The sequence below is a fragment of the Bifidobacterium sp. ESL0690 genome (genome assembly GCF_029392315.1).
Lineage (GTDB): Bacteria > Actinomycetota > Actinomycetes > Actinomycetales > Bifidobacteriaceae > Bifidobacterium.
In genome coordinates this window covers 576714-807399 of the sequence record NZ_CP113939.1, presented here as the reverse complement: position 1 = coordinate 807399, position 230686 = coordinate 576714, and the positions used below count along the sequence as shown (strand labels likewise).

Genomic DNA, 230686 nt, shown 5'->3' with positions numbered 1-230686 from the left:
TGGACCATGATATAGCCCAGATCGAGACGCTTGAAGATGCGCTCGTAAGCGTCGCGCTCCTCGACGTAGGCCTTCTTCAGCCCGTCCTCGTCGATGGTGAAAGAGTAACCGTCTTCCATAATGAACTCGCGGCCACGCACGAGGCCGGCGCGCGGACGGAATTCGTCGCGGTACTTGGTCTGAATCTGGTAGAGCGTTACCGGCAGATCCTTATAAGAGGAATACATGTCCTTGACGAGCAAGGTGAACATTTCCTCGTGGGTCGGGGCGAGCAGATAATCGGCCTCGTGGCGGTCCTTCAGGCGGAAAATGTTCTCGCCATACTCTTCCCAGCGATGCGTCGCCTCATATGGCTCCTTGGGCAGCAGAGCCGGGAAATGGACTTCCTGACCGCCGATGCCGTTCATTTCCTCACGGACCACGGCCTCGATTTTGTTAAGGACGTTCAGGCCGAGCGGCAGCCAGGTCCAGATACCGGGCGCGGCCTTGCGGATATAGCCGGCTCGCTGGAGCAGGCGCGCCGAATCGACGTCGGCGTCGGCGGGGTCCTCACGCAGCGTGCGCAGGAACAGGGTGGACATACGAAGTGCTTTTGTCATGGTTCCTAAATTATTCGCGCGAGCCGACATTGACGGCGTTACCGAAACGAATGTGGACAAGCGTTCAGCCATGCACATTGTGTCCACAACACGCCGAGACCTCGAACGTTCGACCACAGGAGCCGTTCCGGCTTGTTACCTTCTATGTTCACGCTTTACCTTGAATAGCACAAGGAACACGAATCCATCAACCACCCAACGGTGCCAAGAAAACAGGCAAATCAAAATTCAATAGTTATTGAATTGAAATATCAATAGGTAAGGAATACAATGTGAAACGTAAGAAGCTGGAAAGACGATTATGGGAAATCGCTCGCCTGCATAACCTCGACATCACGTTCCGCGAAGGCGGCAATCATACGATTGTCGTTATCGGGAGCACACAGAGTACGATTCCCCGTCACCGAGAAATCAACGAAATCACGGCAAACAGCATCATCAGATATTTCGAAAGGAACTTGGATGGCAAGCAATAACGTCACTGCAATCGCGACGCGTTCCGGAAAATGGTGGGCCATCGAAGTTCCGGAACGTCCCGGACTTTTTACCCAAGTCAGGCGCCTCGACCAGGTCGATTCCATGGTTCGAGACGCGGCGAAGGCGCTTGGTAAGCCGGTTGGTTCTGTCCACCTTGAAATCCGGCTTGGAGACGAACGAGACGACGAGATGATCAACGAATTGCACGAGGCACGGGACGAAGCGGCGAAAGCACAGGAAAAAGCTTCGACGTTGACACGCAGCACGATTTCTTCATTACGCAAACGCGGCTTCAAGCTTGCGGATATCGCTCAAATCATCGGATTGACAGTGCAGCGAGTCAGTGCGTTGCAGTATTCGTGATTCTGACGCTTAGACCAAACCTGTCAAACTCAAAGAGCTGCTGCCGATGGCAAGTCGAATCAAGCCAGACCAACCAAATAAAAAGCCAGATGGACGATAAATAGGACTAACCCAAACCAGAACGACGACAAAGGTTTCCTGGGCAATCAAATCCCGGGGTTTCCTAAAGATCCCGGTTTCGAATCCTAAAGCTAGAAGAGCTCGTCCTGGGCGAATTCGTCGGTATCGCCGGCGAGCTGACCGGAAGCCTGCTTGGTGAAGGCATCGCTGCCTTCTTCGGCCAGACGGGCACAGGCGGCCTTGGAATTGTCGCGCAGCTGGCCGTCGAGCAAAACGGCATCGGGCGAGACCATGAACGCTCGTTCGCTGATGTCATCGAGATAGAGGCCGTCAAGGTTTTCCACACGGGAAAGCGCGACGTAGCCCATGCCCGGCGCAAAAGTACGGCGCAAATTCATCACGGCGCGGTCGAGCGTCATGCCCTGCGACTTATGGATGGTGATGGCCCACGCGCAACGCAACGGCACCTGTTTGACGCTGGCCAGCACGGCCTCGCCATCCATCATGTCCCACGAAGCCTGCTTCATGGTCACGGTGTTGCCGTTTTCAAAGGCGACGATCGGCCAACCACCCTTCGCTTCTGAGACAAAACCCTCCACCTTGCCGATGGACCCGTTGACATACTGGTGGTCGGCATCGTTGCGCAGCGCCATCACGGCCGCACCGGTTTTGAGCTCCAGCTTTTCGGGGGCGAGCATATTCTTCTTAAGTCTTTTGACCAGGTTGGCCGGACCCGCCGATTCGGCGACATAGTCGTGCGTTTCATCGTGGATCTGCGAAAGCCGCAGGTCGTTCAATGTGTCGGCCTGTTTGTTGACCGGGAACAGATGGACGGCCACCTCCCCCGCGGCAGGCGATTTGCCAAGACGGTCCGCGAGAACGTCATGATCTTCCTGCGTAACGCCGCCTTCGCGGATATCGGTAAGAACGGTGAGCAGTTGACCATCATCCTGACGGTGTTGCTCGGTCAAATAGCAGACCACGGGATTGAGCTCGTCCCAGACCAACGATTCAGTGACAAAGCCGTCGGCATCCTTTCCTGCATCGGCATAACGCTGACGTGACATCAGAAATTCTGGGCTCGGAGCCATATCATCACGACGGAATGATTTTTTGACCGGCGGAAGCTGGAAGAAATCACCGGAAAGCACGACTTGCAGTCCGCCGAACGGCTCGGGGCTGTGCCGCAACGCGCGGCAGACGTCGTCGACCATGTCGAAGAGCCACGCGGGCAGCATCGAGACCTCATCGATGACGAGAATATCGGCCGCCTCGATCTTGCGCTTGCGGCGCGAACGAATCCGCTTCAGCAATTCCGGAGTCATGACCTGTGAGACGCCGACACCGGACCAGGAATGGATGGTTTGGCCGTTGATGTGTGTGGCCGCGATGCCGGTGGAAGCCGTAACAGCAACAGAAGCGCCACGAGCGCGGGCGGAACGAATGAACTCGTTCAAGACGTAGGTCTTGCCAGCACCGGGAGCACCGGTGATGAACGCATTTGCCCCCGCGTCAAGAATCGTCAGCGCCTCCGCCTGCTTCATGCCACTACTCCTTCATCTATCAACGCTTATCCATCCACTGCCCTATGCCGAGGTAAAAGCATCACAATCAAACCCAAAAGGTGCTTTTTGTCTCAATTCAATGCCCCAACTGTGGAAAAAGCACTAAAAACGTCTCAAAAAGATGCTTTTCTCCTCAGTCTGGCACTCGACCTGTGGGAAAAGCACCAAAAACGGCCTGAAATGGTGCTTTTCACCGCTAAGTACATATTAACTGAGGAGAAAAGCACCTTTCGTGCCACGTACTACTTGTTGAGCAGACTCGTAGCCTCTATATCGGCCTCGATCTTCTTGGCTTCTGCCTCGTCCGGGCCAGGCGACGGGGCCATGAAGGCCTCGCGGTAGTAGCGCAGCTCGTCCAGCGACTCGATGATGTCAGCGAGCGCACGGTGGCCGCCGTTCTTGGGCGGACGGTTCATGTAGACCGCCGGATACCAGCGACGTGCGAGCTCCTTGATGGTGCTGACGTCGATGCTGCGATAATGCAGATGACTCATGAAGTTCGGCATGAAGTGGTCGAGGAACTTCTTGTCGCTGCCAATGGTGTTGCCGGCGAGCAGCGGCTTGACCCCGTCAGGCGTGAAGCGGGCGACATACTCGGTGACCTTCTTTTCGGCGTCGGCCAGGCTCAGCCCGGTCTCCCACTCGTTGATCAGGCCGGAACGGGTGTGCATTGCGCGCACAAAGTCGCCCATGTGGTCGACGGCCTTCTGCGACGGCTTGATGACGTAGTCCACGCCCTCGTCGAGCACCTTGAGATTGAAATCGGTCGGCACCACGGAGACTTCCACGAGTTCGTCGCCGCCGAAAATATCGAGGCCGGTCATCTCGCAGTCGATCCAAATCAGGCGGGAATCCTCCGCCGAATACGTCTCGTCATCCTGAGCATTCACCATAATATTGACCCTTTCACTGCCACTAACAGAACTCTATACACTATCTCACATGGCTGACTGGCAACAATTTTCCATCTTTTTAGTAGACAATAAAAGTAATGGAGAAACACAATCAAATGTCCCTCCATTACCTTTATTTAATTCAATCGATCAGTCGTTGTGGAAACCGCTGTAGTTCGGGGCCTCCGTGGTCATCACGATGTCGTGCGGATGCGATTCGCGCAGGCCGGCTGTGGTGATACGGATGAAGCGACCTTTTTCGGCCATTTCCTTGATGTTATGGGCACCGATGTAGAACATCGACTGGTGCAGGCCGCCAATCATCTGGTAGAGCACCGCATTGAGGGAGCCGCGATACGGCACCTCTCCTTCGACGCCTTCGGGGATGACCTTGTCGTTGCTGGTGACGTCGGCTTGGAAGTAGCGGTCCTTGGAGTAGGACTTCTTGCCACGCGGGGCCATCGCACCGAGCGAGCCCATGCCGCGGTAAAGCTTGTACTGCTTGCCGTGCAGCAGCACCTTTTCGCCCGGAGTCTCGTCGCAGCCGGCGAGCGCGCCGCCGAGCATGACGGTCGAAGCTCCGGCCACAAGCGCCTTGGCGATGTCGCCGGAATAGTGGATGCCACCGTCGGCGATGCAAGGCACGCCGGCCGCACGGCAGACCTGAGCCGCGTCATAGACGGCCGTAAGCTGCGGAACACCAACACCGGCGACCACGCGCGTGGTGCAGATGGAGCCAGGGCCCACGCCTACCTTGACGGCATCGACGCCGGCGTCGATCATGGCCTGAGCGCCGGAAGCGGTCGCCACGTTGCCGCCGATGATCTGCACGCCGTTGAAGGCGCGGTCGGACTTGAGCCGCTTGATCATATCGAGAGCGAGATGCGCTTCACCGTTGGCGGTATCGACCACGAGCACGTCGACACCGGCCTCCATCAGAGCGGAAGCACGCTGCCAGGCGTCGCCGAGGAAGCCGATACCGGCGGCCACGCGCAAACGGCCTTGGTCGTCCTTGGTGGCGTCCGGATACTGTTCGGTCTTCACGAAGTCCTTGACGGTGATAAGCCCGGCGAGCTTGCCTTCGTCGTCGACCAGCGGTAGCTTTTCGACCTTGTGCTTGGCAAGGAGGTCGTGGGCGTCTTCACGTGAGATATTCGCCGGACCGGTGATGAGCCCGTCCTTGGTCATGACGTCCTTGACCTTGAGCTTGTCGTAATCTTCGGACGCGATGAAACGCATGTCTCGGTTGGTGATGATGCCGAGCAGCTTGTTGTCGCTATCGACCACGGGAAGGCCCGAAATATGGAAACGGCCACACAGCTTGTCGAGATCGGCAAGGGTGGCCTCGGGGTTGACGGTGAGCGGGTCGGTAATCATGCCCGATTCGCTGCGCTTGACGATGTCGACCTGCGAGGCCTGGTCGTCGATGGAAAGGTTGCGGTGCAGCACGCCGATGCCGCCGTTGCGGGCCATAGCAATGGCCATATCAGATTCGGTGACGGTGTCCATAGCCGCGGAGAGCACGGGCACCTTCATGGTGATTTCGCGGGTCAGATGCGTGGTGGTGTCCACGTGAGAGGGAATGACGTCGGTCTCGTTGGGCAGAAGTAATACATCATCGTAAGCCAATCCCATTTTTGCAAAAACGGGAGGCAATGGATTGTAGGATGACTGGATATCAGGTTGAGAATTTAAAGCCATAGCACAACTATATGGGCGCGGGGTGACGAGCGTCACCATTTGTTGTGGTTACTTGTGCTTTCGGGAATGTCGCGCATTGCGCACGTCCGGGTCCTCCTCTTTTTGCAATTCCAACCACCGTCGCATCAGGTACGGGGACATCGTGCATATTGTCAGGATCACGGCTGCGATAATCATGCCGATGGCCACATATTGCCAGCGGAAGAAGAGAATCATAATCGAGCCGAAGGAGATCAGCGCCGCCCAACCCCAAAGAATCAGCACTGCGCCCTGCACGCTGTGGCCGATTCGCAGCATGCGGTGGTGCAGATGCATACGGTCGGGGTGCATCGGCGACTGGCCTTTGCTCAGGCGGCGCACGATGGCCAGGCACATGTCGAGAACGGGCAGGAAGAGTACCAGAATCGGCAGCAGAATCGGCATAAACGCCGGCAGATAAAGGCTGGTATGCACGGAAGCCGGGTCGAGATGGCCGGTCATGATAATCGACGCGCAGGTAATCATATAGCCCAAAAGCATCGAGCCGGAATCGCCCATAAAGAGCTTCGCCGGATGCCAGTTATGCAGCAAAAAGCCGACACAGATGCCGACCAGAGCAACGTCGAGCAATGTGGCCATCGAGGCGTAACTCGGCGTGGAACGCGCGATGACGTAGGAATAGACAGCGAACGCGATGCCACCGATGGCGACGATACCGGAGGCAAGGCCGTCGAGCCCGTCAACAAAGTTGACCGCATTAATTGAAGCGACAATAAGGAAAGCCGTAATGGCCATGGAAATGCTTGGCGAAGCCGTCACCAACGAGCCGAACGGCAAGAAAATAATCTGTACCCCGCCCCATGCCACGAAGACGGAAATCAGGAGCTGGCCAGCAAGTTTGAGCATCCAATCCAGATCCCATAGGTCGTCTGCCACACCAAGAAGACAAATCAGCACAGCACCGGCGAGCACCACCCACGCCTGATACGAGCCAACGAAAAGGCCTGATATGAAAGGCATTTTGCTGGCAAACACAATCGCCACCGTAAGTCCTATGAGCATCGCCAGCCCGCCCATACGCGGAGTCGGCACCGTATGCACATCACGCGCGCGAACTTCGCCGACCGCACCGATTTCGATGGCGAGATGGCGGATCAGAGGGGTGACCAGCCAAGTGGCCCCTCCCGCAATCGCGGCAATGAACAGGTAGACTCTCACGCGTTCAGACTCCCGCCTTCGGCATCCATCAACGCGCTGCGTACCTGCACCTCGCTGATAACGCCCTCACGCACAATTGAAATGCCGTCGCGTTCGTTCGGATCGGCGGCAACCACCGTGCTCGCGACATGGCTCGTGGTAGGCCCTCCGTCAAGATACAAATCGACGTCATCACCAAGCGCGGCCACAGCTTCCTGAACCGTTTGCGGGCTTTCTCCCCCGCTGCGGTTCGCACTCGAACAAGCCAGCGGCCCAGTGGCACGCAACGTCTTGAGGCAAGCTTCAGAATCCGGCACGCGCACGGCTTGGGTTTTGCTTCCGTTCATTTCCTCGCGTAGCGTGACCAGTTTCGAACCAACCTTGGCCACGGCAATTGGAGAAAACGGGCCAGGCAGGAAAGCCTTGGAAAGCCGGTCCAACGGCACCGGGAGATACAATCCAAGCCCGTCCAGGTCATCGACCGATGACAGCAGCACCTGCAGCGCCTTGCTGCGCGGGCGCCGCTTCGCCTCGTAAATGCGGCTTACGGCTTTGGCACTGAAAGGACTTGCGGCTACGCCGTAAACCGTGTCGGTCGGCAAGACGACAAGGCCTCCGTCTTTGACAATCTTTGCTGCCAAAGTAAGGGATTCGTCATCAATCGCACGAACGTCGCTCATATATTGCCTCCAACACAACGCATGTCTTAATTGCATCATTGCGCCCCGACTTCATTGGGATTCCAACGACGAGCTGCGATCGTATTACTTCAAGCAACCGAAATATTCAAACACTCGGACAATGCCGCAATAGTCAGAGCAGCAAAAACTTCCAGCATTCATCGCCCTTAATAGAAACCGTTTACTCTTTGACGGCAAAAAGATAACGCGGCCGGCCGGAAAGGTCATCGCCGGTGTGTGCCGTGCTGAAACCGTGGGTTCTGGCAAAGTCGGTCAGCAATTGAGCCTGCGAAATGTCGTGTTCCATCACCAGCGCGCCGCCGCTACGCAGAAGCTTCTCGGCACGCAGGATGATGCGTTCCGGGATATAGGTCCCGTCTGCCGAACCACCATAGAGCGCCGTTTTCGGGTCATAGTCACGTACTTCGGGCTGCTCAGGAATCTCCGCGATCGGTACGTAAGGCGGGTTGGTGACCACCGCGTCGATGGTGCCGTTCAATTGAGAAAGCGTCATGGCATTCGCCGCGTCGGCGTGGAAAAGATGATAGTTGTAGCCGGCCAACGAATGGTCCTTGAATACCTTCTGCTCGTTACGTTTCGTCCATTCAAGCGCTTCCAACGAAAGTTCCACGGCCCAGACCTCGCTGCCCGGAACTTCGGTGACGAGCGACAAGCCGATGGCCCCGCTCCCGGCACACAGATCGACCAGACGACTTGGTTTGATGTTTTCGTGCGTCAGCCAATCGATGGCTGCTTGCACCACAGTCTCGGTTTCCGGACGCGGAATGAAAACACCTGGCCCGACCTCTAAATCCAAGTAGCGGAACGGGGCATGGCCGACGATATATTGCAACGGCTCGCGTTGCTTGCGTCGGGCCACCATCACGGCAAAACGGCGAATTGCCGCGTCATCGGCATCGCTAATCACATTCTCGTCATTATTTCCGGTGGCATTATCGGCATTCGCAGAAGACCCGTTAGAATCGCCCGTTTCCGAGCCCTGTCGGGAAATATCTCGGGAATCATTTCCATCGTTAATGCGATGGACATCGACCCCATCGGTCTCGTCGTCATTGATCGTGCTATGCAGCGGCGTATCCAGCAATATCGATTTCTCGACGTCACTGGGCGCTACACCGAACGCCTCGGCAAGCAACAGTTTCGCATCATTTCGCGGTGTTTCGACACCAGCAGCTTTCAGCCAATCCGTCGCTTGCTGCAACGTTTCGGATGTCGAACGCACCACGTCTTGCGCCATTAACTACTCCCCTTGCTTCAGCCAGTTCAGTCGGTTTTGGCGAGACGTGCGGCCTCGTCGGCCTGGATATCGCTGTCGATGACGGCCTGCAGGTCACCGTCAAGCACCTGGTCGAGATTGTATGCCTTGTAATTGGTACGGTGGTCGACGATACGGTTTTCCGGGAAATTGTAGGTGCGGATACGTTCGGAACGGTCGAGCGAGCGCACCTGCGAATGGCGCATATCGGCTGCTTCCGCCGCTTCCTTTTCATGTTTCATCGCCAGCAAACGCGATTTCAAGACGCGCAGCGCCGCCGCACGATTCTGAATCTGCGACTTCTCGTCCTGCATGCTCACCACGATGCCGGTGGGGATATGGGTCATGCGCACCGCGGAATACGTCGTGTTGACTGACTGCCCACCAGGACCGGAACTCATGAAGATGTCGATCTTGAGGTCTTTCGGGTCGATTTCGATTTCATCGTCATCCTCGTCGGCTTCAGGGAAAACAATGACGCCGGCCGCAGAGGTCTGGATGCGCCCCTGCGATTCCGTGACGGGAATACGCTGCACGCGGTGCACACCGCCCTCGTATTTGAGGCTCGCCCACACACCGTCTTCAGGAGCCGGGTTGCCCTTGGCACGGATAGCGATCTGCACGTCCTTGACACCGCCGAGCTCCGTGCTGTTCTCGCTTTGGATAGTGGTGGTCCAGCCGCGCTTTTCGGCGTAACGAGTGTACATACGCAGCAAGTCGCCGGCGAACAGCGCCGCCTCTTCCCCACCGGTACCTGCCTTGATCTCCATAATCGTGTCACGCACGTCGTCAGGGTCGCGCGGAATCAGTGCGCTGCGCAGCTTCTCTTCGGCAGGCGCCACCAATGCCTCGAGCCGTTTGGCTTCCTCGGCGAAGTCGGCATCCTCGCCGGCCATTTCCTTGGCCGCTTCGGCGTCTTCCTTGGCGTGCTGCCAGCCGCAATAGGCCTCGACGATGCTGCCGAGTTGGGCATGGCGACGCCCCAGCTTGCGAATCGCCTTCGGGTCGGAGGCGACCTCGGGCTGGCTCATCTGCCGCTCGATGTCCTGATACTCCTCCAACGCGCTTTGCGCTGCCGGGAATTGCTGGTCTGCCATGCAAAAGTCCTTTATAAAATATTTGAAATTATCGATAATACAAAATCCCAGAAATTGGGTATGAAAAACGCCAGCCCGGATTCGGATCCGCAGACCCGAACCAGCGTGGCTGGCGAATGAAGAATGCTACTTGGTCTTCTTGCCGTAGCGCTTCTCGAAGCGGGCGACGCGGCCGCCGGTATCGAGAATCTTCTGCTTGCCCGTGTAGAACGGGTGGCAGTTCGCGCACACATCAACCGTCATGTGATCGCCCTTGGCGGTGCTGCGCGTGACGAAAGTATTGCCACAAGAGCAGGTGACCTGCACTGCGTGATAATCGGGATGAATACCCTGCTTCATAATGTCTCCTAAGGAATTCAGGTGACCCGGGTCGCCTAACCCCAATGGCCAGACGTGAACCGGAACTTTGATATTCTATCAGCGAGCGTTGACTTGGCCTTCTTCCGATCTACCGAAAAACCGGTACCGAAAGAATCATTTTCAGCCAAATGAACACTCTTGCAATACAACAAATCATGATGCCGAATCATACCGATTTCGTCTTTCGGCTGATTGGTCATCGTATGCTTTTTCTTCCAGATATTTTCAAACCGATTACGTATCCGTCGAAATCCTTTGATATTTTGCTGTTATCGACCTTTGAGCAAAGGAGCCAGCAATGACCGATATGCTGTATTTTGAAACGCACGGCAAAACCCACACGGTCTATCTTCCCAGCCACGAACGCGCCTTGGAAATCGAAGCCGACATCATGGCCAACCCGTCCGGCATTTTCCCCATCGAAATCGTATTCGGTAAAAAGACCTATACCATTTATATCAATCCCAAGGAATGGAGCTACTGGCAGTTCATGGAAATAAAAGGCGGAATCAAAGCCACACCAAGTTTCTGAAACACGAATGCCCATAAACCAGCAATGAGTGGGGCCTCAGGGGCTTGAACCCTGGACCGACGGATTATGAGTCCGCTGCTCTAACCGACTGAGCTAAAGCCCCACGTTGGCAAAACCAACTTCTCTACTTTATCAAACGCTCTGACCAGCCGCACCGCCCGGAAGCGTCAGATTGCGCTCGGACTTGCCTAATACAAAACGAACGACATCTTTGGAATATGCAGCGAAAGATGCCGTTCACGGTTTTATATTGTCTATTTGTATCTTTTAAGACCTATTTTCTGCTTTTCACCGCACGGCCTGACGCGAAACGATCCAACGCGCCGGTTTTGGCAATGGCCAAGTAGAGGAACCAGCTCATCACGCCAGCAATAAGTATGCCGCCGATAATCTCACAGGTCATATGGGTGAGGCCACGCGGGCTGACCAACGCGACGCCCTGCAAGCGCGTAAGCAAAACATAGAATCCGTATTCCACCGCGGTCAACGCTCCCGAAGCAACGCTCAAGCCGAGATTGAACTTCCGGTAACGGAAAATCGCGAACGGCACTTCCGCGAATAGGCCCTGCAGTGCCGCCGAAAGGAAGACGAAGGTGAAAGAATACTGGTTGCCGAATAGTGTTTCGGTCAAGCTACCGATGATGTTGACGTAAATCGCCGCGCCTGGCTTGCGGATAATCAGCAACGCAAGCGGGCCGGAGAAATACCAGAACGCATGGAAGAGGCTCGTGACACCCGGAAGAACAGCGCGAAGCAACGGGGCAATCCATGCATACGCAAAATTGAATCCCCAAAAGACGACACCGCAGGCCACGCCGAGCGCCGCACCAATGGCGATATCCGCGGCACGCCAGCGCAGACGCGAGACCCTGGCGACTTTAACAGCCGACGCTTTCAAGGACGGAACCGAACCCCGGTTTTGTCCTGTTGTCCCGCTCTGACTTTTGTGGTCGACTTCTGAGGCAGCCGATGAAGACTGGTCGGTTGATGTTCGTTCAGGTTTTTGGGCAGATTCGGCCACGGTAGTTCCTTGCATTCAAACTGTGCACAGCGTTTTGATTACAGCGTCCCTTGACCTGCACAGTTCGGGCGAGGACGCCAACCGCCACTCTATCAGCATCGGATTTCGCGGCACACCCCAGCGCTATCGACGCTGGTTATGGCCTACTCCAAATCGTTGACAACGCTTCGAAATCCTTGGAAAATCAAGCTTCCGGAAGCACAAATGCAATGCAAAAGAATACGACAGAAGTGAAAACAATACTGTCAGGAATTGATAAACGCCAGCGGATTGTCTATGAACCTGCGCAGCCCGACCTCCGCGGCACCCAAAAGCGCCGGTCGCGTATTGACGTCGGGCAGGAGCACCCGCGGCTGAACCTCGGGATAGCTCAACACCTGCAACCCGAGCTCATGGCTCAACCGACGGGTCAGCGCTTTGCCGAACCGGTCCCAAAGCCCGCCCAAAACGACGGTATTGATATCAAGGATGTTGATGGCCGAGGCGAGCACCGACGTCAGGGCTCTTACCGCCCGATCCACCGCAGCCACGGTGCGGTCGTCATGGGCCTTGTACCTGGCAAGCAGCTCGTCCACCGCCTCCATCCTCGTCGAAACCCCTGGGTCGGCGACGCCGGAAGCCTCCACCAGCGCCTTGCGACCGGCGTACATCTCCAAGCATCCGCAGCGCCCACAAGTGCATTGCGGCCCGTCGAGGGCCACGGAAACATGGCCAAGCTCGCCGGCAAAGCCGAAGTCGCCGCGATCGACCTGCCCATGACGCACCACGGCACCACCGATGCCGATATCCGTCGAAATATAGATGAACGAATCGGTCGGGCGAATCACCCTTTTCCCGTTGCGCGGCGTGGCATACCCCGGAATCTGCGCCAACGCAGCCAAGTTCGCCTCGTTGTCGGCGAGCGCATCAAGCCGTTTGACCACATTGAAACGCGAAAGCTCCAGCTTCTTCCAGCCGAGGTTTTTCGCCGACAACAACACCATATCCTCGGTGACAAGGCCGGGAAGCGCCAGAACCGTGCCGACGACGCTCAGGCCTTTCTCACTGATTTTCTTTTCGCCAATGCCAACCAGTTTGTCAAGCTGCGCGAACACTTCCTCGGGGTCGCTGGCCTCCATGGAACGGCTCACCCAACGCTGGGAAACAATCGTTCCGTCAAGCGCCAGCACGATGTAGCCATATCCATCAGTATTGATTTGCAGTCCTATCGAGCAGAAGCGCCGGCCGGAAATGTTGAGCGGGGTGCTCGGCCTGCCATACGTCGTTCCGGCGGAAACCGGCTTTCCCTCCTCCATCGCGTTTGAGGAGACAAGCATGGGCACCAGAAGCGACATCGTGGCTTTCGTCAGTCCCGTGGCCTTCGCGAGCTTGGCGCGGCTCATGGGTTTGGCGGATTGGAGCAACGTGGTGAGGACCACCGATAGATTGTGATTGCGCAAATCGTCCTGATTGATACTTCTCAGCGCCATAATCGCCCCTTTTCAAAGATACGTTCACTGTATCAGCCGGTGCAAATACCGGGCACAACAACAAAAACACATGGTACCATTGAAATAATCTATTGATTTAACTAATATAGATAATGGATTGCAAGTAGACTGATTTCAGACGCGGCAGTCAAGGCACGTAGCAGTGTCCGGCGTATTGCGAAAGGCAGGAATAATGACGGAGCAACAATCAGGCAGCGCTTCCGCTCACACGACGTTGGTGGCGGGAGTCGACACTTCGACACAATCGACCAAGGTACGCGTGACCGATGCCGAGACGGGCGAGCTCGTACGCTTCGGACAGGCGAAGCATCCCGACGGCACCAGCGTCGATCCCGAATACTGGTGGCAGGCGTTCTGCCAGGCCGCTAAGCAGGCCGGTGGTCTTGACGACGTTTCGGCGTTGGCCGTTGGTGGCCAGCAGCACGGCATGGTGCTGCTTGACAAGCACGGAAGGGTGATCCGCGACGCCCTGCTTTGGAACGACACACGCTCGGCTCCGCAGGCCGAAAACCTCATCACGAGGCTTGGAGCCCCGGAACGCACTTCCGAGGATGAGCCGGAAGACGTAGTGGCACGCGGCCGGCAGCGTTGGGTGAAGGCCGTGGGTTCGTCGCCCGTTGCCTCGTACACGCTGACGAAAATCGCTTGGGTGGCCGAAAACGAACCCGAGAACGCTGCGAAAATCGCGGCCGTTTGCCTGCCACACGATTGGCTGAGCTGGCGTATCGCCGGCTTCGGCCCGGTTGAAGAGGGCGAGGACGCGCATCTGGACGCTTTGTTCACCGACCGCTCCGACGCTTCGGGCACCAGCTATTTCGATTCCGCCAACAACATCTACCGCTATGACCTGATCGATATGGTTCTTGGCCGTCACGATATCATCCTTCCCAAGGTGCTCGGACCGCGCGAAATCGCACCGGTCAAAGCCTCTCCTGCCGTCGCCGGAGCATCCATCGACGGCGGCTGCATCATCGGGCCCGGCGGCGGCGACAATGCCATGGCCTCCCTGGGCTTGGGCATGTCGGTGGGCGACGTCAGCGTTTCGCTGGGCACTTCCGGCGTAGCCGCAGCCATTGCGGAAAATCCGGTACAGGACCTAAGCGGCGCCGTTTCGGGCTTTGCCGATTGCACCGGGCACTATCTGCCGCTGGCCTGCACCATCAACGGCTCGCGCATCATGGATGCAGGTTGCGCCGCTCTCGGCGTGGATTACGACGAACTCGGCCGGCTTGCCCTTGCCGCCGAACCCGGCGCGGGCGGCTTGACCTTGGTCCCCTACTTTGACGGCGAGCGCACACCGAACAGGCCGGACGCCAATGCGGTGCTCAGCGGCATGACGCTGGCCAACACCACCAAGCAGAACTTCGCCCGCGCTTTCATCGAAAGTCTACTCTGCTCGCAACGCGATTGCCTGGAAATCATCAAGAGCCTCGGCGGCAGCGTCAACCGCATCCTCCTGATCGGCGGCGGCGCGAAGTCCGAGACCGTACGCACCTTGGCTCCAGCAATTTTCGGCATGCCCGTCACCCGTCCGGCCACCGACGAATACGTCGCCATCGGCGCGGCACGTCAGGCCGCATGGGTATTGAGCAAAGATCCTGAACCCCCGCAATGGAACCTCAACATCGACGGCACCGAAACCGCCGAGCCGACCCCCGAGGTCTACGAGGCCTATGTCAGGGCGCGTGGCTGAAGGCTAATCAGATTCAGACACCCCGTTCACGGCCGCTTTCCATTCCTCCGCGCTCCAGTCTTGCGGCACTTCATGGATGACTTTGCAAGGGTTGCCGACTGCAACACTATCGGCGGGAATATCGCGGACGACGATGGAACCGGCGCCGATGACGCAGTTGTCGCCGATCGTCACGCCCGGGCAGACCACAACGTTGCTGCCCAGCCAGACATTGTTGCCGATAGCCACGTCTTCGTTGTGCTGCCAGCCTTCGAGCCGCGGCTTGACGGGCAGTGCATGATTGGGCGTGCAGATGCTGCAGCGCGTGCCGATCAGGCAGTCGGAGCCAATCGATATTGGCCCTCCCCCGACGATCAGGAGATCCATGTTGATGAACGTCCGCTCGCCTATGGTCAGTCCGAGCCCATAATCCAAGTGAATCGGGGGCCGGAAATCGACGCCTTCTCCGGCTCCGGGCACGAGCTCGCGGAAGAGCCGCATCGCCTCGTCGGGGTCATCGAAATAAATCCGGTTGATTTTGGCGCAGGTCGATTGCGATTGCCAAGTCAGTTTCGGCAGTATCTCAGACTTCCGATATTGCATCCATTCGTCATTGAACAATTTCGCAAAATCCGGGTATTTCGCTTTCAACGTTTCGACTTCGTCTTCCATGTTCCGCTTCAATCCTTACATTCATTCTTTGTGACAGGCTCCCTGTCGTGTCGGCTATCGGCCACACGTTCAAGAGGCAATATTCGCCTGCTTTCACCGATATGATATGGCCTTTGACTATATAAGTCAAATGAATTAATTATATAAAAGACAGGCATCCCCGTTAATCCGCTGTTCAAGCATCGCTATATGGAACGAAATACAAAAATCGGATACCGAACGAAATTCACTCGATACCCGATTTTCAAATGGTCAGATCAGAGATTTAAGTATCTGCTCATACCCTACAGAGCTTATAAATCCTGTGCGGCATAAAGGGCGCCGGGGGCGTTGTTCTTGTCGAAGCGGTCCGCGGTGACGAGCAGCTTGTCGTTGGTGAACGCCATCTGGCCCAGACGCGACATCTCGCGACCGTAGCCGGAAAGCTTCACACCACCGAACGGAATGTCGGGCAGCGAGGCCAGCGGGGTGTTGACGAACATCATGCCGGTGTAGACCTTCGCAGCCACCTCGGCACCGTGATTCTTGTCTCCGCAGAAGAGCATGCCGCCCAAGCCGTATGGGTTGTCGTTGGCGAGCGCCACGGCCTCTTCTTCGCTGTGGACCTTGTAGACCGCAGCCACGGGCCCGAACATCTCGGTCTTGTAGCCGGGGTTGTCGGGAGTGATGTCGGTCAAGATCGAGGGACGGAAGAACTGACCGTCGGAGTCGATTTCCGGGAAGCGGTAGGCGACCTTCGCGCCTGCGGCGACCGCGGCATCGAACGAGCCCTGCAGCTTCTCCTTGGCACGCTTCGAGTTCATCGGGGCGATGGTGGTCGACGGATCCATCGGGTCTCCCGGGGTGACACGCGAGAAAGCGTCAATCAGACCGTCGAGGAACTCGTCGTAGACGTTGTCCATGACGATGAAACGCTTGGCCGAAGTGCAGACCTGGCCGGCATTGTACAGGCGGACGCGCCATGCGCATTCATTGACGTTCTTCATATCCGCATCACCGAGAACGATGAACGGATCCATGCCGCCCAGCTCCATGGTGCTCTTCTTCAGGGCCTTGCCAGCAGCACCCGCGACGGCGACGCCGCCACGCTCGGAACCAGTGAGCGCCACACCCTGAACGCGCGGGTCCTCGATGGCTTGCGTCACCTGGTCATAGGTCATGAAGAGATTCGTCAGAGCGCCCTTCGGGGCTCCTGCCTCCTCGACGATCTCGCAGAAACGCTTGGCCGAGGTCGGGGTGTTGGAAGCGTGCTTCAGAATCATCGTGTTGCCGAGCATGTAGTTCGGTGCGAAGACGCGCATGATCTGGTAGTACGGGAAGTTCCACGGCTCCACCATGACGACAACACCGACGGACTGGTGCAGCACCTGGGCGTCACCGGCGACAATGCTGTCAAGCTTGTCCGGCTTGAGCAGTTCCTCGCTGTGGTCGGCGAACCAGTCGGCGATGATGGCGCATAGTTCCACCTCGCCCGCGGACTCCCCCACGAGCTTGCCCATGTCAACCGTGCAGATCTTCGAAAGTTCCGCCGACTTCTTGCGGAACAGCGCTGCAACGTTGTGCAGGATCCTGGCACGCTCGGCAATCGGCTGGCTTTGCGTTTCGTGATATGTTTTGTCCGCCAGATCAATGGTGCTCTTCAGTTCGGCATCAGTGGTGAACGGATATTCCTTTACCAGTTCGTTGGTATATGGATTGACGGTTTGATAAACCATAGCCACCTCCTTGTAGGCGTAACTCATCATACCCCATACTCGTACGCAGAAAAAATAAATCCGGTGCAGAATCTCAGGCAAAATAAAACGAAGGATCGTCCGATTAAAATAAAAATCCGCCTGAAAAAAAGGTATCGACCCGTCATCTAAAAGACAACGGGCCGATAACACAATAAAAATAGAACCGGCAGGCCGAAACCCTGCGAACCTACCAAACCGGCAAAATCACCAGTTCATATTGTCGGCGGGCTCATCCACAGGCTCATGCCGCACACCGGAAAGCATCAACGCGCCCAGCTCCGTGGCCGCACGCTCCTCGCGGCTCTCCAGTTCCGGCGTATCGAAATCCTCTTTGGTGGCCATAAGGCTCGTGGCGGCGGGAACGGCGCGGAAGAAGGCAAACAGACCGCGCATGACCACGTCCGGCACCAAAGCGTGGCGGTTGGAGCCGCCCGTCGCGGCCAAAACCAGCGGCATGTTGGTGATGGCATCGCGCGGAACGAGGTCCCAGAACGCCTTGAACAGGCCGGAATACGAGGCCTTGTAAATCGGCGAAGCCACAACCAGACCGTCGGCGGCAGTGATCGAAGCAATGGCTTCGGAAAGACGGTTGCTGGACTCGAAAGTCACCGAGGCCTTCGCGATGTCGACCGCCATATCCTTAAGATTGACCATTTCAACAATGACAACCTTGCCCCGAGCCTCAAGATAGGCCTGGGCCTTGTTCGTGATTTCCTTGGCCAAACGCCGGGTGCTGGAAGGCTCCGAAATGCCCGCATTGACCACCGTCAAGCGGTACTGCTTCACATCGGCCTCCGCCTTAGCGGCCAGCGCCACAATGTCTGTCGTCTCCTCAAGACTCACAGTTTTCCTCCCTGCACCTGACAACTTCAATTTTTGAATGTTTGCTTCAAGCCTTGCAAGCGCACCGCGAGGCACACTCCCCGGCAATCCGAGTACACGATAACCACTTGCTAACGTACCACGTTCATACGTCCGACGCGAGGCCGAAACGTCAGGTAGCACTAAGGAAACCGTGATTGTATTCACATTACGCAAATACACGCAAATTATACCGCATAGAAACATCAAACGTTTTATAAAAATTGTATTATGAATACCGAATATTTACGATTGCATCATTGATGCGTTACGACCTCACACTGGCCGTTGCGGCTATCGGTTTCGTCGCGATGCTCGAAACGCTGTGATTGGCGGGATTGGCGGTATTACCGATATTGCCACATCTCCAACGGTACTGCGTTGCCAGTATCCCAGTACCGTTGGTATTTCAGTATTTCCGGGATCACCAGTATTGCCGGCATCCCGGCATCGCGACGAAACAACGCTCTTACGACGCTACTTACTTGTTGGCCTCAACGTGCTTGGCGAACGCCTCGGCGAAGCCGCGCAGGAAGTCTTCGGAGCTCTCAACGGCCTTGCCGTTCTCGTCGAGCCCGGTTGCGGCGTTGAAGTAGACCTCGGGCTGGCCCATGAGCTTCATGTCGAAGAAGAGGGCGACGTTGCGCAGGTCGTGCTGGGCCTGGGTAGCGCCGAGTGCACCCATGGAGGCGCCGATGATGGCGGCCGGCTTGCCGGTGAAGGAGCTCTGGCCCCACGGACGGGAGGCCCAGTCGATGGCGTTCTTGATGACGCCGGAGAAGCTGCGGTTGTATTCGGGGGTGACGAACAGCACGCCGTCGGCGGCCTCGACCTTCTGCTTCATTTCGATGGCCTTGGAGGGCATGTCGCCGTCGAGGTCCTGGTTGTAAAGCGGCAGATCCATGTCGATGTAATCGAATTCGACACCTTCGGGCGAAAGGCGCTCAACGTTCTTGGCGAGGCTCTTATTGTAGGAATCCTTGCGCAGCGATCCGACGAAAACGGCAATCTTGGTCATGATATTGACTCCTTGAAGTTGTGTAATTTTTGCTTATTCATTTCTTCATTTACAAGCGAACTTGTAGGAGCAATACTAAACAAGACCTTACGTTGTGTCATATTTTGCTGGGAGGCAAGCGGGAATAAATCTGCCGGTTTGAATCTGTCTAATTATTGTGTTGAATATTGTCCTGTCAAATTTTACACGAACCTTGCAATTGCAACGTTTTCGCTCTCTTCAAAGCCGGTCAGTACACTTAAGATATTTAGTGGAACCTATCGAAAACGGAGGGAAATTGAGCGTCGATTTGACCATTATCAGCCCGCTTTCGTGGGTTCAGGACGCCTTCAAAGAGTATTTCGACAAACTTCACATGAGCGATAGCTCACAGTCGAGTATCGCCTTTACCGGCACTGGTTTCACGAAAGAAAAGACGCCTCTTTCTTGTGATGCTATACAGATGAAACCGCAGAATCATAAGGAAAATGAGCGGGTTTCTTTAGACGGTAAAGCCATATCGACAACACAACGAACAGCATCGGCAACACGGGCACAATCGGGAAATCTTTTCGATAATTGGACAGCCACTTATGACTACGGTTTCGAGCCGGCTCGTGAGATCACAAACACTACTGCTGTATGGATTACAGCCGATTTGCTGATTGCCAACAATGCCTGGAGAATTAGACACGGTCTATCGCCCCTGCTTTTTGACGCACCGGCTCCCGATTGGATAGCCCGTTTGCCCCGAAAATTAACGCAACGAAACGTCGTCATCGTCTCCGTCTCCGAAATTCGCGCATGGAACGAGCTACCAGAAGGACTGGGTGAACGTCCTTGGTCGCAGTTGAGCCGCGGACGGGTGCCGGAATTCAGAGCGGCACGAAGAAATCTTGGCGAATTGCAGCACGACCTGAGCCAGGCTCCTGAAAATTCACTGATTACCATCAACACCCATATCGACCGCATCCGCGAAGAATGGTGCGTCATTGTCAGCGGTGGAAAAGCCGCGGCTTCCAGCGGATATTGTGTTCACCGCTCGGGCGATGAAGACAGTCACGACATTCTCACCGTCTTCGACGGGGCGCGATTCCATGATTCCTACCGTGCCGCTGCCGAATCGGCGGCGACCCAGGCCGCCCAGGCAAGCCATCTTGATAATGCCAGTATCATCGTGGGATTTCGGGATTTCATAGAAAACAAAATGCCATTACCCCCATCCGCAGTTCCTCAGCCAGTGATTATCGAGGCCGATCCTGTTTGGTGTACCACGCCCTATCCATTTCAAACCCCCGACGAAATCAACGCTTTTTTGCAAGCGATAGCGGATTGCCGGATAACCCAAAGTGACGATGGCACGTTCAAGAAACGAAACGGACAAAGCGTTCCGGAGAGCGACATCTACGTTCCCGACCCGTGGATGGTCAGCCATGCCGAGCATCAGTATGACCGGTTCTAGGCAGCGGATTTCGTACGTATTAATAATTTCCTTTGATTATTACAAAGCGATACTTCATAAGCCCCTCTGCAACCATCACAAGAGTTATGACCAAGTATGAATGCCACCAAATTTTGACGAAACGAGAAAGCAAACTGGCGAAGGACACAGCAGATTCGGCCAAACCGTCGAAAAGAGTATCCTTGAAAACAGAGAAACACGGCAATGACGAAGACGAACAGACGAAAGAGGATGCACGATGAAGTCCAATCCCAAACACGGCCCGCGTCACACGAACAATCCTGCAGGCAACACTTCGGTTCATAAAGCATCGCCGCTGCCTCGACTTTTGGGAGCGGGCATCGTCGTGTTGGCTCTGCTTGTTGTGGTGGGCGCGGCGCTGTTCTTCGGTATGCGGAGCCACAACGCTTCCACGTCTGCCAGCGATGCCGCGGCCTCGAACGTCGCCATCAACAAGAAGAGCACGCCGAAGCCGGTCTTGACGCATCATGGCAACTCCCCCGACTGCCCGGACGACGATTGCATCGCCATGTTCGTCAACGGCGACCTGCTCTTCCACGAGGGCCTGTGGGAGCATTTCCAGAACAACCCGAGCGCTACCGATGGCACTGCCTTCAACTTCGACCCGCTGTTCGCGAACATGAAACCGTATATTCAGGCTTCCGACATTTCGGTGTGCGAGTTCGAGACGCCGATCGCCCAGCGCGGCGGGCCGTATTCCGCATACCCAATCTTCAACATTCCCCCGGAGGTGGCGGACGCCGCGGCGCATGTCGGCTATAACGCGTGCACGCACGGGACGAACCATTCTTGGGACCAAGGCAGCGCCGGCATCGCGCGGCTGTGGGACACGCTTGCGGCGGATGGCATCGCGCAGACCGGATCGTACAAAACCGAAGAGGATTCGAAGAAGCCGCTGGTCATCAACTCCCCCACCGGCGGTGGCAAGCTTGGGCTGATTACCGGGACGGTTTCACTCAACGGCATGACCGCCGATCAGGATTGGCAGGTCGACAGGCTGCGCGAGGCGGGCGACCCGAATCATGAAGCCGACATCCAGAAAGCCGTCGCCAAGTCGAAAGCGGCACGGCAGCAGGGTGCGGACGTGGTGGCGATCGCGATGCACTCGGTTCAGGAATATCTGACGAAAGCCGATTCGTGGCAGGTCTCGGAAGCGCACGAACTCGCGGATACCGGTGCCTTCGACGTCATTTATGGGGCCGGATGCCACTGCGCACAACCGATCGAGAAATATCACAATACGTGGATTGTGTACGGGCTGGGCAACGCGGTGACCGTCACTTCGCACATTCCCGGCAACGAGGTCAACAATCAAGGTGTGAGCGCGCGCATCCAGTTTGCGGGTAAGCGCGGCAAGCCTGGCACATGGCGGGTCAACCGCATCGACTGGGTGCCCACCGCCAATATGCAGCAAGGGCAGTACCGATGGTGTCCGATCGCCAACGACCACCCCAACGGCATCTGTTGGGACCCGGGTACCGACGCGAAACAAGAGCAACGTATCCACGACGTGATCTATTCGCTGGGCGCCGATACCAATGTCGTGCGCGAATGGCGGCTTACCGACGAACACCGCCAGAACAAGTAGGCGGATTCCTGTTTAAGCGAGGAAACAACGCTAATAATAAAAGGCTGCGGAAAGTTGATATCTCGCTTTCCACAGCCTTTTGTTATTATCCGAAAATTGAGGTTCACGCCATCGACGCGCCAAGCTCCTTGATCGTCTCAATCTGTTTGGCAGCGGCCTCGCGAGCCTTCACCGAATCGTCGCCCATCTCGAGATTGTCGACGTAAACCAGCTCGGCATCCTTCACACCGCAATAATGGTGGAACATGTAGTAGATGACCTGGTTGTAGATGGCGTCGTGGATGCCGGACTCGTGGTACCACTGCTCTGAGCTGCCAGTGAGCATGATGAAGCGGAACTTCTTGTCGGCGATCACGGACTTGCTGTGGTCCGGGTTGTAGCCGAAGTGGCGGCAGAGCACACGCTCGGTGAAGCCCTTCATCATCGCGGGCATCGAGCACCAGTAAATCGGGCAAACCAGCGCAATCACGTCAGCGTCAAGGATCTTCTCTTGCAGGGCCTTGGCGTCATCGGGCATAGGGCCTTCGTTGAGGTACTGCTTGCGATCGGCCATGCGATAGGTCGGGTCGAAGCCGATGGCGTGCAGGTCGACGAACTCGGTGCTCGCGCCTTTGCTTGCGCCGCCTTCAAGGAACGCTTTGCCGATATATTGTGTAAGCGATTCCGGTTCCGGATTCGCCGTAAATGCTAGGAATTTGGTCATGATTCTATTGTACGAAACGAAGGCGATTATATAAGTGACTTTGTCGTTCTGTGGCAGGTACCACTTTCGTTTGTGTCCTAAAAAGTTTTACAAATACAAACCTCGATGTTATACCAAAAATGGATAAACGAATAACAAAACCGTCCTACAGCCAGGGGAATTGATGTTGCTGCGGGACGGCTTTGAGATGAAAGATTCTAGCGATTTAATAAGCACAATCCGATTTGCGGAACATGTAACGCAGTGCGCTGACACAGAAATAAATCAGGCCGTAGAACCAGATGACCATGAAAACCGTGCCGAACAGCAGCAGGAACATATTGGTCGGGAAGAACTGGAGATGGTAGATGCACATCGTGTAAATCGGCGCGGCTATGCCCGTGAGGATGCCCGAAACCGGAGCGAGGAAACCGACTTTCGGGGCGCTGGATTTGCGCGCGTCGACCATTTTATCGAATGCCGCTTGCTCCTGGTTGGCCACGTCCTTGTTATCGCTGCTGATAAGCGGGAGCAGGTAGGTACGGAACGCGAAATTGACCTGCGAGCGCTGCCACGCTTTCTTGATTCCGAAGCAGACCAAAACGCCGAGTATGACGACAACGAGAGCGATGAGCATGCCCGTGGTTTTGTGGAACACGGCAAGTGGAGTGAATCCCTTCGGATAGGTCAGCAGGCGCAACGTTGAAAGAAGGAGCGCCGTGTAGAGCAATGTGGCCACCATATAGTAGGCGAAGGCGAAAAATTTCTTGGGCTTGAAGAGTTTCGCGGTTTCCGCGTCGGCCTCTTTCAAGCGTTCGTCGGCGTATTCCCTGAACTGGTCACGCAACTGCCTGGTCTCTATTTTTCGCTCCAGATTTTGCTTGCGTTTGGCGAGAATCTGGGCATCCTGCGGGTCCGTCATGATACGCTGCAACGAATCGACACTTTCGATTTTCTTCTGAAGTCGCTTGTTACTTTCGAAAAGCGGCCCTTGCTTTTTGAGAACTTTCCTGCTTTCAACGACGATAACGAGCGCAAGCAGAATCCCCACCAGCGCGAGCGTAACCGCAAACTGCACCTGCGGCGGAAACGCCTTCATTAAATGCCTTAATCCAGTTTTCATACTGCAATCCTTCTCTCTATTTCACTAAATCACAAACTTTATCATCATATAATAATTTATTGATTCGAGGTAGAGCTGGTTCGATAAATTTTGCCGGATTTGTTGGCTTATTCCCAGTTTGTTCTTACTACGGGACCCTCAACAATAGCCGCTACTTCATTTGTAACGTATATTGCAATAAACGAAGTAACGGCCTTAAAATCATGGATTTTTTATCTTATCAACGACTTCATTTGTTGCAGGTTCGAGAGAAGAAGCAAATAAACATTATCGGCTTGTTTGAAAGCAACTTTTAATGGCAAAAAGGTCACCGACTGCATCAATCGGTGACCTTCGCGAACTAGACACTGCCTAGCTTAATCGAGTTCAGGGTAACAGATTTCGTCAGCAGACACAATGTCAAACTCCAGCATCACAAACTGTAGAGACGACACCCATCACTTGATAACGCTTTGAACCTCACTCATACACCGCAACGAGACGACCGCGGACGTCGCCGGCCTGCAGCTTCTTCAAACCTTCGGGAATCTCGCTGAATGGAATCTTGGTGGTGACCGGGTCAAGCTTGCCGGACGACATGAGTTCGTAGACGCCGGCGATGTCTTCCTTGGTGCCGCCGTTCGAACCGCGCAGATCGACCTGGCTCATGATGAGCGCCTTGGTGTTGATGGTGCTTTCGAGCCGGCCCATGCCCACGAGCACCACGACGCCGTGCTTGTTGCACGCCTCGATGGCCTGGGCCGTGGTGGTGCCGAAGCCTGCGAAATCGATGACCTTGTCGAACTTGATGCCGTCGGCGGCGAAATCGGCGATGGACTTCTTCACGTCGATGGCACCCAGGTCCTTGGCCATCGGCCATGCGGACTCCTTGACTTCGGCGACGTAGAGGTTGGCGCCGAGCAGATACGCGACGCGAGCGCCGATCTGGCCCAGACCGCCGACGCCGATGATGCAGACGTTTTCGCCTTTCTTCACGGCCGCACGCGTGGCAACGGCGTGGTACGAAGTCATGCCCGCATCGGTGGCCGCCGCTCCCCTGACGAAATCGACCGAATCGGGAATCGGCACCAACGCCTGTGCCCCGATCTCGACTTTCTCGCCATAGCCGCCATCGAAGCTGCCGCCTGGTGTGCCGGCCGAAGTGGTCGGGCAAATCGCGACTCTGTCGCCGACCTTGAAGCCTTCGACGCCGTCCCCGACCTCGCTGATGACGCCTGCGTCCTCATGGCCGAGCGTAAACGGCACGGTGTGCCCCGTCATCCAGCCCGGATCGGTGAGAAACCCGACGTCCGTGTGGCAAAGCCCGACCGCCTTCATATCGACGACGACCTCGCCCACCTTGGCGTGCGGCTCCGGCACCTCCTCCAACTTCAGCGGCTTGTTAGTCCCGTAAAATCTCCATGCTTTCATGGTTGTGCTCCCTCTTTTAGTCTTTTTATCTTACACTGTAAATAGATGAAATCCCCTGCCGCATCAAAACTGAAGTGAGCCATATGGGCATTCAAGGCATTAAAACCTATCAATGTCTTGTTCAATTACTATCCGATTGCCGAGTAAAGATGGAGTAGCTAAATATAAGAATCTTCAATCGGAGGGTATCCTAAATAGCGATTTCTGAATCTTCATATAATTCTAAGAACCAGAATTTCACATTCCAACAACATGAATATAAACAGCGAATACCATATCTTAACTCTCCAAACCTTATAATTCTTACAGCCCAAACGCTATAATTATTTCAACCAATGCAGTCCCACAAGCAGGAGAGAACAGTGAGCCATTCAGTCGTAGATCTCTTCGCTGGATGTGGCGGCATGTCTACAGGTTTTAGTCAGGCAGGCTTCGGCGTAATTGCAGCATTTGAAGTTTGGGACGCAGCAATTAACTGTTACAATGATAATTTTCCGGATCATAATGCCACAAAAGCCGATTTATCAAATGTCCCCGCAACAGTTGCGATAATACGGCCTCTAAAACCAGAAATCATAGTTGGCGGACCACCTTGCCAAGATTTTTCAAATGCTGGTTTAAGAAAAGAAGGTAATCGTGCCGCTCTCACTGAATCTTTTGCTGAAATAGTCTGTGCTGTTAAGCCTGGTTTTTTTGTCATGGAAAACGTAGCTCGCGCCCGAACAAGCCATTCATACAGTTTGGCGCGAAACTTATTTAAAACTGCTGGATATGGCTTAACCGAACTAGTATTGGACGCTAATTACTTTGGAGTGCCGCAGCATAGGAAGCGGTTTGTTGTCATAGGCTCCCAAAAACAAACGGACAATTTTCTTAACTCAAATTTACTGTCACAAGAGACTCTCTTACCTTTAACAGTACGTGAAAAATATCCCGATTTCCCAGTTGATTTTTATTATCGTCACCCCCGTTCATACTCACGAAGGGCAATATTTACTATAGATGAGCCAGCTCCAACAATTCGAGGAGTCAATCGTCCTAAACCACCCACGTACAAACCACATAAAAATGACAAATCATTGAGCAAAAATATTACTGCACTCTCATATAAACAGCGTGCTTTATTACAAACATTCCCTAATGATTATATTTGGAGCGGTACTAATACAGAAAAAGAACAAATGATTGGTAATGCTGTTCCTGTCGAATTTGCTCGTCGAATAGCATCTGCTTTAATGTCTTTTATCAACAAACAAGAACCCCAAAAATCCTTTATCAGCTGGCTACAATCTGGAATGACTAACGAATCCGCAAAAGATGTACTCTCTCATTTGCGTTATGCAGATCGGATTTTACCTTTCGTTGAAGATGATTTCAATGCAGAAGATTACAACAAACAACTGGAAAAATGTTTTAAAAGAACAAAACTCTCTTCTACAAACCAGCAGAAGATACGTAGAGCTATAAACTTATTCAGCAATTACCAACTTGGTATTGATTTTATCCGATTAAGTAGATGAATACGCAGATATTAACTACCTCACTTTTATGACTTATCTTATATCTGCGTATTCTTTCAAATTGTTAATACACGTAGTTAAAAATTCGCCTTCAATTCTGAAATATAGTCATCTAAGCCATTTTCTACGAAACAGTTCCAATAGGTCTGAATATCTGAATCCATATAATCATTAACCGTCGTGTGGAGTTGTGCAAGCTCTGCATCATCTGGAATCTGAGGTTCAGGGAAACGAATGACTTTCACCTCATTCTTAATCTCACGTGCCTTATTGATATGGTCAATTAATTGATTTAATATTGCCACAAGTTCAATATATGTTTTCCTGTCCAATTTAATAGTCTCACTCTGACTATCATAAAGAGTTACCTCTGGTCTGTCGTTAGATAAATATGCAGGTATATCATCATTGCGGGTTGAAATAATTCTATAATCATCAACCCCTCTGGTCGCCCATCCTGCACCCGCTTCGAACATACAATAATCGCTTGTTCTGAAAGCAGGCGTTGTAAGATACACAACAAAACTATTATCACTTACGATATTTGCTTTTATCTGAGACTCTAGACTATCGCTTCTTTCATACCTGTCAATATCATCATCGGCCGAAGTATAGAAAAACTCTTCTTTCTTAACATTTCTATGCTCTAACAATTTGTATATAAAATTAGTAAATCTTGAATCTTCGCTTTTATGCGAAAGAAAAATCTTATATGTGTCCTTTGCTTCAACACCTCCTTTAAGCTGCTGACTCATGACAGAAATAACATCAGGTTTTTGATTATCAGGAATCTCGCTGTTTGACGATACGTATTCACTAAAATTCCCTACTGCTTTTTCTTTAGCCGTCTTTTCGACTCTTTTTTCATCTTCGCGTAATTCTTCCGCAATATAATTGCGATAATTAATCAAATATCGTACCAGGGGGCGAACTAACTCTTTAAGAATTTGCCAACGATCATCAAATTGATCAAAACCTTGTCTGCTGGAAGTCGCAATATCAGGGAGTAAATCATCGTCCAAAACATCAAAACTGATTTCACCCTCAATATAATTCACAAAAGCCTGAGTAATACCTAAATCATCGAGTATATTTGCAACAGCGAGTTTATTCCGAACATATAATCGAATCTGTGAAGGATTAAAGAAACGATTCTTTTCAAAGCGAGAATCATTTTCTTTCGCTACAGAAGATTTGATAGTAGCGTGCAAACCAATCCAACCTGTTAACCTATATGGAATCAGAGCATAATCATTGCTTGTCTTTATACGCCCTTGGTTTTGTTCCAACACTTTCGTGTCTATCTGAGTAATTGGAACTTTCAGCTGCCCACAGAAAACAGAATGCTTATTAAGTATACCTTTATCGCCCAATACCGGAGCATCTAATAAATTGAATCCACAACTAGAAAAAGGTCCTACATGAGCAGTTCTCATCAACGGCTGTAAACTAGTTTTAGTATGCGGAATTTTTACTTGATGATTTCCTTGCTTGATTTCTCCAATTTCTGCAGGTTCATCCGCAATATCAGGATAATTCTCGACTATGAGTGCGAAGTTTTTAAATGCAACTGCTTTTTTGACTTCATCAAATTGAGGATGATCATATTCCATATCATTTGTAGCAACGCAAAGAAAAATATGTTGATCAGGCAATGAAGATTGCAGGAAATGATTAGCCAGCAAAGCAGACAATCCATCAAAAGCCTTCGGTCCCAATCCAGATAAATTTACATTTGCTAATTCAAGCACTGTTCCCGAAAGAGATTTTCCCCACTCGGGGTCAATCGGATTAACTTCAGTATTCGATACCCGATTTATACTAGGCTTTTCAATAGAATTATCTTGATAAATTGATGCATCAAATTTCCATGTGCTGAAAGAATCATTCGTTTTTGTCTGAATTAGATATTTATTTGTTAAATATAGTGCAGCTAGTTTTCCTATACCCTTTCTACCCATAACCGATCCATTCAAGATTGAATCGGTTACAGAATCATTTTCATAGTCAGCTTGTCTTCTGTCAAAGCCGACTTTAATATATGCATCCAACCCAGCATCAGACATTCCAGTTCCATTATCGGTAATCTGAATTTGCGCCGACTCTTTATGGTCAGGGCGCCCATCTATAAAAACAGAAACACGGTCAGCTCCTGCGTCCAAACCATTTGAGACCAACTCAGATACTGCCGACCAAGCATCTGAATACAAATTTTTCCCAAGTAATTTGAGCGCAGTCCAAGTAAAATCGAATTCTTTCTTAACCTGCGACATTGCAATGACCTCTTTTCCTGTTTTAAAGCGATTTAATTTTTTCTATTATAAAGATTAAAGCCAGAAGGATGCGATGACAAATTTTAAGCAATATTTTGAAGTATAGCTAACTCTATCTATGATAGTTTTGTCAATTCCACATAGTCCATAAACAAAATCGTCAACCGGTCTTCATCAGAATGGCAGGGCTTTTCAGCACCAAAAGCTTTGTCGACTACTCGATCGAGAGCTTCGTGAGCCTTGATAAGATCAGGATGCATAGTTAGTGGATTATATAGGTTTGCTAGTGATTCCTCAGGATAACGGTCACGAACCTCCTCGATATACTGACCAACTTCGATTATGCGCTGACGCAACTTGTCACCGACACTGGGCAACGGCAAGTTATTCCACACAACAGTATTCGAAAAACGATAATCTGATTTCAAGCGACCACCGATTGTTTTCTGCCAAGTAATAAACATACTTGATTCAATGACAGCAAACGCAAAGCCGTCTAAATCTTCTGTAAGAAAACAAGCATTCCCTAAAACCACATCGGCATCGAATCGCCGACATGTCATATATCTACGATTTCTTGAAAAATGGCTAGGAATCGCAAGGTATGGCACTGTAGGCTGTCTATCCTCTGCAAAAAGCTGCGGTGTCTCAGACATTTTCTGAGTAGATGCCTTAGTACTAGCCAATCTAAAATCCCTTGTCTTAGTCAGATGCTCTTTTAAAGTACGTGAAGCAGAGAGCTCATTTAAAGGCGTATCTTTCAGCCAAAGACAATATCTAGTACTTCCATCAATGAGTTCTCGAGCACCAACAAATCTACGTATATACTGACGGGCTATTCCATCGGGATGTTCATCTAACGAAATACTGAATCCACCTCCATCGGCAGGCTTTGAGCCATAAACTGCAGGATTAAGCAGAGGACTGAGAGGAGTCATTCTCTTTTCTGTAAAAATATTCGGACCATCAATAAGGTATCCATTAATATGGTTCGCCTGCTTCTTAAAAGGAGTATCCGTTATCCTCTTGTAAGTGAATAGTTGTGGGGGACGAATACGATCACTCGATTTGTCCATTCCAACAATCACAACATGGACATGGGCCATGTCGCTAGATTGCGCAGCCCACGCAAAGGTCTGATGAGCAAAACTTATACGCCAACCTTCGGAGAAAAGCGTTTCAAATAGTGCCGCCACTGGCTGCCCTTCGGCAATACTATTTGTAGACACAAAAGCAAATGCAGAACCTGGTGTATTCGCCAGATACATTGAAGCTTTACGATACCAACTTGTAGAATAATCAAGATATCCGTTATATGATTTCCCCCATACAGTTCTCATGTCCTCCTTCTGATTCGAGTCCATAAGATAAGCACCGATAAATGGCGGATTGCCCATCACATAATTGCATCGTGTTCCTGGCAGAAGTTCATTCCAATCATAACGCAGAGCATTTGCTTCTACGATATTGCCGGCATCATGCAACGGTAAGTGATCGAGCGCCTGTCCAGAAATACTTTCAGTGGCATCGAGCGCCTGCTGCTGGGCAATCCACAGAGCAGTTTTGGCAACACTGACAGCGAAGTCGTTAATCTCGATGCCATGCATCTGAGCGATGGAAACCTTAACCAAAGAGCCAGCATCAGTCCCCTCACCAAAATCGATGACTCCTTGTCGATGGAGTAAATGCTCCAAAACTCTATTCTCGAGTTTACGGAGCTCGAGGAATGTCTCAGTCAGGAAGTTTCCGGAGCCGCAAGCCGGGTCAAGAAATTGCAAACCCGCAATCTCGTCTTGGAACGCATGAAGATGCTTCTCCCGTGTAGGTTCTGAAACTTTTTCTGTTTCTATTCGGGATAGCTCTGCTTTCAAATCATCAAGGAAAAGCGGATCAATGACACGGTGGATGTTCTCAACCGTTGTATAGTGCATACCTCCCGCACGCCGCTGGTCATGACTAAGCGTCTCCTCCATCAATGAGCCGAAGATGACCGGGCTAATATCTTTCCAATCGAAGGAATCTCCGGCATCAGTAATGGCGGTCTGAATTTCACCACTAAATTGAGGAACTTCAATAGGTTCAGCAAATAGGCCACCATTTACATATGGGAATAGTTTCAACTGGTCATCAAGATATGGGTCACGCTCATCATATGCGGTATTAAGCACGTCGAATAACGCAAGAATGCCAGTTCTCAAACGTATCGGTTCAAATGTCTTAACATAGGAAGTGAATGAGCCCGAGGGATTAAATAAACCAGCATCCTCAGCATAAAGGCAAAATACAATGCGAACAGTAAGCACGGCTAGGGCATGATGCGACTGTGAAGAATCAGGATCGATATATTGTGCAGCTAAAGCGTTATGAAGGTTGGCGACTAAGACGCCTGCCTTCTCAGAAAGCTTCTGTTGAGCGACTATACGCGAATGCTCCGGAGCAAAAATCTGCTCGAAAATCGAGAGATGATCTGGAAGTTCATCTAATGTAAATTCTTCAATTGGAGGCTTAGCGGCGGCAGGGTCAGCATTCAAATCATAGAAACGGAAACGTTCGAAGTTGCAGGTGCAGATGACAATAGGTTTCTGATCTGCTGGCAGATAGTTCGCATATCGCAAAGCCTGTTCCACAGGTGTCACTTGAGAATTTTGACGCTGCTCTGCTTTGTCGAGACTGATTCCCAAGCTTTTCTGCTCGACCAGAAACTTAGCATTGGGGCATAAAACATCGATATAGCCACCCTTGGCTGTCTGATGTTCGAACTCTGTCTCATCGAGTGCATTGCGTCTGCCAAGAACATCCTGTAGCAGTTCAATCCAAAACCTCTGGGTTTCTTGCTTTTCATCGCCCCGTCCTTGCCACTTCTTGGCGAATTCCACTGCTGCTTTTTGCTCCGTTGTGCTCATAAACTCAATTTTAACGAAGGCAATAGTCAACACCTGAACGTATAGACCCTAGGGATATAGGCCAAATTGTGTGTCTGGCGGTTTGGTTTTCTAGTAGGTCTGGTTGGGGTTTCTGGTGGCGGTGTGGAATTCGTTCCAGTGGGTTATAGGCCAAAAAGAGTTGGTTTAGAATCTGTTTTCCGGCCGGTCATGTGCTTGTTCCGGCCCATCCGTGTCTGATGCCGAAGCCTGATTCGTAGGCGTTCATGGTGGGTTCGCCGGGGTCGGGCAGCTGGACGGAGATGCGGTCGGCGAAGGGTTCGTCGCCGGTGGCGGACTCGGCCAGTCTTGTCTTTTCCCTTCGCCGCGCTTCGCGGTCGTGTCGGGTCTTGAGGTAGGCGTCGAGCGGGGCCCCGGTGTCGGGGTGCGGGCTTCTCGTGTAGCATTTCCATTCGCAGGCGCGCATCATATGCTTCCGGGGCATGCCGCGGTGGTCGTCGAGCATGCGCTTGATCGGGCTGTTGATTCCGCCCTCGAGCCCGTTGGTGTCGCGGGGCACCTCGCCGCCGGCCAGGAGGGCGGGGTCGGTGTAGGCGAACAGGCTCCCGTCCCGGAACAGCTTCTCGAGCCTTTTGTAGCAGCGGCGGAGTCGCTCGTGCGTCCACCACCATTTACGGCCCGCCGCGTGTGCCGGGTCGTCCTTCGCCGTGGTGCGTTCGTTGACCATGTCCTTCCACCGCTCATACCAGGCGTTCAGGCCCTCGCCCCACCGGGCCGCCTCCTCGGCCGTATGCACCTTGAACAGCCGCGAGGACAGCTTCTTCAGTTCCTTGGCGGCCTGCGTTTTGGGCTGGTGGGTGAGGTCGCGGCCGGTGTCGCGGTGCACGTGCACCAGGCAGCGCTGCAGACGGGTCCCCGGCCACTCCGCGGCGGCCGCCCGCTCCATTCCCCGCATCCCGTCGCTGACCAGCACGTCGGGGGCGGGCACCCCGCGGAACAGGGCCCGGTATTCCGCGATCGACTCGTGCGCGCACCAGCGGATCCGCACGACCAGGCCCGTGGTCCCGTCCATCGGCACCAGCAGACAGCGGCCGTTGACGTAGGTGCCGTCCGTCTCCAGGACATGGCTCTTCGTTCCGGGCACGGGGATGACGGGGTCGACCCGCCAGCACCATTCGCGGTCGCGCCTGAACGAGCGCCCCTCCTCGGCCAGCGTATGGCCGCCGAGCAGCCGGGCGACGAACGAGTCCAGCTCCCGGCGCATCGCCTTCCTGCCTTTGGGGTCGTGGAACACGCCGTTGACCGAGCATTCCGGGCAGTGCCACCGCTGCGCGCCCTTCCGGTCATGCCCGTATTTCTCCATCCGCCCGCCGCACGAGGGGCAGCGTTTCGCCCTCTTCGATCTCGTCCTCACACCGCTCAGGACTACCGGAAAAGCCCCCTAAAAACCCGTGGGAAAAATAACAGGACGAAACGCCTACTCCCACAAAGCCAAACCCCGGTTATAACCAACTTTTTTTGGCCTATAACCCGTTCCAGTCGATGCCGGTGCCCCAGGTCTCCGGCGTGCCGAGGGTGTGCGCCGCGCCTTCGGGCGAGTGTTCCCATGCCCGTTCGTTGGCTTCCTCTATCTGTTCGTCGGTGATGGCGTGGCGGGCGAGCCATGCGGGGCTTTCGGGGTGTTCGGTGTGCGCGTGGCACCACCAGCAGATGGCCTTGATCTCGTGGGTCAGGGGCATGCCGTTGTGGCTGCGGAGCATGTCGCGCAGCCGCCGGTTCCATGACTCGACGAGGTTGTTGTCCGGCGGTATCGGTCCGTCGCACTCCGGCTGCATGGTGATGAAGGTGTCCATGACGTGTTCGGAGATCCGCCTGCGGATCATGGTGCGGGCGCGCACCAGCCTCTGGTGGGCGTCGGCGACGGTGCCGTCCCTGTATTGGCTTTTCTCGTCCAGGAACCCCTTCCATTTCTGTTCCCATTGGTTGTAGGCGGCGAGCCAGTCCGCCATCATCGGCCCGTCCTTGACGCGGCTGAGCTGCCGGGCCAGTTTCAGCAGCTCGCGCCCGGCCTCGAGTTTGGGCCGTTTGCCGGTCAGGGCCGTGATGTTCATGCACACGTGGAACAGGCAGCGCTGCATGCGCGTGCCGGGCCAGACGGCTCTCATGGCCTTGCCGATGCCGTTGCCGCCGTCGCAGACCAGCACCCTGGGCGGGGCGATGCGGCGCATGAGCTCCATCCAGGCCCGGCTGTTCTCGCTTCTGGCGACCCGCCAGCCGATGACGTGCCCGTCGGCCACGGCGATCAGGGCCACGGCCCGCCGGTGCAGCCAGATGCCGTCGACCTGAACCACTTCATGGCGTTCCCCGACCAGCGGGACGGGCGGGTTCAGACGCCACATCAGCCCGTTGCCGCGGCGCAGCGTGCGCGCGGCAACGCCCGTGCCGGCCTGCGTGCTCCCGGAGAACAGCCATTCCAGGCCTTTCCTGAGGTCCTCGGAGGCATGGTCGTAGGAGCGGGTGCGCGACGCCCCGCATCCCTTGCACCTCCAGCGGGTCCTGCCCGCGCTGGTGGTTCCGTTCTTCTTCATTCTTCCGCCGCAGGCGGCGCACAGGGGTGTCTCCATGCCTCCATCGAACACGGCACATTCGAACAGGCCGGAACCCATGCGGCACAACGGCCCCGGTCCCGTTCCGGACACACATTCTGGCCGCCCCCGAAAGTGTCCCGGCACACTTTCGAACCGGCTCCGGGCCATACGGCACAACCCCTCAAAACCGATTACAGACACACAATCTGGCCTATAACCCAGACCCTAACTCTGATAAGTTTCCCAGCATATTTTATTTATTCATCGACCATTTTGACAGAAGATTGCGAACTTTTTCTTCCGTTACTTCCCTATCTTGGTATTCATCGTTCCGCAATGCCAAATACGCAGCACCAAGCGCAAATGCTTGTTCATCATTCCATTTTGAATTATTCAACCGATAATTTTGAACCGCAGTTTCGAAATCTTCGAAATCGATAACATCTTTTATCGTAGCAACATCAACTCGAAAAGTTTTGTGCGGTAAAGAAGCACTTTTAGTAATCAGTCCTTTAACAAAAGCAAGAACTCTTCCTTCTTCCACGAAATCTATTGGTTCTGAGAACTCGATAAATTCTTGCTGTGAAAATAAGAAGCGAGACAAACGAACGAAACATTCAAATAAATCATCATTCATCTGACTAACAATTGGTACAAGGTTCTGGCGCTTAAGATGCTCAAGACAGATATTCGATATCTCTGCACACAAACGCTTCCCTTCTTCATCTTTACAAAAGATATACGAATCCATTCTCGCAGTTTGATATATCGTCCATGTCTCTATTTGTTTTTCTCGATAGTCGGTTGAATCAAAAGCCGGTGGATTATATCTGGTCGGACTATATACATAGGCTGAAGCACCAAGAAATGCAGTAAGAAGTAATCCGGCAATTGTGCCGCATGAAACCACTTGATTAAGTTCCTGAGATATGTCACTTCGTGGTTGGATACAGGTAAGCAAAGCAAGAATTACTTTCTCCACTTCTTGAATGCCTACGGAAGTATCAGCGGTCGCATCATATACGTTAAAAAAAGTAATTTAAAAAACAAGTAATGCGAGATCGTTCAACATCCATTATTCGAGTAAGAATGTAATCTGCAAATTGTTCTGATTCAATAATCTCTGATTGCTGATATTCCGACAAATCAACATCGAAAAGCAAGGAGTGCAAATCTTTCTGAGTAAATCTATCAGCAGGTGGCTCTAACTCAAAATACGAATCCACGTAATTCGAAAAACAAATAAATCTGTACTGCTCATCTTTCACGACGCTCTTTAAAGAGTGCTCATCTAGCGCTCGATCTACAGAAGGGAATAGCACGGATAAAGCATTTTTCCGTGTGTCCCACAGTTCTGAATTCTTTGCTAATTCCGAATCATCACCGAGAAGTAACTGAAGTTGATTAACCCGTGTGTCAAACAGACGCTTGGAGAATAGTTCTGTGACTGAACTTTCTGGGACAAAGGAAAGCAATTGTTTATGCTGTGCAATCCAGTCCCATAAGGGCATATCAAACACTTCCAGTGCCGTTATACCTACTAAATCGCCAAATGCAACTTCATCACCAATTAAAGAATATCTAAAGCGGAATTCATTCATGAATCGGTTAACGTCTCGAGAGGTAGTCATGTATGGTCGTAAGCAATTTTCCAAGATTGCTCTTTCTCGAGGACCAACAATATTGTCCTTCTGAGGAAAATCTTCCATTGGTGATTCCTTACGTAACTCATCTACAGCAACATCGAATATTTGCGCGGACAAAGGATCCGGCAAACGAACCGGAACTTGGACTATTTTCTTCAAGTATTCTTTACCATCAATATGACCACGTTGTTCTAGCGCTTTTTCAACAACAGTCTGATCGTAGAAAAGTAAATATGTAACGTAGGGGAATTGCCCCACAGCTTTGATTGCTGCGAATAACTCATCTACTTCTTTTTCAGAAAGCCTGTCTATATCGTCAATGAAAACGAAAATACGTTTCTCTGCTTTGTTCAATTCCTTTCTTACTTTCTTCTGAGCTTTACGAAGAGCATCTACAGAATCATCTATTTTCAATGCATTAGATAAGTAATCGAAGGCCAGAGACAAATGTTTAAGAACCTTAGATGAAGGAATGAGATTCGAGACGAACTCTACTTTATCAGCCTGCGCAACCGCACGTTCTTTTGCTTTCTGAACATGCGGATGTAATTCGGATGAGATACTTTGGAAGAAGAGCGAAACTAAATCCGAAGTCCCGGTAAACATCCAAGGGTTAAAATCTGTAATTTGTAATTATAAAATCCCTTGGCTTTTTCTTTTCCTTTCTAAGTTCACGTTGCAAAAGATTTTTAACCGACGTTTTTCCTGAACCCCAAGGACCAGTCACACCTACAACAAGACCATTATTATTTTCAGTCGACAATAAATAACTTGCTAACCGAGCAACATATTTCCCGCGGTTATAGCGGTCTTGGCTTTCAAAATCGATTGGAGCATCATCTAAAAAGCACGATTCCTCTTTGGACATTGAAACTCCCTAATTCTGACACATACTTCTTATTAAACAAATATTCTTATGAATAACAGTGTAGACAAGGCCGATCATCTGGAATCAACAAATCAATTATTCAAGGAATCTAAACTTCATCGTAGCAAACTGGCATCCATTATTTGAGAGCTTCATTAAAGCTACCAGTATTGGACATGCGCTCCAAACAGCCACAATTGTTGCTCTTCCTAATATGCAGTAACTTTGACGTACTATTATCAATCTCTTCGAAAGATTGAGTACGACATGAATAACATTATTATGGATAAGCCTTCTAAGGCAAAACAAAAAATATTTATGATAAAACAACGACTTGCATAGATAGACGATATAACAACAGCTTCAAAAGTTTACCAACAGGATGAACATGTAAGTTTCTTTTTATTATAATAGAATAAAACTATGGATCAAACGCAAAATGTCACATCTATGAAACCACATGATGGTAGCTGCGAGGCAGCTTATGGTCAAAGGTGTAAATGCCATTGTCACGGCGGCGGGCATCGTAGAACTTTTGTAGAACGTGCCTTGTGGTCAGGTTATGGCCCTAACCACAAAGACACTTATGATAAGTTTTCCAGTGATTTAGACAAAGCATTCGGGCCAAATTTTAAAAGTTTATTTGATACTCCAAAAGAAAATCCTAAGACAGAGAAACAAGAAATTGCATGTGGCAGAAGGAAATGGAAAATATTAAATCCTTCTAAGACTATTCCGGAAACAGGTGCTCTCGCTTCTCAAATAGAGCAACGTATTGTTGATACCAGCTTACATGATTTATTTATCATGGTTTGGAAGCTACCTAGTATTCCGACAGGAAAATTAGAAAAATGGAAGAATATTAAAAAATATTTAATGCCGACTTCATTACCTGATTTACCTCCTTCGAACGCAAGAAGCGGTTTTTTATGGTCTGCCGAAATGTCAGCAGTATCAAACTTAATATTCAAGCTTGATGAAGTCCCAAAGGAAGAACAACTGACACAGTTATTAATCCAAGAATTAAGTGATCCTCGTTATTCAGTAATTGCTTTTCCACGTGCTAAAAAAGCTAAATATGTAAATGAATTAATCATTGCAGGAAAACCAGAAAAGGATAACATCCAGAATCTGGCTCAAGACCTATCTACGAGGATAACGCAAGCAGCAAGGCAATTAAATAAGGAACATAAAAAAGAAGAAGTACTCTTTTTAACCGAATTTATAGGCAGTGCAAGTTGTTTGGATCTATGGAAGCAACCTGCAGCTGTACATTTTTGTTTACAACCGTTATTAAAGGAACTGTCAGGATATACCACCAACCATGGTTTTCCAAGATTGCATGAGCCCGAAGATGCACAAATATTAATTAACAAATATCTAAAAGATCGTTGGGGAACTAACTGGTAAAAGCTCTAGATACTATAGAATACTAAGAACTCATTACACAAACCTATACTGCATATCCTCGGGAATCTGGGCTAGAAGTTCGTCTTTTGTCAGCTCGAAGGCGCTCGGGTTTACAGCCTGCTGTGGAAGAGCGTTGCCCCAAACCTTTTGACACATAGTAACCAACGTGTTGCCATCGACCAGCTGGATGTTGCATTCGCGCGCGTAAGTGATGGCTTGCGCGGAATAGCTGCTGGTTGTGATGAAAATCAGGCCTTGTACTTGCTGAGTTTTATTCGCACCGACGAGCTTCTGCAGAAGCGGACGACCAATATGATGGTTGGGGTCGAAGCACTTGCATTCAGCGATGTAGGTGAGGTCATCCTTCGTCAGTTTCAAATCGAAACCACCGTCGTTGGTGGGAGGCGTGACGGAAACCCGATAGCCGTATCGCCGGTAGAGATCGGCGCAGAACGGTTCGAAATCGGTGGGATGGGAGGAGAAGCTGTCGACAATGGCCTGGATCGAGGTGGCACGTTGCCGCACTTTGACCCGCTGAATCACCCGCTGGCGCTTGAAAGATTCCATGCCGGAATAGCCGATTGCATTGCCGTGATGGCGCATCTCAAGAACGAAATCGTACAAGGTTAACGGGTTCTTGGACTTGAACGAGAAACCAACCACCTCAAGAACGCTCTTCGGCTTGTTGATTTTGTTGTTTGAGCGACGCTGATCAGCTGTTCCGTCCTTTTTAGGGAACTGCCAATACGGAAAACGCAAGGTGAAATTGCCAATGTCTTCAGCATCTCTGGACCGACCAATCCTGATTCCTTTCGGCACTTCAACATTGCAAGCCTTACGAACCTTTCCAGCCAGCCAAATCTGACGCAATTGACGCAGCAACAAGACAACCAGGATGATGCCCGCAACAGCTATCGCCAGCGGAATCACGTAAGCCTTCAACAGCGGTATGAGCTTGTCGCTTAGTCCGAAATCAGTCATAAATAAATATTACCTTTAGATAATCCCTATCCCAACAACTGCAACAGGTCGTCCTTCGTGAGGTTCGAGATGCCGGCGGAGGTGCCGGTGCCGGCCTTGTCGACGAAACGGTGGGCCAGGTCGCTCTTGGATTGCTGCATCTTCAGGATGCGCTCCTCGATGGTGTCCTTGGCGACGATCTGGTAGACGTTGACGTCCTGGGTCTGGCCGATACGGTGGGCACGGTCAGTGGCCTGCTCTTGCGCGGCGGCGTTCCACCACGGGTCGGCGTGCACCACCACGCATGCGCCCGTGAGGTTGAGGCCCGTGTTGCCGGCCTTCAGTGAGATCAGGAAAACCGGGGTGTCGTCGGAGTTGAACTGGTCGACCAGCTCGAGGCGCTTGCGCTTGGGGGTGGCACCGGTGATGACGTTGTAGGCGACGCCGTTCTTGCGCAGACGTTCGGCGATCAGGTTAAGGAAGCTAGTGAATTGCGAGAAGATCAGCATCTTGCGACCGGCATCCTGGCAGCTGGAGACCAGCTCTTCGATGGCATCGAGCTTCGCAGACGTGACCTTACGAGGCTTGGTTGACATTCCGGCTTTAGAAATATCCGAAGCGTTACGAACCGTTGAACCGTCATTCCCTACAATCGCGTTTGCCGACGCATCGGCGGTCTCACTGAGCTCATCGATCGGCTCGTCGTCGGCACGTTCGATCTCGCGGGTCGGCGCGCCCCAGACGTGCGCATCCTTCTTGACGACGTTGCTGCCGACATTGCTGAACAACAGGCGCGGGTCGCAGCAGGCCTGACGCAGGCGGGTGAGCTGGGCCAGAATCTGAATCTTGCCGGTCTTGTATTCGATATCGCGCTGTTTGTTGAGCGTGGCACGAAGCTGCTGCTCGAGCGCGGCATACAGCCGACGCTGCTCCCCTTCAAGCTGGACAGTGATGACGTTCTCGATCTTGTCCGGCAAGTCCTTTAACACCTGCGACTTGAGACGCCGCAAAATGAACGGGCCGACGAACGCCTGCAACTTGGCCTGAGCGTTTTCGTCGCCAGAAAGAATCGGCATTTCGAAGCGGTCGCGAAAGTGCTTATAGGCTCCCAGCATGCCGGGCATGAGGAAATCGAAGATGCTCCACAACTCGGAAAGCCGGTTCTCGATCGGCGTACCGGTCAGGGCGAAACGGTGGCACGCACTGACGGAACGCACGGCATGGGCAGACTTGGTGGCGTGGTTCTTGATATATTGCGCCTCGTCAAGTGTCATGCAATAGCATTCGAGGCCTTCGTAATCGTCGATATCGCGGCGCAGCAAATCATATGAAGTAACCAAGACGTCGGGCGCAACCCATTGCGGTGTGTCATCGTCATCCATCGGCTGCGGGCTATCGGCACTTTGCCAGCCGTCGTCGCTCGATGCGGATACGACACGATCATTGGTGCGCGCAGCGGAAACCGACGGATTATAAGTCAGCTGCTTCCCCGAGACCAACAGATTAGAAGTCAGTTGCTCGCCATCAGAATCCTTGAGCATCTGATTGTGGTTCAGAAGGTCAGCATCATCCATCGAAATATCGAAACTTGCCTGCTGCGGGTCGGAAACACGCTGATTAAGAGTCAGCTGCTCCGTTTCGTCGGTATTCGAACCTGAATTATCTGACTTATTGCTTTCCACTCGCATTCCAGATTTGTCGACTTTACCAGTGCCAGACGCCTTCCTGCCCTCATACCAAGCCTTGGTATTTTTGAGCGTCGCACGACGGGCGGCCTTGGAACCTGCGAGCACCTGCACGTTGAGCTCGGGGGCGAACTTGGCACATTCCGCAGCCCAGTTGTAAACCAGCGAGGCCGGGCAGACGATGAGATTCGGGCCGACCTGGCGCTGTTCGTCACGACGCGACACCAGATACGAAAGCATCTGCACGGTCTTGCCCAAGCCCATTTCGTCGGCCAGGATGCCGCCGAAACCCTTGTCGGCCACGGCGTTGAGCCAACGGAATCCTTCGACCTGATACGGACGCAGCACGTGCGCGAGCGACTTCGGCACCTTGTAGGTCTTCGGGTCGATGACGCGCAAATCGTTCAGGTAGCTGCGGAATTCGTCGCTCTTGTCCTCGTCCTCTGCTTCGTTATCAAGGTAATAAGCCTCGTAAGCAGGCACGGAGACGGCTCCGGAATCGAGGTCGACCGGTTTCAGGCCCAGGTCGTTGCTGACCTCGTCCAACTTGCTGGTGTCGACATCGGCCATATTGACGAAGGCACCGTTGCGCAGGCGATGGAACTTACGGCGCTTGCGGTAGCTGTTGAGCAATGCCGGCACTTCGGACGGGTCGATTTCGTCGGCGATCGGCGAGATTTCGACCAAACCAGACTTGATGGACAGACCGATCTTGAAAACGGGATGCGGCGAGGAAGTGAGCCCGTCGAAGCTTGGCGTGGAAAACACCTCTCCCAGACCCCGCAAAACAGGAAGCCCCTCGTTCAGCAGCTTATAAATCGCCTTGTCGTTATCCTCCTTGATGCGCGCGATTGGGCCGTCGGGCATCGAGAAATACTGACGCACGGCCTCCACGGCCAAGCGTTCGGTTTCACGGTCTCGGGCGACCGGTTCGTTCGGGCCGATACCGGAGAAGACGTGGAAGCGTTCATCGCCATAACGCGCCTGCACATCGCAGGTGATGCCGTTCTTGTCGCGGTCGAGATACGTTTCGATATGGCAAGGCACGCGGCGCATCTTGATGAGTTCAGGCGGCAGCTTGACGGCAATTCCGTGGTGGGACGTGCCGCGAGATGTAGCTGGCGTGAGGTCATCGGTTACTGCGGATTTCGTACCGGAGGTTTGGTCGGTTCCGTTTTGTGACGATTCGTCTGAAGCCGTTTTACCAGTACCACTTTGTGATAGGCCATCCGAATCTGTTTCACCGAACACGGAATTATTGCCGGATTTATCGTTCTCACCGGCATTACCAGCGCTATCGGTGTCCTCAGAATTATCGGAACCATTATCCTTGCCAGCCCCATCGCCACTATCCGAAGGAACCGGGTCAAGCGCGGGCAGTACGGTGCGTGAAAACTCTTCGATATCGTCACTGCTCAAATACAAATCACCACGTTCGTCTCCGGTACAGAGCACCCCGAGCAGGTTGCGGTTCGTGGTCATTGCACTGGAGCAACGATGAATCTCAGGGGTATCCAAGCTGAACGCACGGCTCGCATCCGGCGATCCGACAACTACAAACGACGAGCCTCGTCCGATAATGAATTTCTGGATATTCAGAGAGTGACGGATTACGTAACCGGATTTTTGCGACGATTCTTTATCGTTTTGTCGCGTAGATTTACGGTGCGGTTGCTGTGAATTATTTTCGCCATCATCCTCATTCTCGGCGCGAACGACCTCAAGACCCAAATCAGGATCACCGTCAACCACGCGAACCGGAATGGCCGACGCAAAATTGCCATGCAACGGTACATAATCAAGCGTCACATCCGCATCGACGAACAAATTCAACAATTCCGAAGTTTCGTCGTCGGAAAGCCGCATTTCCTGGGATTCCGCCTTGCTCTGGTAGAACTCATAATCACCGGAAACGCTTTTGCGGATCTCGATGGCGCGTCCGAGAATGGCCAGAATCGAGCGCGAACGCTCGTCGAACGAATCGCGGGAATGCACGAACGCGAGCTTTTTGCCGTAGGTGACGAATTCGCGGCGCTGAACGGCCTCGACCAACGCGCGCACGTCCTTGACGACGTAGGAGATTCCCTTGGATGGCACTGCAATGTGCAGGCGCAAGTACCAATCGCGGCTGGAATTTTCCAACATCGGGCGCAGCACGACCGAGCCGATGGGCATGTGCCGGCTCAGCGCCACCCCGCTGCCGATGTCGCCGGAAGCGCGGCTGCTGACTTCCTTGAGCAAATCTAGCTGACGATTTTTGGCTTGTTCCTCGAGCGCCGAATCCTCGTGCTGCATGAACGAACGCAATGCACGCGACGTGCGACGAACGATCCTCTGTCGGCGAGCGCCAAGTCCCGTTCCACCCCGCGAACTCGAAGCGGCCACACCGTTGCCCAGCTCCTCGAACTTCTGAGGCGTGTCATTGTATTGCATAATCAGCGCGATGACATGCTTGCAGATGGCACCAAACCGGCCAAACGCCGGGCAAGTGCAGTCCGAATCGATAATCTCGCCATGGTTCTCATCAATCCGAGCGCTCACCGCGTAATCGTCCGCGAATTCGTCGGCAGGCTCAACCGATGCGGCCAGCAACGTGCCGTCCTCACCGGGAGTGCAGGTCAGGCTGTGCATACGACCGCTGGAAATGACCTCGTAGGCACGATAGAAAGCTTTGCCGCCGCGCTGGCGCAGGACCTTTTCAGGAACGGCCGGCTCGTTGGCGCCGAAAGTCACGCCGCTGTCAGGGTCAGCAATCCCGCCGAACGTATCGTTGTCGGAACCTGACCCAAGCCCGAATCCCCCTGAGCTCCCGGTTCTCGACCCGTACACCGACGCATGCCAATCCAAATCGCGTTCCTCTTTTCACGGCCTATCGCAGCCGATTCAATCCCAAATTATCGCCGGTCTCGATATCATCAAATATCATCATCAAATATGACGTTCGATATCATCGCCAAATGTCAAAGACCGCAAACTTCTATTCTACTCCTTTTCAAAATCCAGTGAAATGCTGTTTCGTTTACAAGGAACGCAGCAAGCGGACACAAAAAGGAACGAAAACACGAGATACCTTAAAATCTCAACACCTCAACCGTAGTGGCAACTTCCTAGCGGCAACGTGCCCGCACACTGCACCCGCAATACATAAGTGCCCCTTCGTATCCATTCATTCACTCCAATGCCAGACAACTAGCCATTCATTAACTGAAAGACTAATATGGCGAAGCATGGTTCGACTTGCGGCACAATCCTCGACATTTCACATCTCCGAGGACCTCGATTACGCACCGACGCTGGAGCAGAACAACCGGCAGAATCTAGGATTTCCCACCGCCTATCCAGCAATTATCCAACTTCACGAAGAAATGCCCGCGCAGGACGTGCCCCTACACTGGCACCGCGGCCCAGAATTCCTCTTTGCAAAACACGGCTGCGTGCAAATGCTCATCGACGGGTACTCCACGCGCATCACCGATGGCCAGTGCTGCCTGGTAAGTCCTGATGCCTTCCATGCCATCCATCCCGTTCCGCACGCGAACAGCCAGAGCGTACTTTCGGTGACTTTTGACGACCAGAGACTTGACGCGATGAGCCCCAATCTCTGCAACACACGAATCATGCAATGTACCCCGATCGGCGAGGGAACGGATTACCCGGACGAAACCATGACCAAATTGTGCGAAGAACTGATCAAAGCAATGGATGACACGAATTCCGACCTGCGTCTGGTCAACGTCAACCGAACCCTGTTCACACTTCTCGGCCATATCTATTCGACATATTCCGTGGAAAACGAATCAGAACGTCTTGAACAGGCCGATAACGTTGACGACAATATCAAACCGATTGTCAACTTCATGGAACGCCATTACTCCAGCACGTTATCGATTGCCGAAGTGGCCGAGGAATTCGGGTATAGTCCAGAATATTTCTCCCGTTTCTTCAGCGAACATGCCGGCATGGGACCCAAGCAATATCTCACCGGCATCCGTCTGCGGCATTGCACCGATGAGCTGCTGATGACCGATGACACGATAGAAACCATAGCCGCGAACAATGGCCTTTCAGCAAAATCCTTGGTACGAACAATCCAGAAACGATACCGTGTTTCCCCTACGCAATTCCGCCAGCAGAATCGAATGAAACCGTGACGCTTCTGCCAAAAACCATATAGCAATTCACAAATAATCTATTAAAAAATGTCCGTCACTGTCAAAATCTGACCTTCGAAAGACAAAAATTATCATATAGGCTCATTTACAAGAGGCTCAACGGGGGGCATTCATTCTCAGCGTCGAGCTTCTTGAAATATAGAAACCTTGGCATAGCTGCCAAAGCAAAAAGAGGAGCATCATGAACGAATTTGTTGACTCATCGTCCGACGCCATTGCCGGACTGCCCCAATCCGGAGCAAAACGAACCTTACTGAAAACCGCCATACTGGCGCTTTCGCTGATTCTTTGCAGCGTGAGCGTGACCATGTCCGTGGTCTCCAGTCTCAAACAGGACTATCCGCACGCCTCAACCATGCAATTGCAGGGATTCGTCAATATCCCGGTAATCGGCGGCATCGTAGCGACCTTGGTCGGCGGCTACCTGGCGGCGCGCGTCGGCAAGAAAAACATCTGTCTGGCAGGCACCTTGCTGTGCTTCCTCGGCGGGTTTTTGCCGATGTTCATCCCCGATCTGACACTGAAGACGGCTGTCCGTGTGCTCTGCGGCTTCGGTGTAGGGCTCATCCAGCCCCTGGCGGCGTCTCTAATCGTCGATTGCTTCAAAGGTCATGAAGCCGACACCATGATGGGCGTGCAATCCGCGATGGTCGGCCTTGGAGCGGCGATCTTCTCTTCGGCCATCGCCGGAATCATGACGGTGAACTGGCACTATTTCTACTACGTCTATTTCATCGCCCTTGTGGTGGCCATCCTGGTCTGGCTGTTCATTCCCAACAGCGTCAACGAAATCGGTCGTATCCACAAAGGCAGCAAGGACACTTCACAGCCCAAGCGCAAGATGCCCCTTTCGGCCTATTTCGGCATGATCCTGCAAATCGTATTCGCGACCGCTTACGGCTATTACAGCGTCAATCTTTCTCTGGCTGCCGAAGAGACCAAGACCATCACCGCAGTGCAGGCGGCCACCGTCATAACCGTAGTCTCAGTGTCCTCCTTCCTCGGAGGTCTGGTCTTCGGCTATGCGAAGCGCTTCCTCGGCATGCATATCGGCATCGTCGCCATCGCCATGCAGGCCGTAGCGTTCGTGCTTTGGGCAAATACGGGTTCGCTGGCGCTTTGGTATGTCGCCGCTGTTCTACTCGGCCTCGGATTCTGCTGGTTCATGCCGTATGTGAACTTCCTAGTCAACGAACACACCGACGCCACGCTTTCTGCACAGGCGACTTCCTATGCATTCTTCGGCAACAATATCGGCGCGTTCCTCCCGTCCTATGTTTTCGCCGGAATCGGTGCCATCACAGGGATCACCAGCACGCAGAAGTCTTTCAATGAGGCCGCGATCCTCATGGTTGTCTGCATCATCATGATCGTGGTGTTCAACATGGCCGACCGCAAAAACGAAACGAAGGAAGTGCAAGCCGCCAAGTAATCGACAGGCCGGCGATGTTCCTTAACGCCGTCGGCCAGCAAAATTTATTATTATCAAAATTATCGGAATTATCCGAATAGAAAGACAAAGAAGTTAATATGAACAATCCAACAACCATTGATGTCGACAAGCTTGTCGCACCCGCCTCAAGCTCGCCGTTGACGCCATTACCGACGTTTGCCGTGAAAGACGGCTATTTCAACCACACCGACGAATGTCCCGAAGGGTGCCAAGTGATCTCGGACCTCGATGAGGACGATTTCGGCTACGAGGTTGACATCCAGCAGATGACCTACGCGACCCGCACACTTGCGGACGGATCCAGCATCGATCTGCCACTCTGGGTGTTCGAACCCGGGTTCGACAACAATCCCGAGGCAAAACTGCCTGATGGCGGCTGGCCTGTCATCGTTTTTGTTCGCGGATCCGCCTTCCACGAGCAGGACGTTCTGAAATATTCGAATTTCTGCGTGCGTATCGCCGAACAGGGCTATGTGGTGGCAACGTTGAAATACCGCCAAAGCGACATCGCCCCCTTCCCGGCCCAGATGCAGGATTGCAAGACCGCGGTGCGTTTCATCCGCAAGAACGCCAAGCGCTTCCACGCCAATGACGAACGCATAGCGCTTTGGGGAGATTCATCAGGCGGTCACACCGTGCTGATGGCCGGTTTCACCGGTGACCACGAACCGGATACCGACGAACACCAAGGCACCAGCGCCGAGGTAAAGGCCATCGTCGATTGGTATGGCCCGACGGATTTCGCGAAGATGAATTACTATCCGAGTTCCCAGAACCATTCGGATGCCGACAGCCCCGAGGGATTCGAAATCGGCCATGTCGACGTTTTGCAAAACCCCGAACGGAACCGCGAAGCCTCGCCGATGTCGTATCTATCGGCGGACCGTCCGACCCCGCCGACACTCATCATGCACGGAGGGCGCGATCAACTCGTCCCGTTCAACCAAAGCTGCCGTCTCTACGAGACCATGAAGGCGCTCGGCAAGGACGTGACCTTCATCAAACTCGACAACGCCTGCCACGCGTTCCGGGGATTTCGCTCGACCAAAGCCATCAACATCGTGCTTGATTGGCTGAGCACAAGGGTGTAAAAGCTTTTCATTCTCGGCTTGCTGCCCCTTGACAACATGCATTACAAATCAGGCGTAGTGACGGATTGACGTTGCTACGCCTGCCGCGTATGTTCTTCAATCTTGCGCACGCGAACGGTAGATTATGTGTCATACCGACGATATAACCACTGAAGGAAACGAGGATGACATTGATGAATAAGACTGACCACAACCTTTCTACCAACGCTAAGACCGAAACCCAGACCGCTTACTTTGCCGGCGGATGCTTCTGGGGCGTCGAACGGTATTTTCAGGGCGTCGACGGGGTCACCGACACGCAGGTCGGCTATGCGCAATCTCGCAAGGAGAACCCATCGTATGAAGAAGTTTGCAGCGGGATAACGGACGCGGCGGAAACCGTGCGCGTCAGCTATAATCCGTCCCGCGTAACCTTGCGGACACTGACACTGCTGTTTCTGGACGTCATCGATCCGTTCTCCGTCGACCGACAGGGCAACGACACGGGACGACAATACCGCACTGCAATGTTCTGCCTCGACGAGGTGCAGAAAGCCATATACGAGAAGGCTTTGCATGAGCTTGCCACGCGCGAGGGGCGTGAACCTGCGGTGATCGTGGAGCCGCTGCGCAACTTCTACCCCGCCGAGACCTATCATCAGGATTATCTTGACAAGAACCCGGGCGGATACTGCCACATCCCGGTGGCCAAGCTACTGAACGTCGGCAAGCGGCAGCGCTATATCGAGCGCGTCTGGGACCTCGACCCGGAGCAGTACGCGGTAACGCAGGAGGCAGCGACCGAGGCTCCGTTTACCAACAAGTACGACCAGAATTTCGAGCCGGGCATTTACGTGGATGTCGTGAGCGGCGAACCGCTGTTCCTCTCCACCGACAAATTCGACGCCGGCTGCGGCTGGCCAGCGTTCTCCAAGCCAATCGATTCGTCCGCTTTGACGGAGCACCGCGACATCAAGATTCCCGGACGTCCGCGCATCGAGATCCGCACCGCCGACTCGCAGATTCATCTGGGGCACGTCTTCGATGACGGACCGAAGGACCGCGGAGGGTTGCGTTACTGCATGAACTCAGCCTCGCTGCGCTTCGTGCCGCGCGATCAGATGGAGGCGCAAGGGTACGGCAAGTATGTGAAGTTGCTTGATGACGCTCAGTGAGCTGAGGTTGAAGCAGACCTGAACCGAAACCAAAAGTGAATGCGACTAAAGTTTCGGTTTGAGTATGGCGGTGTGGATAAGAAACAGCTACCCACACCGCTTTTTCGTGCTCAAATCTGCAACATCACAACAGTTCTGAGCATCTGTTCATAGCAGCCATTGCAGCTGTTTCAGTTAGTCATGTGTTTAGCTAAATAGCGTCCGGTGATGCTGGCTGGGTTGTTGGCGACCTCGTTCGGGGTACCAGTGGCAACGACTGTGCCACCTTCCTCACCGCCGCCAGGACCCATGTCGATGACGTAGTCGGCGTTGGCGATCATATCGAGGTCATGTTCGATGAAAACCACTGTGGCGCCGCCTTTAATAAGACGCTGCAAAACCTCAATCAGCGTGCGCACGTCTAGCGGGTGCAGACCTGTTGTCGGCTCATCGAGAACGAAAAGTGAAGTGTTTTGCCGCTTCCCGAGTTCGTTGGAAAGCTTAAGACGCTGGGCTTCGCCACCGGAAAGGTTCGGGGTGTCCTCACCCAAGGTGAGGTAGCCGAGGCCGAGATCGTGAAGCGTTTCGAGCGCTTTGTGGATGCGCCGGAGCAGAGCGGAGGTAATCATATCGCCGGAATCGGTAGCATCCAATGTGTCACTGGCATCCGAAACGTTCAAAGGAGCGTTGCTTCGATTTTGTTTGGCAGCACCACGTGACGATGAACCGGAAGCCGAGCCGAAATCGTCATCAAGAGCGAAGACATCGAGAGCATCATCAACTTCCAAATCGAGCACTTCGGGAAGCGTTAACCCTTGCGGGTGAGTTGGCGTTGCTAGCCGCACATCGTTGACTTCGGGACGATAACGGCGGCCCTCGCATGTCGGGCAGGTGATGGTGACATCAGGCAGGAACTGAATATCGAGGCTGATCTGGCCAGTGCCATCGCACTGCGGGCAACGCAACGAACCGGTGTTGTACGAAAATGCCGAGACCTTCAGCTTGCGTTTCTTGGCAGACGTTGTAGATGCAAAAGCCTTGCGTAGCATATCCATAATGCCGGTGTAGGTGGCAACCGTCGAACGGACGTTGATGCCGATTGGCGTGGAATCGACGAGACGCACACGCGTGATACCAGCAGCATCGAGCGAGCGAACATGGGACGGCAGCGGCGTGTGGTTCTCCTGAGCCTGCAGCGCCGGAATCAGGGATTCCAAGACCATCGTAGTCTTGCCGGAACCAGAGACGCCAGTGACAGCAGTCATCCGTCCGCGCGGAATAGCAACATCCAACGGATGCACAGTATGAATGGCCTCGGTCTGCATGCCAATCCAGGCGTTTTCCGAAACCCGCGGCAACGCAAGACGCTTGCGGACCACCACGGGCTGCGACCCGTCAAGGAATCCGGCGATACGTGACTTCGGATTACGTAGTATCTCTTCTGGCGAGCCTTGCGCAAGAATACGACCACCTCGACTGCCCGCGCCCGGGCCCATCTCAATGAAGTAGTCCGCGGCGTTGAGCACGTGGACGTCGTGATCGACGAACACCACCGAATTGCCGGACGCCAACAAATCCCGCATCACGCCGATGAGTCCTTCGATATTCGCCGGATGCAAGCCAGTGGAAGGCTCGTCGAGCACGTACAGCACACCCGTGGTCTCGTTGCGCACCGCACGCGAAAGCTGGGCACGCTGCCGCTCGCCGGTGGAAAGCGTCGAGCTGGCGCGGTCAAGCGTTAAATAACCCAATCCAAGCTGTATGAGTCTGCGGCCCATATCCTCCAAAGTTTCAACCAGGCTATCGGCCATCTGCCGCATATCCTGCGGCAACGAATCCGGAACCGTTTTCGCCCAGGAAAGCACCTTGCGCAACGGCCACGCCGTGACCTGGGCCAGATTGTATTCGCCGATTTTCGGAGCACGCGCGGCCTCATTGAGACGAGATCCTCCACAATCCGGGCAGGTCCGCTCGACCAGGAACTTCGAAACCTTCGCCAGCCGTTTCTCGTCATTGGCTCGATCAAGTTCTTTGGTCACCGTCAGCCTGGCGTTGCGGAACGTGAAACCGAGATGGTGTACACCTTTGACCGAAGTGATAGTGATGGGCTTCTTCTCCTCCGGCCCGTTAAAGACGATGTCACGTTCCTTGTCAGTCAGGTCCTTGAACGGCACATCGGTGCGCACGCCAAATTCGCGAACGATATCAGGTTGGACGTTGAAGCCGAACGTGCGCCACGGTACAACGGCACCTTCATCGATAGTGAGGTTTTCGTCGGGAACAAGCGCAGCATCGTTGACTTCGTGAATGGTTCCGGTCCCCTGGCAGGTCGGACAGGCACCGGTGGAATTGAACGCCATCTGCTCAGCGCTGGGCGGCTCGACGAGAGCACCGCAAACCGCGCAATGAATGGGAATCTCGGCGGCGACATCGAGCGTCGGTTCCTGGTAATGGCCATTCGGGCAGCGGTGCGAAGCCAAGCGCGAAAACATCAGCCTCAGTACGTTCAGGGTTTCGGTAGAAGTGCCGAATGTCGAACGCATACCGCCGACACCCGGCCGTTGCCGCAGTGCCAAAGCCGGCGGAATGAACCGTACCGAATCAACCTGCGGCTTCTCGGCCTGCGTCATCCGGCGGCGGGTATAGGTCGAAAGTGCGTCAAGATAGCGTCTCGAACCTTCGGCGTATAGCACTCCAAGAGCAAGCGACGATTTGCCGGAACCTGAGACCCCAGCGATGCCGACGAGCTCGTTCAGCGGAATCGCGACGTCGATATCCTGCAGGTTGTGGACGCGAGCGCCTCGCACCTCGATGGCCTGCGGTACAGAAACTTGACGGCTATCTTCATTCGAAATTTCATCACCGTGTTCCGAAACCTTGTATCGTGATGCTGTCATGCCAAACCTTCCAAAGTCATGATGCCAACTGTAACGCCTGCCCCTGCCGCATGCTTTTCCAGTTATTCCCCAGAGTCAAATTAGTCAATAAAAGCAACTTTCATCACAGTACATAAATTTGTGATATAGGTCACAAAAGTCTCAACCTTCTTTTACTCTGATTTGTGACACTAACCAAGGGGGTATCAATGTCAAGTCTCAAAGACAAAGTCGTTATCGTAACCGGAGCCGGTTCCGGAATCGGAGAAGCAATCGCAAAGGAATTCGGACGTAATGAGTCCAAAGTCGTTTGCGCCGATATCAAGAACGCTGAGAAAACCGCCAAGGCCATAGAGGATGCAGGCGGAACCGCGCTTGCCGTGAATTTGGATGTATCGAAAGCAAGTGACTGGGATGCTGCCAAGGCCAAGGTTCTTTCCGAGTTCGGAAGAATTGACGCGCTTTGCAATGACGCCGGAACTTCCGAAGCCGTGGAAATCGTTGATCTGAAAGAATCGGATTGGGATAGAATCATCAATATCAATCTCAAGGGAACGATGCTCGGCATGAAAACGGTGATTCCCGAATTCCTGAAGAACGGTTCGGGCAAGATTGTCAACATCGCTTCGGAAGCTGCGCATGTCGGCTTGGAAGGTCTGCCAAGCTATTCTGCGTCAAAGGGCGGCGTCATTGCCATGTCCCGTCAGGTCGCCATGACCTACGCTCCCAACAACATCCAGATCAATGTGGTCTCTCCAGGAATTATTAAGACGCCGATTTTGGCCAACAATTCCCCTGAAATGACCAAGAAATTCACAGAGGCTACTCCGGCGGGCCGGTTGGGCAAGCCTGAGGAAATCGCTTATATGGTGGAATTCTTCGTGTCCGAGGAATCCAATTTCATCACCGGTCAGGCAATCAAGGTTGACGGCGGCTGGGGATCTCGCTGATATCTGCGTTGATATCGACTGAAGATTCTCAAGCATCAGCTTGATTATCCTAAAATCCAAAGGGCGCGCGGTGAACGAATTTGATTTGTTCACCGCGCGCCCCTTTTAAATATCAAAGCAATCGTTTCAAAATGCATTGATGCCCATAAGAACACCTATTCAGCGCGAACGGCGGAACGGGGTCGAATTGCGCTTGCCGTGCGAGCGGTGGAAGCCGTCGGCCTTGTGCGAGCGCTGATTGCGGTTGCCGGAACGGCCTTCGTCATAGCCACGTCCGCGGCCACCGAAGCGTCCGCCTTCGTAACCTTCGTCACGTCCACGACCGCCGGACTTGCCATAACCGCCGTGGCGATTCGACTTACGGGAACCGTAGGAATCACCAAAACCATCGGAGTAGCCGCCATTGCGTCCGCCAGAACGCTTGCCACTATAAGAACGATTCTTGCCCTTGCCACCACGTTTGCCGCGATCATCGAAATCGGAATGATGCCGCTTGCCGCTTCCCTTGCGGAAATCGTCGTCGTAGAAACCGCGCGAACGACGGTCATCGCGACGACCGCGTGGGGAACGGCCGTCAATCGGGCCTTGGCTGTCATCATAGCGTGGGTTGCGGTTCTTGTGTCCATCACGGCGCCCACCGCGGGAACGTGAATCGTTGAAATCTCGGGAATCGTTGAATCCACCATCGCTGCCACCACGACCACCGGCGTCTTCGAACGAATCTTCACGGCCGCGCTTACCGAACGAGCGACCGGAATCGCCATGCCGATTATTACGGTCACGACGCCCGCCACGATCTTTACGTCCGTAACCACCACGTCCACCACGGCCCTCGTTGCGACCGCCACGCCCGGTGCGGCCGGCCCTGCGATTGACGACCGGCACCGTCAGCGTCCAGCCTTCGACCAGCGGGGCATGCTCCCCCACCAGTTCTTCAAGTTCGGGAGCTCCAGGAACAATCTGCTGGCTCTTGACTTTGATGCCAGCGCGATGCAACATCTGACGAGCATCACGACGCTGCTGCGGCAGCACAAGCGTCACCACATCGCCGGATTCGCCGGCACGTGCGGTACGCCCGGAACGGTGCAGGAACGATTTCGGATCCTCCGGCGGCTCGGTCTGCACGACCATCGTCACGTCGCTGACATCGATGCCGCGCGCGGCCACATCAGTGGCCACCAGCACGTTGACATCCCCTGAAGTGAACGCAGCCAGATGCCGGTCGCGCTGGTTCTGCGAAAGGTTGCCCTGCAGATCGACGGCGGGAATGCCCTCCTTGACCAGCTTGTCGGCCATTTTCTTGGCCTGGTACTTGGTGCGGGTGAAGAGGATGCGCTTGCCCTTGCCGCTGGCCAGCTCGCGGATGACCTCGTATTTGTTACCCTGCGAGACCTCGAAGACGTGATGGGTCATGGTGTCGACCTGCGCGTCGGCAGGCGCGATCTCGTGAATCTTCGGGTCGTGCAGGAATTGCTTCACGACCTTGTCGACGCCATGGTCGAGCGTCGCGGAGAAGAGCATGCGCTGGCCGTTCGGATCGACCTGCTCAAGCAGGCGCTGTACGGACGGCAGGAAGCCCATATCGGCCATTTCATCGGCTTCGTCGAGCACAGCCACTTCCACGTCTTCAATGGACAGCGCACCTTGACGCAGCAAATCCTCGAGACGTCCAGGGCAGGCGACGATGATTTCGGCGCCGGCCTTGAGCTCGGAAATCTGACGACTGTATTTCACCCCTCCGTAGATGGTGACAGTCTGCATGTCATAAGCGGCCGCGAGCGGAGCCACGACCTCATTGATCTGGTTGACCAATTCGCGCGTAGGAGCAAGAATCATTCCATGTGGATGAGGCAGCATCGCTCGCTTCTGCGCTTTGCGGTCGCCGCGGTCCATGCGTTCGAAATCGCGCATCGCGGCCTCGCCCTGGCCCTGTTCTCCAAGACGAGTAACCAGCGGGATAGCAAATGCAAGCGTCTTCCCGCTTCCGGTTTCGCCGCGGCCAAGAACATCGCGGCCAGCCAGCGAATCACCGAGGGTGTCGGCCTGGATCGGGAACGCGACGGTTTTGCCGTCACGTGCCAGCACGCTTACCAGCGGACCGGGCACACCGAGTTCGGCAAAGGTGCGCTCGGGCTGGTCGCCGGTCTTGGCGTACGCCGCAGCGCTTTCGGCCACCTCTTCGGCCTGTTTGGATTTGGTTGAGTTATAAGAATCAGGATTATTCATTTCCGAGCCTGCATAGTCTCCGCCCTTGAAATCGGCAGAGTTGTCTGAATTATTTTTATGAGTACGACGCTTCGGCACAATAGCCTTTCAAAAAATGAAGCCGACCTGTCGCTCATAGATGCGGACCCCGGCTTCTCAATGGACAATTCACTATATCAGACGTGCCCCACAACCTGTGCTGAGTGAACTTATTGATTACTTATATCAGGTCCGTCCCATAACCTGCGCCTGACGGACCTACCTAATCTGCAGTTACGGTTCGATACAACAAATCGGCATACCGAATACTATCATTGGGGTACAAAACACGGGACTTTGCAAAGGACACGAGTATGCAGCAACCCATCGTGACCTCAACAGCCTTCCTGTCGCAGTCCAGCGCACCGGCCACGCTGGACGATCTGGACTGTGCGCAAAATCTCAAGGATACGCTTGAAGCGCACGCCGACAAGTGTGTGGGTATGGCCGCCAATATGATTGGCGAGCGCAAGCAAATCATCGTGTTCAACGACGAGCTGACCGGCCGCTTGATGACGATGTTCAATCCCGAAATCATCGAAAAAGAAGAACCTTACCAGACCGAGGAAGGCTGCCTCTCACTTGAATCAACCAGAAAGACAACGCGGTTCCAAACGATCCGCGTACATTATCAGGACAGGCGGTTCAAGGAACGCACCGCGAATTTTAGTGGTTGGACGGCGCAAATCATCCAACACGAAATCGACCACTGCAACGGCATACTTATCTAAACAATAAAATCCTACCGAAAACGAAAATCCGATACCGAAATCCGCGTTCAGTTCGATTCGACGATGGCCTCGCTGGGTGGGGTCTGCTTCTTGTGACGTGGGCTCGGCTGCTTGACCGGCGGCACATCCGTATAAGGGTGGCCCATGCTGGCCGTCGAGGTGTAGAAACTCTTGGTGGTACCGTTCGGATTGACGTTGGGAATCGGCGAGCTTGGAGCACTTTGAGTACCATCCACATGCCCGGTTTCGCCGCGACGGTAACGTTCCATCATCTGTTTCTGCAGCTGGGCTGCGCTCGGCGGCGTCCACGAAAGAGCGTTCGCGCCGGCCTCGATAGTCTCACGAATCGACTCGGCGGAACCTCCGGAACTGGCGACCACCGGAATCTCCGGGTAACGGTCCTTGATATGAGCCACCACTTCGGCGGTGTTCTTGCCGGCGGCGACGTTGATGATCTTCGCGCCCGCCTCGATCTTGCGCTGTACCATATCGTCCCATTGCACGACCGTGGCCATCACGGGAACGTGCACGGTCATCGCAACCTCGCGCACGATCTCGACTTCACTGGGAGCGTTCAAAACGACGCCAGCAACACCTTGCATTTCGGCAAACACAGCCAACTCGAGCACACGCGTACCAGTAGTGGTGCCTCCCCCGACACCTACGAAAACCGGGGCCTGCGCCACGGAAAGCACGGCCTGGTTGATGACTGGCTGACCGGTGAACGGATAGACGGCAAGAATCGCGTCGGCATTGGTGTTATGTATTACAGCAGCGTCAGTGGTATAAGCGAACGAACGCAGACGCCTACCCTGCAACAGCAGCCCGGAAGACTGTTCAATCTCCACCGGAACCCGGGCATCGGCCGAGCTCAGCGGGTTTTCAATAGGCAACGCTTCCGGCAGATTTGCCGGCAGGTTGGTCATTTCCTGTTCCATCGTGCCGCTCCCTTCACGGGTTTCCAGTACTTCTCAATCCGCCAATCGCGTCCGTCATGTCCAATACAGCTTAATCGTATGGCGTCACAACACACAGGTTGAAACGAGCACATCATCAGACCCAACATATCACCGCAGCGATTTGTTCCCGGGCAGACGACATTTCTTGACAAAACGCACAAAACCACTATTAAACCGAGCGCTAAGATTCCTTCAAACGTCTACTCGATATGCCAGAATTGGCTTGAATCCGCGGGTTAGTCAAACCTTGCGGAATGTTTGAAACGCAATGAGACATAGCACACATCAGAACGAAGGAACGAATACTTGGCTGAGTTTATTTTCCAGATGATCAATGCTCGCAAGGCCTATGGCGACCGTGTGATCCTTGACGACGTGACCCTGAGCTTTTTGCCGGGCGCGAAAATCGGCGTCGTCGGCCCGAACGGTATGGGCAAGTCGACCCTGCTTAAGATCATGGCCGGGCAGGAGACCGTCTCCAACGGCGAAGCGAAGCTGACACCCGGTTATTCCGTCGGAATCCTGCAGCAGGAGCCGCCGCTTGACGAGGATAAAACCGTTGGCGAGAACATCAAGGCCGCTTTCGGCGACATCACCAAGAAGGTTGACCGGTTCAACGAAATCGGCGAGGAAATGGCCAATCCGGACGCCGATTACGACGCGCTGATGGCCGAGATGGGCAAGCTGCAGGAAGAAATCGACGCGGCCGACGGCTGGGACATCGACTCCCAGCTCGAACAGGCAATGGACGCCTTGCAGTGCCCCGATCCGGATACTCCTGTCAAGGTCTGCTCGGGCGGCGAGCGCCGTCGTGTGGCGCTGTGCAAGCTCCTGCTGGAGGCTCCTGATCTGCTGCTGCTCGACGAACCTACCAACCACCTCGACGCCGAATCCATCCTTTGGCTCGAACAGTTCCTGCACTCCTACAAAGGCGCCGTCATCGCCGTGACCCACGACCGCTACTTCATGGACAACGTGGCCGAATGGATCTGCGAGGTCGACCGCGGTCACCTCTACCCGTACAAAGGCAACTACTCCACCTACTTGGAGACCAAAGAGAAGCGTATGGAGATCCAGGGCGCCAAGGACGCCAAGCTTGCCCGACGCCTGAAGAACGAAATCGCATGGGTCAAAAGCTCGCCCAAGGCCCGTCAGGCCAAGAACAAGGCCAGGCTCGAGCGCTATGACGAGATGGAGAACGAGGCGCGCAACTCCAAGAAGCTGGACTTCTCCGAAATCGTCATCCCACCGGGGCCGCGTCTGGGCTCGCAGGTGCTGGAGGCCGAACATATCCACAAGGCGTTCGGCGACCGTGTGCTCATCGACGACCTCTCCTTCACCCTGCCGCGCAACGGCATCGTGGGCATCATCGGTCCCAATGGCGTCGGCAAGTCCACACTGTTCAAGACCATCGTCGGCAAGGAACCGCTTACCAGCGGCAAGCTTACGATCGGCGAGACCGTCAAGATCTCGTACGTCGACCAGAACCGCGAAGGCCTCGACCCGAACAAGAACCTCTGGGAAGCGGTTTCGGACGGCAACGACTTTATCGAGGTCGCCGGCGTCGAAGTGCCGACCCGCGCCTACGTCGCCAGCTTCGGCTTCAAGGGCAGCGACCAGCAGAAGCTCACCGGCATGCTTTCCGGCGGCGAGCGCAACCGCCTGAACCTCGCGCTGACGCTGAAGCAGGGCGGCAACCTGCTGCTGCTCGATGAGCCCACCAACGATTTGGACGTCGAAACGCTGGAATCGCTGGAAAACGCGCTTATCGAATTCCCCGGCTGCGCCGTGGTCATCTCCCACGACCGCTGGTTCCTCGACCGCATCGCCACGCATATCCTCGCGTGGGAGGGCGATGACGACAACCCGGCCAAGTGGCACTGGTTCGAAGGCAACTTCCAGGCCTATCAGGAAGACAAGGTCAAGCGTCTGGGCGAAGAGGCCTCCCGCCCCCATCGCATCCATCGCAAGCTGACCAGATGATAGATGATCTGTGATGTCCCAATTATTATGATTGGGACATCATTGTATATAAGCAAAATTCGACAAGTTCAGATACTGGCGTAATCCAGACGGAAAGTTGGGCGGCGCGGATAGACTCGCATAAGCGTTCATTCGACGGAATCGAGGAGTGACATGGCGGAAGTCAAGGCAAGCGACGCAGCGCAGCAAGCGGTTGAGGCGCTCAAGCTCAAAGCCGGGGAAGAGCGGGACGGACGCACCGTCTTCCATGACGCCACGAACCTCTACTATCCCACCGAACGCATCTACGGCGGCCAGATGACCGCACAAGCCATTATTGCCGCGGCCGATACCGCCGATGATGACAAGGTCGCCAACTCCATCCATGCCACGTTCATCAAGGTGGGCAAGCTCGACGAAGAAACCCGCTACGAGGTGGAATCGCTTCGAGATGGTCGTTCCTTCTCCACACGCCGCGTGGACGCCAAGCAGGGCAAACAGTTGCTCTTTACCGCGACGGTGAGCCTGCAGAAGGCCGGTCAATCCGGAGTGGAATTCAACGACGATATGCCCAAGAACCTGCCGAATCCGGAAACGCTGACCAGCGCCAAAGACCTCATGGAGCCTTACGCCGACAAATCCGGGTTCGCCAAATACTATTCCTCGCAGTCGCCGTTCGACATCCGCCACATCGGCTCAACCGTCATGCTCGAACCCGACAAGGAAAGCGCCGACAAGGATTCCGGCAAGCAGATGGTGTGGATGCGCATGGCCAGCCCGGTGACGGCCTCACAGAACGTCTACCGCGCGCTGCTGGCGCTGGAATGCGATCAGGTGATGATGGAGCCCGACCTGCGCCGCGCGGGTCTGAGCATTTCGACGCCCGGTATTTTCTACGCTTCGATCGACCACTCGATGTGGTGGTACGACAATATCGACATGAACGAATGGCACCTCTATGTGCAGGATGCCCCGGTGGCCGGCCACGGCCGTGCTTTGGGCATCGCCAAAGTCTATTCGGCCGATGGTAGGTTGTTGGCTGCGATGACGCAAGAAGCCACCATTCGCGTACCTGAAAAGAAAGACGACAAGAAAAACGACGGGAAGAAGTAAATCTCGTGTAAAGCTTGTAGGGTTATCAAAACCAAATAATTCGGCGGATGGAACAGCACTAAAGCCAATCCATCCGCCGAATTGTTCTATACAGTCTGCCGAGTCTTAACCCCGCTATTAAAAACCGGGAAGCATCAGGTCCGGGCTGTCAAGGAACGTGAAGCCGCCGTCGCTCTCGAGCAGTCTACGTGCGATCCCCAAAGCCAACAATGTCGATTGGATACCATCTATGCCCCCGATTTGATGGGACCACACGATGTCGCTGTCACACTCCAACGTCACCTTTGTCCAGAATTCCCCAGAGTCCGCTTGCTGCGGATCAGAAATCAACAGATCGTACGGTTCGTCGTTCTTTTCAAACGTTCGTGTGAGCACTTCGTTGTGTCCTTTCGTTTCAAGCATTGCCAGTCTGATGGTTCAGACGTTACCGGTCAGATATTTGGTGCGTTGCGAACTAAACGTTCGAGGCGTTGCGAGTCAGCTAATCGCTTCTTTTGCTCATAGAACCTCCGGCAGCGAGCTTACGCTGACGTTCGCGACGCTGGGCGGCTTTGATCTTCGGGTTTTCGGCGCCTTCACTCGGCGGCAGCTGGCAGAGCCATTCGCCGACGATGCCCACCACCATGTCGGCAATGCAGATGACAGTGGTCACAGCACATTGGGTAATCACGTTCTGAAAATACGGAATGCTCCAATGGGGAAGGCACAGCAGGGCCTGCGCGAGATACCACCCGGCGAGTCCTGCCCCGGCGATGCCCAGCGCCTTGCACAATACCAGCGTGTAGACGGCTTTGGTCGGGTCAATCCAGCTTTTGCGTCTGCGCGGATCGGTTATCGCGTATTGGTGCACTTGCAGGGCAAGTATCAGCACTACCGCACCAAGCAATATCAGAACGAACGCGACGAACCACGGAGCGCCGAGCAACGAAAGCCCGCTCATTTCATCGGATTTGACCAGTATCGCGCCGAACAACAGGCCAATCAGCGCCGCGATTACGTAATACCACCAGGGGGTCCGTCGTGCACTCATTGCGTCTCCCCCAGTATCCAGCGGTCATCCACCTTGCCGACGCGCGCGGCATCGGGTGCCATCGCGAGCAGGAAGGAGACCGGGTCGCCGTCAAGCCTTGCATCCGGGTCCATATCGAGCCACGGCGCAAGGATTTCGGCCTGCTTTTTCGCCGCCGCCAACGGCAGTTCGATGGCATACGCGATGTTCTCGGCAGCATTTTCGGCATCATTTTGAGCCGCGTTTTGAGCAGCATTACCAGCGGTACTATCACCAGTATTGTCAGTGTCATTATTGCTCGCTTTGACACCCACGTTTTCGTCTACACCCTGCGAATTCATCGTCTCACCCTCGACGTCAACCAGGCGCAACTTGACGGCACCTTCGTGCGAGGCCGAGAGGGAATCGAGCAACGCGACGATGGCCTGTGGCTTCAGTTTCGTGGTGAGTTGGATGACGGCGGCGCTGGCATCGGAACTGTCGATGCCCATAACTTGGTAGAGCGGGGAAATACCCTCGACCTGGTTGCCTGGCACCGCGTCAAGTGAAACGATAACGGAACGGAAACGCTTGGCGGCGTCATTGGTCTTGCTGCGCATGGCGATAATGGCGCGGCGTGGAACCGTATAGACGTCATCGGCATTGTCCTGCTGCCGGGCCTGCTTTTTATCGGCCTCGTCCCGACGCTGCTGCTCGGCTATCGTCGCCCCGGCCAGCGAAGCCTTGGTGGGAGCGACTCTTTCAGCCATATTTGACGTTCCGCTGCCGTTTTCGTCGGCAATCCTGCCTGCACCAAGCGTTACCGGAACATCAGAAAGTGTAATAGCAGCTATAACGCTGCTGTCAGGCCCTTCAGCACCGGCACTTCCGCCATCAGTATTCTGGCCACCATCGCCGGTATCCTCGAACCTCACCGTGACATCAGCACGTATCTTTCCGCTGGCAATGGCTTGAAGCATTCGCTGCCATATTTCGGCACCGGCAGCGACGTCCTCACTCAACGTCTCGTCGAACGAGAGCGAAAGCTGCGCTTGAACGCCGAGGGGCGTGCCATCAGCTGTCACGCCCCTCGAATCTTGCGAATCATCAATCAATGGATTCGACATAAATCACTCGGAATCTTCCGGCTTCATGCCGACCGAACGCTTCAGCGATTCGGGAATCGGCACCGGCGGAATCTCGGAATCCGGGCGAGCCGAATCGGAGAGCCAAAGCTTGCGTTCCGGAGCCATCTTGAGGTTGGCGAAGATGACCTTCAGCTCCTTCTCGTTCAGGGTTTCCTTGACCAAGAGCTGACGTACAAGCTCATCGAGCACGTCGCGGTTCTCGGTGATGATCTGCCACGCTTCGGTGTGCGCGGTCTCGATCATGCCGTGCACCTCTTCATCGATGACATCCTGCGTACGCTCGGAGTAATCATGGATGAAGTTGTTGGCGGAATCTTCGCCGTGCTCGGAATCGCCCCATTTAACGGCACCAAGCTTGGAAGACAGACCGAATTCAATGACCATCTTGCGGGCGATCTGCGTCGCCTTCTCGATATCGTTGGAGGCACCGGTGGTCGGATCGTGGAAAACGACCTCTTCGGCGGTGCGCCCGCCCATGGCGTAAGCCATCTGGTCCAAAAGCTCGTTGCGGGACTGGGAGTAGCGATCCTGCGTGGGCATGACGGCGGTGTAGCCCAAGGCGCGGCCTCGCGGCAGAATCGTCACCTTGGTCACCGGGTCGGTGTGGTGCAGCGCGGCGGCGACCAGCGCATGACCACCCTCGTGATAGGCGGTGTTGCGCATCTCGTCCAAAGCCATACCGCGCGACTGGCGCTTCGGTCCGGACTGGACGCGGTCAATGGCCTCGTCGATGGCGCGGTTGTCGATCAGCTGGGCTCCCACACGGGCGCAAAGCAACGCAGCCTCGTTCAACACGTTGGCCAGATCGGCACCGGTAAAGCCGGGCGTACGCACAGCTACGGTATGCAAATCGACGTTGGGTACGAAAGGCTTGCCCTTGGCGTGGACCTTGAGGATCTCCTCGCGGCCTTCCAGATCCGGGGCCTCAACGGCCACCTGACGGTCGAAACGGCCGGGACGTAACAGCGCCTCGTCCAAAACGTCCGGACGGTTGGTGGCGGCGATGATAATGAGGTTGGTGTCGTTGTCGAAACCATCCATCTCAACGAGCAGCTGGTTCAGGGTCTGCTCGCGTTCATCATGCCCGCCGCTCATGCCGGAGCCACGCTTGCGGCCGACGGCATCGATCTCATCGATGAAGATGATGGCCGGCGCATTCTTCTTGGCCTCGTCGAAGAGGTCACGCACACGCGAGGCACCGAGACCGACGAACATCTCGACGAAGTCGGAACCCGCCATGGAATAGAACGGCACGCCAGCCTCGCCCGCCACGGCTCGTGCAAGCAGCGTCTTGCCGGTTCCAGGAGGGCCATAAAGCAGCACACCACGCGGGATACGAGCGCCAAGTGCCTTGTACTTGGAAGGATCCTTCAAGAAGTCCTTGATCTCCTCGACTTCGGCTACGGCGGCTTCCTCGCCGGCCACGTCGGAGAACTTGGTGGTCGGGGTCTGCCCATCCAGAAGCTTGCCGTTGTCCTTCTTGCCGCCCATGCCGAGCATGCCGTTCATACCGCCGCTCATGCTGCGGAAAAGCCACCAGCACAGCAGCAGAAGAATGGCGAACGGCAGCAGCGTGGAAAGCAGGTAGGCCACCATGGAATCGGACTGCATGTCCGCAGTCCAGCCGTCTTTCGGTTTGGCCTTCTTGACGGCGCTCAACACCTCGGGCCCTTCGGCTTGGGTGTAGTAGAACTGGACGTCGCGACCGTAATCGTGATTGTTCTTCGTATTCGGGTCGACTTTTTTGAAGTTCTTGTGAAGCTTGAGCTTGACCATCTGTTTGTTGTCGATGATCTGGATACGGCTGGCTCCGTTTTTTTCAACCAGCGTCATGCCATCCTGGGTATCAATGGTCTGCGTGCCGTTGGAATTGAACAGTTCGAAACCGGCGAAGACCAGCAGGACCAGAACGACGATCCAAAGTATGGGCGACTGCCAGAACGGCCGCTTGTCATTGGGGTTCCGGTCGCCCTTGTTGCTGTTGTTGTTACGACGGTTGTTGCCGTTGTTGCCATTATTCCGGTTGTTGCGGTTATTGGGATTGTTGCCCTGGTTGAAGGGGTTGAAAGGATTGTTGTTATTGTTGTTCGGTCCGTTCGGGTTACCCATCGGTCCCATGGGGTTACGGGGATTCTGAGGATAGCTCATGCTGCTTCTCCTTGGTAGACTGACGGCTTCAAAACCGCAATGGAATCAAGATTGCGGAAATGCTCTTTATAGTCAAGCCCGAAACCGACCACGAATTCATCGGGTACTTCGTAACCCTTATATTTCAGCGGTACCTCGACCTCGCGCCGGGAAGGTTTCTCCAGCAGCGCAAACACCTCGACGCTCGCGGCACCTCGCTTTTTCAGTTCGTGGGTAAGCCAGTCGAGGGTATATCCGGAATCGATGATGTCTTCGACGATCAGGATGTCGCGGCCCTTGACGTCGCAGGAAAGATCCTGACGAATGGTAATCTTGCCGCTGCTTTCAAAGCCTTCACCGTAGCTTGAAAGACTCATGAAATCCATCTGCACATTGATGCTCAACGCCTGTGAAAAAGCGGCCAGCGTGTTAATGGCCCCCTTGAGCACGGCCACAAGCAAGAGATCCTTACCCGCGTAATCCTTGCTTACCTGCGCTGCCACCTCTTCGATCTTGCGCTCAATCTGTGCTTTCGACACCAATTCATGGTCAATCTCGTCCTGTACATCCGCAATTTGCATATCACCCATTTTTACACACGCGAATGACGTGTTTCTGCCTATTGACTGAATATCCGCTGGGAAGCGAAAGCGTGCCCTGGCCATGCCAATCGATCACCAACGCTTCGATGGAGAGGACATGCCGCTTGCTCAACGGTATGCCAAGTTCGGCGAGCACCCGGGCAATGGCGCGGCGACGAATGGCCGGATGGGCTTGCGCAAGCGGTTTCACGAGCATAACGGCTGCGGCACCTTGCATATTCCATGAAACGGATTTACAATACACTTCATTCGTGGCGGTCTCAAGAAAGTCTTTGTCTTCTTGGCAGATGGTGGTTCCTTGCGCCAGATGGACGGAAACATCGCCATTGAAAAAATTAGACAGATAGGGCATCAGGGTGTGTCGCACGCGGGAACGCAGCGGATAGTTCTGCGGTAACGGCTGATCGGCCGGCACATCGTCGCCGTTCGTCGGATCGTCCCACCAACTCATATCCCGTTCCCGGCAGATTGCAGTGGTTTGGGCACGGCTCAAGTCAAGAAACGGACGGACGAAACGGACACCGTCGCGGACGAAAGTCGGGGGCATGCCTGCCAACGCGTCGATACCGGCCGAGCGGGTCAAGACATCCATCACAACGGTTTCCGCCTGGTCGTCGCGGGTATGCGCCAGCAAGACCGCCGCGGCAACCGTATCCCGCGCGGTTTCGACGATGGCATCGTATCGCGCCTGCCGCGCCGCGTCTTCCCCGCTCCGGCCGCTTTCGCTACCTTCGACCTCGATGGTTCGTACGATGACGGGATCCAAACCCAAGCCATTGCAACGTTGTGCGGCGGCGAGCGCGACTTTGTCGGAACCAGCCTGGAGCTGGTGGTCGACGATGACCGCTCCGCAATGAACCCCTAGCAAGCCGGCGACGATATGGCTCACGGCGGCAAGTGCCAGCGAGTCCCTGCCGCCGGAGCAGGCCACCAGAATCGTGGGAGCATCGGCTTCGGGAGCATGCTCGCCGTGCTCGGCGAAACGATTGCTTTGCCGTGAAATCCCCACTGCTGCAAGGGCGCTGCGCACGTCGCCAATCGCCTTTTTCATCGTCGCCGAATATGCCATATCGCGCCCTCACAGCCCGGCGAGCGCCGAAATGAAGGTATCGACCGCGCTTTTGGCGGCCCCGTAGTCCTGAGGATTGTTGACGACGACCGCAAAGGCGAGCACTCCGCCGTTCTTGCGCGAGACGTTGCCGGCCATCGAAGTCACCTGATCGAGCGAACCGGATTTGACGCGCAGCAGCCCTGCCGCGCTCGGATCCTCCAGTCGGTTCCTGGCGGTGCCCACCAAGCCGGGAATGGACAGCCCCTCGGCTGCGGCCGCGCCCGGGCCGGTTTTGAGGTTGTGGCTCTGCACTTCGACGAGCGTTTTGACCTCCAGCGTCGAGCCTTCCGAAAGCCCGGAGCAATCGGCCATGTGAAGGTTTGTCGTGTCGACGCCAAGCTTGTCTAGCCTCGACTTGACGGCCTGGGTCGCACCTTCCGGACTGTCGGCGGCCCCGGTTTTCAGCGCCAGAAGCCGGCCGAACTCCTCGATCAGAGTGTTGTCGGAATGGCGCAAGGTGAAGGCCATGATCTCGGAAAGCGTCGCCGAGGTGACCGTCGCGACACGTTTGGCATTCTTCGCGGGCTTGTCACTGGCAATATCGCCGTCCACACCGATGCCGCGTTGGACAAGCAGGGAACCGAACGTCGCCACTGCGTCGTGCGCCGGGGTGGTGGAAAGTTCCGGATATTCCGTGTAGAGGTCGGGGTCGTGGTCCGCGCCTCCCCACTGCCGTCCCCCGTCCACGGCCATCGAGGAGATACCGGTGAAATTGGTGTTGCCGGGGTTGTTGGAAGCGATGTCGGCCGGGGAACGCACGGAACCGAAAAGCGTGTCGTCGTATTTGAGGCGGACCTGAGTGATGTTGCGCTTTTTAAGCGCCGTCGCGGTTTCATCGGCCAATGTGGCCAGTCCCGCTCTACCATTGATATGGTTGGGATCGCTCTGCCCTGCCCCGAGCAGCATGTCCCCGTCCGATTTGAGCGTCAGGCCCGCTGGTTGCGTTTGGCCTCCCAAGGCGTCACCGCCGGCAACGCCGGCACCGGCAGGCACAGAATCCAGCAAAGCATCGGTATGGAAGCTCGAGCCCATATCAAGCATCGAAGAAGAAGCCAGCGCAGTCAACGTCTTCATGGTCGAAGCCGGTTCACGCGGTGTATCTGCAGCATGCGAATCGACGATCTTGCCGTCGGCGTCGGCGATGGCAAGCGAAAAATCACTGCCCAATCCGGGTGTCGCGGCAAAGGCATTGATCACCGCTTCGGCCGCGTTTTTGTCTATCGGCTTGTTGAGGTCCGCCGAACCTGCTATGGATTTGGCACTACGCACGGAACCGGAAAGCGTGGATGCCGTTTTCCCTGCGGGAAGTATCGTCAAGGGCCCTGGCATCACCCCGTTGATATCGGCCACGAAATAGCCCGCCACGAGCAGCAAAGTTACCAAAACGGAGACGACGATGCGCCATGCACGGCCGCGTGTGACATTCACCGTCTTACGCGCGTGCGCCCCGTGCCCGGAATGCGATGATCCCGATCTATTCACAACCACTCCTCGATATTCAACAAAGAAAACCAGCCCCTAACGTACCCGGAACTAACCCTTGTGCTCGATTGGCTTCCACTGGGCCTTCGAGAAGATGGCCTGGAAGGAAATCGGCACGTAGCTGGCCATATAAATCGGGAAACTCAGCACGTAAGCCAGTAGCTCCTTGTTGGAAGCGCCGATCTGGCCGCGTTCCGCAAAGACGGTGAGAGCCGCCAGGAACATCATGCCCAAGAGGCCAAGGCCGCCGCCGACCACCCAACTGGCCAGCGAGGTGACCTGGCTCGACCATGAAACGAAGCCGAAAGCCGCGAAAAGAAGCCCGAATACCACACGCAATACACCAAGCACGGTGAACGGGCAGATGAGCATAGTGAAATCGACGGCCGAGAAATCGCGCTCGCGCACCGCCCGCTTGATCAGCTGCGGCCCGTAATAGCGGAAAACCTGCAGGAATCCCTTGCTCCAACGCAGCCTCTGCCGCCAGCTCTGGCCGAAGGAATCGGGCTGTTCGTCGTAAAGGATGGCCGTGCCGCAGTAGCCGATGCGGTCGCCGTGCAGGACGGAGTCCATCGTGAATTCGAGGTCTTCGGTCAACAGGTGGAATTTCCAGCCGTTGTTGCGCTGCATCACCTCGCGGGAGAACATGAACCCGGTGCCGCCGACGTGGCAGCTGGAGCCGAAAAGCATACGCGAGTTGTTGAGGAAGCGGGATTCACGGATGAACCACAGCGCCGAGCCGGAGGAAACCCAGTTGTCGGAAAGGTTGGTGGAGTTGCGATAGCTGGTCAGGATCTTGAAGCCGGATTGGAAGGCCTTGTTCATTTCCTCGATATAGTGCTTGTCAAGCCGGTTGTCGGCGTCGAAAACGAAGAAGGCGTCGTAGTCGTTGGCCACGCCCTTCTCGATCATGGCGTCGAGCAGGTAGGTCAGCGCGTAGCCTTTGCCGACCTGCTCCATATTGTGCCGTTCGACGACGTTGCATCCCATGGAACGCACCACTTCAGCGGTGTTGTCGGTGCAGTTGTCGGCCACCAGCCAGATGTCGACAAGCTTGGAAGGGTAGGTCTGCGCCCGGATGGAATCGATGAGGTTCGGCACGACGTTTTCCTCGTTGCGTGCCGAAATCAGGACGGCATAGCGCTTGTCCATCGGTGCTGCAGGAAATGTAATACGGTGGTGGAAGAGCGACGCGACAATGCAGACCGCCTGGTAGCCGAGGCTTACGGCACCCAGAATGAACATCAGGATGTCAAGGATATTCAGCAATACCATCTCAGTGCCACCTGCTCCTTGGGTTGTCCGCAGCTTCGTTGTCGGTGTTGTCGTTCACCGCTTTGTTGCGCCCGGCTTTGTCGGCCTCGTCCGCTTTGTCATTGACTACTTTACCTTGACTGGCACCCTTGGCTTTCGCCCCGGATTTCCCGCCTTTCCCATTACCGGTGCCACCGGCAACGGCACTACTTGCAGTATTGCCATTACGAGCACCAGCTGAGGCACTGCCGCCGGCACCACCCCTAATCTTGCCCTGCTTCAATTCCTGGGTATCAAGCTCATCACTATCCTCGTCCCCGGTGCCTTTGAGCGTTTTCTTACGCATCGCTTTTCCGGAATCCGAAAGCACACCCTTGGGAATGGCCATGGTCTCGGATTCATCGAGGTCATGGCTCGTGGTTTTCCCGTTCGATTCGGCGGAAAGTCGATAGACCTCGTCGCGAATATTGCGCAGGTTGTCGTCGACGGGAACCCTGGCGCTCGAACCTTTCGCGGCACGTGGCATACGCTGGGCGACCGGCTGGACCACGTGTTCGTTGAACGCCTCGGCCCCGGCGACCACCTTCGACTTCTTGACGGGCACCGGATCGCTCATCAGCGGCGACTCCACAAGCTCATAGCGCTTGGTATACACCTTGAAGAGGGCCTGCAGGCTGGCGGTGATGGGCAAAGCAAGGAACGCGCCGAGCGCACCGAACACGGCTCCCAAAACGAGCACCGACAGGAAGGCGATGGCCGGGTTCAGGTCCATCGTGCGCTGGGAGACCTTCGGCGAGATGATGAGGTTTTCGATCTGCTGGTAGATGACGATGAAGACAACCACGGCAACCCCATAGATGAAACCTCGCGAAGACCAAGCGAAGATGACCGGCAGCGCGCCACCGATATAGGTGCCGATGGTCGGGACGAACTGGGAGACGATGCCGCAGAAAAGTGCCAACGGCAACCAGTTGGGCACCTTGATAATCATCAGGAATATCGAGGTGAAGAAGGCGTTAAAGGCGGCGAGAATGGTACGCGAGAAGAGGAAACCGGAAATCTGGTCCTGCACGATGGTCCAAGCCAGAAGGAAGCGGCGCTGGGTGACCGGGCCGAGCCATTGGCACAGGCTTCTGCGCATTTTCGGGCCGGCGGCCGAAACATAATACGTTACCATGACGATGGTCAGAATATTGATCAACGCACTGAAAAGCCCCATGGTGGTGCTCAACGCTTGACCGGCGAAATCGGTGACCCACGAGGTCTGTACGTTTTTGGCGATTTCGCTGCCGAGATTGGAGATTTCCGGGAGCTTGAAATCGGTATATTGGCTCACCAGACCACGCGCCTGTTCGTAGAGGTCGGGAATCCCCTTGATCATCGAAATCATCTGAGTCACGAACATGTTGCCGAACATCCCCAGCAGCGCCACGACCACGACGATAAGACCAACCAACGTCACTGCCGCAGCCGCCCCACGTTTCCAACCATGACGGACCAGACGCACCACCAACGGTTCCATGGCGAGTGCCACAAAAACGGAAATGACGATGTCAAGGACGATGAACGAGACCTTGCTCCAGGACCTGAAGAGGAAGATACAGACGAAAACGGCTATCGCGGTATAAAGCAGGGCCCGGCCCCACCAATCCGGCGGACGGCGGGAATCCCCCTTCTGCGGAAAAACCGACGCGAAATCGATCTTTTGGCTCTCGCTGCCGCCATCTTCCTGTCCACGTTTCTTCATGATTTCCAATCCTACCCCGTCCCATGTGTAGACAACTAGGAATATCCTCGTATATCATGGTCAATGTTTCTATCGTGATACCTGCTTACAACGAGCAGGACCGCATCGTCGACTGTTTGAGGAACGCCGTCTGCCAGTCGGTGGCCCCTTACGAGGTTATCGTTGTCGACAACAAGTCGAACGACAGGACCTGCGAACTCGTCAAGCGATTCATTGACCGTCATTCCGGTTCGTCTTGCGTCAGATTAGTCCATCAGGATAACGAGCAAGGGCTTATTCCCACACGTAATTTTGGTTTTTCCGTCGCCAAAGGCGATGTATTCGGCCGCATAGACGCGGATTGCATGCTCAAGCCCGACTGGGTCGAGGTCGTCACCCGCATCTTCGATCGCGACCCGAATGCCATGGGCGCCACCGGCCCAGCGGTTTATTACGACATGCCCGCCAAACACCTTGGCTTGGAAGGCGACAACAAGGTGCGCAAGGTCACCTACCGAGCGGACGACGACAAGGTGCTGCTGTTCGGCTCGAACATGGCGGTGCGTTCCAGTGCTTGGGGAAAAATCAAAGACAAGGTGTGCCGCGACAAGGCCGACATCATGCATGAGGACATCGATATTTCGCTGCACCTGCTCGACCAGGGGCTCAAAACGGTGTATTGCGAGCATATGATCACCGGGGTCTCTGCGCGCCGCATGGACACCCCGCTCGCCTCGTTCCGCAAATATATGGAACGATTCAAGAACACGTTCGACGCCCACCCGAACCACACCCGGGCGCACGATACCGAACGCACGCTTTACGCGCTTTACCCTTTGTTGCGTGCCTTTTATCCGATTTACCAGAATTACCTGCGTTTTAGACACATCGATCCGGCCCGACGCATCTGGCGCAAGGAACAGAGCCAAATCCAGACCCATTGATTGTTAACGGTAACATCTAATGGGTGAATTTAGGCAGAATATAGAATATAGTAATTTATGTCACATTATCAATCACTCAGAGGAGAGAGTTCATCATGACAAAAGTTGCAATGGTAACAGGTGGAGCACAAGGCATCGGTGAGGCAATCGCCAAGCGATTGGCCAATGATGGTTTTGCCGTGGCCGTAGCCGATCTCAACAAAGACAAGGCTCAGGCAGTGGCCGATGACATCGAGAAGGCGGGCGGCAAGGCCCTGGCCGTCGGTCTCGACGTTTCCGACCAGAAGGCGTTCAGCGACGCCGTCGACAACGTTGCCGAGAAGCTCGGCGGCTTCGACGTGATCGTCAACAACGCGGGCCTCGGCCCCACCACCCCGATCGAGACCATCACCCCCGAGATGTTCGACAAGGTCGTGCACGTCAACGTGGCGGGCACCATCTGGGGCATCCAGGCCGCGGTGCGCAAGTTCCGCGAGAACAAGACCAAGGGCAAGATCATCAACGCCACCAGCCAGGCCGGCGTGGTTGGCAATCCGAACCTGACGCTCTACTCCTCCACCAAATTCGCCATCCGCGGCATCACCCAGGTCGCCGCTCGCGACCTCGCCGCCGAGGGCATCACCGCCAACGCCTATGCGCCTGGCATCGTGAAGACCCCGATGATGATGGATATCGCCCACAACGTCGGCAAGAACGCCGGCAAGAGCGACGAGTGGGGCATGTCGACCTTCTCCAAGGACATCGCACTCGGCCGTCTTTCCGAGCCGGAGGACGTGGCTGCGGCCGTCTCCTTCCTCGCCGGGCCGGATTCCGACTATGTCACCGGCCAGACACTGATCGTCGACGGCGGCATGCAATTCCAGTGAGTCTGATCTCGCTCAACTGAACATACGATGTGGATGCCCGCTTCAATGCGGCATCCACATTTTTTATTTCTATAATGGTCGTTTTTCTCTGCTATCCACATTCCTTTGTTATGGTTGTTTTCGTTATCGCCACTTTGCATTTCGACGATGATTGCAAATCCCCAAATCCGCACGATCCACGTCCGCGTGTTACGATATATAGCCTATTAGATTCAAAATTAACGAAAACAACGACACACGCCGGAAGAACCACCAACGGTATTACCATGGTAGATGAATTGTCCAGACAAGGCCGATGATGTCACTGTCGTAAAATAGGCCAGCGGCCATATCGAACAATACAAGAGAAGGGAACGGAATGGAAGCACAGCTGGTGACGTGGGGCTGGCAGGCCCTTTATCTTTTTGAGGCGTTGGTTCTCTCCACTCTTATCGGCCTGGAACGGCAAGCCAGGCACAAGGATGCCGGCACACGTACGCACGCCTTGGTCGGCGTCGGTTCGGCGCTTTTCGTGATCATCAGCAAGTACGGCTTCATCGACATGCTCACGGCCTCCCCCAATATCAGGGTGGATGCGGCACGTGTGGCCGCGCAGATCGTTTCGGGCATCGGCTTCATCGGCGCTGGCGTCGTCTTCACCCAACGCAACCATGTGCGCGGCCTGACCACAGCCGCTTCCATCTGGATGACTGCGGCCATCGGTTCGGCCTGCGGCGCCGGCCTCTTCGTACCGGCCCTGGCATGCACGGCCCTCTACTTCCTGGCCGTCATGCTTCTGCCCTTCCTCACCAAACTCATCGCCCCCGGCGTCGGCAGCGACGACATGCTGCGTTTGCGCTATCGCGACGGCCACGGCATCCTGCGTTCAATCCTTTCAGTCTGCGCCCAGCATGGGGTCTCCGTCGAAGGCTTTTCGACCAGAAAATCCAAAGATGATGAGGATGAAGAACCCGGCAGCCGCGGGCACGTTGTTTCCGCCGATCTTGAGGTGCGCGGGCGCGATAGCAAGGAGCTGATCGGAGACCTGAGCGACATCGATGGAGTGATTTCCATCACACGAATCAATAATAACGATTGACATAACGTGAATCTAAGCCCATCGTTACAGCTGAGTGGAACGCTTTTGCTTTTTCGGCACATTTATATCGACCATCATGCTATATTGGGTACGTTCGTCTGATTATTCAAGACTTTCGAGAGGTCAGGTACGCATGCCAAATCAACAGGAACTCCTGTTGCGCGATGATCTAAAGCGCGTGGTGCAAACGATGCACGCAGAAGAGGATCATGTCACTCCCTACCGAGAGGACTACCGCCATCTGCTCGACAACCACGGCAAGATGATCCGTGCCTCTCTGGTATTGCTTTTCTCCTACGTCGTCCAAAACGGCAAAACCCATCACGTCGATGACAAGGTCATCACCGGCGCGGCGGCCATCGAAATGCTGCATCTGGCCACTTTGGTACACGACGACGTACTCGACAACGCTTCCGTACGCCGCAATCAGCCGACCATTCAAACCATCCGTGGCAACAAGGCCGCGATTTACCTGGGCGATCTCATTCTTTCGCGTTATATGGAAATCATCGCGACCATCGCACCCAGCACGGCATTCATCGCCGAACAGGCGCATACCGTCAACGAAATCGTTTCCGGAGACCTCCTGCAGGAATCCGCCCGGCACAACCTCAGCACCACCAAGGAATACTACGAACGCGCCATCACCGGCAAGACGGCTGCGCTTTTCCGCCTGGCCGCCATCACCGGCATCAAGCTGACCACGGACTCCCCCGATGCGAAAACACTTGAGCAAGGGTCAAAATTCGGCGAGCACTTGGGCATCGCTTTCCAGATTCTGGACGATGTGGAGGATTTCAACGTCGCGCACGACACCGGCAAGCCGAAGCTTGAAGACATTCGCGACGGCATCTATACCCTGCCGGTCATCCTTGCGGTTGCGGCCGACCCGTCGTTCGTCGACATCGTCAAACTTGACGATCCGCTCAAAGTGCTCGACTACTTCAAGGCCAATCCCCAGTTCATCGACGGTGCCAAAAACGAAGCACTGCAGCATCTTGAAGCGGCCAAAGACGTCATCACCGACACAGCGTACCCACCGGTCAACGCCGGCACCGTGAAAGCTCTGGTCGATGTCATCGACAAATACATCGCCACGCTCTAAATCTCGGAAACGTCGAAATCGACGGAATCCCGGTCATATCGACATCAAATAAGCCACAACAAAATAATCGACGGATGAATGCTCAACCAGAGCCCTTCATCCGTCGATTTTATATCACTAAGTTATATTGCTGAAACCAGGCTTTTCGTTGTGATTTCTACACCCGTTCACCGCGCCGTTTCCAGCTCGCCGACGTCGAGGCGGTAGAGCTCACGGAAGCGTTCATTGGTGCGGTAGAGATCAGTGGGCGCACCCTGCATGGCGATCTTGCCGTTATCGAGGAAGATGACCTGATCGGATTGCTCTAGCCCCTGCAGATGGTGGGTGACCCAGAGCATCGTGCGGTCGCCGGCAGCGGAGAAGATCATCGACATCAGCTCACGTTCGGTGATCGGATCGAGGCCGATTGTCGGCTCGTCCAGCAAGATTACCGGGGTGTCCTTCAAGACGATACGAGCCAATGCGATACGCTGACGCTGGCCGCCGGAGAAGCGCTGCCCTGCCTCCGAAACGGAAGTGTCGATGCCGTCGGGAAGCACACGCACGGCTTCATCAAGCTGCACAGCCTTAAGCGCCGCCCACACGTCGTCGTCGGTGGCGTCAGGAGCGCCCAGACGCACGTTTTCAGCGATGGTGGAGTTGAAGAGGAAGGCCTGCTGGTTCAGATAACCGAAGATGCGTGGTCGTTCGTCCTGCAGCGCCGCCACGGGAATGCCGTTAATGGTGATGGTCCCTTTTTGCGGGATCAGGTCGCCGAGCAGCAACTGGAGAATCGTGGTCTTGCCTTCGCCGCTTGGGCCGAGCAGCGCAACCTTTTCGCCTGCCTTGATATGCAGGGTGAAGTCGTCGAGCAACGTTGGCTGGCCGGGGCCGTAGGCAAAGGTGACATGATTGAAATCAATACTTTCTATCGCTCCATCAAGCTTTTGCTGCGCAACAGGCGCCTGCTGACGCGCCTCGACACGGTTGGTCAGGTCGTTCAGGTGTCCGAGCGAATCGCTGTAGAGCGGCACTTCTGCGGCCGCCTGCGCCACGTTGATGAAGCAATCGACCAGCGGGAAGACCGCGAGCACGATGGAGGCGGACCAGTCGGCGATGGACTTGGAACCGGTCATCGTGAGCCCCGCCCCCACCATCAGACCGATGGCGATGACGCCGAAAACGAGCTGGATGGCGAAGTTGCGCCAACGCTCGAAAGTTTTCTGCTGGTCCTTACTCTCCTGGATGCGGCGGTATTCATCGGCCCCGATGGAGACGAAATCCTTGTCTTTGTGGGTGATGACCCAGTCGCTCAGGCCGAGGTAGCTCTCGGTGACCTTGGTGTATTCCTGCGCCTGCTGCTGCTTTTCCAACGCGAAGTGGCCGGTCGAGAAGCTCAGCGAGACCAGCGGGATGAGAATCAGCACCAGCGCCAGCATCAGGAAGAGCAACAACGAGGAGGTCCAGGAAAAGACGCCCATGGCGATAGTGACGATAATCCAAAGGATATAGGCCACCACGGTCGGGAAAATGGTGCGCAGGTAGAAGTTCTCGAGGTGGTCGAGATCGACCGCCAAAAGGCTCAGCACGCTGCCGGTACGCTCATGCTCATTCAAGAAGGCTGCGTCCTTGGAAAGGGTGCGGTAAAGCTGCACGCGCAGCTTGGAGATGACGTGGAGCACCCAGTCATGGCTTTTGAGCTGTTCAACGTATTTGAACACAGGCCGGCCGATGCCGAAAGCGCGCGTGAGCACGATGGGCACGTAGACCATGAGGATGTTATAGGGCATACGCGCCGAGCGATTGATGAGGTAGCCTGCAGTGAACATCAAGGCGGCGGCGCAGACGAAGGTCATGGAGCCGAGGAAGAAGATCAAAGCGAGTGTACGCTTGTTTTCCTTTAAATATGGCCAGAACCAGTGGTCGTTGTCCCAAATCTTAAGATAGTCGCGCAGTTTCGGTTTGCTCTGCATTGATGATGAAGACGAAACAGCAGCGGATTCGTTCTTGCCATCCCGGTCGTTCAGTCCGTTCACGCCTTTTACGCCGGTCGAGACCGCCGAATTACCGCCGTTATTGATATTCGTTGGGTTCATGGTTGCCTTGGATACGTTCGCGTTCAGATTGCTTGGTGATTCAGTCGAGGTATTGGTCAATCTGGTTACCTCCCATCTCACCGATGAGGTAGTCCAACGGACCGCCCGCGCCAATCAGTTCCTTGGGCGCACCGGATTCCACCACCCGGCCTTCGTCGAGCACGAGCACCTGGTCGACGTTCGCCAGCCAGTGCAGACGGTGCGTGGCAAGGATGACCAGATGGTTTTCCATGATCGGCAGCAGCGTCTTTTTGAGGTCGTATTCGGTTTCGATATCGAGGTGCGCGGTCGGTTCATCGAAAAGCAGCACTTCACGGGACTTGTCGAGTAGGACTCGGGCAAGTGCGATGCGCTGTGCTTGTCCGCCACTGATGCCGCGGTTGCCCTCCCCTATCAGCGTGTCAAGCCCATCAGCCAGTTCCGTCAACCATTCGTCGAGTCCGGCTTCGTGGGCAGCGGCTTTGACGTCTTCATCGTTGGCGTCCGTGACATAGAAACGGATGTTGTCGGCGATGGAACCGCTGAAAATGTATGGGGTCTGCGGAATGTAGCTGATATGGCGCTGCCAAGCCTCGACGTTGAAACTAGCGAGTTTGTGACCGTCAAGTTTGATGGAACCAGCGTGCGGGATGTTGAAGCCCGCGAGCAGATTGACCAATGTCGACTTGCCGGCCCCTGATTTGCCGATGACGGCGATTTTGCCGTAGCCCTTGAAGTCCATCGAAATATGATGCAAGGCATCAGGTTGGGCTGGGGTTTGAGCCGCGACGGCTTTGCTGTCGGCTTCGGTTTTAGCAGCTTTAGCGCTCTTCTTTCCATGCCCACGCCGCCTCTTGGCTTTAGAACCGGCCTCGGCAGTGCGTTTAGCCTTATTATCGTCCTCGCCCTCACGCTGTTGTTCCACCGCGTTCATGGCCACATTATGACTTGCCATGGCTTGGCTTTCGTCCTCACCCGCCGGTCTGCTCCCGGCCGGGTAAGCAAAGTCGACATCTTCGAGCTTGAGCTCGCTATCGGCCTTCCAACCGTCCCACTTGGTCTCGGTATCCTCAGGTGTTTCAGGGCTGTCGATGAAGCTCATGATGTCATGCAAAGCGTTCTTACCGTCGAGCGTGGCATGGTAGTTGTCGCCGAACTGGCGCACGGGCAGGAAGTAATCAGGGGCCATGATCAGCGCGAACATGGCCGGGAACAGCGGCATCGTGCCGTTAACCAGTCGCAGGCCGAGGAATACGGCCATAATGGCGATACCCAGCGTCGTAAACCAATCCAACGCGAAAGTGGAGGTCATGGCGACTTTGAGCACGTCGATGGTGCGTTTGCGGAAGCGTTCGCTGACGCTGTAAATCTCGCCTTCGTATTCCTTGTCGATGCCGAGCATCTTCAAGGTCGGCAGGCCCAGAATGCTGTCGACGAATTTGGTATTGAGAATATTGAACTGGGCGTATTGCTTGTTGGAACGGTCACGTGCGGCAAGTCCCAGAATAACCATAAAGAAAATGATGAGCGGGTACATCAGCAGAAGAATCAGCCCGCTGACCCAGTCCTGCCACCACACACCCACGAGGATGACCAGTGAAATGATCATCATGTCGGTCATTTTCGGCAGGAGGATTTCGATATAGCTTTTGACCTGGTCGAGTCCGTCAATCAGCATCGTCACCGTAGAGCCGGTGCCGCGCGAGGCCAGTGCCTGCGGACCCAAACGAAAGATCTTTTCCTGCAGTTGCGGACGAATCTGGCCGGCCACGTATTTGCCGTATTTACTTGAGATTCGCTGCTTGGCCACATCGCAGAGGTGACGAGCTGCGTAGAAAATAAGGAATTCGATGACCGGTCCAACCAACGTAGAGACGGCATGCTGCTTCCAGATCTCCACCAGCCCTCGGGCCAAGCCGTGTGCCTGCCCGACGATGCACAGCGCCTGAAGCAGCGAAAGCAAGGCGAGAAGCCCCATGCGTTGCCGCACCCCGTCGAACCTGAATAGACTTTTATCGATCACGGCCAGTCCCAACTATTAACGGATACTTTAAAACGGATAATTTTTTAGACAAAGAAAACCCGATGCTTTCCGCCGCACCAGTGAATATTATTGCACATTCACTGGTGCACGGAAAGGACATCGGGCCTTGATTTCATTGTTCAATCATCAAAGACGAACTTTCGTTCGTTATTGGGCCAAAGCCGCCTTGATGGCTTCCGGCGTATTGTCTGTGAGCAGACGCTTCCTCTGGATGAAGTAGGACCAGATGAAGTAGATCAGGACAATCGGCAGCAAGCAGCAAAGCACGATGGTCATGATTTCCAGCGTGTACTGCGAAGCTGAAGCCGCATTCACAGCGATGCTCTTGGCCGGATCGGTCGCGATCATCACGTTCGGGAAAAGCCCGTTGAAGATGAAGGCGATGATGCCGGCAAGGGTGACGCCCGAGGAAATGAAGGCGAAACCGCCACGCTTCTTGTAGGCTGCGATATGCCCGCAGATCGTCGCGGCCAGGATGACCACGGTGATCAGAAGTGTCGACTTGGTGCGACGCTGATAGAAATCAGTGAAAATGAACGCCAGGATGACGAAGATCACAAGGGCCGGGTAAGCGATCCAGTAGACCTTCTTGGAGGTGTTGAGCATCCTCTCGGACGTCTTCTCGTCGAGCTTGAGGCTCAGGAAGTGAAGACCGTGCAGGAAGCTGAAGAACACTACAGCTACACCGCCGACGATGGAGAGCAGGTTGACCACGTCGAAGAAACCGGCATGAACGTTGCCCTGGGCATCCATCGGAACGCCCTGGATGACGCTGGTGAGCATCATGCCCAGGCCGAACGGCGCGATGACGCTGCCGGCGAAGTTGGCCCACTGCCAGACGCTGCGTTCACGATCGGTGACCGAGTGTGCGGCGAACTCGAAGGAGACGCCACGCAGAATGAGGCCGACAAGCACGATGAAGAGCAGCAGGTAGTAGCCGGAGAAGAGGCTTGCATACCACAGCGGGAAGGACGCGAACATCGCGCCGCCGCCGGTGATGAGCCAGACCTCGTTACCGTCCCAGTGGGGGCCGACCGCACGCATGTAGAGCGCACGTTCGTCGCCGTTGTGCGCGAGCACACGGGTGGCCATGCCGACACCGAAATCGATGCCGTCAAGGAAGAGGAAGATGGCGAATACCAATGCAATCACAAAGAACCACAGCAGCTGCAGCAGGTTGTTGCCATCGATCAATTGCTGAGAAAGGAAATGAGTCATGCCAACGCCACCTTTCTATTGGCTGCGTGGGCACCGACATGCGCTGCCTTCGGAGCAGTCTTGGTATCAGCACCTTCCGTTTCCGGCTCCGGACCTTGCCAAAGCACACGGCGGGAGTAGAAGATCATCACGCCGCCCATGAGGCAGAAGAGCAGGAAGTACACGATATTGGTGAACAGCAGGCTTGGCACGGTTGCCGTCGGCGAGACGGCATCGGCGATGGTCTGCAGGCCATAGACGATCCACGGATAGCGACCGAGCTCGGTGATGAGCCAGCCACCGGTGGTACCGATGAACGGCAGATAGGTGCAGATACCCAGAATCCAAAGCTTCCAGCGGCTGTCGGCCAAGGTGTTCTTGGACTTGCGGGTGAACCAGAGCGTGCAGATTGCGAGAATCAGCACGGCGAAACCGACGGCGGCCATGAAGCGGAAGCTCCAGAACAGCACGTTGGTGGGCACATAGTAATCGGAAATCTCAGGATGGGCGATGCCATTCTTGATGATCTTGCCGCCTTCACCCTTGAACTGCTCGTTCAAAGTGTTCATGCCTTGGATGGTTCCACCGTAAAGCTTGTGGAACGCAAGCAGGGAGAGCATGCCGGGAATCTCGATACCGGCGGACTTGTGTGCGCCTTCGTTGATGAGGCCGACGACCATCCATGGCGCCGGGCTCTTGAGGTCCTCGTAAATGCCTTCGGTAGCAGCGAACTTCATCGGCTGATCCTTGATGATCTCGAGGGTCTGCAGATCGCCGGTGATGATGACGAGAATGGAGCCGATCAGCGCGATGATGGCGCCGACACGAATCGAACGGGTGAAGAAGGCCCTGTCCGCATTCTTGTGCATGAAGCCGAAAGCGCTCATGCCCACAACGACCATGCCGCCAAGCATCAATGCGCCGGTGGCGACGTGCGGGAATTCACGCCAAAGCTGGGGATTGCCGATAACCGCGGCGAAATTCGTCATTTCGGCGTGGCCGGTCTTCTTGTTGATGCCATAGCCAACGGGGTTCTGCATGAAGCTGTTCGCAGCGAGAATCCAAATGGCGGAGCACGTGGAGCCGAACCAGGTCAGCCAGATGAAGACGACGTGCAGGCCCGGCTTGAAGCGGTTCCAAGTGAACATCCAGACACCGATGAAGGTGGACTCCATGAAGAACGCCAAAAGGGCCTCAATGGCCAGCGGCGCTCCGAAGATGTCGCCCATGAAACGCGAGTAGTTCGACCAGTTCATACCGAACTGGAATTCCTGAATGATGCCGGTCACTACGCCAACAGCGAAGCCAAGAAGGAAAATCTTCCCCCAGAACATCGCCATACGCTTATAAATGTATTTCCTCTTCACTACGTATATCGTTTCCATAACGGCCACGGTAAACGCCAGGCCAATGGATAACGGTACGAAGAAGAAGTGGAAGACCGTCGTCATCGCGAACTGGAATCGCGATAACCCTAAAACAGTCATTTTATTCCTTTCTTCCCAACTATTCCTTGCTTATAAAGGCGTGGAATTAATCGCTTTCTAGCATAGTACGAATGTTGCCCAATTCCAACACCGCACGGTCTGCGATGAACTTTTTGGCGACGCTGGCAATCCATCCCTTCAGATTCCAGTGGCCAAACATGTCAATCGATGCAATCCCCGCTTTCGGCCCCAGCGAGCAAACCGTGCCGAGCGCTTTGAAGACGAACTTCTTGGTGGGTTGCCCGTTCATCAGTGCGACAAGGTTTTCCGCCACACAGTCGGCCTGGGCGATGGAAATCTGAGCAGTGGTCGGATAAAGACGGCCATTTTCCGGGTTCGGTACGCCGGAAACGTCTCCGATGAGGAACTGGTTGGGCTGACCGGCGACTCGCAGGTCGTCGGCGACGACCACACGGTTACGCTTCTGGTCGTAACCGGAGTCGGCGATCACATGGCTGCCGTGCACGCCGGTGGTCCAGATGATGGTGTTGGCCGGGAATTCCTGGTCATTGCTCATCACGGAGTTCGGCCTGACCTCGGTGATCGGAGTGGAGACGTGGAAGGTCACTCCCCTCTTCTCGAGATACCGGACTGCCCACTGGGCAAGATTCTGGTTGAACATGCCGAGAATCTTAGGTCCGGCCTCGATGCAGTCGATCTTGACCTGATTGCGCGGGAAACCATACTTCTTGGCAAGCTTGGGCATGCGGTAGACGATTTCGCCCAGGTATTCGATGCTGGTGAAGCCGGCGCCGCACACGATGATGCGCAGGTCGTTGGGGTCGTGACTCCTCTTGTAACGCTTGAGCGTGTTTTCAAGATGGGTGCGTGCCGCCAGCGCGGTGTCGATATCGATCAACGGCCAGCCGTTCTCACTGGCGCCGGGGATGCCGAAGGTCTCGGATTCGAAGCCCAACGCGTTGACCAGATAATCGTATTGAATCGGGGCATTGTTCTTCAGCACGACGATTTTGGCGTTCTGATCGACGCGGATGACCTCGTCGATGAGTACTTGAACGTTTTTCTTTTTGGCGAATGTATTCGCAATGTCAAAGGTAATATCTGCCGGTTCTTTCGTTCCGGCGGCCACCTCGTGCAGCTCGGTGGTCTGGTAATGGTACGGATTCTTGTTGATGAGTACGATTTGGGCGTCGACATTCATACCGGCTAATTTCTTAACCGTACGCATGCCGGCGTAACCCGCGCCAAGAACTACGATTCTCTTCATTCCAATCACTTTTCCTTATAGCTTAAACACGAACGATGGCTTCAAAAAAGACAGGCGCCATCACTGCCAACACCTTCCAACAATATATGGCAAGCTGAACAAAAAACGATTAAAACTAAGCAAAAAACCGAGGAGAACCGAAATTCTGATTCTTTTATGGCATATCTCACGTAAGGGACCGTTCTTCCCGTCCTAAAGCCGAAAAGCCGAGGGATCGCGGCTAAGCATCAAACGGCGACGAGACAAAAGTCGAATAAACATCAATCGATAATTATAAGCAAATTATAATGAGGACGCATCCGGAAGATTGGCACCTCCAAATACGCCCCCAAGACTTTGAATAATTCCAGGGTCCCGCTACTCCTTCATAATCCCGGAGACGTCCGTCAGCTCGGTGACGGAACGGTCGGCCACGGCCTTCTTCGCCACCGACGCCTTCGCGCCTTTGAGCTTCCAATGGCCGCCCATATCGACTTCGGCGATGCCCGTCTTGGGTCCAAGCGAGCAGAGGGTGCCAAGGGACTTGAAGACGAACTTCTTCGGATCCTTGCCTTGAATGCGGGCGACGATATTGTCCGCGGCGGTGTCGGCCTCAGCGATGGAAATCTGCGCCGTGGTCGGGTAAAGGCGCCCGTTGGCGGGATTAGGGACGGCGGAAACGTCGCCGACAAGGAACTCCTCAGGATGGCCTTTCACCGACAGATCATCCTGAACCACCACGCGGTTGCGCTTCTGGTCATAACCCGAGTCGGCGATCACGCTGCTGCCACGCACGCCGGTGGTCCATATGATGGTGTTCGCCGGGAAGGCGGTGTCGTTGCTCATCACGGCGTTCGGCTTGACCTCGGTGATCGGCGTACCGGCATGGAAAGTGACGCCATGGTCTTCGAGGTACTTCACACCCCAATCCGCCAGTTTCGGATCGAACATCGGCAGAATCTTCGGAGTGGCTTCGATGCAGTCGATCTTCACTTTGTCGATCGGGAAGTCATATTCCTTGGCGAGGTCGGGCATGCGATAGACCAGCTCGCCCAGATACTCGATGGACGTGAAGCCGGCTCCGCAGACCACGATGTGCAGGTCGTTTTCGTCCTGGCTGGTCTTGTAGTTCTTCAACGTGTCTTCAAGATGCTTGCGCGCGGCCACGGCCGTGTCGATGTCGATCAGCGGCCAACCGTTCTCCTCGGCGCCTTTGATGCCGAACGTCTCGGACTCAAAACCCAGCGCATTGACGAGGTAATCGTAAGAAAGCGGTTCACCATTCTTAAGCTCCACCTTCTTGGCGTCCTGGTCGACTTTGGTGACCTCATCAATGACCACTTTGACTTTCGGATCCACGGCCTTGCGCACGTCGAACGTGATCTGATCAGGTTCCTTAGTTCCTGCGGCCACTTCATGCAGCTCAGTGGACTGGTAATGATACGGATTCTTGTTGACCAGGACGATGTCGGCTTCGACATTGGCTTTGGCCAGTTGCTTCGCGGCTCGCATACCGCCGTAACCCGCGCCAAGAATAACGATTGCAGTCATCACAAACCCCCTTCATTGGGAATTGTATAAAAGCGAATACCAATTCATCCTGTATTCGCACTTGCCTAATTACTTACAGTTTTAAAGTATCTTTTCCCGATAAGAAAAACGATTTAAATTGCAGAATCAGATACATTTATGCACGATTCGGCTACCCAATATGACATATTTCACAAAATATACCGAGCAGACACTTTCACAGGAAAGCGACAGCCGCAATCATATGGATTACTTGGTTTTGCATAGTAATACCATTTTGTTTCCTCGACCTTATATAAGGTACATACCAAGGTTGATTCGAAAGGAGACCGATGACTGCACTCTCGAACTCGAGTCCAGCGCGATGCTGAAAGAGCAACCAAAGAGACAGGCTGTAAGCAGAAATGGAAAGAGTAATCAAAAAACCGATAAAAATGATAATTAAGAAAACTTGGAAACCCCAGAAAAAGTACCCCCCAAGAGAGTCGAACTCTTGTTGTCAGATTGAAAGTCTGGTGTCCTAACCGTTAGACGAGGGGGGCTAACAACCTATTCAGTGTAAAATACGAACGCGATTACGGCAAGTCCCGGCGTGTTGTCAACCGTCACACAATTGCAATACTTTTGCTATCTGCGGTCTCAAGCGGCACGGTACGTGAAATCGTGAATCACGCGGCCAGCCGCCAAACCCTTCTTCTCGAAATTGGTGAGCACACGGCCCTCGTAGCGTTCTGATTCTTTGAAATCAGCGTGAGGCAGAGACGCGGCCTTGTCCGCCGTCCCCTTGCCGACGTGCTCGGTAGGCAGCGAAACGGTGAGGGTGCCGGCGTTGGCGAAATCGGGACGACCGTCCATCACTTCATGGACGTGCAGAGCGTAATCCTCGATGTCAGTGGCAAGCCTCCACACGTTCCCCGCGCCCAGCGCCTTACGGATATCCGTCGCGAGTGCCGGCTGGACGATGCGACGCTTGTGGTGACGCATTTTGGGCCAAGGGTCGGGGAAAAACGTCCACACTTCATCAGCCACACCCGGCTCGCAGACCTTGAAGAGCTCCGGGGCGTTGATCTGAGCGATACGAAGATTGGTCAATCCAAGCTTGCCGGCGCGTAGCATCGTGTGGGCGACGCCCGGGTCGTAGACTTCCACAGCAAGGAAATTGGTTTCGGGACGAGATTGCGCGGCAGCGATGATGTTCTCGCCCTGGCCCGTGCCGATTTCGACAACCAGCGGGTGGTCGTTGCCCCAGGCGTTACGCACGAAATCGCGGTCGAACACAAATCCCGGCCTCACGTCGAGCAGGCCCTCCCCCGCGTTGATGTCGAGCAGGAAATCGGGCGAATAGCGCTGCCGGGCCCGCTTGAGGCGGTCGTCGAGACGTCCCGTTCGACGGACGTATGAGAGCACGTGATGAATTCTTTTGTCGTTTTCCTGCACGAACCACTAGTTTAACGGAAGGCAGACCCCGTGACTTCGACGTGCGTGCGTAAGCTGTGTGCTTCCCTTCCACTCACATATCAGACTTTGACATTCGCATCGAAACAATCAATTCAATGACGCGAAAACGATAATAATTCCATATAATTCAACATATCTATAGACGTTGTCGAGCTTGGCCCAAGTAATGGCGACCTGTTCTGCAAATTCACCACGCGAGCGTAGACTGTTGGCTATGAACAACGACGATTTCAACGCAAACCCACCCACGCAGCCGGATCAGTTCAACTATCAATACGGCGACGCAGGCCAGCAGGCAAACCCGCAACCAACCCAGCCCCAGTTCCAAAATGCTGACATGAACCCGCAGATGCCCGATTATCAGGCATACGGCCAAGTGCCACCTGCCGTCCCCACGATGCCGCCTACCGGTCCGACGGGACCTGGCGCGGTGCCTCCGGTGACGCTGCAGGGCTACTATGCCCCGGCACCGGAGCAAAAATGGAACACCATGTGCATCGTCGGTTTCATACTTTCCTTCTTTATGCCGCTTATCGGGCTGGTACTTTCTGTGGTCGCGCTCATCCAGATCAACCACACCGGCGAGAAAAGCAAGCCCATGGCCATCGCCGGGCTCGTCATCGGCGCGATTTCAACAATCCTGAGCATCGTCCTCGTCATTGTCTTCTTTTCGGCGCTCGGCTATGCAGCTCACCATTTGGATACTGACGATTCCGATTGTTACGGTTCGGACTGCCAGTCCGATCCCTACGATGACGAGGGCGACGATCCCGACGATGATAACGAGAACACGGACTACGCTTATTATCTCTACGACTTTGCGCAAGAGGGCAACGTCGCGGACGTGACCGCCTTGTCAAACGCCGCTTGAATCCGCTTATGAATCAGAAATCGTTTATTGCAGCGGTTATTTTGCATTACAAGCGTCCGGCAATCCCGTATAAATCATTGGCATCATAGGCGACACGCTGAAACAGCTCCGGGGTTGCGTTTAGCCTGATTCTGAGTAATATTAACACTCGGCTGCTTGATGAAAGCAAGCCACGGCTCCGTAGCTCAGTTGGTTAGAGCGCCGCCCTGTCACGGCGGAGGTCACCAGTTCAAGTCTGGCCGGAGTCGCTCGAATGGTCTTAAGCCCGGTTCGCCGGGTTTTTGATTTATTCATGGCTCTGTAGCTCAGTTGGTAGAGCGAACGACTGAAAATCGTTAGGTCAGCGGATCGATGCCGCTCGGAGCCACCACTCAGGTCTCGAAACCAAGCAATCCCAAAGGTTTCGAGGCTTTTCCATTTCTCACCCACACACGGCAAGACGCCATTGCTTTGTCGATTGCGGGAATGAACTATCGTTAAGCATTACGCTCAAAGCAATTCTTGTTAGATAAATATTATCGTTTTATAATAGAAATGCATTTAAAAAGAAGCAATCAAGGAGGTGCTTATGTTCTGGCAGATTGTTACTAATCTCGCGAAGTGGGCGGCTGATTTCTTCACCTATTTCCCGATTCCGACGCTGTTCTGATATAAATTTCAGAAGCTGAAGAAAAACTTCTGGCATCCGATGTTCTCACCGGTTGCCAGAAGTTTTTTATTCTTTCATTCAACGCAGCGGAATTATAGCTGCCGTCGCTTGTCTACAGTCCGAACGAACAACCGCTCAGAGCTGTTTGGCCACCCAATCGACGATGTAGGGAGCGACACCGTCGATCTGGTCGATGGCGATTTCAAAATCTCTCGGGCCGCCGTACCAAGGGTCGACCAGGTCAATGTCACTTTCGTGGCCATGCGCAGGCTTGGGCAGGTTCGGATCAAAGCTGCGGTAAAGGTGCACTTCTGGCTTCTTGTCGGCCGGCAGCAGATGCAGCAGTCCCCTTTCATGCGAAGCCGTCATCGGCAGGAACAGATCGCTTTCGTCGATTTCCTCCGGAGTAATGCGGTGCGCAAAATGGTGTTTGGGAATCTCGTAGCCGCGCTGACGCAGCACACGCACGGCACGCGGGTCAATCGGATGGCTATGTTCCTCATCGCTGACGCCGCTGGACATCACGCGTACCTTGTCCCCCAGCCCGCGCTCCTCAAAGTTGGCGCGCAGGATGATTTCGGCCATCGGGGAACGGCAGATGTTGCCGGTGCAGACGGTCATGACGGTGTATGGATGATTTGACATAGCTGGACTGTCTTTCGTTTATCGGAGTCTGGATGACATTGCTACAGCCATCATAACGAATCGGCCGTAATAGAGCGTAATAGCAACGACGCAGACACAGCCGCAACGGCAGCCATATCTGCGTCAATGTTCAAAAATGATTTCACTAATTCTTGTGATAAGTGACGAAACGATACGCTTCGACGGCGCCTTCCGGCTTCCGGGGAGTCATCCACGGACCGTCATCCTGCAGGCTCCAGGCCCCATCACGCACCAATTCGTCCATGTCCGGCCCATACGTGTCCGCATTGAAACGGCCACGGATATAGGTGACATAGGCTTTGTTGGCAAAGGGCATAATGGAACGGAACAGCTGCGCTCCCCCGATCACCCAAATCTCGCTGCGGTCCAAGCCATCATCGGGAATGGCTTCCTGACGCGCGAAATCGAGTGCCGCGTCGATATCGTTGGCCGTGGTTGCCCCGGCGGCACGCCAGTTCGGGTCGTGAGAGACGACGATATTGTCGCGATTCGGCAACGGACGGTATTTCGGATCAAGCGAATCCCAGGTCTTGCGACCCATAATCACCGGATGCGAAACGGTCAGCTCCTTGAAACGCTTCATGTCTTCGGCAAGATGCCACGGCATCCCGCCCTTGAACCCCATCGCATCGGGACGGCCCTGCAAATCCTGCGCGCACGCCCAGATGAGATTGACCGAGAACGTCTTGACGACATCGTCTCCCCAGTCCTCGGTGACTTTTTGCCCGGCAAGTCCGGGCTCGGGTTCGTGATAGCCAGTTCGGCTACTGTCATGCTCCATTTCATGTACTCCTTGAATTAGGCAGTATTTCTAGTCTAACCAACGGCTCAGACGCAATTTCACGCGGATTGAAACGGGCTCAAACCCGGCCTTAATCATGCGTTTAACTGGGCCTTAGCTTGATCTCAGACATCTCGCGACCGAACCTGAATCCAGCCTCTTTAAAACCCGGCCTCTTGATCAGCCAATCTCGTCTCAGACAGCAACCGGCGCCTTGATGGCCGGATGATGCTGGTAATTGACAATCTTGAAGTCCTCGTACTGGTAGTCGAAAATGGAATCGGCCTTGCGAATCTCAATTTGCGGGTACGGGTAAGGCTCACGGCCAAGCTGGGTCAAGACCTGCTCGATGTGGTTATCGTAGACATGGCAATCGCCGCCGGTCCAGACAAACTCCCCTGGTTCAAGGCCAGTCTGCTGCGCCATCATCAACGTGAGCAGAGAATATGAGGCGATGTTAAACGGTACGCCGAGGAACATGTCGCAGGAACGCTGGTAGAGTTGGCAGGAGAGCTTGCCGTCGGCCACGTAGAACTGGAAGAGCGCATGGCAGGGCGGCAATGCCATCTGCTCGACCTCAGCCGGATTCCACGCGGTGACAATCATACGGCGGGAATCCGGATGAGTCTTGATAAGATTCAGCACATTGGAAATCTGGTCGATGGTGCGGTTGGGATCGTCCTTGGTCGGCGCCGGCCAACTGCGCCACTGTACGCCGTAAACCGGGCCCAGATCGCCGTTCTCGTCGGCCCACTCGTCCCAGATGTGTACGTTGTGCTCCTGCAGCCAGCGCACGTTGCTCGAGCCTTTAAGGAACCACAGCAGCTCGTAGGCGATGCCCTTGAAATAGACCGTTTTGGTGGTCAGCAACGGGAAGCCTTTGGAAAGGTCGAAGCGCATCTGGCGGCCGAACAATGAAATCGTGCCCGTGCCCGTACGATCGGTCTTGAGCGTCCCGTTGGCCAAAATGTCGCGTACCAAATCCTCGTACGGCATGGGAATATCGGTTACCGGACGCGCGGGAATCTTATGACGAATTTCTTCGAGCTGTTCTTGAGTCAACATAATTATTCATTCTAGCAACCAGTATCGGCCTTGTGCTTATAACAAAGTGACCATTTTCTTATGCAAACCTTGACACACCGCATTCATTTCACTGCCAGAAAATACAGGGATTCGGATGTATCCTTTTTGTCCACCAAGTTTCGTGCCGAAACACATGCGTATAACGACGGGGCTTGGGGTTAGATTGGTAGGGAAACGCCTCTGCGAAAACGAGGCACAACCGCGAGGAGGTAGCAATGGCAAAGAAACTGTGGGTGGAGCGCAACAAGGACGGTTCCTGGGACGCGTTCAGCGACGACGGCGCACACATCAAGTTCGGGCACGGCAAGGGCCTGTTCAACCCCGGTGACCTGATGAAGGTGGCACTGGCGGGCTGCGGCGCACTTTCCAGCCAAATGACCATCGAGAATTCGCTGGGCGAAGGCAAGGGCGCGAAGATCACCGTCGATGGCGATTACGACCGCGAGGCCGACGGCTACACCGCCTTCCGCGAGCAGGTGGTCGTTGACGCCCAAAGCGCCGGTATCCACGGCGAAGACGTCGAGAAGCTCAAAGACCGCGTCGAAAAGCACATCGAGAAGTCCTGCACCGTGATGCACACTTATGAGCGCGCCACGCCTGTGAGCATGGAAGTCAAGGTGCTCACCAAGTAAGTCCTATCGCTTACCGACAATCCCAATATAACGATATAAAAGGGTGGTGCCGATCTCCTCAATGGATGATCGGCACCACCCTTTTATATCGTTATGCGCTTATCGGCAATCGAACCGAAATCAGCCCTTGTGCTGCGGATCGATGGAAGACTCGATGGCTTCGGCTGCGGAGCTGTCGGCGGTCTTCACCGAAACCTGCTCGACACCTTCGATACCCTCGATGGCGCCGTCAGAGCGGGACTTCTCGGCTTCGACATACTTGCGCGGCACCACGTAAACCGGACCGGCCGCATGCTGGATGAGCCCCTGGCTGGTGGAGCCAACCAGAAGACCGGTGAACCCGCCCTTGCCACGGGAACCGACCACCACGATGTCGTGGTCATAGCTGGCCTTGGTCAGGGCGCTGACAGCGGATTCCGGAACGATGGTCTTGGTGATCTTAAGCTCCGGATGAGCTTTGCGGACCGGCGCAATCTGGGTCTCCAGGTCTTCCATATAGGAATCGTAAACACCATCCTCGTCGCTGACACCTTGCAGACCTGCCACCGCGTCGATGACGTCAAGTTCGGCGCCACGATCAGCGGAAAGGTCCGCCGCGATCTGCAACGCTTTCAAACCCCATGCGCTGGCGTCGATGCCGACGGCCACACGCTTGATGGTGTTGTTCAAATGCATGGTCTTGCCATCATCGTCGGTATAGGGAACGACGATAATCGGGCAATAGGCATAAGCCGGCAGCGACGAGCTGGTGGTTCCGAGCAGTCGCTCGGCCAGGCCGCCCTTGCCGCGGTTGCCAATGACAATGAGGTTGTAGTTGCGAGAAAGCTCGACGAAGACCGAAGAGGGGTCGCCGGTGACAATCAACGTCTGTGCCTCAACGCCCTGCTCGTCGGCAATGGCCTTGGCCTTGGAAAGAATCTCCTGCGCATCGATGTGTGCGGCGTTGTCGTCGCCCATCGAAGTGTATGTGGAATCAAACGAAACCGCAGCATAGCTCGGTAGCGAATACGCGCAGACGATCTGTAGCATCAACCCTGCGTGCTTGGCGTAGTTCGCCGCCCACCAAGTTGCCTTGTAGCTGGCTTGCGAACCATCCACACCTACCAGAATAGCCTTGTCGTTTACCATGACTACCTCCTTGACATACGTAACACCGCTCATAACGGCTCTACTCTTAGAATACCAGCCTTGACGCGGAGGAACCAATTATGCGCATATAAATAAACGCGCCCCCGAAGGAACGCGCTTTATTTTTAATATTAAACATTGCCGAAAACTACAGCAGCCTGCGAATGGAATACGCGCTGCCAAAGGCATAGCACAGAGGCGTATAAGCAGTACCCGCACCAGGATTCAACGCATTGACCACCATGCCATTGCCGACATAAATCGCCGCGTGTTCGGAATTGGCGAGAATATCGCCGGGCATCGCGTGGGCAATATCGGGCACTGCAGTGCCGACAGTAGCCTGTGCGCCGGAACCGTGCGGCAACGAAATACCCATATTGGCATAGAGATATTGAACCATTCCCGAGCAATCCCAACCGGCCGGTGTATTACCGCCGTACTTGTAAGGAACCACGCCAACGAATTGATTGGCGAAAGCCAGCAAGCTGGCAACAGACTGCCCATTGGGAGGCGTGATGTTGAAATTCTGCGGAGTTGCGGAAAGGGAATCTCTTGCTGCGGAACGTGAGGCGGCAGCTGCACTTGCAGCGGCGGCATCCGCACGTTGCTTGGCGGCAGCGGCGTCCTTTTCGGCCTGGGACTCGGTCTGCGGTACATCGAGGGATTCGATGCCTCCCCAGTTCGATTGGGCATCGACATCGGTGGACGTCGACTCCTTCAGGAGGTCTTTACGCACGGTATTGACCTTGCGGAAGGAACGGGAGGAAGTGACCGGGTCGTTGTCCTCGTTGGCAGCAAAGGCGGTTGGAGAGAATGCAATGACGGCTGAGGCGCTAAGTGCAAGCGCGGCCAAGGATGCACAGATCTTCGAAGCTTTCATCATGTAACTCAGGCTATCATGGAGCCACAACAAAATTGAGCGGCGAAGACCTCCCAAAACGTTGATTTTGGCCGGTAATTGCAATACTTTCGGAAGTCCAGATTCCCTGAATATCAAGCGAAATAGAGTCTGCCAGAATGCAGGCCCGAGAAAATACAACCTTCACAAATTTCAGTGAAAGCAAAAAGTAATAAAAAGAAACAAAAAGGAAACCACTGCCTCAGCATGGTCTGAGCGTCTTCGGCAGCCTACACAACCTCAGTAATGAATAATCTGATGTGCAGCAACCTGCGCGGCGGTGTATGTCTTCGAGAAGGTCTTGCCTTGGAACGCGGCGCCACACTCGGAAGTGGTGACGGAACCGTCGGAATTAATCTTCTCAATGATGGCGACGTGGCCATAAGACGGATCGGAACCGTCCTGACCGGGCGCAAAGACCATGATATCGCCAACGTGACGGGCCGAGCGATCGACCCAGTAACCCAAGGAACGCGCGGAATCGGCCCACTGAGCGCCGTTACCCATCTGGGAACCGGCAGGAAGCCCAAGCTGATGGCGGCGGACATAGACCCACCACGTGCACTGGCTGAACTCATAGTTGTTGCCGAAATCGCCGGTGGCATGGTTCGGGTTGAAGCCTGCGGGCAAAACCTTGTAATCCTGATCCATCAGACTTGCGATCTGCGGATTATTGGCAATTGATTTCGACATTGCAGAAACATCGAGCGAGGTGTTGGACTCCCCCAAGCTCCACGTGCCTTGCGTGCCGTTGGATTGCAACGGAATTCGGTCTTCAGAACGCGAAGCGGCATTGATCGGTTTGAGTGTGGAAGTAGTGGTGGCTTCTCCAGCTGCATCGAAAGTAGGTTTGGTGGGATTGCCTGCCATCGCAGCGGTGGCGGCGGCGCCGACCAACGCGGCCAACGAAGCAGAAACGACGACTGCATGGCGGCGGTTTTCGGACTCACGGGCCAAACGGATGGAACGACGAGTTTCAGGTGCGATTTCGTTGAGCTTGTCGACGACCTCAGGGGTCAAGCCGACAGTAGCGCCATTGGTGGCCTGGGCCTGCACCTGCCGCACCGCTTTAAGCGAATGCGTCCCCTTTGCAGGAGAAAAGAGTGAGGAGACGGCACTAGACCGTTTCGCTGCTCTCCGCGCTTTGTGCGCACCGTGAACCATAAACCAACTCCTTGCGGACAACATTTCAATAGAAAATGTCTAGATGAGCTTTACCGGTACAACAGCGTATCAATAAGACACCATAAAGCGCATCTGCCACTTCCTGTTTTCTGCTACCAGATTACTTTCACACCATGATTTTTTCGAAACACAATTCGATTACCGCTTTCCAAAAACCGCAGAATCCAGTCGGTCCATCGGCGTGTCACACTTCCTTCACAATATTTACGCTTATCAATACACCTATAAACGACGTTGCCGAGGCACGCTCAAACCTGCGTCGAAGCCATGATGAATGTGCCGACCTCACTATCCGAATCCAACTGCACACGGCCATCGTCAGCGGGCACGAAAACTGCCTCGCCTTGCCGCAAAACCTTGGATTCGTGCGAGCTGACCACCTTTACCGATCCTTCGAGGCACACCACGATTCGCGGGCCGAAATGCCGGTTGGTAAGCGAAACCTTGGTCATGAGCCGGCCGTAACGGCGAGAAAGCCGCTCCATCATCGGCCAGGGGCGCTGCTGTGTGCCGACACGGCCAAAACTGAGCATGAACTCGTCGATTTTCGGCCGGTAAATCACCCGGTTGCCGAACATTCCACCCCAGTCAGTCATCCAACTGACGCTCGGGTCGATGGGCGAAGACGGGCCGCAATCGAGGGTTTGCAGGAAGTCGGAAATATCCTTGTGCTTGACCGTCATACCAGCACGCAGTACGTTATCCGAATTGGTCATGATTTCCACGCCCGTGCCATGTAAATAGGCGTGCGGGGTACCGGCGGGAATGAAAACGGACTCGCCCTCCTGCAACGCAAGCGGATTCATCATCAGCAACGCGAGTACGCTGGGATCGCCCGGAAACGCCTTTTCGGCGGCGAGGGCATGGTGGAAAGCCAGCTGCGAGCGCTCGTCGGAAACCTCGGCAGCTGCATCCGCCAACGCCTCGCGTAAGCCGCTAACCGGTCCGGCGACAACGGCAGTGTGGAACGCACGGAAAATCCGCTTGTGCGACGGCTGCCAGACCGCAGAAGCTATAGGCATCATCGCATCAGCTTCGGCGAAATCGTCATTCCCAGGCTCCGAGGCCAAGGCATGCTGCGGGGTGCCGAACATACCATGCATTCCATGGACACCATGTATCACAGACATGCTATGCATTCCAGACATATCGTTATGTGATTGCGGTGTAAGTGCCTCCACCATGCGCCGGGCAAGCGGATGGTCCACCAACGTCAGGTTGGCAAGCATGAACGTCGGCGTCGCGAAACCGACGGATGCCTCGAACGGCTCCAGTGCGACAACCATCTCGTTTTTCGCCACCGCGTCCTTGAAGGAACGCTCGGGCGCGTCCATCGCTATGTGCTGCGCGTTTTCGGCGTTGAAACCGGCACGCGCCTGGAAATCGATGGGATGGACCTGCAGGGAAAGTGGGATACGCGCGGAAATGACTTTAAGAAGATACGGCAGAACCGGACCGAATTTATCGGAACAGCGAACGCCAAGCATGGCTTCGGGATCAGCGTGGATGAGGTCGGTCAGAGCCATGGAAATATTGGAATCATCGGACGTTTCGACGCTACGCACCCGTGAATTTCGCAGCCTTGCCAGCGCCTTGTTTCGTTTGTGCCGCTTCTCCTGCGAGAGCTCTTCCAAGGCTTCCTGCGCATTGAGATCCACCCGCGAAGGCCACTGTGCATGACCGCTGAACCACATTTCGGCCAACGGACTATCGCCGGTTTCCGCTTGGATTTGAGGTTGCCGTTGAGACTGCTGAGTTTCGCCTACGAACGGCTTACGCTCGCCTCGAGATACCTGATTCTCGCTATCGGCAGACAAAGGCGCACCCTGCATCGGCAGTTTCGAGGCCAGCCGGGAAGCAAACATCGCCTGTAAATGGGTATAGGAGCCCCAGGCATACCGCTTGATGACCGGGTGAATCGAATACACGTGCAAGGCTCCTCGTACTGACGTTTCCTCTATGCTCTCATGGCTCTCATACCGATTTGCATACACAATCAGCGTATAGCCAACTTAAGGTTAACCCCCGATACTAAAATTGGGTGCATGAAGTTTGCCCCGATTTTCAACCCCGACGTCTGTAAGCCCGCGCCGAAGCCCGTTCAGGTCGATTTGCGCAAGACGTTCCTGATTATCACAAGCTGGTGGGTTATCGCCCTCGTGGTCAGCGTGATTTTACTCGCATGCGGATTCCACGTCATCGAGGCGATCATTCTGTGCTCGTCGGGCGTCCTCATCGGCGTGCTGATGTTGATTTGGGAGCATTTCGACCGCTGGGATTATCGCAGGCTTGGCGCGAACTGAAGCCAACGGAACACCTTTATATCCCTATCCCTTCCCCTACTGAACTTTCCGCCAATCCCAATAATTCTTTATCCGACAACATATCATTCATCATTACTTAGCAATAATTAAAACTACGAACGCATAACCGGCGTATCCAACCACTACGAAAGAAGCTTATATGCGCGTCATCTACAACGAAGAACTCAAGGCGGTCGCCGACGATCTGGAAAGCATGGCCAACGGGGTCTGCGCCGCAATGCACGGGGCCGGAAAAGCGCTGATGGACGGCGATATGGACGCCGCCAAATCCGTGATTGACGGCGATGCAGCCATTGATGCGCTGGAAAAGCAGATTCTCGACCAGTGCGTGAAGCTTTTGGCCCAGCAGAGCCCTGTGGCTACTGACCTGCGTGTGGTTGTCGCTACGCTGCGGCTGGCCTCCACCATCGAGCGCATGGGTGACCTGGCACAGCATATCGCGCAAACCGCGCATCGGGCCTACCCTGCTTCGGCGCTGCCAGACGATGAGAAGACGCGGCACATTTTCACGTTGATGCGCAATCTGCTTGACATCACCGCAGACCGGCTGCCGGAAATGCTTGCCGACCGCGACACGACGCTCGCCCAGCAGGTGATCGCCGACGACAACAAGCTCGACGAGCTGCATCAGGAATCCTTCGAACTCGTGCTCGACGACTCGTGGAAGGGTACGAAGCAGCAGCTCATCGACGTGGTACTGACCGCACGTTTCATGGAGCGGCTCGGCGACCACGCCGTCTCCACCGCCCGTCAGGTGGTCTATATCGTTTCCGGCTTCGACCCCAGCAAGGAGCCTCAGGACCTCGACGAGGACTGAAAACAACAAATTCCGCAATCGGGGTAAAGACTGAAATTCCAGTCGTTTCCGCTTGGATATAGTAAAAAGGCGAATCGCAATATCTATGCGATTCGCCTTTTGCTTGTTAAAAGTAAAGTCGAAACTTACTTCTTGGCCTGACCCTGTGCAGCCACGGCAGCAGCGCCGGCAGCAGCAGCTTCAGGATCGAGATACTCGCCACGAGGCTTGATCGGCTTCATGTTCTCGTCAAGCTCATAGACCAGCGGGATGGCGGTCGGAATGTTGACCTTGGAGATTTCCTCTTCGCTCAAGCCGTCAAGCATCTTGACGATGGCGCGCAGGGAGTTGCCGTGCGCGGCGATAAGAACGGTCTTGCCACTCTTGAGCTCAGGGACGATTTCGGATTCCCAGTACGGGGTCACGCGGGTGACGACGTTGGCCAGGGCCTCGGTCTCAGGAACCGGATCGCCGGCGTAACGCGGGTCGCTGTTCTGCGAGAACTCGTCGCTCGGATCGATCTCTGGCGGCGGGGTGCCGTAGGAACGACGCCAAATCATGAACTTCTCGTCGCCGTACTTCTCGCGGATTTCGGACTTGTTCTTGCCTTGCAGCGCGCCGTAATGACGCTCGTTAAGCCTCCAGCTGCGCTTAACTGGAATCCAGAGGCGATCGGCCTCGTCCAGTGCGTAGTTGGCGGTGTTGATCGCGCGACGCAACAGTGAAGTGAAGACGATGTCGGGAAGGACGTTCTTCTCTTTAAGCAGCTGGCCACCGTGCTTGGCTTCCTCGACGCCCTGCTCGGTGAGCGGAACATCGACCCAGCCGGTGAACTGGTTTGTTTTATTCCATGCGCTCTGGCCGTGCCGGAGCAATACTAATTTATAAGACATAGTTCAATGGTAGGCGATGAATGGGACGGTATGGCGACAAAATTGTTAGCGTTAACAGTACTGTTTGCCGCGCACGCTCAAATCCCCTGTGAACCTATTGCCACACCGAAGCCATACCGATGACACTTTAGAGAGTCAGGGCGATCTCCACAACGATGAAAACGATTGAGAACAGCAGAACCGTCATGCTGCACATCGGCAGGGCCTTGACAAAGTTGCCAGCGTTGACACTCTTGACCAAGCCCATCGCCGCCTTGATACAGACCAGCGCAAAGAGGATGGCAAGGACCGCGAGAACGACGCCGCCGACGCTGAAGTGACGGAAGAGCATGACCAGCGGAACAAAAGCACCGACGACCGTGACCACCAGAGGCACCAGATAGGTGACAAACAGGACGGTCTGCGCGTTTTTCTGGCCGAGACGCACGCCCAAGGTCATCTTGCCGCTGACTTTGTCTTCTTCGACGTCACGGAGGTTGTTGACCATAAGTATGGCGCAGGAGAAGAGGCCACAGAGCACGGCGCCCAGGACACCTTCGGCGTTGACACGCCCAGTGAGCACGTATTGGGTGCCGAGCACCGCGACCAGGCCGAAGAAGATGAAGACGCCGACTTCGCCAAAACCTGCGTAACCGTAGGGATGTTTGCCGCCGACGTAGAACCAGCCGGCGAGCAGACAAAGCACGCCGAGGGCGATGAGCCACCAGTGGCCGGTGATAATGGTGAGCGCAAGGCCCGCAACGCAGGCGATAAAGGCGTTGACACCGGCTGCGGCGAGCACCTGACCGGGCTTCACTCGCCCGGAAACGGTGAGGCGCTGGGGTTTCGCGGTTTTGACTTCCGCATCACCTCGGCCCTCATCCGTACCACGGATGCCGTCGGAATAGTCATTGGAGAAATTCGCGGCGATCTGGATGAAAAACGCGACAACGACGCAAAGAACGGCCAGCCCGACGAACTTTCCCCACGGCATGCCGGGGGCCAGGGCGCTGAAACCGCTCGGCTCGGCCACGCAGCTTTCTACCGCTTTTGCAGGTGCCCCGCAACTCGCCGGCTGCGATTTCAGCAGACGATAGCCCGCGGCGACGCCGACCAGTACCGGCGCGATGGACGCAGGCAACGTCTTCGGACGCAACCCATTGACCCACAAACCCAAGTTCTTCAATGCAACCAACTTCCTTAAAGGAAAACCGGCGTTTCTATTGCGACGGCACAATTGTTTTGAATCAGTAAAAATGATAGCAGAATTTGACTACATTACCTTTTGCGCAAACGTTGCCGACCTGTTATAAGGCTAATTACTTGTTCACATCAAACGATGGATTAAACAGACATTATCAAGCCGACATCACTTGACATTTAACCATCATTCGTCCGTTGCTTGGCCATATTGTGAGAAAAGCAGACAGTTACTGCGCAAAACTGCTCGATTGGGCTGGTTTGGCCTGCATCTGTCTGCTTTTTAATCTGACTCAGATTTCCCGAACTTTGGCGTATTTCGGTCTACTTCAATTAGCTTTCGGTGGCTTCTGTCCGCTTTTTATCGTCCGGTTTTTAGTTCAGCGGCTTGACCAGCGGGAAGGTGATGGTCTCGCGGATCGTGGCACCCGTGAGGGCGATCAGCAGGCGGTCGATGCCCATGCCCATGCCACCAGCCGGCGGCATACCGACGCCAAGCGCCTCGAGGAAGTCCTCATCGATGTCCATCGCCTCGACGTCGCCCGCGAGCGCGTCCTTGGCCTGGTCGACCAAACGCTGACGCTGGACCACCGGATCGTTGAGCTCGGAATAGCCGGTCGCCAGCTCGAAGCCGCGCACATAGAGGTCCCACTTCTCCACGACGCCCTTCTTGGAGCGGTGGGCCTTGACCAGCGGGCTCGTCTCGACCGGGAAGTCGCGCACGAAGGTCGGGACCTCGGCACCCAGGCCGGCTTCATAGAAGTGCTCCCAAAGATGCTCGACCAACTTGCCATGGTTCTCGACCTCGTCGCGCTCGACACCAAGCTTGTCGGCGATAGCGCCCAGGTGTTCCACGGACGTTTCCGGCGTGATCTCCTCGCCCAGCGACTCGGAAAGCGACTCGTACATGGAAATCTCTTTCCATTCACCGCCGAAGTCGTATTCGCTGCCGTCGAGCAGGGTGACCTTGGTGGAGCCGAACGCATCGATGGCGGACTGCTGGATGAGCTTCTTCGTGAGGGCCGCGATGGTGTCATAGTTGCCATAGGCCTGATAGGCTTCAAGCATAGTGAATTCGGGTGCGTGCGTGCCGTCGACGCCCTCGTTGCGGAAGTCACGGTTGATCTCGAAAACGCGCTCGATGCCGCCGACCAGGCAACGCTTGAGGAAGAGTTCCGGCGCGATACGCAGGTAAAGATCGATGTCGAAGGCATTCATATGGGTGATGAACGGACGGGCGGCCGCTCCCCCGTGCACCGTCTGCAGCATCGGGGTCTCGACCTCAAGGAAGTCGTCCTTGGCAAACGTATTACGCAAAGAGGTGACGACCTTGGAACGTTTGCGGACCATGTCGCGAATCTTCTCGTCGGCGATCATGGCGATATACGGCTTGCGCGTACGGGTATCCTCCGTAAGCTCCTTGTGCAACGCCGGAAGCGGTTGCAACGCCTTGGCGGCAATTTTCCACTCGCTGGCGAAAACGGAAAGCTCGCCGGTCTTGGACGCAATCACGCGGCCCTTGAGATAAAGATGATCGCCCAAATCGACAAACTGTTTGAACGCCTTCAGCGAATCCGCGCCGATCTCCTTCTTGGAAATCATGCCCTGGATCTTGGTGCCGTCGCCCGCCGCAAGCTGCACGAAGCAGAGACCGCCGCCGTTGCGCAGGAAGAGCACACGACCGGCGATGGAGACCACATCCTGGGTCTCGTCACCCGCTGCCAACTTGCCATCGTACTTGGCACGGACCTGCGGAATCGTGTCGCTGACCTCAACCACAACCGGGTAGGGCGCGACGCCGTCTTTGAGCATCTGGGCGCGCTTGGCCACGCGCATCTGCACCTGTTCGGGCTGACCTTCAGGACCGAATTCCTTGTTGGTCGGGTCGATGGACTCGTCGAAGGACTTGCCTTCGTTGATGTTTTCCGCGATGGCCTCGTCCTGCTTGAGGCGCAGCTCCGCACGCTCGACAGTGGACATTACCGGGGCTTGTGCCTCTTCTTCGTTCCGGTTTTCGCCGGTTTCATTCGTTTCGCTCATAATTCCCGAGTGTACCGAGCAGCCGATACACACGATTCAAACATCCCCATGCTGGTAAACGTCATCTTATTACGATTGAAATGCCGTTTACCAGCATCAACACATATAATTCAAGTTTTGCTGCATGTAAACCGCATATACCACCCTGCTAAATGCCGTTTACCAGCACCAACACAAGCAATCACACTTTAGTGCATACAAACTGCACGCAATCCCCAGTGAGATGCTGTTTTACAGCACTACTATGCGAACTTTTTTACAAAAACATAGGTGAACAGATCAAAGATGACGACAAACCGACGTATCACACAAAACCGAGTTCGACACGCATGGTGGACTCGTCCGCGGGGTCGTTGTATCATGATTGCTGTTGTTCATCGGGCTGTAGCGCAGCTTGGTAGCGCGCTTCGTTCGGGACGAAGAGGCCGCGAGTTCAAATCTCGCCAGCCCGACCAACTAGAAACCCCTTGATTTTCAAGGGGTTTCGTCATGTCTAAGACGTAGCAGATACGTCAATTCACTTTATTACTATGATATTAAGCAAATTGGGTTCTTGGCATCATCCATACTTGTTTCGTGCGCCTGCTTCCAGTAGGCATCGCCGGAGTAACGCGGCATCATAAAGGTTGACGAAAACGAAGATACGGGGATATCTGGGACACCGCATATAAGGAGTCAAGTTGAAGAAAAGCCTGCTCGCACTGGCCTGCGGTGCGTTCGCGTACGGAGCCGCGGAATTCGTGATGATGGGCATCCTGCCCCAAGCCGCGCGCGACATGCACGTGAGCATCCCCACAGCGGGCAACTTCATCTCTGCCTACGCCATCGGCGTGTGTGTCGGCACTTTGATGCTGATTTTCGGGCGCAAAATGGGGCCGAAAAAGCTGATTCTTATCTTCATGGTCATCGCACTTGCAGGCGACCTGTTCAGCTCGTTCGCCCCGAACGCCACACTGCTGGTAATCGGACGCTTCATCTCCGGCCTCCCCCACGGCGCGTTCTTCGGCACTTCTGCGCTCGTGGCAAAAACACTCGCCGAACCTGGGAAAGAAGCCAAAGCGGTCAGCCTGACCATCACCGGCCAGACCGTGGCCAATATGCTTGGCGTGCCGGCCGGAACGTTCATCGCCGAGCACCTTTCCTGGCGTCTCGCCTTCCTCATTCTCGCAGGCGTCGCGGCACTGACCGTGCTATTGGTGGCCGTTTGGGTGCCACGTGTCGAGCCGGTGAAGGACGCCGGGATTCTCGGCCAGTTCAAGTTCCTGACCAAGCCAGGCCCGTGGCTTGTTCTTATCGCGGTATTCACCGGCAATACCGGCATTTTCAGTTGGTGGAGCTACGTTTCCCCATGGCTGCAGAAAGTCGGCGGTTATTCTTCCGGCACGGTGCCGCTCCTGATGATGCTTGCAGGCTTCGCGATGGTAGTCGGCGGACTCGTCGGTGGGCATCTGACCGATCATTGGCGCAGCGCGGGAACAGCAGGACTCGGACAGTGCCTCAGTGTCATCGGCTTGGTTCTGGTCTTTTTCGTACCCGGCAACAAACTCGACACCGCCATCTTCACGTTCATCATTGCGTTCGCGCTGTTCTTCATCTCCACCCCACAGCAGCTCCTGCTTGCCGAAGCGGGCAAAGGCGGCGGTGAACTCATCGGCGGAGCCGCGGTGCAGGTCGCGTTCAATTTCGGCAATGCGGTCGGTTCGGCGGTCGGCGGAGGCATGCTCAACATGTCGCATATGAACTATCATTTCACGGCTTTGGGTGGCATCCCCTTCGCCCTGACGGCCACGATTTTGCTTGCGGTTTATTCGCTGCGCTACGAGACCGACACCGACGCTTACGAGCGCTTGCAGCCAATCGACGTGTGAGTTTATCGACTCAAATTCGCAGTCTGGATTCGTCTGCAATCAAACACTCGTAAAACTGACGCGCGATTATCATGCCTGAAGTTCACAACTACTGTTACATAGAAATTATTGGCTGGAATTAGCAGGCTCAGTCTCAGTTGCCGTTTGCGATTCACGGCCTGAACACAGGAAACCGATCACCATCGGGGTGAGCAGCACCAGCTGGAAAACGAACCTCGTGGGCGAGGGACGGCCGGGGCGCGACATGCTTTCGGCGCAGACGTAGAGGCTGGCGGCAGTCAGCAACCAGGGCAGGCATTTGAGCAGGAGGCTTCGACCGGTGGCAGTGGCACGAGACATGAGATTGTCGCCAACCTCATTCTCGATAAGACCATCGGCATCAATATTGTGAGAACGGCTCGTCTGACTTACCTTGTTATTGGCTTGGACTAACCGGCTTGTCTGGTCGCCTGAATCTGATTGGTTGATTCGATCGGCCATATCGAATCGGTCAGTCCGGCCAACCCGATAGTCAATTCCAATTTCATCATTCCGACCAATCGCGAGAATATCTCGCCGACGTTCTTTTCGACGTCGCCAAAGATAATACAGCACAAATCCCGGCAAAACCGACGTCCAGAGCGCCATGAAGAACGGGATGTTGACGCCCGGCGTGTCAACGATGGTGCGATAAAGCTGTTTCACCGTCTCGCTAGCCTCCGTGGGCGGGGTGTGCGGCTGGAGCACGCCATAAGTATAAGAAGCGGTGTCGGAGGTGGTCATCGGCAACATCACTACCGAAACCGGCTTGGGAATCGGCTGGTCCTTGACGCTGAAGGCATCGAAGGTCATCCAGCCGGCCTCCAAGCAGAAGAAACCCTGCAGGTACGAATCAGGATGGCGCAGACCAACGTCAAGCCAAGCCTTGGCGAAGCGGGAAATCGGCACCTTGCCCTTCACCGTCCAACCGATGGCCGGCACGGCAAGCCACGGGTCGTAGTCCCGGCCAATCTGGTCCCACGAATACTCGATGTAGCTGTCGACGGCATCGCGGTCTGCGTCGCTGATATCGCCGGGATGGTCGTGGGCGGCTCGTGCCATCATCTGAATCGGCAGGGCGAGCGCGGCTTCCGGCGTGCCGGGAACAACGTTGATGTGCTGGTAGGCAAATTTCGGTATCGCCATATCCACAATGACGAACAGCACCACCGCAAGCGTGACAGCAGCCGCTTTGAATTTCGCCGCAAACTTGCCGATAATCAGCGCGAGCAAGCACAGTACCACGATATAGAGTCCAAGCTTTTTAGTCAACGCGACCAGCAACCCGTCAAGTGCGAAGGCGGCGATGAACCACGGGTTGCGTGTCAATTTAAGTTTGCTGTCGATCAACTTGCAATACATCACCGCCCATGGAACGAAAAGCATCGCGCTGGTCGTGTCTTTGGCGATTGACATCACGCACATCGGCACGACCGGGAAGAAACAGAAGAACGCAGCAAACGCGTGGAGAAGTCTACGATTGAGGTTGGTTTTGCTTATGTAGGCCAGCAGCCAAGCGATGCCAAAGGCAAAGCCAACGGCCTGCAACAGCGCGTATATATACATGCCAATGTTGTAATTATCGAAAAGTGCCTTCCCGAGCGAGGCGAACCAGCCATATAGATAGGTGTCGAGGAAGGGGTGATGATCCCAGATTTTTCCCGCGTTCATCCCGTAAAGCGGCATGCCGTAGTATTCCGCGATCTGGTCTCCGGTATCGAAATGGATGACGCCCGGGAAGAGCAGGATGATATACGGCAACCAGCAGCACAGCAGTATCGAGGCATCGGCGGCAATCGAGGCAGGACGTTCGGCGTAGCGGAAATGGAAATAGCGACGGATAGCAGCGAAACGCCTGGGAGGCACGACGACGGAAGAAGATGCTACAGCATTCCGATCATCTGAAATCTTGGAGGTATCCTGAAGCCCGTCTTTATCGGAAATACCTTTACGAGCAAATGTAGATTTTTGCGACACCACAAGCTTCGAATCGTTACGGTTATCGCCGTCGTTCGAAATATTTTTCGGCGATGCCGCATTATTGCCGTCATTAGGCTTGGAATTATCGAATGCATGCATTCTGGCAAATTCCACGCCTCGAAACGCAACCATATAAAGCACGGCGAACAGCACCGCATAGCAGACCGCCTGCAAATAAAGGTAAACGTGGTCGAAAGGAACCCAGCCGAACTGCGCGGCCTGGCTTGAACAGGCGACCATAAAACCAAGCACAGCAGGAATCAGCCAACCGATTTTCGAAGGCCGCAGGAATTTGATGAACCTTGACCAGATACTGCCACTGCCCGATTCCGATGAGGCCTGTAAGCGTTGGTGAGTACCGTTATCACCCGGATTGCTGCCACGCCAATCAGCCACGAAATCAGTAGCTACTCCCGGAACCGCCAGCATATCGCCGGATTGGCCAATTCTCTTATCCTTCACCGCTGCTCCCCTGGGATTGCCGGCCACCGCCGTATCAAACCTGTTCCATATATCTATGGTCAGTCTAGCGTGCCGGTTTGTCGAAATACAGATTTCGTTCCGCGCACTTCTTTTCGCACGATTCCAATACCAAACCTTCTACCTGTGACATAGCTCACACCGAAATGAAGCCACTGAATATCATATCCGGCAATAGACTTGAGGCAGGATACGACAAAGGAGCAGTCATGGACGACAACGCGCAAGACAAAACGCCTGAGGAACTTTTACGAGCTTTCAGCGAGGAACATGCCTCGCTTTCAGGTCAGCCCGACGACGCCAGTGACCCGAACAACGCGGCTGCACCAACGCCGTCGGTCAATGCTACGTTCGACACCGACGAATTCTTGAAGGGACTCGATGCCTTGTTCGACGCGCACGAGGCCAGAGACAAGGCCGAACCGTACCTCAAACAGGCTATGGTGGACGCCGAAAACGCCGGTGACGATGCAGGGCTCTTGACCGTGCTTAACGAGACCATGGGCTTCTACCGTTCGCACGGACGGCACGAAGACAATCAATGGGTCATTCAGCGGGCGCTGGAACTGGGCTTGAAGATGGGCATCGAAGGCACCGAGGCGTGGACCACCACGCTCATCAACGCGGCGACCGGGATGCGTGCAGCCAAGCACTACGACCAGGCCGAGGATTTGTATAAGCAGGCGTTGGCATCGGCACAGAAAACGCTGGCACCCACCGACCGACGGATGGCAGCGTTGCACAACAACATTTCCATGCTCTACAGCGAAACTGGGAAACTCAAGGAGGCACAGGCAGAGCTTGAAAAGGCGCTTTCTATCCTCGAAGATTCCAGCACCGACCCAGAAACAGATATTGACGTGGCCTCCACGCATACCAATCTTGCGCTTGTGCTGTTGCAGCGGGCGACCGAGGCGGCGCAGGGCGGACAACGGACTTCAACATCGTCGTTCCAGAACACCTCAGATTCTGTATCTGCAAAAGCTGAGAAACCTGCGGATTCAGCACCGCAATCGACGCAATCGGCATCCATCTCTGAACAATGGCAGAATCAGCCAGAATCCGACAATTCGGCATCATCCGAAACTGTCGATTCGCTGCTTAAGCAAGCGATGAAACATTCCTCGAAAACACTGGAAATCTATAAGAACGGACATCTCGAGCACAGCGCTCATTTCGCTTCGGCGTTGGCCGGATACGCACAAACCTGCTTCGCGGCCGGACTGTTCGACAAGGCCATCGAATCCTATCGTCAGGCACTCAAAGTCATCGAAGAATGCTATGGCACCGACACCGACTATTACCGCATCACGGCGGGGAATCTTGCCCAGGTCGAAGAGACCGCACGGGCAGCACGGGGAGCAGTCGGCAATACGGGAAAATCGGAATCAAATAATGATGCCGATATCATTCAGGATGAAAACGCAAAGACATCAGAATCGGACAACAGCACCTATCAAGGCCGAAACGCCAATAGAACCGGCAACAGCCATACTGGCCCAGACTCGGGCAAACAAGCCAAAAACGATACCCTTGCAACTTCGAACAATAATGAGTCTCCTTCTGCTGCCAATAACGCGGGCGTCGAAATCAAACCCGCCATCTCAGGGCTCAAGCTTGCACGCGCTTACTGGGAGCAGTATGGCAAGCCAATGATTGCGGAGAAATACCCCGACTATCAGGGACGCATCGCTGCCGGACTGATCGGCCACGGTTCGGAATGCTATGGCTTCGATGACCAATATTCGCAGGACCATGATTTCGGGCCCGGTTTCTGCCTGTGGCTCACAGACGAGGATTACGCGGCAATCGGCGAAAAACTACAGGCCGACTACGAGGCTCTGCCGCAGGAATTCATGGGCTTCGGTCCACGCGAATCCACAGCGCGGGCTCAAGGCGGCGCCCGTCGCACCGGCATCTTCCGTATCGGCGATTTCTTCGCCGGAATCACCGGATATCCAGCCGCCCCCAGCGACGACAAGCCACACGAATGGCTGCTGCTCGACGAACCGACGCTCGCTGCCGCAACCAACGGTGAGATTTTCGCCGATCCGCTCGGAGCTATTTCCAAAACACGTCAGGGCTTCAAGCTGATGCCCGACGACGTGCGGCTTTCGCTGATTTCACGCCGACTTGGGATGATCGCGCAGGCCGGCCAATACAACCTGCCACGGATGCTCAAGCGCGGAGACGGGGCGGCGGCATGGCTTTCGATCCGCGAGTTCACCACCAACGTCTGCTCGTTTGTTTTCCTGATCAACGAACCGATTCGGGCCGGATACATGCCCTATTACAAGTGGCAGTTCGCGGCGCTTCGACGACTTTCGGGGCGAATGTCGACCGTCTTGCCGGATGTCTGCGAACAGCTCGAAACGATTCTGCGGCTTTCGTCGGCAGCCTGCTTCGGCGGCGCCGGATTCGGCGAGGGCGGCAAGGGCTCCGCCCCCGCGCAGGGACAAATTCAATCGACCGTCGAGCATATCTGCAGTGAAATCGTCGCGGAGCTCAAGAACGAAGGACTTACCAACAGCGACGAGGAATTCCTTGAGTGGCAACGGCCGTACGTCGAGGCGCATATCGGCAGCGATAATCCGGTGCTGCACAGCCTCTAAGACAGTGCAATGATGATTTGGAACCACGGCAATCGGCCGCAACGCCAACGTCCAGCGATCCATAAGACCAATGCAATAGTAGATTCAGCTGCGGTTCCGCATCCGTTGACAATAATGTCACTTCGATATCAACGAATGATACTAGAAGCAAAACCGCAAATGTACAGTGAGCAACGGAACCAATATCAAAAATAAATACTTTTCAGTGATATCAAAACCTATACTGACATTAGAAAAAGCTCCGCGATAAAGCGGCGACAAGGAAAGAGCAACGATGAGCGAAAACGCAACGAAGCAAACGGAACAGGAAAACACTGCGACCTCAGCAGACCAAGCGCGGCTCGACCTGTTGGAGCGCGTGATCAAGCATGAGTGGGATCAGTTTCAGAAGACCGACAACGAGGGCGGACGCGCGGCATGCCAAGGCAATTGGCCGACGTTCCATCAGATGCGGGCCAGCCAGTTCATGACCTGGCCCGTGCCACTGCTCAAAAGCTATGCCAATGACCTTGACGAGGCGGACCGCGTCGGGCGCAACCTCATCACCGAGAAGTACGGGCGAATGATGATTTCGACCTGGCCGGAAGAATATCACGCCAATATCGAACCGTATATCCCCAAGCATTCCGCCGAACGCGTCGCCGAGCAGGAGAAGATCATCGCCCAGCAAGTGACATGGGCCGACGATTTCCGCACCCGCTACCCCAAACTCGGCCGCGAGATGCGTGTGCTGCACACCTCGGAGGACACCCACGAAAAAACGTCGTTCGAAACCTACCTTCGCGGCGAACTCGGTACGTATTCCGACAAGACGTTCGGGCTTTATAGTGATTTCATCGCAAGCCTCGCCGCCGCCAATCGCAATCTCACCGAAGAGACCATCCGCAACACCGTGCTGCTCGGAGGATTCAAATCACTCGACGAGGCCGAGACATTGCAACAATGAATCGATCTCCTTCTCTTTTCATTTTGTGAACTTGATAACGAAAATCACAAAATGCCAATACCGGATTGCTCCAACACAGCACCGAACACGCTGAATGGGAAATTTCATGTTCCGTGCTGCGAGTGACGGCCGGCCCAAGAAAGTATCTGCGGAAACAAGCCATTTCCGGTATCTACTAATGTCAATCGCGCAGCACGGAAGCACAAAAGTCATGTCAAATCTGCTCCCTGCTACGTATTCATAGCACTATCACACATTTTCTCGGAAATTTTTGTTCCGTGCTATCAAGCGTAAAGATAACCGCGAAATATCCAGAATGAGATAGAGTGGCACGCATGCGATTGCTGAAACGATTCCTTCCTTCAATGGCCATATTCGTGATACTTGTGGCCGTCCTGGCGACGCTCAGCGCTGCAATGATGCCGGGGTGGAACGTGGAGCCACTGACACAACATATCAAGGTCGCTTCGCCGGATTCCGCAATTCAGGCGCGCAACACAAAAACTGCCCAGGAAGGTACCTACCAAGTTAAGACCACGAACCTGCGCATCAAGCTCGCCCCGAACGTCACCATCAACGCCATTCTCCGCTCACCCGTTGGTGCTCCGGGCAAGCGGCCGGCGACCCTGTTTATTCATGGTGCAGGCACCGGCAAGGCCAGCGAAGTCTACGGCGACATCGCTTCGGCTATGAGTTCGGCCGGCATCGTCACGCTCGTGCCCGACAAACGGCTTGACACCTACACCACATTCCACCGCGATTATTACGTGATGGCCGAAGACTATATGACTTCGCTACGGACTTTGCAAGCGCAACCTGACGTCGACCCCACGCAAGCTGGCATCTACGCGGAATCCGAAGGTACATGGATCGCTGAGGCAATGGCGCATCGTCACCCAAGCGTGATTTCTTTCATGATGTTGACCTCTCCGCCGGCGGTTTCCGGACGGCGACAGATGGCTATGGCTGCCAACACCTACGTTGATGCCGTCGGTGCACCTAAAGGCCTCAATCGTGATGTCAACAAATTCATCGGTTTGGACTTTGCCCCGCTAGGGCTGCAATATGCAGATTTCCCAGCCGAACGTTATCTAAAGGATCTCACGATGCCGCTGCTAATCAGCTTCGGCACCAACGATCTTTCCATGCCCATTGAGCAAGGCGCGACGGATATTGTTGAAGCGACGAAGACGGTCGGCAATCGCAACGTGCTCGTACGCTATTACCGCGCCAACCACCAGATGCGCGTCGGTGCGCACACATCCGTGCCCGGCCTGCCCCTCGATACGCACTATACGCATGACCTCGAGGACTGGACCAACGCCATTGCCGTAGGCACGAAAGCCGACGGATGGATCACACCGCAAATTGCCGGAGACCAGCCACACCAACGTCTCGCCGTCCCCGCCAGCGTCAAACCTGGACTCATTGAATCGTTAAACACGATATTGGTATTGTTGGCCGCGATAGTTTTGTGCGCCGCAATGGCAGGAATAGTCGGCATTTGTATTGCGATTGGACATGTAAGGCAACGTTCCAAACAAGATTCTTCAAGTCCGACCGACAAGAATCTTGCAATCCAAACTTCGACAAAAACAACAAGAGTTCGACTCTCTTGGGGGGATAGTGCTCATAGCCGGTTCCCTCGTCGTCTCACAACAGCGTTGGTCTTAAACAGCTGTTGCGCAGTGCTGAGCATTGCAATGTTCTTCGCTTATGTCGTTATCGCAGCCACATCGGCGCTGACACTGACTTCGCAAGGCACGCTGCTCACCTGGGGCTGGATGCTGATGCAGGTCATCGCGCTGGCCAACGTCGCTCTGTTCACTTGGCTAATCATGGAACTTTGGCGCTCACGCGGCAAGCAGTTCCAAGGCTTCTGGACTCCCGCGCACTTTATCGTCGCCGCACTGTGCGTCATCGCAGCGATGATTTCACTGGTAATGATGGCTTTCTTCGGCCTTTACGCTCTTTTATAGAGCTCGTAAAATGACCGAAACCAAAGTAACGAAGCAATAACGTTCCGATATCCCCATATTCATCAACCGGAATGTCCTGCCACTGTTCTGCTTGCTTAATGCAATGCTTAACAAACCAAACGATGTCTGCGCAACGTCATGATCGTCGCGCAGACATCGTTGATAAACCGCCATTATCCCAGAAGCAGCTTATTGCCGTCTTCTGGCCTTCCATTTCACAGTACCCTTGTGAATCAGCGATGCCAGGCCAAGCAGCACAGCCAGTCCAATCAGCAATGCCCCCAGCACAACGACGAACAAAGCAATCAGCGAGCGTACATCGGCACCTCCCGATACCGGCATGAACACCATCGGGAACGCCGAACCGACAATCAACATCAATGCGCCAAGACACAGCGGCAACAGGCTGAATATGATGGTTGCTTTGCTCGGCCCAGTCGGCGGCTGCGGCTTTGGCATCTGCTGCGGCATGTCACGCGGCACGCGCACGTAGGCACCGGAAGGAGCTGGCCCGCTGGCGAAATTCGATGGCGGTACATATCTGGCGGCTTGCGGTGGCACATATCCGATCTGGCTTGACGCATCGGAGAAAGCAGTGCCGGTTTCGTCTTCATCCCAGATTTTAGTTCCGGTTTTGGTCTCCTCCCCAGCTTCAGTTTCAGTCACCATTTCAATCCCGGTCTCGGTTTCGGTGCCTACTGCGGTTTCAGTTCCAGGCCGGGATCCAGCTTCACTTCCACCTTCCCCCGCCTCAGACGAATCGCTTGCAGCATTATCATTTTGTGCAAGTTTTTCGTCTTCAGTGCCAGTCGTAACGGTATCAGCGTCCTGCACCGGCAAGGTCTCAGTAGTATCGTCGGCGCTACTTTGAACTGCTGCGGCCTCAGAGTCAACAGCATCGGTATCGAAATCCTGAACTGACATAGTCTCAGCAGTATCATCGTTAGCCGGTATAGCCTCAGTTTCAGTGGCATCGGCGCTACTCTCCCAAACTGGCATGGTCTCAGTAGTATCGTCGTTACCGTTCGAAGTCGGCATAGCCTCGGTATCGTCGGCATCGGCAGCACTATGCTGAGCCAGTGTAGTTTCCGTAGTATCGTCATTGCCGTTCTGGGCAGGCATAACTTCGTTATCGTGGATATCGTCGGTATCAGCACTAAGGTTCTGAGCCGGCATCGTCTGGGTTTCAACCAAGTCGTTATCAGAAGTCAGATCCGTCATTTCGTTCTCCCTATTGGATTCGTCACGCATTTTCATCGCCCCCATGTTCCAGCTGTTTTGCCTTTGACGAATTGCGCGTAACTGGGCACCATGCTTTCCTCGGGATATTGCACCGTCACGCGGCCTTCGACAACATAGGACACCTCAATGCGAAGCTCGACACTGTTCTTTGGCAACTTTTGCATATTTATAGCCCATTGATATTCCTTTTCATTTCTATACTTGCTGTCAGAGGCGATGAGCTCACGACTGGAACCGAAAACCTCGATTGCCTCTCCCCTCATCAACGCCACATAGCCATTGCCCAAAGATCTGGTACCGATGCCAGTACTCAACGGATATCCTGCGCTTGTGAGGTCTCTCTCAGCATCGCTAAGGCCATCTGGCCCCAAATCCGAGTAATCGGCAGTAAGCCCATATGAACAGCCTGCAGGCAATGTAACGAATACCGTGGCCTGTTGTGCCGTCAACTTAATCGTACCGGTTGGGCAGCCAGATTCGACAGTGGTGCCGTCCACAAGAGTGACCTTATGCGTGCCATGGGTCTTGGCATAATCACTCATATCAATGTTGAGCGCCTGATCATCAAGCCTTTCCCCCTTAACAGCAATTCCTTGCTCAAGCTTCTTAAATTGTTGATCATCGCTGCCGTCAATAGCTTTGTAGCCGCTGAGATCAACATGATGATATGTGGTATTCGCTTGTTCCATGCTGGTCAATATAGTCGAATAGCCGATATCCCCAATGACGAACACGACCGCCATGAACGCTGCAACCCAGACCAGGGGATGCAACCCTCCGGCCCGATGCCCGGCCAAGCCAAGGACGGCGATGAGCACGCCCAAGCCCAGCAACACCCCGCCGATCCAGTACGTTCCGTATCGGAAGAACGTGCTGATATAGCCACCATTGCTGAGACAATGCATCGCAACGAGCGCACCCGAAAGAAGGATGGCGCCAAGCGCCAGCAGCACGATCACGAATCCCGCAGGCTTACGTCGCGCACGCCTTGGTCCCCACGGCCTCGCTGCGCTTTGAACCTGACTCTGTTGGTAAGGCTGCGTCGGTTCGGCCATATAAGTGGGAGGAGCGGCGGATGCCTGCGTTGTACCCGCGGCAAACGGCGATGCCCAAGATTGCCTGGAAGGCTGGCCGTTGAAGCGGGAAGCATTTTGACGCTCGTTCCAAGTCCCATTTTGCGAGTTCCGGGCATCGGCTGCATAGGTCTGGCCACTATTGCCAAAGCGATTCTGATCGAATCCGGTATCGCTGGAATCAACGTTATTGATATGGTCATCCTTTAATTCATCCGGCTCCGGATTGGAATCGGTCTGACGCACATTCGCGTTCGCATCGGCATTTTCAACGCGATCGTCCGCGTTCACGCCATTCTGTTCACGAAAGGTCGCCTCGTTGTTTCCTTGCATCCCCTGGGTTCTCTGGGTTCCGGCCTGTGAATTACCCTGTGTTTGCTGCCAAGGTTGCGCAGCGTACGGCGCGGAATTCGTATTCCCGTAGAACGTCGGATTTGCGCTGCCAGAAGGAGCATACGGCATCGGTCCAGTCTGGTATGGGCCTTGCGGCTGCTGCGATTGACCGTATTGGCCTTGCGGCTGCTGCGAGCGAGCTTGATATTCGCCTTGAGGCTGGCTTTGATATTGCCCCTGCCGTCCGTTGTTCGCATAAGCGGCTCCGCGCTGTTGCTGTGCCTTATTCGCAAGGCTGTTGATCATAATCAGCAATACCGCCACGGCGATGATGGACAGCAGAACACCGATACCGGGGAAACAGAATGCGATAATCATGAAAATAATCGGGCCCAATAACGACCATTGCCATTGGCCGTAAACCAGCTCCTCGCCGGAAATCCTGCCGTCGCGGCAATCCGGCAGCAGCACCCATGCCGCCGCGTAGAACGCCGCACCAAAACCGCAGATCAGCGTGGAAGCCGCGACCACCGCACGCACGAAAACAGGACTGAGCCCGTAACGCACCGCGATGCCGTCGCATACGCCTGCGATCCAGCGATTGTTGCCGCGCATCAGGCCGCTACCGCGAATCCATGCGAAGAAGCGGTCGATCTTGTCGTGCCGCGGCGGAACAGGGTTGCTCATATTGTTCGGCTGTTGGTAGCCGTGACCGAATGTGTTGTTGCTCATGGTTCCATTACAGCACTCGGAAACGCTGAAAGGGGTCAGGGAACACCCTGATTTAACCCTGATTTTTGCCGGAACGCACCCTGAAAACCGCAAAATCATGCACAATGGAAGTATGAAGCCATCGAAGAACGCACCGGAAAATCGCCGCGGCCCGTACCAAAGCCCGCATAACCAGCCAACGTACGCTTGGCGGCAATATACGCCGGCGAGCGGGTTTCCGGTGACCCCGAAACAACGACTGCCGTTGCTGCGTCCGAAAAAGAAGCGTGTCTTCTGCGGGGTCTGCCGGGGTTTGAGCCTGCACCTGGGCGTGCCTGTGGTCTGGATTCGTTTGGCTTTCGTCGCTGCAACGTTTCTTTTCGGCGCGGGCATCGTAGCCTATATCTTCTTGTGGGCATTCGTTCCGGCCGGAGACCCGGTTACCGCCGAACAGGAACGGCGCGAAGCCGAACGAAGGGCCGCGAACGCGCCTTTGTCATATGGCAATGCCGACAATATCGCAAACGCACAATATGGAAACGTCAGCAATCCCCTATCCGGCAATATCACCAATGCCACTAATTTCTCTGGTACCCGGCAACAAACAGCCCACCCATCTTCATCGTCATCTGCTACAACCGGCAATGCAGGCGCCAATGGATCAGAAAACGGCGAAACAGGCAATGCCCCCGAAAACCTTGCGCAGGCCTTCAAAAGCGCTTCGAAACCGTCGATTATCGCACTGATTGGCATTGCTCTGATTGCGCTGGCGGTTGTTTTGGAAACCAGTCCGCTGCCCGGCGACCTTACCTTCGGCATTTTCATGGCATTGTGCGGTATTGGTGTGGCATGGATCCGCTTCAACGCTGAGGACGGGCAGGTACGTTACCTGCTTATCGGCGTGGCGCTGATGGCGATTGGCTACTTCATTTGCGCCGACTCCTATACATTCAGCCATCATCTGCCGTTTTCCGCAGCTATCGCCGGCGTCGCGCTTCTGGCAGGGGTCGCGTTGGCTATCATTCCGCTCGCGAACCGGTTCATCCACGAACTGAGCCATGAGCACGCGCTCAAGGAACGCGAAGAGGAGCGAGCCGACATGACCGCGCACTTGCACGATGGCGTACTGCAAACCCTCGCACTCATCCAACTACACAGCGACGAACCGAAAACCGTGTTTACACTGGCGCGCAAGCAGGAACGCGAGTTGCGTCGATGGTTGTATCAGGAACGGATACCTTCTGACCGATCGGTGAGCAGCGGGCTCAAAGAGATTGCGGCACGCATCGAAGACCAGTTCGGCGAGCCCATCGACGTGGTAACCGTCGGCGATACGCAGCCCAGCGCCCAGACCGACGCACTGTTGAACGCCAGCGAACAGGCGATGCTCAACGCCGCGCAGCATGGAGCGGAACCGATTTCGGTCTATTGCGAAGTAGGCGCCGCGCAGGCCGAGGTCTTCGTGCGCGATCACGGCAACGGATTCGATCAGGACGCTATCCCACCGGACAGACTCGGTATCCGTCAGTCCATCATCGGCCGTATCGAAAGACGCGGCGGCAACGTCAACATCATTTCGCGTCCAAAGTGGGGAACGGAAGTCCATATGACCATGCCGATTCCGAAGGAAAACGGCAGTGCGGATGGCACAACGGCAGAAGGCGCTCAAGCAGAAACAGGCAAACGATGAACCACGGCACACGGACAATGCAATCGTTACGTTTTGGCAATCAATCCACGCCGATACAAACCGGCACAATATCAGCGTCCCGGACATAAACCAATTACCGACTATTAAGGCAAACCAAAATCACAGACAATACGGATAGAACCAAACAGATATGATTGACAACAGTATGAGACAGACAGGTGACGGCAACAACATGAAAAGCGTATCTACCGGCGGCGCGGCCGAGTCCGGCCAGGCGAATACCGACTCGCGAAACGGCAATCAACCGCTCGGCGATCATCGCGCCATCCGCGTGGCCGTTGTCGACGACCACGAGATGTTTCGTGCCGGTGTCATCGCGACGCTGAGCCCGCATTTCACCATCGTCGGGCAGGCGCCGGATGTCGAAGGCTCGGTGGCGATGATTGCCGACACGAAGCCGGACGTGGTGCTGCTCGACGTCCACGTTCCCGGAGGCGAAGGCGGAGGCGGCGCGGAAATCCTCATCAAATCGCACCCGCTCTCCCCCGATTCCGCATTCCTCGCGCTTTCTGTCTCCGATTCCCCGAAGGATGTCGGAGCGGTTATCCGAGCCGGGGCACGCGGCTATGTCACCAAAACCATCAGCGGCGATGACCTGATTTCCTCAATCATCCAAGTGAACGAAGGCTACGCCGTTTTCTCCCCGAAACTGGCCGGATTCGTGCTCTCCACCTTCCAAGGCACAGGACAGGCCGAACATGACGACGAACTCGACAAACTCTCCCACCGCGAGCAGGAAGTCATGCGCCTCATCGCGCGCGGCTACACTTACAAGGAAATCGCCGCAGAACTGTTCATCTCCATCAAGACGGTGGAAACCCACGTCAGCGCCGTGCTCAAAAAACTCCAGCTTTCCAACCGCACCGAACTTACCCGCTGGGCCGCTGATCGTCGGATTGTATGAGAACACAAAAAATTCAAGCGAGCGCTGAAATTTTGTTTCGCAAACTGCTTGCGTCTTTGAATACAACCGCTTGGAAGCCAAAGCCTTCAAGCTTCTTGACGATTGGCTCATTGCTATCGACGAACAGAGTGGTTCTTGAATCAATATTGAAACGTTCAATTGCATGACGTACCAGAACAGGGTCAGGCAAACGGAGCCCTGCTTCAGACGAAGCCATAAAGTCTCGCAGCAAGCCAAGTTCCGGGAAACGCTGCTGCGCTAAGGCCAGATGCTTTTTCGTGGTATTCGTCAGTCCCCACAACCGAATCCCAGCAACGTCCAGATCTCGCAATAAATCACCCATCCCCGGCATCATACCGACAAATCCGTCCTCTTCGTGATCGAGGTACATCTTAAGCACCCAAGCAATAGCCGGCCCATGGTGCAACTCGAACGAGGCGAGCACCCGTTCCTCGCTCCATCCGCATTCGAGCATCGCCAAGTAAAACTCCATCCCCCACTCATCACCCGGGTCAAACATCATATCCGCGATACCTTCGGGATACTGTCCGGTAATCGGCCGCCGACCGTCCCATTGAACCAGCACATTATCGAGTCCAAACACCACGTCGGTTATTGCAGTCTTCAAGAACAACGCATCCTTCACACCATCAGTCGAATTTTTCCGCTTCAGCAATTTTATAGACGATTTGCCAAACAAGGAGAGGAACGGCAAGAGGAACACCAACAGCAATGATGACCGTCTTGTGCCGTTTAACGGCCGCCCGCATTCCGTGCCTCTTGGCATTCCCGGTCATACGCATCGATTCCTTTCCTCAATCGCATCCTGATCATCAGGATTGTCTCCCCGATTCTGACACACGACGTATCCGCCTCCACCAAAACCGCACGTCAACTATAGGGCTCGCACTCATGCACATTGGAATGGGCCCAATGACCAGTGGTATTCTTCGCCTTGAACGTGTACTTCGTCTTACCGGGAACGCTAAGCTGCCATTCGAACCCGGGCCCGCCAATGGAGGAGTCGACCTTGTGTCCCCCGCCGTCATAGATAGTGACCGTGACATCAGGACTCTCATTGGCCAGACACATCAGCACACCATCCTCACTGTACGAAGTGTCAACGCTATCCACCGTCTTCTCCTGATACGGCCAGTAAGTCGGATCAATAACCTCCATCTTCAGATTCAACCCAAGAACCAGCAGCACGACCAACAGGATTGCCGTAAAAGGAATACCAATAGCCACAATAGCCACCTTATGCCGATTAACAGCAGCTCGCATCCCACGCCTTTCCATATTTTTGACCATATCGCGCATCCTTTATGGTTGATACTTCAGCTGTAAGTGTCGCATTCACGCACGTTAGCATGAGTCCAATTGCCAGTAGTATTCTTGGCAACGAATGTATACGTCGCCCCCGGAGGCACAACGACCTGCAAATGTCCGACATTGTTGAAAGACCGGATTTGGCGGCCTTTGTTGTTGTAAATCGCAATCCTTATATCCGCACTGTCATTACATACAGCTGTCAATGTTCCGTCATCACCTGGGTCACCTCGATTCTCTACCTTGGACACCGTCTTCTCCTGATACGGCCAGTAGGTCGGATCAATCACTTCCATCTTCAGATTCGCCCCAAGAATCAGCAGCACGACCAGCAGAATCACAGCGAGAGGAACGCCAGCAAAAACACCAATGATAATGGCTCCCGACCTGTGCCGCCTAATAACTGCCTTCACTCTGCTCTTTTTCCTTTTGTCGCCCATAGTCATCCATCCCTTCCTGAATCGCCTGCTGATCGCCAGGATTATCTCCCCAATCTTTAAATATGTTGTCCTTGTCACCCTTGATATGGAATCCGTTATCGTGCATCATTTGCTGGATACCGGCACCAGCCTTGAGCATGTCCGTGCCGATGCCAACCTGGTCACCATAATAGCCGTACAAGTAGTTGCCTAGGAAGTCCCCTTGAGGCGCTCCATTCTTTTCCGTGGGATTGCCGTCCCATCCCCTCGACCATATGGAATAGGTATCGTTGCCACGCGTAGCGTTTTTCAGATCGAGTGCATGTTTGGTTTGTACCATATCGTAGAATTCGCCTAAGTCATCGGCTCCGGAAATCCTGGCAACATCGTCTCCTAAGCCACGAACAACTTTACGGATGTCGACGTGGGTGGAATGCAGAACCTCAGTAAGCTTCTTATCGGCAGCGAGAACATCAGGATCATCGTCCGGACCAATGGCGTACTTTTGGTGAGGATGATTCTTTTCCCACTCTGCTTTTTTCTTATCATATTCTCTTCTGGCCTTGGCATAATCATCGAAGGCATCAGGTGCCAAGGAATGCAACCACTCCTCGTAAACCTTTCTGATTCTTTTGGCTTTTTCTGTTGAATCAGTGATGGTGGGATCATTTTGGATATCCTTGATTTTGGCGCGGTAGGAGTCAGGCAGGGTACTCGGGTCTCGCTTGTCAACCGGGGTAGAGAGTTTGTCTTTCCTTAATGCTGCCAACCAGCTCATATCGGCGCCAGGCGGGAAGACGATTGATCCGTCTGCATTGGCGCGAGTGCTGTTGATGACCTTCACGCCCCGCATCGCATCTTTAAATACTTGTGCACTATCTTTAAACAGAGATGCAGTGTCGTTGGTGAACGTGTTAAGGGCAACGATTTCCTCGTCGTAATCGGCCTTCAGACTTTCCAGTTTGCTAAGCTGCTTTTTCAGCTTATCAATCGAGGAATTCACCCCATCCCTGATTTTATAGTTATCCTCCGAAGCACCTATCTCATCCGATGAAGTGACAAGCATGCTCAACGTCCGTTTTTGGTCTTTGATCTCTTGCTGCACGACGTCGATCATATGGTTCGTGTTGTCGAGCTTTTTCTTGACATCTTCACCGTCGATGTGACTGTCAATTGCGCGTATCTCTCCGTCGGAGGCTCGGTATGCGTTCAAATCGTTCTGTATGTCCCCGACGGCCTCGCTAAGTTTTTGCACCATCGGGTCGATATACATGACGAACATTTCCCTGCCGGCCGTATACGCCGCCCCCTTCAGCATCCCAGAGTTCACAGTATCCACAAGATGACTACTGCCTTTTGAAAGCCGTCCGAACACCTCACCGGCACCCTTTAAATTGGCTTGCAGAGCATTCATCAAGGCGTCCGAATCACCGGAATCATAGACTACCATCGTGAATCCCTTCTTTTCTTCCTGAGTCCGTCGGCCTCTTCATCCAGCCGCATCGAAGCGTCCAAACAGTATCTGTTGACCTCATCGCTATGCTGTTCCGCCGACTCACGTACGTTTCTCTCAACGTCCTCTATGATGGCCAATTGTTCCTGCTTGCGTTGCGAAAGAGCAGCACCAGCATCTTCATATATTTGCCGCGTTCGCCCTGCTAGCGTTGAGAACTCCTCGACAAACTGCTCATCGCAAGCGTTTTCATGCCAGCGTAGATTTTCCAGATCCTCTTGTTCCGAAGTGATTTGACGAAGACGTTCGGCCCGCTTCAAATCCTCTTCCTCATCACCGGAAGGCTTCGAATGAGCGACAGAGTTCCCCGAATAGTATCCCATAATTCATCTCACTTCCATCGTTGCGAGGCGGCTTCGTCTCGTTCCTCGATGACATGCGCGATCCGCGGGAACTTATTGGCCTGAAGCAGAACACAGGAAACCACATTGGAAATGTCAATCATCAACGCGTTGCACAGACTCGCACCAGCCTGCATAGATGCGACCGTGGCCGACCCCATAGTCACGGACTGGTTCGCGAAACCCGACGCATCGAGACCGGTCAGTTCGCCGATTGCTTCTTGGGCCGCAACAGCGCTCGATTTGATTTCCCTTTTTGCCATGCGATATCTCCCAGTCCATAGACATGAGCAAACGTTATATCAAACTATCGTACTGTAATTATTAATAATATTTTTAACTAATCTTCTTTTCACACCGCTCACGCACAAAGATCCGACGAACCGCACATCCTCGACACATTTTCTGGCACCCATCCAACTTTGGAATCACAGACAATAAAAGCATGAAAATTAAACGTGAATTAAATGTCCGGGACATAAGGTGCTCGATTGGCTCAAAGCCAACGGCCTGTACATCGCCCATCGCGGTCGTCTACCTCATCTCTGGAGTACACCCTCAACCTCGAATAGTGTAAACTCTGCGGAAATCGAACCTATAGTTTTAACCAAGACAATTGTCAAGTCATTGATTGCATAAGCATCTTTCCCGCTTTGGCTACTCACTCCAAGTGTCAGGAACGGGACCAAGAAACTTAGTAACTGCCTTTACGGAAGCGGCACCAAATACCTCATTGCCAGCAACTCCTACGCCAGCGCCAATCAGGAAAGGCAGCTGTTTGCCCAAAACCAGAACACCCTGCTTGGTTCCATATTTAGTGATGAATCGCTTTCCAAGTATTTTATTGACTGCATTGAGAGAGGACATCGGAATCCTATCGATTATTTTTGCACTCCAATACGGAACCGTCTTCTTGCCCAATGCGTTGACGACAGTGGTTGCGGAACTGTCCCCGACAAGAACAACAAGAGCAAGAAATCTCCTGAGCACCTCATCAGACAGATCCAAACCATAAACATGAGCAACTGAAAATACATAAAGCACAGAAGACTCAAGATAATTGCATAAATCAGCGACGGTGACAGTAACTTGACCTACACCGTTAGGTATGGCAGCCGAAGCGCCGGAAGCAAACCCAGAAACACCAACAGAGCTCAAATACAGCTTCTTAAGATAAGCAATTGCCTGTTTCGGCGTCTTCCCTGGATTTTTACCCCTATAAGAGGCGACAATACTCTTCGCTACAGGATACTGGCTCTCCAACGCCTTGTTAAAAGCAGCACTGACCAGTTTCTTGACATCTACGTCTTTCTTCATAGGTTCAGTATTATTGCCCATTAGGACATAACTCCACATCCACTTGCTACGAATCCGGTCCCTTCCGGCTTCAGATGTATTCCAATGATGAACAGATGATGCCAATCTTGGGAAGCAACTTCAGAACAATCATTGAGGCAATCAAAAAATGGGACAGCGAAGCTCGCAAGCAACACGACAATCAATATAGCGACATCAGTGATCACATCATTGTTCGCATAATCCTTTGGATTGCCAAAATTATAAAACGACTTGCAAAACATAAATTATTCATAAACGCAACAGCCAAAAACTAACTCAGCCGAAGAAAGGGACCCGCCCGGAACGATACCGGGCGGGCTTTTACCTAGCGGCGGCCATGCCTACAGTGGTAGTCCATGGCCAGCAGGTAGCCGATGACGGCTACGAGTATGAGATCGGTGACGATGTTGTCCGCCTTGGCTATCAAGGCGGCGATAATCGCCACGATGGACTCCCTCAGATAGTTGTCTCCGTCAGGTCCTTTCTGTGTTTTGGGCATAACACCCATCCTTGTTTGGCCGCGCCACGGGTGACGCGGCGACGGCGCACGAACCGGGCAGCCCGCGCGACCGCCGCAAACTTCCATCATAAAGATTTTGGCGATGGATTCATTGTATCGCAAAGATGAATTTCTGAGGATGCGTTATACTGGTTCATGTCGGGTGGCTCCATCACCCGTTCGCATCATAAAGTCGGGCAAATAAGCTTTAGCGGACGGTGTCACACGACAGGGCGTATCTTTTGCATCCTCCTTGTTTGAGCCGCGGGCTGGGGTCGAATCAATCGACTACCAGCCCAACGGTCGATTCTCTTAAGAACTTGTTTTCAATTTATTTTTGACAAAACAAAAGGGCTTCAGGCCAAAACCTGAAACCCTTTGACAGCGGACAAGGCGAGATTCGGGCGAAACCATGGCTTAGTTCGTTGAAATCATTGGGATTCTGCTGATTACTAACGGGTGCTTCGCCCCGCATCTCGCCCCGCTAGAAATGTTTCTTCACGGTTACATACGGGCCTATACGACACGCAGCACTACGAGATAAATCTTCGAATGAGATTATCGACACCCTTACCAAGAATCTTCAATTGCTCTCCTTTGACTATCAAAAGACTCCTTACTTCATTTTTGGGCCTCTACCCGTCAATCAAGACTCATATCGGCACCGCAATATAATGAAAAATATGCCGTCGAGGATTCAATCCCATTGCCAGCGAGGTGCCCGATGAGTCAAATAGATGAAGATCAAAAACAGACATGTGCGATTCTCTTGGACTGTCTAGAGCAGGACGCTTTCGACTACCTGACAAACCCGACCATCTCAGAGAGCAGCCTTGAAGACGATTATCCGAACCTTTCAGATAATCAACATATCGCGATCGGTGTCCTGCATTCTTATTGGAACACGATTCCCAATGCCTTGGTACACCGAACAGGCGGCAATCATCCTCCACAAACTCAAGAGATACAACGAAGAAGAGGATGTCCTACGCCGTTGAATCAAGCACTGCCCGCCACATTACGCGGAGGAGAACCCCAACGACACAATAATCATGAGACTCCAAAAACTATCAACCAAGAATATAATGAACAGCCGCAGGCTTAACGATAAGAAGGTAGAAATCCTATCCACTGGTTATTCTTACTTTTGAGTGCACAGTACAAGAAAACGTCCGCACCCACCAACCGATTTTTCTTTTTGTACGAGTGTGCGATAGCTGAAATAGGAGTGCCACGGATGTCTGAGCTGGATTTGACCATCAAGACCACCGACGAACTTAACCCTTCGGAACTTCTGGAAATCTTCCGGGAACGTGTGAAGGTATTCGTCGTCGAACAGCACTGCCCATACCAAGAAGTCGACGACAAGGACTTCACTGCGACCCATGTCATGTTGCAGCGCGATGGCAAGCTGGCGGCCTACACGCGAATCATCAAGCATGACGATGGCGTCCACATCAGTTTCGGACGAGTACTGGTAGTTCAGGAATATCGCGGTCACGGATATGCCAAACAGATTGTCAGCACAACTCTTCAGGAGATTGCCAAGCGGCACCCAGGCCAAGGCGTCAAAATCCAAGCGCAAAGCTATCTGAAGGATTTCTACGCTTCATTTGGGTTCAAGTCCATTTCGGCGGTGTATCTGGAAGATGGTATTCCGCACGTTGATATGGTGTTGGAGAAACGAGCACAAGATTAGTTTTTTCAATGCGTCTAGCTGCTGCTGTCATAGTATTTCATCAGGGTTAAATACCAAAAGTTCATTTTGGCATTTAACCCTGATGAACTAGTAGAGCTGATACGATTGCGAGTGACAAAATGCTGCGAAAAAGAAGACAAAACTGGGAGCTTAGTTCAAGAACCCGAAGCCGACGGTCAGCGAACGGCACGATTCGACCATCGTAGCAGTCGAGGACCGCTCAGACACACCTTATTTTCCACACCAAAATCACAGAAATATAACTTATACTAATATTTTTTCTTGCATCAGCCGCTCTGCATCATCGGCTGTTGGGATCCTATCGGATCGATGAGAATAAAATCGATAACTGTTTTCTTTTGAAGAATAATCTAGGCTGAAGTTCCGCAAATCGTAATCTTTCCTTTCGGTTTCATACCAAACAATGATGCTTATTGAACCGCTATGGCCATTTGCAGAAAAATCAGCATCTACCGTAAGATAATCATCGTGCAATTCACAACGAATTTTGCTGTAGCCATGTTTGTTCATCCAAGTTGTGATAAAATCAGTGACTTTCTTGTAGTCACCCTTTGAAGCTTTTTCCATTGAAGTATAGCCTGTGGCTTGGGCTATCTCTTCAGCGGATAGGCCAGCTTTATACGGGTCACCCCAATCTTCCAGACGCTCATCGGCTATTACTTGGTCTGTTTGTTCTTTCGTCGGGATTGAACCAGCCACTTCGGTGTAATAGTTATATCCTACCGGCCCTTGGGGAGAATCCGTAAAGGAGCTGAATCCCAAACAAAATTCATTTTCTTTGCACTGTTTATCGCTGACAGTAGGAATGTAGATAAAAAGATTGCCGGTTCCGGCCTCGACACTCATCTTTGAGATATTACCGTCTTTTTCGAAACGCATAGTTTGGTTGCGCTCGTAACCTCCTTTCTCAATCAGCCAGTCTCTAACGTACTCTTCGACTTTGTCTGGCGCACTGTTGATGGCCTGTGTCAAATTCTTATAACCTGAATCTTTGATAACCGATTTTACTGATAACCCGCCCTTGTATTCACGAACCTGTGCGGACTGTCTTTCGCTTGTACCCGCATCTGCATTGGGTTTAAAACCATTTTCCGAATTTCTCGTCGATAAGCTGCAACCCTGCAACCCAACAAGCAGAAATGACGCAGAAACAACGACAGACAAAACTTTCTTCAACACTGTTACTCTCATATTTTCACCTCATTGTCACCGAAACAGGAAATCTAACGATAACTATAGTCAAGTTGGGATGTTGAATAAAGTGCGTGTCCGAAATCAGAGCCTTAAACATTACGACTGAGAGCCGGAGCGAGCTTTGAGTTCGTCCCGAGGGGACTCGAAATATGCAACAGAAAGGTTGTAGGTCATTTTTGGACATGTATCTGGGCCTATATCCCGAATGGAACGACCTACACACCGCCACCAGATACCCCAACAACATCGACTAGAGACACGTTTTCCGGCCAATAACCCTGCATCTGATTCATCAGCAAAACGAAATGGGTTCCGGATGACCCAACCGCCCAGAACCCATTTGTAATGCGGACAAGGCGAGATTCGAACTCGCGGTGGGTTGCCCCACAACGGTTTTCAAGACCGTCTCTTTAGACCGCTCAGACACCTGTCCATGTTGCGTTAACGGCTTGCACCGCAAACGCAACGTATGAAATTATAGCAACCGCCCGCAGACAGTTGGCGCGTCGCTCTGTCAGCGACCACCCCGCGTTCAGTGCATAAACACACAGCCAGCAAAATTCAACCGGGCAACAATCGCCAAGCTGCAGAAAAGCGCCATAACCAAACCGTTCAGTGGTTGTTGACGGCTTGGTTATGACGCTTTTCAATAACGAAGACTAGAAGTCTCACGCCTCCCATTTGGTGGGCTCGATGACCTCGCGGCCGCCCATGTAGGGACGCATGGCCTTCGGAATCTCGATGGAACCGTCCTTCTGCTGATGGTTCTCGAGAATCGCGACGAGCCAGCGTGTGGTTGCCAGCGTGCCGTTCAAGGTGGAGACCGGGCGGGTGGAGCCGTCCTCGGTGCGCTCGCGGATGTTCAGGCGGCGGGCCTGGTACTCGGTGCAGTTCGAGGTGGACGTGAGCTCGCGGTAGCGGCCTTGCGTCGGCACCCAAGCCTCGTTGTCGAACTTGCGGGCGGCGGAGGAACCGAGGTCGCCGGCGGCGGTGTCGATGGTGCGGTAGGGCACCTCGACCTTGGCCAGCATCTGCTCTTCCATGCCAAGCAGCTGCTTGTGCATCTCGCGGGATTCCTCCTGCTTGCAGTAGACGAACATCTCCACCTTGTCGAACTGGTGGACGCGGATGATGCCAGAGGTATCCTTGCCCGCGGCACCGGCCTCACGGCGGTAGCAGCTCGACCAGCCACAATACTTCAGCGGCCCGTTGCCCAAGTCAAGGATCTCGTTTTCATGCATGCCGGCGAGCGCCACTTCGGAGGTGCCGACCAGGTACTGATCGTCAGGTTCGCGCAGACGGTAGATTTCATCGGCATGCGAATTCAGGAAGCCGGTTCCGGCCATGACTTCAGGACGCACAAGCGTCGGCGTAATGGCCAGCGTAAAGCCGTTCTCTTCGGCCTGATCGACAGCCATGGTAAGCATCGCGATCTGCATGCGGGCGACGGCGCCGCGCAGGAAGTAGAAGCGCGATCCGGAAACCTTGACGCCACGACGCATATCGATGCCGGCCACGCCGACACCCAGCGTCAGATGGTCCTTGGGCTCGAAGCCCTCGGCCTTGAAATCACGCGGCGTGCCGACCTTCTGCACCACCACGTAATCGTCTTCGCCGCCTTCGGGAGCCTCGGGCTCGACGATGTTGGAGAACTGCCACATGGCCTTGGTGTAGGCTTCGGCGGCATCGTCGGAAGTCCTCTTGTATTCGGCGACCTTGTTGGCCAAGTCCTTGGTCTGCGCGATCAGCGCGGCCTTCTCGTCAGGCGCAGCCTGGGCGACCTTCTTGCCCATGGCCTTCTGGCTGGCACGTGCCTCCTCGTACGATTTCAGGGCCGCGCGGCGGGTCTCATCCTGCTTCAAAACCTCGTCCACAAGCTCGACGGATTCCCCGCGCTTGCGCTGGGATTCGCGCACGACATCGGGATGTTCACGAATAAATTGAATATCTAGCATATCCTCAACCCTACTTTCTTAAAGGGACACCTATGGCCGGGCTGCAAACCCGCCTGCAGACGCCCCGTTTCACCTCTATTGACATATTTACATATCAATATCTGTTATCCAAATTTATTATTTACCGCAACGCATTTCAACACTCCAAAAGACCACCGCCCCGCATCACATGAACAGTTCCACGATGTTGTAGAAGATTGCGGTGACGGCGATGAGGCCGACCACGAAAATGAACACGTTACTGGCTTTGCCCTTGTACTTCTGCAAGACCGGCACCTTGTGGATGGCATACATCGGCAGGAGCATCAGCACGAAGGCGATCAGCGGACCGGCCATGGTCTCGAGCATGCCGATGACGGAAGGATTTGCCCAAGCGATGAACCAGCAGGCGAAGAACATGATGACATTGACGGCCACACGCAGCGGGCCGCGCTTGATGACGCGGTTCCGCGTCTGCGCCACCTTGCGGATGATGCCGCCAAGTCCCTCTTCGACGCCGAGGTAATGGCCAAGGAACGCCTTGAAAATGCAGAAGAAGGAAGTGAGCGCCGCCACCCAGGAGATGACCGGGCTGTTGAGGATATTGGCAAGGTAGCTCAGGATGGAAACGTTCTGCACCTTGGCCTTGGCAAGGCTTGCCGGGTCAAGCGCCAGATCGCTGGAAATGACGAAGAACAGGACGACGGCGACCATCATGGGCTCCCCCACCTTGAGGATCTTGATGGCCTTGCGTTCGGCGTATTTCGCGCCGTATTCCAGACGCACGTTCACGGAGAAGGAAGAGACGATGGCGGAATGGTCGAAGGTGAGCACGATCACCGGGATGAGCAGCCACAGGTTCAGCACCAGCTTGCCCAAGTCGAGGCCGCCGCCCGCGTTCTGCGGATAGCTGGTGAGCATGGAGGGGTTCCAGCGCGGGATAAGGTAAAGCGCGAACAGGACCAGGACCGCGATGACCGGCCACGTCATCCAGCTCATCACCCGGGTGACGATGGTGGTGCCACAGGTGACGATGACGATGAGGATGGCGATCAGAATCAGGGAAAGTAGCCCTCGCGGCGGCGCGTGCATGTGCAGCTGGTTGACGATGAAGCTTTCGGCGGTGTTGGTGATGGAAATGGAATAGACCATCAGCAGCACGAAAATCTGGGCGAAATAAATCAGCGTGAACACCATGCCGAAACCAAAACCGAAATGCTGCTCGACCACGTCGGTGATGTCATCGCCCGGGTTCTTGGCAGAAAGCACAAACCGGCACATCGCTCGGTGCGCGAAATAGGCCAACGGCAGCGCAATGATGATGGTCAGCACCAAGCCGAGCGTACCGACCCCGCCTACGTCGATCGGCAGAAAGAGGACACCCGCACCGATGGCCGTACCGAAAAGGCTCAGCATCCAGCGCACGTCCTGGCCGTGCCATTTGCGCACATAGTCTTCGCTGACCTGCTTCTCTTTGGGCATTTCAGTCTTTACGTCTTGCGTTCGTCGTTTTGCCGGCTGGTTTTGTGCTGTTGCCATGGGATACCACTTTCTGATGTTTTGCTTCTTGGAACATTTCTTCGGATATTTATTTAAAAATCCGTTTCGACTTGGGAAACTGCCCAATAACCAAACAAAACATCACGCATTACCGGGCAATAACCTTGCCGACGCGGAATGCGATATTGCGGTGTTAACGAAGTTCAGACGATGAACCCGACATATCGCGACCGGCGGCGAGCGACGAAAACGATCGACGAGCCGAGCGCGAGACATTCAAACTTTGGGCAACGCTGAACCGACGCGCGGGCATTGCCGCGACGCCTGATTCCATTGCCAAAGTGAACATAGACGACAATATATAGCCGCATAACGAGGAAAACAAATTCCCTGACATATTTTGAGACAATACAGTTCAAAAGGACTATAAAAATGGACCACGAAAGATAAAAACAGCCTGCGCACCCGTAATTGCAGGCACGCAGGCTGTTTGAGCGAAAAGGAAAGGAAGCGTCAGAACAGCTCGACGATGTTGTAGAAGATCGCGCTGACCGCGACGACGCCGACGACCAGGATGAACACGTTGCTGATCTTGTGGGAATACTTCTTGAGCGCGGGCACCTTGTGGACGCCGTACATCGGCAGAAGCAGAAGCACGAACGCGATGAGCGGTCCGGCCATGGTCTCGATCATGCCGATGGCGGAGGGGTTGGCCCAAGCGACAAGCCAGCAGGCGACGAACATCAGAATGTTGACGACGGCGCTGAGCTTCTTGCGCTCGACCACCACGCCTTTGGCATGCGTCACCTTGCGGATGATGCCACCAAGCCCTTCCTCGACACCCAGATAATGGCCGAGGAACGCCTTGAAGATGCAGACGAACGCGGTGATGGAGGCGATCCACGAGATGGCGGGGGTATTGAGGATGTTGGCGAGGTAGCTCAGGATGGAAACGTTCTGCGCCTTCGCTTTCACCAAATCGCCGGGCGTCAGCGCCAGGTCGCTGCTCAGCACGAAGAAGAGCACGACGGTGACCATCATGGGCTCGCCGAGTTTCAGAATCTTGCCGATCTTGTCGTCGGAATACTGGCCGTAACGCTTGCGGACATTGACGGAGAAGGAGGAGACGATGGCGGAATGGTCGAAGGTGAGGACGATGACGGGAACCAGAAGCCACAGATCGAGCGCAAGGGCACCGAAATCGATGCTACCGGAAGCGCCACGTGGAACGCTGGTGAGCATGGAAGGGTTCCAGCGCGGGATGAGATACAGCGCGAAAATCACCAGCACGGCGATGACCGGCCACGTCAGCCAGCTCATGACGCGCGTGACGGCGCGGGTGCCACAGGTCATGATCAGAATCAACACGCCAACGAGCACGAGGGAAAGCAGCCAGCGCGGGGGCGCAGGCATGTGCAGCTGGTTGACGATGAAACTTTGGGCGGTATTGGTAATCGAGACCGAATACATCAGCAGGATGACCAGAACCTCGACGAAGTAAATAATGGTGAAGACCATGCCGAAACCGAAGCCGAAATGCTGCTCGACCACGTCGGTGATGTCATCGCCCGGATTCTTGGCCGAAAGCACGAACCGGCACATCGCACGATGCGCGAAATAGGCCAGCGGATAGGCCACGAGCAGCATCAGCACGATGCCGATGATGCCCGCACCACCCGCGTCGATAGGCAGAAACAGCACGCCCGCGCCGATGGCCGTGCCGAAAAGGCTCAGCATCCAACGCACGTCCTGGCCGTGCCATTTCAGTGCGTAGGCCTTGTCGGTCTTGTAATCCTTGTCGGTTTGATTGCCGTTGGGTTTCTGCGCCCCGGCCGTCGCGCCGGCTTGGGCATCACCTGCCCGTCGCTTTACCGGGCGTTCTTCTTCACTCGTCATACCAATCCACTTTCCCCTCATGTTTGTTGGATTTTCTCAATCCGCTTCAATAGGTCACCGCCCAATACGAAGCAAAACATCACACGTTACCGGGCAGATATGCCGTTGCGATAATGCAATATTTGAATGTTTACAAAACCGAATAAATCAATCCGAAATATCGCTGCAGACGACGGTCGACGACGAATGCGATCGACGGGTCGAAGCGAAAATGTTCGCATCATGGGCAATCAAGGTACGGCATGCGGCATTTGCCGTGGTGCCTGCTTCAATTCCCTTGTCGAACATGGTTCACAGTATATTAAAGCCAGTCCGTTGCCGATAAGCCGGTGACAAATAATGAGACGGCATTGTTTCGTTTTTGTTTCCTTGCCTAAAGCGAGCCAACGTGTAAGATTTGTTCATCTTTTTTTCAACTTCGGGCGCAACGTCACCGTATCGCGCCACAATAGAGCCATGTCTCGAACTGTGCTTTTCGTCATCGTCGCCGTGGTCGCGGTATGTGTTCTCGCCGTTGCCGCCGCGTTGATATGGCGCGCATGGAAGCGTTGGCGCAGGGTGCAGAAACTCAACGAACGCGACGACGACCAGGTACGCTATGCGTTCATCATCAATCCGTCGAAGCCGCAGGCCGCACGCTCACGTCTGCATATCGAGGAATTCTGCAAAGACCACAACATCACCGACATCGAATTCATCGAGACCACGCTGGAACGCGATGGCCGGGTTTGCGCGCTTGAAGCGTTGAGCCATGGGGCCGACGTGCTGGTTGCGGTGGGTGGCGACGGCACCGTGCGCACCGTGGCGAGCGCCGTGAGCGGGACCGGCCACACTTTGGCCATCATTCCTATCGGCACCGGCAATCTTTTCGCCCGCAATATGGGCATCCCCGTCGACGACATCAACGCGGCACTGGCTATCGCGACTTCGCATGGCGAACGGATGGTCGATATGGGACGCATGGCCCTGCTCGACAAGCCCGACGAGGACCACGCGCACGCCTTCCTTATCATCGCCGGCATCGGCTTCGACGCCGACATGATCAGCGACACCGACCCGGAACTGAAGAAAAGCATCAGTTGGCTCGCTTATTTCTCGGGCGGCATGAAGCATCTGTTCGCGCCGAAATACCGCGGGGCCGTCACCATTACCAGCGCCGACGGCAGCTCGCACACCGTCGGAGAAGTACATTTCCGCACCTTTATGGCCGGCAATTGCGGCCAAATCCCAGTATTCTCACTTATGCCAGACGCCTCGTTCGACGACGGCCTGCTCGATTTTGAAATCATCGACACTTCCGGCGGCATCCTGGGCTGGATGAACCTCTTCGGCGATGTAATGCACCAGACCATCACCGGCAAGGCCCAGCAAAGCCCGCTTTCCACCAATTCCACGATGGATCAGATTCAGGGCGTCAAGGCCGAAATCAGGCTCGAAAAGCCGGCGCTGGCCCAGGTCGACGGCGACATGCTCGGCTCCACCAGCCATATCCGTTTCAGCCTCGAGCCCAAGTCGTTGCGCGTCCGCGTTCCGGCCAAAGCCGAAATCGAACAGTATCAGTAGACCATAATTACGACCGCCATCTTGGCGACAACATCAATTATCACTTACCGATAATCTCGGTTGGGATATTTCTACGTCAGCATACCCGAACCGAAACGGCCACTATTCCGCATAACCGGTCACGCCTGAACGATTCTCATGACTTGGCGTAACCGGTCAGTTCCAGCTATTTCCATTACTTGGCGTAACTGGTCAGCTCCAGCTATTTTCGTTACTTTACATAACCTGTCAGTTCCGGTTACTTCCCCATCACTTCGCGTAACCGGTCAGTTCCAGCTTCTTGGAAACGTACTCGCCGATATACACGCCGTTGGTGCCCTCATAACCCTGCTTCTTGACCTCGCCTTCGAGCCATTCTTTGTCGTGGCCGATGGCCTCAAGCACGTCGGTGTCGACCTGTCCATCGACGATCAACGGCAGACGCAGCGTTTCGTCCCCATAGCAGATGACGGTCAGCTGGCCGTTCTGCTCGAAGTAGGCCTTCAGAACTTTCGAAATCTCGTAGACCCCTTGCGCACGCAACTTCAGCATCAAATCACTTGCGGAAACGCCCTTGCGCATGCAGGTGGCGACGTCGACCTTGCCGTGCGAGATGAGCATGACAGGGCTGCCGTCGATGAGTTTCTTGAAGAACCGGCTGTTTTCCTTGGCGAACTTGATGATCATGCACAGAAGCGTCCATGTAACCAGAACGAAGACGAACTGGAGCACGGTGATCTGCTCGTTGTAGATGACGCCGCCGATAATGGCGCCGAGCACGTAGTTCTGGATCTGGTCCATAGCGCTCGTGGGCGCGAGATTGGACTTGCCGAAGAGGTTGATGTGGACGATCAGGAAGGCGATGCCCACGACGAGTTTGATGATGAGTGTGGTGCTGATAAGCATGGCGGTTCCTTACTTCTCTACTTTGACGTCGGCGAGCATATGAGTTTCGGTCAATTTGTAGGCGGTATAGTCCGAATTGAGGCTCACCGTATAGTATTTTTTGCCGATTTTGACGATAACGTCTTGGTTCAGGTATTTGGAATTGACCAGCACGTCGTTCTGAGAAACGTGCCGTTCCTTGGCGACTTTCTGGACAAAACTGACCATCTGTTCGCTTTTCGCGCTGGCCGTCTCGCTTTGTTGGAACTGCGTATAGCCGCTGCCGAGCACCAGCACTGCCAGCAACAACGCGATGATGCCCAAATCCCGATATTTCGTTTTGAGCCGGTGACGCAGATACAAGACGAAGAACGCGACCAACGCCACGCACAGCGCAATGATGATGATGAATCGGATGACCTGATTGATGCCGTGCTGGCTTTGCAGGTAATTGATACCGTAAAATGTCATGGAAAGGCCCCAAACGTTGGTTGGCAGGTGATTTCTCCGGTTTCATCGTAGAAGCGACGCAATACGTTATCGGATTTTCGGGCTGAGAGAAGAATTTATATTACATTTTCAAGACGTATGACGAAAAATAGACGCTAAGCCGTCTGACAATGACCCGCTCGTTGAGCTCCGCATTTCCAACAATACTCATCGTCAACTTACAGATTAGTGCTGGAAAACCGTACATAAAAAGACGTCAAAGTCCGTCTACCAGCAGCAACCGCACATTATTGCTGGAAAACTGCACTTCAGCAATCATTAAGTCCGTTTTGCCAGCACCACCACACTTTAGTGCCGGAAAACCGCATATCAAGACACCAACAGAGTCCGTCTACCAGCATCAATACGTTGCGGGAACGCACAACACCTGTGTGCGATTGGTTGTGATAGCGCACAAAACTTGCGCTTTCGCCAGACAACTGTGGCACAATGGAGGTATGGTAGCAACAAATGCGGGTAAACCCGCCACACAGAACGACCTTATCGACGTCGACGAGGTCATTGGTAAGTATTACAACAACGTTCCCGACCCCGCCGAACCGACGCAGCGCGTCTCCTTCGGCACTTCCGGACACCGCGGTTCTTCGCTCAAGACGTCATTCAACGAGGCGCACATCGTCGCGATCACGCAGGCCATCGCGGAATATCGCAAAAAGGCTGGCGTTACCGGGCCGCTGTATCTCGGCCGCGACACCCACGCGCTTTCGGGCCCCGCAATGAAGACGGCCATCGAGGTGCTGGTAGCGAACGGCGTGATCGTGCGCATCGACTCGCGCGACGACTTCGTGCCGACACCAGTCATCTCACATGCCATCCTCACCCACAATCGCGCCGACGACGGCTCGCAGCGCTTCGAGGGAGACGGACTTGCCGACGGTATCGTCGTGACCCCTTCGCACAACCCGCCCACCGACGGCGGTTTCAAGTACGACCCGGTCACCGGCGGCCCAGCCCCGGCTGAAGCGACCGAAGCCATCGCCAACCGCGCCAACGAACTGCTCGGCTCGTTCCGCGACGTCAAGCGCGTACCCTACGACGAGGCCATCAAGTCCCCGCTCGTGGAGCGCTTCGACTACCGCGACCACTACGTTTCCGACCTCGGCAACGTCATCGATTTCGACCTCATCCGCTCCTCTGGAGTGCGTCTGGGCATCGATCCGCTCGGTGGCGCTTCGGTCAATTACTGGCCACTTATCAACGAAAAGTACGGCCTCAATATCGGCGTCGTGCGCCCTGAAGTCGACCCGACCTGGCGATTCATGACCATCGACCACGATGGCAAGATCCGTATGGACCCCAGCTCGCAGTACGCGATGAAGGGCCTTGTCGACGAGCTCAACGGCGGCGCATGGAGCAAGTACGATCTCGTGGGCGGCACCGACCCGGACGCCGACCGCCACGGCATCGTCTGCCCCGACTGGGGTGTGATGAACCCGAACCATTACCTTGCCGTGTGCATCGCCTACCTCTTCGGCGGCGCACGTCCGGGCTGGCCCGAAGGCACCGGCATCGGCAAGACGCTGGTCTCCTCCTCATTGATTGACCGCGTGGCCGCCTCCATCGGCGCACCGCTGGTCGAGGTGCCGGTCGGCTTCAAGTGGTTCGTCGACCCGCTCTTCACCGGCAAAGTCGCGTTCGGCGGCGAGGAGAGCAGCGGCATGAGCTTCCTACGTCGTGACGGCCACGTGTGGACCACCGACAAGGACGGCATCATCCCCGACCTGCTCGCTGCGGAAATCACAGCCAAGACCGGCAAGAACCCAGCCCAGCTCCATCAGGAGCAGGTCGCCAAGTTCGGCGAGAGCTGGTACAAGCGCGTCGATACCCCGACCACGCTCGAACAGAAGCAGAAGTTCGCGGGCCTGACCCCCGAATCCGTTTCCGCCACCACGTTGGCCGGCGAGGACATCACCGCCAAGCTCACGCGAGCGCCCGGCAACGACGCGCCCATCGGCGGCATCAAGGTGACCACCAAAGACAACTGGTTCGCGGCCCGCCCCTCCGGCACCGAGAACATCTACAAGATCTACGCCGAGTCGTTCGTCTCCCCCGAGGCACTCGACCAGGTGCTTTCCGAAGCCACGGATGTAGTCGACAAGGCGCTCGGAGAGTAATTCATCATAAGGCATCGCACAAGTCGGTAGATAGGAAAACAGAAATGACGGAATTCCGACATTTCGAAAAACCTATCTACCGACTTGTCGTTTGCTGCAACCCAAATTCAAACTTTCAATGTTGCCAAAGTCAAAAATTATTTTGTAACTTTCCCCAAATCTGACCCAAGTTTAAAAATATTTTTTAACTTACCGATTTCCTACCCAAATATAAAATGCACTTTACCTTTACCTGAAAATCGAATAAAAGCAGAACAAGTTCATCTTTTCAATTTCGTCGGCAAAACGTAGGCTTAAGACTATGACTATTACGGTTTCTACGGACGGAAGCGCACTCGGCAACCCCAACGGGCCCATGGGCTGGGCTTGGGCGGATCACGCGGCGAACGCGGCTCGCACGGACGGGCACCAGCACGACGGGGACAGTGACGCGGGCGGGGCCACCAACGGCACCAACCAGATCGGCGAGCTGTGCGCGGTGCTCGAGGCGCTGCGGGCGCATCGCGGCGCGGAACCGCTGACCATCGAAACCGATTCGCAGTATGCCATCAACTGCTCGACCACGTGGGTCAAGGGTTGGAAGAAGAACGGCTGGAAGAACTCGCAGAAAAAGCCGGTAAAAAACGCGCCGCTCATCAAGGCCATTGACGCCGAAATCGGCCGTCGCGAGGGGCCGGTGAAGTTCGTCTGGGTCAAGGGGCACAACGGCAATCCCGGCAACGAAAAGGTCGATGACCTCGCCCACACCTACTCCGGCGACGCACGCAGCGGTGTGAAGGACGGCTACTTGCCGCTGGAAGGCTGGCAGTCGCTGCTCGCCTCGCCGTACGCCAAGGGCGTGGATATTCCGGCCGACGCGAAAATGCTCATCGACGGCAAAATCACCGAGGAACAGTACCATCTCGGACGAGGCGTAGAACCCGATAACGATAATGACGATGATTTCGAAGATGATGGAAACGCTGCCAATCAAACCAACGTTCCAATGTCCCACAAGCCAACGCTTACCGAACGACTTGCAGAGCCTGAAGGCGTGCCCGAATATGATTTCAGTCCACGTAAGTCAATAGTCGCGCATCATCGTGCAGTCGAAAACGACGAGTCTTCAGAGGTGAATAATCAGGGCGATGTCAACGAAGTCAAGGCTCACGGCATCGGCCGTACCGTGCGTTCCCAGCCTGATTTCAGCGCTTCACCGGTAGGTGACGACGTTACCGTCGACAAAAGCGACGCTGCCGCCACCGAAACAGAATTACCAGTGGCCGACAATAAGCCAGATACACTCGATAAATCTGACCAGGCAAACAAGCCTTCAAAGAACGATGACAACAGCGATTTCGTCGACGATGACGACAAAATCGATAATGCTGACATATCCGGCGACGAATCTGATGACACCGACGCTAATATCAACGAATCTAACGAAGCCGATAATGGCGATACCCACGAAACCGCAACAGACGTTGATGCCACACAACACACGGAGCCGGAGCCGAAGACAAATCAGGCACCGTCATATCTCACAAGCGGACTGAGCGTGAACGGAACGTTGCACTTCGTTCCTGCGCCACAAACCAGCCCGACCTATAACGGCCGACCACGCCATATTCGAGGGGTGATTGCCATCGACGGGTACGTGGCCGGAGACGGCACAATCCTGCTGAACAATGCGCCATTCCTCATCGCCAATAACAATCACAAAAAATGACAGAAACAGACAAAACCTGAACAGCAACAAAAGTATTGGAACACCGATACTATGGAAAGTGACGCTCGTCACTATATGACGAAGCAGGACTTTTAAAGGAGTACGAATGGATAAGAATGAACAAGACGCGCTGAAAAAGGCTGCCGGCATCGAAGGTGCCAAGTTCATCAAGGACGGTATGATCGCCGGCCTCGGCACCGGTTCGACCGTGCGCTTCCTGGTGGATGAACTAGGCCGCCGCACGCAAGAGGAAGGCCTCAAGTTCACCGGCGTGACGACTTCGCGCCGCACTGCCAAGCAGGCCGAGGGCTACGGCATCAAGATCGTCGACATCGACGACGTGGATCACATCGATCTGACGATCGACGGGGCCGACGAGGTGGACAGCAACTTCAACGGCATCAAGGGTGGCGGCGCCGCGCTGCTCTGGGAGAAGATCGTCAATGAGAACTCCAACTACAACATCTGGATCGTCGACGAGTCCAAGGTGGTCGACACCATCGGCAAGTTCCCGCTGCCTGTCGAGGTCATTCCCTTTGGCTCGCGCCACGTCATCGACAAGTTCGAGGCGAAGGGCTACAAGCCGGTCCTGCGCAAGAACGCCGACGGCACCGAAGTACGCACCGACGAAAACAACTTCGTTGTCGACCTGCATCTGGAACGTATCGACCATCCGGAGGATCTCGCCGAAGACCTCATCAACACGGTCGGCGTGGTGGAGCACGGCCTCTTCCTAAACCGCGTGGACAAGGTCATTGTCGGCAACCCCAACGGTCCACGAATCCTCACCGTTTCGGAGAACTGAGTCCGATAATCGAAATCGAATAATAAAAGCCGGTGGGCAACTTCGTTAGTGAGTCGCCCACCGGCTTTCTTATAACAATCTTTGAGCCTTATTCAAGCCCACCCGCACTTATTGAAGCGCTTCAACCGCCTTGCGAGTGGCATCGTAATCGGGCTCGGTACCGATTTCAGGAACCTGCTGCGTGTAGGCGACGTTGCCGTCACGATCTACCACCACAACAGCGCGCGAAAGCAGACCGCGCATGCCGCCGTCGGTGATGGTCACACCGTAGTCCTCGCCGAACGAGGAACGGAACGCTGAACCGATGACGACGTTCTTGATGCCTTCCGCACCGCAGAAACGGCCCTGTGCGAACGGCAGATCCTTGGAGACGCAAACCACGACGGTGTCTTCGAGCTCGTCGGCCATCTGGTTGAACTTACGCACCGACATCGAGCAGACATCCGTGTCGACGGACGGGAAGATGTTGATGACGATCTTTTTGCCTGCGAATTTGGACGAATCGAAATCGTTCAGATCGCCGTCAGCGAGCGTGAAAGCCGGGGCCTTGGAGCCGACGGCGGGGAGATTTCCTACAGTATTGGTGGCCACGCCACCCAAAGTTATTTGTGCCATACCCTTATGGTTTCACGAAACCGGCCGATATGCCAGCGTTTTACGCTACATGACAGCAATGTCACGCGCTTTGCCACAAATCCTACTTTCTCCTCCTGTTTGCATATCACTATCACCGGCAAAACAAAAAGGCCCGGAGCCGAACGGCCCCGAACCTTCTTATGAAAAGCTTTACTACTACTTGCGCTGATGACGAGTCTTACGCAGCAGTTTGCGGTGCTTCTTCTTGCTCATCCGCTTGCGGCGCTTCTTGATGACAGAACCCATCTGAAGCCTCCAATCCTTGACTGTAAGTTTGCAACTTGACTTATCTTACTCGCTCTTGCCGACTTAAAACGCCATGTTCCCGATTTTCGGCAACCGAGCCAAAATCGTTCAACGAACGCATCACAAAGAACTATTCCGGGCAACCGGTTCGAAAAGCCGGACTAGAACGGGAATTTCGAATAGAACCGTTGAATCGATTCCTTGGAGCCCGTAGCCTGGAAGACCACGGTATCGTTCTGCCAGACCGCCGTAGCCGTCTTGCCCTTGTCGCCGTTCGACTTGACCACGTATTTACCTGTGGAATTGCCGGAAACCTTGACATCACCGCTGGCCACATCCGTGCCCTTGAGTGCACCCGTCAACGTGTCATATTGTGTTTTCGCGCTGTCGCTGCCCGACCATTGCGCCACAACAAGCGTGACGTCCTTGGGAATAGCCCCTGTCGAATAGGTGAGCGTGTATTCCTCCAGGGGTGAGGCGGAAGTCCAGTTGGCGCTCGGAGCGGCTTCCGTACGAGCGAAATTGAGAACAGCGTCGGGCATCGCTTTTAACAACGGCGTGGCGTCCTGCGGCAGTTCCTTGGCCTTGATACTCGGCGTGGTGGGTTCCGGCTTGGTGGACGTCGTCTGCTGCTGCTTCTGTTCTTCACTAGCTGACCTATTCATCGCCCAGCCCGGCCACACAAAGGCGGAAAGCAAAGCAAGAACAATGACCAACGCGGCCGCGACCACGACCGCGATCAATTTGCCATGAGAAGAATTTCTTTGTTGAGTCGACATAGCCGCAATTATTTCACATCGTGCTGACTCTAAAGCTATTGGACGAGTCGTCGCGTTTCACTTGAATTACAACGGTTTTACACTGGACAAGGCACGTTTATCAAGTCGAATAACTTGAGCCCAAAACCTTGAAGGGACTTGCCCTTGTCGGCGAAATTGGCTAGCGTCGGCATCATGGCTAAGAATGTGACACAATACGTCTGCTCGGAGTGCGGCTGGAACGGCGTGAAATGGTACGGGCGCTGCCCAGAATGCGGTGCGTGGGGCACCATCGAGGAATTCCACGAGGCACGGCCCGCCGCCGCATCGCGCACCGCCGCGCCCGGACGCACCTCGCGTACACAGGCCAGTTCCGCAGTCATGGTTGGCAGCGCTGCAGCCAAGCCGATTACCGAGATCTCAACCGATAGCGTCAAGAGGATTCCAACCGGATTCGACGAGTTCGACCGCGTGCTCGGTGGTGGCATCGTACCGGGTTCGGTCGTGTTGGTCGCCGGTGAGCCGGGCATCGGCAAGTCGACACTGCTACTGGAAACCGCTGGCAGTGTGGCGCGGAACAATCCCAAGAAATCAGTCCTTTATATTTCCGGCGAGGAGTCACAAGCACAGGTGCGCATGCGCGCCTCACGCATCAATGCGATGGAAGGCAACCTGCTGCTGGCCTCGACCACCGACCTCGCCACCGTGCTCGGTCTTATCGAGCAGGAAAAGCCAAGTCTCGCCATCGTGGACTCGGCGCAGACCATCGTCTCGCAAGACGTCGATGGCATCTCCGGCGGCTCCACGCAGGTGCGCGAGGTGGCCAGCGCACTGATCGATACCGCTAAAACCCTTGATATTCCGGTCATGCTGGTCGGCCACGTCACCAAGGACGGTTCCATCGCTGGTCCACGCACACTCGAACATCTGGTGGATGTGGTCTGCCAGTTCGAAGGCGATTCGCAGACCGCGCTGCGTCTGTTGCACGCCGCCAAAAACCGTTTCGGCCCGACCGACGAAGTGGGCTGCTTCGATATGAGCGGCGACGGCATCGAAGAGGTCAGCGACCCTTCCGGCCTGTTCCTTTCCACCGAGGATGCGCCGGTCGAAGGCACCTGTGTCACGTTCACGCTCGACGGCCACCGCAGCCTGCCGATCGAAGTGCAGGCGCTGGTCACGAAATCCGTTTTGCCGACACCACGGCGCAACACCAATGGCATCGATTCCAATCGTCTGGCCATGCTTTCGGCGGTTTTGTACCGCCACGGCCGCGTGAATCTTTTGGCCAACGATCTTTACGTTTCAACCATCGCCGGCGGACTGGCCAAGGAGCCGGCCTGCGACCTCGCCATCGTCGCCGCGCTGGCGAGCGCCGCCACCAGCAAGCCCATCGCCCGCACCACCTGCGCCATGGGCGAGATTTCCTTGACCGGCCAGGTACGCCCTGTCCCCCAGCTTTCCCATCGTCTGAACGAGGCCGCGCGCTTGGGCTTCACCCGAGCTGTGGTTCCCACCCATCGCGGCCGTCGCGGCATCAAGGCCGTCAAAGGCCTGGAAATCGTAGAGGTCTCGTCCCTGAGAGATGCGCTGGACGCGTTGGGCGTCTCCAAAGGAAGATAACGAATTCATCATTCTTCCATATCTCCCGAATCCCTAAGTGTGCAGAGCATCGACGTAAGCACCGCGACGGCAAGAATGATGGCGACCATGCCGAAGAACGTGCCCAGTGGAATGGGAACACCCCACGGGGAGATGCCTTCGCGAGCGTACTGCACTGCAAGCTCGGCGAAGATGATGGCAAGGCCGACGGCAGCCAAAACTGAGGCCGAAAGCACATCCAATGCTGATTCCCATATCGCACTGGCCATCACCGAGCCGTGCGAAACGCCGAGCTGACGCAGACGGCGATTCTCACCACGTCGCTCCGTGATGACGATGGCGCACGATTGGATCAGGAAGATCGCGGCCAGTGCCGCCCCGCCGACGATGACGATGGCCAACCCGTGCTGCTGCGACTGGCGGTCTTTGACAAAGTAATCGACGTATTCCGGCTTGGTGAGAATCATCGCCCCAGAACTGTTGGTTTTGTCGGCATGCCGTGCCTCAGCGAGCCCCATTCGCTGTGCGACCCGCGTGGCAAAAGTGCCGGCCGAGACGCCATCGCCCAGCTTAATCGGCGCAAAACGACCGTCATCCCTAACGCCATGGTTATCAAAACTACCGTCAAGAGCAAAGAAATCCATGGAGGCGTTGGAACCAAGACCCTTTGGCGTCTCGATAACAGCAACAATTTTCGCCTTGTAAGCGCGGTCAGATTCCCCGTAAAATGTGACGCTCTGTCCGAGATGATAATCACCGGAAGGCGCAAGTCTCTCGGTATTGACAGCTACCTTGTGCGGGCCGAGAGCCGACAGCGAGCCTTTGACGAATTTCGGGGCGTTCGGTCCGGCCGCCCTGACATCACCCGCGCTGGCTGTAGTCACCGTCACGGGGTGATCATCGAATCCGGCCCAGTCCTCGCTGTGATAAATCACAGAGCTGGCGATGTCGTCTTTCTGATTACGCAGCGCGTCGCTGACTTTGTCCGCCGGAATACGCGACGCCGTTTGCATAACCACATCCGCACGCATCGGTTGGAATTGGGTCATCAGACCTTCCTTGGATCCGGCCTGAGACATCATCGTAAAAGCCATGACGATGAACACAACAAGAATGACCGGCAGCCCGATGGCCACCGTGCTGCGCGTCTGTTTTCCGGCACGTTGGCGAGCCAGCAATCCCGCACCACGCGAACACAGCTGGGCAACCCGCCCCAAAAGCGAGGCCAGCGGCGGAAGACATACCGGGGCAAACAGATACAACGTTACCAATGCGAATACCGTAAGCAGCGAAGTCCTGGTCGAAGTATCCATACCAAGAAATGGAGCAACGCAGAAACACACAGCGAGCACAGCCACCAAAACCGCCGCAACGACACGCACAACGCCCACGGACTTTGTTTCCTTGGTCTCCTGAGTCAATGCCGAAAGCGGGCTCACGGACGAAATGCGATGCGCGGCGAACCACACACCGACCACACAGGCCACCAACACGAGGCAGAAAGTCAATGCTATACCGCCGAAACGCAAGCGCGTCGCAAACGCGTTATCGTTGAGATCCATCGCGCGGGCGACGGCAACACCGAGCGTGGGAACCAACAGCAATCCGAGCAGGCAGCCAAGAAGGTCGGCAAGCCCGCACGGCACGGAAAATTCGACAAGCGCCATCAAGCGGATACGGCGAGCAGATGCGCCGGAAAGCCTCATCATGGCATACTCGCAGCGGCGGGCCTCGATGAGGAAACCAACCGAAGAGAGCACCAACAGCAGGGTGACCAATACGCAAGCACCGCCTGCAATTTCACAAACCATGGCGCCGGTCGAATACAACCCGATGCTTCTTCCGCGCTGGTAATGGGTCATGGTACGCAAATCCGGCAATCCGTCGCGGGCGTTCATCGCCTGCCCCAGCTCGACCCACGCACAGCTCAGCGCCGAAGCCAGCAACACCGCCAGACACGTCACAGCGTATGAGGTGCGGTGCTCATGCAGCAGCGATCGAACGAGGGAAAGTTGCGAAGGCCGGCGGCTCCGGTGAGGTGCAGGCATGACCTCATTCACGCTTGACCATGAATTCATATTCCATATCGAATCCGTATCGGCACTTATAGGCCCATCCGGCTGCGCATCCGCAACGATTGTCGCCGTTTTCGGTATGCCGCGCTGCTTCAATCGAGCGAATGGAGAGGCGATTCTGATGCTATTCATTGCTGACCCGCCTCCCGTCACTCATCAAAGCGAGCCGACCGGCGATGTTGGCGGCAGACTCACCGGAGCAAGTGGAATGGACACGACCGTCGACCAGGAACATCACCCGGTCGGCGCAGGCGGCGACGTTGGGATCGTGGGTGACCATCAGGATCGTGGTGCCACGCGTGGCGACCGTCCGAAACAGGCCCATCACCGTGCGTGAGCTTTTGGTATCGAGCGCTCCGGTCGGCTCGTCGGCGAAGAGAACCTGAGGACGCGAGGCGAGCGCACGTGCGATCGAGACGCGCTGTCGCTGCCCGCCGGACATATCCGCAGGATACTTGTTTTCGTAACCCGCAAGCCCTACATCAGCTAACGCGCTCACAGCGGCTTTCGTTTCGATTTTCGGTCCGCCAAAGAGATCGGAAAGCATGACGTTCTGCAAGCAGGTGAACGCCGGAACAAGGTTGTAGTCTTGAAAGACGAAACCGATATGGTCACGACGCAGGTGGGTCAGGTCGCGCTCGTTCATCCGCTCCAAGGCATGGCCGGCAACGGTCACCTCACCGCTTTCTGGCTTGAGCAAACCGGCGCAGCAGTAGAGAAATGTCGATTTACCCGCACCAGACGGCCCCATCACCGCCGTCCACGAACCGGTCTCGCCGATCAGCGACACGTCCTGGAGCACCTGAGCCCCGCCGACGTACCGATAGGAAATATGTTGCGCCACCAATGGCGCTTCAACGTTTTGTGTCATCTTCGTTCTCCTTGGGCCGGCACTGTTGCCTTCGGCCGCTTACACTTCCACCCTACGGGCCGAAATCCGAAAACCTTATCGGGGAACACCCTGAAAAATCCCTGATTTCCAATACCTGACAACCCTGAGAACGAACGATTTCAACCATCAAACCAGAGAACCCGAAAAACAAATCTTCCACATATCAGGCATCAGGCATTTCATAACCAAATCAACGAGAAACGGCGAAATCCTTAAAATCGCATAAAACGTTCATACCCACGAAATTGATAGAATGGTCTAGATATGAATTGACATCGGCAAAAGTCCGGCTGTTTGTTTTCGACGAGAAATAAATAAGGGGATAAAGCAATGAGCCTTGCATTTGAAGACATGAGCGAGTACGCGCAGCATATGGTGAAGGCGCTGGACCTTGAGGCGCATCCCGAGGGCGGATGGTACCGACAGACCTGGCTGAGCCTGCAGGCCGCGGCAGGAACAGCGACGCAGCAAGCCGCAGAACGCGGGGATGCGCAGCGTAGTATCGGTGACGGTGCGCCGCAACAGGCCGCGGAATACAGGGAAATGCAACGCAGCAGTGACGCCAACGCCGGGAATCCGACAGATTCTGGCAATATCAATGCCCCATATTCTTTCGATACCTACGCCGCGACCGCAGCCGACATCAAATCGATGAAGGCAACGGAAGGCCGTCCACTAGCTTCGCTGATCTACTTCCTACTGGCTCAAGGCGACGCAAGTGCCTGGCATAAAGTGGATGCCACCGAAATCTGGCTTTGGCATGGGCCAGCCACCGTCGGCCTGGAGTTGGGCGGGTATGGCAACGCCCCGGCCGACGAATCCGGCCGCACGCTTTATACGCTCGGGCAAGGCCTGGCTTCGGTCAATCCGAATGCGACCGGCACCACCCCAGAAGAGGATATGCAACCATCCCATTTGTCAACGGAACCCATTGGCCAGTTGGTCATTCCTGAAGGCTGCTGGCAGCGCACGGTACCCGGCAAAGGCGACGCGCTGGTTTCCTGCGTAGTCAGCCCCGGTTTCACCTTTGACGGTTTCACGCTCGAATAAGTAAAACAGCGGCCAAGCTTCACTTCGCGCCGGTGATTGCCAACGTCTGATCGGCATAATCCTTCAACGCGGCCTTGAGCTCGTCAGTGCCATCGAACTTGACCTGACCGCGCAGGAACTGGGTGAATTCCACGCGCACCTTGTGATCATAAAGTTCGAGCCAATCGTCGGTGACGCAATATGGCTCGATGACGCGCTCATTGATGCCGGTCTCGTCGCTATACGTCGGCTTGGTACCGATGGAAATCGCGGCCGGCCAGCGCCATGGCGAACCTGGAGCCATGCGCATCTCGTCGGAGGGAGACGCAAGGTTAGCAGCATCCACGCCGTTCGACGTATTGCTTTTACCGGAAGCCTTAGTACCCCCACCATTCTCAATGCTGCGACTGTTTCCGGTACCGCTCGTCCCATTGCTAGGATTACCAGCGTTGCTGCCATTACCGCCGTTCGAGCCAGCATCAACCGGTCCCAAATCAACCAGCCAGCCGGCATATACCCCGTCAACCGGCACATAGCCCTCAACCACTTGCGACAAGTTCGCGGTCGGGAAGCCAATCTCACGCCCACGCTGCTCGCCGTGCACCACCACGCCTTCGACGGCATGGTCATGCCCCAAAATCTCGGCTGCAGCCTTCACACATCCCTGCGAAAGCAAATACCGCACGTTCGACGAGCTCCAGACCCGTACTTTGCGGCAGTTGTTCTTTTTGGTCCACGCACGCAGTTCGGCCTTGCTCATGCCTTCTCGAGGGTCTTGCGGCTCGCCGACGCCTTCCGGCATCTTCGGTTCAAAATGCAACGGCACCCACGTATAGCCTGGTCCCAAATCATCAACGACATCGAGCTCGAAGACACGCGTGGCCTCGCAAAGTTCCTGAATGGACTTGATATCGCCCTTCCGATTCGCGCCCAACGCCGCATCCTGCCCGAGCACGAGCGTGCGCATGCCAAGCTTGCCGACCATCTGACCCAAGAAGAAGCGGAACGATTTAGCCGCGAACGCCAGCGTATAATGCAATACAATTACGCGATCGACGCCAAGCTTGTCCATGACTCGCGCACGCTGTTCGACGGAGCTCAGTGCCTGTGTGTCCACGAAATCCTTCGGCAGATCCATACCGTCATGTTCGTCGGCGTAGGTATGCGCAAGCGCCGGCCGCGGGTCGAGAATCATCACGACAGCCAACGAATCAGTCTGCTTCGCCAGTTCCACGACACGACGAACCACAGCCTGATGGCCCTTGTGCATGCCGTCGAACACGCCGATCGTCATGACCACGCGCTTGTGCGAGCTGAGGGTGGGCCAATCCACCAATCCGTTAGAGTCGGGTGTCAACCTGGTGATCTTCATCAAAATCCTTTGTCTTGTTTGCCGCAAGCCATTTTATCAGCCAAGCCGCCCGCGCGAAAGCCCTCTATTCTTGAGGCTTTACACGGCCTGAAGTTTTATGCGGTCCGAGGTCTTATACGGCCTAGGGTTTTACTCAGTATCAGACTTACGAGAGTCTGAAACTTTACTTAGCCATCCGGCTTTACCCGACCTGCGGGAACACCACCACGGATTTGAGCTCATGGCTGTTTGCCGGTTCCACGATGCCTACGACCTCTTCCGTTTGAGGGAGATACACGGCCGCGATGTCATTAGTTCCGCTGGTATTAGTTGAAGTTTTGCCGTCATTTGTCACAGCTTTATCATCAGCGGTCTTGACGATTTGTGCCGAATTATCGGTTTCAGCGGCGGCACCGGAACCATATTCGGCACTTGCACCAGCAGCTAGAATCATCGGCAGTCTACGTCCGAAACGCAAATTTTTGGCGTCCTCATCCCTAATGGGAATGGTCGGCATCGTACGTTGCGCGGCCTCGAGCATGGTCAGCGCGCAACGTTTCAGTTCGTCGGCATCGATGTCCAGCACGGCCCGCTTCAGTGTCAGCGTTACGCCCTCGCGATTGGTAAATGTATGCGGCTTGGCATGTGCCGTAACCACACGCTCCGCCAATTGCGGATCGGCCAAATCAAACTTGCCAACCCTTGTGCGACGCAGCTTCGTCAGATAACCGCCGACGCCCAAAAGCTGTCCCAAATCGCGCCCGAGCGAACGGATATACGTCCCCGTCGAACAGCTGATACGCACGTCCACGTCGACAACGGAAGCCACTCCCGCTCTCGTGTCATTTTCGTACTTCTCAGCATCAAAAACGTTGTTTCTCGCTTCGGCATTACGAGCGTCTAAGACGGTGAATTCACTGATGGTAACCGGACGGGCGTTCAGCTCCACAACTTTCCCTTGACGAGCCAGTTCGTAAGCGTGACGGCCATTGACGCGAACTGCTGAATAGGAACTTGGCACCTGCTGGATATTGCCAGTTAGGTGTTCTTCAATAGCTTGCTCAACCTGGTGGAGCGTTAGCATACGAACGTCATCAGGGTCTCCATCACGTTCATCGCTTGATGACTGCGCCGAACCATCAGCCAACCTTACCGGCGCAACCGTGGTGATCTCACCTTCGGAATCGTCGGTAGTACTTCTCTGACCAAGGCGGATGGTGGCTTCGTAAGTCTTGGTATGGTCGACGATATAGTTCAAAAGCCGCGTACCGTGACTGAACCCGATGACCAGCACGCCCGAGGCCTGTGGATCGAGCGTGCCCGCATGCCCGACGCGACGCATGTGCAGCTCCCCACGCACGGCCGCCACCACATCGTGGCTGGTCACGCCAAGCGGCTTGTCAACAACTACCAGCCCGGAAAGTTCCGGTTGTTTATTCTTCTTCGACACCATCATCCTCAAAATCGGCAGCGGTCTTCTTCTTGCGCGGCTCCACGTACGGATTCTCGTCACCGGCATACTTCGCGGTCTCACGGGCCTTGTCGAGCTCCTCGTCACGCTTGTGCGCGGTAACCAGAATGTCCTCGATTTCGTGCGCCTCGCTCGGCACCTCATCGTAGATGAACTGCAACTGCGGGGTAAGCCGCAGCCCGGCCTTCGCGCCGACCAGCGAACGGAGCCTGCCAGTGGCCTGCTTCAGCGCCTGTTCCGCACGCTTGCGCTCCCCCTCGGCTTTGCCCTCCTGGCCGAGCTGCGTCCAGTAGACGCGGGCAATCTGCAAGTCGCCGGTGACGCGGACGTCGGTGATGGTGACGCCGTTCAAGCGCTTGTCGTGCAACGTGCGTTCCATCGACGAGGCGATGACGCGCTGGATCAACGCCGCGATACGCGCGGCCCGTGGATTGGTTCCTGCCATAACGTTTCCTTTTATTGCTTACTCTATCTATTACGTTTCATGATACCGGCTGACGAGAATACGCGTTCCCCGAGCTAATGTCTCGTTACGCTTCCGTCTCAGCACACATGATAGACTGCCAAATGCGAGCCAAATGCGTCGTTACCCGCACTAACTACCCCTGATGTGCGGCAAATGTCGCATTTATTCGCGCCAAATAGGTTGTTTCCCGCACAACAATGACACTTACTGCGGCAAAAGACGCATTTAGAGGCAATAAACAAGCCGTATCCATCACAACAGTATAAGACTTACCGCCGGGAAAAGACACATTCAGCGCCGATAAACAGGCCTTTCACGGTACGACAATGCGCTTTACCGCCAAAAATGACACATTCCTGTTTCAATCCGCAAAACGTTGTCGCCCGCCGCGCACAACCAACGGCGCGACGGGCGACTAACGCTCAATAATCGGTTCGGCCTAAACAATCAGAATAATCAGACCGAACCGTTCGGTATTCAGTTCTTCTTGGAATCAGCCTTGGGAGCCGGCGCCTTGAGATCACCTTTAGCATCGTCGGACTTGTCGTCCTTCTTCGAAGGCTGTCCGTCCTTGCGCTCGATTTCCTTCATCTCGAAGGTCTCGATGATGTCGCCTTCCTGGATGTCGTTGAAGTTGCCGAGGTTGATACCGGCCTCGTAACCTTCCTTGACCGACTGCACGTCGTCCTTGAAACGACGCAGCGAGGAGATCTCGAGATCGTTGACCGTGGTGACGCCATTGCGCAGGATACGCGCCTTGGTGCCACGCTTGACCTCTCCGTCCTGGACCATGACGCCCGCGATGTTGCCGAACTTGGAGGAACGGAAGATCTGGCGGATCTCGGAATGGGAGGTGGTGACCTCTTCGTATTCCGGCTTGAGCATGCCCTTAAGAGCGGCCTCGATGTCTTCAATCGCCTTGTAGATGATGGAGTAGTACTTGATCTCCACGCCCTCGCGCTCGGCGAGGTCCGCGACCTGACGGTTCGGGCGGACGTTGAAGCCAATGATAACGGCCTTGTCCACACTTGCCAGGTTGACATCGTTCTGGGTAATCGCGCCGACGCCGCGGTGGATGACCTGGATACCGACCTCGTCGGACACTTCGATCTTCATCAGGGAATCTTCCAGCGCCTCGACGGAACCAGAGGAGTCGCCCTTGATGACGATGTTGAGCATGTCGACCTCGGACTTGGCGAACTGCTCCTTAAGGCTCTCGAGCGAGACAACCTTGCGACGCTTGGCCAGCTGGGCCGCACGTTCGGAGGCCTGACGCTTTTCGGCAATCTGGCGGGCGGTACGGTCGTCAGGAGCGACCAGGAAGAGGTCGCCTGCGCTCGGCACGGAAGTCAAGCCAAGCACCTGGACAGGCGTGGAAGGCTCTGCGGCCTTCATCTGCTTGCCGTCCTCGTTGAGCATCGCACGCACGCGGCCATAGGAAGTACCAGCCACAATGGCATCGCCCACATGGAGCGTGCCCTGCTGCACCAGCACGGTCGCCACGGCGCCGCGGCCCTTGTCGAGCCTTGCCTCGACGGTCGCGCCGCGCGCATCCATGTCGGGGTTGGCCTTCAAATCAAGTTCCGCGTCGGCGGTCAAAAGAATCGCCTCGAGCAGTTTGTCGACGTTCGTGCCCTGCTTCGCCGAGATATCGACGAACATGGTGTCACCGCCGTACTCTTCAGGAACCAGGCCAAATTCGGTCAATTGGCCGCGCACCTTTTCGGGGTTTGCACCTTCGACATCGATCTTGTTGACCGCCACGACAATCGGCACGTTGGCCGCCTGTGCGTGGTTGATGGCCTCGACCGTCTGCGGCATCACGCCGTCATCGGCCGCAACGACCAAGACCGCGATATCGGTGAGCTCGGCACCACGGGCACGCATGGCGGTGAACGCCTCGTGGCCAGGGGTATCGAGGAAGGTGATCTTACGCGGTTTGTCTTCGAGGTTGACGGTCACCTGATAAGCGCCGATGCGCTGGGTGATACCGCCGGCCTCACGTGCGGAGACATTAGTCTTACGAATGGTGTCGAGCAGGCGGGTCTTGCCGTGGTCGACATGGCCCATGACGGTGACCACTGGCGGACGCGGCTTAAGGTTCTTGTCATCCTGCAGCTCTTCTTCATCCAGATCGATGTCGAACTGCTGGAGGATTTCCTTGTCTTCCTCCTCGGCGGAAACAATCTTGACGTTCCAGCCGATTTCCTCACCAAGAATTTGGAAGGTCGCTTCATCGAGGGACTGGGTGGCCGTGACCATCTCGCCCAAGTGGAACATGACGGTCACCAAAGCGGCGGGATTGACATTGATCTTCTCAGCCAGGTCGGCCAAGGTCGCGCCTTGACGCAGCTTAATGGTCTTGCCGTTGCCGGCGGGAATGCGTACGCCGCCGATGGTAGGAGCTTTGATCTCCTCGTAATCACGACGTTTCGCGAGCCTGTTCTTACGAGCCCTCGAGGACTTGCCGCCCTGACGACCGAATGCACCTGCGGCACCACCGCGACCGCGGCCGCCACCACGGGACGGACCGCCACCCTGATAGCCGCCGCCACCGGCACCGCCGCCGAAGCGGTTGCCGCCACGGCCTTGGGATTCACCTTGGCCTTGGCCGGGACGATTGTGGCCCCACTGCCCTGGCCTTGCACCTTGCTCCGAACGCCCGTTACGGAATCCACCGCGTCCGCCGTTACGTCCTCCATTGCGGCCACCGTTACGACCGTTGTTGACCGTGGGTCGGGCCATCGGATGCGGACGCGGAATACCGCTCGGCATTGGCACATGCATGCCCTGCTTGCGGCTGAACGGATTATTACCCGGACGCGGCCCGGAACCAGAATGCTGGGAATGCGGAGCCGGCTGTGCGCCGCCGTTGCCCGGACGCGGGGAACCGTTGCGCGAACTGTTCGCGCCTGGTCTCATACCCCCGTTATTCCCGCCGAAACGCTGGTTGTTGCGAGGACCGGGCATGCCACCCTGACGATGTCCGTGGTCGTGGCCGCCGTGCTCATTGCGACCGCTGTTGCCTTCGTATTCGTGGTTGCCGCCTTCACGGCGAGAACCGTGCATCTGCTCGCCGCGCGAAGATTCGTGATGAGATCCGAAGCCAGGCTTCGCAGAGAAATGCGGATGAGACTGTTCTCCCGGCTTCGCTGAACTCGCGCCTTGACGCTGATGATTGTTGCCCGGCTTGGCGCCGTGAGCGGAAGACTTGGATTTCCCGGAATCCCCATTTGCTCCGGAATTACTATTTTGCGGGAACGCGGCCCGCAATTTGCGAACGACCGGCGCTTCCACTGTGGAGGACGCGGATTTGACGAACTCCCCCATGTCCTTCAGCTTCTGAAGAACATCTTTGCTTTCTACGCCAAACTCTTTAGCGAGTTCATATACGCGCTGTTTTGCCACTCAGTTTTCTCCTACTATTGTGACCGCGCGTAAGGCGCAGTCAATGTATTGTTACGGCGAGCTTACCCAGACTCATCGTGCGACCATGATTGTGTTACCTCGTCTCCGACCGACGTGCAGACACACTGCGTGCCTGCACTCGGATTACCTTAATCCAGCATACTCGTGATGCTGGATTGCAGACTATTGTTCGTTTCCTGCCGTTTCGCCGGATTCCGCGGCCTTGGCGGCGGCTTGCGCCTGTGCGGCGGCGTGGGCCTCGCTGGACTCGATGCCGATCTTCCAACCGGTGAGTTTGGCGGCAAGACGCGCGTTCTGGCCTTCTTTACCAATAGCGAGCGAAAGCTGGTCATCGTGGATATAGGCGATGGCCGTCTTGTTCTTCTCGCTGACGATATCAACGCCGGTGGCGACGGCCGGCGAAAGCGCCGAACCGACAAACTTGGCCGGGTCCTTCGACCAATCGACGATGTCGATCTTTTCCGGTCCGAGATTTTCCATCACCGCGCGAACGCGAGCGCCGCCGGGGCCAATCAAAGCACCCTTCGGGTTAACGCCTTCGGTGTTGGCACGAACGGCGATCTTGGTGCGGGCACCGGCCTCGCGGGCGATGGCCATAATCGACACCGCGCCGGAAACCAGCTCCGGAACCTCACGCTCGAAAAGCTTGCGAACGAGTTCAGGATGGGAACGCGACACAACGATTTCCGGGCCCTTCAAGCCACGACCGACGGTGACGACATAGACGCGCAGACGGTCGCCATGGCGATAATGCTCGCCGGGCACCTGCTCGCGCTTGGGAAGGATGGCCTCAACGTCGCCCACCGCGACATGCACATTGGCCGGATCCTTCGTATCCTGCTGGATGACGCCGGTAATGAGCTTGCCCTTCTGCCCAGCAAAAGCGCCAAGCACACGCTCGTCCTCCGCGTCGCGGAAAAGCTGACGAATCACCTGACGGGCCGTCGAAGCGGCCAGACGGCCGAAATCGTGCGGGGTGTCGTCATATTCCTCGCCGAGTTCGGGACGCGGATGCGGGTCCTCCTCAGTGGGTTCCACGGGCTTCTCGTCCCTCGCCCAGATGGTGAAGGTGCCGGCACGGTCGTCAAGTTCGACGCGCGCATGCTTCGCCGCGTTCGGTGTTTTGCTGTAAGCCAATAACAACGCTTCGGAAAGTGCATTGTCAAGTGTTTCAGAATCGATTCCCTGCCCTGCCGCGAGCTGATGAATACCTGTCAGGTCCAGTTCCATGGTCGCAAGACCTCCTATATGAAATTATCTGCCGAGCTCTTCAAAGCCCCATTAAGTCATAATCATTCAGTATTCTAGTGTTTTATGCAGACACGTCGTGTTTTTTCCTCTTTGCGCAATTTCCTAGAACGGCGTGTCTTTCCGGGGGTTGCCATAGCGGCTTTTGTAATACCTCTAGCGGCCTGCGGCATGCCTAGAATCGAGTCTCCCGTGGAGTCTGCAGGGCCCTGCAAATCCGCTTACACGAATGCGGTTTCGGCCAGTTCCCACACCAGCGCGGGCAATCCGTTCATCGACCGTTATCTCTCCGCCGGCAACGCCGCTCAAACATGGCACGATGCAGCAACGCTGTGCCCCTCACAATTCAGCGTATACACCATGAAAAGCGCACAGATGCAATGGCTGCAGCAGAACCTTTCTCCACTCGTCGGAGCCAATCCGACCCATGCCGACGCAGCGCTGGCCAATCTCAACGATATTGTGGCCTTGAATGTGAATAACGACACTCTTGGATCGCTGGCTAAAGCGGAAGACCGGGCGGGCTTTGCCATCGAAGCGCTCGCAGCGAAAGATGTGGACCATGCCACACTGCAATTAAGTGACGACCATAAGGCCATCGCCTCGCGACTTATCTCGTTGGAAACGCGAGAAACCGGCGATGCGTCTGCACCCAACGACCCGCGTGAAAAAGTCTACGACGTGGCCAATCTGATTGCCCACCCCGACACGATCACCGACCCGAGCACCGGTTTGCAGGCTTCCACCGTTGCCGTCATAGAAATGGATTGTGCCCGCGAATCGTTCACCGCTCTTACGCAGGCGTTGCCAGTATCGAACACTGATAATTCTTCTGCCAGCGCCGACAGCACCTCGAAACGTTCAAGAAACGAAAGCAGCAGCAAATCCTTGGCCATGCTCGCCGATCTTATTTCCTCGCGCATCTATCTCGCCTTGTCGCTGGGCTATCCCGCCTTCGACGCCGCGTTGTACGAGTAGGTGCCTTGCTCGGGACTCGACGCGGAAAAGAAAATGCCTCCGGAACCGAAGTTCCAGAGGCTTAACGCGGATAAGGCGAGATTCGAACTCGCGGAGGATTTCTCCTCACACGCTTTCGAGGCGTGCTCCTTAGACCGCTCGGACACTTATCCATTCGCTGCGCAAAACGCAACTTTTCTAGTATAAGACAACGTGCCAACCACCGCAACCGGGCGTGGCGCAATTAATCCAACGTACGGCGGGCGCGAATCAACACAGCTCTGCTGGCGAGCTCGGCGTTCGGCGGGTAGGCAACATGCTCCAGCGTCAGTCCACATGCGGCGATGGGGCCTGTAGAACCTTCACGCACCGGTTCCGCCATTTTCTGGGCAAACCAGTCCAGCGACTTGCGATGCCGGCCGACCTGCACGCAAGCATTGACCAGCGAACGTACCATGTTGTGAGCGAAGGCGTCCGCCACGATGGTGAAGCACACCAGCCCGGATTCCAGCAACGGGACCTTATAGGCTTCAGTTTCTGCAGACTTGCGCTTAAAAGTGCCACTATTTGCGGAACTTACAGACTGTGTACTGTCCAACGATACTGCGGGAATGTGGCTTTGGCCAACACCTCCATCGGCAGGATTCTCATTGCCGCCAGCGATGTTGCCAACATTGGAACCTAGCTTTTTGCATCCATTGTTCGTTTCCTTGCTTACTGCTACAGCAGAGTCGGATGAATCACGAACGGCACCGACAGCATTCCCGTACATGCCCATCACGGGTACACGTTGCCACACGGCCTGCTTGACCTCGCGAATAGTAGTACCACCGGGATTTGGAGTGGCGAAGGAACCGAAATCATGCAGTCCGATGGTCATCGCCGCAGCTTCGTTCATCGCCGAAATGTCGAGTGCATCCTCAAGCTTCCAGACAAAACCACGCAACCTCGGATCGGCCGGCCTTGCCCCATCAGCAATCCGGTAGACATACGTACGCTCCAAAGCCGAAAAACGCGCGTCAAAACCATCTGGGGCCACGCATACACCATGAAGCCCAATATCATCCGGCAAATCATGACTCAGACGACGACGCAACGCTTCGACAGGCGACACTTCCATGTACCCAACGCAACGCTGAAGCGTCTGCTCCCCCACGTCCAGGTGACAGACCTGATGAGCGGCATGCACGCCGGTGTCGGTGCGCCCGGCAACCACCAGACGCAAGGGTTCGTCGGCATCGTCGGCAGGCACACGCAAAACGGTATGCAGAGCCTCCTCCACGACTCCCTGCACAGTACGCAAATCAGGCTGTTTCGCCCAGCCGTGGAAGCCGCCGCCGTCGTATGCCAAGTCAATTCGTAATCTCATCGTTGCCAGTATACGTGGCGTACCGCCACGAACTCATGTCCGCATACGCAAAGAAGGCCGGAGACTTGCATCTCCGACCCTCTTAAAAAGGATTACGTGAATCTAGCGACTCACTTCTCTTCCTTGTCAGCCTTCTTAGCTGTCGACTTCTTCGCAGGAGCCTTCTTGGCAGCGGGCTTCTTGGCCTTCGCAGCCTTGTCGGCGTCCTTGGCTTCGGTCTTCTTGACCTCGGCCTTGTCCGCAGCGACGTCGGCGTTGACCTCAGTCTCCTTGGCTTCGGCTTCGTCAACCGCCTTATCCGTCTTGGTCTTGGCGGTCTCGGCAGTGTCCTTCTGGACCTTGGCTTCGGCCTCTTCGACTTGAGCCTTGTCGGCGGCAACAGCGGCGGAAGCTTCAGCTTCCTTCACGACGGATTCCTTGGCGCTCACCGGTTCGGTGACGAGTTCGATGATGGCGCGCGGCGCGTTGTTACCCTTGGACGGGGCAATCTTAACGATGCGGGTGTAGCCACCCTCACGCTGCTGCATCTGCTCGGCGATCTCGGTGAAGAGCTTGTGCACGATGGACTTGTTGCGGATGACGCGCATCACGCGACGGCGATGAGCGAGGTCGCCCTTCTTAGCGAAGGTGATCAGGCGCTCGGCCACCGGGCGAAGACGCTTGGCCTTCGGCAGCGTGGTGACGATGCGACCGTGCTCGAACAGGCTGGTCGCCATGTTCGCGAGCATCAGACGCTCATGAGCCGGGCTTGAAGCCAGGTGCGGCCCTTTTCTAGGTGTAGGCATTATTACTCCTTAACGCCCCGGAATTACCCCGTCCAGGTGGGCATACGCCCGAACATCCGAACGGTTACCGAAGCTTAAAATGAAGTTGGCGTTTACTCGTCTTCAGGCGAGAAGAAGGTGCCACCTTCAAGGTTGTTGGTATCGAAGCCCAGCGGCGAGGCCTTCAACGAGAGACCCATGCTTTCGAGCTTCTCTTTGACCTCATCAATCGACTTCATACCGAAATTACGGATGTCGAGCAAATCCTGCTCGGTGTGGGACACCAATTCACCGACGGTGTGGATACCTTCGCGCTTCAGGCAGTTGTAGCTGCGCTGGGTGAGATTGAGTTCCTCGATCGGAATCGACATCTCCGGGTTGACTTCTTCCTCAACCGGAGCCGGGCCGACCTCGACGCCTTCCGCTTGCGTGTTGAGTTCACGGCACAGGCCGAAAAGCTCAACCAAAGTGGAACCGGCGGATGCGACGGCATCGCGCGGCGAAATCGCCGGCTTGGTCTCCACATCGAGAATGAGCTTGTCGAAGTCCGTGCGCTGTTCGACACGGGTCGCCTCGACCTTGTAGCTCACCTTGAGAACAGGCGAATAGATGGAGTCGACCGGGATGCGGCCAATCTCGTCGCTGTCCTGTTTGTTCATCTGCGCGGGGACATAACCACGGCCACGCTCGACAGTGAACTCGATCTCGAGCTCGCCGTCTTCCGCGAGAGTGGCGATATGCATATCCGGGTTGGCGATGGTGACGCCGGCCGGAGGGGTGATGTCCCCCGCGGTGGCCTCGCCCTTGCCGCTTTTACGCAGATACATGACAACCGGTTCGTCATATTCGCTGGTGAGCACGATTCCCTTGATATTGAGCAGAATCTCGGTGACATCCTCCTCGACGCCTGGCAGAGTGGTGAACTCGTGCAGGGCACCGGAGATACGCACCGAAGTGACTGCAGCTCCGGGAATGGAGCTCAACAGAGTACGACGCAACGAATTACCGAGCGTATAGCCGAATCCAGGTTCGAGCGGCTCGATGGTAAAACGAGAACGCTGCGGATTCAGTGATTCCTCAGTAAGTTGCGGACGCTGTGCAATAAGCACTGTGTTATCCTTTCAGCTTCTGATCGGTGGTGCACTCACTGGTCATAAGCGGGTTGGACGGATGGTTAAATGAAGTGCTTCAGACGCGGCGGCGCTTCGGAGGGCGCACACCGTTATGGGCCTGCGGGGTGACGTCGGTGATGGAACCGACCTCAAGGCCTGCGGACTGTAGGGAGCGGATGGCGGTTTCGCGACCGCTGCCCGGGCCCTTGACGTAAACGTCAACCTTCTTGACGCCGTGCTCCTGCGCCTTGCGGGCGGCGGATTCAGCGGCCATGCCTGCGGCGTAGGGGGTGGACTTACGTGAGCCCTTGAAACCGACATCGCCACCGGAAGCCCAGGCCACGACTGCGCCCGAGGGATCCGTGATGGAGATGATGGTGTTATTGAAAGTGGACTTGATGTGCGCTTGGCCGACCGGTACCGACTTGCGGTCACGGCGACGCGGCTTGCGCACGGCTTGCTTTGCAGCTGCCATTGATCCTCGTTTCCTAAATACGAATGATTCCAAACGTCACGAAGAGCCTGGAACGCTGCAAAATACAAGCGACGCCCCGTCCCTCTTCATAACTGCTTAGGCCTTACTTGACGGCCTTTTTCTTTCCAGCGACGGTACGCTTCGGACCCTTGCGGGTACGGGCGTTGGTCTTGGTGCGCTGACCGCGCACAGGCAGACCATGGCGATGGCGCTGGCCCTGATAGCAGTTGATCTGAATCTTGCGACGAATATCCGCATCGACTTCACGACGCAGATCGCCTTCAATCTTGTAGTTGGCCTCAAGATAGTCACGCAGCGTAATAAGCTGCTCGTCGCTCAGATCCTTGACGCGGGTATCCGGATTCACACCGGTTGCGGCAAGCGTTTCCTTCGCGCGAGTACGGCCGACACCAAAGATATAGGTGAGGGCAATCTCGATGCGCTTCTCATTGGGGATGTCGACTCCGGCAAGACGTGCCATTGCGATTCCTTCTATGTTTCCGTAGGTTTGTACCAAGTCACCCGGTTTCCCGGCTCGGGCCTACGTACCCGAGGTTCAGCTAAACGCTGCGACTCAATACCTGTTTTCTGGTCGGAGGTTTTCCGCTCAGCCTTGACGCTGCTTGTGGCGCGGGTTGGAGCAGATCACCATGACGCGACCGTGACGACGGATCACGCGGCAATTCTCGCAGATCCTCTTCACACTAGGGCTGACCTTCATGGTTTTCCTTTTCTTGTACCTTTACTTATAACGGTACGTAATACGGCCGCGGTTCAGGTCGTAAGGGCTCATTTCGAGGACCACACGGTCCTGCGGGAGGATGCGGATATAATTCTTGCGCATCTTGCCCGAGATAGTGGCCAGCACGATGTGCTTGTTTTCAAGTTCGACGCGAAACATCGCGTTCGGCAGTGCTTCCACTACCTGACCTTCGACTTCAATCACACCGTCTTTAGCCATGAGCCTCATTCCGTTCTTTGGCTGATATTACATTTATGGCGCATCCGAAAACACACCAACTTCTTACTATAACAAAAGGAGGGACCAAGTGCGACACGGCGTGTTGCATTCAATCCCTTCTTGTGGTAAAGCGTCATTCCTGCGTTAGCTAACCGGTACTTCGCTCGCCTACCACTTTAAAGACAAAAATCAAGCTTTTCACTTCTCGTCACTTACCCACGATGAGAAGCAATCCGATTGGTCATAACGCGATGACGGCATCAGTCCAAGGCATCGAAAATGGTCTTGGAGATATCGTCGATATCGCCTTCACCGTCGATTGGCACCAAGCAGCCACGGGACTTATAGGTGTCAAGCAGCGGAGCTGTCTCTTCGTCATAAGTCTTGAGGCGCTGGGCGATGGCTTCGGCGTTGTCGTCGGCACGGCCTTCTTCAGCGGCACGCTTGGCGATGCGCTTCATCAGGATGTCGCGGTCGGCATCAAGCGCCACAACCTTGTCGAGCGGGGTGCCGAGTTCTTCAAGCATCTTGTCGAGTGCCTCGACCTGGGCCGCGTTGCGCGGGTAGCCGTCAAGAATCCAACCGTTCTTGGCATCGTCCATGGCCAAGCGGTCCTTGACGATCTTGTTGGTCAGTTCATCGGGAACAAGCTGACCCTTGTCGGTGTAGCTCTTGGCCTCCTGGCCCAGCGGGGTGTTGTTCTTCATGTTGTAACGGAAGATGTCACCGGTGGAGATGTGCGGAATGCCGTAGTGCTCGGCAATCAGCTTGGCCTGGGTTCCCTTGCCCACTCCTTGCGGGCCCATAATCAAAAGACGCATGTTGCTTCTACTTTCTTGGTTGTGTATGTAGCAAATGATGCCCACCCGCTTCTAAGAACAGATGAGCATCATTCATTATTTTCTAAACCTGTTATCAACAATTCGAGCGAATATGGTCACTCGGATTTATCGTCGGTATCGTTGTCGTCGTCAGAGTCGTCAGAAACCTTCTCGTCAGCTGCAGAATCCTCTTCCTTCGATTCGTCACTTTGCGTGGCTGAATCGGTGGAGTCGGTGTTCTTTGCTTCTGCGGTCTCAGTGTTCTCGGCCACCGCGGTATCCACGGTTTCCTCGCTCTTATCGGAGTCATTCTCGGTTGCTTCGGATTGAGTATCCTCGCTGACGGTTTCCACGCTTTCGACAACGGCGGTTGCGGACTTCTTGGTCTTCTTGGCCGTCTTGACGTCCTCACCCTCAACGTGATCAGTATCTTCAAGTAGGAAGCCAGTGTACTGGAACTGTTCGGTCTGAGCCTTGGCCTGGCGCAAGGTGTCGAGGCCGACGCCTGCGATAATCAGGATGGTCGTGCCACCGAACGGAAGCCTGTTGTTAAGCTTCAGCATCATGATAAGCATGGTCGGAATCAACGCAACGAAGAGCAGGTAAATGGCGCCGACCGTGTTGAGCCTGTTCATCACATAGCTCAGATAACGGCTGGTGGCGCTGCCGGCGCGAATGCCGGGAATAAAGCCACCGTACTGCTTCATATTGTCTGCCGTCTCATCCGGGTCGAAGGTGATCGACGTGTAGAAGAAGCAGAAGAATACGATCATGACGGCGTAAAGTGCGATGTACCAGATCGAGGTCGTGTTGGCCAGGTTGGTGTTAATCCACTTGACCCACTTCTGGTCGGACTTGCCGAACTGTGCGATCAATGTCGGAATCGCCAGAATCGAGGAGGCGAAGATCGGCGGGATAACGCCAGACATATTGATCTTGAGCGGAAGGTAGGTGGAGGAGCCACCATACATCTTGCGGCCGATCATACGACGCGTGTACTGCACCGGGATGCGGCGCTGAGCAAGCTCGACGAAGTCGACAAAGATAAGAATGACGACGAGAACAGCGACGACGATGCCGAAGTACTCCCAGTTGCCGTTCTTGCCGTTGGTGCCCCAGCCAATCTGCCAAAGCTGCGGAAGGAAGCCGGAGCAGATGGACATGAAGATCAAGACCGACATACCTTGGCCGATGCCCTTGTCGGTAATCAATTCGGCCATCCACATAATCAGGCCGGTGCCGCCGGTCATGATCAGCACCATGACCACGAGGTTCCAAACGGAACCGTCAGGAACGACCTGACCGCACTGATAGTTGAACAGTGCACCGGAACGGGCGGTGACCAGAATTGTGGTGGACTGCAAAATGGCAAGGCCGATGGTGAGATAACGCGTATACTGCGTCAGCTTGGTCTCGCCGGACTGACCTTCCTTGTGCAATGCCGCGAAACGCGGAATGACCACGCGCAGCAGCTGGATGACGATGGACGCCGTAATGTATGGCATCACGCCCAAAGCAAAGATTGAAAGCTGCAGCATGGCGCCGCCGGAGAAGAGGTTGACCAACCCCACGAAGTTCTCCTGTGCCGTCTTCATGGTGCCGACACACTGCTGAACCACCTTGTAGTCCACTCCCGGAGTCGGTATGAACGAACCGATGCGGTAGATGACAATGATGCCGAGCACGAAGAGGATCTTATGGCGAAGTTCCTTCGTCTTCAGGGCCTGGATTAACGTCCTCACCTGGATTTCCTTCCCTATTCGGCACACCTGATGTACCGATGCAAACACACTAAACGATAATCTTAGCGTCAAGCGTCTACCAAACGCCACTCACTGAACGACTAAATCTATCGATAAATATTAATCTATCGTTTTACGTCTTGTCGCAGCTAATAAAGTGGTCCTCCCCGCTGATTGCAAGGAGGACCAGATATAACGTATATGGAGACTAAACTCCACAACGCAAAGACATCCGAATTACTCTTCGGAAATGGAGCCGCCTGCAGCCTCGATCTTGGCCTTGGCGGACTTGGAAGCCTTCACGCCCTTGAGCGTGAACGCGACCTTGGTCTCACCGTCGCCCAGGACCTTGACAGGGTATCCGGCGCGAACCGCACCGGCCTTGACCAAGTCCTCAACGCTGACCTCTCCACCCTTCGGGAACAGCTCGGAAAGAGCGGAGACGTTGACGACCTGGAATTCCTTCTTGAAGGGGCTCTTAAAGCCGCGAAGCTTCGGCAGGCGCATGTACAGAGGCAGCTGGCCACCTTCGAAGCCAGGACGAACCTGATAACGCTTCAACGTGCCCTTGGCGCCACGTCCCGAGGTCTTACCCTTGGAACCTTCACCACGGCCCACGCGGATGCGGTTCTTCTTGGAACCCGGCGCAGGATGCAGATCGTGCATCTGCAAAATCGTGTTTTCTTCTTGCTTTGCCATATCAGGCCTCCTCAACCGTGACCAAGTGGCGAACCGCATTGATCAGACCGCGGGTTGCAGGAGTGTCCTCACGGACAACCGTCTGACCGATCTTGTGCAGGCCGAGTGTGCGAACAGTGTCGCGCTGGGCGGGCTTGCGGTTGACCAGACCTTTGGTAAGTGTAATCTTCAGATCTGCCATTACTCTTCACCATCCTTGGCTTGTTCGGCTTCGGCCTTGGCGTCCTCGCGAGCCTTGCGGGCTTCGGCGATGCCTTCGGCACGAGCGCGGAGCAGGGTGTCGGGAGCGACTTCCTCAACGGTCAAGCCACGGCGTGCCGCGATCTCTTCCGGCTCCTCGAGCTGCTTCAGGGCATCCACGGTGGCACGAACCACGTTGACCGCGGTGGCGCTGCCCATGGACTTGGTGAGAATATCGGAGATGCCGGCGCACTCCATGACGGCGCGGACAGCACCGCCGGCGATTACACCGGTGCCGGGAGCGGCAGGACGAAGCAGAACGGTGCCTGCTGCGTCATGGCCGATGACCGGGTGGGTCACAGTGCCGCGAACGCGCGGAACGGTGAACATGTGCTTCTTGGCGTCAAGCTGACCCTTGGCGATGGCGGCAGGAACCTCACGGGACTTGCCATAGCCAACACCGACGGTGCCGTTGCCGTCTCCGACCACCACGAGAGCGGCGAAGCTCATGCTACGACCACCCTTACGGGTCTTGGAAACGCGGTTGATGGTCACGACGCGATCGAGCAGCTCGTCGCCACGATTTTCCTCGCGACGGCCACGGCGTTCACCGCGACGCTCTCCTCGACGGCCTTCACCGCGTCCGCCACGGCGTGAACCGCGACGATCGTCGTTGCGCTGACCTTGCTTGTTGTCGTTGGACGCCTGCGTGTTCTGATTTTCTTCAGTCACTTGGGTTTCCTTTTCGTTGTCGCTCACAGTGCAAGACCTCCCTGACGGGCGCCTTCAGCAACGGCTGCGACGCGACCATGATACTTGTTGCCACCACGGTCGAAGACGACGGAATCGATGCCCGCGTCCTTGGCCTTCTTGGCAATCAGCTCGCCGACCTTCTGTGCGGCTTCGGTCTTGGTGCCCTTGAACCCATCGAAATCATGGGTGATGGTGGACTCGCTGACCAAAGTGATGCCCTTGGTATCGTCAACGATCTGCGCGACCATGTGACGGTTCGAACGAGTGACGACGAGACGTGGACGCTCTGCGGTGCCGCTGATGTGCTTGCGCAGACGAGCGTGACGACGAAGCCTTGCGACTTTCTTGCCTTTACCGAAAATCTTGACTGTCATATCACTTACCAGCCTTTCCAGCCTTGCGCAGGATGTGTTCGTCGGAGTACTTGATGCCCTTGCCCTTGTAGGGTTCCGGCTTGCGAAGTGCGCGGATATTGGCCGCGGCCTGACCGACCGCCTGCTTGTCAATACCCTTGACGATCACCTGATTGGCGTTCGGCAGCTCGAAGGTGATGCCTTCGGGCGGGTTGACGGTGATGGTGTGCGAATAGCCGAGCGAGAACTCAATGCCCTTGCCCTTCATCTGCGCACGGTAACCGGTGCCGACGATGTCCAGCGTCTTGGTGAAACCTTCGTGGACACCCTGAACCATCGAAGCAACGATGGAACGGGCCAGACCGTGGTCTGCACGGGTCTGCAGCTGGTCATCGGCCGGGTCGAAGTAAATGGTGTTGTCTTCGACGCGAGCGGTGATGCCGTCGGGAATAGTGTAGGAATCAGAACCCTTGGCGCCTTTGACGCTGAAGTTCTGTCCGTCGATCTTTACTTCCACGCCTGCCGGAATGGTGACGGGGAGCTTACCAATATGTGATGCCATGTTTAGCTCTCCTTCCTCACCAAACGAAGGCGACGATCTCGCCGCCGATGCCCCGGTCGAGGCAATCTTTCTGGGTCAACAATCCTGCACTGGTCGAAATGATCGCGACACCCATGCCACCGAGCGGCATCGGCAGTGCGTCCGACTTTGCATAGCGACGCAGGCCGGGCTTCGAGATGCGCTTGATGCCCTGAATGGCACGCTCGCCATTGGGACCGTACTTCAGCGTGATCTCAAGGTTCTGGCCGACGCGAGCATCCGTAGCGGTGAAGTCCTTGATATAGCCTTCGCGCTTGAGGATCTCGGCGATCGCCGCCTTGAACTTGGAGTACGGCATCGAAACGGTCTCATGCTTCGCCGCACTCGCATTACGCAGACGCGTAAGCATGTCTGCGATTGGATCTGTCATTGTCATGTGGGCTAACGCCCTTTCTCGCCGTGGTTTCCTCCGCCGGAGCAGGTAACTAGAACCTGCCCCGGCCGAGGACCTTCAGCGTCGATGTTTACCAACTGGACTTCGTAACTCCGGGCAGCTCGCCACGATGAGCCTTCTCGCGAAGGCAGATGCGGCACAGGCCGAACTTGCGATATACGGAGTGGGGACGGCCGCAAACCTGGCAGCGCGTATAGGCGCGCACCTTGAACTTTGGTTTGGCAGCAGCCTTGTTTCTAAGAGCGGTTTTTGCCATTTCAGTTCTCCTTGAAGGGGAAGCCAAGGTGCTTGAGCAGTGCTCGAGCTTCCTTGTCATCCTTGGTGCTGGTCACCACGGTGATATCCATACCACGCTGATGATCAATCGCGTCCGGATCGATCTCGTGGAACATGGACTGCTCGGTGAGACCGAAGTTGTAGTTGCCCTGGCCATCGAATTGCTTGTCGCTGATGCCGCGGAAATCGCGGATACGCGGCAAAGCAAGAACGAGCAGCCTGTCGAGGAACTCCCACATGCGGTCGCCGCGAAGCGTCACGTATGCACCGATGGCCTGGCCTTCACGCAGATGGAACTGCGCAACGGACTTCTTGGCCTTGGTGATCTTCGGCTTCTGACCGGTGATGGCAGTCAAATCCTTGACGGCGCCTTCGATGAGCTTGGAGTCGCGGGCCGCAGCGCCGACGCCCATGGAGACGACGACCTTCTTGACCTTGGCGACCTGCATCGGGTTGGAATACTTGAATTCCTTCTCGAGCTCAGGCACGATCTTGTCGATGTACTGCTGCTTCAGGCGCGGTGTTGCCGGCGCTTCGACTGACGTATCGGTCATGCCAGCTCCTTTCCTGATTTCTTGGCGATGCGGGTGCGCACGGTCTTGACCTTGCCGTCCTGGGCCTTGGTCGTGACCTTGACGCCAACGCGAGTCGGTTCCTTGGTCTCCGGGTCGATGACCATCACATTGGAGCGATGGATCGGCGCCTCAACGGAGACGATGCCGGACTGCTGACCCTGCTGGGTGGCGCGCACATGCTTCTTGACGATCTGAACACCCTCGACGATCAAACGGTCGTTGGCAAGCACCTTGGTGACTTTGCCTTCCTTGCCGCGATCCTTGCCGCGGATGACCTTGACCTGGTCGCCGGTCTTGATCTTGGCTACCATCTCAGATCACCTCCGGGGCGAGGGACACGATCTTCATGAAGCGCTTGTCGCGCAGTTCACGTCCGACCGGTCCGAAGATACGAGTGCCCTTGGGTTCATGGCCAGAGCCAAGAATAACCGCAGCGTTCTCGTCGAACTTGATGTATGAGCCGTCTTTACGACGATGCTCTTTTACCGTACGGACGACGACGGCCTTGACCACATCGCCCTTCTTGACCGACCCGCCAGGGATCGCGTCCTTGACGGAGGCGACGATCACGTCGCCGATGCCGGCATAGCGTCGCTTCGATCCGCCGAGCACTCGGATGGCCAAGATCTCCTTGGCACCCGTGTTGTCGGCGACATGAAGCCGCGTTTCCTGCTGAATCATTGATTCTCCTTAGCCGCGCTGGTTCTCCCCTGCCACCCGTAAAGGTGAGCAGCGGAGCCTTGCCGAACTTGTTACTTGGCGCGTTCGACGATGGAGTCGAGACGCCAACGCTTGGTCTTGCTCAAAGGCCGGGTTTCCATGATACGCACGAAATCGCCGTTGTGGGCGTCGTTGTGCTCGTCATGAACCTTGACCTTGCGAGTGGAGCGGACGACCTTGCCGTACAGGGGGTGGGTCGAACGCTGCTCGAGCTCGACGGTGATGGTCTTGTCCATTGCGTCGGACACGACGTAACCGCTACGAGTCTTGCGGAAGTTGCGCTCTTGCTTTTCAGCCATGCTTACTTCTCCTCAGTCTTCGTGTCGCCCGACTCAGGCTCCTGGCTGATGCCGAGTTCACGTTCACGCAGGACGGTGTACATCCTGGCGATGTCGTGCTTCACGGCCTTGAGCCTAGCAGAGTTGTCAAGCTGACCGGTGGCGTTCTGGAAGCGCAGGTTGAAGAGCTCTTCCTTGGACTTCTTGAGGAAGCCTTCGATCTCGCCATTGGTCTTCTCGTTGAGATTCTTGATGGTGTAGTCTTCAGTTCCGACTGACATCAGATGTCACCGCCTTCACGTGCGATAATGCGGCACTTCATCGGCAGCTTGTCGATGGCGCGGCGAAGGGCTTCCTTCGCAGTTGCCTCGTCGACACCGCCGATTTCGAACATCACGCGTCCAGGATGCACATTGGCGATCCAGGACTCCGGGGTGCCCTTGCCGGAACCCATTCGGCTTCCGAGCGCGTGCTTGGTCAAAGGACGATCCGGGAAGATCGTGATCCACACACGACCGCCACGCTTGATGTAGCGGGTCATGGCGATACGAGCAGCCTCGATCTGACGGTTGGAGATGTAGGCAGGGGCCAGAGCCTGAATGCCATAATCGCCGAACGCGATCTCATTGCCGCCCTTGGACATGCCGCGACGCTTCGGACGCTGCTGTTTACGGTACTTAGTCCTCTTTGGGATAAGCATATCTGCTCACTCCTTTGCTTCCGAGGCGGCAGGTGCTGCGGCTGCTGCGGGTTCGGCTGCGGCAGCGGCTTCGGCCTGCGGGGCCTTGGCTTCTGCCGGCTTGGAACCACGAGCACCGGAGGGACGTCCACCACGACGCGGGCGACGATCGCCGCCACGGCGTCCACGGTTGTTGTCCTGCTGGGCCTGCTGCTCATCGAACTGACGTTCGGTCATGTCGCCCTTGTAGATCCAGACCTTCACACCGATACGGCCATAGGTCGTACGGGCTTCGAAGAAGCCGTAATCAATCAGAGCGCGAAGGGTCTGCAGCGGAACGCGACCCTCACGATAGAACTCGGAACGGCTCATCTCGGCGCCTCCAAGGCGGCCGGAGAGCTTGATGCGGATACCCTTGGCGCCAGCGCGCATCGCGTCCTGCTGAGCCTTGCGCATGGCACGACGGAACGTGACGCGGTTGGTCAGCTGCTCGGCGATGGACTGAGCGACAAGCTGGGCGTCCAGAGCGGCGTTCTTGACTTCGAAGATGTTGAGCTGAACCTGCTTGCCCGTGATCTTCTCGAGCTTGGCACGAACACGTTCGGCCTCTGCTCCACGACGGCCGATGACAATACCCGGGCGGGCGGTGTGGATGTCCACACGCACACGGTCACGGGTGCGCTCGATGATGATGCGGGACACGCCTGCACGCTCGAGGTCCTTGTTCATGGCCTTGCGAATCTTGTCGTCCTCAAGGACGAAGTCGCTGTAACGCTCACCAGGCTTGTTGGAATCGGAGAACCACTTCGAACGGTGGTCTTCAGTGATACCCAGGCGGTAGCCTAACGGATTGATCTTCTGACCCATCTTTAGCGGGCTCCTTCCTTGCTGGCGACAACGACGGTGATGTGGCTGGTGCGCTTGTTGATGCGTCCGGCGCGGCCCTGTGCACGAGCACGGAAACGCTTGAGCGTCACGCCTTCGTCCACATAGGTCTCTTTCACATACAGGTCGTTCTCACGGAACGCCTCGCCGGCCTTGTCGGCCTTGACGCGTGCGTTCGCGGTGGCGCTCTGCAGTACCTTGAGCACTGGCTCAGAGGCGTCCTGCGGGGCGAATTTCAGGATGGTGACGGCTTCGCTCACTTTTTTGCCTCGGATGAGGTCGACCATGCGGCGAGCCTTGCGCGGCGTCACACGGACGTGACGTGCGATTGCTTTAGCTTCCATAATCTTTCTCTTCCTTTAGCGGCGAGCTTTTTTGTCGTCATGTACGTGACCACGGAAGGTCTTCGTCGGTGCGAATTCACCGAGCTTGTGGCCAACCATGGACTCGGTCACGAAGACCGGGACATGCTTGCGACCATCATGCACAGCGAAGGTGTGACCGATGAAGTCCGGAGTGATCATCGAACGGCGCGACCACGTCTTGATGACGTTCTTCGTGCCCTTCTCGTTCTGTTCGTCGACTTTCTTCTGTAAATGGGCGTCGACGAAGGGGCCCTTCTTGATGCTACGTGACATCTATTCGACGCTCCTTACTTACGGTTCTTGCCATTGGGACGACGACGAACAATCATCTTGTTCGAAGCCTTCTTCGGACGGCGAGTACGAACTTCGCCCTTGCCCCACGGCGACACTGGCGGCTTACCACCGCGAGTGGTACCACCATGCGGGTGGTCGACCGGGTTCATGGACTCACCACGGGTGATCGGGCGCTTGCCCATCCAGCGGGCGCGACCGGCCTTGCCGAGCTGCACGTTGGCGTGATCGGAGTTGCCGACCTCACCGACGGTTGCGCGGCAGCGTGCGTCGACGTTGCGGATTTCTCCGGACGGCATACGCAGCTGGGCGTAAGCGCCGTCCTTGGCGACAAGCTGAACGCCTGCACCAGCGGAACGCGCAATCTTGGCGCCGCCCAGAGGACGGAGCTCAATGGCGTGGACAATCGTACCGGTGGGGATATTGCGCAGCGGCAAATTGTTGCCGGGCTTGATATCGGCATTTTCGCCGGTCTCGATGACGTCACCTTGCTTGATGCCCTTCGGCGCTACGATGTAGCGCTTCTCGCCATCTGCATAGTGCAGGAGGGCGATACGAGCGGAGCGGTTCGGATCATATTCGATCTCAGCAACCTTGGCAGGAACGCCGTCCTTGTCCCAACGCTTGAAATCGATGAGACGGTACTGGCGCTTGTGGCCACCGCCGCGATGGCGGGAAGTCACACGGCCGTAAGAGTTACGACCGCCGGTGCTGTTGAGTTTGCGTACCAGCGACTTTTCAGGCGTGGAGCGCGTGAGGTCGGAGAAATCCGACACAGACGCGTTGCGGCGGCCCGGAGTCGTCGGCTTATAAACGCGGATAGCCATAATTAGTTCTTCCTTTGACTTTTTCGGCTATTGCTTCAGTTGCCGAAGATGTCGATCGACTGGCCCTCGGCGACCGTGACGATCGCGCGCTTCTGATTGGCACGCTGACCGAAACCGGTACGAGTACGCTGGCGCTTGCCGGCGCGGTTGAGGGTGTTGACGTTCGTCACCTTGACATTGAAGATTTCTTCGACGGCCTGCTTGATCTGAACCTTGTTGGCATCAGGAGCGACCACGAAAGTGTACTGACCACGGTCACCGGCGGCATAGCTCTTTTCGGAGACTACCGGCTTGATGATGACATCGTGGGCGGGATTGTGAATAGCTACCATATCGTTCAGGCCTCCTTGGGCTCAGTCTTGGCAGCGACGAAGGCATCGAAGCCTTCCTTGCTGAAAACGACATACTGAGCGGTAACCACATCGTAGGTGTTGAGCTGATCTGCGAAGAGCACATGCACCGTCGGGATGTTGCGAACGGAAAGCCACTCGTTGACGTTGTCGCGCGAAAGCACGACAGTGGTGAACTCGTTCTGGCTTACCGGGGTGAGCGCTGCCAGCGCGGCCTTGGTGGACGGAGTGTCCTTGATGCCAAAGTCGACGACGGCGACGCGACCGGCGTTCGCACGGTTGGAAAGCACATAGCGCAGTGCGCCGGCCTTCATCTTCTTGGGAGTGCGCTGCGAGTAATCGCGCGGCACTGGGCCGTGAGCGATACCACCGTGAACCCACTGAGGAGCGCGGATCGAGCCCTGACGAGCGCGACCGGTGCCCTTCTGCTTCCACGGCTTCTTGCCGCCACCGGAGACATCGCCACGGCTCTTGACCGCATGCGTGCCCTGACGGGCTGCGGCGAGCTGAGCGACGACCACCTGGTGAATCAGCGGAACGTGAGCCTCGACCTCTTCATTGGAGATGCCGAAAATCTCGACCGGCGCCTCAACGGTGCCAGCGGACTTGCCCTTGGCGTCGGTGACATTGAGTGTTACTTTTGCCATGGTTTATCAGGCTCCCTTCACAGCCGAACGAAGCAGAACGATGCCGCCCTTGGGCCCTGGAAGAGCGCCCTTGATGGCGATGACGCCGTTCTCCGTATCGGAGGAAACGACCTCAAGGTTCTGCACGGTGGAAGTGACATGGCCCATACGACCGGCCATACGCTTGCCCTTCAAAATACGGCTCGGCGTAGCGCAAGCACCGACAGAGCCGGGGCGACGCTCGTTCTTGTGAGAGCCGTGAGTACGACGATAGGACTTGAAGCCCCAACGCTTGATGGTTCCGGCGAAGCCCTTGCCCTTGGTCGTACCGGTGACGTCCACGACGGAGCCGTCGGCGAACAAGTCGGCGGTCAGTTCCTGACCGGGCTTGAACTCGTCGACGTTGTCCGTGCGGACCTCGACCAGATGACGACGCGGGGTGACGCCCGCCTTCGCGAAATGACCAGCCATGGGCTTGGTCACCTTAGTAGGATCAATCTGACCGTAGCCGAGCTGAACGGCCTTGTAGCCGTCGCTCTCTTCGGTCTTGACGCAGGTGACCACGTTGGTGGACACGTCTACAAGCGTCACGGGAACGAAGAAACCTTGTTCGTCCCAAACCTGCGACATACCGAGCTTGCGGCCCAGCAGCGCAGAACGATTTGCTTTCTGCAACGACATGCTTCTCCCCTCCTTTAAAGCTTGATCTCGATATTGACATCCGCAGGCAAATCGATATGCATCAATGAATCCACGGCCTTAGGGGTCGGGTCCACGATGTCGATGAGGCGCTTATGAGTGCGCATCTCGAATTGCTCGCGAGAATCCTTGTATTTATGAGGAGAACGAATTACCACAAAGACGTTCTTCTCAGTAGGCAGAGGAACCGGGCCCACCACAGTGGCACCCGCGTTCGTGACCGTCTCGACGATTTTCTTCGCCGATTGGTCGATGACCTCATGGTCATAGGACTTAAGCCTGATGCGGATTTTCTGTCCCGCCATTGCCGTCCGCCCTTTCTAGCGATTGTTGACATTACCAACCCATTTAAGGACACCGGCGCGTAAGACCCCCGGGAGAATCCCGTGGTCTAACCACATCAGTGTGCAGCACTACAGCGCCTTCGAGAGGACGGCACCGGGCTGCACTCGCTCTTTTTCTTACAATTTGCGAGCCCAAAACAGGCAACTGTTCTATTAAAGCATTCGGGGGCTACTAGAAAAATTCGGGCGTGTCGTTGCCATTATTGACATTTCAGTGATTTTCCCGAGCGATTTTGCTCTCGATTCTCACAGCGGCAGCCATACCCCCATCACCGAATGTCGGTGAGTCCATAAACGACGTCGCAGCATCACAGTTTTCGATTATTTGCGGATTATTTTTGACAGTCGCTTCGAATAAGGCCAGACGATCGATACTTGTTTTCTCAAAGCCTAAAATCGCGTCTTCAAGATGCTTCGAATACAAATCGCGATGTTTGCCAATCAAATAGCGCAGCAAATCCAAACGTGAATTCATACTGACGATATTCGACGAAGCGGGAGCAGTGCGATAACGGATCAAAGGCTTTTGGACTATCGAAACGCGAGATTGAAGATTATCGGCACCGAACGTCTCGAACAACGACAGGCAGCAATCCCAGTCCTCGAACCCCTTTTGCATGCTTTCGTCGTAACCGCCGCTTTGCCGTAGAGCAGAAACACAGAACATACATGTGGCCGGAGCGCAATTACGGCACAGGAAAGGTAACATATTGCCGCCGGTCGGCTTTACTGTCGCGTTTAAGATGCCAAAAGTCTTCATCCATGACGAAGCGGCAAAAATCTGTTCATCTGCCATCAATTCGGCCCGGGTAGCTTCGATATAATCCGGTTCCAGCAAATCATCGCCGTCAAGCATGACCACAAACGGTGTGGTGACACGGCTGAGACCGGTATTGCGGGCAGCACTCACACCGCCGTTGCTTAAGCGCGTGATGACTTCAACGGCAGGCTTCTTCTCCACTGCACTCAGTGTTTCTTTCGTAGCAATATCGTCGGATGCATCATCGACCACGATGACAAGAGCCGGGGCATACGTTTGTGCGCACGCAGATTCGACGCTCTGCCGAATCGTGGAGGCCTGATTGAAACAGGTGATTACAACTGTTATGTCGCTGGCCATACCGTTCATGGTTATATTCTATATATTCGTCTGAAAGCGCTCAAGCATCGTTTGGTCTGTGCCGCCCTACAGAACGTTTCGATAGAGGCCGAAATAGACGATAATCATCGCAGTCAAAAATAGAAATTCCCGCTGAACTTGGCACTAAACCAAATATCAGCGGGAACGTTGTTACCGTGTGACGAGGCTACTTCTCCACTACCACTACTTCGTCAACCTCACTCGCCTCGCGCTCGAGACGACGGGCGTGACCCTCGGCCTGGGAGATACCGTAGTAGGCGCCGATGGCGATGTCCTTCATATCCTCGATCTGCGGGATACGCGGGTTCGCGGGAGTGCACTGATCCTCGTAGGCACGCATGCCGATCTGGTCGAGAATGCTCCAGAAATAGGTCTCATCGACGCCGCACTGCTGGAAGCTGGAATCCATGTGAAGCTTGTTATCGCGGTAATCCTCCACCGCGAGCGCAAGGTTCTCCACGCCTTCCTCGGGGCTCTTGCCCGGGTCGATGCCGAGCACGCGGGCGAATTCCTGATAGCGCTCCGGCGCAACATACTTGTCGTATTTCGGCCAGCTCGTCGGTTCCTGCGGGATTGATCCGTTGTAGCGAATGACATAGGGCAAAAGAATCGCGTTAGTGTGGCCGTGGGCGACGTCGCACAGCGCGCCGATGGTGTGGGCCATGCCGTGGCACATTCCCAGGAATGCGGAACCGAAAGCCATGCCGGCCATCGTGGCGGCGTTGTGCATCTTTTCCTGCGCCTGCTTCTTGATCTCACCGGGCTCGGCGCAAACCGAGGTCTCGAGGTTGTCCCAGATGAGCTTGGCGGCGTGAAGGGCCATGCCATCGGTGAAATCGTTGGAATAGACGGAAACGTAGGATTCCATGCAGTGTGTCAGCGCGTCGAAGCCGGTGTTGCTGGCCAGCGTCTTCGGCTGGGTGCGGGCCAGGACCGGGTCGACGATGGCAACGGACGGGGTCAGCGCGTAATCGGTGATCGGGTACTTGTAGCCGGTCTTGTGGTCGGTGATCACGGCGAACGGTGTGACCTCGGAACCGGTGCCGGAAGAGGTGGGGATGCAAACCAACTTGGCCTTGCTTCCCAGCGGCGGGATGCGGAAGGCGCGCTTGCGGATGTCAAAGAACTTCTCGCGCACGTCGTCGAAGGAGATTTCCGGGTGTTCGTACAAGAGCCACATGATCTTCGCCGCGTCCATCGGCGAACCACCGCCCACCGCTATGATGGTGTCGGGGCGGAATTCGTCACGCATCATGGCCGCGCCACGCTCAACGGTCTCAACCGACGGCTCCGGCTCGATGTAATCGATGGTACGGAACGTGACAGGCTCGGGGCGGCTGCGCAGCTGGTCTATAACCTTGTCGACCACGCCGAGCTGCTCCATGACCTTGTCGCAGACGATGACCACGCGGCGGATATTGTACATATCGCGCAGATAACGGATGGCATTCGGCTCGAAATAGGTCTTCGGCGGAACTTTGAACCATTGCATATTGTTGTTCCTTCGAGCGATGCGCTTGATATTCAGAAGATTGACGGCCTGAACGTTGCCAGAGACGGAATTGCCGCCGTACGAGCCGCAGCCGAGCGTCAGGGACGGGGCGATGGCGTTGTAGATGTCGCCGATACCGCCGAGAGCGGAAGGCTGGTTCCAGACGATGCGGCAGGCGTGCATGCGCAAACCGTAGCGCTTCACAAGATCCTCATCGTCGGAATGGATGACGGCGGTGTGGCCGGCGCCGAATTTGAGCATGCCTTCGCACATCTCGAAGCCCTGCTCCTCGGTCTCGAAACGCATCATGGCGTGGACAGGGCAAAGCTTCTCGAGCGTCAGCGGCTCCTGCTCCCCCACTTCCTTGCACTCGGCGACCAGAATCGTCGCGTCATCGGGGACGGTGAAGCCGGCTTCACGCGCAATATACTGCGGAGACTTGCCGGGAACCACGGAGTTGAGCTTCGGCTTGCCGCCGGAATAGGCGGTGCAACCGAACATGTACTGCTCGAGTTTGGCCTTTTCATCGGCGTTGACGAAGTAGGCCTTTCGGCGCTTCAGTTCGTCGGCGAGGCGGTCGTAGACGTCGGTATGAGCGATGATGCCCTGTTCGGTGGCGCAGATCATGCCGTAATCGAAGTGCTTGGAGAGCACCAGGTCGTTGGCCACACGCTTGACGTCGACATTCTCGTCGATGTAGGCAGGGGCATTGCCGGCACCCACGCCGAGAGCGGGCTTGCCGGAGGAATATGCGGCCTTGACCATGCCAGGGCCGCCGGTGGCAAGGATCGTGGCAACGTCGGGATGGGTCATCAACGCGCCCGTGGCTTCGACCGAAGGATGTTCGATCCATTGGATGCAATCTTTGGGAGCGCCGGCCGCGACCGCAGCGTCACGCACGATGCGTGCGGCCTCAACCGAGCATTTCTGGGCGAACGGGTGGAAACCGAAGACAATCGGGCAACGGGTCTTCAACGCAATCAGCGACTTGAAGATGGCGGTAGAGGTCGGATTGGTGACCGGGGTGACACCGGCAACGACACCCACGGGCTCCGCCACTTCGTCAATGCCCATCACATCGTCCTCGCGAATAATGCCGACTGTCTTCTGACCGGCAAGGTAATGGGTGACATGCTCGCAGGCGAAGATGTTCTTGGTGGCCTTGTCTTCCACCAGGCCACGGCCGGTCTCACGCACAGCCATATCGGCCAGTACCAAGTGCTTGTTGAGCGCGGCGACCGAGGCCTTGGCAACGATGCGGTCGACCTGCTCCTGGTTGAGTTTTTCGAATTGGTTTAGCGCCTCGACGCCACGGGCGACCAGCTGGTCCACCTCGCGCTTGACGTCCGGCTTTTCATTTGTTTCGGTTTTCATGGCTTTCGTTGAAGCTTTCGTTGTGAGTGGAGTTCCGGCGTTCTTAGGTTGTGAAGTCATGACTCCCCTTTCTATTCGCAGTCATGTTCGCATCACACATCGCTGCTGCAATGTGATTCAAGTCACAATATAACGGGTCAACACTACGTTTGGCTTTTTGTTTTAGCTTGAGGCTTTACCGTGGATTTTATGTTTGTTTCGGGTGACATAAGCGAACAAATCTGCTTACTTTTTGTAAGTAAAACGGTTCCGTTGTGTTCAATCGCACAAAACCTCACATCACAAGTGGTATATAAAGAATTTCCGTTAACGTTAACGAAACTACCGGAAAGCGGGTTGTAGTAACAAAGAAGGACTATGCCTGCACTCCCCACTTCTGTCAATTTCATTGTCAAATGTATGATTAGCGTAAGAGGAGGCGGCCATGCCGAAAGCAACCACAGCGTCAATCAAAGCGCAGAATCTGCACGCAGTGACGGCACATATCTATACACACAGCGGCGTGACCAAGCAAGATCTGCAGCAAACGCTCGGGCTGAGCCTTCCAACCATCAGCCAGAATCTTCGCTTTCTTGAACAGAACAGACTGATCGCCAAAGGTGAGACCCTCGATTCGACGGGCGGACGCAGGGCGCGCACCTACGTTTTCCAACCACAGACGTGTTGCGCCATCGGCGTGGGAACCGCAAGCAACGGGGTGACGCTTTGCGCGGTGGACCTCAAGGGCGGCGTCATCGCCGAAGAACACTACGACATCACTTTCTCGGCTGATTCTCGATTTGTTTCCGATCTCGGCCAAAAAATATCCCGGTTCGCCTCCGATCTGGAAAGCAAGGGATCACACGTCCTCGGCGCGGCCTTCGCCATCAAGGGTCTTATCTCGGAGGACGGCAGCGAGGTCATCTACGGCAACATCATGAACGATACCGGCCTTGAACTCAAGGCGCTCGAAGCGGCAACCGGGCTGAAATGCGCGCTGATTCACGATTCCATGGCCTCGGCTTCGGCCGAGCTGTGGTTCGACAAAACGATTCACGACGCGATATGCCTTTACCTGGGACGGCGACCGGGCGGTGCCATCATCGTCGACGGAACCATCAGCCTCGGACCAAACCGGCGCAACGGCACCATCGAGCATATGACGCTGGTGCCCGGCGGGCTGCCTTGCTACTGCGGCAACAAAGGCTGTATGGACCCTTACTGCTCCACCGAATTTCTGAGTGGGGACAGCGGGCAAAGTTTGGACGAGTTCTTTGAAAATGTCCGAAACGGAAACGAAAAAGCCTGCGAGCGCTTCGATTCCTGGCTCGGCTATCTGGCGCAGACCATCAACAATGTGCGCAACGTCCTGGCCTGCGACATCATCGTCGGCGGTGCAGTGACGCAATATCTTGAACAGCAGGATTTCGAGAGGCTCAAGGCCAAATGTGACGATCTCAATGCCTTCCAATCCGACATGTACCAGATTCGTAAAAGCATCTGCGGGCAGAACCAGGAAATCGTCGGCGCGGCGCTACATTACATCGCCCCGTATGTGCAGAGCATTTGCAAATAGAAGTTCTGGCACTTCCGGGCAAGCACAAACCGGCATTTCCAACGCAGCATCTCCGATCCGGCACTTGGGACACAATGCTCTCATTTTCAATGCGGCGCTTCCAATCCAGTGCTTCTAATCCTGCACCCTCAATAAAAAGCGCGACGGTAAGCATATAAAATTCGTGCTTACCGTCGCTAAAGTCCGTAATCCATCACAACGGACGCGGGCAGCGAATAATGTCAGACGATCTGGCAGAACTCGATGGTCTCGCGGTTCGGGCCATAAATATTGAAGTAACGAATACCGTTATTCCAGAATGTCGGGATGGACTGAATCTCCTTGTCCTTCAGCTCGAGTCCGAGCGCCTTCGCATTCTCGAACGCGGCCTCAATGTCCGGCGTATCCAGCGCCCAATGGTTGATGGCGCCGTCCTTCATCGCCACCGGGTCGCCTTCCCAAGTCTCGATGGTCAGATGGCCGTAACGCAGGAACGCGCAACGGTTCTTCCCATTCGGGAAGAGGCCAGCCAGCTCGAAACCGAGCTTCTTGGTGTAGAACTCGATGGTCTCGTCCAGGTCCTTGGCGGGCATGCCGGAATGCTGGAAATCCGTGGTGAAATCAGACATTGGCTTCATATGAACTCCTTTGTAAACTTGCTGAACTATTCAGGTCAGACGTTAACGCCGAATTTACTTGCCTACCTTGGCGACGGCCTTCGAAACGCCTTCAATCTTGCCGTCGAGGAAGTCCTGCACGTCTTCAAGCGCAAATTCGTGGCTGATCAGCGGGTCGACGTTCACCTTGCCGCTTTCCAGCAGGCTGATGGCGCTCTTGAACGTCAGCGGGTTGATGAAGGATCCCTGGATGGTCAGCTGCTTCTTGTAGATATCATACGTATTCATCTCGAAGCTTGCTTCCTGAGGACCCACGCCGAACATCAGGACCTGCGCGCCCTTCTTGGTGGCCAGAACCGCGGTATGCTGCGTTTGCGGCAGGCCGACGGCCTCCACGACGATGTCGTATTCGTTCTCCGGAATCGCGACATTGTTGGTGTTGTAGATGTTCTTGACATTAAACAGGCGTTGGTTGAGCTCGAGCTTTTCGTCGAAAAGCCCTGCAAGATCGACCTGATGGACACCGTAGGCCTGAAGAACCTGCACGAAAAGCTGGCCCATGAAGCCGTCGCCAATCACCAGTGCTTTCTGGTAAGGATGGACGTCGAGCAGATCCACACCGTGCACCGCACAGGAAATCGGCTCAATGGTCGCAGCATCCTTGAGGCTCACACTGTCCGGCAGCTTATAGACGACCGTTGCGGGGGCGGTGAACTGCTCTTCTAGGCCGCCGTCACGGGTGACGCCGACGGCACTCAGGGAGTCACAGAGTTCGGGGCGCTGGGTCAGGCAGTATTCGCACTGGCCGCAGTAGATGTTCGGGTCGACGGCCACGCGGTCGCCGGGCTTGACGTTGGTGACACCCTCGCCGATCGCCTCGACCACGCCGGAATTCTCGTGACCCAGCACGATCGGCGGCACTGCTGAAGCCGAACCGGGACGGCCTGCGTAGAGATCGTGGTCGGTGCCGCACACGCCTGCATATGCAGTATTGATCAATACTTCGCCGGCCTTGAGCTCGGGAGTTGGCCGATCCTCGATTTCGAATTGCTTCACGCCGGTTAACACAAGAGCCTTCATCGCTATTCCTTTCACGTTTGATTGTTGGTTTGCGACCGCTGCCACTGAGTTCTGCGCTGATTCTCAACGAAAGTCGACATCGGCTTGGTGTCGCAACAAGGTCACTATAACTCTTGTAAACCAGTTATGCAAATCTATTTTATAGAAGTTTTGCATTTGTCTGTTTACAGCACTATCGCACTCCGCAATCGCGGGCTCAAGATATGAAAAATCCCTCCATAACCATTTGGCTGGGAGGGATTTTGTAAACAGCTTTGAAAGCGAAAATCAACGCTTCGAGAACTGAGGCGCACGACGTGCCTTGTGCAGACCTGCCTTCTTACGCTCCACGACGCGGGCGTCGCGGGTGAGGAAGCCGGCCTTCTTGAGCGCGGCACGGTTGGCGTCGCGGTCAATGGCGTTCAGTGCACGGGCCACGCCGAGGCGGATGGCGCCGGCCTGACCGGTGGTGCCGCCGCCCTCAACGAGGACGATGACATCGAACTTGTTCTCAAGCTTCAACAGAACGATCGGAGAGTTGACCTCACGCTGCTGCAGACGGGAGGGGAAGAACTCCTCCAGGGTGCGGCCGTTGATGGTCCACTTGCCGGAACCGGGAACCAAACGCACGCGGGCGATGGCTTCCTTGCGGCGGCCCGTACCGTAGCCCGGGGCGATCGTGGAAGCACCGGTGCCAGCACCGGCGTTGGTTTCAGTGGTAAATGAAGTAAGTTCCTCTTCGGTCTCTTGAACCGCGGAGTTATTGGTATTTTCAGCCATGATTCGTTATCTCCTCTCGGTTCACTTGGCCTGCTGCGAAACCGCAGCGATCTCAACCGGCTGGGGCTTCTGCGGGGTATGCGGGTGATCGGGACCAGCGAAGACGTGGAGACGATCGAGTTCGACCTTGGACAGGCGGTTCTTCGGCATCATGCCCTTGACCGCTTCGCGGACGATGCGCTCAGGGTTGCGCTTGAGCAGATCGGCGTAGCTGTCGGCGCGAAGGCCGCCGGGACGACCGGAGTGCGCGTAGAGCACCTTGTCCATCTTCTTGCCAGTCAACGCAATCTTTTCGGCGTTGATGATGATCACGTGATCGCCCAGATCGGCGTTCGGCGCGAAGGTTGGCTTGTTCTTGCCGCGCAGCAAAAGCGCTGCCCTGGTTGCAAGCTTGCCCAGCACCACGTCGGTGGCGTCAATGATGTACCAGTCGTGAGTCAGATCAGCTGGCTTCGGTGTGAAAGTTTTCACGAGTGTACCTTTTCTTTATATTGTGTTCCCGGCCAAATCGGCAAAACCTTACGATGATGCCTTTCCGACCGCTTTATCCGTGGGCTCCCTGAAAGTCCTAGTGCGAGTGGGAAAGCGCTTTGAAGGACCCCTCTAGGGAAACACAACAACTCACCATTGTACCTAAACCCCTGACTAATCGCAACGCGGCGAAACGGTGATGTCGGCATAATGAATTTCCAGGCTGACGGCTGCTCTGCGCAGGCCCGTCTACGTTTCGGAGACTCTCCAGTTTTGATTGCGCGAAAGAGCAAGACAATCCCTCTAGAAAACGTACATGTTATCGACTCAAAACGTACGAAACCAGCAGAACTGTCTTATTACTCGCAAGACTGTCTTGTCAGTAGCGCGATCTTCAGCCAAGTCTGCCTTGTGCAGCGTGACTGACATCGGTGGACTCGTCTTGCGCAAGCCGTTGCAAAGTGGCCTGCGCACAATTCGGATTGAGCGCGGCGGCCCGGCGGACCATCGCTGCAAGAATCGTAGGAGCCTTGGGCTCGGATTCGATGCCCAGCTTGGCGAGGAAATCGAGGGTGTCGGCCGAGGTCTCGGGGTTCTGCGCACCTTCGAGACGCATCTTCCACGAGGTCTGCGGATTGCGCAGCGCGGCTTCACGCACCTTGCCCGACCTGTCTTTGGTAAGCCTGCCGACCAGCCAGTTCTTGTCATCCGCGTTTGCGGCGACGGCCTCGCGGACATCATCGTTCTCATCTTCGGAAAGCTTGACCAGAATATTCGGGAAAGGCATCGTCGAAGCCAAGAAAATACGGTCTTCCAGGGGGGTGTTTTGATTGCCGGCCACCGCCTCAAGCAGTGCCGTGGCACGCGAAAAAGCGGCCTGCTCGGCTCTCGGGGGCAAGGGCTCACGCGCGGCAGCACTCAGCTCGGCGGAATCTTGCGTGTGGCGCAATTCCTCATAGGTGTCGGTCAACGGCTCGAAATCATCGTCGCCGACATCGCTGTCGGAATCAGTGGTCTTCGCATTTTCAGAAGCAGGACCAGCAGCCGTATCACCAGAATCACTATCCGAAGTTGCAGCGGTATCGGAGGTATTCAGAGTATCGGAATCATTCTGAGCATCGGAATCATTCGGCGTATCGGCACTATTATTCGCCGCGCTTTCGGGCGCTGAGGCAGGAGCACCTGTCTCAGCATTATTCCCTTCTGCCCCACCTACGGGCATCGCGCCTTGATTCTGGTCCGCTTCGCTCTGATCCATTTCGCTCATGGTTCCAGCTTAACGCGAGCCGGAGAATCGTTGTGCACTCGAAAACCAAATTCACAGTATTAAAGGGAACAGAGCTAGAGACGCGATAACCGCGCCCTAGCGTTGAACGCTTCACGGATGCGCACTTCGAAATCCGAAGCGTTGACCGACGGGACGGAAAGGCGCATCGAAACACGGTCGGTGAATTCTTTGTCCTCTTCGTTACCACCGGCTTGTGCGAGCAGCTGCTCGAAACGGCCAAGCCACGGGTATTCCAGCACGATTCGATAATGACGCATCGGCACGATTCGCTTCACATCCGCTGCCTTCACCGCCATGGATGCTGCCGTGGAATAGGCACGAATCAGGCCACCCGAACCCAGAAGAATGCCGCCGAAATAGCGGGTGACGGTGATGACGCAATCAGTGAGCTTGCCCATGCGAATCACGTCAAGAATCGGCTTGCCAGCCGTACCACTCGGCTCTCCGTCGTCGCTCATCCGCTCTTTGGCTGAGCCCTCCGCAGCGCCGAGAATCGCTGCGAAAGCGACGTGACGCGCCTTCGGGTTCTGGTCTCGGATGACTTGTACGAACGCGAGCGCCTCGTCCAAGGTCTCGATATGGCAAGCGTCACCTATAAATTCGGATTTCTTCTCGATAAACGAATCATGCGCGGGCGCGTCGGCAGCATTTCTAATCGTGGAAAATCCGTCGATGATATCGTCACGCTCGCTGCCCACTGAGCTGCCTTCCGATTGATGGGATGAAATATTCTGATGCCTCCACTTTACTTTTGGCTACGGGCATACTGTCAAAATGTCCCGATTAACACACTTCCAGGCTGCGAAAACCCAAATTCCCTGCATTTACGTTACTTATTACGTTTTGATGATAAAAGTCAATTGTGAAAATTCTTATTCACGATATCAAAAAATGGATTTTGACCCGACCTGCGTATTTTGTCTGCTAGACTGACCGATTAAGGAGCAGGGGACAAGGATGTTCCTCAGCTCCCCATACTGGCTTTCAAACCCTTCGATTCGCGGCTTTTCACAACGTTTCTCGGCATTTTGCAGCTCATGTCGTTCAAACGGATTGTCACCTGCGGTAAGTCCTCCGGCCGTCTGACTCGACCATTACAGTAATGTTATGCAAATCTCTACTGAACGACTTATTTTGAGGCCTTGGAAACACGGTGACCGTGCCGAAGCGGAATCGCTGTTTCGTTATGCCTCCGACCCCGAAATCGGGATTCGCTGCGGTTGGATGCCACACCACAGCGTCGAGGAAAGCATGAATACGCTCGATAACGTCTTTACCGGCGACGAGAACTACGCCATTATGTTGCGCAGCGAGGACGGCGACGGCAGCCCGATCGGGGCCATCGAGCTCAAGAAAACCGAGCCGGGCGACCACGCCGGCGAATTCGTGCAAGAAGCTGTTAATTCACATGACTTGTTCGACGGCATCGACGAAAGCGAGATGGAACGAGCTCTCGCCCACTACGAGGGCGACCGGGTGCTCGGCTACTGGATCGGGCGGCCATTCTGGGGACAAGGTTTAATGACCGAAGCGCTGCAGATGATGATCCGGCACGCGTTCGTGGACCTTGGGTGCAACGCCGTGTGGGGCGGGCACTACGTCGAAAATCCCGCTTCCGGCAAGGTGATGGAGCACTGTGGCATGCAGACGGTGTGCCGCAAAGACGGCGACTACTTCCCGCTTATCGATCGCACCTACGACGCCATCCTGCGGGTGATTACAAAAGAGGAATGGGAACGCGGCGGAGACAACACGGATAAAGCCGATAACTAGGAAACAACTCATTGATAATCTCAACACTCAAGCTAGTAAACCGTACTAATCCCAGTAGCCATCATTGATAATTCTCATTCAAGGATGTACGTCAGGCAGGAATAAGCTGCCGGGCGTTGCTAGCTATTTGAGAAAAGCCGAGTACCTTGATTCCATACTTAGCAAAGCCGGTAACCGCCGTCTGGTTTATTGCCTTCTCACGATCATCTGTAAAGACGATCAGAACAGCTCCTCTGCGTTCATGTGTTTCGCTAACATCAATCCACGCAAAAGTAGTGGTGGCCATCGTCCGTTCATCAAGCTGACTCGGAGCCTGTGCGAATGTTGTAGGAAGCGTTCTGCTTTTCTGAAACAGGAAATTAAAGTTATGCGAGTAGAGCGATTTCCCCTGAATATTGATATCTTGCGTATAGAAAATACCTTGTTGCGTCAGCGCCTCGGCAACATCGTCAACGAAATATGAGGTGGTTTTGCGCGAAACCACTTCAACAAGCGAATCGATGTGAATTAAAGCCTGAACGTACCGATTCATCGCGTCCCCGGACTTCTCTGGACGCGCCTTCATGATGATGGAGCCGTTTTCACAGGTTGCTCCGAACTGTCTTGCCGTTTGCGTTAAACGTTCCGCTCGTTTTCCTTTGAAATTGAAACCGGAAGTTTGAAGACCATTAAGAGTATAGCCGTCGTCATCAAAATGCAAGGCTCCGTCTTTGAAACGCGCATAGAACTGGAAATGGTCACCGGTATGGTCAAGAAAAGGAACCGTGACCTCCTGCCACGAATCCACTTTCCGCAATGAAGAATGTTCATGTAGCCAATCCGCATAACTCTTTACGAGTGTATCTATTCGAAAGTCGGTTTTCATGGCATCATCGCGTCTTGTAAAAGCGGCTTTTTCACTACATTGAAGCGTTGAAGCAAAAGCAAGGTATCATTTACAAAATTCGATGACTCAATGTCAACAGACTCGGCAAAATTCTCCGCATACCCACTTCGATAAATATGAAGATGATTACCAAGGATGATAGTACCGTCAGGATTACTATGCGGCTGACTGGGGTTCACGCAAAGTCGCATGAGAACGATACCTCCTCCCTGTATTCTTGCACTTATCGAATGCTTATCAAAGTCTATTTTGCCACGATACAAGTCAATATGGAACTTATCCGCACCGTTTTGCGATTCGACATCAAACCCCTTGTGTTGTTCTCCGCCAGCAGGCATGGTGAACTCATCAACTAACGCATCTTTAAGCTCTTCAAGTAAGCGACGTGCCGTGACCTCATCCAATTCAACCATTTTGCGTCCTTGCCTAGTGATTTAAGCTCTATATATCCAATAAATATAGTATGACATAAAATAACCTATTTTTTTCTTCACATTGCTTTTATTGCATCACAGCTTTACAAAACACTAGTATAAAAACGGAATACATATTGCCAATGAAGGCTATCAAAGGAGAAATAATGGTAGAGACAACATACATCAACACTTTTCATTTAAAATCCGAAGTTGTTGAAATCAAAGACGATAAAAGCGAAATTCATGCATATCGCAATCAATACGATATTCGGATTAATCGCAAAGAATCAGCAGAAAGCCTCATGATCTCAAATCAAGAAGATAACGATCAAGGCACAAATACATTGATTTTCATAGGACTCAATCCAAGTGACGGAGGATCAAAGAAAATTACCGACCCAACCATTGAGTCGTTAATACAGCTCATCAATGGGGATTCAAGCCATCTTGATGAGGACAACCCTCTTAGAACTGAAATTATGAACTGTAATCATCTCATTATGGTAAATTTGTTTACTCAAATAACCTCTAAATCAAATAATCTAACTCAAAAAATGAATGAAGGCATAAATCATAAGAAAGTTATTAAAGACACCTTGAACAATAACCCGAACGCAATAATCATTTGTGGGTGGGGCGCACAAAGTAGTGCCTCAAAATATATTAAAATTGCAATCGATGAGATTACGCCCGTTCTTAAAAGCGCTACAAACTGGATATTATGTCTTAACGGCGAAAATGAAAACGACAAGTACACTGCACCCTCATGGAGTCCACTTGCAACTGGAAACACAGAATTGCCACTTCAACAATTTAAAGCTTTTGCCAAATAAACGGGAGGCATAAGTCACCTACAAACAACAAGCCGGCAATATGGCTTGAGAACATTCCCAAACCATGTTGCCGGCTGTTACTCTTCAGGTCTCTTTTGGAAAATCAGTCCTTGCTGATCCTTTCGGCCGTCTCTCCGATCTTCTTGGTCGTGGGGAGCCAGAGGATGATCATGAAGAGCACGGCGTGCTCGACGATGTTGTACGCGGTCATCTGAGCGTTCCAGTGCTTGGACTGCCACATGTCGAACCATTCGGAACCGATGATGGAGAAGCCGCCGTACCAGATGCAGATGGCGATGATGAACATGACATAGCCGAAGGTCTTGGACTTCGCGAACGTTTCCTCATCCTTGTTGACCGCGCGGATCATCTTGTAGGTGCCGTAATAACCGGTCAGGCAGGTGCAGGTCTCGCAGAAGATCAGGAAGCAGTAACCGATGACGTGGATCGGAACGGCCTTGATCGCACGCCACGTCACGGCATTGGCGGCCGGCAGGTCATCCATCATCATGACGTGATGGATGAACGCATAGTTCGAGCCCCAGTCCATGTAGTTGCCTGCAGCCACGAATAACGCGAATGAAGCGAACATGAAGACCACGAAAATCTTGATCCATCGCTGTAATTTTGCCTCAAACATACTTCTCTCCTACTCTCGCGAAACTCTTTCATAAACACCATCGTCACAACCGCATATCAAAGAAACCAATAGCAGGGCAACTCTGTACTGTTCTGGAAAGAAGCTTCTATTTTGCAACGTTTCCCAAACGGAACAGTGATAATTTTACCCAATTTATTATTGGATTATGAGAATTTTTAGTGAGATTCGATACATATCGGCTTTGCCGCTATACGACAAATCTATAGGTTGCTATAAAAGACAGGCCGCAACCGTACAGTAAAGGGCTTCCAAGGAAATCCTTGAAAGCCCTATTCGCGGAGCCGGAGAGATTCGAACTCTCGAACCGCTTGCGCAGTTAACACCTTAGCAGGGTGCCCCTATCGGCCACTCAGGCACAGCTCCGAGCTGCGGACGCATACGCGAGCGCAACATTTCAATACTATATCAGCATCAGGGGACGCACGCCACTCCGAATTTCGCTCGTGTCCCCATTTCTTTTACTCGGCTTCCTGTTCTTACCGACGATAAGACACAACCAATGAAACATGCGTCATTACCGCCTCCAAAAACATTACTGATTCCGGAAACTTCGCTAGAAACGGCCGGCGATGCACACGATATCCGAGCTTTTACATCGTTTCCGGATCAGGGGCGTGCTGGCCCGAGAACGTAATCACTACAGCGACAATGACCAGAGCCACCCCCGCCAAATCCCCCGGTGTCGGGATTTCACCGATAATCAAGCCGACCAGCAAGGCCATCACCGGATTGATCGCCTGGATAACCGAGTAGCGCGCGGAAGAGATACGGCGCATGATGACCTGGTCGATGATATAGGGCAGGAACGAGGCGAAAACCGAAACGACCAGCATCACGCCAAGCAACTTCAACGAGCCGAATTCGCCGCGCGCCCACGTCGCGCTCGGCTTGGGGCTGATGACCCCTTTAATCGCCGGAACGGCAAGGAAAACGGACTGCACCAACCAACCGATAAACATGCTCAATGCCAGTGAATCAAGCGGGTTGGAACGCTTGGCGACCATGCGGCCGAAGACGATATAGCAGCCCCACATCACGCCGTCGATAAGAATGGCAATGAGACCAATCATGAAGTGCGGGTATTTGGCAGGGTTCGCGAACGATACGCCAGCCAACAACACCACGCCGCCCGCTGCAAGTAGGATGCCGACGCGTTCGCGCCAGCTGTGGCCGGTCAGGACGGCGACACCGAGCGGGCCGATGAATTCTATCGAAACCGCGATGCCGATGTCCATGTTGCTCATGCCCAGGTAAAACAGCGTGTTCATCAGCATCACGGAGATGCCTGCGAGCGCGACGATCCACCAATCGCGCGAGGTGCGCGGCAGGCCCGCACGCTTCGCTTGCGAGAGCGGTCGACGCCAGATCATCATGAGCATGGCTCCGAAACCGATGCGATACCAGGCTGCAAGCAGCGGGTCGAGCTGGGTGAACGCAAGCTTGGCAACAGACGTGGCCAAGTAAATCATCAAGCCTTCGCCCATGATGATAAGAACCACCGGAATGCGATTGAACACGGCATCCAAGCGTGAACCTGGCGGTTCGATTCGTGCAGAACGCGGCTTTTCAGGCTGGGTTTGTGGCGCAGGCGAAGACGAAGAGGAAGAAGACGGCATAATCACCTAAATTACACCGAACTGCCCAATAGCGAAAGGGTGATTTTACGACGTGACACAATCGAGGATGACGACGTAAGCAGGCGAACGGACTTATTGTCAATTCGATATTCTCAACAGGTCCGGAAAATTCCGACACTCGCGCGCACCCGCCACTTATAGAGATTTTTGTAGCGCTAACGGGCTTTCAACCATTAATAATTACCGATAAACCTCAAAAATCTTAAACCTGCATAGACGTCGCTTTTGCTTGCTGTGGCGAGGAAATAAGCAAACGTAATTTTCCGCAGTTTCAGCTCATCGCAGGTTTCACAACGGGCATGAATGGCACGACAATGGACTCGGCGCACACTTACAATGGGAGCATGAGCACAGCACCAAGGAACGCCGCCGCGAAACGCGACTGGGGTCACGACGAGACCGGTTGCACGGTGCTGCATATCGACATGGACGCCTTCTACGCCTCGCTGGAAATCGCACGGCATCCGGAGTTGAGCGGACGACCCGTCATTATTGGCTGGCCGGGGCCGCGAAGCGTGGTGTCGGCGGCCAATTACGAGGCACGCAAATACGGTGTCAACTCGGCAATGCCTATGGTGCGGGCGAGGCAGCTTTGCCCAGGCGGCGCATACGTACGGGTCGACATGACTTATTACAGAATGATGTCGAAACGAATTTTCGACGAAGTGTTCCGGCAAGTCACCGACCAGACCGAGCAGGTCTCCGTCGACGAAGGCTATATGGATGTTTCGAGCGCGCTGCTGCGATGGAAGTCGCCGAGCGTCATTGGGGCATGGATTCGCGCACAAGTCGCGCAACGATTCGGAATTACCTGCTCAGTGGGCATTGCGGCGAACAAACTCGTGGCGAAAGTGGCCTCAACCAACGCGAAGCCGGACGGGATGCTGCTCATTCCGAAGGCACGGCACGCTGAGTTCGTGCAGATGATGCCATTGCGCGGGATTCCCGGCATCGGACCGTCGCTCGAGAAACGGCTTAACGAGTGGGGGGTCAAGACTGTCGCGGACTTGGCCAAAATGGACGAAACAGCATTGCTGCAGGCGACACGGTCAAAAATCACTGCGCACAACCTGTATCTCGCGGCACGCGGAGAAGACGAACGACCCATCGTCACGCATGCGCCGGAGAAATCCATCGGTGCGGAAATCACCTTTGAGCAGGACACTCGGAGTTTCGAGGAAGTGCGGGAACTGCTGCACCATTGCAGCAACGAAGTGACGCACGCCTTGCGGCAGAAGGGTTTGGAGGCGCGCACGGTGACGGTGAAGCTGCGGTTCGCCGACCTGAGCTATTCCACCAAGGCGCACACGCTCGAGCGGCCCATCGACACAGCCGCTGCGATGTACCCCGAGTCCGTGGCGCTCTTGAAAGCCATGCTCAAGATGCCGGCCGATGCCAGCGACGACACTCCCCTGCCGCGCGAGATTCGGCTCGCGGGTGTCAGCGCCAGCTCGCTGAGCGCCAAGGGCTCCACGCCTGTGCAGCTGACGATTGATGATTTGCTGGGCGATGACGCAGGCTCTGACGAGGGTGTCGGGGCAGACGCTGGAAATAAAGATGGTATCGGCATGAACGGTAACGGCGAAAACAGAGAGGGCAAGGACGAAGACAACGCTGGCAACAGCATTTTTAACAGCAATAGTGAGTCACACAGCGGCAAGAGCAACGGCACCATCGCAAACAGCAACAGCGCAGGCAACACACGCAATGACGGCATCGCAAGCAACAACGAAGGCCAAGGCAACAGCGGCAGAAACCACGCCAACCCAACCCATGCCAACCGCAACAATAACGCTTACGGAAATGGCCGAAACAACAAAGAGCGCATCCGCAGCGCCGAAACAGTGCTCGACGCAGTCCGCGAGCGCTACGGATCGGGCGCGGCCACCCTCGGCCTGGAGCACGGCGACTGGAAAGCCAAGCAAATCGCCAACAACAGCAAGCCGGAACAGTAGATCATATAGCTCCGCATGCCACGTCCAAACAAGTTCAATGACATACTGCCGTACCTTAGGGTCTATTCCAAATCGAACTTACGACGACAAATCAGCGAATCCACTCAAGGATTTTGAGCCTGTTCACTTCTTCGATGGGACATACGATAAAAATCAGGATTCGGGAAAAATTGATTTCCTAGTATCTTCAGCGATTACCATACGTTTGCGCACCCACGACGGCCGGACCAACAGACCTTTGCACTGAGCATAGACCATCAACGCAAGGCCAGCAGCACCCAGAAGAATCACCGGAACGATGCTGGCTTCGAGACCAAAACTGCCTCCGGTCATGATGTCGGATCCAGACCATTTAACATTCAGCCACGAATCCTGTCTGCCATTGCCGGAAACGATGGAGCCGAAAATCGGCCCTTCGGCGATGTTCCACATAATGTGCTCGCCGATGCACACCCAGAGGGAACGGGTCACGAAATAAAGCGCCGCGGCAAGAATACCGTCTTCGATGGCGATGGCCAGTCCTCCCCAGAGCGAGCCGTCCTCATTGCCCAAATGCATGAGCCCGAACACCAGCGCCGAAACCACCAGCGCGCCCCATGAACCGAGCCACTCCTCGACCAAGCGAAGCAGCATGCCACGCATCATAATCTCTTCGGCAACGCCGGCACAGATGCCTATGGTGATGATATCCCGCCAAGTGTGATAGTAATTGGAATTAAAGCCCAAGACCCGATAGTTTCCTGTCAGAGCAAGGATTCCAACGCATATGGCAATGGCACCGAAGCCTATGACGCCGCCGAGAATCAGCCCCTTGCACCTGGCCAGACGAAACTCAAATGGATGCGAGCGCTGTTCCATGCCGTAGACGACGACCAGATATCCGGCAATCGCCGCCGCGACTTCGATGATCATGTCAAGAAGCGCGCTGGGAGAACTCAAATCACTCGTATAGAACATCTTCAAATTGCCGGTCATTACCAAACTCACCGCAGCCAGTATGAGCGACACGTCAAATACGACGAAGATGAACACACCCAGGAAAACGAGGCCGCGAAGCAAAGGGTTCAGCCTTTTGGGATGGGACATCGTTTTATCCCGACCCAGTAAACGCTCAGGATGATCTTGTGTAAGCAGATCGCTGGTTCTTACTCTCTGATCGACATGCATAGTTATATAGGATAACCCAGCATACTTACCAAAATTATCCGATATCGATAGCTCTCAGACGAGATTTCTTATCACAACTGGACTTTCCACTACGGACGCAATTGAAGATGCGACCGACCAAAAGTACAAAAACCGCGGCTAAAACGTGCTTTTGTCACAGCAAAATCAAAAACGCGACCAAGAAGCTTGAATTCCACGCTTTTGGTCGCATCGTTGAAATAACGGATTTAGCCGTGCAGGCGAGCGACAACCTCAGCGATGGAAGCGTCGGGAGCTGTGGCGGAGAAACGCAGATGAGTAGGGGCGCCGTAGAATTCGCCGGGACTGGCAATGATGCCGAGACGAGCCAAATCGGCCATATCCTGCCAGCAATTGCCGCTTTTCGCGCGGACCCAGACGTAGAGTGCACCTTGCGGCATGCGTGCGTCGTAGCCGTAGGCACGCAGGCCCTCGACCAGCTGTTGCAAACGCTGGGCATAACGGGCACGCTGGGCACGGACCGAGCCGAAATCATGCAACGCTGCGGCCATTGCAGCCTGAACCGGGCCGGGAATGATTTCGCCAATCTGCTTACGATAAACCGTCATCGGGCGAACGAGCGTGGGATCACCGGCGATGAGCGCGGTACGGTAACCGGCCATGTTGGACTGCTTGCTCAGTGAGTAAAGCACGAGAATGCCCTCGGCACTGCCGTCGCAAACATCGGGCTGCAGCATGCAGGGAGCAGGACTTGGCTCGACATCATTGCCATCAGCCCACGTGAGCAGTCCATAGCATTCGTCGGAAAGAACCACGGCGCCGATTTCGCGGGCCGCGGCAACGATGCGGTGAAGCTGCGAGGCCGAAAGCACTTCGCCGGTCGGGTTGCTCGGGGAATTGACCCAGATGGCCTTGACGCCGGGAACGGAACGCCACGAATCGACGTCGGCGATATCGGCAGCTTTGTAGGTCTTGGCACCGGCCAGTTGGGTGCCGATATCGTAAGTGGGATAGGATACTTCGGGCTGCACAATGACATCACCTGGGCCGAAATGCAGCAGCGACGCCATCAGCGCCACGGCCTCCTTGGAGCCGACGGTGGGCACGAAGTCAGCGTCAATCGCTTCGAAATCGACACCGCGATTGGTCTGGAACCACTCACGCACAGATTTGCGTAGAGTCTCGGTTCCAGCAACGGTGGGATAGCCATGGGCATTCGGGGCATCGGAGGAATCGGCGAGCGCCTGCTGGACGCTGGCCGGTACCGAGTCAACCGGTGAGCCGACGGAAAGGTCAATCATGCCACCTGGTGCGTTTTTGGCGGTTTCCCTGTACGGTGCGACACGATTCCAATCGTAGGGAGAATCAAACCTGTAAAAACCCATCTCACGTCGCCTTTCGCGTCATTTCGGTAGAACATATACTAGCGATGATACCGGCGACAGCGCCAAAAGGTATCTCCATATATCACGCAACCAGCGAAATTGCCTTCGGACAGACCTTACCTTGGCCAAAAGTCCGAGGTACGCCTCAATCGTCTCCGCAATATTCAAAGATACCTTTGAAACGCTGAAATGGCAGAGAAACGATAGGTAAAATCAGACTATGCTTACAAAGGCAAAGCCCGCGAATTTCACATTGGAAAGTGAAAACACGCGGGTCGAAACGTCTTAAACGTAAGCCGGAAAATCAGTCCTGATTCTGCGGGGGAAGCGCAGCGATACGGGCCTCGTCCTTGCCGGACGGACCGGCGGCCTGAGCGCCGCCCAAATCACCGAGATCGTTGAAATACGTGACCGCTGCATCCTTGTACCAAGCCCATTCCTCAGGCACGTCGTCCTCGTAGAAAATCGCCTCGGTGGGACACACAGGCTCGCAGGCGCCGCAGTCCACACACTCATTGGGATTGATGTAGAGCGTACGGTCGCCCTCGTAAATGCAGTCGACCGGGCATTCGTCCACACACGCCTTATCTTTGACGTCGATGCAGGGCTGAGCAATCACATAAGCCATTGAAGAGGCCTCCTTACAAGCTTCAAGTAGTATCAGCCTACGTTTAAGCAACGACGGACAGGCGTCGCCGGCAACGCGAACCTAAGCTCTCCGGGCCTCGGTATTTTCCTCCGTCAGACCGGCCAAATCCAGATTTTCCTCGGCCTCTTCCACATCCTTGTCAAGCTGCCCGGTACCGAGCAAAGAGTGACGATAGGAATAACCGAAATAGATGCAGAAGCCGATCAGCAACCAGACCACGAAACGAATCCACGTCAGAACCGTCAGATTCAGCATCAGCCACAGGTTGGCCACAGCGATCAGAATCGGAACCCACGGGCTGCCGGGAATCTTGAAGGAACGCGGCAGGTCGGGGCGTTTCTTACGCATGATCGGGATGGAAATCGCGACCAGCGTGAAGGCCGAAAGCGTACCGATATTGACCATGTCGGCCAGGATGGAGACGTTGAAACTCGATGACACAATCGCAAAGAGGATGCCCACGGCGATCTGCAGCTTGGCGGGCGTGCCGCGCTTGCCGACTTTCGAGAGACCACGCGGCAACAGGCCGTCGCGGCTCATGGCGAAGACCACGCGGGTCAGGCCGAGCAGCAACACCATGACCACGGTGGTCAGACCGATGACAATGGCGAAGGAGATGATCTTGGCGGCCCAGGTGGCCCCCACAAGCTCGAAACCGGTAGCCAACGACGGATCCTTGGCCTTCGCAAGGTCCTTATAAGAAACCATGCCGGTGGTGACGATGGCAACGAGCATGTACATGACGATGACCAGCACCATGCCGAGGCCGATACCCAGAGGCACGTTGCGCTTGGGGTTCTTGGTCTCCTCGCTGGCGGTGGCCACCACGTCGAAGCCCAGGAACGAGAAGAAGACCAGAGCGGCGCCGGAGATAATGCCGGAAACGCCGTAAACGGTCGGCTGCTGGCCCGTGACCCATTGCATAAGCGGCTGTGTCATAACGCCGCCGGAATCCGGCCCAAGCACTTTGCTGGCAGGCTCGGACGGCGGAATGAACGGCGTATAGTTCGATGTTTTGATATAGAAGAAACCGACGACGACCACGAAGACGACAATACCGATTTTCAGAATGGTGAAAGCACCGTCGACACGAGCGCCGATTCTGGTACCCAGCACCAGAAGCACCGTGAAGAACGTGATGACAATCAGAGGGGCCCAATCGAACGTGAATTTGCCGAAATGAATTTCCGTGCTGGAATTGAAGCCCATCAGGCGCAGGAAATCGTTGAGGTAGACGCTCCAATATTTGGAGACCACGGAACCGGCCATCAGCATCTCGAGAATCAGGTCCCAGCCGATGATCCAGGCCACCAGCTCTCCTACTGTCGTGTAAGTGAATGTGTAGGCGGAACCGGCGGCGGGAATCATCGAGGCGAACTCCGCGTAGCACATCACCGCGGCCCCGCAGATGATGCCGGCGATAAGGAAGCTCAGGATGGCCGCAGGACCGGCGTGGAAGGCGGCGGCCTGCGCGCCGATGGAGAAGATGCCGGCACCGACGGCAACGGCCACACCCATGACGGCCAAATCCCAAGCGCCGAGGTTGCGTACCAGCTTGCGGTCGCCGGTAGCCGTTTCGGCCAGCGCTTGCTCCACCGATTTCGTTCTGAAAAGATTCATGACCTTCTATCCCCTTCGTCCGTTTCTCAACCCTAAGTGAATGGACCTACCGAAAGCATATGGAGATGACATGACGACAACGTTACCGGTTTCAGCGCAGATCCATGCCCACAACCACCGGCTCGGGGACCAAGCGGATGCCGAACTTTTCTTCGACACCGGTTTGGATGGTCTTGGCAAGTTCCTCGACATCGCCGGCGTGGGCACCGCCACGATTGGTCAGCGCAAGTGTGTGGAGCGTCGAGAGACCGGCCTTGGCATCGGGACGCACCTTGTAGCCCTTGTGGAAACCTGCATGGTCGATCAGCCATGCGGCCGAGGTTTTGACACCGGGTTCGCCATTTGGCAGCGACGCTTTGAACTGTGGAGCTTCAGGGGGCAGCTTGGCCGCCTGTTGTTTGGTCAGTATCGGGTTCATGAAGAAACTGCCACAGCTATGGCGGTCGAAGTTCAGAGGGAATCCCGCTTTGCCACTCACATTGGTTAAGCTATCTCGACTTGCCAGATCGTTTGCCGAGAATGCATCGGCAAAGGTATGAAAATTCTTGCAACCACGCATCACAGGCAGCAAGTATCGGTTCGGGTCTTCCAACATGCCCTTGGCGGCGCGCACCTTGAGCACGGCCTGCCGAATGTCGGCATTCGGCATCCGCTCCCCCACCTCGATATCAAGAGCCTTGGCGAGCTGGTCGAAAGCAACTTCGTCAGTTCGATTGCGTTGCAGTTCAAACGTCACGGCAAGCACGACGTAGCGCGGTGTCGGGAAATAGCTGCCGGCCGGAGTTGCCGGAGCGGTATACATACTGGATTTCAAAGCCGAACTACGGTATCCAAAATACATATCGTCACGGTCAAGCTGGCGTATACGCTGGTTTTCCCGGTCGAAAACACGGACCGAGGAGACGCAGGAAGCGACTTCCTGTCCGTAGGCACCGATGTTCTGCACCACCGAAGCCCCGACAGAACCGGGAACCCCGGAGAGTCCTTCAATCCCCGAAAAACCAGAATCGACGCAGAAGGCCACGAAATCGTCCCAGTTCACGCCAGCCTGCGCCACGATGGCAACACTGCCGGCGTTCACATCGGCATGGGCATCATCGTCCAACACCGAAATACCTCGGCGGGCATCGCGCACAACGACGCCATGGAACGGCTCATCGGCGACGAGCAGATTAGACCCGCCTCCAATGACCAACAGCGGCAGACCCGCGGCATCGGCGTCACGTACAGCGTCGACGAATTCCTCTTCGCTTTGCGGCTCGACAAATCGATCGACAGCCCCACCTACACCGATGGTGGTGAGTTGTGCCAAAGTTGGAGCTGGTTGCTTTTGCGAATCCACTTGCCCTGTCATGTCGCCGTAACCCATCTTTCCGTCGTATCTTTGCTTTCGTATCTGCTCTCCGAATATGAAAAAAGCCCGACCGAAGTCAGGCTCCATCAATGCTGAAACTCAACGAGTCTCGCGATGCACAGTTTCCTTGCCGCAACGAGGGCAGAACTTCTTGAGTTCGAGACGATCCGGGGTATTGCGACGGTTCTTGGTCGTAATATAGTTACGCTCCTTGCACACCGTGCATGCCAGCGTGATGCCCGGACGGACTGCGGCGCTTTTGCTTGCCATTGGTTCACCTTCTGCGTGTTGTTTCTTGCCAACTTCTGTCGGTAGTTTGTAGCGGGAAAGAGACTCGAACTCTTGACCTTACGATTATGAGTCGTACGCTCTAGCCAGCTGAGCTATCCCGCCAGAGAGCCTCGGGTGAGAATCGGACTCACGACCTCTTCCTTACCAAGGAAGTGCTCTACCACTGAGCTATCGAGGCGTGGCGGATAGTGGATTCGAACCACTGAAGCTATCAGCGGCTGATTTACAGTCAGCTCCCTTTGACCGCTTGGGAAATCCGCCAATTACTCACTTCGTGACTTTGAAAGCCTCGAAGCAGGCAACTTGACTATAATGGCACGGACCGCAGACGGATGCAAGTCCACGACACGCCAAGTGTGTCGGAAAACAATGCCGCCAAACCAACAAAATGTTGGAATGACGGCATTTTGACACGAATTTTATATCGGGATGATTTTTAGGCTTCTGTCGCTTTACTTTCAGACGATGCGATCAGGCGATGCCATCATCCTTCAGGCCTTGGCAGACTTCGATGACCTTGTCGTTGGCTTCGGTCTCGCCGATAGAGATACGGATGCCCTCGCCATCGAAGACGCGGGTGGAAAGGCCGGCGGCCGTGAAGCGCGCAGCGGCCTCGCCGGTCTTGCTGCCAAGCGGAAGCCAGAAGAAGTTCGCATACGGCTCCGGGAAATCCCAGCCCTGAGCGCGCAGCGCCTTGACCACGCGGCCGCGTTCGCCGATCAGCCCCTGCACACGCTCCATCAGCTCGTCCTTGGCATCAAGCGAGGCGATGGCGGCAATCTGTGCGGATTGGGTGACGCCGAACGGCAGCGACATCTTGCGCATGCCAGTGATCACGTCAGGCTGAGCGATGCCATAGCCGATGCGCAGACCGGCCAGGCCGTAAGCCTTGGAGAAGGTGTGAGCCACCACGATGTTCGGATATTCGCGGTAGAGCTTCATACCCACGCTGGTGTCCGGAGCAGTGTTGAAGTGGATGTAGGCCTCGTCGAAGAGCACGATTACGTCGCTCGGAACGGCTTCCATCAGGCGCCGGGCATCCTTGTCGCTTACCGACGAAGAGGTCGGGTTGTTCGGGTTGTTGACGATGATCATGCGGGTCTTGTCGTTGATCGCGGCGATCATCGCGTCGATGTCGTGGCCGCCGTCGGGACGATTGGGAATCTGGACGCTGGTGGCACCCGCGCCGGAGACGATGATTGGATAGGCTTCGAAGCTGCGCCACGGGTAAATCACCTCGTCGCCGGGGCCTGCGAGCAGGTTGGTGAGCTGGGTGATGACCTCGGTGGAGCCGCAGCCGAGGACGATTTCGTCCTGGCCGACTTCGTAATCCTTGGCGAGGCGTTCGATGACCTGCCAACCGCCCATATCCGGGTAACGGTTGATGCGGTCGAGCGCGTGGTCTTCGATGGCCTTCTGCACACTGGGCAGCGGCGGGTTCGGATTCTCGTTGCTGGAGATCTTGTAGGAACGCTGGCCCGCGACTGCGGGGGCCGGCTTGCCTTGCTTGTAGGCAGGAATGGTATCAACTATGGCACGATGTTTGAAAGTCATAATCGCATTGTAGGCCGAAACGAGAGATATTGCACATTTTACGGGCTATTTTTAAGACGAAACGGGATCGGGCGAACGAACCTGCACAATCAATATCAATACGAATCAAAACGGGCCTGTGGCCTAAGACCGGTACGACGGGAAGATGCCACGAAATAAGAATGCGTTCCAACCATTTGGATGGCTGGAACGCAACTAAAAAAAACTTGGCGATTACGTCAATCAGTTCATGATCGCGAGCACGTCGCGGGCACCGACGATGAGGTAGTCCTCGCCGTTGTAGTGAACTTCGGTGCCGCCGTACTTGGAATAGAGCACCTTGTCCCCGACCTTGACATCCATCGGGATGCGGTTGCCGTTGTCGTCGCGACGACCCGGGCCGACGGCCAGGACTTCACCCTGCTGCGGCTTCTCCTTGGCGTTGTCCGGAATGTAGAGACCAGACGCGGTCTGGGTCTCCGCTTCGGCTTGCTTGACAATAATCTTGTCTTCCAACGGTGTAAGTGAGATCGACACTGTGGACCTCCTCTTTCTTAAGTGAGAGTTGCATTTCCTCGCGCGAGGACACCGCTTTCAGAGGCTGACGATCACTTTCGGCACCGTCCCTTTGCGCTTACGTGTCTATCATAGCGCGAAAATTAGCACTCTGCCAACCCGAGTGCTAACGCTCTGAGTGAAACCTTCACAATTGGGGCGAATAATGTCGAAATTCAGGCGAATATCGGTAAAACAAATTCACTATTGATCATGAAATATGGAAGATGCGTACTTACAGGAACTGACGAACATAAATATGGCTCGTCTTGACAAACCACAAACTTAACAAATCCAGTAGGATTCAGATACGTTCTCAGACGTTTCTGCGTTCCAGAATCTTTTCCAACCCGGTTCCCAGAGAATCCGACGACACTGCCGGAGCTTCAGTATCTGCCGCGACTTCCGAAGCATGGAATTTCTCGGGGTCGCTGGTATAGGTCGGCTTCTCGCCTTTCGCCTTACCATTACGCTGGGCGGCGGCACGTGCACGTCTGGCCATGGCGCGGGCCCGCTTGCGGTTCTTCTTGGAAATCAGGACGCCTGCGGAACCTTCCGCCTGATCGGATTCGGTCTGCGTTTCAGCGGCATGGAAAACCAACGAATTGAAATCCTCGTGCCCATTCTCAGCGGATTGGTCGGCGGTTTTCTTCGTATGTTTCGATGCCGACGATGAGGTGGTTTCCGCGCCTTTTGCAGGCACCTTGGCCTTGGCGACCTGACGGGTAGACTTGATTTCGAGGCTCTTCGGCTCTTCGTTTTTGACTTCCACACCATTGCGCGGCGCACCCAGCGAGAACGAAATGAGATCCTGGTTCGGAGCCAAGTCGACCACGTCCAAAGCCTGTGCCGGATGAACCTGCTTCAGCTCGTTGGTGGCGTCATTCGGCTCAATCCGCTGCTTCTTCACGGCTGCATTCGTCTTGCTGGAAGCGTTAGCGGTGGCATTCTTACGACGGTCAATTGAAGATTTAGCAGCTTTCTTCTTAGCCGAATCGGTGGCTTTATTTGATTGACGCGCAGAAACCGACGACGCTTGCTTCTGAGCCACATTGCGCTTTGCAACGACGTTGCCAGACTTGGTCTCAGTTTTCGTCACGTCAGCAGCTTGTTTGCCAGCAGCCACAGTATTCCGAGACTTCTTGACGGACTGGGCCTCAGCAATCTTCTGATCAGATTCGGCCTGTGGCTGGGTGGCACGACGGCTTTCGATACGTTCTTTTTCGGCCCGAGACTGCTCCACGGCCTTCTTGATTTCCCGCTCGGCCATCAGACCGGTAGGCTGCTCATCGCTGGAAACTGGCTCTACGGAATACTTCGCAGCGACTTGGGCATTGGACGCAGCCGAACCGTTACGCTGAACTTGATGAGCTTTGGCATTCGCGGCACGCTTCACTTTAAGGTTATGCTCCCACGCCCTGGCATGGTTGGCCGTACGCACGCCCAACGCGACGACAACGGCGAGCAATGCGGCAGGAATCAAAGCAAACAGCGCGCTGAATTTCAACGGGAACGAAATCGCAAATACCACAACGGTGATAACCAGCAATGCTGCGGAAATAATGGCACGCCTACGTGCTGCCTCACGACGAAGCTGACGAATATGCGCGACTCTTGCGCGTTCTTTCATGGCTTTCGTAGGTCGTGCAACCGGTGCCTTCGATAGACTCGCGGCAATATTCTTTCGTTCCGATTGCATGACAATCCCTTTCGACAAAGGCTGCCGCCCGTCGCTGAAACGGGTACCGCTGTCGGCATCGACCAGATGCAACGACGGCGAGTACTTGTCTTCGCGATGTTCGACCACCCTTTTCATGCTATCCGCAGTACGCCGCGGCAGCCAGCCAAGTATCAGAATCACGAGAATGACCAGTACAACAACACCGCTCACCCACGCATAATCCATAATCCCAAGAATAGAGAGAGTTAGTGACTTTTTACACCCATGTAATTCGGGGCGTGTCATACGAGCAGACGCTGCGTAAAACCATGCGGTGCGTCCTCAGCGAGCAAACTATACACATCGTGATCACACCACTGGTTATGGATGTACATGCTCTTGAGGCGCGCGCCTTCGTGATGCGCCTGTAGTTTCTCCGCTACCCTACGGGAACGCTGGTTTTCCGGCAACATCGAAATCTCCAGACGATGCAGCCGAGGGCCAGTGGGACTGAACATTGCCCAATCCGCTAGCATCGCTACAGCCAACGGAGCGATGCCGTGACCGGCATGCTGTTGGTCAATCCAGTAACCGATATTGCCGCTTCGCATCGATCCATAGCAGATCGCACCTACGGAAATCTGACCGATAATCGCCATCTGATATTCGATGACGAAAAGCGCCCCGGCACCCGAAGCTTCATCATTTCGCTGCCGCTGCAACCAAGTGTTGAACGTCAGACCAGGACCATGCATCGGATCGTTGGAATCCCACGGCGCAAGCCACGCTGCATTGCGTTGTCTGGTTTCACTCCATCCCGCTTCGTCCTCAGCCGTCATCGGGCGCAGACGAATCTGTATAGCACCCTCAGGAGGCAACAGCTCACTCGGCATGGTGATGGCGTTGGGGTTGGGCGCAAGTGCGTTACGCAGCGATCGAAAGACAGACACAGCTTTATAGTACGCTCGCTCTTGAGCTACTGGCTGGTGCAGCCCCTCTTCTTAGGATTAAAAAGCTTGACAATACCTACTCAAAAAAGAAACCGCCCATCGGTTCCAAACATTACAACAATGCTCAAACTCGATAGACGGATTCAAAATTATTTAACTGGCTGGCTTATACCCTTCGCCGAGCAAGCAAGAAACCTGCGCCTGCCATTAGAAGGAGCAATCCAGCCACAGCAATGGCTGATACCGATGAACCGGTAGTTGCCAACGTGGCCCCGCCCTTGGCCGAGACAGTCACTTTCGACCAACCAATAATCGAACCGTCGGGATCAACCAGTGCGATGGTGTGTGGACCGAAATAGCCGTCCGGTATACGGGCATCGACATAGTAGCCTCGCGCATCCTTCTTCAATTGCAACGCGGTGTTATGCCCATCCGAGGTCAACGCCACCGGATCGGAATAAATGAACGCGTAGATCGTGTAAGGCTGACCAGCATCCACCTTCGCCTTGGCAGCCGGAGTCACATTCATCGTGTAGAAGCGATACGTGGAACCCGCATTGACCGTTGAAGGCACCGACAGCGAGCCCTTGTTGGCAGGGGTCAACTGGGTGAACTTCGGCGCGACCGAAGCCGGAGTCGGAAGCTTGATTGTTGCATTGCCAGAGGTTCCCGCCCCAGAAGAAACAGATTCGCTATTATCCTTTCCATTAAGTGTATATGGCTGATCAATCTGACCCGAGAACTGGACCAGACCATTATTGACAGACGGATCGCCGACCTTGACGTCTTTATCGAAACCGATAGACACCTTGCCAGGGGCGGAAAGACCACTCCATGTCGTCAGACCGGTCTGCGAATCATAGCTGCCGTTTGCAGGCGACAAGTATGAAGGCTGGATATAGTTACCGTTCTCGTCAACCGCCGTACGCACCTGCACGCTCGACTTCACATCTACCGAAGACAAAGCAATCTGCTGATATGTCAGCCCCTTGTTTTTTTGCCCAGCGGAACCATATCCTATTGACGACCACTTCGGACTTCTGAGTTTGCTGACATCCGTGATTGCGTTGCCAGTAAGATTCATCTCGGTTACAGCTGGCAAACCACTCAGCGCATCCACATCGAGAATTTGATTACCGTTAAGATCCAACGAAGTCAAACCAGTCAGATTCTTCAACCCCTGCACATCGGTGAGTTTCGCATTGGAAACCTCCAATGTCTTCAGACTGGTAAGATTCTTAAGAGCGTTTACATTCGTCATCGTTCCATCATGCAGTCGCAGTTCTTCAAGATTCGGGAACCTACCAACTCCAGCAAGACCATCAATATTGGCAAGAGAGGTCGAGACAACCCACAATCTTTTCAGGTTAGTAAGATTCTTTGCCCAATCCATATTGGTTATAGGTGAATAAGGATATGTAATAAGCAAATCTTGCAGATTGGTAAGATCCTTAAACGCAGAAGGATCGCTTATCGGCGTATTCTGCAGCGACAGTGTATTCAAATCCGGGAATCTGCCAACTCCAGCGAGTGCGCCCAGACTCCCCTTTTCGTCTAAATGATTGCCATCCAGCCATAGAGCTCGTAGACTATGCATATCCTTCAGACCATTAAGATTGGTTAAATTGTCAGCGCTCAAATTCAAATCTTTCAGCTTTGGGAATTTACCGACACCGGCAAGGGCATCGAAGTTGTTTATTGTGTAAGTATTTATATCCAGCGACTCCAAGTTGGATAATCCACTCACTGGAGCAATATCCAATGTTCTCGGCTTTATGCTCCGAAGTGAAAGGAACTTGAGGCGACTTAAGCTTCTAATCGGTGCAAGGTCAATGACAGAGCTATCTTGGATTTGAAGGTTTTCAAGTTTGGTAAGGTATTGGACACCTTCAAGGCTGCCCACCGGATATCGGCTGTCCAAATTCAAAACAGTTCCATTCGCACGATTCGATGTGAATGTAGCATTGACATTTGCATTGGGATCGGTGTAACCGCTATACAACCCGCTCGCTACTGCAAGAGCAAGATTATGGTCAGGGAAGCACTGGGCGATTGTGCTCGTATCTACCACACAGCTTGGCGGATCTGCCATCGCCACGGATGGAGCTACCATCCCAAAACCTGCTAGTGCAGCCACCACAGCAGCCAATACACGTCTCTTCTTTATCATTATTTTCTCTTTTCAGCACATCTTTGAAACCGAAATACAACAGTTAAATTTTGCATTACTGCTTAGACATTGCAACAATAACTGTATATTGCAACAAGAAACGTCAGCTTATTGAACCACGGACGATTTTTCATCGTATACGATGAAAATATGAGCGGCAGTACGGAAAACATTGATACGTTGAAACAAAATATGCGGCGTGAGGCCATTGGCAGACGCAAGGAAGTCGGTGAAGACGAGCGGGCAGAGGCGGGCGTGCGATTGGGAGAACTTGCTGCACAGCTGCTGAATGGTCTGTTGAATGGCCAGGAGGGTGAAGATTTCCGCGCGGATATCGGTCCTACTACCAACGAAGTGAATGATGTCGATCATTCCGTGACTATAGACACCAATGATTCGAATGACATTGGTATCAATCTCTCCGTTCCCATCAACACCAACTGGCTAACCACCGCCCTGAAGCCCGGAGACATGGTCGCGGCGTACGTTTCGATGGGGACGGAAGTGTCGACGTTCGGATTGCTCGATGAACTAGACGAGTGTGAGTTGCGAGTGCTGGTGCCGCAACTCGGCAGCGGGCGCGATATCGGTTGGAGCAAATATGGCGGAAAGTCTGGATTACACAAAATGCCGCATACCGCTACGGGCGGACTGAGACCCGCAGAACCCGACGGCAAGACATTGGAGCCCGAAGCCATCGCCGACGCGAAAATCGTCTTTATACCCGCTTTCGCCATCGACCTTGATGGCACTCGGCTCGGGCGCGGTGGCGGTTGGTACGATCAGGTTCTTGGTCTTTGCCGCGCCGATGCGATTAAAATCGGGGTCTGCTGGGACTGGGAATTCATCAATCGTCACGGCGCTGTGCCTCGTGAAGTCCATGATATTCCGGTCAATACAGTGATAACGAATAAGCGAATCATCATATTGCAGTAAAGCTTAAATAATGATGCATTTTATAGGATGTTCCGGCATTGTAAATCATAAAACCGCCTCAAAATTTTCCTGCGCCAAATGTTCGGCACGAAGCTAGTCGCTTCCCCAACAATTCTTCTACTGCACACACAATCCGTTTCTTGTCTTCGACTCAAAGTTCCCTTAACTTCACCGGAAACGAACGGGCGTCAGGGCTGGGACTAGGATATGAACAGTTGACTTGTTGAGTGTTTATTTTCCTGGAGGGGACCGTTGCCTACTTATCATTACCGTTGCAAGAATTGTGGATACGATTTCACCGAGCAGCAGTCATTCTCCGACGACCCCATCACCGTCTGCCCGAAATGCGGCAAGGAGCAGGTGCGCAAGGTCTATTCCGCAGTTCCCATCGAGTTCAAGGGGCACGGTTTCTACCGCACCGACAAAGGCGGTTCGTCGTCTTCGTCGAAAGAATAATTGCGGATAATTGAATTTTAAAAAGGCCGGTAACTTGCTTTTGATGCAGGTGCCGGCTTTCACTTTTCTTGCTTCTTGACCCGCACAGAAACAATAATCCAGACTGCCACTTGATTATTTTGATGTGGATAACTGGTTTTGTTGCTCCACCGCGACACGCCTCAAATGTTGATAAGCCCTATCATCCGACCACAGTACCCGTTTTTGCCTCGGAAATTTTGCGTTTTGGTTCATCATAGAGTCATGGACCTTTTTCATCATACAAACAAAGAAGGCTTAAGCGTCAGGAAACCGACGCTCAAGCAGCGACGCGCCATGCGGCAGACGCGTACCGTGCTGGCCGCTCTATGTGCCGGACTCGCGGTTTTCTTTGCGTTGCAGTCAATCTCCAGCAGCGTTGCGACCAAAACCGCAGTGACCGCGAGCCATGCCATCAAACGCGGGCAGACTATCCGCGCGGACGATCTCAAAACCGTACAAATAGCCGACAGCCCGGCCTTGGCGAATACGTTCAGCACCACCGATGACGCTAAAGGGCTGATTGCGCAGGTGAATATTGAAACCGGCAGCTTGATCGCCCGGCCCATGGCGCGGGCTTCGCCGGTAATCGGGCATGGATTGACCACCATCGGCGTCAAACTCAGTGGGTCGTCAACCGGCTTGATTCCCGGTAACAGGGTCGCGCTTGTCGGCAGCGCGGGATGCAGCGCCGTGCCAAATCCACCAGCTCAAAGCTCCGCTGCAAAACAACAGCCTGCAGCCAACCCTACAGCAAATCTCTCTGATGAAAGCGGTGCAGAAGAGGAAGCGGCACAAGGACAGAGTGAGGCCAGTGAGAGCGGAGGCGAGACGGACGACAATGCCGAAGTACCAGGCGAGGAGATGCCCACGCAATCGGATGGACAGACCTGCATGCTGGTCAAACTCGCGACTGTCACCGGCAATCCACATCGCGATGATGGTGGCAATGTCACCACGCAATTTGCCATGCCGCCGCAGGACGCTGCGCGCATCATGGCGGTGCAGGAGCGCATGCCGATTATGGCCGCCAAATTCTAAAAGACGGAAATCAGGCGCATGGAACCGAGTAAACGCGACTTCGAAGTGATAATAAAAAGGGTGACGGCTTGCTATCACCATCACCCTTTTGCCGATATCCTCACGAATCTTGAACGTTACTTGTCCCGTTCGCTGAAAATGCCCCAATGCGGAGGCAGTTCGCGCAGGATACGGTTGTCATCGTCATGCTGCTTGCTGCCCTTCGGACGGCGGTCTTCCGGGTCGAGTTCTACGCCATCAACATCGAAGCGTTCACTGCCTTTGCGCACCACACGCTTGTGGGTACGCGACGAACGGCGATTAGGGTCATAGGACAGAGCCATCAACGGACCTCTTGATAGAGATCGCTGATACGGCTGACGATTCGATCGACTTCCTTATCAGGGTTGACGAACGCGGCCACGCTCCAGACCGTCATCACCGACCAACCAAGTGTTGCCAAATCCTGCATCAGTACACGATGACGTTTGCGGGTGGACTGGATGCCCATGAACTGGGCATCATCGGTCATCACCGCGAGGGCGAACGGCTTGTCTTTCAGACCGACGACCAGAGGAATAGAGGCTCCACCATCGAAACCGTAATTGGCGGCCACCCTGAGCCCACGCGCACGGATGCGGTCTGCCAGATCGTTGAACAGGACGTTGTCGCCCTTCAGCGACACCGAAGGACGCACCACTTCCTTGCCTAGGCCCTCGGCCCATTTGAGCATGACCTTTAAAAGTTTCGGGCCTGGCTGGTGGAGGCGATCGTCTTCCATGTCGGCAGAGCCGAAAGCGGAGATGATATCGACGTTGCGATCGGCCAAGGCAAGAGCATCAAGCAGCTTGCCGTCGCCGCCCTCCCCTTCCACGGAGCCGAACTGCTGGAGCAGGCGTCCGTGCGAGGTCTTGGCAAAGCACAGCGAAAGGATGACGTCGGTGGCACACACCCCGGCGACCTCATCGAGGTCCACCAGACGCACGTGGCGAAGGAAGCGGCCCATGGCCTCGTCCTTCAGGGAAAGCGACTTTAATTCGGCGCCGAGCCTCGTGCGGAAGACCGGGGTCAACGTGACTACGGCGAGCAGATAGCCGGTCGGCACGACGGTAAAAGCCGCAGCGCGTTGCTTGATGATGGCGATGACCTCGTCGATCTCCTGCTGGCTGCTTTCCACCAATCCCGTGGAAAGCACCGGCACACCATTGGCCTCAACCCTGTGGAAACGCACCCTGCCCTGTACCGATTCTGTGGCCACGTCCCTGCGGGCGTTGCCATAACCTTGCGCGGAAAGGAAAAGTGAAAGACGTGGGTCACGGCAAACCGGCCGAGAATCGACAGTGACCTTTGGCAACAACGCGGTCAAGGCGTTCAACGATTCAGAAGTAATCGTGGCCTTATGGGCAATGACCACAACGCGCCTGGCACGGCTCAGAACACTCAGCAATTCAAGCGAAGGAATATGTGAAGCGGCATCGATGATGGCCACATCAGCCAGAGGCTGCGGGTCGCTCAACACGGCAAGGGTGAAGGGGGTGGCCATGATGACAGGCTTCGCCGCAGCAAGAATCTGCGGATATTCACGGGTGATATGGCTCAGCGGCATATGCGCGTTGCTCGCCAGCAACGTGTGCAACTGGTTGGCCTCCTGCGTGTGCGAGAAAAGCATATCGCAAAGGTGGCGCATCGACTCCTGCTCAAGCATCGGCCCAACAGAATTGACGTGGTCGATGTCGACCTGAACGAACCGGTCGGCAGCAGATTGCAATGCGGAGCCGTCCTGATTGGAAATAATCGCCGAGGAACGAACGATGTCTTCGAAAACGGTCGTCCACCAAGAAAGCTGAAGCTCCCCTTCCACGGCATCCACAGCCACGCGACGGGTACGCATGTCTTCAATCAGCCCGTCAAGCCCGACGGAATGGAACTCGCGTTCCAGTCCGGCACGGCCAGGCAGGGTATCCAGCGCCTTGCGGTCGGTATAAAGCGCCTTGAGCCTGGCCTCAAGCCGGGCCAAATCGACGCTTTGCAGGTCGCCGCCTTCGACGGTGGTGGCCAGCACCGCATCGAGCGCGGTGATGTCGCGCATCAGGGCTTCCTGCGTTTCCACGATAGCGTCGAGTTTGGGCGGAAGCACCGGCCAGCCGCCGTGAGGTACGATCTCATGCCATTGCTCGGACTGCTTGTCCACAACCTGCAACGCTTCGTGCAGGTCTTCCACCTGAGAACCGGCACGCAACAGGCTCTTGGCCTCCTTGACATGACGACGGCGTTCCCAGAAGCCCATGCTCGTCCCCTCGGCCTTACGCTGGGCCTTGGGTTTGCTGGCTTCGATCATCGCCTCGATGTCACGCTCGAAAATCTCGGGCTGGAAAACGTCGAGGACGCGGCGCAGGTTCTTCAATACGGTGACCTGACGGCCCCACTCCTGCACCGTCGACGGCACCGGGAAACCACAGGTTTCGGCGACAGACGCCACCTGATCGCGCGTGGCGGGAAGAAGGCGCTGCAGCAGGTTCTCAACCTTCTGATAGGCGTTGACCGCCTCGCTTTGGGTGAACAGTGAGGCACCATACCACGGTGTGGTTTGCGGGCCGACGGTGAATTCACCGTATTCGCCGGCCTTGCGAAGCTTCTTGATCCACTCGTCCATATGCGGGGCGATAGCCCTTGCGGATTCGTTGGAAAGCCGGACATGCGTGGCCGGATGGGTAGGCATGGCGGAGATGCTGGCAAGATTCTGGATGGTCTGGTAAGCGGAGACACCCCATTCCTTGCTCACACCGTGCAAATCGCCAAGGTAGCGTGTCAGACGCGAGCGCACTCCGACAAGCTCATCGGAGACCTGGTCGAAACGGGCGACGGAAGCGCCAGGCTGGAAACCAACGGCTGCGATCAGCTCCTGATCGATCTGCCGGGCGGCCTTCGAATCAGCCATATCAATCACGCGGCTGCCCATATGGCAGGCATCCATTTCGTGGGTGAAACGCTTCTTCTGCCCTGCTACTCCCGGCACGTAAAGCACGGTCCGCCCCGACGAAATGCAGCGGGAGGCGATAGACGCGGCAATCTGTGCGGTATCGTTGCCAGAAGCGTCATCCAAGAACAGCGAATGGCCTTGCGCCGCCATATTCGCGGCATAGCGCACGACGTTATCGACGTCCTCAGCCTCGTGCTCACTGTGGGGATCGGCATCGAAGGGGCTGTAGCTCGGAAGTTTCGAGTCCTTCAACGCATTGATGGCGTCCTTGTTACCGGCCAGCGCGTCAAGGGCCGCATTGCCGCTGGGCTTGCTTGCCAGAGAATCGATGATATGACGACTTTCGGCGAGCATCTTGGTGGCCGGGTCCATGAAGCAACCCAGGATGATGTTGCGCTCGATGTCGAAATCGGCAATGGTCGGCTTGACCTCGTCGGTGATGGCAGTAAACACGGAAGACGTGTCGGGCGTGCCGCTGGCATAGTTCCTGCCGTCGAAGAGGGCGGCTTCATCGATATCGATATGCTGTTCGTGCATGGCCGTTGTGAACGCAGGGTTGAGGCTGACGTGCCCGGTGAAACGGATGATGGCATCGGTTTCGCGGCCATCCGGTTTGCGGTGCACTTCGACCGGGTACAGCAGGACGGGAACCGAATTGCCCTTCCACGTGGCCACGCCCACCACCAGGGAAAGCTCGGCGACTCCGGCGGACCTCGTTTTGACGGCTTTGTCGTCGAGAACGCGTTCAAGCCTGCGGCCGGCGGCACGGAGCATCCCGGCGTCGCGGAACATGGAATCAAGGCTGGTGTGCCCGCTGGCGAAAAGCTGCGCGATACCGGACGGATGAGCATGGGTGAGGTCGAGTTGCGCGGTGAGCTGCCCGACGTCTTCCAAAGGCGAAGGAACAAGTCCGTTGCGATAACTGTCGTACCATTTGCGCATCCGTTGGATGCCGTTCATTGTCTGGTTCGTCTCGCTCATTGGTTACGTCCCTCCCCGACCTTATTACGATACTCGATATATCCCGAATTCTGCGAAAGCGCGGTGTCGATGTCATCGTTGCCTACCGCCGAAAGCCACGCATACAAATCGTCATACAACGAAGGGTTCATCGCCAGGAACGGCAGAAGTTCAGGATGCTTTGCCATTTCGAACTGGAGAGAGAAGTCCGTGGTTTGCTTGGCTTCCTGCGAGCTCATGCCGTCCACTTCAACTTCGGGCTCCGGCTGGTTGAATTCGCCGTTCGACACCTTTTCAAACACCGAGCCGGGTTCGAAACTCGGTTTGAAGGTCTGCTCTGCACCGAACGCGCCGTTAGCGGCAGCCGAAACGGCGGAAACCGTTGAAGTATCCGCGACCTGTGTTATCGGTGGCATGAATTTGTTGCGTTCCCGGGAAGCATTGCTGCCTGCCGCATCGTTTTGCGGATCCTGCGAACCGCCCAAATTCAAACCGGGACGGTCGCCACCGCCACCGCTGCCTTGGTTGGGATTTTCATCCATGGCGACGAATACTGGAGCGCCTTGATTTCCAAAAGTCTGGCCAGGAGCAGCGGAACCATTCTTAGCATTGGCCATTCGAGGATTGAACTGACCTGCCGAAACGCTGCCATTGACGCCTGCATTGACGTTGACATTATTATTGACGCCATTCGCATTGGCCTGCGGTTGCATTGCTGCGGGTGAACCCATCGGCTGTTGCGCGTGTGAAGCATTCTGGGGGTTTTGCCCGTTGCTCTGACGAGAAGGCAACGACACCTGCTGAGCCTGCGGCTTTGCTTGTGACGGTCTGCTTTGACTTTCGGCAGGGGCAGAAGCACCAGTCGTTGCCGACTTTGTCGTCTTCTTGGCGGCAATGCCTGGCTGAGCGGCTTTCACTTCGGCTTCGCCCTGCATGGCGTCTTTGAACAAATCGCGCGCTTTGGCCTCCTCAACCTGCGGTTCAGGGGTCACAACGTTGAGCGAAATCTGGTCAATAGTATGGTCGGCCTGCGGGTTTTCTCGTTTCTTGTCAGTTTCGGCGACAACTGGCGACGCACTTTCATCCGTACTCTTGCTTGCGCTGCCATCGGCGTTCTTAGCCGCCTGTTCATCGGGATTTTGAGGATTGCCACTAGCACTATCATCCGCTGGAGAGGAAACGGAAGCCGAGGCTTCGATACGACTGGCCACATCCGCGGCGCTGAAAGCCGTGGTCGGCTCGCCGGCGCGCAGATTCAAAATGTCGTCGACGGACATTTCGTTCAGGTCCGGCTCGATATCGGCACTTTCACCGCCGCTTACCGCATAGTCGAACAAATCCGTGATCTTGCGGCCGACTTCATCACTTTCATCGACATCAACACGCACAAAATCAACGGGAACGTCGCCGAACTGCAATCGCATCGGCGAATCCGGAAAAATGAAATCCTTATTTGGCGTAAGCGGGCGCAAACCTTTTTTCTCGACTACGTACGAGCCGTTCGTGGAATTGAGATCGGTAACCGACGCCCCACCATTGGAAGCGACGCTAAACAGCGCGTGACGCTTCGACATGGAACGCGTATCGTCGTCAATCTCCAAACGGTGATGCCCGTCATCGCTCAGCGGACGCAAAGGCCTGCGGCCAATCTCAACGTTTTCGCCGGGACCGACATCGACTTTCGTGGAGCCATTGACTTTGATGACCCAATGTTTTGTCGTTCGCGGATCAGACACCTTGCGGCCTCCCCATATACACTTTTGCTCATGCTAATCTCATTGTGCCATCATTTTCTTGGAATCTACAGAAAAACGACAGACATTGACAACACTCACGCATGAGCCTGCCCTTGCTTTTGCTTTCAAAGACAAGCTTTAGATACTACGATAGCCGACAAAATGAACAAACCCTGCGAGCGGAGATTCCGCACACAGGGTTTGCAACAATGTATCAAAAACTTTCAGCTGCTTGCGATTTCACACCGCAGCCGCCTTAAGCTTTCAAGAAGGAAAGAACTACTTGAGTTCGACGGAACCGCCGGCCTCTTCGATCTCAGCCTTGGCCTTCTCGGCGTCATCCTTCTTGGCCTTCTCGAGGATGGTGGTAGGAGCACCGTCGACGAGCGCCTTGGCGTCAGCCAGGCCCTTGCCGGTGATGTTCTTGACGGCCTTGATGACCTGAATCTTCTTGTCGCCAAAGGAGGAGAGAACGACGTCGAACTCGGTCTTCTCTTCTTCGCCAGCGCCTGCACCAGCGACAGGAGCGGCAGCAACGGCAACGGCCGGGGCGGAAGCCTCGACGTCGAACTCGTCCTCGAACTTCTTGACGAAGTCGGAGAGTTCAACCAGGGTCATTTCCTTGAACGCATCGAGGAGCTCATCGCTTGAGAGCTTAGCCATAATGGCTTCCTTTCAATCATGATGACGAATATTTTGTTTGGTTCCGCCATCTAAATTCTTAAATATTTTTAATTATTCACTGCAACTGCCTGAAATTTACGCGGCCGGAACCGCGCGGAAATCAAGCGGCCTTTTCCTGCTTTTCGCGCAGGGCGTCGAACGTACGCACAGCCTTGGTAGGCAGAGCGACGAACGTGCGAGCGGCCTTGGACATGGAGCCCTTGAGGTCGCCTGCCATCCTGGAGAGCAGGGTTTCGCGAGATTCGAGGCTCGCGAGTTTCATGAAGCCTTCGGCGTCGTACATGGTTCCGTCTGCGAAACCACCCTTGATGACGAGGGCCTTGTTTTTCTTGGCGAAGTCACGCAGGACCTTCGCAGCCTCGACGTAATCACCCTTCACGAAGGTGATTGCCGACGGGCCGGATAGTGCTTCATCGAAGCCCTCGTACCCAGCCTCTTTGGCAGCGATGCGAGCGAGCGTGTTCTTAGCCACTGAGTAGGAAGTATCGCGGCCTAGCTTTTCGCGCAGATCGGAAATCTGCGGAACGGTAAGCCCGCGGTACTCGGTAAGGTAAACCGCATCGGCGTTACGGAATTGATCCGTAAGCTCGGCGATCACCGCTTCCTTTTCGGGCCTTTTCATGGCGTTCCTTCCTGAGTCGACCATTGATTGGGAAATTCGGAACGTTTAGCGTTTATGGACACTTTGTTGCGTTGCTGCAAAATTTGCAGGCTTACAAAAAATGCCCTGCACATAGGCAGAGCACCATACCGGCCGCTTACGCGACCCACCTCGTAAAAAGCTTATGACATTCAACCTATGTTGGCTTGGCGAACCAAACTTCGAGAGGCTTGCACCTCTAACCAACAGTCTGTGGTTTACAGATGAACAGTATACGGACGCCGCCCGACCGCGCGACACGCGCACGCGCCAATCAGTGCAAAAGCACCAAAAAGGCACCGAAATAGCGCTTTTCTCACTGATTGTGGGCCCCACTGAGGAGAAAAGCACCTTTTTACGGCGATTTTGGTGCTTTTCCCACTGATTCGGGATTCCGTCGAGGAGAAAAGCACCATTTCAGGACGATTTTGGTGCTTTTTGCACGGGATCTCGGCAACGCTGCAACCAAAAGCACGAAAAACAGAGCAAAAACGTGCTTTTCGTCGCGCTCACGATGAAGCTGCGACGAAAAGCACGAAATCAGCGAATCAGACGGCCAACAATCAAAGCACGGCCTGCAGAGCGAAGTCGAGGATGAAGAGGGCGGTGACAATCCACATCACCGGATGGACTTCCTTGGCTTTGCCCTTGCAAATCTTGACGAGACAGTACATGATGAAGCCCGCGGCGATGCCGTAGGAGATCGAGTAGGAAAGCGCCATGAACACCGAGGCGAAGAGAGCCGGAATGGCTTCGCCGAGGTCGCCCCAGTCGACTTCCTTCAGGCTAGAGGCCATCATGCAACCGACCACGACCAGAACACCAGCGGTCGCAGCGGACGGAATAGCGGAGACCAACGGCGAGAGGAACATCGAGATGATGAAGCAGACGGCTACCGTCACCGAAGTGAGGCCAGTGCGCCCGCCCGCGGCGATGCCGGCCGAGGACTCGACGTAAGTGGTGACGTTGGAGGTGCCGAACAGGCCGCCGACGGAGGTGGCAATGGAGTCGGCGAAGAGCGTTTTATCCATCTTGGAGCTGAAGCCGTGGCCGTTGACCATGTTCTTGATATCGGCGTCGGAGAAGATGCCGGTTTTGCGGCCAGTGCCCACGAGCGTACCGATGGTGTCGAACATATCGGACATCGAGAAGGCGAAGATGGTGACGATGACCAGCGGCAGGCGTCCGAGATTGCCGAACAATGACGGGAAGCCTTTCGGGCTGAAGATCGCGAGGAAGGTGGTGGGAAGCTGGGAGAAGGTCTGGCTGATGGACATCGAGTTGCTCATATTGGTGATGCCGAACGGGATGCCGATAATGGCCGCGGCGATGATGGAGATCAAGAGGCCTCCGCGAACATTGAGCAGCGTAAGCACGATGGCGATGGCCAGGCCGATGAGGAAGACCCACAGCTCAGGATTGTTGAGCGCGGAAAGACCCGGGGTGGCGTGAATCGGTCCGCCCTTGGCCGCGGCTTTCGGATCGCCGGGAGTAAAGGAAATGAAGCCGACGTTCAACATGCCGACATACATCACAAACAGGCCGATGCCGCCGCCGATGGCGTGCTGCAGGGATTCGGGGATGCAGGCGATGATGAGCTTGCGGATGGAGGTGACGGTGACCACGATATTGATCAGGCCGCACAGGAATGTCATACACAGCGTTTCCTGCCAAGTGAACCCTAGCCCGGCGCAAACGGTATAGGCAAAGAACGCGTTCAAACCCATACTTGCTGACTGCGCGTAAGGCACGTTGGCGAAAAGTCCCATGACCAGCGTTCCGGCGACGGAAGCGATGATGGTGGCAAGGAATACAGCGCCCCACGGCATGCCGGTGGTGCTCAGGACTTGCGGATTGACGACGATGATATAGCTCATCGCGAAGAAGGTGGTGATACCCGCCGTGATTTCAGTGGATACGTTGGTGTGATTTTCTTTGAGATGGAAGAACCTGTCCATCGTTCTCTCTTCCTTGGTTTGAGCATCGCCAAGTCAGATTGCAGAAAAGGGGCGGTCGGCACTTAACGCGTTTCAACACGCCAAGACCGACGAACTTCACTAGCTGCTGATGAATGATTCGACGATACGGAGGTTGCTGCGACTCGCCCGCGTTCCCACGGACACCACGAATATAACACCCGTCATAGCCATACATTTTCCTAGTGTGTTCGCTGTCTTTTGTACTAAAAATCATTGCATTAAAAGGCAATAAAATTGCATTTCCAAAACATAAAGGGACCCATGCCGACGAATCGGCACAGGTCCCTTTGGAACCGTAAGCTAGCCAGGCCATAATCTCACCGGACTGTAAATCCGACCAGATTATGATCTATCCGGCGCTAGCAGGCTTCCAGACGCACAGCGCCCGGAATGTGGCCCAACGCCTCGTCACGCCACGAATCGGCGTAAGGACCGTAGATGGACCTTACCGTCGACCCGACAGGCAACGAAGGGCACTCGTTTTCGCCGTTCGTTCCCCAGTTGACCCATCCAGACTGCGGACGCTGAACGATCTGGAAGGCCGAAGACGGCGAGGAGGTCAGCCAGATCATGCACTGCCCCGTTTCGGTATTGAATTCGGCGCTATACTGCGCAGGACCGGCGAAAATCGTCTGGTCATCGACTTGGGAGACGTTGACGGGCGCCTCCGGGAACTGCCAGACGCGATCCTCCTTATCCGCCACGACGTGGGCGACCGAACGCACATGCCCGAGGTGCTCGTTGAGCGAATCCTCGTCAAGCGCATGCTCCCAGTAGGAGAACAGGCGCCAATAAAGGTCCCAATGGGCATTTTCCAGATCCCGGTTCAAGAGCTTCTGGAAATAGCCGAAGCGCTCATTGCCCGGTTCGTCGGACGAAATGGTGCGCTTGACCTCCTGCTTGAGCAGTTCGGCATACGGGTCGCCACTTCGGTACGGCGTACGGTTGAAGGAATCGAAGCGATCGAACGCGAGCGCGTTCTGGCCGCCTTCGAATTCATCGCCGACAGTGATCCGGTCGGTGACGCTTCTGCCGTTGACTTGCGTCTGGAAATGGTCGACGTGGTAGACACGATCGAAGCAATCCGCTCCGGCGTAGAACGTGAAGTCAATGGCAAACGACTTGCCTTTGAGTTCCGGCAGCAGCCCGTCCGGAATCCGGCCGGAAAGGCGGTACCTGCGTACTATCGGGCCGACTTCCACTGCCGTAACGTCGGCGACGACATGTTCGGGAGGATTGATCAGGCCGTTGTCCGGAGTGAAGAACGGCCCGTAGAACCCTCCTATCGCATTGTTGCCACTGGCCAGAAGGTCGAAGTTCTGCGCGAGCGAGCTGAAATGGCGTATACCCCATTTCGAGGCCCCTTCGCCCTTACCGGTTCCCCGGCACAATTCGAGATCGAAATAGCCAGTATTCAGCCGGCAAATCGCATCACGTTCCCGGGTATCCGGCACTTCGGTGATAACCGGTCCGTCAACGGAATCGGCATCGACCGGGGTGTCTTCGAACTGCACAGACTGCCCGTCGCGCACAGTGAAGACACCGATATATACCGATGCGTCACCCGTGCTCTGCGAGGCGATACGCTGGGCGACAAACGTCTGCCCGTCATCGCTCGTCCCGCGTATCAGCGGCGAGATCCATGAGGCTGGAAGCTCTATGGTAACCGGCTGGAGGCGCGACGCTCCTTTCTCCGTATTGCGGACGGTAAATTTCTTGGTTTGAGTATTCATCGAATGTGATTCCTCACTCGCTAGCTAACTCTGGCTTTTTCTTGAACAGGTTCAGGGAGAACGAGTTCTGCTTCAATCCATCGATCAGCACCGCGATGATGATGACGACGCCCTTGATAAGCTGCTGCGTGAAGAACGGGACATCCATAAGCACCAAGCCGGTGGTGAGTACGCCAAAGATAATGGCACCGACAAGGGTACCAGGAATCTTTCCTTTACCACCCGCCATTGCGGTACCACCAAGAATGGTGGCTGCGATCGCATCCATCTCATAGCCCGTGCCTGCAGTGGGCTGTGCGGAAACCACACGTGCCGCGAAGATGCAGCCTGCCAGGCCGGCGCAGATGCCGGAGATGACATAGACGGCCAACAGAACGCCTTTGACGTTGATACCGGCCAGACGTGCCGCTTCCGGATTGCCACCGACAGCGTAAACGTGGGAGCCGAAACGGGTCTTGTCAAGCAGGATCCACATCAAAATATAAACGATTATCATGATGATAAACGGAATCGGGATATGGAAAATGTATCCGTTTCCGATGGCGCGGAACGACAGACCGTTGTTGACGATCGGCAAGCCGCCGGTAATCGTGTAGGCCAGACCTCTGAGGAAGGTCATCGTACCCAATGTCACGATGAACGCCGTCAGATTGCAGTACGCGATCAGGAATCCATTGACGAGACCCGCGATGGCGCCTACGAGCACGCCGACCAACACAGCCAGCACAGGATTCATACCGTTGCCGGTGGCCAGGACGGAGACACAACCGCTGACCGCCACTATGGAACCGACGGACAAATCGATGCCGGCGGTGATGATGACGAACGTCATGCCTGCCGCGAGGATCGCGTTGATGGAAATTGAACGGGCCACGTTGAACAGATTGCTGAGCGTGCCGAAGTTCGGGGCCTTGATCAGCATGAAGACGATCAGGACCAGGAGAACGAAGGGCATGCCCACTTTCTCCCAGATTCCCGCGAAATCAACCTTTGAATTATTTTTTACTTTCATTCTTGTTCCTTGAAATTCGAGCCGGACACCGCGACGCTACCGCGCGCCGCAATGTCTCATTTCGATTGAGCCTTCGATACACCCGTGGCGTACGACATGACCTGCTCTTCCGTTGCCGAAGCGGCGGGAAGATCGGCGGAAATCATGCCTTGCCTCACGACGAGAATCCGGTCGCTGATACCCAGCACCTCAGGCAGGTCGGAGGAGATGACCAGAATGGCCTTCCCCTTGGCGGCCTGGGCGTTGATCAGCTCATAGATCTCCTGTTTGGCGCCAACGTCAACACCGCGGGTGGGCTCGTCGAGCAACAGAACGTCCGAATTGCGAAGCATCCAGCGCGCGAAGATGGCCTTCTGCTGATTGCCGCCGGACAGATTGCTGATAGGCAGGCGAATCAGGCGGTCGGCGATGTTCACCGATTTCATTTCCGTTTTCACCGCGCCGCGAAGCTTGTGCTTCTCGATCAGGTGGAAACGTTGGAACTTATCGAGCGAGGAAATCGAGATGTTATCTTCGACGCTGCGCACCGAGAAGATGCTCTGCGTTTTGCGGCTCTCCGGCAGATAGGCAATGCCATGGCCGATGGCCTGCTTCGGGGATTTGAACGTCATTTCCTTGTCGTTCAGATAAATCTTGCCCGAATCAAGCGGATCGGCACCGATGATGGCTCTGGCGATTTCCGTTCTGCCCGCCCCGACCAAGCCGGACATGCCGACCACTTCGCCGGCGTGCAGGGTGAATGACACCGGTTCGTCGACGCCGGGAAGCTTGAGGTCCTCAATGCGCAACACAGCCTTTCCGGGGTTGCGCACAGGGTGCTCGTAAAGCTTCTCGACCTTACGGCCAACCATCTTGGCGACGACGGCGTTCTGATCGGCATGCTCCATGTCCGTGGTCATGACCGTCTGGCCATCGCGCAGAACCGTGATGCGATCCGCAAGACGCCAGACCTCTTCCATACGGTGGGAGATGTAGATCAGGCCGGTGCCGCGTTTACGAAGACCTTCGACCAAAGTGAACAGCTGTTCGGACTCACGCTTCGAAAGTGAAGCGGTGGGCTCGTCCAGGATCAGCACCCTCGCCTTTTGCGCCAGGGCCTTGGCGATTTCGACCATCTGCTGCTCGCCGGTCCCCAAATCGCCAAGCTTGGCACGGGGATCGATGTCGGCATCGATGACCTTGAGCTTTTGCACCGCATCGTCGTTGATCTTTTTCTTGTCGATCAGGCCGGTATGCGTTTTAGGCTCGTTTCCCAAGGCCATGTTCTGGGCAACCGTCATCGTCGGAACCACGTTGAGCTCCTGATGGATGATGGCGATGCCCAGATCTGAGGCGGCTTTCGGGGTGTCGATTTCGACGGGCTTGCCATCGATGAATATTCCCCCGGAGTTCATCTTCAGATTACCCGAAAGAATATTCATCAATGTCGATTTGCCTGCGCCATTTTCGCCCATCAGCGCCAGAACTTCATGGTCATAAAGGTTTAGGCTAACATGGTCGAGAACTGTCACACCCGAAAAGCTCTTAACGATATCCTTGAGCTCCAGCAGTGGTGAACGTTTCGAATCCATAATCACCATCCCTTGTACTCGCTGACGTTATCGCGGGTGACCATCTTGCTGGGGATGAGGATGGTCGTCTTCTTGGGCTTCTTGCCCTTGGCGGTATCCTGGCCGAACTTGACCGCCTGGCGAACCATTTCGGCGGGGTTCTGCGTCGCGGTGCCGATGAACGAGGAACCGGAACGCTTCAGCTCGTCCACAGCCTGCGGGCTGCCGTCAACGCCGGTGACGATGATCTGCTTCTGACGGCCGGCCTGCTCAACCGCGAGGGAAGCGCCGAGAGCCGAAGGATCGTTCATACCGAAGATGCCTTGCACATCCTTGTTTGCAGTCAACATATCAGTGGTGACGGAAAGACCTGTTGCGCGATCGTTCTTGGAAGCCTGCTGGCCCACGACCTTGACGCCAGGATACTTCTTCAACGCCGTCTTGCAGCCCTTGATACGGTCGGTGATGGTTTGAATCGGAGTGCCGTCGACGATGAGGATGTTGCCTTTGCCGCCGAGTTTCTCGGAAAGATAGGTGCAGGAAAGGTTGCCTGCCTGTACGCCGTTTGTGGTGATGATCGCGTCCGCGCCCTTGGCCGGGGTATCGACGGCCACGACGATGATGCCGGCGTTGCGGGCACGCTCGATGGCGGGCTTCAGTCCGGATTCATCGACCGCGGAGACGATGATCAGATCGACTTTCTGCTCGATGAAAGCGGAAATCTGATTGTCCTGGTTGGCCAGATCAAGCTGGGCGTCCTGGACGTTGAGCTTGGCACCGATCTTCTTCGCCTGAATCTTGGCTTCCTTCTGCATGGACGAGAAGAACGGGTTAGACATATCCTGCACCATCAGACCAATGCTCTTGATCTCCTTGGGCGTGGAATTCGCCGTCTTGTCTTCGTCGCCGTTGTCGCAGCCTGCCAGCAGCATGGTGGCGGCCAAAAGCGCAGCGCATGCCACGGTGAGTTTATTCTTGATCTTCATTGATATTCCTTTTTTCTCTATAACGACTGTTTGCTACTTTGCACCATCGGATTGGTGGTATGAACAGCCGCACGACTCTCGTACTTTGAGGGTCGCTTCAAATGATTCATGAATTGATTGCTTATGCGCCGGTTCCCCGGTCTTGTCTTCCGCCTCCTTTCTTGACTCGATGAGATCCAACAAGAGTTGCGCAGACCTAGCGCCGATGCCATGGCTGTCTTCTGCGACAAGCGTGATTTTCGGCGAAAGCAGGTCCGACCAGGCGAAATCATCGAACGCGACCAAAGGCATGTCGTCGGGAACGCGGAGGTTCCGGTGGTTCAACGCCTTCAGCACGCCGAGAAGGATGGGGTTGTTGGCCGCGATCGTGACGTCGGGATGGTAGGAACTGGTGGCGAGGAAATCCTCATAGGCCTTGCACGCGTCGCGCTGGTCGTTGGGACATTCCAAAACGTTTATTTCCGCTCCGCAAGCCTTTGCGGCCGCGCGCAATCCGCTTTCACGGACGAAACGGCTGTTCCATACGCCCGGATAGATGGCCAAGAGCCAGCGCTGGTAATGATGGAAGGCGAGGTGCTCCCCCAGCATCGCCGAAGCGGCCGCGTTATCGGTGGCGACATAGGAAAAATCGCTTTTCCCGTCCCCTGGCACCGAGTCCACGAAGACGACGGGAACTTTCCAATCCAGAAGCTGTTGCCTGCTGGCATCGCTCAAGCCCAGGGTGGAAATGATGCCGCCCGGACGATTCTCGAGAACCTGCTGCAAGAGCATCGTCTCGTTGGATTCGCTGTATTTGCCGTTGACGGCCATATCAGCGATCAGCAGGCTTTCATCTTTGTCTTGGAATACGCTTTCGATACCGCTTATCAAGTCAAGATAGTAAGGATTGGAAGTCTCGGCGGTCAGCAGGGTCACCGAATGGTGCACGCCTTTGCGCAGATCACGGGCATTGGCGTTGGGGATATAGCCATGGCGTTCGGCGGCTTCCAGCACGATGGCACGGGTCTTTTTCGACACACCGCTCAATCCGTTGATAGCACGGGAAACCGTGTATATCGACAGATTCAGTTCATCGGCTATGTCGGTGAGCGTCACTCCATAATGCTTCTTCATTGAAATCCTAAACGTTTATGTTTATTGCTAATTTCAAATATACTACTTTCCGTATCCCTCGTCAAATCAGAAGGTTTTGTCTTGCAAAGTGAACCCAGGAAACCAGCTTCAACTTTTTAGGGACGCTGCGAATAAGGTGCATGTTCCGATTACGAAGGCCTTATGTCGCAGCCTTTCCCCCAAACCCACACCAAACTCAGCCGAAACGACCGGAGATGTAGCGCTCGGCCTCTTCATTTTGCGGGTTGTTGAACATCGTCGTCGTGTCGGCGAAGTACTCGAGGTGGCCAGGCTTGCCGACGGCCTTCAAGTTGAAGAACGCCGTATAATCGGCCACGCGGGCGGCCTGCTGCATGTTGTGGGTGACGATGACGATGGTGTAGTCGCGCTTGAGCTCGTTGATCAGATCCTCGACGGCGAGCGTGGAGATCGGGTCGAGGGCGGAGCACGGCTCGTCCATCAGCAGTACCTGTGGGTGGACGGCGACGGCGCGGGCGATGCACAGGCGCTGCTGCTGACCACCGGAAAGCCCGATGCCCGGCTTGTCGAGCCTGTCTTTGACCTCGTTCCAGAGGTTCGCCCCGCGCAGAGCCCATTCCACCAGCTCGTCGGCATCGGTTTTGGAGATGTGTCGGTTGTTCAGGCGGATGCCGGCCAAGACGTTCTCGCGGATAGACATCGTCGGGAACGGGTTGGCTTTCTGGAAGACCATGCCGACGTCGCGGCGCACGGCCACCGGGTCGACGCCCTTGGCGTAGAGGTCATGGCCGTCGAGCAGCACCTTGCCTTCAACGCGGGCGCCTGGCGTGATCTCGTGCATGCGGTCGAGCGTGCGCAGGACCGTTGATTTGCCGCAACCGGACGGGCCGATGAAGGCGGTGACCTTGTTGGCTTGAATGTTGATATTGACGTCCTGGACGGCCAGGAAATCGCCATAGTAGACGTTCAAATGTTCGACATCGATGCGTTGCCCCATGATGACTCACTTTCATTGTTGATACCGATATTGGAATCCGCGTAACCCTTACGTATCGCACATCTTTGAAACACTACCGTCCAAAAAGTGTACTTTACCGAATCTGGAATGCACGTTTCACACGCCACCGTCAGAAAAGCGCACTTTGGCACAACCAACATGCACTTTCTGCACACAACCGTTAGAAAAGCGCACTTTGTCGAACCCAAAACGCACTTTTCGCACGCCACCGTCGAATAAGTGCACTTTGATGCGATTAACATGCACTTTTTACGCATTACTGTCAGAAAAGTGCTCTGCATCGAGGCCAGTGGAGCATGATACGTGGTTAACCCCGCGATATCGCTCATTTCGTCTCCACACTGAACAGGCGCTGAACCAGCCGGCCGATGAGGTTCAAGACGAGCACAATGGCAATGAGCACAAGGGCTGCGGCCCACGAACGCTCGGACGGGATGGAAGCGACGCAACCCGGACCCGCGTTCGGCGGGCAGGTCACGGACATCTTGCTGTATTCCTGATAGACGAACACCGGCAGCGTGGTCATTTGGCCGCTGAAGAGGTTCCAGTTGGTGGTGACAATAAAACCGGCAGTCATCAAAAGCGGCGCGGTTTCGCCGATCACGCGGGCGATGGCGAGGATGACGCCGGAGACGATGCCGGGAAGCGCGGTGCGCAAGACGACTTTGACGATGGTTCGGGATTTGGTGACGCCGAGCGCGTACGAAGCCTCGCGTAGGTCGTCGGGAACGATGCGCAGCATTTCGACGCTGGAATTGACCACGGTGGGAATCATCAGGATCGAAAGCGCGACGGAGCCTTCGAAACCGTTGGAAACGCCCGGTCCCATCAGAATCGCGAACAGCGAGAAGGCAAAGAGACCGGCGACAATTGAGGGGATGCCGCTCATCACATTGACCAGCAGCGAGATGGCCTTGGCGAATTTGCTGCCGCGCGCATATTCGGTCAGATAAATCGCGCACATCAGACCGACCGGCACCGAAATCAGTATCGCGCCGAGCGTGACTTCCAGCGTGCCGATGATGGCGTGCTCGATGCCACCGTGGCCACCACTCGGCGTGGGCATGCCGCCGATAACACCGGACATATTGAAAGTCAGGAAGTTCAGGTTAAGCCGCTTAACGCCGCGGGCGATGGTGGTCCAGAGCAGGGAAATCAGCGGGATCATCGCAACGACGAACGCAAGACCGATGACACCAGCCATAATCCGGCTCTTCCATTCGCGTTGTTTGAGCAGAGCGTTTGAAGGCTTGAATTTCGAGAAATCCGGAGTTGGACCGGCAGCTTCCGAAGCCACGGCAGTTACAGGATTCGAAGTTTCCGTCACTGGCGCAACGGTGGCAGGCTTAGGCTCAGAACTTTGCGCAACACTTGATTCCACGACTTTCTTATCGCTTTCTTTCATCGCGCACCTCCCTTCCTCGTGATGCGTCGGGCAAGGAGATTGACCACGAACGTGATGACGAACAAAACCAAGCCGGTTGCGATCAGCGCGGAGACACCGAGCGAATCGGCCTCGGGGTATTGCGCGGCGATGTTGGCGGCGATGGTCTGGCTTTTCGAAGCCTGCAGCCAGTGCCACGAATAGGTCATGCCCGGCGAAAGCACCATCATCACAGCCATCGTCTCCCCAAGCGCACGCCCAAGCGCGAGCATCGAAGCGGAAACCATGCCGGACTTGGCAAACGGCAAGGCAGTGAGCTTGATCATCTCCCATTTGGTGGCACCCAACGCGAGCGCCGCCTCCTGGTTGAGGCGCGGGGTAGCCGCAAAGATATCGCGGGTCATCGAAGTGATGATCGGCATGATCATGATGGCCAGAATCACTGCGGCGCTGGCGACAGTGCGCGGCGGGTTGGCGGCGGGACCAGCGAAAAGCGGAATCCAACCCAAGTGGGCGCTCACCCAGTTCCAGAACGGGTATGTCGCCGGAACCAGTACCAGCGCACCCCACAGCCCGTAGATAACCGAGGGGATCGCGGCCAACAGGTCAACGACATAGTTGAGTACAGTTTGAATGCGTTTGCGAGCATAAAAAGTGATGAACAAGGCCACGCCGACGGCAACAAAAAAGGCGATTGCCAGCGCAAGCGCCGCAATCACCACAGTACCGAAAACCAAAGGCCCGACATATTGCCAGAACCCGTGCGCCTTGCCGCCGCTCAGGGAGGCGAAAACCGCGGAAGTCTTGGCCTGCGGGCCCGCGAAAATAGGCCAGGCACGCAGCAGCAGAAAGAGCACCACCGCGCCCAGCGCCACCAATATCAAGGCCCCGCAGCCAACAGCCACCGCGTGGAAAATCTTGTCTTGGCTGTGCCGGCCTGGTTTGGCGTCGCTGAAATCAAGGCCATTGCGACGACCGTCCGTGCCGCCTCCACCAGGAGCGCTCAAACCTGCGCTAATCTGGCCGACAGCCACGGGCATCGCCTGCCCCGCGCTGCTACTTTCAGATGTATTCGCCATGCTTTTCCTTACGTTCAAAGTTCGAAGTTCTAAGCGAGCCGAATCGGCTTTTTGTTTCCTGCAACCAAACGATTTTCGGGAAACAGCTGTGAATCGATTGGTCGGATTATTTCGTCTACCGGATGTTTTCGTCCAGTGAGTTATTTGTCCGCTTGATAATTTTGTCAGACTAATTACTAGTTATTTTTAATTATTCAGTTATTCAGTTATTCAGTTATTCAATTATTCAATTATTTTGATTACCCAGTTATTCAGTTATTCAATTATTCAGATATTCGTTTACTCATACCAAACTATTTCGCCTGTATCGTGTTCACCGATTTCAAGGCCTTCTGCGTCAACGCTCCCCCAAGCGCGGCCGAACCCGTATTGTCCGCTGCGACCTTCTGGCCACTGTCGCTCAAGACATAGCTCAGCCAATCGCGCACGAACGCACCGGTTTTCGCGTCCTTGTAGGCCGGGCACGCCACGGCATACGAGGATGAAACGATTGGATAGTCGCCCGCGACGGTGGTGGCATACTCGACGTTCACCACCACGCGTTTGCTGCCTTTGGGCACCGCGTGCAGCGGCGAGGCGTTCACGGTTTTTGCGGCGGCGTCGGACGCGGGCGCAACGTAATCGGCTCCGACCTTGACCGAAACCGTGCCGAAAGTACCGGCTTTGGCCAGGTCCGCGTAACCGATGGTGCCGTCGGCCTGCCCGATGCTGCTGACCACGCCGTCGGTGCCCTTCGCGGCCTGCCCGACCTCGTTCGGCCAGTTTTCTTGCGGTTGGAAACCCCAGTCATTCGGCGCCGCAGCCTTCAAATACGAAGTAAAGTTGTTGGTCGTGCCGGACTTGTCGGAACGATGGACCACGGTAATCGGCGTGGCGGGCAGATTCACCTTCGGATTTTCGGCCTTGATGGCCTCATCATTCCATTGGGTGATTTTCCCGTCGAAGATACGCGCGATGACCGCAGCGTCCATGTTGAGGTGCTTGCCCTGACCGGAAATGCCTTTGAGATTGAACATGACGGCAATCGGCGAAACGTAGACCGGCACGTCGAAAGCGCTGCCGGACTTGCAGATGGTTTTGGACTGCTCGATCTGCTGGTCGTTCAACGGAGCGTCAGTTCCCGCCCAAGCGGTGGCACCGGTCAGAAATGTGCTCACGCCCGCCCCGGAACCCGAAGGATTATAGGCGATTTTCGCGTTGCGGTTGTGATTTTGGTACGTCGCGATCCAAGCCTCCACAGCCCCCTGCTGCGAGGAAGCGCCGGCACCGTGGAATTCACCGGAAATGCCGGAATTCTTGCCTTTGGATGCACTGGAGGAATCGACCGGGGTATTGTCACCGCAGGCCGAAAGTGCCGCCATCATCGCAAACGAGGAAACAACAGCGATGAGGCGCTTCAGCTTAGTGCTGTGCATGATGTTGCTCACCGTTTCATTATGACAGAAGGTCTGCCGCCGGTCACTAGACATTCCGCCGTTTTTTAGTTGCGTTTGCGCACTTCGCTGCCGACCAATCGAAAAATCTGCCACCGACCTTGCCTCAAATGCGGAACCGACCTTTTTGCTTTTTGGCAGTGTTTTATTCACCCGTAAATATTGTCTTCGTAACGGTTTTATTGTATTACATAACGGCCAAATCGTTACGACGCGACCGACCAACCGCTTGGCAGACCACCGACCTTTTCTCGCAGGAACCCTTCTAATACAGGAAATCCGAGCCTTTGCTTTTCTCATTGGGCGAACAAGGCTCGGAATGCTTAACGAACGTTCAGAGCCGAGTGACGATATCGACGGCGAGACGTGCGGCGGTGTCGGCGTACTCGGAGATGTCGAATTCCTTGAACTGCTCGTAGGTCGTGTCGGCCTCGTCGGAAAGCGCGCGGATGACCAGCGCCGGAACGTCGTTGCGGGCGGCGACGTGGGCCACTGCCGCACCCTCCATCTCCACGGCGTCGGCGTGCGTCTTTTCGGCGACCACGGCGGCGGCTTCGGGAGTGCCGATGAAATTGTTGCCGGATGCGATCACGCCAGTCATATGGTGGATGCCCATCTCGTCGAGCGCCGCGTTCGCCACGTCGAGCAGATGCTGGTCGCTGTGGAATTCCTCGGTTTCGGGCTTCCACTGGGCGATCATGCGCATGTCGGAATCGAGGTAACGCAGGGTGCCGCCGAGCACGACGTCGTCGATGTGCATGGATTTGTTGAGCGAACCGGCGATACCGGAGAAAATCACGGCGTCGGGATGGTAGTTGTCGACGAGGCACTGCGTGGTGGCGGCCGCGTTGACCAGGCCCATGCCGCCCACCGTCGCCGCAACGGTAATCTGCTCGCCGGCCTTGGAGGTGAGCGTACCGACGTTGATGTCGAGGCTCGCGGTCTTGTTGTGCTCGACGTTGTTCAACGACTTGGCGATCAACGCGACTTCCTCTTCCATGGCTCCGATGATGGCGACGGTCTTCATAGTTCCTCGTTTCTTGTTATTTCAAGCAAAGTTATTTTCGAATATGGCTGTTTTTAAGTATATTCAGATGCCGATATGACGGTTCCGGCAGAATTTCACGCCAGAAACCTTCAATAGCACATTATTTATGATTCGGTTTCACGCACCACGACGAACGTCTACGGCGTTGGCGAGCTCACGCAGCAAGCGTTCCGTTTCAGGCCATGCGATGCACTTGTCGGTGATCGACTTGCCGTATTCGAGCTGCGAAAGCGGGGCCGCGGGCTGATTGCCGCCGAGGATGTTGCTTTCCATCATGAGCCCGGTGATATCGGGCTCGCCGGTGGCGATGCGCCCGGCTAACTCGCGCGCGACCTCGGCCTGGCGAATCTCGTCCTTGCCGGAATTGCCATGCGAACAGTCGATGATAAGGCCATGGCAGGCGGCGGAATCTTCGGGCATTTCGCCTCGGATGGCCTGCATCGCCTCCTGCACGGAAGCGGTGTCGTAATTGGGCCCGTGCGAGGAACCGCGCAGCACGACGTGGCAATCGGGATTGCCTAGCGTTTCGACGGCGCTGGCTCGGCCGAGGTGGTCGATGCCGAAGAAGGTATGCTGCTGGGTGGCTGTATAGCACCCGTCGATGGCGGCCTTGACCGAGCCGTCTGTCGCATTTTTAAAGCCGATGGGCATCGAAAGCCCACTGGCGAGCTGACGATGAATCTGCGATTCGGTGTTGCGAGCGCCGATGACACCCCAGCTCACGGCGTCGGAAATGTATTGAGGGCTGGTCGGCTCGAGGAACTCCGTCGCCGCGGCCACACCTTCGTCGAGTACACCGAGCAAAATCTTGCGCGCGAGCAGCAGTCCCTTCTTGATGTTGTGGCTGCCGTCGAGATCCGGGTCATTGATCAGGCCTTTCCAACCCACGGTGGTGCGCGGCTTCTCGAAATAGACACGCATTATGATCAAAAGCCGGTCGCCAAGTTCGTCCTTCAGTTTGGCGAGACGATGGGCGTAATCGAGTGCGGCTTGCGGATCATGGATGGAACAGGGACCCGCGATAACGAGCAGGCGGTCGTCCTTGCCGTAAAGGCAATCGCGAATCTCACCCCGCGAGCGAATGACGAGATCCGTCGCTTCGGCGCTCAGCGGCATGCTCGAAAGCACATCCGCCGGGGTCGGCAACGGCTCGAGCTCGAAAACGCGGCGGTTGACGATGCGATTGACACCGGCTTCGTCTTCCCAGCGTGGCACGCCCGCCACTTTCAGTGGGTTTTCGCCGTTTTTCAGCGCCTTTTCGAAAGCGGCGCGGTTCTTGGCGTCGTCGACGTTCTCATCGGGCAAGCCCGAAGCGATATCGCTTTCAAGTTTGCCATTCGGATTGTTTTCGGCGTTCCCCATCACGAAGCCCTTCTCCATAGTCGTTTTCGACATTTGCCATCATACGAAGCCATCGATTACATACCAATCATAGCGCCAGCAAAGCATAGCCCACTCATAACCGAACCAGGATTCGATTGCGTGAGAAAAGCACCAAAATGGGGCCTAAAAAGTGCTTTTCGTCTACAGTTACGCGTTCACTGAGACTAAAAGCACCATTTCGGGCACTTTTTAGTGCTTTTCTCACGTGATCGCACCAACGTTGAAGCGAAAAGCACCTTTCTTGACATCAAAAGGTGCTTTTCGCCTCAGTAACGGTTATTCAGCGGTCGAGCTTGCGACGGGAGGTGACGGCATCGGCGAGCGTATGCAGCAGCTCGTTGGTGCGATCCCAGGAGATGCAGGAATCGGTGATGGAGCGGCCGTAGACCAGCTGGTCAAGCGGCGCAGGCGACTGATGGCCGCCACGGATATTGCTTTCCATCATCACGCCGAAGATTCCGGGCTCGCCCTTGGCCAGACGCGCGGCGATCTCCTCAATCACCTCGGCCTCGCGCACCTCATCCTTGCCGCAATTGCCATGGGCGGCGTCAATGACCAGGCCGTGTTCGCTGGGACCAGTGACCTTGGATTGCTTCAGCGTTTCCAGCGCTTCCGCCACGGACTTTGCGTCGTAGTTGGGACCTTCATTCGAACCACGCAGGACGATGTGGCAGTCCGGATTGCCTTTGGTTTCCGCCGAAATCACACGGCCGTCAAGGTTGATAGAAAGGAAGTGATGCTCGTTGGCCACGGCGTAGCAGGAATCGGCGGCGACCTTCACTGAACCGTCGGTCGAATTCTTGAAACCGATAGGCATCGACATTCCACTGGCCAGCTCACGGTGGACCTGGCTTTCGGTGTTGCGTGCGCCGATGGCCCCCCAGCTGACCATATCGCAGAGATATTGCGGAGAAATCGGATCGAGCCATTCGGTGGCGGCGGGCAGGCCAAGCTCCAGTACGTCGGAAAGGACCTTGCGAGCCAGATGCATGCCCTTGCGGATATTGAATTCGCCATCGAGATCCGGGTCGTTGATCAGACCCTTCCAGCCCACGGTGGTGCGCGGCTTTTCAAAATACACGCGCATGACAATCATCAGGCGGTCTTTGAGCTCTTCATTGGCCTTGGCCAGACGCTGCGCGTAATCTTTCGCCGCTTTCGGATCATGAATCGAGCAGGGGCCGACGATGACGAGCAGGCGGTCGTCGCGACCATGCAGAATGTCGCGGATTTCCTGACGAGACTTCAGAACCAAATCGCTCATCGGCTTGGTAAGCGGGGTTTCCTTCAGGAACGCGCGTGGTGCGGGAATCGGGTCAAGCTGGCGGATGTTGACATCCACGGTTTCGGGGTAGACGGCTTCCTCGCTAAATCGACGTTCGTCCTCAGAACTTCCAGGCCCTCGCATAATCGCCATCATTCCCTCCTTTACTTTCGTGGATGTTCACCGCTGCCAAACCGAATCGGCAACAGATTATTCATTATAATCGATTTAAACAAGTAATACAGCCAAATAGTCACTTATTAAATTTCGTAGCGGTCCAGCGCGTCAGTGCATAAAAGATGATTGCAGCTATCACAGCCTTGATACCGGAGGGCAAAAGCACGTCGACGCTCTCGATATCGACGAGCACGCCAATGACATCGACGCCAAACATAATCAGCGCAAAGACAATGGCCACGACCACAGGATGATTCCAGAAATAATTTCTCATCGGCTTACTTCCTTGTCTGTTCGATGATGTGTGAAGGATTTTCTTAGGCAAGCTTTCCTGCTTAACCGATATCTAAAATCTACTTTATCAGGTTTAAATGGTTGCCTGAGGCCAGAAGAGTCTGGCCTCAGGCGCGTATTGGCCAGAAACAGCCCACAGGGCTGTTTCTCTCAGGCCAACGCTCTCCGAGCCCTGCAATTATTGAGTTCGCTACGCGAACACTCAATTCTGCGTGGCCTCGTCCTAAGACGAGGCCACGGGCGCACGCACGAAAAGCCCACCGGGCTTTTCTTACGCAAGTGCCCCCATTGGATCCCAAGCCGGGAGCATGGTCGCCGGCTCGGAAAGGGCAGCCTGGTATTCGGCGGGAAGCATCGACTTCGGGACGGCGACCTCGTAGACGTATTCGCTGAACCAATCGTCGCTCATGGTGAAGTAGCCCTTGTCAGCCACCTTGCAACCCCATGAGTTCTCGACGCGCCAACGGTTGGTGGTCTCGCCGTCGTCAGCCACGTCGACGCCGACGAATGCCATCGCATGGTTCATCGCGGAATCGCCGTAGCGCACGCGCGCTTCCTTGTCCATATCGAAATCGACGTCGTAGACCTTGCCGTACTCATAGAGGTCGGTGGCCCAAGCGCCGTTGTCGCGATCCATCATCGGATGGCAGTCGGCACCGAACCAAGCCGGCATGCCTTCCTCGGAAAGGATGCGACGCACGCAATCCTTCATGAACCGGTTGGGTACGTTGAGATATTCGGTCGCGTCTCCCCCGACGACGTTGCCCAAGTGCTTGATACCGATCTTCTTGCCCTTGGCATGCTCGGCACGCGGATCGTCGACGAGGCAGACGTAATCCTCAAGATGCGCGGACCCGACGTACTTCTTCCAGAACTCGACCGGCGTGGTCTCGCCGTCGCGATGGAAGGCACCGTCCTTGTCGGTCCATTCCCAATCGAAGCTCTTCGGTGGCTCGCCCAAATGGATGGTGAGCATGCGATGGCCGGCCTCGACGGTCTCGTCCACCACACGGTCGATTGCCGACGGATCGGCATACATGTGCGCAACGGCAGCATGCAGCAGGCGACGTAACTGTGTGTTCATCTCGCCGGTCGACTTCGAAGACGCGGTCTCCGGGAAGAAATCCTTGGGCACAGCGCCGTACTTCTTGTAGACGTTCATCGCCATCGTCCACTGTCCGCCGTCGCCCATCACGTCGGCAAGCAGGTGCTGCATGAGCTGGGAATCAGCCGGTTCGCCGGCACGCACCAGATTCGCGACGTCGCGCAGGAAGTAGTTGATGCGCTCGAGCTTATCGTAATACATAGCATAGTTCTGCGAGAACTCGAACTTGTCCAAGTTGAGGTTCTTCTTGGCCACGAAGCGCGCTACGTTGAGCGAGCTGAAGAGCCAGCAACGCCCGGAACGGTTCTGGTTGGTGACCTCGCCGTTGTCGACGGTCACGGAGAAACGGCGCTGAAGCCTGCGGGCGCGGTCGTAATTGTGCGCCACCGGGTTGATGCCGGAGGTGGTGACGGCGTTCATCGCCAGCGTGTTGACGGGCTTGCCCTCGAAATCGTCCCGTAGCTGCCCCAGACGGTCGGCGCTCAACGGCTTCATTTCACTCATCAGATAATGCTCCTTTGAT

198 protein-coding genes, 11 tRNA genes and 5 pseudogenes (1 of these 214 running past the window's edge) are annotated in these 230686 nt (G+C 55.2%); 49 read left to right on the top strand and 165 right to left on the bottom strand.

The genetic code is table 11. The annotated features are described in order from the left end of the window. Positions 1–581, bottom strand: the beginning of a protein-coding gene (locus tag OZX62_RS03220) for a proline--tRNA ligase (protein WP_277177012.1). The gene continues 1234 nt to the left of window position 1, outside the view; the window shows 581 of its 1815 coding nt (coding positions 1–581); the start codon lies at positions 579–581; its stop codon lies beyond the left edge, outside the window. A gap of 290 nt (positions 582–871) precedes the next feature. Between OZX62_RS03220 and OZX62_RS03215 the strand changes: the two genes are divergently transcribed. Next, positions 872–1075, top strand: coding sequence for a hypothetical protein (locus OZX62_RS03215; protein ID WP_277176573.1), 204 nt, complete (start codon positions 872–874; stop codon positions 1073–1075). After that, entirely contained in the window at positions 1062–1439 is a 378-nt protein-coding gene (locus OZX62_RS03210) for an XRE family transcriptional regulator (protein WP_277176572.1), read from the top strand. Before OZX62_RS03215 ends, OZX62_RS03210 begins: the two co-directional genes overlap by 14 nt. A 191-nt stretch (positions 1440–1630) precedes the next feature. Here the strand turns inward: OZX62_RS03210 and OZX62_RS03205 are convergent, their stop codons facing one another. The 8 genes from OZX62_RS03205 to rpmE form a co-directional block, all read right to left on the bottom strand. Further along, entirely contained in the window at positions 1631–3043 is a 1413-nt protein-coding gene (locus OZX62_RS03205; protein WP_277176571.1) for a PIF1 family DEAD/DEAH box helicase, read from the bottom strand. A 263-nt stretch (positions 3044–3306) separates the two neighbouring features. Continuing rightward, positions 3307–3957 carry an oligoribonuclease gene (gene orn, locus OZX62_RS03200; protein ID WP_277176570.1) on the bottom strand — a complete coding sequence of 217 codons (651 nt, stop codon included), beginning with the start codon at positions 3955–3957 and terminating at the stop codon, positions 3307–3309. Between the two features lie 150 nt (positions 3958–4107). Beyond that, on the bottom strand, positions 4108–5658 hold the full coding sequence (gene guaB, locus OZX62_RS03195) for an IMP dehydrogenase (protein ID WP_277176569.1): 1551 nt from the start codon (positions 5656–5658) through the stop codon (positions 4108–4110). Positions 5659–5706: 48 nt separating this feature from the next. Continuing rightward, the gene (locus OZX62_RS03190) at positions 5707–6855 is read right to left on the bottom strand and encodes an MraY family glycosyltransferase (RefSeq protein WP_277176568.1); all 1149 of its coding nucleotides are present in this window, start codon (positions 6853–6855) and stop codon (positions 5707–5709) included. Continuing rightward, positions 6852–7514, bottom strand: coding sequence for an L-threonylcarbamoyladenylate synthase (locus tag OZX62_RS03185; RefSeq protein WP_277176567.1), 663 nt, complete (start codon positions 7512–7514; stop codon positions 6852–6854). Before OZX62_RS03185 ends, OZX62_RS03190 begins: the two co-directional genes overlap by 4 nt. Positions 7515–7695: 181 nt before the next feature. Beyond that, positions 7696–8772, bottom strand: a complete 1077-nt coding sequence (gene prmC, locus OZX62_RS03180) for a peptide chain release factor N(5)-glutamine methyltransferase (RefSeq protein ID WP_277176566.1) — start codon at positions 8770–8772, stop codon at positions 7696–7698. 26 nt (positions 8773–8798) lie between these two features. Continuing rightward, a complete protein-coding gene (gene prfA / locus OZX62_RS03175; protein ID WP_277176565.1) occupies positions 8799–9887 on the bottom strand; it encodes a peptide chain release factor 1 in 1089 nt (362 codons plus the stop codon). A gap of 126 nt (positions 9888–10013) precedes the next feature. After that, on the bottom strand, positions 10014–10226 hold the full coding sequence (gene rpmE / locus OZX62_RS03170; protein ID WP_277146457.1) for a 50S ribosomal protein L31: 213 nt from the start codon (positions 10224–10226) through the stop codon (positions 10014–10016). A 319-nt stretch (positions 10227–10545) separates the two neighbouring features. On the opposite strand from rpmE, the gene OZX62_RS03165 reads away from it, so the two are divergent. Then, positions 10546–10779 carry a hypothetical protein gene (locus OZX62_RS03165; RefSeq protein WP_277176564.1) on the top strand — a complete coding sequence of 78 codons (234 nt, stop codon included), beginning with the start codon at positions 10546–10548 and terminating at the stop codon, positions 10777–10779. 29 nt (positions 10780–10808) lie between these two features. Here OZX62_RS03165 and OZX62_RS03160 read toward each other — a convergent pair. The 3 genes from OZX62_RS03160 to OZX62_RS03150 all read right to left on the bottom strand — a co-directional run bounded on the left by OZX62_RS03160 (position 10809) and on the right by OZX62_RS03150 (position 13272). Next, positions 10809–10882 (bottom strand) — tRNA-Ile (locus OZX62_RS03160). 171 nt (positions 10883–11053) lie between these two features. Beyond that, positions 11054–11677 carry an ECF transporter S component gene (locus OZX62_RS03155; RefSeq protein ID WP_277177011.1) on the bottom strand — a complete coding sequence of 208 codons (624 nt, stop codon included), beginning with the start codon at positions 11675–11677 and terminating at the stop codon, positions 11054–11056. Between the two features lie 368 nt (positions 11678–12045). After that, positions 12046–13272, bottom strand: coding sequence for an ROK family protein (locus tag OZX62_RS03150; RefSeq protein WP_277177010.1), 1227 nt, complete (start codon positions 13270–13272; stop codon positions 12046–12048). A 190-nt stretch (positions 13273–13462) separates the two neighbouring features. Between OZX62_RS03150 and OZX62_RS03145 the strand changes: the two genes are divergently transcribed. After that, positions 13463–14983: an FGGY family carbohydrate kinase gene (locus OZX62_RS03145; RefSeq protein WP_277176563.1), complete on the top strand. Its 1521-nt coding sequence runs from the start codon at positions 13463–13465 to the stop codon at positions 14981–14983. A 3-nt stretch (positions 14984–14986) separates the two neighbouring features. On the opposite strand, the gene OZX62_RS03140 is transcribed toward OZX62_RS03145, so the two are convergent. The 4 genes from OZX62_RS03140 to OZX62_RS03125 all read right to left on the bottom strand — a co-directional run bounded on the left by OZX62_RS03140 (position 14987) and on the right by OZX62_RS03125 (position 19249). Further along, positions 14987–15634, bottom strand: a complete 648-nt coding sequence (locus OZX62_RS03140) for a sugar O-acetyltransferase (protein WP_277176562.1) — start codon at positions 15632–15634, stop codon at positions 14987–14989. Positions 15635–15927: 293 nt separating this feature from the next. After that, positions 15928–17349 carry an aldehyde dehydrogenase family protein gene (locus OZX62_RS03135; RefSeq protein ID WP_277176560.1) on the bottom strand — a complete coding sequence of 474 codons (1422 nt, stop codon included), beginning with the start codon at positions 17347–17349 and terminating at the stop codon, positions 15928–15930. Between the two features lie 225 nt (positions 17350–17574). Continuing rightward, positions 17575–18213, bottom strand: a complete 639-nt coding sequence (locus tag OZX62_RS03130; RefSeq protein WP_277176559.1) for a CE1759 family FMN reductase — start codon at positions 18211–18213, stop codon at positions 17575–17577. Positions 18214–18712: 499 nt separating this feature from the next. Next, entirely contained in the window at positions 18713–19249 is a 537-nt protein-coding gene (locus tag OZX62_RS03125; protein WP_277176558.1) for an NAD(P)H-dependent oxidoreductase, read from the bottom strand. A 277-nt stretch (positions 19250–19526) separates the two neighbouring features. On the opposite strand from OZX62_RS03125, the gene OZX62_RS03120 reads away from it, so the two are divergent. Both OZX62_RS03120 and OZX62_RS03115 read left to right on the top strand, forming a co-directional pair. Next, positions 19527–20690 carry a hypothetical protein gene (locus OZX62_RS03120; protein ID WP_277176557.1) on the top strand — a complete coding sequence of 388 codons (1164 nt, stop codon included), beginning with the start codon at positions 19527–19529 and terminating at the stop codon, positions 20688–20690. 391 nt (positions 20691–21081) lie between these two features. Then, entirely contained in the window at positions 21082–22299 is a 1218-nt protein-coding gene (locus tag OZX62_RS03115) for a CapA family protein (RefSeq protein ID WP_277177009.1), read from the top strand. 103 nt (positions 22300–22402) lie between these two features. Here OZX62_RS03115 and OZX62_RS03110 read toward each other — a convergent pair whose 3' ends face one another. From OZX62_RS03110 to OZX62_RS03100, 3 genes are all read right to left on the bottom strand, one after another. Beyond that, positions 22403–23002, bottom strand: a complete 600-nt coding sequence (locus OZX62_RS03110; RefSeq protein WP_277176556.1) for an NAD(P)H-dependent oxidoreductase — start codon at positions 23000–23002, stop codon at positions 22403–22405. 205 nt (positions 23003–23207) lie between these two features. Continuing rightward, entirely contained in the window at positions 23208–24080 is an 873-nt protein-coding gene (locus tag OZX62_RS03105; RefSeq protein ID WP_277176555.1) for a hypothetical protein, read from the bottom strand. Between the two features lie 483 nt (positions 24081–24563). Beyond that, a complete protein-coding gene (locus OZX62_RS03100) occupies positions 24564–25514 on the bottom strand; it encodes a zinc-binding dehydrogenase (protein ID WP_277176554.1) in 951 nt (316 codons plus the stop codon). A gap of 362 nt (positions 25515–25876) precedes the next feature. On the opposite strand from OZX62_RS03100, the gene dcm reads away from it, so the two are divergent. Further along, positions 25877–27034 (top strand): DNA (cytosine-5-)-methyltransferase, encoded by a 1158-nt coding sequence (gene dcm / locus OZX62_RS03095; protein WP_277176553.1) that lies wholly within the window; start codon positions 25877–25879, stop codon positions 27032–27034. A gap of 77 nt (positions 27035–27111) precedes the next feature. Here the strand turns inward: dcm and OZX62_RS03090 are convergent, their stop codons facing one another. The 7 genes from OZX62_RS03090 to OZX62_RS03060 form a co-directional block, all read right to left on the bottom strand. Further along, complete coding sequence (locus OZX62_RS03090) at positions 27112–29307, bottom strand: ATP-binding protein (protein ID WP_277176552.1); 2196 nt, start codon at positions 29305–29307, stop codon at positions 27112–27114. 116 nt (positions 29308–29423) lie between these two features. Beyond that, complete coding sequence (locus tag OZX62_RS03085; protein ID WP_277176551.1) at positions 29424–32210, bottom strand: DNA methyltransferase; 2787 nt, start codon at positions 32208–32210, stop codon at positions 29424–29426. 187 nt (positions 32211–32397) lie between these two features. Beyond that, a complete protein-coding gene (locus OZX62_RS03080; protein ID WP_277175350.1) occupies positions 32398–33603 on the bottom strand; it encodes an IS1249 family transposase in 1206 nt (401 codons plus the stop codon). A gap of 109 nt (positions 33604–33712) precedes the next feature. Next, complete coding sequence (locus OZX62_RS03075) at positions 33713–34813, bottom strand: IS1249 family transposase (RefSeq protein ID WP_277175349.1); 1101 nt, start codon at positions 34811–34813, stop codon at positions 33713–33715. Positions 34814–35030: 217 nt separating this feature from the next. Then, positions 35031–35759 (bottom strand): hypothetical protein, encoded by a 729-nt coding sequence (locus tag OZX62_RS03070; RefSeq protein WP_277176550.1) that lies wholly within the window; start codon positions 35757–35759, stop codon positions 35031–35033. 43 nt (positions 35760–35802) lie between these two features. Beyond that, positions 35803–37029, bottom strand: a complete 1227-nt coding sequence (locus OZX62_RS03065; RefSeq protein ID WP_277176549.1) for a P-loop NTPase fold protein — start codon at positions 37027–37029, stop codon at positions 35803–35805. Positions 37030–37036: 7 nt separating this feature from the next. Then, a complete protein-coding gene (locus tag OZX62_RS03060) occupies positions 37037–37291 on the bottom strand; it encodes a P-loop NTPase fold protein (protein WP_277176548.1) in 255 nt (84 codons plus the stop codon). A 423-nt stretch (positions 37292–37714) separates the two neighbouring features. Here OZX62_RS03060 and OZX62_RS03055 point away from each other — a divergent pair, with 423 nt between their 5' ends. Continuing rightward, on the top strand, positions 37715–38701 hold the full coding sequence (locus OZX62_RS03055) for a hypothetical protein (protein ID WP_277176547.1): 987 nt from the start codon (positions 37715–37717) through the stop codon (positions 38699–38701). A gap of 33 nt (positions 38702–38734) precedes the next feature. On the opposite strand, the gene OZX62_RS03050 is transcribed toward OZX62_RS03055, so the two are convergent. Then, positions 38735–39682 (bottom strand): restriction endonuclease, encoded by a 948-nt coding sequence (locus tag OZX62_RS03050; RefSeq protein ID WP_277176546.1) that lies wholly within the window; start codon positions 39680–39682, stop codon positions 38735–38737. A gap of 26 nt (positions 39683–39708) precedes the next feature. Continuing rightward, positions 39709–44193 carry an SNF2-related protein gene (locus tag OZX62_RS03045; RefSeq protein ID WP_277176545.1) on the bottom strand — a complete coding sequence of 1495 codons (4485 nt, stop codon included), beginning with the start codon at positions 44191–44193 and terminating at the stop codon, positions 39709–39711. Positions 44194–44573: 380 nt separating this feature from the next. Here OZX62_RS03045 and OZX62_RS03040 point away from each other — a divergent pair, with 380 nt between their 5' ends. The 4 genes from OZX62_RS03040 (at position 44574) to msrA (ending at position 49216) form a co-directional block, all read left to right on the top strand. Continuing rightward, positions 44574–45497, top strand: a complete 924-nt coding sequence (locus OZX62_RS03040; RefSeq protein WP_277176544.1) for an AraC family transcriptional regulator — start codon at positions 44574–44576, stop codon at positions 45495–45497. A gap of 202 nt (positions 45498–45699) precedes the next feature. Then, the gene (locus OZX62_RS03035) at positions 45700–46950 is read left to right on the top strand and encodes an MFS transporter (RefSeq protein WP_277176543.1); all 1251 of its coding nucleotides are present in this window, start codon (positions 45700–45702) and stop codon (positions 46948–46950) included. A 98-nt stretch (positions 46951–47048) separates the two neighbouring features. Beyond that, positions 47049–48062, top strand: coding sequence for an alpha/beta hydrolase (locus OZX62_RS03030; RefSeq protein WP_277176542.1), 1014 nt, complete (start codon positions 47049–47051; stop codon positions 48060–48062). Between the two features lie 164 nt (positions 48063–48226). Continuing rightward, complete coding sequence (msrA, locus tag OZX62_RS03025; RefSeq protein ID WP_277176541.1) at positions 48227–49216, top strand: peptide-methionine (S)-S-oxide reductase MsrA; 990 nt, start codon at positions 48227–48229, stop codon at positions 49214–49216. A gap of 170 nt (positions 49217–49386) precedes the next feature. Here msrA and OZX62_RS03020 read toward each other — a convergent pair whose 3' ends face one another. Beyond that, positions 49387–52092, bottom strand: coding sequence for an excinuclease ABC subunit UvrA (locus tag OZX62_RS03020; protein WP_277176540.1), 2706 nt, complete (start codon positions 52090–52092; stop codon positions 49387–49389). 188 nt (positions 52093–52280) lie between these two features. On the opposite strand from OZX62_RS03020, the gene OZX62_RS03015 reads away from it, so the two are divergent. Continuing rightward, positions 52281–53021 (top strand): glucose 1-dehydrogenase, encoded by a 741-nt coding sequence (locus OZX62_RS03015; RefSeq protein WP_277176539.1) that lies wholly within the window; start codon positions 52281–52283, stop codon positions 53019–53021. A 159-nt stretch (positions 53022–53180) separates the two neighbouring features. On the opposite strand, the gene OZX62_RS03010 is transcribed toward OZX62_RS03015, so the two are convergent. Continuing rightward, positions 53181–55247: a DEAD/DEAH box helicase gene (locus OZX62_RS03010; RefSeq protein WP_277177008.1), complete on the bottom strand. Its 2067-nt coding sequence runs from the start codon at positions 55245–55247 to the stop codon at positions 53181–53183. A 332-nt stretch (positions 55248–55579) separates the two neighbouring features. Here OZX62_RS03010 and OZX62_RS03005 point away from each other — a divergent pair, with 332 nt between their 5' ends. Beyond that, positions 55580–55996 (top strand): peptide deformylase, encoded by a 417-nt coding sequence (locus tag OZX62_RS03005; RefSeq protein WP_277176538.1) that lies wholly within the window; start codon positions 55580–55582, stop codon positions 55994–55996. A 47-nt stretch (positions 55997–56043) separates the two neighbouring features. Here OZX62_RS03005 and OZX62_RS03000 read toward each other — a convergent pair whose 3' ends face one another. Further along, the gene (locus OZX62_RS03000) at positions 56044–56934 is read right to left on the bottom strand and encodes a dioxygenase (RefSeq protein WP_277176537.1); all 891 of its coding nucleotides are present in this window, start codon (positions 56932–56934) and stop codon (positions 56044–56046) included. A gap of 327 nt (positions 56935–57261) precedes the next feature. On the opposite strand from OZX62_RS03000, the gene ettA reads away from it, so the two are divergent. Together ettA and OZX62_RS02990 are read left to right on the top strand one after the other, a co-directional pair. Continuing rightward, positions 57262–58938, top strand: coding sequence for an energy-dependent translational throttle protein EttA (ettA, locus tag OZX62_RS02995; RefSeq protein ID WP_277176536.1), 1677 nt, complete (start codon positions 57262–57264; stop codon positions 58936–58938). Between the two features lie 153 nt (positions 58939–59091). Further along, complete coding sequence (locus OZX62_RS02990; protein ID WP_277176535.1) at positions 59092–60030, top strand: acyl-CoA thioesterase domain-containing protein; 939 nt, start codon at positions 59092–59094, stop codon at positions 60028–60030. Between the two features lie 117 nt (positions 60031–60147). Here the strand turns inward: OZX62_RS02990 and OZX62_RS02985 are convergent, their stop codons facing one another. From OZX62_RS02985 to OZX62_RS02945, 9 genes and pseudogenes are all read right to left on the bottom strand, one after another. After that, positions 60148–60432, bottom strand: coding sequence for a hypothetical protein (locus OZX62_RS02985; RefSeq protein ID WP_277176534.1), 285 nt, complete (start codon positions 60430–60432; stop codon positions 60148–60150). Between the two features lie 79 nt (positions 60433–60511). Then, positions 60512–61060 (bottom strand): DUF3180 domain-containing protein, encoded by a 549-nt coding sequence (locus OZX62_RS02980; RefSeq protein ID WP_277176533.1) that lies wholly within the window; start codon positions 61058–61060, stop codon positions 60512–60514. After that, positions 61057–61227, bottom strand: a pseudogene (locus tag OZX62_RS09995) (2-amino-4-hydroxy-6-hydroxymethyldihydropteridine pyrophosphokinase); the annotation flags it as partial. The pseudogene OZX62_RS09995 and the gene OZX62_RS02980, both read right to left, overlap by 4 nt. A gap of 921 nt (positions 61228–62148) precedes the next feature. Further along, positions 62149–64314 carry an ATP-dependent zinc metalloprotease FtsH gene (ftsH, locus tag OZX62_RS02970; RefSeq protein WP_277176530.1) on the bottom strand — a complete coding sequence of 722 codons (2166 nt, stop codon included), beginning with the start codon at positions 64312–64314 and terminating at the stop codon, positions 62149–62151. Continuing rightward, positions 64311–64874: a hypoxanthine phosphoribosyltransferase gene (gene hpt, locus OZX62_RS02965; protein WP_277176529.1), complete on the bottom strand. Its 564-nt coding sequence runs from the start codon at positions 64872–64874 to the stop codon at positions 64311–64313. The genes ftsH and hpt overlap by 4 nt, the downstream gene beginning before the upstream one ends. 1 nt (position 64875) lies before the next feature. Beyond that, the gene (gene tilS / locus OZX62_RS02960) at positions 64876–65964 is read right to left on the bottom strand and encodes a tRNA lysidine(34) synthetase TilS (RefSeq protein ID WP_277176528.1); all 1089 of its coding nucleotides are present in this window, start codon (positions 65962–65964) and stop codon (positions 64876–64878) included. 9 nt (positions 65965–65973) lie between these two features. After that, on the bottom strand, positions 65974–67488 hold the full coding sequence (locus tag OZX62_RS02955; protein ID WP_277176527.1) for a D-alanyl-D-alanine carboxypeptidase: 1515 nt from the start codon (positions 67486–67488) through the stop codon (positions 65974–65976). 51 nt (positions 67489–67539) lie between these two features. Continuing rightward, on the bottom strand, positions 67540–68763 hold the full coding sequence (locus OZX62_RS02950) for a glycosyltransferase family 2 protein (protein ID WP_277176526.1): 1224 nt from the start codon (positions 68761–68763) through the stop codon (positions 67540–67542). Between the two features lies 1 nt (position 68764). Beyond that, complete coding sequence (locus tag OZX62_RS02945) at positions 68765–70489, bottom strand: AI-2E family transporter (RefSeq protein ID WP_277176525.1); 1725 nt, start codon at positions 70487–70489, stop codon at positions 68765–68767. Between the two features lie 56 nt (positions 70490–70545). Here OZX62_RS02945 and OZX62_RS02940 point away from each other — a divergent pair, with 56 nt between their 5' ends. The 4 genes from OZX62_RS02940 (at position 70546) to OZX62_RS02925 (ending at position 74461) form a co-directional block, all read left to right on the top strand. Further along, positions 70546–71412, top strand: coding sequence for a glycosyltransferase family A protein (locus OZX62_RS02940; RefSeq protein WP_277176524.1), 867 nt, complete (start codon positions 70546–70548; stop codon positions 71410–71412). Between the two features lie 95 nt (positions 71413–71507). Then, positions 71508–72278 (top strand): (S)-acetoin forming diacetyl reductase, encoded by a 771-nt coding sequence (locus OZX62_RS02935; RefSeq protein WP_277176523.1) that lies wholly within the window; start codon positions 71508–71510, stop codon positions 72276–72278. Between the two features lie 358 nt (positions 72279–72636). Further along, positions 72637–73356: an MgtC/SapB family protein gene (locus OZX62_RS02930; protein WP_277176522.1), complete on the top strand. Its 720-nt coding sequence runs from the start codon at positions 72637–72639 to the stop codon at positions 73354–73356. Between the two features lie 133 nt (positions 73357–73489). Beyond that, positions 73490–74461: a polyprenyl synthetase family protein gene (locus OZX62_RS02925; RefSeq protein ID WP_277176521.1), complete on the top strand. Its 972-nt coding sequence runs from the start codon at positions 73490–73492 to the stop codon at positions 74459–74461. A gap of 167 nt (positions 74462–74628) precedes the next feature. On the opposite strand, the gene cydC is transcribed toward OZX62_RS02925, so the two are convergent. From cydC to trmB, 8 genes and pseudogenes are all read right to left on the bottom strand, one after another. Next, positions 74629–76536, bottom strand: a complete 1908-nt coding sequence (gene cydC / locus OZX62_RS02920) for a thiol reductant ABC exporter subunit CydC (protein ID WP_277176520.1) — start codon at positions 76534–76536, stop codon at positions 74629–74631. Positions 76537–76576: 40 nt separating this feature from the next. After that, positions 76577–78538 carry an ATP-binding cassette domain-containing protein gene (locus OZX62_RS02915; RefSeq protein WP_277176519.1) on the bottom strand — a complete coding sequence of 654 codons (1962 nt, stop codon included), beginning with the start codon at positions 78536–78538 and terminating at the stop codon, positions 76577–76579. Positions 78539–78706: 168 nt separating this feature from the next. Then, complete coding sequence (gene cydB / locus OZX62_RS02910) at positions 78707–79777, bottom strand: cytochrome d ubiquinol oxidase subunit II (RefSeq protein ID WP_277176518.1); 1071 nt, start codon at positions 79775–79777, stop codon at positions 78707–78709. Further along, on the bottom strand, positions 79774–81243 hold the full coding sequence (locus OZX62_RS02905; RefSeq protein ID WP_277176517.1) for a cytochrome ubiquinol oxidase subunit I: 1470 nt from the start codon (positions 81241–81243) through the stop codon (positions 79774–79776). Before OZX62_RS02905 ends, cydB begins: the two co-directional genes overlap by 4 nt. A 46-nt stretch (positions 81244–81289) precedes the next feature. Then, on the bottom strand, positions 81290–82471 hold the full coding sequence (locus OZX62_RS02900; protein WP_277176516.1) for an NAD(P)/FAD-dependent oxidoreductase: 1182 nt from the start codon (positions 82469–82471) through the stop codon (positions 81290–81292). 357 nt (positions 82472–82828) lie between these two features. Continuing rightward, positions 82829–84001 carry an NAD(P)/FAD-dependent oxidoreductase gene (locus OZX62_RS02895; RefSeq protein ID WP_277176515.1) on the bottom strand — a complete coding sequence of 391 codons (1173 nt, stop codon included), beginning with the start codon at positions 83999–84001 and terminating at the stop codon, positions 82829–82831. A 449-nt stretch (positions 84002–84450) separates the two neighbouring features. Further along, a tRNA-Glu gene (locus tag OZX62_RS02890) sits at positions 84451–84522 on the bottom strand. A 97-nt stretch (positions 84523–84619) separates the two neighbouring features. Further along, positions 84620–85396, bottom strand: a pseudogene (gene trmB, locus OZX62_RS02885) (tRNA (guanosine(46)-N7)-methyltransferase TrmB); the annotation flags it as partial. A gap of 256 nt (positions 85397–85652) precedes the next feature. On the opposite strand from trmB, the gene OZX62_RS02880 reads away from it, so the two are divergent. The 3 genes from OZX62_RS02880 to OZX62_RS02870 all read left to right on the top strand — a co-directional run bounded on the left by OZX62_RS02880 (position 85653) and on the right by OZX62_RS02870 (position 86679). Then, positions 85653–86309: a DUF4190 domain-containing protein gene (locus OZX62_RS02880; RefSeq protein ID WP_277177007.1), complete on the top strand. Its 657-nt coding sequence runs from the start codon at positions 85653–85655 to the stop codon at positions 86307–86309. Positions 86310–86483: 174 nt separating this feature from the next. After that, positions 86484–86557: transfer RNA gene (locus tag OZX62_RS02875), tRNA-Asp, on the top strand. Between the two features lie 46 nt (positions 86558–86603). Beyond that, a tRNA-Phe gene (locus OZX62_RS02870) sits at positions 86604–86679 on the top strand. Positions 86680–87093: 414 nt separating this feature from the next. On the opposite strand, the gene OZX62_RS02865 is transcribed toward OZX62_RS02870, so the two are convergent. The 3 genes from OZX62_RS02865 to OZX62_RS02855 form a co-directional block, all read right to left on the bottom strand. Further along, positions 87094–87603: a low molecular weight protein-tyrosine-phosphatase gene (locus OZX62_RS02865; RefSeq protein ID WP_277176514.1), complete on the bottom strand. Its 510-nt coding sequence runs from the start codon at positions 87601–87603 to the stop codon at positions 87094–87096. 145 nt (positions 87604–87748) lie between these two features. Next, positions 87749–88405, bottom strand: a complete 657-nt coding sequence (locus tag OZX62_RS02860; RefSeq protein ID WP_277176513.1) for a dihydrofolate reductase — start codon at positions 88403–88405, stop codon at positions 87749–87751. Between the two features lie 195 nt (positions 88406–88600). Next, complete coding sequence (locus tag OZX62_RS02855) at positions 88601–89401, bottom strand: thymidylate synthase (RefSeq protein ID WP_277177006.1); 801 nt, start codon at positions 89399–89401, stop codon at positions 88601–88603. 305 nt (positions 89402–89706) lie between these two features. On the opposite strand from OZX62_RS02855, the gene OZX62_RS02850 reads away from it, so the two are divergent. Continuing rightward, positions 89707–90123, top strand: a complete 417-nt coding sequence (locus tag OZX62_RS02850; protein ID WP_277143981.1) for an OsmC family protein — start codon at positions 89707–89709, stop codon at positions 90121–90123. A gap of 120 nt (positions 90124–90243) precedes the next feature. Here OZX62_RS02850 and OZX62_RS02845 read toward each other — a convergent pair whose 3' ends face one another. The 4 genes from OZX62_RS02845 to manA all read right to left on the bottom strand — a co-directional run bounded on the left by OZX62_RS02845 (position 90244) and on the right by manA (position 95262). Next, the gene (locus tag OZX62_RS02845; protein WP_277176512.1) at positions 90244–91251 is read right to left on the bottom strand and encodes a universal stress protein; all 1008 of its coding nucleotides are present in this window, start codon (positions 91249–91251) and stop codon (positions 90244–90246) included. Between the two features lie 148 nt (positions 91252–91399). After that, positions 91400–92134 (bottom strand): C40 family peptidase, encoded by a 735-nt coding sequence (locus OZX62_RS02840; protein WP_277176511.1) that lies wholly within the window; start codon positions 92132–92134, stop codon positions 91400–91402. 255 nt (positions 92135–92389) lie between these two features. Next, positions 92390–93313, bottom strand: coding sequence for a CHAP domain-containing protein (locus OZX62_RS02835; RefSeq protein WP_277176510.1), 924 nt, complete (start codon positions 93311–93313; stop codon positions 92390–92392). Positions 93314–93582: 269 nt separating this feature from the next. Continuing rightward, a complete protein-coding gene (gene manA, locus OZX62_RS02830) occupies positions 93583–95262 on the bottom strand; it encodes a mannose-6-phosphate isomerase, class I (protein ID WP_277176509.1) in 1680 nt (559 codons plus the stop codon). A gap of 117 nt (positions 95263–95379) precedes the next feature. Here manA and OZX62_RS02825 point away from each other — a divergent pair, with 117 nt between their 5' ends. Next, positions 95380–95637, top strand: coding sequence for a hypothetical protein (locus OZX62_RS02825; RefSeq protein WP_277176508.1), 258 nt, complete (start codon positions 95380–95382; stop codon positions 95635–95637). Positions 95638–95797: 160 nt separating this feature from the next. Continuing rightward, positions 95798–96475: a phosphate signaling complex protein PhoU gene (phoU, locus tag OZX62_RS02820; protein ID WP_277176507.1), complete on the top strand. Its 678-nt coding sequence runs from the start codon at positions 95798–95800 to the stop codon at positions 96473–96475. A 125-nt stretch (positions 96476–96600) separates the two neighbouring features. On the opposite strand, the gene OZX62_RS02815 is transcribed toward phoU, so the two are convergent. The 3 genes from OZX62_RS02815 to lysS form a co-directional block, all read right to left on the bottom strand. Continuing rightward, positions 96601–97347 carry a phosphoglyceromutase gene (locus OZX62_RS02815; protein WP_277158866.1) on the bottom strand — a complete coding sequence of 249 codons (747 nt, stop codon included), beginning with the start codon at positions 97345–97347 and terminating at the stop codon, positions 96601–96603. 127 nt (positions 97348–97474) lie between these two features. Beyond that, on the bottom strand, positions 97475–98512 hold the full coding sequence (gene menA, locus OZX62_RS02810; RefSeq protein WP_277176506.1) for a 1,4-dihydroxy-2-naphthoate octaprenyltransferase: 1038 nt from the start codon (positions 98510–98512) through the stop codon (positions 97475–97477). A 389-nt stretch (positions 98513–98901) separates the two neighbouring features. Beyond that, the gene (lysS, locus tag OZX62_RS02805) at positions 98902–100566 is read right to left on the bottom strand and encodes a lysine--tRNA ligase (protein WP_277176505.1); all 1665 of its coding nucleotides are present in this window, start codon (positions 100564–100566) and stop codon (positions 98902–98904) included. A gap of 378 nt (positions 100567–100944) precedes the next feature. Between lysS and OZX62_RS02800 the strand changes: the two genes are divergently transcribed. Continuing rightward, positions 100945–101021: transfer RNA gene (locus OZX62_RS02800), tRNA-Pro, on the top strand. A gap of 225 nt (positions 101022–101246) precedes the next feature. Beyond that, positions 101247–102434, top strand: a complete 1188-nt coding sequence (locus OZX62_RS02795; protein ID WP_277176504.1) for an MFS transporter — start codon at positions 101247–101249, stop codon at positions 102432–102434. 105 nt (positions 102435–102539) lie between these two features. On the opposite strand, the gene OZX62_RS02790 is transcribed toward OZX62_RS02795, so the two are convergent. Further along, on the bottom strand, positions 102540–104894 hold the full coding sequence (locus OZX62_RS02790) for a DUF6020 family protein (protein ID WP_277176503.1): 2355 nt from the start codon (positions 104892–104894) through the stop codon (positions 102540–102542). 227 nt (positions 104895–105121) lie between these two features. Here OZX62_RS02790 and OZX62_RS02785 point away from each other — a divergent pair, with 227 nt between their 5' ends. From OZX62_RS02785 to OZX62_RS02775, 3 genes are all read left to right on the top strand, one after another. After that, positions 105122–107524 carry a DUF4037 domain-containing protein gene (locus tag OZX62_RS02785; RefSeq protein WP_277176502.1) on the top strand — a complete coding sequence of 801 codons (2403 nt, stop codon included), beginning with the start codon at positions 105122–105124 and terminating at the stop codon, positions 107522–107524. A 274-nt stretch (positions 107525–107798) separates the two neighbouring features. Continuing rightward, complete coding sequence (locus tag OZX62_RS02780) at positions 107799–108470, top strand: DUF4125 family protein (RefSeq protein WP_277176501.1); 672 nt, start codon at positions 107799–107801, stop codon at positions 108468–108470. A gap of 326 nt (positions 108471–108796) precedes the next feature. Next, complete coding sequence (locus OZX62_RS02775; RefSeq protein ID WP_277176500.1) at positions 108797–110449, top strand: alpha/beta hydrolase; 1653 nt, start codon at positions 108797–108799, stop codon at positions 110447–110449. Between the two features lie 189 nt (positions 110450–110638). Here the strand turns inward: OZX62_RS02775 and OZX62_RS02770 are convergent, their stop codons facing one another. Together OZX62_RS02770 and OZX62_RS02765 are read right to left on the bottom strand one after the other, a co-directional pair. Then, complete coding sequence (locus tag OZX62_RS02770) at positions 110639–111670, bottom strand: hypothetical protein (protein WP_277176499.1); 1032 nt, start codon at positions 111668–111670, stop codon at positions 110639–110641. 32 nt (positions 111671–111702) lie between these two features. Beyond that, positions 111703–113829 (bottom strand): PspC domain-containing protein, encoded by a 2127-nt coding sequence (locus OZX62_RS02765; protein ID WP_277176498.1) that lies wholly within the window; start codon positions 113827–113829, stop codon positions 111703–111705. 112 nt (positions 113830–113941) lie between these two features. Here OZX62_RS02765 and OZX62_RS02760 point away from each other — a divergent pair, with 112 nt between their 5' ends. Together OZX62_RS02760 and OZX62_RS02755 are read left to right on the top strand one after the other, a co-directional pair. After that, positions 113942–115498, top strand: coding sequence for an ATP-binding protein (locus OZX62_RS02760; RefSeq protein ID WP_277176497.1), 1557 nt, complete (start codon positions 113942–113944; stop codon positions 115496–115498). A 166-nt stretch (positions 115499–115664) separates the two neighbouring features. Then, the gene (locus tag OZX62_RS02755; protein ID WP_277176496.1) at positions 115665–116423 is read left to right on the top strand and encodes a response regulator transcription factor; all 759 of its coding nucleotides are present in this window, start codon (positions 115665–115667) and stop codon (positions 116421–116423) included. 13 nt (positions 116424–116436) lie between these two features. Here OZX62_RS02755 and OZX62_RS02750 read toward each other — a convergent pair whose 3' ends face one another. The 9 genes from OZX62_RS02750 to OZX62_RS02710 form a co-directional block, all read right to left on the bottom strand. Beyond that, complete coding sequence (locus OZX62_RS02750) at positions 116437–117051, bottom strand: HAD family hydrolase (RefSeq protein WP_277176495.1); 615 nt, start codon at positions 117049–117051, stop codon at positions 116437–116439. Between the two features lie 22 nt (positions 117052–117073). Beyond that, entirely contained in the window at positions 117074–117220 is a 147-nt protein-coding gene (locus OZX62_RS02745; protein WP_277176494.1) for a hypothetical protein, read from the bottom strand. A gap of 94 nt (positions 117221–117314) precedes the next feature. Then, the gene (locus OZX62_RS02740; protein WP_277176493.1) at positions 117315–117671 is read right to left on the bottom strand and encodes a hypothetical protein; all 357 of its coding nucleotides are present in this window, start codon (positions 117669–117671) and stop codon (positions 117315–117317) included. Between the two features lie 89 nt (positions 117672–117760). Further along, positions 117761–118198 (bottom strand): hypothetical protein, encoded by a 438-nt coding sequence (locus OZX62_RS02735; protein WP_277176492.1) that lies wholly within the window; start codon positions 118196–118198, stop codon positions 117761–117763. Further along, positions 118149–119621, bottom strand: coding sequence for a polymorphic toxin type 44 domain-containing protein (locus OZX62_RS02730; RefSeq protein WP_277176491.1), 1473 nt, complete (start codon positions 119619–119621; stop codon positions 118149–118151). The genes OZX62_RS02735 and OZX62_RS02730 overlap by 50 nt, the downstream gene beginning before the upstream one ends. Further along, positions 119615–120007: a hypothetical protein gene (locus tag OZX62_RS02725; RefSeq protein WP_277158851.1), complete on the bottom strand. Its 393-nt coding sequence runs from the start codon at positions 120005–120007 to the stop codon at positions 119615–119617. The genes OZX62_RS02730 and OZX62_RS02725 overlap by 7 nt, the downstream gene beginning before the upstream one ends. 8 nt (positions 120008–120015) lie before the next feature. Next, on the bottom strand, positions 120016–120288 hold the full coding sequence (locus tag OZX62_RS02720) for a hypothetical protein (RefSeq protein WP_277176490.1): 273 nt from the start codon (positions 120286–120288) through the stop codon (positions 120016–120018). Positions 120289–120682: 394 nt separating this feature from the next. Continuing rightward, positions 120683–121363, bottom strand: a complete 681-nt coding sequence (locus tag OZX62_RS02715; protein ID WP_277176489.1) for a hypothetical protein — start codon at positions 121361–121363, stop codon at positions 120683–120685. Positions 121364–121688: 325 nt separating this feature from the next. Beyond that, entirely contained in the window at positions 121689–121862 is a 174-nt protein-coding gene (locus tag OZX62_RS02710) for a hypothetical protein (RefSeq protein ID WP_277176488.1), read from the bottom strand. Between the two features lie 724 nt (positions 121863–122586). On the opposite strand from OZX62_RS02710, the gene OZX62_RS02705 reads away from it, so the two are divergent. Continuing rightward, on the top strand, positions 122587–122967 hold the full coding sequence (locus OZX62_RS02705; protein ID WP_277176487.1) for a hypothetical protein: 381 nt from the start codon (positions 122587–122589) through the stop codon (positions 122965–122967). A gap of 132 nt (positions 122968–123099) precedes the next feature. Beyond that, a complete protein-coding gene (locus tag OZX62_RS02700) occupies positions 123100–123561 on the top strand; it encodes a GNAT family N-acetyltransferase (protein ID WP_277176486.1) in 462 nt (153 codons plus the stop codon). 264 nt (positions 123562–123825) lie between these two features. On the opposite strand, the gene OZX62_RS02695 is transcribed toward OZX62_RS02700, so the two are convergent. The 5 genes from OZX62_RS02695 to OZX62_RS02675 form a co-directional block, all read right to left on the bottom strand. Further along, a complete protein-coding gene (locus OZX62_RS02695; protein ID WP_277176485.1) occupies positions 123826–124773 on the bottom strand; it encodes a hypothetical protein in 948 nt (315 codons plus the stop codon). A 351-nt stretch (positions 124774–125124) separates the two neighbouring features. Beyond that, positions 125125–125209, bottom strand: a tRNA-Ser gene (locus OZX62_RS02690). 235 nt (positions 125210–125444) lie between these two features. Next, a complete protein-coding gene (gene serS, locus OZX62_RS02685; RefSeq protein ID WP_277176484.1) occupies positions 125445–126731 on the bottom strand; it encodes a serine--tRNA ligase in 1287 nt (428 codons plus the stop codon). A 165-nt stretch (positions 126732–126896) separates the two neighbouring features. Continuing rightward, positions 126897–128249 (bottom strand): aromatic amino acid transport family protein, encoded by a 1353-nt coding sequence (locus tag OZX62_RS02680; protein WP_277176483.1) that lies wholly within the window; start codon positions 128247–128249, stop codon positions 126897–126899. Positions 128250–128723: 474 nt separating this feature from the next. Then, on the bottom strand, positions 128724–130106 hold the full coding sequence (locus tag OZX62_RS02675) for a hypothetical protein (RefSeq protein ID WP_277176481.1): 1383 nt from the start codon (positions 130104–130106) through the stop codon (positions 128724–128726). 456 nt (positions 130107–130562) lie between these two features. On the opposite strand from OZX62_RS02675, the gene OZX62_RS02670 reads away from it, so the two are divergent. Beyond that, entirely contained in the window at positions 130563–131669 is a 1107-nt protein-coding gene (locus tag OZX62_RS02670; RefSeq protein ID WP_277176480.1) for a diacylglycerol kinase family protein, read from the top strand. A 249-nt stretch (positions 131670–131918) separates the two neighbouring features. Here OZX62_RS02670 and OZX62_RS02665 read toward each other — a convergent pair whose 3' ends face one another. Together OZX62_RS02665 and OZX62_RS02660 are read right to left on the bottom strand one after the other, a co-directional pair. Beyond that, the gene (locus OZX62_RS02665) at positions 131919–132554 is read right to left on the bottom strand and encodes a DUF421 domain-containing protein (RefSeq protein WP_277176479.1); all 636 of its coding nucleotides are present in this window, start codon (positions 132552–132554) and stop codon (positions 131919–131921) included. 9 nt (positions 132555–132563) lie between these two features. Continuing rightward, a complete protein-coding gene (locus tag OZX62_RS02660) occupies positions 132564–133004 on the bottom strand; it encodes a DUF3290 domain-containing protein (RefSeq protein WP_277176478.1) in 441 nt (146 codons plus the stop codon). A gap of 476 nt (positions 133005–133480) precedes the next feature. Here OZX62_RS02660 and pgm point away from each other — a divergent pair, with 476 nt between their 5' ends. The 3 genes from pgm (at position 133481) to rpiA (ending at position 137670) form a co-directional block, all read left to right on the top strand. Continuing rightward, entirely contained in the window at positions 133481–135157 is a 1677-nt protein-coding gene (gene pgm, locus OZX62_RS02655) for a phosphoglucomutase (alpha-D-glucose-1,6-bisphosphate-dependent) (protein WP_277176477.1), read from the top strand. Between the two features lie 301 nt (positions 135158–135458). Continuing rightward, entirely contained in the window at positions 135459–136865 is a 1407-nt protein-coding gene (locus OZX62_RS02650; protein ID WP_277176475.1) for a ribonuclease H, read from the top strand. A gap of 106 nt (positions 136866–136971) precedes the next feature. Then, positions 136972–137670 carry a ribose-5-phosphate isomerase RpiA gene (gene rpiA, locus OZX62_RS02645; protein ID WP_277176474.1) on the top strand — a complete coding sequence of 233 codons (699 nt, stop codon included), beginning with the start codon at positions 136972–136974 and terminating at the stop codon, positions 137668–137670. Between the two features lie 108 nt (positions 137671–137778). On the opposite strand, the gene tpx is transcribed toward rpiA, so the two are convergent. From tpx to OZX62_RS02630, 3 genes are all read right to left on the bottom strand, one after another. Further along, positions 137779–138285 (bottom strand): thiol peroxidase, encoded by a 507-nt coding sequence (gene tpx, locus OZX62_RS02640; protein WP_277176473.1) that lies wholly within the window; start codon positions 138283–138285, stop codon positions 137779–137781. 177 nt (positions 138286–138462) lie between these two features. Further along, entirely contained in the window at positions 138463–138552 is a 90-nt protein-coding gene (locus OZX62_RS02635) for an AURKAIP1/COX24 domain-containing protein (RefSeq protein WP_004268639.1), read from the bottom strand. A 161-nt stretch (positions 138553–138713) separates the two neighbouring features. Then, a complete protein-coding gene (locus tag OZX62_RS02630; RefSeq protein WP_277176472.1) occupies positions 138714–139331 on the bottom strand; it encodes a hypothetical protein in 618 nt (205 codons plus the stop codon). Positions 139332–139505: 174 nt separating this feature from the next. Between OZX62_RS02630 and radA the strand changes: the two genes are divergently transcribed. Then, positions 139506–140930, top strand: coding sequence for a DNA repair protein RadA (gene radA / locus OZX62_RS02625; protein ID WP_277176471.1), 1425 nt, complete (start codon positions 139506–139508; stop codon positions 140928–140930). A gap of 8 nt (positions 140931–140938) precedes the next feature. Here the strand turns inward: radA and OZX62_RS02620 are convergent, their stop codons facing one another. Together OZX62_RS02620 and OZX62_RS02615 are read right to left on the bottom strand one after the other, a co-directional pair. Next, positions 140939–143116: an FtsX-like permease family protein gene (locus OZX62_RS02620; RefSeq protein ID WP_277176469.1), complete on the bottom strand. Its 2178-nt coding sequence runs from the start codon at positions 143114–143116 to the stop codon at positions 140939–140941. Next, on the bottom strand, positions 143109–143855 hold the full coding sequence (locus tag OZX62_RS02615; RefSeq protein ID WP_277176468.1) for an ABC transporter ATP-binding protein: 747 nt from the start codon (positions 143853–143855) through the stop codon (positions 143109–143111). Before OZX62_RS02615 ends, OZX62_RS02620 begins: the two co-directional genes overlap by 8 nt. Before the next feature lie 351 nt (positions 143856–144206). Between OZX62_RS02615 and OZX62_RS02610 the strand changes: the two genes are divergently transcribed. Next, on the top strand, positions 144207–144926 hold the full coding sequence (locus tag OZX62_RS02610; RefSeq protein WP_277176467.1) for a cupin domain-containing protein: 720 nt from the start codon (positions 144207–144209) through the stop codon (positions 144924–144926). 19 nt (positions 144927–144945) lie between these two features. Here OZX62_RS02610 and OZX62_RS02605 read toward each other — a convergent pair whose 3' ends face one another. The 5 genes and pseudogenes from OZX62_RS02605 to nusA form a co-directional block, all read right to left on the bottom strand. Then, positions 144946–146277, bottom strand: coding sequence for a riboflavin kinase (locus OZX62_RS02605; protein WP_277176466.1), 1332 nt, complete (start codon positions 146275–146277; stop codon positions 144946–144948). Positions 146278–146458: 181 nt separating this feature from the next. Next, positions 146459–147706 (bottom strand): tRNA pseudouridine(55) synthase TruB, encoded by a 1248-nt coding sequence (locus tag OZX62_RS02600; RefSeq protein ID WP_277176465.1) that lies wholly within the window; start codon positions 147704–147706, stop codon positions 146459–146461. Then, on the bottom strand, positions 147690–148172 hold the full coding sequence (rbfA, locus tag OZX62_RS02595; protein ID WP_277176463.1) for a 30S ribosome-binding factor RbfA: 483 nt from the start codon (positions 148170–148172) through the stop codon (positions 147690–147692). Before rbfA ends, OZX62_RS02600 begins: the two co-directional genes overlap by 17 nt. Before the next feature lie 591 nt (positions 148173–148763). Then, positions 148764–151601, bottom strand: a pseudogene (infB, locus tag OZX62_RS02590) (translation initiation factor IF-2); the annotation flags it as partial. Positions 151602–151784: 183 nt separating this feature from the next. Next, positions 151785–152852 carry a transcription termination factor NusA gene (gene nusA, locus OZX62_RS02585; RefSeq protein WP_277176462.1) on the bottom strand — a complete coding sequence of 356 codons (1068 nt, stop codon included), beginning with the start codon at positions 152850–152852 and terminating at the stop codon, positions 151785–151787. Between the two features lie 210 nt (positions 152853–153062). On the opposite strand from nusA, the gene OZX62_RS02580 reads away from it, so the two are divergent. Then, on the top strand, positions 153063–153848 hold the full coding sequence (locus OZX62_RS02580; protein WP_277176461.1) for a hypothetical protein: 786 nt from the start codon (positions 153063–153065) through the stop codon (positions 153846–153848). 67 nt (positions 153849–153915) lie between these two features. Here OZX62_RS02580 and OZX62_RS02575 read toward each other — a convergent pair. From OZX62_RS02575 to adhE, 33 genes and pseudogenes are all read right to left on the bottom strand, one after another. After that, positions 153916–154000, bottom strand: a tRNA-Ser gene (locus OZX62_RS02575). Positions 154001–154071: 71 nt separating this feature from the next. Then, positions 154072–155196 carry a tRNA pseudouridine synthase A gene (locus tag OZX62_RS02570; protein ID WP_277176460.1) on the bottom strand — a complete coding sequence of 375 codons (1125 nt, stop codon included), beginning with the start codon at positions 155194–155196 and terminating at the stop codon, positions 154072–154074. A 110-nt stretch (positions 155197–155306) separates the two neighbouring features. Next, the gene (gene rplQ, locus OZX62_RS02565; RefSeq protein ID WP_277176459.1) at positions 155307–155981 is read right to left on the bottom strand and encodes a 50S ribosomal protein L17; all 675 of its coding nucleotides are present in this window, start codon (positions 155979–155981) and stop codon (positions 155307–155309) included. Positions 155982–156073: 92 nt separating this feature from the next. Then, positions 156074–157069, bottom strand: coding sequence for a DNA-directed RNA polymerase subunit alpha (locus tag OZX62_RS02560; protein WP_277158825.1), 996 nt, complete (start codon positions 157067–157069; stop codon positions 156074–156076). Between the two features lie 79 nt (positions 157070–157148). After that, positions 157149–157547, bottom strand: coding sequence for a 30S ribosomal protein S11 (gene rpsK, locus OZX62_RS02555; RefSeq protein ID WP_277143872.1), 399 nt, complete (start codon positions 157545–157547; stop codon positions 157149–157151). A gap of 103 nt (positions 157548–157650) precedes the next feature. Then, complete coding sequence (rpsM, locus tag OZX62_RS02550) at positions 157651–158028, bottom strand: 30S ribosomal protein S13 (protein WP_277143870.1); 378 nt, start codon at positions 158026–158028, stop codon at positions 157651–157653. A 126-nt stretch (positions 158029–158154) separates the two neighbouring features. Continuing rightward, positions 158155–158268: a 50S ribosomal protein L36 gene (gene rpmJ, locus OZX62_RS02545; RefSeq protein WP_043164480.1), complete on the bottom strand. Its 114-nt coding sequence runs from the start codon at positions 158266–158268 to the stop codon at positions 158155–158157. Between the two features lie 21 nt (positions 158269–158289). After that, on the bottom strand, positions 158290–158508 hold the full coding sequence (infA, locus tag OZX62_RS02540; RefSeq protein ID WP_003808114.1) for a translation initiation factor IF-1: 219 nt from the start codon (positions 158506–158508) through the stop codon (positions 158290–158292). A gap of 260 nt (positions 158509–158768) precedes the next feature. Next, entirely contained in the window at positions 158769–159329 is a 561-nt protein-coding gene (locus tag OZX62_RS02535) for an adenylate kinase (RefSeq protein WP_277143867.1), read from the bottom strand. A 410-nt stretch (positions 159330–159739) separates the two neighbouring features. Continuing rightward, a pseudogene (secY, locus tag OZX62_RS02530) lies at positions 159740–161071 on the bottom strand (preprotein translocase subunit SecY); the annotation flags it as partial. Between the two features lie 237 nt (positions 161072–161308). Next, positions 161309–161770: a 50S ribosomal protein L15 gene (gene rplO / locus OZX62_RS02525; protein ID WP_277176457.1), complete on the bottom strand. Its 462-nt coding sequence runs from the start codon at positions 161768–161770 to the stop codon at positions 161309–161311. 1 nt (position 161771) lies between these two features. Next, positions 161772–161951: a 50S ribosomal protein L30 gene (gene rpmD / locus OZX62_RS02520; RefSeq protein WP_277146295.1), complete on the bottom strand. Its 180-nt coding sequence runs from the start codon at positions 161949–161951 to the stop codon at positions 161772–161774. Further along, positions 161951–162709 carry a 30S ribosomal protein S5 gene (rpsE, locus tag OZX62_RS02515; protein WP_277176456.1) on the bottom strand — a complete coding sequence of 253 codons (759 nt, stop codon included), beginning with the start codon at positions 162707–162709 and terminating at the stop codon, positions 161951–161953. The genes rpmD and rpsE overlap by 1 nt, the downstream gene beginning before the upstream one ends. Beyond that, on the bottom strand, positions 162706–163077 hold the full coding sequence (gene rplR / locus OZX62_RS02510) for a 50S ribosomal protein L18 (protein ID WP_277162563.1): 372 nt from the start codon (positions 163075–163077) through the stop codon (positions 162706–162708). The genes rpsE and rplR overlap by 4 nt, the downstream gene beginning before the upstream one ends. Before the next feature lies 1 nt (position 163078). Next, positions 163079–163618 carry a 50S ribosomal protein L6 gene (gene rplF / locus OZX62_RS02505; protein WP_277176455.1) on the bottom strand — a complete coding sequence of 180 codons (540 nt, stop codon included), beginning with the start codon at positions 163616–163618 and terminating at the stop codon, positions 163079–163081. A gap of 16 nt (positions 163619–163634) precedes the next feature. Beyond that, on the bottom strand, positions 163635–164033 hold the full coding sequence (rpsH, locus tag OZX62_RS02500; protein ID WP_277148871.1) for a 30S ribosomal protein S8: 399 nt from the start codon (positions 164031–164033) through the stop codon (positions 163635–163637). An 88-nt stretch (positions 164034–164121) separates the two neighbouring features. Further along, the gene (locus OZX62_RS02495) at positions 164122–164307 is read right to left on the bottom strand and encodes a type Z 30S ribosomal protein S14 (protein ID WP_277143851.1); all 186 of its coding nucleotides are present in this window, start codon (positions 164305–164307) and stop codon (positions 164122–164124) included. A gap of 1 nt (position 164308) precedes the next feature. Further along, the gene (gene rplE / locus OZX62_RS02490) at positions 164309–164881 is read right to left on the bottom strand and encodes a 50S ribosomal protein L5 (RefSeq protein WP_277176454.1); all 573 of its coding nucleotides are present in this window, start codon (positions 164879–164881) and stop codon (positions 164309–164311) included. Then, on the bottom strand, positions 164878–165213 hold the full coding sequence (gene rplX, locus OZX62_RS02485) for a 50S ribosomal protein L24 (protein WP_277143846.1): 336 nt from the start codon (positions 165211–165213) through the stop codon (positions 164878–164880). Before rplX ends, rplE begins: the two co-directional genes overlap by 4 nt. A 1-nt stretch (position 165214) precedes the next feature. Further along, entirely contained in the window at positions 165215–165583 is a 369-nt protein-coding gene (gene rplN / locus OZX62_RS02480) for a 50S ribosomal protein L14 (RefSeq protein ID WP_091847708.1), read from the bottom strand. A gap of 71 nt (positions 165584–165654) precedes the next feature. Beyond that, a complete protein-coding gene (gene rpsQ / locus OZX62_RS02475) occupies positions 165655–165921 on the bottom strand; it encodes a 30S ribosomal protein S17 (protein ID WP_277143842.1) in 267 nt (88 codons plus the stop codon). Positions 165922–165923: 2 nt separating this feature from the next. Further along, the gene (gene rpmC / locus OZX62_RS02470) at positions 165924–166181 is read right to left on the bottom strand and encodes a 50S ribosomal protein L29 (RefSeq protein ID WP_277158818.1); all 258 of its coding nucleotides are present in this window, start codon (positions 166179–166181) and stop codon (positions 165924–165926) included. Next, positions 166181–166600 (bottom strand): 50S ribosomal protein L16, encoded by a 420-nt coding sequence (rplP, locus tag OZX62_RS02465; RefSeq protein ID WP_277143838.1) that lies wholly within the window; start codon positions 166598–166600, stop codon positions 166181–166183. Before rplP ends, rpmC begins: the two co-directional genes overlap by 1 nt. 6 nt (positions 166601–166606) lie before the next feature. Continuing rightward, the gene (gene rpsC / locus OZX62_RS02460; protein WP_277158817.1) at positions 166607–167446 is read right to left on the bottom strand and encodes a 30S ribosomal protein S3; all 840 of its coding nucleotides are present in this window, start codon (positions 167444–167446) and stop codon (positions 166607–166609) included. Between the two features lie 2 nt (positions 167447–167448). Continuing rightward, positions 167449–167808 carry a 50S ribosomal protein L22 gene (gene rplV, locus OZX62_RS02455; protein ID WP_277143833.1) on the bottom strand — a complete coding sequence of 120 codons (360 nt, stop codon included), beginning with the start codon at positions 167806–167808 and terminating at the stop codon, positions 167449–167451. 15 nt (positions 167809–167823) lie between these two features. Next, on the bottom strand, positions 167824–168102 hold the full coding sequence (rpsS, locus tag OZX62_RS02450; protein WP_091847714.1) for a 30S ribosomal protein S19: 279 nt from the start codon (positions 168100–168102) through the stop codon (positions 167824–167826). Positions 168103–168116: 14 nt separating this feature from the next. Further along, positions 168117–168947: a 50S ribosomal protein L2 gene (gene rplB, locus OZX62_RS02445; protein WP_277158816.1), complete on the bottom strand. Its 831-nt coding sequence runs from the start codon at positions 168945–168947 to the stop codon at positions 168117–168119. 35 nt (positions 168948–168982) lie between these two features. Further along, the gene (gene rplW, locus OZX62_RS02440) at positions 168983–169279 is read right to left on the bottom strand and encodes a 50S ribosomal protein L23 (RefSeq protein ID WP_277158815.1); all 297 of its coding nucleotides are present in this window, start codon (positions 169277–169279) and stop codon (positions 168983–168985) included. A 5-nt stretch (positions 169280–169284) separates the two neighbouring features. After that, positions 169285–169944, bottom strand: a complete 660-nt coding sequence (gene rplD / locus OZX62_RS02435; RefSeq protein ID WP_277176453.1) for a 50S ribosomal protein L4 — start codon at positions 169942–169944, stop codon at positions 169285–169287. A gap of 6 nt (positions 169945–169950) precedes the next feature. Then, entirely contained in the window at positions 169951–170604 is a 654-nt protein-coding gene (rplC, locus tag OZX62_RS02430; protein WP_277176452.1) for a 50S ribosomal protein L3, read from the bottom strand. Positions 170605–170618: 14 nt separating this feature from the next. Beyond that, a complete protein-coding gene (gene rpsJ, locus OZX62_RS02425) occupies positions 170619–170927 on the bottom strand; it encodes a 30S ribosomal protein S10 (protein ID WP_277143821.1) in 309 nt (102 codons plus the stop codon). A gap of 250 nt (positions 170928–171177) precedes the next feature. Then, positions 171178–172095 (bottom strand): glycosyltransferase family A protein, encoded by a 918-nt coding sequence (locus OZX62_RS02420; protein ID WP_348519300.1) that lies wholly within the window; start codon positions 172093–172095, stop codon positions 171178–171180. 178 nt (positions 172096–172273) lie between these two features. Then, the gene (adhE, locus tag OZX62_RS02415) at positions 172274–174973 is read right to left on the bottom strand and encodes a bifunctional acetaldehyde-CoA/alcohol dehydrogenase (RefSeq protein ID WP_277177004.1); all 2700 of its coding nucleotides are present in this window, start codon (positions 174971–174973) and stop codon (positions 172274–172276) included. 424 nt (positions 174974–175397) lie between these two features. Between adhE and OZX62_RS02410 the strand changes: the two genes are divergently transcribed. After that, positions 175398–176528: an ROK family transcriptional regulator gene (locus OZX62_RS02410; RefSeq protein WP_277176451.1), complete on the top strand. Its 1131-nt coding sequence runs from the start codon at positions 175398–175400 to the stop codon at positions 176526–176528. Between the two features lie 221 nt (positions 176529–176749). Here OZX62_RS02410 and OZX62_RS02405 read toward each other — a convergent pair whose 3' ends face one another. The 6 genes from OZX62_RS02405 to OZX62_RS02380 all read right to left on the bottom strand — a co-directional run bounded on the left by OZX62_RS02405 (position 176750) and on the right by OZX62_RS02380 (position 181378). After that, complete coding sequence (locus OZX62_RS02405) at positions 176750–177136, bottom strand: VOC family protein (protein WP_277177003.1); 387 nt, start codon at positions 177134–177136, stop codon at positions 176750–176752. A 63-nt stretch (positions 177137–177199) separates the two neighbouring features. Next, the gene (locus tag OZX62_RS02400) at positions 177200–178204 is read right to left on the bottom strand and encodes a zinc-dependent alcohol dehydrogenase family protein (protein WP_277176450.1); all 1005 of its coding nucleotides are present in this window, start codon (positions 178202–178204) and stop codon (positions 177200–177202) included. A gap of 267 nt (positions 178205–178471) precedes the next feature. Next, on the bottom strand, positions 178472–178963 hold the full coding sequence (gene rpsI, locus OZX62_RS02395; RefSeq protein WP_277148890.1) for a 30S ribosomal protein S9: 492 nt from the start codon (positions 178961–178963) through the stop codon (positions 178472–178474). A gap of 21 nt (positions 178964–178984) precedes the next feature. Next, positions 178985–179434: a 50S ribosomal protein L13 gene (gene rplM / locus OZX62_RS02390; RefSeq protein ID WP_277143808.1), complete on the bottom strand. Its 450-nt coding sequence runs from the start codon at positions 179432–179434 to the stop codon at positions 178985–178987. 394 nt (positions 179435–179828) lie between these two features. After that, positions 179829–180530, bottom strand: a complete 702-nt coding sequence (locus OZX62_RS02385) for an AbrB family transcriptional regulator (protein WP_277177002.1) — start codon at positions 180528–180530, stop codon at positions 179829–179831. Positions 180531–180775: 245 nt separating this feature from the next. Further along, positions 180776–181378: a YigZ family protein gene (locus tag OZX62_RS02380; RefSeq protein ID WP_277177001.1), complete on the bottom strand. Its 603-nt coding sequence runs from the start codon at positions 181376–181378 to the stop codon at positions 180776–180778. A 478-nt stretch (positions 181379–181856) separates the two neighbouring features. Here OZX62_RS02380 and OZX62_RS02375 point away from each other — a divergent pair, with 478 nt between their 5' ends. Continuing rightward, entirely contained in the window at positions 181857–182495 is a 639-nt protein-coding gene (locus OZX62_RS02375; RefSeq protein WP_277176449.1) for a GNAT family N-acetyltransferase, read from the top strand. Between the two features lie 91 nt (positions 182496–182586). On the opposite strand, the gene OZX62_RS02370 is transcribed toward OZX62_RS02375, so the two are convergent. Next, positions 182587–183282 (bottom strand): DUF1828 domain-containing protein, encoded by a 696-nt coding sequence (locus OZX62_RS02370; protein ID WP_277176447.1) that lies wholly within the window; start codon positions 183280–183282, stop codon positions 182587–182589. Between the two features lie 74 nt (positions 183283–183356). After that, on the bottom strand, positions 183357–183794 hold the full coding sequence (locus OZX62_RS02365) for a hypothetical protein (RefSeq protein ID WP_277176446.1): 438 nt from the start codon (positions 183792–183794) through the stop codon (positions 183357–183359). A gap of 167 nt (positions 183795–183961) precedes the next feature. Here OZX62_RS02365 and OZX62_RS02360 point away from each other — a divergent pair, with 167 nt between their 5' ends. Next, the gene (locus OZX62_RS02360; RefSeq protein ID WP_277176445.1) at positions 183962–184630 is read left to right on the top strand and encodes a DUF1643 domain-containing protein; all 669 of its coding nucleotides are present in this window, start codon (positions 183962–183964) and stop codon (positions 184628–184630) included. Positions 184631–184733: 103 nt separating this feature from the next. Here the strand turns inward: OZX62_RS02360 and OZX62_RS02355 are convergent, their stop codons facing one another. The 3 genes from OZX62_RS02355 to OZX62_RS02345 form a co-directional block, all read right to left on the bottom strand. Beyond that, positions 184734–185270, bottom strand: coding sequence for a DUF2165 domain-containing protein (locus tag OZX62_RS02355; RefSeq protein WP_277176444.1), 537 nt, complete (start codon positions 185268–185270; stop codon positions 184734–184736). 297 nt (positions 185271–185567) lie between these two features. Continuing rightward, positions 185568–185654: transfer RNA gene (locus OZX62_RS02350), tRNA-Ser, on the bottom strand. A 227-nt stretch (positions 185655–185881) separates the two neighbouring features. Next, a complete protein-coding gene (locus tag OZX62_RS02345) occupies positions 185882–186775 on the bottom strand; it encodes an EamA family transporter (protein WP_277177000.1) in 894 nt (297 codons plus the stop codon). 497 nt (positions 186776–187272) lie between these two features. On the opposite strand from OZX62_RS02345, the pseudogene dinB reads away from it, so the two are divergent. Continuing rightward, positions 187273–188439, top strand: a pseudogene (gene dinB, locus OZX62_RS02340) (DNA polymerase IV); the annotation flags it as partial. A 597-nt stretch (positions 188440–189036) separates the two neighbouring features. On the opposite strand, the gene OZX62_RS02335 reads toward dinB, so the two are convergent. The 14 genes from OZX62_RS02335 to OZX62_RS02270 all read right to left on the bottom strand — a co-directional run bounded on the left by OZX62_RS02335 (position 189037) and on the right by OZX62_RS02270 (position 202196). Then, positions 189037–189969: a type II CAAX endopeptidase family protein gene (locus OZX62_RS02335; protein ID WP_277176443.1), complete on the bottom strand. Its 933-nt coding sequence runs from the start codon at positions 189967–189969 to the stop codon at positions 189037–189039. A 308-nt stretch (positions 189970–190277) separates the two neighbouring features. Beyond that, positions 190278–191414 (bottom strand): succinyldiaminopimelate transaminase, encoded by a 1137-nt coding sequence (dapC, locus tag OZX62_RS02330; RefSeq protein WP_277176442.1) that lies wholly within the window; start codon positions 191412–191414, stop codon positions 190278–190280. A 304-nt stretch (positions 191415–191718) separates the two neighbouring features. Further along, positions 191719–192042: a ferredoxin gene (gene fdxA / locus OZX62_RS02325; RefSeq protein WP_277156935.1), complete on the bottom strand. Its 324-nt coding sequence runs from the start codon at positions 192040–192042 to the stop codon at positions 191719–191721. A gap of 81 nt (positions 192043–192123) precedes the next feature. Further along, positions 192124–193683 (bottom strand): amino acid permease, encoded by a 1560-nt coding sequence (locus tag OZX62_RS02320; protein ID WP_277176441.1) that lies wholly within the window; start codon positions 193681–193683, stop codon positions 192124–192126. Positions 193684–193774: 91 nt separating this feature from the next. Beyond that, positions 193775–195037 (bottom strand): UDP-N-acetylmuramate dehydrogenase, encoded by a 1263-nt coding sequence (locus OZX62_RS02315; protein WP_277176439.1) that lies wholly within the window; start codon positions 195035–195037, stop codon positions 193775–193777. 99 nt (positions 195038–195136) lie between these two features. Then, the gene (gene rpmG / locus OZX62_RS02310; protein ID WP_277143788.1) at positions 195137–195307 is read right to left on the bottom strand and encodes a 50S ribosomal protein L33; all 171 of its coding nucleotides are present in this window, start codon (positions 195305–195307) and stop codon (positions 195137–195139) included. Between the two features lie 49 nt (positions 195308–195356). Beyond that, positions 195357–195430 (bottom strand) — tRNA-Met (locus OZX62_RS02305). A gap of 4 nt (positions 195431–195434) precedes the next feature. After that, positions 195435–195506 (bottom strand) — tRNA-Thr (locus OZX62_RS02300). A gap of 1 nt (position 195507) precedes the next feature. Beyond that, positions 195508–195589, bottom strand: a tRNA-Tyr gene (locus OZX62_RS02295). Positions 195590–195799: 210 nt separating this feature from the next. Further along, on the bottom strand, positions 195800–196882 hold the full coding sequence (locus tag OZX62_RS02290) for a histidinol-phosphate transaminase (RefSeq protein WP_277176437.1): 1083 nt from the start codon (positions 196880–196882) through the stop codon (positions 195800–195802). A gap of 222 nt (positions 196883–197104) precedes the next feature. Then, positions 197105–197398: a co-chaperone GroES gene (gene groES, locus OZX62_RS02285; RefSeq protein WP_277176436.1), complete on the bottom strand. Its 294-nt coding sequence runs from the start codon at positions 197396–197398 to the stop codon at positions 197105–197107. A gap of 334 nt (positions 197399–197732) precedes the next feature. After that, complete coding sequence (locus OZX62_RS02280) at positions 197733–199307, bottom strand: hypothetical protein (protein ID WP_277176434.1); 1575 nt, start codon at positions 199305–199307, stop codon at positions 197733–197735. 71 nt (positions 199308–199378) lie between these two features. Then, positions 199379–199969, bottom strand: a complete 591-nt coding sequence (locus tag OZX62_RS02275) for a GNAT family protein (RefSeq protein WP_277176999.1) — start codon at positions 199967–199969, stop codon at positions 199379–199381. Positions 199970–200192: 223 nt separating this feature from the next. Beyond that, positions 200193–202196, bottom strand: a complete 2004-nt coding sequence (locus OZX62_RS02270) for an Ig-like domain-containing protein (protein WP_277176433.1) — start codon at positions 202194–202196, stop codon at positions 200193–200195. Between the two features lie 150 nt (positions 202197–202346). On the opposite strand from OZX62_RS02270, the gene OZX62_RS02265 reads away from it, so the two are divergent. From OZX62_RS02265 to OZX62_RS02255, 3 genes are all read left to right on the top strand, one after another. After that, positions 202347–203132 (top strand): 5-formyltetrahydrofolate cyclo-ligase, encoded by a 786-nt coding sequence (locus OZX62_RS02265; RefSeq protein ID WP_277176432.1) that lies wholly within the window; start codon positions 202347–202349, stop codon positions 203130–203132. Positions 203133–203384: 252 nt separating this feature from the next. After that, a complete protein-coding gene (locus OZX62_RS02260; protein ID WP_277176431.1) occupies positions 203385–203588 on the top strand; it encodes an FmdB family zinc ribbon protein in 204 nt (67 codons plus the stop codon). 243 nt (positions 203589–203831) lie between these two features. Continuing rightward, the gene (locus tag OZX62_RS02255; RefSeq protein ID WP_277176430.1) at positions 203832–204647 is read left to right on the top strand and encodes an SAF domain-containing protein; all 816 of its coding nucleotides are present in this window, start codon (positions 203832–203834) and stop codon (positions 204645–204647) included. Between the two features lie 116 nt (positions 204648–204763). Here OZX62_RS02255 and OZX62_RS02250 read toward each other — a convergent pair whose 3' ends face one another. The 20 genes from OZX62_RS02250 to OZX62_RS02155 all read right to left on the bottom strand — a co-directional run bounded on the left by OZX62_RS02250 (position 204764) and on the right by OZX62_RS02155 (position 230667). After that, positions 204764–204970, bottom strand: coding sequence for a hypothetical protein (locus OZX62_RS02250; RefSeq protein WP_277176429.1), 207 nt, complete (start codon positions 204968–204970; stop codon positions 204764–204766). Beyond that, positions 204970–208587, bottom strand: coding sequence for a helicase (locus OZX62_RS02245; RefSeq protein WP_277176428.1), 3618 nt, complete (start codon positions 208585–208587; stop codon positions 204970–204972). The genes OZX62_RS02250 and OZX62_RS02245 overlap by 1 nt, the downstream gene beginning before the upstream one ends. After that, complete coding sequence (locus OZX62_RS02240) at positions 208584–210302, bottom strand: FHA domain-containing protein (protein ID WP_277176427.1); 1719 nt, start codon at positions 210300–210302, stop codon at positions 208584–208586. Before OZX62_RS02240 ends, OZX62_RS02245 begins: the two co-directional genes overlap by 4 nt. Before the next feature lie 279 nt (positions 210303–210581). Beyond that, positions 210582–210965, bottom strand: coding sequence for a 50S ribosomal protein L7/L12 (gene rplL, locus OZX62_RS02235; RefSeq protein ID WP_277176425.1), 384 nt, complete (start codon positions 210963–210965; stop codon positions 210582–210584). 121 nt (positions 210966–211086) lie between these two features. After that, the gene (rplJ, locus tag OZX62_RS02230) at positions 211087–211608 is read right to left on the bottom strand and encodes a 50S ribosomal protein L10 (RefSeq protein ID WP_277158785.1); all 522 of its coding nucleotides are present in this window, start codon (positions 211606–211608) and stop codon (positions 211087–211089) included. Between the two features lie 581 nt (positions 211609–212189). Then, positions 212190–213584 carry an NCS2 family permease gene (locus OZX62_RS02225; RefSeq protein WP_277176424.1) on the bottom strand — a complete coding sequence of 465 codons (1395 nt, stop codon included), beginning with the start codon at positions 213582–213584 and terminating at the stop codon, positions 212190–212192. A 380-nt stretch (positions 213585–213964) separates the two neighbouring features. Continuing rightward, positions 213965–215338, bottom strand: coding sequence for a hypothetical protein (locus OZX62_RS02220; RefSeq protein ID WP_277176423.1), 1374 nt, complete (start codon positions 215336–215338; stop codon positions 213965–213967). A 13-nt stretch (positions 215339–215351) separates the two neighbouring features. Further along, the gene (locus OZX62_RS02215; protein WP_277176422.1) at positions 215352–216350 is read right to left on the bottom strand and encodes an ABC transporter permease; all 999 of its coding nucleotides are present in this window, start codon (positions 216348–216350) and stop codon (positions 215352–215354) included. 56 nt (positions 216351–216406) lie between these two features. Beyond that, the gene (locus OZX62_RS02210) at positions 216407–217921 is read right to left on the bottom strand and encodes a sugar ABC transporter ATP-binding protein (RefSeq protein ID WP_277176421.1); all 1515 of its coding nucleotides are present in this window, start codon (positions 217919–217921) and stop codon (positions 216407–216409) included. Between the two features lie 2 nt (positions 217922–217923). Further along, a complete protein-coding gene (locus OZX62_RS02205; protein ID WP_277176420.1) occupies positions 217924–218886 on the bottom strand; it encodes an ABC transporter substrate-binding protein in 963 nt (320 codons plus the stop codon). 33 nt (positions 218887–218919) lie between these two features. Continuing rightward, positions 218920–219999 (bottom strand): LacI family DNA-binding transcriptional regulator, encoded by a 1080-nt coding sequence (locus OZX62_RS02200; protein WP_277176419.1) that lies wholly within the window; start codon positions 219997–219999, stop codon positions 218920–218922. A gap of 196 nt (positions 220000–220195) precedes the next feature. Further along, complete coding sequence (gene pstB / locus OZX62_RS02195; protein WP_277176418.1) at positions 220196–220975, bottom strand: phosphate ABC transporter ATP-binding protein PstB; 780 nt, start codon at positions 220973–220975, stop codon at positions 220196–220198. 346 nt (positions 220976–221321) lie between these two features. Further along, complete coding sequence (gene pstA, locus OZX62_RS02190) at positions 221322–222401, bottom strand: phosphate ABC transporter permease PstA (protein WP_277176417.1); 1080 nt, start codon at positions 222399–222401, stop codon at positions 221322–221324. Continuing rightward, positions 222398–223459 carry a phosphate ABC transporter permease subunit PstC gene (gene pstC / locus OZX62_RS02185; protein WP_277176416.1) on the bottom strand — a complete coding sequence of 354 codons (1062 nt, stop codon included), beginning with the start codon at positions 223457–223459 and terminating at the stop codon, positions 222398–222400. The genes pstA and pstC overlap by 4 nt, the downstream gene beginning before the upstream one ends. 293 nt (positions 223460–223752) lie before the next feature. Beyond that, a complete protein-coding gene (gene pstS, locus OZX62_RS02180) occupies positions 223753–224874 on the bottom strand; it encodes a phosphate ABC transporter substrate-binding protein PstS (RefSeq protein ID WP_277176415.1) in 1122 nt (373 codons plus the stop codon). 352 nt (positions 224875–225226) lie between these two features. Further along, complete coding sequence (mtnN, locus tag OZX62_RS02175; RefSeq protein WP_277176414.1) at positions 225227–225919, bottom strand: 5'-methylthioadenosine/S-adenosylhomocysteine nucleosidase; 693 nt, start codon at positions 225917–225919, stop codon at positions 225227–225229. Between the two features lie 138 nt (positions 225920–226057). Continuing rightward, positions 226058–227335 carry a 3-deoxy-7-phosphoheptulonate synthase gene (locus tag OZX62_RS02170; RefSeq protein WP_277176413.1) on the bottom strand — a complete coding sequence of 426 codons (1278 nt, stop codon included), beginning with the start codon at positions 227333–227335 and terminating at the stop codon, positions 226058–226060. Positions 227336–227603: 268 nt separating this feature from the next. Continuing rightward, a complete protein-coding gene (locus OZX62_RS02165; protein ID WP_277176412.1) occupies positions 227604–228740 on the bottom strand; it encodes a 3-deoxy-7-phosphoheptulonate synthase in 1137 nt (378 codons plus the stop codon). Between the two features lie 100 nt (positions 228741–228840). Beyond that, entirely contained in the window at positions 228841–229038 is a 198-nt protein-coding gene (locus OZX62_RS02160) for a hypothetical protein (RefSeq protein WP_277176410.1), read from the bottom strand. Between the two features lie 291 nt (positions 229039–229329). Further along, a complete protein-coding gene (locus OZX62_RS02155) occupies positions 229330–230667 on the bottom strand; it encodes a C1 family peptidase (protein WP_277176409.1) in 1338 nt (445 codons plus the stop codon). Between the last annotated feature and the right edge of the window lie 19 nt (positions 230668–230686).

Coding starts and splice junctions, on each gene's coding strand:
- rpmD (WP_277146295.1), bottom strand. CDS start 161,951: ATGGCAGATCTGAAGATTACACTTACCAAAGGTCTGGTCAACCGCAAG.
- rplX (WP_277143846.1), bottom strand. CDS start 165,213: ATGGTAGCCAAGATCAAGACCGGCGACCAGGTCAAGGTCATCCGCGGC.
- OZX62_RS02815 (WP_277158866.1), bottom strand. CDS start 97,347: ATGTCTTATAAATTAGTATTGCTCCGGCACGGCCAGAGCGCATGGAAT.
- OZX62_RS02620 (WP_277176469.1), bottom strand. CDS start 143,116: ATGAATAGCATCAGAATCGCCTCTCCATTCGCTCGATTGAAGCAGCGC.
- OZX62_RS02835 (WP_277176510.1), bottom strand. CDS start 93,313: ATGGTTCACGGTGCGCACAAAGCGCGGAGAGCAGCGAAACGGTCTAGT.
- OZX62_RS02720 (WP_277176490.1), bottom strand. CDS start 120,288: ATGGCAAAAAGGGAAATCAAATCGAGCGCTGTTGCGGCCCAAGAAGCA.
- OZX62_RS03135 (WP_277176560.1), bottom strand. CDS start 17,349: ATGGTTTATCAAACCGTCAATCCATATACCAACGAACTGGTAAAGGAA.
- OZX62_RS02220 (WP_277176423.1), bottom strand. CDS start 215,338: ATGAATACTCAAACCAAGAAATTTACCGTCCGCAATACGGAGAAAGGA.
- OZX62_RS02275 (WP_277176999.1), bottom strand. CDS start 199,969: ATGCCGAGTGAGCTGTTGCCTCCTGAGGGTGCTATACAGATTCGTCTG.
- phoU (WP_277176507.1), top strand. CDS start 95,798: ATGCGCGTCATCTACAACGAAGAACTCAAGGCGGTCGCCGACGATCTG.
- rpsC (WP_277158817.1), bottom strand. CDS start 167,446: ATGGGTCAGAAGATCAATCCGTTAGGCTACCGCCTGGGTATCACTGAA.
- lysS (WP_277176505.1), bottom strand. CDS start 100,566: ATGAGCGAAACGAATGAAACCGGCGAAAACCGGAACGAAGAAGAGGCA.
- OZX62_RS02270 (WP_277176433.1), bottom strand. CDS start 202,196: ATGATAAAGAAGAGACGTGTATTGGCTGCTGTGGTGGCTGCACTAGCA.
- OZX62_RS03000 (WP_277176537.1), bottom strand. CDS start 56,934: ATGGAACAGGAAATGACCAACCTGCCGGCAAATCTGCCGGAAGCGTTG.
- rpsJ (WP_277143821.1), bottom strand. CDS start 170,927: ATGGCGGGACAGAAAATCCGCATCAGGCTTAAGTCCTATGACCATGAG.
- OZX62_RS02210 (WP_277176421.1), bottom strand. CDS start 217,921: ATGGATTCGAAACGTTCACCACTGCTGGAGCTCAAGGATATCGTTAAG.
- rpmE (WP_277146457.1), bottom strand. CDS start 10,226: ATGAAGCAGGGTATTCATCCCGATTATCACGCAGTGCAGGTCACCTGC.
- OZX62_RS02670 (WP_277176480.1), top strand. CDS start 130,563: ATGTCTCGAACTGTGCTTTTCGTCATCGTCGCCGTGGTCGCGGTATGT.
- OZX62_RS02950 (WP_277176526.1), bottom strand. CDS start 68,763: ATGGTATTGCTGAATATCCTTGACATCCTGATGTTCATTCTGGGTGCC.
- OZX62_RS03020 (WP_277176540.1), bottom strand. CDS start 52,092: ATGACAGCATCACGATACAAGGTTTCGGAACACGGTGATGAAATTTCG.
- OZX62_RS03090 (WP_277176552.1), bottom strand. CDS start 29,307: ATGTCGCAGGTTAAGAAAGAATTCGATTTTACTTGGACTGCGCTCAAA.
- OZX62_RS02900 (WP_277176516.1), bottom strand. CDS start 82,471: ATGAAGAGAATCGTAGTTCTTGGCGCGGGTTACGCCGGCATGCGTACG.
- rplQ (WP_277176459.1), bottom strand. CDS start 155,981: ATGCCTACACCTAGAAAAGGGCCGCACCTGGCTTCAAGCCCGGCTCAT.
- OZX62_RS02200 (WP_277176419.1), bottom strand. CDS start 219,999: ATGAAGAAGCATTATGGAGTGACGCTCACCGACATAGCCGATGAACTG.
- OZX62_RS02940 (WP_277176524.1), top strand. CDS start 70,546: ATGGTCAATGTTTCTATCGTGATACCTGCTTACAACGAGCAGGACCGC.
- OZX62_RS02855 (WP_277177006.1), bottom strand. CDS start 89,401: ATGCCGTACGAGGATTTGGTACGCGACATTTTGGCCAACGGGACGCTC.
- mtnN (WP_277176414.1), bottom strand. CDS start 225,919: ATGAAGACCGTCGCCATCATCGGAGCCATGGAAGAGGAAGTCGCGTTG.
- rplV (WP_277143833.1), bottom strand. CDS start 167,808: ATGGAAGCTAAAGCAATCGCACGTCACGTCCGTGTGACGCCGCGCAAG.
- tpx (WP_277176473.1), bottom strand. CDS start 138,285: ATGGCACAAATAACTTTGGGTGGCGTGGCCACCAATACTGTAGGAAAT.
- OZX62_RS02905 (WP_277176517.1), bottom strand. CDS start 81,243: ATGACTGTTTTAGGGTTATCGCGATTCCAGTTCGCGATGACGACGGTC.
- rplL (WP_277176425.1), bottom strand. CDS start 210,965: ATGGCTAAGCTCTCAAGCGATGAGCTCCTCGATGCGTTCAAGGAAATG.
- OZX62_RS03105 (WP_277176555.1), bottom strand. CDS start 24,080: ATGAAGGCGTTTCCGCCGCAGGTGCAGTTTGCGGTTACGCTCGCGCTG.
- OZX62_RS02770 (WP_277176499.1), bottom strand. CDS start 111,670: ATGACGGATCTGACTTCTGATAACGACTTGGTTGAAACCCAGACGATG.
- OZX62_RS02985 (WP_277176534.1), bottom strand. CDS start 60,432: ATGCTTGAAACGAAAGGACACAACGAAGTGCTCACACGAACGTTTGAA.
- OZX62_RS02615 (WP_277176468.1), bottom strand. CDS start 143,855: ATGACACAAAACGTTGAAGCGCCATTGGTGGCGCAACATATTTCCTAT.
- dapC (WP_277176442.1), bottom strand. CDS start 191,414: ATGGGTTTTTACAGGTTTGATTCTCCCTACGATTGGAATCGTGTCGCA.
- infA (WP_003808114.1), bottom strand. CDS start 158,508: ATGGCTAAAGACGGTGTGATTGAAGTCGAAGGTCAGGTAGTGGAAGCA.
- OZX62_RS02945 (WP_277176525.1), bottom strand. CDS start 70,489: ATGAAGAAACGTGGACAGGAAGATGGCGGCAGCGAGAGCCAAAAGATC.
- adhE (WP_277177004.1), bottom strand. CDS start 174,973: ATGAAAACCGAAACAAATGAAAAGCCGGACGTCAAGCGCGAGGTGGAC.
- OZX62_RS03100 (WP_277176554.1), bottom strand. CDS start 25,514: ATGAAAGCATGGAGATTTTACGGGACTAACAAGCCGCTGAAGTTGGAG.
- rpmC (WP_277158818.1), bottom strand. CDS start 166,181: ATGTCAGTCGGAACTGAAGACTACACCATCAAGAATCTCAACGAGAAG.
- OZX62_RS02355 (WP_277176444.1), bottom strand. CDS start 185,270: ATGTTTGAGGCAAAATTACAGCGATGGATCAAGATTTTCGTGGTCTTC.
- OZX62_RS03040 (WP_277176544.1), top strand. CDS start 44,574: ATGGTTCGACTTGCGGCACAATCCTCGACATTTCACATCTCCGAGGAC.
- OZX62_RS02630 (WP_277176472.1), bottom strand. CDS start 139,331: ATGTCGACTCAACAAAGAAATTCTTCTCATGGCAAATTGATCGCGGTC.
- OZX62_RS02700 (WP_277176486.1), top strand. CDS start 123,100: ATGTCTGAGCTGGATTTGACCATCAAGACCACCGACGAACTTAACCCT.
- OZX62_RS03125 (WP_277176558.1), bottom strand. CDS start 19,249: ATGACCAAGATTGCCGTTTTCGTCGGATCGCTGCGCAAGGATTCCTAC.
- OZX62_RS02840 (WP_277176511.1), bottom strand. CDS start 92,134: ATGATGAAAGCTTCGAAGATCTGTGCATCCTTGGCCGCGCTTGCACTT.
- rplO (WP_277176457.1), bottom strand. CDS start 161,770: ATGGCAAAGCAAGAAGAAAACACGATTTTGCAGATGCACGATCTGCAT.
- rplP (WP_277143838.1), bottom strand. CDS start 166,600: ATGCTTATCCCAAAGAGGACTAAGTACCGTAAACAGCAGCGTCCGAAG.
- OZX62_RS02785 (WP_277176502.1), top strand. CDS start 105,122: ATGGACGACAACGCGCAAGACAAAACGCCTGAGGAACTTTTACGAGCT.
- OZX62_RS02650 (WP_277176475.1), top strand. CDS start 135,459: ATGACTATTACGGTTTCTACGGACGGAAGCGCACTCGGCAACCCCAAC.
- OZX62_RS03115 (WP_277177009.1), top strand. CDS start 21,082: ATGCGGAGCCACAACGCTTCCACGTCTGCCAGCGATGCCGCGGCCTCG.
- guaB (WP_277176569.1), bottom strand. CDS start 5,658: ATGGCTTTAAATTCTCAACCTGATATCCAGTCATCCTACAATCCATTG.
- prfA (WP_277176565.1), bottom strand. CDS start 9,887: ATGGCAGACCAGCAATTCCCGGCAGCGCAAAGCGCGTTGGAGGAGTAT.
- OZX62_RS02225 (WP_277176424.1), bottom strand. CDS start 213,584: ATGGACAGGTTCTTCCATCTCAAAGAAAATCACACCAACGTATCCACT.
- tilS (WP_277176528.1), bottom strand. CDS start 65,964: ATGGCATATTCGGCGACGATGAAAAAGGCGATTGGCGACGTGCGCAGC.
- serS (WP_277176484.1), bottom strand. CDS start 126,731: ATGCTAGATATTCAATTTATTCGTGAACATCCCGATGTCGTGCGCGAA.
- OZX62_RS02665 (WP_277176479.1), bottom strand. CDS start 132,554: ATGCTTATCAGCACCACACTCATCATCAAACTCGTCGTGGGCATCGCC.
- OZX62_RS02405 (WP_277177003.1), bottom strand. CDS start 177,136: ATGTCTGATTTCACCACGGATTTCCAGCATTCCGGCATGCCCGCCAAG.
- OZX62_RS03210 (WP_277176572.1), top strand. CDS start 1,062: ATGGCAAGCAATAACGTCACTGCAATCGCGACGCGTTCCGGAAAATGG.
- OZX62_RS02980 (WP_277176533.1), bottom strand. CDS start 61,060: ATGAGTGCACGACGGACCCCCTGGTGGTATTACGTAATCGCGGCGCTG.
- OZX62_RS02245 (WP_277176428.1), bottom strand. CDS start 208,587: ATGAGCGAGACGAACCAGACAATGAACGGCATCCAACGGATGCGCAAA.
- rplC (WP_277176452.1), bottom strand. CDS start 170,604: ATGTCGTTGCAGAAAGCAAATCGTTCTGCGCTGCTGGGCCGCAAGCTC.
- OZX62_RS02695 (WP_277176485.1), bottom strand. CDS start 124,773: ATGAGAGTAACAGTGTTGAAGAAAGTTTTGTCTGTCGTTGTTTCTGCG.
- OZX62_RS03075 (WP_277175349.1), bottom strand. CDS start 34,813: ATGGAGACACCCCTGTGCGCCGCCTGCGGCGGAAGAATGAAGAAGAAC.
- OZX62_RS02495 (WP_277143851.1), bottom strand. CDS start 164,307: ATGGCAAAAACCGCTCTTAGAAACAAGGCTGCTGCCAAACCAAAGTTC.
- OZX62_RS02745 (WP_277176494.1), bottom strand. CDS start 117,220: ATGACCGGGAATGCCAAGAGGCACGGAATGCGGGCGGCCGTTAAACGG.
- OZX62_RS02730 (WP_277176491.1), bottom strand. CDS start 119,621: ATGGTAGTCTATGATTCCGGTGATTCGGACGCCTTGATGAATGCTCTG.
- OZX62_RS02535 (WP_277143867.1), bottom strand. CDS start 159,329: ATGCGTCTTTTGATTATGGGCCCGCAAGGAGTGGGCAAGGGAACCCAG.
- rpmJ (WP_043164480.1), bottom strand. CDS start 158,268: ATGAAGGTCAGCCCTAGTGTGAAGAGGATCTGCGAGAATTGCCGCGTG.
- orn (WP_277176570.1), bottom strand. CDS start 3,957: ATGGTGAATGCTCAGGATGACGAGACGTATTCGGCGGAGGATTCCCGC.
- OZX62_RS02605 (WP_277176466.1), bottom strand. CDS start 146,277: ATGAAGATCACCAGGTTGACACCCGACTCTAACGGATTGGTGGATTGG.
- OZX62_RS02715 (WP_277176489.1), bottom strand. CDS start 121,363: ATGGGCAATAATACTGAACCTATGAAGAAAGACGTAGATGTCAAGAAA.
- OZX62_RS02165 (WP_277176412.1), bottom strand. CDS start 228,740: ATGGCGATTATGCGAGGGCCTGGAAGTTCTGAGGACGAACGTCGATTT.
- rplN (WP_091847708.1), bottom strand. CDS start 165,583: ATGATTCAGCAGGAAACGCGGCTTCATGTCGCCGACAACACGGGTGCC.
- ftsH (WP_277176530.1), bottom strand. CDS start 64,314: ATGAGCTATCCTCAGAATCCCCGTAACCCCATGGGACCGATGGGTAAC.
- OZX62_RS03015 (WP_277176539.1), top strand. CDS start 52,281: ATGTCAAGTCTCAAAGACAAAGTCGTTATCGTAACCGGAGCCGGTTCC.
- OZX62_RS03165 (WP_277176564.1), top strand. CDS start 10,546: ATGACCGATATGCTGTATTTTGAAACGCACGGCAAAACCCACACGGTC.
- OZX62_RS02315 (WP_277176439.1), bottom strand. CDS start 195,037: ATGACAGGGCAAGTGGATTCGCAAAAGCAACCAGCTCCAACTTTGGCA.
- rplB (WP_277158816.1), bottom strand. CDS start 168,947: ATGGCTATCCGCGTTTATAAGCCGACGACTCCGGGCCGCCGCAACGCG.
- OZX62_RS02780 (WP_277176501.1), top strand. CDS start 107,799: ATGAGCGAAAACGCAACGAAGCAAACGGAACAGGAAAACACTGCGACC.
- pgm (WP_277176477.1), top strand. CDS start 133,481: ATGGTAGCAACAAATGCGGGTAAACCCGCCACACAGAACGACCTTATC.
- OZX62_RS02705 (WP_277176487.1), top strand. CDS start 122,587: ATGAGTCAAATAGATGAAGATCAAAAACAGACATGTGCGATTCTCTTG.
- OZX62_RS02255 (WP_277176430.1), top strand. CDS start 203,832: ATGGACCTTTTTCATCATACAAACAAAGAAGGCTTAAGCGTCAGGAAA.
- OZX62_RS02570 (WP_277176460.1), bottom strand. CDS start 155,196: ATGAGATTACGAATTGACTTGGCATACGACGGCGGCGGCTTCCACGGC.
- OZX62_RS02155 (WP_277176409.1), bottom strand. CDS start 230,667: ATGAGTGAAATGAAGCCGTTGAGCGCCGACCGTCTGGGGCAGCTACGG.
- OZX62_RS02420 (WP_348519300.1), bottom strand. CDS start 172,095: ATGAACGGTATGGCCAGCGACATAACAGTTGTAATCACCTGTTTCAAT.
- rplD (WP_277176453.1), bottom strand. CDS start 169,944: ATGGCAAAAGTAACACTCAATGTCACCGACGCCAAGGGCAAGTCCGCT.
- rplR (WP_277162563.1), bottom strand. CDS start 163,077: ATGACAGTCAAGATTTTCGGTAAAGGCAAGAAAGTCGCAAGGCTTCGT.
- rpsI (WP_277148890.1), bottom strand. CDS start 178,963: ATGGCTGAAAATACCAATAACTCCGCGGTTCAAGAGACCGAAGAGGAA.
- OZX62_RS03060 (WP_277176548.1), bottom strand. CDS start 37,291: ATGTCCAAAGAGGAATCGTGCTTTTTAGATGATGCTCCAATCGATTTT.
- rplJ (WP_277158785.1), bottom strand. CDS start 211,608: ATGAAAAGGCCCGAAAAGGAAGCGGTGATCGCCGAGCTTACGGATCAA.
- rplW (WP_277158815.1), bottom strand. CDS start 169,279: ATGGTAGCTATTCACAATCCCGCCCACGATGTCATCATCAAGCCGGTA.
- rpsH (WP_277148871.1), bottom strand. CDS start 164,033: ATGACAATGACAGATCCAATCGCAGACATGCTTACGCGTCTGCGTAAT.
- msrA (WP_277176541.1), top strand. CDS start 48,227: ATGACATTGATGAATAAGACTGACCACAACCTTTCTACCAACGCTAAG.
- OZX62_RS02850 (WP_277143981.1), top strand. CDS start 89,707: ATGGCAAAGAAACTGTGGGTGGAGCGCAACAAGGACGGTTCCTGGGAC.
- OZX62_RS02860 (WP_277176513.1), bottom strand. CDS start 88,405: ATGGAGCATGACAGTAGCCGAACTGGCTATCACGAACCCGAGCCCGGA.
- rbfA (WP_277176463.1), bottom strand. CDS start 148,172: ATGGCAGGAACCAATCCACGGGCCGCGCGTATCGCGGCGTTGATCCAG.
- OZX62_RS02610 (WP_277176467.1), top strand. CDS start 144,207: ATGAGCCTTGCATTTGAAGACATGAGCGAGTACGCGCAGCATATGGTG.
- OZX62_RS02660 (WP_277176478.1), bottom strand. CDS start 133,004: ATGACATTTTACGGTATCAATTACCTGCAAAGCCAGCACGGCATCAAT.
- hpt (WP_277176529.1), bottom strand. CDS start 64,874: ATGCAAATTGCGGATGTACAGGACGAGATTGACCATGAATTGGTGTCG.
- OZX62_RS02635 (WP_004268639.1), bottom strand. CDS start 138,552: ATGGGTTCTGTCATCAAGAAGCGCCGCAAGCGGATGAGCAAGAAGAAG.
- OZX62_RS02895 (WP_277176515.1), bottom strand. CDS start 84,001: ATGACTGCAATCGTTATTCTTGGCGCGGGTTACGGCGGTATGCGAGCC.
- OZX62_RS02215 (WP_277176422.1), bottom strand. CDS start 216,350: ATGAAAGTAAAAAATAATTCAAAGGTTGATTTCGCGGGAATCTGGGAG.
- OZX62_RS02765 (WP_277176498.1), bottom strand. CDS start 113,829: ATGAGCAACAACACATTCGGTCACGGCTACCAACAGCCGAACAATATG.
- radA (WP_277176471.1), top strand. CDS start 139,506: ATGGCTAAGAATGTGACACAATACGTCTGCTCGGAGTGCGGCTGGAAC.
- OZX62_RS02825 (WP_277176508.1), top strand. CDS start 95,380: ATGAAGTTTGCCCCGATTTTCAACCCCGACGTCTGTAAGCCCGCGCCG.
- rpsM (WP_277143870.1), bottom strand. CDS start 158,028: ATGGCACGTCTTGCCGGAGTCGACATCCCCAATGAGAAGCGCATCGAG.
- OZX62_RS03010 (WP_277177008.1), bottom strand. CDS start 55,247: ATGAATAATCCTGATTCTTATAACTCAACCAAATCCAAACAGGCCGAA.
- OZX62_RS03185 (WP_277176567.1), bottom strand. CDS start 7,514: ATGAGCGACGTTCGTGCGATTGATGACGAATCCCTTACTTTGGCAGCA.
- OZX62_RS02710 (WP_277176488.1), bottom strand. CDS start 121,862: ATGCCCAAAACACAGAAAGGACCTGACGGAGACAACTATCTGAGGGAG.
- pstS (WP_277176415.1), bottom strand. CDS start 224,874: ATGCACAGCACTAAGCTGAAGCGCCTCATCGCTGTTGTTTCCTCGTTT.
- cydC (WP_277176520.1), bottom strand. CDS start 76,536: ATGAACCCAACGAATATCAATAACGGCGGTAATTCGGCGGTCTCGACC.
- OZX62_RS02290 (WP_277176437.1), bottom strand. CDS start 196,882: ATGACTTTCAAACATCGTGCCATAGTTGATACCATTCCTGCCTACAAG.
- OZX62_RS02400 (WP_277176450.1), bottom strand. CDS start 178,204: ATGAAGGCTCTTGTGTTAACCGGCGTGAAGCAATTCGAAATCGAGGAT.
- OZX62_RS02880 (WP_277177007.1), top strand. CDS start 85,653: ATGAACAACGACGATTTCAACGCAAACCCACCCACGCAGCCGGATCAG.
- OZX62_RS02680 (WP_277176483.1), bottom strand. CDS start 128,249: ATGGCAACAGCACAAAACCAGCCGGCAAAACGACGAACGCAAGACGTA.
- OZX62_RS02930 (WP_277176522.1), top strand. CDS start 72,637: ATGGAAGCACAGCTGGTGACGTGGGGCTGGCAGGCCCTTTATCTTTTT.
- rpmG (WP_277143788.1), bottom strand. CDS start 195,307: ATGGCAAGCAAAAGCGCCGCAGTCCGTCCGGGCATCACGCTGGCATGC.
- OZX62_RS03035 (WP_277176543.1), top strand. CDS start 45,700: ATGAACGAATTTGTTGACTCATCGTCCGACGCCATTGCCGGACTGCCC.
- nusA (WP_277176462.1), bottom strand. CDS start 152,852: ATGGAACTGGACCTGACAGGTATTCATCAGCTCGCGGCAGGGCAGGGA.
- OZX62_RS03030 (WP_277176542.1), top strand. CDS start 47,049: ATGAACAATCCAACAACCATTGATGTCGACAAGCTTGTCGCACCCGCC.
- OZX62_RS03055 (WP_277176547.1), top strand. CDS start 37,715: ATGGATCAAACGCAAAATGTCACATCTATGAAACCACATGATGGTAGC.
- OZX62_RS02160 (WP_277176410.1), bottom strand. CDS start 229,038: ATGAGAAATTATTTCTGGAATCATCCTGTGGTCGTGGCCATTGTCTTT.
- prmC (WP_277176566.1), bottom strand. CDS start 8,772: ATGGCGCAAGACGTGGTGCGTTCGACATCCGAAACGTTGCAGCAAGCG.
- OZX62_RS03110 (WP_277176556.1), bottom strand. CDS start 23,002: ATGACCAAATTCCTAGCATTTACGGCGAATCCGGAACCGGAATCGCTT.
- pstC (WP_277176416.1), bottom strand. CDS start 223,459: ATGGCGAATACATCTGAAAGTAGCAGCGCGGGGCAGGCGATGCCCGTG.
- OZX62_RS03065 (WP_277176549.1), bottom strand. CDS start 37,029: ATGTTTACCGGGACTTCGGATTTAGTTTCGCTCTTCTTCCAAAGTATC.
- OZX62_RS03205 (WP_277176571.1), bottom strand. CDS start 3,043: ATGAAGCAGGCGGAGGCGCTGACGATTCTTGACGCGGGGGCAAATGCG.
- OZX62_RS02925 (WP_277176521.1), top strand. CDS start 73,490: ATGCCAAATCAACAGGAACTCCTGTTGCGCGATGATCTAAAGCGCGTG.
- rpsK (WP_277143872.1), bottom strand. CDS start 157,547: ATGGCAGCTGCAAAGCAAGCCGTGCGCAAGCCGCGTCGCCGTGACCGC.
- OZX62_RS02365 (WP_277176446.1), bottom strand. CDS start 183,794: ATGGTTGAATTGGATGAGGTCACGGCACGTCGCTTACTTGAAGAGCTT.
- OZX62_RS02760 (WP_277176497.1), top strand. CDS start 113,942: ATGAAGCCATCGAAGAACGCACCGGAAAATCGCCGCGGCCCGTACCAA.
- OZX62_RS03005 (WP_277176538.1), top strand. CDS start 55,580: ATGCAGCAACCCATCGTGACCTCAACAGCCTTCCTGTCGCAGTCCAGC.
- rpsS (WP_091847714.1), bottom strand. CDS start 168,102: ATGTCACGTAGCATCAAGAAGGGCCCCTTCGTCGACGCCCATTTACAG.
- OZX62_RS02335 (WP_277176443.1), bottom strand. CDS start 189,969: ATGTCCCATCCCAAAAGGCTGAACCCTTTGCTTCGCGGCCTCGTTTTC.
- cydB (WP_277176518.1), bottom strand. CDS start 79,777: ATGACTCATTTCCTTTCTCAGCAATTGATCGATGGCAACAACCTGCTG.
- OZX62_RS02410 (WP_277176451.1), top strand. CDS start 175,398: ATGCCGAAAGCAACCACAGCGTCAATCAAAGCGCAGAATCTGCACGCA.
- rpiA (WP_277176474.1), top strand. CDS start 136,972: ATGGATAAGAATGAACAAGACGCGCTGAAAAAGGCTGCCGGCATCGAA.
- rplF (WP_277176455.1), bottom strand. CDS start 163,618: ATGGCATCACATATTGGTAAGCTCCCCGTCACCATTCCGGCAGGCGTG.
- OZX62_RS03050 (WP_277176546.1), bottom strand. CDS start 39,682: ATGACTGATTTCGGACTAAGCGACAAGCTCATACCGCTGTTGAAGGCT.
- OZX62_RS02725 (WP_277158851.1), bottom strand. CDS start 120,007: ATGGGATACTATTCGGGGAACTCTGTCGCTCATTCGAAGCCTTCCGGT.
- OZX62_RS02755 (WP_277176496.1), top strand. CDS start 115,665: ATGAGACAGACAGGTGACGGCAACAACATGAAAAGCGTATCTACCGGC.
- OZX62_RS02345 (WP_277177000.1), bottom strand. CDS start 186,775: ATGGGCGAAGGCTTGATGATTTACTTGGCCACGTCTGTTGCCAAGCTT.
- OZX62_RS02735 (WP_277176492.1), bottom strand. CDS start 118,198: ATGACTATGGGCGACAAAAGGAAAAAGAGCAGAGTGAAGGCAGTTATT.
- OZX62_RS03145 (WP_277176563.1), top strand. CDS start 13,463: ATGACGGAGCAACAATCAGGCAGCGCTTCCGCTCACACGACGTTGGTG.
- rplE (WP_277176454.1), bottom strand. CDS start 164,881: ATGACCGATACGTCAGTCGAAGCGCCGGCAACACCGCGCCTGAAGCAG.
- OZX62_RS02320 (WP_277176441.1), bottom strand. CDS start 193,683: ATGAATCTTTTCAGAACGAAATCGGTGGAGCAAGCGCTGGCCGAAACG.
- OZX62_RS02250 (WP_277176429.1), bottom strand. CDS start 204,970: ATGGCTCTGTCCTATGACCCTAATCGCCGTTCGTCGCGTACCCACAAG.
- OZX62_RS02990 (WP_277176535.1), top strand. CDS start 59,092: ATGGCGGAAGTCAAGGCAAGCGACGCAGCGCAGCAAGCGGTTGAGGCG.
- pstB (WP_277176418.1), bottom strand. CDS start 220,975: ATGGGGCAACGCATCGATGTCGAACATTTGAACGTCTACTATGGCGAT.
- OZX62_RS02675 (WP_277176481.1), bottom strand. CDS start 130,106: ATGACGAGTGAAGAAGAACGCCCGGTAAAGCGACGGGCAGGTGATGCC.
- OZX62_RS03140 (WP_277176562.1), bottom strand. CDS start 15,634: ATGGAAGACGAAGTCGAAACGTTGAAAGCGAAATACCCGGATTTTGCG.
- OZX62_RS02170 (WP_277176413.1), bottom strand. CDS start 227,335: ATGTCGAAAACGACTATGGAGAAGGGCTTCGTGATGGGGAACGCCGAA.
- pstA (WP_277176417.1), bottom strand. CDS start 222,401: ATGAAAGAAAGCGATAAGAAAGTCGTGGAATCAAGTGTTGCGCAAAGT.
- OZX62_RS02265 (WP_277176432.1), top strand. CDS start 202,347: ATGAGCGGCAGTACGGAAAACATTGATACGTTGAAACAAAATATGCGG.
- OZX62_RS03085 (WP_277176551.1), bottom strand. CDS start 32,210: ATGAGCACAACGGAGCAAAAAGCAGCAGTGGAATTCGCCAAGAAGTGG.
- OZX62_RS02865 (WP_277176514.1), bottom strand. CDS start 87,603: ATGTCAAATCATCCATACACCGTCATGACCGTCTGCACCGGCAACATC.
- OZX62_RS02845 (WP_277176512.1), bottom strand. CDS start 91,251: ATGGTAAACGACAAGGCTATTCTGGTAGGTGTGGATGGTTCGCAAGCC.
- rpsQ (WP_277143842.1), bottom strand. CDS start 165,921: ATGGCTGAAAAGCAAGAGCGCAACTTCCGCAAGACTCGTAGCGGTTAC.
- OZX62_RS02205 (WP_277176420.1), bottom strand. CDS start 218,886: ATGAAGATCAAGAATAAACTCACCGTGGCATGCGCTGCGCTTTTGGCC.
- OZX62_RS02935 (WP_277176523.1), top strand. CDS start 71,508: ATGACAAAAGTTGCAATGGTAACAGGTGGAGCACAAGGCATCGGTGAG.
- OZX62_RS02360 (WP_277176445.1), top strand. CDS start 183,962: ATGGTAGAGACAACATACATCAACACTTTTCATTTAAAATCCGAAGTT.
- fdxA (WP_277156935.1), bottom strand. CDS start 192,042: ATGGCTTATGTGATTGCTCAGCCCTGCATCGACGTCAAAGATAAGGCG.